Here is a 222,037-nt window from a genome sequence, read left to right on the forward strand (position 1 = left end):
TCGCTCGACTTGCATGTGTTAGGCACGCCGCCAGCGTTCGTCCTGAGCCAGGATCAAACTCTCATTTGAAAGTTTGTCTAGCTCTTTGCTGACTATTTTTGATTTGCTTCATTTCTTCCGCAAATCTTTGAATTGATTCTTTGTAATTTATTCAAAGTCTCACACTGTTTAATTATCTAGGTTCAATCGACCTAATTAATGCTTTAGGTCATTGTGCCTCGTTTTAGGGCACTTGATTAGTATAGCAAAATTTCATTCTTAAGTCAACTACTTTTTTAATTTTCCTTATCATTTATTAAGTTCAATCACTTTGCTTTTATAGTTGACTTTTACAATATTACCATCTTTTAAATCATAAGTCAACGGTAATTTCAAAAAAAGTCTAAAATTGTTGAAAACGGAGATGACACTCTTCAATGCTTGTTTTCATATACTTGACATTAAGTCTTCAAGTTCTTTTAGTTGATTAACTACATTCTCATCCTTCGGATTTAATTCATATGCCATTTTTACATCTTTCAAGGCCAAATTATATTCGCCTAATTGTATATAGCCTAATCCTCTATTAAAATACAATTTATAGTCATGATCCGTTTTCTCTATTCCTTCATTGAAAATACCTATTGCTTCTATTATTTTTCCATCAAGAAAGTTTATTATTCCTAATTCGTTATATAAATCCGGTTCTTCATCATTTATCTCAATAGCCTTATGCAAATATTCTATAGCCTTATCTGATTCACTTAATCCTTTATAACACATTGCTAATAGATACAATACGTTCCATTCATCCCCATATCTTGGCAATAGCTTAAGGAAGGAATCCAAGGCTTTTCCGAATTCGTTGTAAGTTAGATATGTCAATCCTGTTTCAAATTTTACATTATCATCAATTAAATCAATTTCCTCTCTGATCTCTTGAAGTCTGTTTTCATCTTTATCAACAGTCAAAAATTTATTCCAAGTAAGTTTGGCTTTTATATACTGTTCAAAGTATTTATGATGAAACCCTAATTTATAATATGCAAGTGAATATTTTTCATCCATTTCCACTATGCTTTCCAACTCATTAGTCGACGCCGTTAAGAATTCTTCACCTTTTTCGTCGTTGCTTTCTATATATTTTCTACCCATTTCCTCCAAAACTAATGCATAATTGAATCGAACATTTAGATTTTTAGAATCCAAATAGATTAGCGCACGTAAAAATATACCTCCAAATTCTATATCTCCTTCTGAAATTTTTTTTATTGCTACATTATATATATAAGCATTTATATTGGGATTATAGGAATTTAATATTTCAACATATCGATCCAAATTCGGGAAGTCGCTGTCCACTCCCAATAAATAAATAATTCCATCTATAATTTGAGACAGATTGATTTCGTTTTCTAAATTTCCCTGATAAATTTCTTCAATTAAATTGTCAGTTATTATAGGCAAAGGCAAATCTTTATTAATCGTAAAATTCTTTATCTTTACAAGAGCACTGTCTTTTAGTTCTAAAAATGTAATATTTTTATGATTCTCTTTGAAGTATTTATTGACTATATCCATGTCTCATCCCACCTAAAATTTATTCATGAACATTCTCTTTCTTCTTGTAGAGCCATTTAGCAATTTAAACAAATGTCCTCTATATATCATTGTAAAAGAGAATATAATCTGACCTAAAATATAGATAATAATGTTTTTTAAAGTAAAAATCATATTAAAACTAATATGTGTATTGAATATGCCAAATTGCAAATTGCCCGTAACAACATAAAGTATTGTAAAGAACACAATATTAGGCACCAACCAATTTAGCCAGTTTTCCTGCATAAATTCTATTGAATCCGTAATGCTTTCCGTAGGACTTTTATATTTTAAATAAATAATTTCCGGAAGAGGATTAAACAATATCACCACAATTATCCAAATAACAAAATTCAGAACAACTGCCCCTGCCCCTAAAATATTGCTTACCAAAGACAAGAGAAGTTGCCCCAGATATGCGATAAAGAATACTCCATATATCTTCCACAAAAATGCAGTAAATCCACTTTTGAAATCTTCAAAAGAAAATCTGTTGTAATTGATGATATTAAAAAGTAAATTTAAATAGTTGGAAATAAGGCTGCTGCTAACAATAGCAGAAATAAACCCGGAAATGATGTATAAAGGTCCAACAAATAAAGTCCCAATAATTTTATATACTATTATATTTAAAAATGTATATACAAGTCCTGTAAAAATAATAAGCCAATTGCTCTTTAAGCTTGTTATTGTCTTTTTAAATGAATCTTTATTTACATAAATTAAATCATTTAGATAATCCATCATATCAGCTCCTTAACAATTTTTGATATATCAAATGTATTGCATTTGACCAATTTCCCATGGGTAAAGTCGAATAGAATATAGGTCATATCCTTTTTGTTTGTAACTTTATAATTTTCAGCAATGACCTTCATCACATCATAATTAAAACCTTCTATTATAATGTTTTTAATAATTTTTTTTGTGGGTATTCCTTTGTATCTTTTAAGATAATTATCAATTATCCTTTCATCCTTTAGTATTTCATGTATATATTTTTGACTTATCATATTTTTATTCTCTATGTTAGTTTTAGGATATTCCATATTTTTATTGTTTTTAATATAATCATATTTAAGTAATTCTTCGAATAATTCGCTTGAACTGAACATTCTTGCCAAATAGAAATCCAGCAATATTTGATAAAGGTCTGATCTCTTCTTGGCTACTTTAAAAAATCCATTGTCTTCCCAATATATCGAAAAATCCTCATAGAAATCAAAAGGGGTGTCATAAAAATTTTTTATAATGAATTCTAACGAATTTGAAAAATATTCTTCATTATAATATTTATCGACCAAATCCTCTATAGCTTTCAATTTTATTATATCCGTATAATTTATATAATTGTTTTCCAAAACTTCATAAGGAGGCTTATCTAAATATTTATAACCATATTTCTTCTCATTTAACCTTAAACCTGAACCTTTTAGAAGTTTTAAAAACCCTAATTGCAGTTTTTCAGGTTTAATACCGTATACATCATTGAAAGATTTCTTGAAACTATCATAATTTTCATATGGCAATCCTGCTATTAAATCCAAGTGCTGATGTATATTTCTAAAAGATTTTATAGTCTTCGATATCCTTTTTAACTCTTCAAAATCCGTTACTCTCCCAACAGCATCTATTGTTTCTTCATTTGTTGATTGAACTCCTATTTCAAATTGAAATAACCCTTCTTTAGGTTTTCTTAGAAATTGTAACATTTCTTCGTCGATTAAATGGGCTGTTATTTCAAAATGAAAGTTTATGTCCTCCGGATCTTCCTCTATGATATATTTCATAATCTCAATTGCTTGTCTTTTATTCGCATTAAATGTTCTGTCAACAAATTTAACTTGTCTTACTTTGCTTTCAATTAAAATCTTTAAATCTTCCTTTATTCTATCAAGAGAAAAATATCTTACACCTTTAATAGTAGAGGATAAACAAAATTCACAATTAAATGGGCACCCCCTTGAACTTTCATAGTACACTATTTTGTTATCAAATTCATTTGAAATATTCCTATATGGGGAAGGGATTGTATCCAAGTCCTTTATTAAAGGCCGTGGAGGATTCTTAATAATCTTGTCTTCCCTATAAATAAGCCCCAATATATCCTTAAAATTTCCTCCTGATATACTTAGTTCTATAAGTTCCTTAAAACTTTCTTCTCCTTCTCCATAAATTATATAGTCTATATATGAATATTTGTTTAATAAATATTCTCCATCAAAGGAAACTTCCGGTCCTCCTAATAAAATTTTTGTATCCGGATTGACCATTTTAATAGTTTCTGCTACCTGTAGAGTTTCCTCCAAATTCCAAATATAAGTTGAAAACCCTAATATATCAGGTCTCATTTTATAAATTTCAGAAACAATAAAATCAATATTTTGATTGATTGTAAATTCTTTTATTTCTATAGGATTTATATTTTCAGTATAGGATTTTAAATATCTAATTGCCAAATTTGAATGAATAAATTTCGAGTTTAGTGTTGCCAATATAATTCTCATTTTTTCACCTCTGTCTAAATATTGTACCCTATTCCCGATAATTCTCCAAATTATGGAGTCATGCATTGGAATAAAACATAAATTGTACAAATGGTTATTGATTGTTTACTTAAAAAGATATAAAATACTAATTAGTACATTAAGAGAGGGGCTGGCAAATGCACGCATTCGATAAAATATCCATTCAAGAAATGTCTAAGAACGATATGCTTTTAATAATTGAAGCGCTTGATTATACTGGAAAAAACACTAAAATTAATGAATTTATTCAATTAAAAAATAATATACTTCAAGAATTATCTACTTTAGCAGAAATCGGTGAAGAAGAATTTTTAGAATATTTAAAATCAGAGACTCTTTCCATATGAAATAATTTTTTAGGACGGTATAAAAACCGTCCCTACATTTTTTGTGGTGCCTCTATCCCCAGCAAACCTAACCCGGTTTTTATGACTGTTTTAGTTCCATAGACTAATAATAGTCTTGCCTTTTTTAATTCCTCATTCTCAACAATAATTGGCGTGCTATTATAAAATTTGTTAAAAGACTTAGCAATTTCAACTATATGCCGTGTGATAAAATAAGGCTCATTCTTTTCCATAGAATCTATTACTACCCTATTAAAATTGTACAATAATCTTATGATATTTATCTCATCATCTGTCTTTAACAAGGAATAATCAACCTTATTATCTATATTAAATTTGCCTTTCTCCAGTAGAGAATTGCATCTTGCATGAGTATATTGAACATAAGGCCCGGTTTCACCTTCAAAACTTAAGGTTCTATCCCATGAAAATACATAATCTTTTATTCTTTGATTAAACAATTCTTGAAATACAACAGCGCCAATTCCAACCTGTTTAGCTACTTTTTCTTTGTTCGCTAAATCTGGATTTCTCTCTTCAATTATTTCTAGAGTTTTATCAACTGCAGTATTTAAAACATCTTCCAAAAATACAACTCTTCCTTTTCTGGTTGATAATGTCCCATCTTCAAGACTTACCATTCCGAATGGTATATGAACGCAGTCATTTGCCCACTCATATCCCATTAACTCTATAACCTTTATCCATGATTTAAAATGCAGATTTTGTTGAGATGCAACTACATATAAATTTTTATAAAAATCGTATTTTTCTTTTCTATATATGGCTGCCGTTATATCACGGGTGGTATAAAGTGTAGACCCATCGCTTTTCTTAATAAGAGCAGGAGGCATGCCATAAGGCTCTAAATCCACTATATAAGCTCCATCTGATTCTTTTAGAAGTCCTTTGTCCTCTAATTCTTGAACAACTCTATCCATTTTATCAGAATAAAAGCTCTCACCGGCATATGAATCAAATTTGATATTTAACATATTATAAACTCTTTCAAATTCCTTAAGGCTTATTTCTCTAATCCATTTCCATAAATCTACAGCTTCTTTGTTGCCATCTTCCAATTCCTTAAACCAATACCTTGCTTCTTCTCTAAGCTCAGGGTTCTCATCCGCTTCAGAATTGAATCTAACATATAACTTTAGCAATTCATTTATAGGATCCTTCTCTATGATTTCCTTGTTGCCCCATTTTTTATAAGCAAAGATGAGCATCCCAAATTGTGTGCCATAATCTCCTAAATGATTGATAGCTATAGCATTGAATCCAAGGAATTTATATATTTTATATAATGAATTTCCAATTACAGTAGTTCTTATATGCCCTATATGAAAGGGCTTCGCTATATTTGGTGATGAAAATTCAACAATGACTGTTTTCCCTTTACCTATATTTGAAGAACCGTAATCATCACCTTTGTCAATGATTGCATCAAAAACCGTTTTTACCAATCTTTCTTTATCGATAAAGAAATTGACATAAGCTCCTGCACTCTCAACCTTTTCAAAAATTTCTTCATTGCTAAATTTGTCAGCTAATTCCTGTGCTATAAGATTTGGAGATTTTCTAAATTCTTTAGCAAGTCTAAATGCAGGAAAAGCATAATCTCCCATTTCATAAGAAGGCGGCAGCTCTATCAAAGGTCTTATTTCATCTTTGCTTAAACACTCTACTTCCCTTTTTATAAGCCCTACTATTTCCTCTTTAAAATCTATCATTAAACATCCTCCTTTGTGTGCTGTATCAAATTTATTTTATTTCTACAACGGTTACTCCATCTCCGCCTTCTCCATATTTTCCCGGTCTATAAGATTTAACATGTTTATGACCTCTTAAATAGGATTTAATTCCATCTCTTAAGGCACCGGTTCCCTTCCCGTGGATTAAATATACTTCTTTTAAATTGGCTATATATGAGTCATCTAAATATTTATCAATATCCAAAATCGCTTCTTCTATGTTTTTGCCCCTTAGGTCTATTTCATTTTTAATACTCTTTGACTTTGAGCCGATAATAGTTTTTGCCTTAATTGTAGATTTGTCACTATCTTGGGATGCAACCCTTCTTAAAGCTGATATATGAACATTTACTTTCATTATACCAATTTGAACTGTCAAATATCCCTTTTCATTAGGCAGGGTACTGACCGTTCCAACCTGATTTAAGGACAATACTTCAACTGTCTCACCGATTTTTAGATTTTTGGGTGGTCTATTTGATTTTACCTTAAATATATCCTTAGATAAAGAACTTTCCATTTTATTTATATCTTTCCTTAATAGCTCTTGAGCTTCCAATAATCTTTTGTTATGCTCTTTTTCTATTTCCGAGGATATATCTCTTACCTCGCCAACTACTAAATCTGCCTCTTCTTTTGCATTTTTCAGAATATCTCTGGCTTCTTCTTTTGCCTTTCTAATGATTCCGTCTCTCATTTGTTGCGTCTTTTCTTTTTCTGTCGCGAGTCCTTTACGCAACTGCTCTATTTCAAGCCTCAATCTTTTAGCTTCAATTTTGTCTTCTTCTATGGATTTTCTATCCTGTTCAATGGCTTGCAAAACATCCTCAAACTCCACATTTTCTTTTGATATTAACTCCTTAGCATCATCTATGATATGTTGCGGTAATCCAAGCCTTTTTGATATTTCAAAAGCATTGGATTTGCCGGGTACCCCTATCAGCAACCTATAAGTAGGACTTAAGGTTTCTACATCGAATTCAACCGATGCATTCCTGACCCTTTCAGTTGTCAAGGCATAAAGTTTTAATTGACTATAATGAGTAGTTGCAATAGTTCTTATGTCTTTCTTGAGCAGATAATCCAATATTGCCATAGCCAATGCTGCGCCTTCAGTAGGATCAGTCCCTGCTCCAAGTTCATCAAACAATATCAAACTGTTGTACCTAACTTCTTTCAATATATTTACTATATTGGTCATATGCGAAGAAAAGGTGGATAAGCTTTGTTCTATGCTCTGCTCATCTCCAATATCTGCAAAAATCTGATTGAAAACCGCAACTTCAGAATTATAGTCCGCCGGAATATGTAGTCCGGCTTGAGCCATTAAAGTAAATAATCCCACTGTTTTTAGGGTTACAGTTTTACCTCCTGTATTAGGTCCGGTGATAATCAAAGAATTGAAATCCCGCCCTATGTACACGTCTATAGGAACTACGACTTTTGTCTGTAGTAATGGATGTCTGGCTTTTTTTATATTAATAATCCCTTTATCATTTAGAATCGGCCTAGTGGCATTCATCTCCAAGGCAAGCTTTCCCTTTGCAAAAACAAAATCAAGAGTCCTCAATATCTTTTCGTTATTTCCTATTCCATCGCTTTCAGAGGCTACCAAGTTGGAAAGTTCAGACAATATCCTTTCAATCTCATCTTGTTCTTTAATTTCCAGTTCACGAAGCTGATTATTTAGCTCTACTACAGCCATAGGTTCGATAAATACAGTAGCACCACTTGAGGAAATATCATGTATGAGTCCAGGTACACTGCTTCTATTTTCTTGTTTTACAGGGATTACATATCTGCCTTCCCTCACGGTTACAATACCATCCTGAAGATATTTCCTATTTGTTTGTGAATTAACAATTGAATTTAGTTTATCCCTTATGGCATCATTTTTACTTGATATTTGCCTTCTAATATTTCTAAGAGTTGAACTGGCATTATCAGAAATTTCATTTTCATTAATTATTGCATTGTTTATCTCATCTTCTATATTTTTATATACTCTCAAATTATCGATTAATTCTCCAATAATCAAATAAGTTGGCATCTTGTCAGCTTTAGTTTCTTTGATGTAATTTTTAAGCCCTCTGGACACCCTCAAAGAATCCGATACTTTAATTAAACTTGCAGGATTTAATACCCCGCCGATTTCAACTCTTTTAATTTCATAGGATATACTATGAATCCCATAAAGAGGAGGTTTTCCCCTTTTTATTAATAAGGACAACGCTTCTTCAGTTTCTTGCTGCATTAAATCTATCTCTTTTATATTCGTGATAGGACTTATCTTTTTTGCATACTCCTTACCAATTCGCGACTCGCATTTATCAATAAGAAGTTCTTTTATCTTATTAAACTCTAAAACCCTCAAGGTCTTTTCGTTCACTTTATCACCTCTAATACACCTCTAAAGTAGTGGCCATTTGTAATATTATTTTGTGATTTGAATTCTTCTATAAAATTTAGAAGATCGTTATAGCCTTTTAAATTGTTTATATAATCATATAATACACTTTGAATCTTGGAAATATCCTTGATTTCATTTGTGAAATCAAGTCTTGCCATATTGATGCCTGCGGCAAAGATTTTATCTATACTATCCAATACAAATATAGGCACTGAATTATATATAACCGAATAACCATTCTTTCTTTGCGTTTCAAAGATAAAATCCTTCCTATCTTTTAATCCATAGCCTTTAGAAAATTTACATGCTTTGCAATTTCTATCGTCCTTGCAGCCTTTAACTATAGCCATAGGGCAATTTCCCGTAATCATTACCGGAAGATATCCATAAACAATCCCCTCAATATTTCCTTCCACCTTTTCGGTTATTTTTTTAATCTGTTGTAAATTCAACTCCGGGGAAAGAGTAAAACTTGATATACCCAAATTATTTAAAAATTTAATTGAAAAGGAATTAAAGAGATTTAACCCTGTATCACAGTGGATTTTCAAATCGAAACTGTCGCTAAAATATTTCAGTGAGCCTAAATTGGATACTGATATTCCATCAACTAGTTGAGAAATTGGGCTTATATAATTTCTTAGTTCATCCAAATCTTTTTGATATAGAACTCTTCCGGTAGATATATAGACTTCCTTATCCTTAGATTTTATTTTGTTTACAACTTCATATAAATTATCGTAAAATCCCAAATAAATTCTATCCAATTTGTTTAAGTCCAGTTGATTAAATTGTTCCAACGATTCTACGCTAATCGATAGCTTTTTATATGATTTTTTATTTCCCCTTTTAGATTTAAAAACCTCAAATTTTAATTGATTAAAAACCTCATCATTTATCGGCTTTCTATGACTTGAATTTCTAATTTTCTCATTTAATTTGTCTATAACATCTCTTCTCAATTGATTTAATACGCTTAAGGGTAAATAAGCGTTATCGTCCAGTGATACACTGCACTTATTTGCATAATAAAATGTATCACCAAGCTTGGATATTTGCTCATGTATCTTTTCCTTGGTTAAAGCTATTTTTATGCCCTTTTCTACATATGTTTCACCAGTTGCTTCTACAATGATATCTTTATATCTTAATTTTATCTTAGGTCTTTCACCAATTTTTACCACTATCTCAATATCAATAGGAAATTTCTCTAAAGATTCATATGAAAGTCTGGCTTCACGCAACAATTTTTCACTGGATGTCTTATAAACCTTTGAATCTTTCAATACATTCCCAATCTTATTAAATCTAACAGTCTCCCCATTTTTCCCATTAACCGGAGATTTAAAACCTTTATATTCTCCATTTGCTAGTTGAAATTCAAGTCCGTCATTCTCATTTATTTCTCCATCCAATAATATTGAAACATAGTTTTTTTCCACCTTTATGACTTTTCCTATATACACGCCTCTATTGTCCGGTCTATCCTTTGAAACAAAAGTACTTCCAAAATCCCCAAAAGCCAATCCTTTGGTAAATCCTCTATTAAATATTTGTTCTACATTTCTTTTATCCAATTCTGACAATGAACTGCAGGAGTAATCAATAGCTTTTCTATAAGCACTGACCACTGTAGCCACATATTCGGGCCTTTTCATTCTTCCCTCAATCTTTAGGGAGGTTATACCAGCATCTATTATCTTTTCGATATTTTCCAAAGAATTTAAATCCATAGGACTTAAAACATATTTTTTATCCCAGCCTTTAAGCAATTTACCTTCCTCATCAACTACTGAATAAGCCATTCTACATGGTCCGGCACATGCTCCTCTATTTCCACTTCTGCCTCCAATCAAGCTGCTCATCAGACATTGTCCTGAATAGGACATACATAACGCACCATGAATAAAATTTTCTAATTCAATAGAAGAATTTTTATTTATTTGTTCTATTTCTTCAATAGGCGTTTCTCTGGCTAAAACAACTCTTGTAAAGCCTAGTCCTTCTAAAAATTTTACGCCTTGTAAATTATTAATGGTCATTTGGGTGCTGCCATGTATATGAAGCTCAGAGAATATTTTTCTCACAATATTTGAAAGTCCAATATCTTGTATGATTACAGCATCCACGTTTATATCATATAGGTACTTAATATAATCTATGACATCATTCATTTCGGCATCGTCTACAAGTATATTGGCAGTAACATATACGCTTACACCATGTAAATGAGCATATAAAACGGCTTCCTTAAGCTTTTCTAAGTCAAAGTTAGAAGCATAAATCCTTGCATTAAATAATTTTCCGCCTAAATACACTGCATCGGCACCATTCCTTACTGCAGCATATAGACTTTCCATATTCCCCACAGGTGCAAGTAATTCGATTTTTTTAGTCACTAAAATTTCACCTATCTTTTATCTTTGTTTAATGATTTCAAAGCTTCATTAAGCTCTTTTTTAGCCTCTATTAATTCAAGTTGATTTTCAAAATTTTTATCCTGAAGACTTTTATTCAATTTATGTAATTCAGATATTTCATTCTCTGCTAGCTCTAATTTTTCCTTTAGCTCATTCATTTCATTGAATAAATTCTCTTTGCTCAATTTTTCCCTAATAAAATCATCTTTATATTCTAAATTGATTTTTTCCAATTCAGCAATTCTTGCCTTGGAATCTTCAAGTTCTTTTGATACTCCATCAAATTTCTCTAAAGGCTTTTTAGCTTTTTGCTCCAATTCTTTTAATTTTGAATTTGCTTTATAATATTCATCTGCTATATTTAGAGCTGCCAATGTTGCTGCCATAGTTTGACTAAGTCTATCATTTTTGGAAGAGAGGTTTTTTATCTTTTGATCCACGTAGTATGCAAGGTCCCTAATATAGTCTTCGTGTTCAGTTGCAACTACTGTTAGGTTACGACCATCAATTACTACATTAACTTTGTTTTTATCAGTCATAATTGATTTGCCCCCTATAAATATTCTAATTATATAATACTACAAAGATTTATAAATACCTTCTATTTTTTAAAAAAGGAGTAGAAATAATCTACTCCCATACTAGCTTCTTAACTTAGCATCTAAACTATTTTCTAAATCCGCAATTATCAATTTTTGAATATTGTTTATTTCCATCTCAGTAAGGGTTCTCTCATAGGATCTGTAAGTAATAGAATATGCTACTGATTTTAACCCTTCTCCTATTTGTCCTCCCCTATAGATATCAAATAGTTCCAATGAATCTATTAGCCCACTTCCATGTTTAAGTATTATTTTTTCAATCTCTCCAACCATAATATCCTCTTTTACTACGACTGCGATATCTCTGCTCATGGAAGGATATTTAGGTAGAGGTTTGTATTTGATCTCTAAATTTGTAAGCTCTACTATTTTATCAAAATCCAATAAACAAGCATATACTCTTTCTTTTAAATCATAGTTATTGATAACATTTATATGAACTTCACCTAAGATACCGAGTGACTCACCTTTGATTGAAAGCTTAGCTGTTCTTCCGGGATGAAAGGATGGATTGTTTTCTTCTCTTGAAAATTCAATATCCTTAATTCCCAGTCTTCCCAAGGTCTTTTCAACTATTTCTTTTAAATAATAGAAGTCTTTATCCCCATAAAAACTTATGGACAATAATTTCTTTTCTATGGGTAAATCCTTTACGGGTAAGCTCTTAGGAATAAAAATATTTCCGATTTCAAAGGCATACATACTCTCAACGCCATGGTTATAGTTTCTGCTCAATAACTCCATCATATTTGAAAGCAAAGTAGTTCTCATGACGCTGTAGTCCTCTCCCAATGGATTTATAAGTTTTACGTATTGCCTCTCTATAGCATCCTGTGGAAGATTTATTTTATCATAGGCCTTAGGACTGATAAATGAATAAGTCATTACTTCATTAAATCCTAATCCCGTTAATATTGACTTAACCTTATCTTCAATATTTTTCTTATATGACTTTTCTCCCCTTGTCAATGCTCCTATCAAAGGCTTACTCTCTATATTGTGAAGCCCGTAGAGTCTTCCGATTTCCTCAATCAAGTCGGCCTCAATGCTTAAATCCAATCTATACGTTGGTATTGTTGTATGGATTAATTTCCCGTCATATATGGATTTTAAACCCAATCCGTTTAGATAACCCAACATTTTATTTGAGGAAATTTCGGTCCCCAATAGCTTATTAGCTCTTTCAGGTCTTAGAGTAATCGTCTTAGGTTCTACTTTTTGCTCATATATATCTATCTCACCTTTAACAACCGTACCGGCACCTATTAGCTCTACCAATTGACAAACCCTGTTTACTGCCTTTTCACATAAATTGGGATCAATGCCTTTTTCAAACCTTGCAGATGCCTCAGTTCTTAACCCAAGTTTCTTTGACGTTAGCCTAACGCTTTTATCACTAAAATTAGCGCCTTCTATAAATACCTGTTTTGTGTCTTTGGTAATTTCAGAATCAAATCCTCCCATAACGCCGGCAATGCCTATGGGATTTTTCCCATCTGCGATTATCAAATCATTGGTACTTAAATTACGCTCTATGCCGTCTAGAGTAGCCATTACTTCATTTTCATTTGCTTGGCGGACAACAATTTTTTTACCGTCTAATTTCCCCAGATTATAAGCATGTAAAGGTTGGCCATATTCCAACATTACAAAATTGGTAATATCAACTATATTGCTAATAGGTCTAACTCCTGCCTCCATCAACCTCGACTGTAGCCATAATGGGGATTCTTTTATAGTAACATCTTTTATTACCTTGCCATAAAACCTAACACAGTTATGGGATTTCACTTCCACACCATTAAAATAATCATCAATTTTATCAGCTTCATTTTTAATTTCAATTTCAGGTTCTTTTAATTCACAATTAAAAGTAGCCGCAGTTTCCCTAGCCATGCCAATTATGCTAAGGCAATCCGGCCTATTTGGTGTAATTTCAAATTCTATTGCTTGATCATCTAAATTCAATATATCTATGATATCCATGCCCAAAGGATATTCCTTGTTCAAGATAAAAATCCCTTCTTTTGATTCCTTTGGAATTACAGTATCACTATAGCCTAATTCCCTAAGGGAACATAACATCCCAAATGAATCAATGCCTCTAAAATTTGTGACTTCAATACTTATGCCATTTGGTAATTTAGCTCCAACAAGAGCCACAGGTACAAAGTCTCCTACATGTAAATTATTAGCACCGGTAGCTATGATTAGTTTTTCTTTCCCCACGTCAACATTACATATTACCAATTTATCGGCATTAGGATGTTTTTCAATATTTAATATCTTGCCAACAACTATATTTTCAACACCTTTATTGAAATTGGATATTGATTCAACATGGGAACCCGATAATGTAAGCCCATCTGCCAATTCCCTAGTTGTTTTATCTATTTCTATATAATCTTTTAACCATCTTATAGGCAATAGCATCTTAACACATCCTTCCCTAGATTAAAATTGTTCCAGAAATCTATTGTCATTATCAAATAGAAGTCTAATATCATTGAGCCCGTATTTGACCATAGTAATCCTGTCTATTCCCATTCCAAAGGCAAATCCTGTGTATTTATCTGAATCAATCCCACAATTTTCAAGCACTTTAGGATGTACCATTCCGCATCCCAAAAGCTCCATACTCCACCCGGTATTATTGCACGCAGGACACCCCTTACCTCTACACGCCATGCAGGTAACATCCACCTCGGCACTTGGTTCGGTAAAAGGGAAATAATGAGGTCTATATCTGGTCTTCATATCTTTACCAAATAGTTCTTTAATAAAAATATCTAATGTATGAATCAAATTTGCCATGGATATATTTTCATCTACTACCAGTCCTTCTATTTGATGAAACATCGGAGAATGCGTATCATCAACATCATCAAACCTAAATGTTCTGCCAGCTGACACTATTCTTAAAGGAGCTCCGTACTCCTTCATAGCTCTTATCTGCACCGGTGATGTATGTGTTCTTAACAAGATATCCTCAGTTATATAAAAGGTATCGGATAAGTCTCTGGATGGATGATTTTCAGGGGAATTGAGCGCATCAAAGTTATTTTCTACAGTCTCAATTTCCGGACCATCAACCACAGTAAATCCCATACTAATAAACAAATCTTCCAATTCCTCAATTGTTGATAAAAGAGGATGTCTATGACCGATTCTTTCTTTATTGGTTGAAATGCTGATATCTATCTTTTCTTTTTCCATCTTTTCATATTTTTGTTTTTCGATTAGCTCTTCTTTAACACAATTGATTTTATTTTCTATTTCATTTCTGACTTCGTTTGCAATTTGCCCTATTACAGGTCTTTCTTCTTTGCTTAAACGTCCCATCTCTTTAAGTATAGATGTCAATTCGCCTTTTTTGCCTAAGAACTTTACCCTTAAATCCTCTAATTCACCTAAGCTGGTAACATTGTCCATTGTCTGTAAAGCTCTTGATCTTATTTCCCCTAACTTTTCCTTCATCTGTTGGACTCCTTTCAAAAACAAAGACCTCATTCCCCGGAAAAGGTCTCAAAATCCTTATATTTACTAAATTATAGCATTATATATTTTAAAACTCAAGAAATATCGTCATTTTTATCAATTCATACCCACTCAGTGAAATTTCATAAAATGTAATGGTGCCTTTCGCTGTTTCATAGCCTCATACATAATAATAGAGGCTGCAACTCCGGCATTTAATGATTCGGACTTTCCGGGCATAGGTATTTTTATAAGTTTATCGGCCATTTTAATTATCCTTTCATCAACGCCTCTTGATTCATTTCCAATAATTATGACATGCTTTTCATTATAATCTATCTTATAATTCGGAACACTTCCCATCAATGAAGTTGCATATATTTTATAATTTTTATTTTTAAGACTTTCTAAAGCATCAATGCTGTTGTTTGTATAATAAATAGGCGCTCTAAAAATAGAACCCATCGTCGCCCTAACTACTTTTGGATTATAAGGATCTACACAATTTTCACCCAATACAATTCCCGGGAAGCTAAAAGCATCACAAGATCTAATGATAGTGCCGATATTTCCCGGATCCTGTAATCCATCTAAAAATAAATAAGATGACCTTATATCCGCATCATGATCTAATAAACTAATCCTAAATTCGCCAACAGCTAATATGCCCTGCGGATTATCAGTATCACAAATTTCTTTAAAAATATTGTCAGGAACCTTTATTAGGTTTTTAAAAGAAGAATTCCCATCACAAAATTTTTGACCTTCTTTTGTTGATAATAGCGTACTATTTAATACAATATATTTTAAATTGACATTGTTTGAAATAGCTTCTTCTATAATCTTGATGCCTTCCATTAGGAACAATCTATTTTCCCATCTATCCTTTTTCCTATACAAGCTCTTTATCTCTTTTATTATCGGATTTTTAAGAGATGTGATCTCAATCATTTTATTCCTCACTTTGTTTTTAATTGATTAAGTATATGCCCTACTATTTTCCGTATATAAAGCAAAAAAGTTCCTTAACGGGAACTTTTTAACTACGCACCTTTTGCTATCTCGACTAATTTTGCAAAACCTTCTGCATCATGGATTGCCATTTCAGATAACATTTTTCTATTTATATCTATATTCGCTTTCTTTAAACCATTTATAAATTTGCTATAGCTCATTCCATTCATTCTTGCTGCAGCATTGATTCTGGAAATCCAAAGCTTCCTAAAATCTCTCTTTCTTTGTTTACGTCCTATATAAGCATAATTTAATGATTTCATTACAGCTTGATTTGCAGTTTTAAATAGCTTACCCTTAGCTCCATAATAGCCCTTGGCTTGTTTCAATACTTTCTTATGTCTTTTTTTAGCGTTTACTCCTCTTTTTACTCTTGCCATTGATGTAATTCCTCCTATAACCTTATCTTAATTTCTTATGGTAACATTGAATTAATTCTTTTTTTATCGCCCTTGCTTACTAAAGTAGCTTTTCTTAAATTTCTAACTCTTTTTGGCGACTTTTTACCTGTTTTATGGCTTTTATATGCTTTATATCTTTTTAATTGTCCTGATCCAGTTCTTTTAAATCTCTTTGCTGAACCTCTGTGTGTTTTCATTTTTGTCATGACATTTCCTCCTAAACTTACTCTGATTTTGGTGCTAAAAACATTACCATGTTTCTGCCTTCAAGCTTTGCACTTTTTTCTACCATGCCAAATTCTTCAGTAATCTTTATAAAATCATCTAATACATTTTTACCTATTTCTGTATGACCCATTTCTCTTCCTCTAAATCTAACAGAAACTTTTACTTTGTCTCCGGATTTAAGAAACTCAATAGCTCTATTGGCTTTAACATTTAAGTCATGAGTTTCAATGTTTGGAGTCAATCTGATTTCTTTAATATTGATTATTTTTTGATTTTTTCTTGCTTCTTTCTCCTTTTTTGCCATCTCATATTTATACTTTCCATAATCCATTATCCTGCACACAGCAGGTTTGGCATTTGGAGCTACATTGACTAAATCCAATCTTCTATCATTAGCTATTTCCAGAGCTTTACGTATTGGCACAACACCTAGTTGACTTCCGTCGGTATCGATTAATCTGACTTCCTTCTCTCTTATCTCTTCATTGATTTGAAGTTCCTTAATAATACAGCACCTCCTAAATTTAAAAATAAAAGCGGGTATAGAATACCCGCTTTTACGCACAAAAATATAATCGCAATTATAGCTTTTCATCGTTTAACCTTATGAGCCTTAGCTATAAGGTGAGAAGCGGACCTTCTACTTAATTCACCCATATTTAATTCCTTATAAATTATATGCTATAAAATTTTATTTGTCAAATAAAATTTTGCTATTAACCTATTATCTGCTATTTTGCTAATTCATATAAAGCTTTAGCATATATCTTCGTAATATTCATTAAATGGTCAATACTTATATACTCGTCTTTTTGATGTGCTAATTCAACTTGCCCTGGAAACATCGGACCGAAGGCGACTGCATTATCCATAGCTCTTGCATATGTTCCTCCGCCGATTGTAATAGGTTGTGATTCGGTATCTTTTGTAAACTCTCTGTATACGTTCATCAATTTTTCAACTAAAAAGTCATCCTTTGGTACATACAATGGCTTAGTATCTTTTGTTCCTTCAACTAATTCAATATCAGTATCCTTTAGATTTTCCTTTATACCATCATATACTTCTCTTGAAGTAATTTTTATTGGATATCTTACATTTATTGTAAGCTTAATTTTCCCTTCTTCCAATTTGATCATACCAACATTAAAATTCAATTTTCCCGATACATCATCCTCAAATTCACATCCGATACCCTCTCCATGATGTTTAAATGCTATCCTCCGGTTGTAGACATCAATAAATCTGCAAATAGAACATTCTCCATTAAATAAAACCCCAAGATAATCCATTAGATAAGTAATCGCGTTCTCTCCCTTTTCAGGTGTACTCCCATGGGCAGAGACTCCTTTTGCTATGACCTGAACTCCATCTTTTATTCTATTAATTTTTATCGGATAATTTTTTTCTTCAATGTACTTTTTAAATCCTTGTTCTAAAAGGTCATAGTCTTTTACTTGTAATATTGCTTCTGCACTATCAGGAACCATATTTGGTGCATTTCCACCTTTTATATTCTTTAAAACTATATCGCAATCTGTAGCATTGTTTAGTTTAAATACTAAATCAAAATTTATGATTCCCTTCTCCCCATGTATTGCAGGGAATTCTGCGTCCGGAGTAAATGCCATGTTCGGAGCTTTTTCATGCTCAAAATAATACTTCATGCAACCCCAGCCGGTTTCTTCATTTGTACCAAGAATTAATCTTATTTTTCTTTTAAGTTCTACACCCGATTCCTTTAATAACTTCATTGCATAAAGTGCTGCTATAGCAGGTCCCTTGTCATCAACTGTACCCCTGCCATATATCTTACCATCGTGTATCTCTCCATTATATGGACCATAAGTCCATCCCTCGCCTTCAGGAACAACATCTAAATGTGCCAAAACACCTACAATTTCTTCTCCCTCTCCCAAATCAATATGTCCTGCATAGCCATCAAAATTCTTTGTTTCAAATCCCATGTTTTCGGCTATATCTAATGTCTTTTCCAATGCTCTATAAGGTCCTTCACCGAAAGGCATCCCCGGCAGGGGTTTCTCCTCAACGGATTTAATCTTTACCAGTTCTTGCGTTGTTTCAATTATTTCATCTTTATAACCATCAATCATTTTTAAAAAATTCATTAATATCACCTCGTTAAATGTCTTATTACAATTATACCCATTTATTAAATTAACTTCCAGTAGGTAAAACTATTATATAAAAAATTCTTTTGGTTACACTAATTTTAGAATAATTTAAGGTGGGGATACATTGAAGAAAAAAAATATAATATTCTTTTTTCTAATTTTAGGGATAATTGCATCGGTATTACTTATATTCAACCAAATATTTCCCATTTCAGATTTAAACAGCTTCAAGTTAGGAGACAAATTATTAGTTTTCTCAATCACAATAGCCCTCTTAATCTATTATACAAAACTAAATGATAAACCTCAACTTATGCCCTCTTTATTGACAACAGAAAAAGATACCAGCAAGGATAAAGATAAGCCAAATGTTTCATTTAAAGACGTTGCGGGATTAGAGGAAATAAAAGAAGAACTTCAGGAAACTATTGATTTCATAAACAATTCACAGAAATACAAAAAAATGGGAGCAAAAATTCCAAAGGGAATTCTATTTTTTGGACCTCCGGGCACCGGAAAAACGCTATTGGCAAAAGCTGTTGCTGGAGAAACCAATTCCACCTTTTTGTACGCCAGCGGATCTGAATTTGTTGAAAAATATGTAGGCGTAGGGGCTAAAAGAGTAAGAACTCTATTTGAAAGAGCAAAGAAAGAAGCACCTAGTATTGTTTTCATAGATGAAATAGACGCTATCGGCACCAAAAGAAATATGGAGTCCAATAATGAAAAAGACCAAACCTTAAATCAACTATTGATAGAATTGGACGGCTTCAACAATAATGAAACAGTAATTGTGATAGGAGCAACAAATAGAATAGATTTATTGGATGAGGCTTTGCTAAGACCCGGGAGATTTGATAGGCATATATATGTTGGAAACCCTAATATCAAAGCCAGAGAAAAGATACTTGAGGTCCATACTAGTAATAAACCTTTGGATAAGACAATAAGTATAAAAGACTTAGCAAAAAAAACAACGGGATTATCAGGAGCACAGCTGGCAAATATAGCCAATGAAGCGGCAATCATTGCAGTAAGAAAAAACAAAACCATTATCTCATCCTTTGAATTTGATGCTGCAATTGAAAGAGTCTTGGCAGGACTGGAACTTAAAAATCCTTCTGTATTGTTAAAGGAAAAAAATACGGTTGCTTACCATGAGGCAGGTCATGCATTGGTATCAAAAGTTCTGGATACGGATTTAATACAAAAGATTTCTATAATTCCGAGAGGTCAGGCTTTAGGATATGTAATCAAATTCCCTGAAGAGGAGAGGTATCTGCTTACAGAAAGAGAATTAAATAACAGAATTACGGTATTGCTTGCAGGTCGTGCAGCGGAACAATATATTTTTAATGAAATAACCACAGGCTCTAAAGATGATTTAAATAAGGCTACGGATATTGCCAGAGAAATGGTCTGTAGCTATGGAATGAGCTCCCTTGGTACTTTGGCATTGGATGAACTATATATCAGATACAATTACGATAGTATAAGGGTTGAGATCAAAGAAATAACTGATATAAGCTATAAGCAGGCTCTTACGATAATAGGTGACCATAGTCAGATACTTCATGATATTGCAAATACATTGTTAGAAAACGAAACAATTGAAAAGGATGAACTGGATTTGATTTTTGAAAAACATGAGACTCCTTTGGATTATGCAACGTAAAAATAATCTATGAGCCATATAAATTGGGACGGTTATATAACCGTCCCTAATATTATATAGTTTTATTTTCAATTTCTTCTAATATATTTTCTATAAATTCAGCTATTGGTTTTTGACCTAAATCTCCATGATCTCTTTTCCTTACGGATATTAAATTTTGCTCTACTTCCTTTTCGCCTACAACAAGCATATATGGGATTTTTTGCATTTGAGCTTCTCTAATTTTAAACCCAATCTTCTCAGCTCTATCATCAACTTCAACCCTTATACCTTTATCTTCCATAGTCTTCTTCAGCTCATATGCATAATCATTGAATTTATCCGATATTGGAAGTATGCTTACTTGAACCGGAGCTATCCAAACAGGGAATTTGCCTGCAAAATGCTCTATCAATATACCCATAAATCTTTCCATACTACCTAGGATTGTTCTGTGAACCATTACCGGTCTTTTCTTTTCATTATCTTTATCCACATAAGTTAGATCAAACCGTTCAGGCATTTGGAAATCCAATTGAATAGTGCCACATTGCCAAGTCCTGCCTATAGCATCTTCTAGATGGAAGTCAATCTTAGGGCCATAAAAGGCACCATCGCCTTCATTTAAAGTGAAAGCTATTCCTTTTTCTTCTAATGCTTCTTTTAAGTTGTTTGTAGCTATATCCCACTGTTCTTCAGTTCCCATAGAATTCTCCGGTCTGGTAGATAATTCGATGTGATATTTGAACCCAAATATTCCATAGATATAATCAGCTAAATCTATTACTTTCTTTATTTCTTCTTTAACTTGTGAAGGAACCATAAATATATGGGCATCATCTTGAGTGAAGCTTCTTACTCTCATAAGTCCATGAAGTGCGCCTGATAACTCATGTCTATGAACCAATCCCAATTCAGCCAATCTAAGAGGAAAATCTCTGTAGCTGTACATTTTGGATTTATAAACTAAAATAGATCCAGGACAATTCATAGGTTTTATAGCATATTCGGCATCATCTATCTTTGTAAAATACATATTTTCTTTATAGTGCTCCCAATGTCCTGATTGGTGCCATAAAGCTTCGTTTAGGATAAGAGGAGTTTTAATTTCTCCATATCCTCTTTTAGCATGTTCTTCTCTCCAGAAATCCTCCAATATATTTCTTATAACCATTCCCTTTGGATGGAAAAACGGAAAACCAGGTCCTTCATCATGCATACTAAATAGATCCAATTCTTTTCCTAATTTTCTGTGGTCTCTCTTCTTTGCTTCTTCCAGTTTATCTAGATATTCATCTAATTCTTTCTTCTTCTCAAAAGTGATACCATAGATTCTCTGAAGCATTTTATTGTTTTCGTCTCCACGCCAATATGCCCCCGCAATACTCAATAGTTTTATTGCTTTTATCTTTTTTACATCATAAAGATGCGGCCCTGCACAAAGATCAGTAAAGTCTCCCAATTTATAGAATGAAATCTCTTCATCTTCCGACAAATGTTCAATTAAATCCACTTTATACTCTTCTTTTCTTTCTTTGAAGTACTCAAGGGCTTCATTTCTCGGCATTACAAATCTTTCAAGCTTATGCCCTTCTTTAACAATTCTTGCCATTTCATTTTCAATTTTTTCTAAATCATCCGGAGTAAATCTGTGCTCGGTATCAAAATCATAGTAAAATCCGTTGTCAATTGCAGGACCTATGGCAAATTTTACTCCCGGAAACAATCTTTGAACTGCCAAAGCCATAATGTGAGAGGAAGTATGCCAAAATATTTTCTTTCCTTCTTTGTCTTCAAATTTTACTACTCTAAACGATGAATCTTCATCAATGGTTTCCTGTAATCCTTTTATGTCATCATTTACTACTGCGCCTAAGGCAACTCTGGCCAATCCTTCAGAGATGTCTTTGACTACATCGTAAATTTCTATTCCCTTTTCATATTCTTTTACCGATCCGTCCGGTAAAGTGATCTTAATCATCTAAATCCCTCCTTAAATTGTATATATATAAATAAAAAACCCCTCATCTCTACAAAAATGCAGGGACGAAAGGTTCGTGGTTCCACCCTAATTACTTCTCAAATTTATATAACGTTTTACAACGGATATCCTTATTCGGATTCAGCTTGGGGTTGGTCTTCGATTAAACTTATCTTAAGGAAATTCTCAGCCTAGATTTCCTCTCTCTTAAAGCCCCGTTTTAATCTACTCTTCCCTTCAAAGCCATTTATGAAATTACAATATATTTTATATCATTTATCTTCAAATGTCAAGAATTTTTCCCTCTCCATTAGAATTTATTTTAGTTTATCAATAACTTCTTCTATGCTCAATAAAGATTGTTCACCGGTTATCATATTTTTTAATGTATATTTATTGTTATCGACCTCATCTTTACCAATTGCAATGGTATATGGTATATTTAGATTGTTAGCAAATTTGAATTTTTTCCCTGTTTTCCCATCCTCAAAATAAACTTGAGAGTATATATTAGCTTTTCTTAAACTATTTAAAGCCTCAATAGCATAATCCATATATCCTTCCATTGGAATTATAACAACTTTGGTCAATGAATTGTCCTTGCTTTCAATAATGTTTGCCTCTCTTAATTGATAGAACAATCTTGTGAGTCCAATTGAAATTCCTACTCCAGGTAACTTTTGGGTAGTGTAATATGTAGCTAAATCATCATATCTGCCCCCTGAACAAACGCTACCGATACTTGGATAATCATTTAAGAAGGTTTCATAAACAGTACCTGTATAATAATCTAAACCTCTGGATATGGTTAAATCAATTTGGTAATTCTCTTCAGGCACACCAAACATACCTATATATCTTGACACAACTTCTAACTCATTTACTCCTTCAATAAATATTTCATCCTCTATATTTAATGATTTTAAATTATTAACAATTTCCCCATTGCTTCCTTTAATAGATATAAACTCCAATATTTGATTAATAACATCTTCACTTAAATCAAATTCCGACAATTCACTTCTGACATTTTCAATACCTATTTTCCCCAGTTTGTCTACGGATCTAAGTATCATGGTTGAATCTTCGATGCCTAAATTTCTAAAAAATCCTTTTAGGACCTTTCTATTATTTATTCTTATTGTAAAGGAATCAAAACCTAAATCTTTAAAGGTAGAATATATAACACTTGGAATTTCAGCATCATTTATTATGCTCAATGTTCCATTGCCTATAATATCAATATCGGCTTGATAGAATTCTCTAAACCTTCCTTTTTGATTCCTTTCTCCTCTGTAAACCTTACCAATATGATATCTTCTAAAAGGAAATGTTAAATCAGAATAATATTGGGCTACATACCTTGCTAATGGTACAGTTAAGTCAAATCTTAATGACATATCAGTATTACCTTTTACTACTTTGTAAATTTGCTTTTCTGTTTCTCCGCCACCTTTTGCAAGAAGAACTTCAGATTTTTCTATTATAGGTGTATCAATAGGCAGAAACCCAAACTTTTCATAATTTCTTCTTATTGTATCTTTCATTCTGTTAAACAATATCTGATCCATAGGTGTCAATTCCATAAATCCGGGCAGTATAGACGGCTTAACTATTTTTTCATTCATAAAATACCTCCATTACTATCTTTCATATTATAATACCATTTTTGTAATATTATTCAAACATTAAAAATAAAAGATTTAAAAAATTTTGAGTATAAATTGAATTAGATAAATTTTTAAATATTGGTAAAGAATAAGAGTTGATTTCTCAACTCTTACTCGCTATCTGACTTTGGAAGGTAATTGTCACATATATTACAACTATAACAAAAACTTAATCTATCAGTAAAAATCCTCTTTAATATCATCAGCAAATCCTTTTCTTTATCATTTTTCATGTGAACTACAATCTTTTTTGGCGCCAAAACTATTAAAGAACTTACCAAGATATCGGCTTGACTAAAGTCATCTATCCCCTGCTCTTCTATTATTGAATACAGTATTGGGCTTTCAATTTTTTTGTGCTTTGAATCAACTAGATAATAATTGTTTTCATTAATAATGACATTCACTATATCATATTTTGGAAACTGGGAGTCCAAATAATACTGCAACATATAAATGAATTCCTCATATTCGGTCTCCATTTGAATATCTAAAACTACCTTTTCTATGATTAAATCTATTAATTCTTTATACGAATCTGAACGAAATCTTAGATATCCATCTATATTAAGAGTATTGTTTTCTAACAGATAATCTCTTAACTCTTCTCTAATTTTATTCTTCTCTTTCGTAAAATAATCATTGTCTTGCAACAAATCATATACGGTATTTGACACAACATCTATCTCATTTTGTATGAAATCCACTAAAATGTCATTCACTCTATTAAATACAAATTGGTCCATATAAAATCTATTTATTAGATTAAAAACCATTTCTGTTATACTATTATAAAAGATCATCTCATCCAGCTTTTTTTTATTTATAATAAAGGAAGAAGTTTCATTTTCATTTGTCTCATTCAAGATGCTTATATGTCCATCTAATGAATGAGAAAGCACAAGTTCATTAACCTTATCTTTTGGTAAATTGGTGCTAATTCTTATGGGTACCACATTATCACTCCCTTACCCAATAGTATGGTCTGTTAATAAACGACTATACTATATAAATATTAACATATATAATTTAGATTTATTATCGTTCCAATGTCAGATATTTGATTTTTCGATAAATATAATATATCCTGACCTCTTTCTTCTATAAATTTAACTATTTTATTATAATCGGGATGTTTATTAAATGTTCCGGAAAAACAAATCGTATTTGCAGATAAATTTCCTGTGGTTCCGCCAATGAATCCATACTTTTCATTTTCTAATCTTACATATCCGGGCTCAATCAACAACATATTATAACCCAAAGTTTTTAAATTTTTGTATATATATTTATCTGCTGTTATGGCACTTAGGTCATCAACAATAGCCAATGAACATTTAGTATATCCCTGATTAACATTTATAAAATTCAAATTTTCCTTTTTAAGATAAAATTTTAATTTCTCATCTGTATATTTGAAATTATGAATAGCAATATCTTTTAGTCTCCCTACATTATATGCAATATCATATGGATAGTCATTTTTAAGTATTGTTTCGCCCTTTATAATTTTTATACCCAATGTGGACAAGCAATTCTCATAATAATCATATACATTTGGTGCAACTATAACAGTTTTATGGTCAATAGGATGGATAACTATGTCCGGATGATATGAGATGCTTTCTTGTACATCAACACATTTTACAGTCTTTATTACCTTTATATTTAGTTTTTCCAAATTTCTTATAATATTATCATCAACTCTGCCGTCAATTATTGTAAGATTTGTATTTTTTAATGGTATAAAAGGATTTTGCATATCTTTGCCTCCATAAAATATTTAAACCAAAAAATCTATTGCTTTAAGCAATAGATTCACCAAAACAATATTTATTTTATTGGAGGCGCCACCCGGATTTGAACCGGGGATAAAGGTTTTGCAGTTCTATATAGCATCCCAACATAGAAACCTATAACCACACTCATCCTCACAAATGGCTGATTTATCACACTTCTAAATTTTACATCCACTACAATATATTAAAATATCCTAGCTTAAAAGTCAAATGGACAGATTTTAGGACAGAAAAAAAGGACCAGATTATGGTCCTTTTTGGCACGATTTTTCTTTTACTACCTTCATTGCTCTAGGAGAGTTTTCTTTTCTTTCTATGTATCCTTTATCCTCAAGTTTTTTCAAATGTCCATGAACTGTACTTGGAGATTTTAATCCTACAATATCACATATCTCTCTAACGCTTGGAACATATTCATTATCTTCAATGTAATCTATTATGGTTTGTAAAATTTCTTTTTCTCTTTCAGTTAACATATGTTCTCCCCCTTTACTTTATTATAGCCGAATGTTTGTTCTGTGTAAAGAGGAAATAAAAAAGACCAGGAGGGTTAGTCCTAATAAGTTAAAATAAAATGTAATTTACAAATTTGTGGATTTATTTCACTTTTTTGATTGACATATTTTACTAAATAGATTATAATTAAAATATGGAAATTCATATATAAATTGGAAGGAGGCAGACTATGTTAACTGAGTTCGGAAAGTTCACTAGAAAATTAAGAATTGAACATGTTGAGCTACTTAAAGACATGGCTGACAAACTAAATGTTTCTTCCTCATACTTGTCAGCTGTGGAAGTAGGTAAAAGACCAGTTCCTAAAAAATGGTTAAATCAAATAAGAAATATCTATTCTCTTTCAAATGCTGACTACACAGAATTATTGAATGCTGCGGATGAATCTAGAGAAGAAGTTATTTTAAATCTTGCTAATAGGGGGAATAAAGACCAAGATTTAATATTATCTTTTGCTAGGAAGTTTGATTCTTTGCAGGATTTTGAAAAGGAGCAAATTAAAAAAATACTAAAGTAGGTGATTTTTATTGAATAAGGTTGCAATGCCTAGATCACGTAAAGATATTAGAAATTTTGTTAATTTCATAAGGCAAATTTGCGATTTAGAAGATACTCTAGAATTTCCGATACTATATTTTCTAGAACACCTCTTACCCAGGCTCTATGAAGATTTTAGTTTTGAAATCGTAGAAGATAACGAAATCGATTGTGAGGCAATAGCTTATCCTAATACGAATGAAATACTTATAAGAAAAAGTGTATATGAGGGTGCTTTTAACGGAATTTTTAGGGATTTATTTACAATAGCACACGAAGTTGGACATCTTTTTTTACATCAAGAAACATCTATATCCTTTGCTAGAGGGAGTAATGTAAAAATAAAACCTTATGAAGACCCAGAGTGGCAAGCTAACACCTTTGCTGGTGAATTATTAGCACCACCTCATTTAATTAAAAACATGAGTATAGATGAAGTCTCCCAAAAATGCAAAGTATCTCGGAAAACTGCCGAGATACAAAAGAGTTACTGCAATTAAGTTTTGAATAGCATATGCTATTTAAATATAGAAGTTTAGCTCCAACTAAACTTCTAGCCAAAAGATTAAATTGACTAGCTATGTAATACTTTCCAAAATTATTATATAATATTTATTCCCTTTTGGCAACATTTTTATTCAAAAGGGGGTGAGTCCATGTATATATTTAGAGCTAGTATTACTTTAAGAGATGGCACTAAGATTTATGCCAGAGATTATGGTAAAAAGGCATTTAAAATATGGATCTCAGGTCCAAAGCAAGGTACAATAGAGTAATTATAAAAAGAATCTTTAGCTAGTCAAGATTCTTTTTTTATTTGTCCACTTTATTAATAATTTGTAAAACTAGCCCTATTACAGGACATAATAGGGTTGAAATACCAATTTCCGTTTTTTATGTAATATCTAAAAAGTGATACCTTAACTTTAATTAATATTTGCTATTTTTACTTACTTAAGAGACTGGTTAACTAAATTGTCTCTATCTTTTTACCTATATTGTAATAAATATTCTTCAAAAAAATTATAAGCTTGCAATAAAGTGAAAATCTCTTAGTATTTTTATTTCTGATTTCAAATTCTCATGAGAAAACTTATTTCCTTTTATATTTTTAACTTTTTCTATAATCTCATCCTCAGATTCAAAATCTCTAATCATAACATTAGCAACATAATCTAATGTAGTTAGTGCTTCTAATTCAGAAGCAGTTCTCTTAGAAAAATTATCAAGAATAAGTTTGATTTTATCTTTTTCTTTATCTTCAATTTGATAGTAAACATATGTTCCCTTGTCAATAGCCTTTATTTGCCTTTTTAAGAGGTTTTATGTGTAAGTATACAATTATATTAGTATATATGTAAAATAGCTTGTACAGGCGAATAAGAGGTAGGTTGTAGCAAGAACACATATTCAATATTACTTATTTATGTAAAGGTTTGAGAATCCTTCTTTTCAAAAAATAAAAATAAGCCCTAGTTTAATCTAGGGCATCTTCAGGGGGGAAATCTTCTATGTTTGCATCTTGTAAATTAGTATCTTCTTTCAATAAACCTTCAGGATAGAATGTTTGAAATACATTTCCAGTTGTACCATTATCGCTGTCTCTATTAGCATCCACATATCCCTCTGTTAGAATATAGATTACTAATGTAGATCCAGCTGTAATAATTCCAGCTATTTGTGCAACATCACTCTCAGCTACATTAAAAGCGTATAATATAGATGTTATAAATCCAATTAATGCAGCCCAAAACTTTCTTGATGATAATTTTTGTTTCCAATTTATTTTATCCATTATTAATTATCCTCCTTTGATATTATCGTTTGAACAACCTCTTTTGCTATCTGAATTACACCAGTTACGATTAATTCTCCTACCATTACAGTAAACCATCTCTCCGTAACAGTAATTGCTAACTGCTCCCAATCCTTTCTCCAAGCAAATATAACCATAACTGCTGCGAATATAAACGTACTGACAAATACTGTCTTTACCATAAAGTCTAGAAAACTTGTAGCTTTATTTATCTTCTTTAGTTTTTGCATATCTTCTCTAGTCAACTTTGTAAAATCTATCATCATTTTGCAATCACTTCATTTCCCCTACCAGTAACAGTAAGTCCTAATGCTTCTAATACCGTCCTGATAGGTATATCCTTGCCCTCTAGAGTAATGTAATTTGTATTATTTTTATTAAAACCTGGTATTTCTACCTTTTTGCTTAAAATATTTAGCTTTATTATATTTCCTGAATCTTGATACTGAATACCTAAATACTTTAGGATGCCTTTAGCAGTACTCTCGGCAAAATCTGCCTGCTTAGTTCTTAGTATTTGAGCATCACTTGGGTTAACTATAAACATATACTCAACCAGTGCAGCTGCCATGTTTGTTTTAGCTAATACAGTAAAATTTTCTTCCTTGTCCAAATCTCCATCTGACATATCTTTTCTAAATGCAATAGATGGAAAGTCCTTCTGCAGTTGTTCTCCTATAGCAGTAGCGAGTATATCTCCTTTAGTCTGTCCTTTGGTAGTCCATACCTCTAATCCTGTCGCGGTTGAATTAGAGGCACTATTCACATGAACTGAGACAAATGCATCTGCTTTAGCATTATTTGCTTTTACTGCTCGTGTTGTTAGATCTAAAAATACATCTGCAGTCCTGGAATATACAACTTCAATATTATGCCTTTTAAGAACTTCACCTATTTTCAATGCTATAGATAATGTAATGTCTTTTTCTTGCAGTCCATTTCCTAGAGCTCCAGGATCCTTCCCTCCATGACCTGCATCTATAAATACTTTTTTCATACTCTCACCTCCACATTAAAAAAGCTCCGATAAAACTAATTATCAAAGCTCCAGCCACTGTTCTCCATAACCATTTGTTATTCTCTTCTAATTCTTTAATATCTTCTTTGTTATTACATGATTGATTATATGCAATATCTACCTTGTCTCTCATCTCATTGTAATTGTCTATCTTTGTTTCTATTGTGATAACTCTACCTAATATTTCTCTTATCTCTTTTTGTATATCATCTGCCATATGACACCTCCGCAAAATAAAAGAAGGGCATTAAAAAAACACCCTTCTTGGTGTTGTTGATGTTGCGTATTAGAAACCTTATATGTCTTAACCTAATATTGCTATCTCTCTCATTGCTACTTCCATCTCTACCTCTATTCTAAGAGTAGTTGTAGTACCATCTATTAAATTCCACTCTGTCGCAGGCACTTCCGCGGTTGCTATTCTCTTTCCCATTACCAAAGTTGCATAAGCATTTGTTAATCTCTTTTGTATAGTTGTCATATTAAACCAACCTCCTGTAATATTGTTATAGTTTGTATCTCGACCTCTGCCATTAGCATTTCATCCTTACTTGGTATTAAATTATCTAGTAATTCTTGTTCTAATCTTTGTTGTTCTTCTAATACACGTTGTTGTAGGTACACTTCGCTTGGTTCAACTAGCAATCTTGCACTACCTTGTATTAACCATTTGCCTTGTTCATCAACTATATATTCACTCATATTATCGCCCCCATATCTCGAAGGTTGAGCCTGCTTTTATATCACCTTTGATGTTTATATTTAATATTGCATCAGTTTTTTTATAAACATAACTAGAAATACGCAAATCACCACGTGTTCTATGTGTGCTTATATTTTTCATTCGTGCATTATTATCATTATTTAAACATGAGAACTCTGTTTCAAAAATATTAAGTCCTATACTACCCATCCAATCTTTTCTCAATATACTCATACTAGTCATGGTAGAATAAAAACTATAAGCTTGTGATGACGATGCATAATCAGCCGATCCACCTACATAGTTTTCTGCTATGTCGTTATTAAAACAGCAGTCTAGACTATTAACGGAATCTATATTGCTACCAATAATTTTAATATCATCAAATTCTTGAGGTACACTTATGTCTAATTGAGCAACGGTAACATCAAGTATTATTACATCTATCCTTTTCCACAGACCATGCATATCATTAAATCTAACATGTCCAAAATCTTCGTCTGACGCAATTTCTGCCTTATGTTCATTAAATGCTGCAACTAAAGAGTTGATATCCCCTGCAATTAAGCTATCTACTTTACCACATAAAGCAGTATCACTTCTAAGGTCCGTTATCTTGTTAGCAACTATACTTACTACCCCAGCACCTACATATACATCAGCTAAAGCTAACTCATATGCATCCGAATCTCTTTGCAATGTTGGCGCAACTGGACTACTTGCAAATGTACCCTTTTTTACTTCTAGCCTTATTTCTCTATCTACTACATCATATCTTGCGACTATCCTATCTATGCGATTTAATACACCATCTGCCGGTTCAATTGTTAGTATATAGTCATCATCATTAATCATAATGTACCCATTTATCCAAGCTTTGCCTGCCTTAACTGTGACAGTCATATCCGGAGTTAACTGTTCTGCCACTTGTAACCCATCTGAGGGGTTAGGAAATACTCCATTACCTATAAAACTAGAAAAATACTCTGCAAATCTCTTAGCATCATATTTCCTATCTCCATTAACACTATTAAAAAATCCACTTCGTACTGCCATTAATTTATCACCTCTTTCAACTTGTCAATCAATGTAGGCATACTATTGCCAAATGTTACGTTCACTTGCTTTCCTGATTCCTCATAGACCTCTTCTATTTCAGTTATTCTGGTGTCTATTGTTACACCCCAAGCTTTAGAAACACAGGTAACCTTGTCACCTAGGTCAAAATCCTCTTTATATACAAGATTAGAATTTAGATTAATCTTACTGTCAAATGTTTGTATATCCTTACATTCACTCAATTTATCATTCCCTCTATCACTTAATAACTGTAAATATTCTGCTTCAGGAATAGTTGTATCATCTTCCTTCTTACTTTGAATATCCCTAGCGTCTACATATAACTCATATCTATCTAAACCTACTCCATTGCCAACGGTAACTTTCTTTCTGTCTACTCCTTCTCCTTCTCCTGCAACCAATGCAATATTTCTATAGTTATTTGAACTATCCGTATACTCTTGTTGAAGTACATTCTCAAATTCTCTTGAAAAGATAGCTGGAGGATTGACCCCGTTAGTTGTTCTGTCTAACCCTTCGTAAATATCAAATATTAATCGTTTATTTTGTAGGTCAAATAATGTTCTAATTCCTAATTCAGCAGTATTTGCTATTTCCTCCACTTTATCAAGTAGATTTGCATAGCTTGTCTGAATATTTGATGTTTGAGTATAACCTTTGACCTCATTAAGTGCTATCAAATCAATTTTTCTATCTGTATCCGAGGGATTTATACAGTTCTTATCGATAAGCTCCCTCATAGCCAATTCTGACGTTGTATTTAAGTTTTCAGTTCCCCATATAATTCTTCTGTTTAAATAACCTGTCAAGAACTTACCTTGCACTACTAAAATTTCATCCCCATCATCATTCAATGCTAGATTTCTATATTGGATATAACCAGCTTCAGCATCATCATTCTTCCAGATAAGATTCCCTCTTTTTAGCAAATTTAACGTTTCAGGAGTTAATGCACAATGCAATTCAAAGTCACCATGTGTGCTATATCTTCTTCTCCATATCAAACTTGTATAACTTCCCAATATACCTTCTAGATTTAATTCCTTATCAAATATATATACTTCCATAATTACACCCCTAGGTATTGAGGATTATAATATATATCAACTTCAAGGCTATCTATACCTTCATCTGCATCATACCTGAATAAATTATCTCCAGGGTCCAATTGAAGGAAAGTTGACGTGAAATCTATCCAGTTAAAAGCATTGCTTACCACACCATTTTTATTAAGCTCTACTCGTTTGTTTTGGAAGTGTGTTGTAACAGTAATTATTTCTCCTGCTACCATAGATTTATTTATTTTAAAATATTCTCTCGTGTCTATATTAAAGAGGCTAGGATTAACTACTGTGGCCAAAGCCTTGAACTGTACCTTCATTCCGCAATGTACGTCGCCTTTATTCTCTACATTAATGATTAGAGAAGGTTCTCTAAATCCTATTTCTATACCTTCACTGATTAACTCAATAGGAAATTCAAACGCACCTCTCCATATTGCTATTTCTGCTTTAGATTGAGTTATATCTTGCCAATATGGATTAGGGGCGACTAGATCAACTACAAAATACAATACACTAAACACATTAAAGGGCATAGAAAAAGTAGGAGCAGATTCAACTTGACACCTTATCCTCTTCTTTACATCTCCATATTCATACTGTAGCCAGCCTTGCACTTTTGGATTAAACACTTGCAATAGCTTTGCTTTACGCTTAATCAACGTACTTTTATCCATATCTTTAATAACTCCTATAATTTGCAAATGTCGTTCTTTTAGATTTACATTAGTAATAGTTGACCCATCTTGTCCTACACCTTTTGATGATGTTATGTTTGCCTCTGCACCATCTCCCCCTATGAAGCTTTTTAATAAATAAGGGAAAGTATTTGATATTACAACACTCTCGCCCCTGTCATTTTCGTATATAATTTTTATATTCCTCACCTACCTTAACAGTGGTAAAACTATTTTAGTTGCTGCCTTTGCAGCTTCTTTTGCTATTTCACTTGGACTTAGTGCTTTAGGGCTATATATATTGTTAACCTGACTTATGGTAGGACTATTTGATTTATTGTTTCCGCCTCCACCTCCGCCTCTTTTACCATCTATCAAATCTAGTATGTTATCTCCTGCATTTGCCATACTTTCAGGAGTTATCCATCCACTTTCTAGCAAATCGTTTAAACTGCTTGCTCTGCTTGCCTTTTCTCCGCTTGTAAGTGTTCTTTGCTGTAATAATTTACTATTTGCATCTTCTATACTTTTCGATAAATTTTCTTGTTGTATTTGTAAGTCAAGCAAAGCTTCTTTATATTTCATAGCTTCAATCGAGCCAGCTCCGTAATGTAGCAACGCATCATTTAAAGCTTGTGTTGTAACTGCTATTTGTTGATTTAGCATCTCATGTTTTTGTTTCTGCATCTCAAGCTGTTGTCCAAGGTATTTAGAACTTTCAGCTACTGCATTGTTTTTCAGTGCCCATAAGTCAAATTCTTTTTGAAGTATGCTTACGGTAGAGGTAACATATTCATTTACTTTTGAAAGAGCTGTACCGACCGCTTCTGCAAGCAGTTGAGCCTTGCTAATAGGCTTGACTGCATTCTTTTCTATTCCTACTGCAAGCCCTTCATCAATGTATCTCCCGTATTCCGCCATTAATGTTGAAGGTGATTTTATACCAAAGAAATTTTTAAAAGCTTGAGCAATATTACTTGCAAATCCTTTTATTTTTTCAACTAACCAATCAGCCATAGAGGTAATACCTTCCCATAATCCTATAACTATATCCTTACCAGCACTTAAAACATCTGGTATTTTAGATATTAACATTGCTACAAATTTTGCCATTAATGTTACTGCTGTTGCGATTAGCTCTGGTAACCTGTCAATAATACCAGCAACTAATTCGGTAATAATCTTCCAACCCGTTTTGAAGTATTCGGGGTAATTTTTTATAATTACATCAATGAAATTACTTACCGCTTTGATTGCACTATCAATAACTGCTGGTAAATTCTTTATAATTCCATCAACTAGATTTAATATTAAATCTTTACCTGCTTTTAGAATGGTCGGCAAATTCTTCATTATAAATTCAACAAAAGTAGAAATAACATTTCCAGCGCTTTCCACGAGTTTAGGAATGGATTGAAATATTCCATTTACAATATTTGTAATTATTTCTATACCTTTATCCAAAAATATTGGAAGTTTTTCTGTGATTAATGACATAGCATTAGCAGCCATGTTTTCTAAGGTTGACAGTAGGTTAGGTAGTCCTGTTGTAATACCTGTGGCTAGTTGACTGACAAACCCGGTACCAGCCTCCAAAAAATAAGGAGCCGCTTCTTGAATAAAGGTTACAATCGCACCGGGCAATGCTTTGAGAATATTGCCTATCATTGGAATAAAATTACCAAATAGAAAGGTCGACACTGTCTGCGCTAAGGCCTGTAAAGATGGTGTTACATCCTGTCCAAGTGCTAGATTTCCTAAAAAGTTAGAAAATGCACCTTTCATAGATGCCAAAGAACCGCTTAACGTTTCAGCTGATTCAAGCGCTGTTGTACCTGTAACCCCCAACTCTTCTTGCACTGCGTGGATAGCGTCATAGACATCAGCTAGATTGTTAATGTCGTACTTAACGCCGGTTAGCTTCGTCGCATCTGCCAGTAATCGTTCCATTTCTGTTTTTGTACCACCGTACCCAAGCTTAAGGTTATCGAGCATGGTGTAGTTCTGCTTTGCAAATCCCTGATAGGCGTTTTGTATATCCTTCATGTCAGTACCAAATTTATTAGCATTATCCGACATATCAACCATTGCCATATTTGCTTTGTCGGCTGCTTTTTCTGTATTGCCGCCCATGGATTGTAACAAACTTGCACTGAAAGATGTTACATTCTCCATGTAGTCATTAGCCGATAGTCCCGCTGTTTTATAAGCGTCGTTTGCGTACTGCTTAACCTTATCTGCATTTTCTTTGAATAAAGTCTCAACTCCTCCTAATGACTGTTGTAAGTCACCGCCAGCTGTAAGCGCAGCTCCTATAGCTTTGCCTATTCCAGCTACTGCTATAACTTTTTTAATTGCACTAGCAATTTTACTTCCTGCACTTTTCCCAGCCGATGTAGCTTCAGGATCTAATTCTTTTCGAATTGCTCCACTTATCCCTTTTGCTGACGGTATAATTTGTACATAAGCCTGGCCTAATTCAGTCGCCAAATTAATCACCTCCTGCCATTACACGATTAATTATTTCATTTCTTGTTTTTTCAAAGTCCTCGCCAGAATTAAATACGATTACATCACTGTCTTTGTTTTCTTTAGCTACTAAAGAATCTAAAATCATTGTTGGCCTATTAATTCCTTTTTGGCTATCTTTTGTCTGTGCCCAAAGTAAAATGCTTAATCTATCAACAATTCCTGCTAAAAGTAAGGTGTCCGTTGATACTTTTTGACCGCTTAATTTCATTTTAATTCTGGAATCATCTTTTAGACCAACGGCAAAACAAGCTACCCTTGTTAAAGATAGCTTGTTATAATCGTAAATATGATATGTTTCTGCTAAATCACATATCAATGCATCCTCATCTTCTCTTATCATTTCTGCGAGGACTAGGAGTTTTTTGTTTCTGGTTGATTAGTAAATATTTCAATTATTTCATCCGACATCTTATCCATTGGAACTGTCTTACCTTCTGTTCTTAAATGGTCTTTAAGAAGTTTGGCTTGGTCTTTTCCTAATAATAAATTTACCGTCTTTGCTAAAAGTAATGGATTTTCGTCTAATTCTGCTATACATTCCAATAACTCGTAGTTATTTAATCTCTCATTTGGTATTTCATAATTAAATCCAGATTTAGTTGTTCCCTTAACCATCTATTATTCACCTGCTCCCACTGGCTTTTGTATATATTCGTAATGCGTATTCTCTGTTGTGTCTGGCATTGCTTGCAAGGTAGTTTCATAGCCGATTGCGTCTGCGTCTACATAGCTAATTTCTCCAATTTCCGAAACTTTCCCATTTGGAATAACAATCCTTTTTAAGATACCTGCCTTTAGTACCATATCTACAACCAAACAATGTTCTTCTAACTCTTTAGCATTTGCTGTAATTTTAATCCCTGTTTCTAAAGTTCCTGTGATGTTCTCTTGCCCATATACCTCTTTTAATACATCTACATTTGTTGCTTCAATCAACGTGTATTTAAACGTATCTGGCTTGTCTGTTTGCACTACCGCTACATTATCGCCACCCCACGCTTTTATAATCTCACTTGATGGAGAATTTTCGTTCCTTAGCCCATCTTCGGATATATAGCCTAAGCTTTTAAATGCTGCATCTAGTGCTGTAACTGCATCTATTGGTAATGTTGTGCCTAATGGAGCTGAATACACTGCTCCACCAACCTTTGGTTTAGCTGTTGAAACATTCTCTACATTGCTCATTTTTTACCTCCTAATAATATTTAATATCGAATACTGCTTGATAACGGTATTCTTTCGTTGTTGTATCCGTAAAATTGTAATCAGTATTGAGCTTGACTCCCCTAATTTCATCAAGTTCAACCATACTTTCCACTGCCTTTTTTACTCTTTCATTTAATTCTACTGCCTCATAAATGCTTTTTCCATAGCTTTGAAATGCAAATGTAGCTGATGGTAGATGATTGTTTTTCCTACTGCTCGTCTTTTCTAAAACAACGTAACTTCCATAGCTTGTACTTGGTTTTTCAAGAAAGACCTGTTCTTCAAGTACTGAATCTAGGTGATTTTTTATTATTACCTCAATCATCTACTTCACCGCCTTTAATATAGTGTTGTTCCTTAAATTATCTGCCTTTGCTTGATAAGTGTTTGCATAAACCATTGCATTGGCTCTTGTCTTTCCTACACGAGTGTCTTGTTCATAGCCATCTCCGCACCTGTTCCGGATTCCTGTTGCGTATTCCTTTAAGACCTCTTGCATTTCATCGGATTTTAATAATTGGCCTACACCTTTACGGTTTAATGTGAATTTCAACTTAGCCATATCTTTCCACCATCACTTTTTTATTCCAGTCTAGGGGAATCATATCTTCTATGCCTTCTAGGACTGCGCCGAACACTCGCCATCTCTTGCCAAAAAACTTAACTTCCTGGTCTTCCCAGGTGTTGTCATCACCTTTGGGGATTGCTAAAGTATATACTGCTTTTTTACCTGTAAGATTTAATTGATTTATAACATCATCAGATAAGGTTGGACTTACAAGTACATTATCAACATCAATTTCTACATCCTCATAAATTGGGCTGTCAAATGGATCCTTACCTATTTCTTTTTTGTTAATTAGAGTGACTGTAATCCCTTTAATCCTTGCCATAAAAATCAATCACCCCATATCGTTGTTTTCTCAAACCTAGCCTTGCGAGTTCAGATTTCTTAATGAACAAGCCGCCACCAGGAACTAAAAAAGAACCTTGAAACGAATATCCTAATGCACTTTCTGATGTTTGCGTCATAGGCTCTTGATCTGTAGAAGTCATTAAGGTTCTTGCTACTATATCTACTGTTACAGATTTAACTACATTTGCATATGATAAGTTTTCAGTAGGGTTTTCTTCTGTAACTTCTACCATCTTATCTAAGTCTTTGCCTACTTTTTTAGCTTCTACCCGTAAAGAGTCAGAGACCACTTCAAGCAAAGATTCTGCTCTAGTGGTCTCATCATTATTTTTTAGGGGTCTCCATAATAATGAAACATCTTCAATTGTTGCATAAGGCTTCATAATATCACCTTCCTTGCATCATCAAATCATACAACTCTTGTTTCCTTGCTTTTGGATTATATTCAATCCCAAATGCATCAAGTTCTTGTTTAATTTCCTTTACTGTTATCCCATCAAAATCTTCTTCTTTTTCAGGATCTTCTTCGGCTTCTTTAATTTCTTCAATCTCTTCGACTTCTTCAACTTCATTAACTTCTTCGGCTTGAGTTTCATTTATTTTTTCTTTAACTTCTATCCAATCCCCACCAGAAATTCTACAAGGACTATCAATGATAGCCCCTGTTTTAGTGTTCTTATATCTCATTACTTAAACCTCCTATACTGTTACAACTCTTGCAAAGCTACTTGCATCCATGATTCCCCATCCAAGATAAGTTTCTGAACGTAAGTAGACTTGATTGTATCCTTTTAAGTCTTTTTCAGAGTTATCAGGGTCACCATATTTTATAACCTCAAATGGAATTTGCTTTGCATATCCCCACTTGAACATACTTGCAAAATCTCCCAGGATTACAAGGTCTTTGCTTCCAACTGCTGATACAGTACCGTTGATGTCTGTTTTTAATCCATTTATTGCACCTGGATTTGCTCCCCATGCCAATTCTGGGAATTGTTTAACACCATTGACCTTTAGCTTCGCTAGCGCAGATGAGAACACAGGTGACATTGCCATTCCATTTACTGTTCCTTCTGAACCTTGTACTATTTCAACTGCTGCTTCAATATTTGCATCTGGGTCTGCTGCAGTATATTCTACTGTTTGTGTCACCTTAGAATCAAAGTGATTGGTCCCGATTACTGCTGAGGCAGTTCCAGAACGTGGATTAATTCCGTGCATAGCCATAAGGTCTAAGCCTTTTGCGAGTTTCTTTGCATATCCATCATTGAAAGCCTTGATAATATTAATCTTTTCTTCCTCTGCAGCATAAAGAAACTCATCTGATACTCTTGCACCATATTCCACTTTTATTGGGATTATTGTGATTGGGTCTATTGAGATTCCCCCATGAGATTTAGCAGCGTTTTCTGCTACAATGTCAATCTCGTTATCCATTGTGAATGTAAATTCTTTTTGTCCATTGAACGGAATTGGTTTTTGTTGAGAAAGAATTACTAATGAACTCTTTCCTTGTACTTTGTTGATTAAGTCTGATACTAATTCTGGCTCAAAATAATTGCCTTTTGATAATGTCATAATTTTATTCTCCTTCCAAATTTAAATTTTCTAGTAATGATTTATAAGCACCATCTTTTCCATCAATAATCGGTTCAGTATCCTTTAAAGGTGCTAATGGTTCTTTTTGTTTTACAAGTTCTGCTAATTTCTTAGCGTCTGCTGTGATACTTTCTTCATCTTCTCCAACAAGTCTACTTGATAAGTCATAAGGTATTCCATGTTGTAATGCAATTCTTGTTCTCATATTTGCTGTTTCATAGCCAGCAATTTTCGCATTTAAATCGGATATATCCTTATCGTATTTTTCAGTTTTCTTGTTAGAATCGTCAATGCTTGCCTTTAGTGCCGTATTCTCTCCTTCTAGTGCAGCGTTTCTAGCTTTAATTTCTTCATAATCTGCATACTTCTTTTCTAGAGTTTCTTTCTCTCTTTTAATCCTATCTTGTATTGCTCTATCAAATTCTTCTTGTGTTGTTATAGCTTTAAATTCTTCACTCATTTATATCTTCCTTTCTCCCACTTTCCCGGTGGTATCGGTAATTTTGTGTATTAAAAAAACGACTACTAAGAGTCGTCTAATACCTTATTTTCTGTTTTTTCTTCGGCTTGAATTCATTACAAGCCCAATGTGCTAGCATAGCACTATCCATTAAACTAATATCCATATCCTCAAATTGCGATTTATACCCAAAGCCACCATTGGATCCTATTAATCTTTTATCACAGTTTGTTACTACTTGCGTTAACGAGGGTTGGTCGTTATGACAAATACTTTGTTGATATATTCCTTGTTCCCACAATGAGTTGGCTATGATTATTTCCTTCACTGTTGGTAAGTTAGGTTCTTTTAAACCAAAATCTTTCATTTCCTTAGCTAAAATATTTTGACCTGATGCACCATCAATTACCACAGTTGCTACATCTGCATTTTTTAAGAAGTTTACAATCCAACCATTGCCATTTCTAACGGATTGGCAATCTATAGCTTCTACAAATATCTTGCCTGATAATGTTCTAACTGCAATACTCATTGCAACGTTAGTTCCATCATTTCCATACTTGATTCCAACATAAAGTTTTCCTTTGAGCGTTGGCAAAGCATTAACCTGCAATTCCTTCCACTCGTTTTCTGAAATAGCTGACTTTTGATTATACTTAATCCACAGACCCAATCGTTGTATCATGAAATCAAGTTCATCTTCCCCAATTTCATCCTGGATAGAGCGTTCAGTAAATATTGTACCTATAGATGGATTACATAGATACCATAACTCTCTATCTCTAATGTCTTTTACCTCATCCTCGATTCCCCATTCAGCCCATCCAGCATTTTCTACTTTGCCACTCAAGGTGTTGTTTCTGAAATTGACGAACACAGTACCCGATGACAATGGAGTTGGTGGAGTACCACACATTATTGTCTGAGGATTTTTACTGTCAGTAACGGTGTATTTTAAAGCAGATTCTTGGTCTGTGGTGTATTCTTGCGCCTCATCTATGACAAGCAAATCAAATCCTTCACCTAGACCTCCTAATGTTGTCCTGGTCCGAAACTCTACCCTCCCACCGGTTTCAAGCAATTCTACTCTTTCCCTTCCCGTTGCCTTTAAAGAATTGTATTCAATCCCTGCTTTGTCTAGTAATCTACATAGTCTTTCCCAAGCTGTGTGAGAAGTGGTGGTTCTGTGAGCTGTATGAAGTATTTGTTCTCCTCTTTGTAGACCTTCCATTTCCCTTATTACTACAACCTCGTTTTTACCATTACGTCTAGGGAGAGAGTAGCCAAACTTTGTGTGTGTCCATAAACCATCTGAGTTGACCGCGTAAATATGTTTTGTCAAATTTATTTGCCATTCTTGAGCAGTTCTTTTCGATAGCTCATAAGTATCAATCGCATTTTGATATAGACTTTTCTTATATGGTAAAATTACCGATTGAGTAGGATTTTGATTACCAATTCTTGCTTTAGCCATCTATTATCCTCCTTCAATCGTTTTGCATGATAACCCTGTCGCTGGAAGATATTTGGATCACCTCCTAATTATTCTACTATTTCATATGTCATTTCAAATATATCAGGCTTGCAAGGATAAAATTCTCCATTCACACCTTTAATGATGTAATCCCCAACATTGGCAGTCATAACTCCCTCAAGCGTTTTTATGTGCAACCTATTAGTGCTTCTGCCTATTTCTCCACTTATCAATTGCAGTAATAGCCAATCTACACTTTCATCTGTTCCATCAAATTGTACTGCTTCAATTGCAACCGGTTTCTTTCTATATTTAGCCACTTGCTTCACCCCCTATTTGAACATATCAGGATTATCTTTAATTAATTGATATAATCCTTTCGAGATTTGATCTACTATCGTTTCTTCTCCATCATTCTTAAAATCTAATTCTCTATCATAAACAATTCCATGTAATATTTCATGAAGCAATGATTGTTGTTGTCCTTGAGTGTCTTGTAATCCTCTATCTATTGATATTTCTTTATTATTATAATCAATATGAGCATATGCTCTTTGATTATCGCAAAATAAAGGCTTTTCCTCTAATTTGACCTTGTACTCCATCCCACTTATGATTATTTTGTCTGGTATATTCAATTTCTCACCCCTTAAATTTAGGCATAATAAAAGCACTCACTATTTTTATTTAGTAAGTGCTTTTATTCAACAACTTCAATTGATTTGATTTCATAAAGATGAACTGCAAACTCGCCACCTATGTTAAAGTGCTTTGTTGGCTTAATAGCTTTTACTTCAATATACTCGCCTCCATAATTTCCATCATCATCAGGTTCATTATCTAATTCCGAAGTGTGTCCAATAACTTTGGCGATTATAATTTCATCTTCAAGAGTAATTCGCACATTTTTTCCTAGATATTTAAACAAATTCACAATATCACCCCTTTCTTCTTACAGGTACAATATGCATTCTATTTTTAGAATGATGAATTTTTATTCCATTTACTTTATTTCCTGTACTTCCTTCAATCCCTACATCGTAATCTAAATAAATTACTTCAATATTTTTACGCTTTCCTTTGCTGTCCCTTTCCATTTTGCCAGTACCAGCATACTTATTGAACAACTCCTGGGTATTGACATCATCTTCAAAATAACTTTTTCCATCTATTCTAGTTGATTTCATGTGTGGTAGTTGTTTTTCTGTATTTATTTTACTTCCATAACTCCCATCTTTTAATCTTGACTTGATGTAATAATTATCCTGAAGCTTTTCCCACTTCTCGGGAGTATTATATTTCAACTCTTGAAACTGTGCCACTGAAACAGGCATATTTTCAGCACCTAATATTTCCATATATGCTTTGAACTGCTTTGTATCATCGGCTCTATTATTTTTCTTAATATCATCTAATCCTATCTTCTTCCTTGCCTCTATTTTAGCATCTTTTTTAGGATCTATCCACTCTTTTGTCCAAATATTTTGTTTTTTTCCATCCCCTGGATAATAATCTACTGTACACCTACAATATCTATGTCTGCGGTATACATCTTTCGGAACATCAGGGTAATTATATGTACCTACTATTTCATTGCACCAATCACAACATTTCCCTGTAGACCTTCTAATTATTTTTGGCTGCAGTCCTGCCTTGCTGTGGAATTCTGCATTTGTCCGAATAGTCTCGTCAATGATGCTCTGGCTGAAATTGATAATCGGTTCATTCAGAATCCACTTGATGGCATTAAAATCATCCTCGCTAGAAATCCGATTAATAATTCCATCTACCCTACTTTGATTAAGCTCTGCTTTTTGCCCTTTCATCTTCAATCCTGCGTTATGATTTAATTCTGTTTGAACATCAGCAGCATAACCAGAAATCAATTCGTGATTCTTACCCATAGTTGAATTAATAATCCTATCCGCTATATTGAAATACATTTTACCATCCGGGAGAACTTCAGCTGTTATATTTTTACCCAAAACTTCTACTAATATTTCTCCAACTTCAATTGCAAAATCATTTGCATTTTTATATGTTGCCGTTTTATCATTCAATGCTTGGATAGCCTTTTTCAACACTTCACTATTAAATGTTCTCTCGTCAAATTCTTTTTCAATCAGTTCTAAAAGTGTAGGAACAATGTCTTTATCCATTATTCACCAGCTCCCTTTATGCCAGTTAAATCTCTTATAGTTCCACTATCTGCGTAACCAGGAATAGCTTGATTCAATTTTAGTATTCCGTCACCTACTAATGTTAATGTACTTACATCGGCTTCAAACAATGGCTCCCATTTTGCTTGTGTTAAGTAAAATTGACTTCTTAAATATGGATAATCATCTCTCAAACAAGCGCTTAAATAACCAACATTTAGAAATCCAGAACTTAAACTTCTTTGAGCTTTTCGACCTGCAAGCCTTAAATTTTCGTGACTTGCTTTGATAGCTTCTACTGACGATGGATTATCTGAAACAAAACCTAAATCATCTAGTGTTAAACCTGTTTCTCCAGCAAATCCTGCAGCTGCTGTCTTTAGTTGCTCAGTAAACGGTGACATGCTTGGAGTGGTGAATTGTCCTAACTTCGGGGATTCTCCTTCTTCATCTTTGGTAAATTGGAGCATGCTTGAAATTGTTGCTTTCCATGTTTCCAATGGCTCGGCATCTTGACTAATACCAGTTACATACTTTTGCGGGAACGAATAAAATTCTGCTGTTATATCAGCTCTCTCAAGTGTTCTTTTTGCATATCTTTGGTAATACATTCCTGCTCTTGTTATTCTACTTCTACCAAATGGTCTTACTGCATCAGGTCTATGAATAATCGGAACCAGTAACGGATATTCAACTTTGTTTTTTATGCTATTTTTAAATTTTCCGTCTTTGTAATAATCAGTTTTTCCTTTAACAAAATGAGCTTCTAAACTTGGATTTCCTTTATCGTCCCTTTCAAGAACTGCATAACCTTCGTTGAGTAATCCAGTTATGGGATCTATTATTCCTGTTGCATTAGACCCCTCAATAACTTGTAATCGTGGGATGTCACCTTCGCCTTTGGAGATGTAAACAAAACAACATGATGATATTAATGCAGAAAGTACTGCGCTATCAAAGAATATGTCAGGGCTATTCATGTTAAATATTTCGTTGATTTCAAAGTTGTCATTTTCAAATTCCCTAAAAACTAATCTATCTGCAAGACTATCAACGGCTTTTGCACACCATCCTAATACTGCTTTATACCTTATCCTTAGTTCAGGTGGAATAGTGATGCCGACATCTGCATCTTGGTATTTCATATCATATTGCTTGTACCTTAAATTCACTCTATCAATGTGTTTATTTAGCTTTTTTCTTAAATATTCTATGCCTTTCATAAGTCCTCCTTTCTATTCCGTGAGAAAAAATGTACAATAAACGACATGAAGGTCGCTTGCACCCATTGGGAGGGTCATACCCCCCTATATCTTCCTCTAGAATTGTTTTGTTTTGATTAAGTATATATCTATGCCTCATTCCCTTAGCCCTTATACTCTACCCAATTAATCGTCTGTGGAAGATTTCTATTTCCCAACACTTTAGGTTCTTCTTGTGGTGATATAAATAACTTATCTGACTTCTGTCTATTGCAAGTCCAATGCGCTAGCTGCAGGTTCTCTATGTCAGATGGATGTCCACCTTTTGAAACAGGGATGATATGATCAATGACAGCACTTAATGGATCTGGAGTCTTTATACTAAAGTCTACTGCCCTACCACATATACCACAAGTGTTCTGTGTTTTAAATATAATCTTTTTATTTTTTTCATAAGCTCCACGGTGTCCACCTTGCTTGTCTAATCGTATCGCCAATAGCCTCACCTCATTTGGATAAAAAAAAGAACCTTCGGCTTAGGTTCTCTTTAGAATATATTATTTTATTGATTAAATGCATCTGGGTAAGTAATTGAATTAAAGATTTCCTCTGTATCCGCATCTTTAAAATTCACTATTACTTTATTATTATCTGGTTCAACACCTTCAAATAATTGATAAAACATTGATTGAAATACTATTCCTAGTACTGCAAATCCATCAAAACTATTTTCAAACTCATCCTTGTTTACAACTATATCAAATTCTGAATAGGTCTTATTTGACTTTATATCTTTGATAGAAGAAATATCTTCATCATTTATCAATTCATCAAAAGAATCAAGCATAGCATTTTTCATATCATCTAATAATTTTTTGTGAGTATCTTTAGACATTGTATAAGTCACGGACCCATCATCGTTTAACTTAACTTCTTTTACTCCTTCTTCTTTTGCATCTTTCGTAATTTGTTCAATGTCTAGCTCTTCTTCGCCATCTAGCTCAAAAAAAGAAGCTGGTATTGTTACCTCTACGTTTGTAAGCTTTTTATCGACCTCAATAGAATCACCCTTACTCTGGTTTTCTACTTCGTTTTTACCTTGGCTTTCTACTTCGTTATTTGTATTATCCTTGCTACATCCTACACTTGTAAAAAGTAACGATAATACCAACAATAACACAATTCCTTTTTTCAATATTATCTCCCCCTTTGATATATTAATTCTACAATAAAGGAGAAATATCTTCAACCTTGAAATTACAAATTATGCCAAATACAAAAGCAACCAAGGAAAGTACAAGTATAAACTCATAATCCTTTGGCTGCTTTTAATATACTTTTATTGATAATATCATATTACTATAAGATTTTAGTACATGCAATGGCACGAATTATGCACGAATTATGCATTTATTACCAAAGTTCCTTTATGCTTTCAGGGAACAATATAGTTTTCAACTCATTTATAAGTCTATTCCTGTTTCTAGTAATAGTTGATTGGTCTTTCTCTAATATTTCAGCTAATTCTTCATCTGTTTTTGCCTTCTGCTCTAAATACTTTAATTCAATTATCTTAAAGTATTTATCCTCTCTTACTTTATCTAAGGCATTATCTATTCTTGCTATATCTCTTAGGGTTTCCGCTTTTTCAACTCTGTATTTTTCAATTAGTTCAACATATCTATCTCCTGCTGTCACATTCCCCGATGTTATACTAAAAAATACAATAGATTTAGACTTTGATGGTAATCCATTTTCCTCAATGTATTTTATGTCCTCGTCTTTCTGCTTTGCGGCTAGCTTTAGTTTTTCATAATTATAAAGTATTATCTCTGTCTTTTTATAGAAACTTAAATTACTTTTTATAAGCCTTTGTTTTTTAAATTGTTCTATAACCTCAATAGCTGTTTTCTCAGATGTCTTTTTAATGCATGCTTCAATTTCCTTTTTTAACTGCATCATGTCCCTCCTTTATACGCCGTATAATACTTGATATGTTCAGTTAACTGGAATAAATATAAGTCTGTACTTCTTATAGCTACCTTTAATATTATACATATATTCTGCTAAAGCTTCAGGGAGTTTTGTATATGCTCTTTCCCCATCATAATTAATTAGATGAGGCCTACGCCTATGGGCAAACTCTATAATATCTTTATCCCCGATAACTTCAAATTCTCCTTTTAACAATTTTACTTTGTTTAATTTTCCAAACATTTCATATTGAGTGATTAGGTATTCCACTTAATTTCCTCCTTCAATCTCAATTTCTATTTCAAACGGCAAACCTTCGCTCCCTACCGTCATATATTCTCCAAAGGTATTCATTAGATTGTAAAGTTGAGTTTTATAATATCCATCCTTATCTATTCTTAAAACAAACTCTATACCTTTCCCTCCAGATTCTTTAATCTTTTTATTTAGTTGGTCATGTCTTTCTTTTAATATTTGTATGCCAAAGTCAGTCAATTTAACCTTTACTTCATCGTTTATGTTAATTTTAAGTATCATCTAAAATTCTCCTTTCTTAATTCACATAAATTACATTATGTTTAATACGCTCTCCCCTTATCTTTTATAGTGCATCTAACATCTACATTATATTGATGGACCTTGATCTCTATATCAAAATAGTCTAGGCATTCAACATTTTCAAGTTTATCTAATGTACTAGCTATTTTATTATTTATTAGCTTTTCTATTTTGTCCCTCTTGTTCTCCATGGCTGCCTCCTAAAGATTTAATCTTTCCTCTAATCTTTTTATTTTATATTCCTTATGTCTTTCTACTGCTTCATGAATACCAAATAAAATCTTCATTTGAGCCAACATAATTTCAACATCAGCTATTTCTTCAGCTATTTCTAATCTATTATCTTTGCCTCTGAGACACTTTGAAAGTTCCTTTTGCAACTCTGCCACTTCCTCAAATACCATGACTATTTGAAGTTCAGTTCCCCATTTATCTAAAGCTCTTTTATATATTTCTTTTTCTTTTGCTGCTGCTTTTATATTTTCACTCATATCATTCAATCCTTTCATTTTTTCATTAATGTAGCTTCTCAAGTAATCTCTAGCATGATAAAATCACAAATAGGATTATAATATTTTGAGATTTTTTGATTTAACAATAATTCTCTGATTATTAGGAATTGAAAACTTTATATCTAAATCAATAAATCCACTATCTGCCCTGGCGGTAATAGAATACTCTGTAATATTAGGTATTTCTTTACCGTCTATCTTTATATAAAATTCATCTTCCGTATCTATAAGTTCTAGTCTTTTCTCCATAATTTAACCTCCTACTCCTATCTTAGTTTTAAACGGTATCCAACCATATTGTGAAGCATTAATTGTATGATCATTCCTATCTTCTGGTTCATATTTATCTTCTTTCCAGCTATAACTTTCTAGCTCTCCTATATGAACTACACAATGATCTAATACTATATAGTCAGCCTCTGTTTTTAACTCATTCACATTAAGCCAACCAAGTTGTAGGTGTATCCTGTCTATTCTTTCAACTTTCCTGTAAGCATTTAAGAAGTTATAAACACTGCCATGCTGTCTTTTATATTTCTTTAACTCACCATCTCATATAGATTTCTTTTTGTGTTTTTAGATATATGGTCCTCAATTCTGCATATACACTTAGTATCAAAATCAATTTCTAAGGCTAGTTCTTGGTATTCTTTTGATAACTCCATGTCTCCACTAATATGTCTAATGATACTTCTTAAACATAACTCCAACACCTTGTCCACATTCAGCTCCTCCTAAATCAATGTTAACTTCTCCCCAATAATTTCAAACGTCTCTACATTCCTACCGTTCTCTATCAATGGCATATAAATATTGCCTGGATCATCAGCTAACTCATATTGAGCTACAGCTCCAGCATCGGTCATAGATAGAATCCTTATTAATCTCTTCTTTTTCCCCATATATGCTAATAAGTTTCTGTCTCTATCAATAATAATCATAGTGCCTTCCTATCCTTATCACTTGACCTATTGTAATCTTCGAAATTAAACACATTTAGCTGTTTTGCTAGTGGTTCTAATTCTCTCCATATGACATCATCTTCTAAAATATTTTGTATTTTTGATTGTGTGGTTGCCCAGTCAGTTCCCAATGTAGCAAGCATATTGCTCCAATCTTCCGTATCATGAGGTTGCAGATCACCAAATTGGTCTATATGTCTTAATTCATGATAAAGTAATGCAATAATCTGCTCTCTTTGCATTTCTCCAATGTAATAATTTCTAGTCTCTAAAATGTATTTATAACCACTTATTTCTGCAAACTGTTTATTAGATTTACTTATTCTTGCAATCCAATGCTTTTTAGGTTTATCGCTTTTTGGTTCTTCCCATTCCATATCTTCTAAGAAAAGAATAAGACGAGGCCTTATATGTTCCAACTCTTCAAATCTCTTTACCAGTTTTTCAGCTATAGGTCTATAAACCCAGTTCTTGATCCAGTGCCTATCACCGAATTTAGCATTATCTAATTCTCTTATTTGGTGTAATTTTCCGCTGTCATCTAAGTTTGTATATATAAAGTGATATCCACCTGAAAACTCTTTTTCAAGAATTATTTCTCCTGTGCTATCATCTGTAATTCTTATATTTTTCACTTTATCCCCTCCAGGTAATCTAACATTATTCCATCTTTTGATTTAAGTCTTTTACAGCTATTTTCAAACTCACCTATAGGTATGCTTCCAAAGCCTCTTTTCCCTTTATTGTTTTTGTATTGCTCCCAGTATTTGTTTAAAATTTCCCATTCTAATCTAAATGTTTTATCTAATTTTACAAAATTCACTAATAGAAATGTTATTCCACCGTATTTATCCCATTCACCCATGAAGTCTATTTGATGGTCAGCTACATTACTAAGAGGAAACCTATTTTCTTCTTTAGTCTCTTTTGCATCAAATGCTATAGGTGTTCCGTTATATAGCCCTATATAATCTAATGTGCTTTTTTCTTCATAATAAGCTGATACTATTTGTTTTCCTCTTCGAATTGGTTTCATCGGAGTAGCTATTTTCTGTACTAATGCAATTCCTTTTCTTTTATAAGTTTTATTTGATATATTAATTATTTCTTCAAATGCATCTCCTTTGTGGTAACTCAAATTATCAACTCCTTTTTTAAAAAATCAATTTGTATATTAGGTCTATAGTTCATTAGTATTAATTCTGTACGCATTGGTTGTTTATCCCCATCTTTTCTAACTCTAATTTGGCTGGCCGTACTATATTCAGTCCTGTACCAATCATGATATAAATCATCAATTAAATCACTTGGATAGTAACAGACCATTGCTTTGCCTTGAATACTGTCTAGCTTTTTCTTTAATCTTTTATGATCCTCTTCTTTAAATCCTCCTGCATATAAATCTTCACGTTCATGATATGGAGGGTCTAGAAAGAATAATGTATCTTTAGTGTCATAAAAATCTATTACATCTTCAAAATCTCTACAAAGAATAGTCCAGTTCCTTATCAGCTCAGCCATTTTAGGTATTAACTCAGTTGCACCTACTAGCTGCTTAGCTTTATTAACTGATTTACTAAGACCTATTCCATTTCTATACTTATGTCCCCCACCTGCAAAACACACACGCATCATATAATAAAATCTAACTGCAGACTCAATTTCATCTTCTGGCCAAGGTTCCCATTTGTATATTTCATACAACTTTTCTGAGAATGGAAGTGCTGAACATTCTCTATACAACCTTTCCGGATTGTCTTTTAATACTAACATGTAATTCATAAGCTTATCATTTATATCATTAACTATTGTTAGTTTTGCTGGGTTAATTACCTCTTTATAAAACGGTACCGCTCCACTTCCAAAGAAGCAATCCACAAATATCTTATGTTCTGACATAAGTTCTATATATCTTTCCTCTTTACCGTGTTTACCACCTATCCATTTGATATTACTTATATTTTTAAGTTTCATTAAACCACCTTCTTTTCAGTAATCTCCTTAGCTTTAGCAATAGCTTGCTTATATGTCCATGTTGGATTATCTTTTAGCAGCCTAGCAGCTTCATCTACTGCTGTGGTTATCCTCTTCTGTTCTTCTTTAGTCAGTGTCATATAGACTTCTCCCCTTTCATTCGTTCCATGGCAGCCTGTCTCTTTTTTTCCATAATTTCTTCTAGCTGGTCATTGGTATAATTATCCGACCTCTGCTCAAAGTTATGAAACTTTGTTCTTTTTTTATTTATATCTGCTTTATCGGATGACAATTTCATACCTCCATTTGATTTCCAATTTTCAAGAATGCCTTCAGTGTATTTTTTAGATCGTTTCCCTCTGCTTTCAGCTTCAAGCATTGCATTTTTAACCCACTCAAAGCCATAGGCAGCTTTAACATCACTAATCCATTGAGCTGTAAATGCATTAGGCTGTCCTATTACTTGCTGATATAGTTTTGCCAGTTCAGAAAATTCTTTATCAGAAACAAATCTCTCATCTTCAGATCCGGTACTAGTACTATAAATATCGTTTCGTTTAGTTTTGTTTAGTTTATTTAATGTGGCATGGTTGCCGGCACTACTGTCGGTACACTTGTCGGCATGGTTGCCGGCATATTTGTCGGCATTTATTACCGACAATGGATTGTTATCATCCTGTTGGCACTTATTACCGGCACTTATTGCCGGCAAATTATCTATCAAGGGTATCATTTTATATATTGCCGATTGATTTCCTCTCCTAGTATTCCATTCAATTCTTCCTTTTTGCTTCAGTTCATTTCTAGCACTTCTAATTGTTCTATCAGCTAATCCTGTCTTAATACATAATACAGATGCAGCTACCCCAAATTCTTCTGCCCATCCAGCCTTATTGTTTATGTGCATCAAAGCATGCCATAAAGCAATTGCAGATGTAGACAATGAATTTGTTTCGAGCCAATCATAAAACGCATTAAGTTCTTTTATATAGTTCATCTAGTTATCACCCTTATTTAGTGATTGAAGGGGGAATAATCCCCCTAATTTAAAACTGTGTATCTTCATCGCCATTATCATCCCATGGTAGCGGTATATTATATATCTCACCAGTTTCAGGATCAACATCTGAAGTGTCTTTATTACTCTTATATTGTGTCCCCTTATTACCTTTAGGTGGAGTTAATACCATTTTACAAGCCTTTCTAATTACTTCATCTTTAGTATTTTGTACTAACCACTCAATATAATCAGGTGCTTCATCGTATACTTCACCAATAGTTTTCCCTTTGTGTTTACCAAAAGTAAGCTTGATATTCTTACTTTCAACATCAGTCATAGTCTCAATGTTCTCTTGTTGGAAGAGTTCCTTCATATCCTCAATATCTTGTGTGAATACTTCCGATAAACTGGCAACAGTTAATGTTGCATCAATTTGCGCTCTTTTCTTAGCCATCTTCAGTATTGTATTTGCTTGGCTATATATCTCATCATTCTCAACTTGATATTCTGTCTTACCCCATTTATTCGTTCTCTGTTTGAGTGAATTTATATCAATACCTACTGGTAGATCAGATTCTTTCACCCATCTCCATCTATACTTGTTTTCTTTACTATTACATGACCCTACACCTTCAGTTATCTTTTGACCGTTTTTTGATAGAACGCATCTTATAGTGTAAGCAAATATACCTTTGTCATAATCTTCAATTCTATCAATGATTTCATATTCAGAAGTTAACCCAAACATCATTAGTATTTTCTCAGCTCCGGGTTTAAGTAATGTAGGTTTATTTGTACCGGGAATGACATCATGGTCATGTCCCGGCTTTAATTGACTTTGCACTACTGCTTGAACTTGAGAAATTTTGTTTAATGTGCCTATCATGGAACTAACGTCAATACTATCTATTAGACTCATCATCATATTTTCATCGTTCACCTATATCGCCTCCAATTGATAATCTTTCCAGCAGTATATTCCATTTTCAAGGCTGAATCTTTGAAAATTTCTATCAAAGAAAAATACTTCATATGGATATTCACTTTCTGTTACATCTGCTATCATGCCCTCAGCTTCTATTAGCCTTGCTTGCTCTTTTGCATCCGCGAGCATGACAACCTTCACAAAATCATATTTTTTAAATCCTCTAGGCATTTCTACGCCTCCACCTTAATATTTATCGAATCTGGCTGCTCTTCTATTACTATGCCATCAACTACTTCACCATCTTCAGTAACTACACTATTACCTGCAACTATATATGCTTTCTTCAATTCTGCTTTCATAGGTGAGTACTGTACCTTTACAAACTTATCATCATTGGCTTTAAGCCACCCAACAAGCTTGTCCTCATCATAATTCCACTTAGGTTGTTGCTTCCTAGATGATACTTTTCCGTATGGAGTAGATATTTTGAATTTAGGATCTAACTTTCTTTGTTCTCTATAATACTCTTCTAAGAGGAAATAAAAGAAATCAATAGACTTATCATATGATGCTAATTCGTTATCTCTCCATTCTAAAATTTTTTCTATTTCTAATTTATATGGTTCTACTTCTTTATCTGCTAATGTCTCTATTTCTCTTTTCTTAGAAGCTATAGCCTTCAACTTCCTAAGAGCCCAATTAGCTCCATCTAAATCCTTGATTTTAAACCTTTCCTTAGCTTCTTCTTTATTTTCTTCATCAACAACTACTTCTTCCAAATCTTCTAATTCCATTTCTAATATTGCATTCATCTATTTATCCTCCTTAGTAACATCAACAATTTGCTTTATTTTATTTATCTCTACTATAATTAAGGTCCTTCCACATACGCATTTGAATATTGCATTTTTCTTTGATACAACTTCTCTTTTACAATTTGGACAATTCATATTAACCCTCTAAATATTGAGACATTACTTTTTCTAGTTTTTCCTTAGTATATACAATTGCCTTTTTAGCTTCTTCACCTGTTCTAATGTCTCTTTCAAGTTGTGACTTTTCTTCAATTAAATATTTTATTGTTATTTCCATATCTGATTTACTTACATATTCCATTGTGTTTTCCTCCTTGTTTCGATTCCCCTACTGTGCTACAATAGAGGAAATAGTATTATTTTCTTAGTCCCTAATTTGCTTGGTCGGCGATAGGGGCTTTTTCATACTCTTTTCCGCATTGTGGGCAATAGTTATTTTCTAAAATTAATGCTTTGTTATTCTTAAAAACTCCATTGTCTTGAAACTCTGTAGTTATTCCTACATCAACATAATTTTGTAAAATTGTCTTCTTCCCAGGAATTTCTCCACAGCTACAAGTTCGTTTCATTTTGAATCCTCCTTAGCCTTTTCTTTTAGAATTTTCTTTGCTTCAATCATAGCCTCGTAACATTTCAAATTAGGATTTTCTTTGATTAGCCTAGCAGCTTCTTTAAATACCTTGTCATTCATCCCCTTTCACTCTCCCAATTTGAATCAATCTTTCTTGAATTAGTTTGTTTTCTTGATTGACTTGTTCTTGAGTCTTAAAAAATGAGCAATCATCACATTGCTTCTTAGTTAATGCTGAACAACCCTTCTCTGTATCTGCAAAACATTTCATTTAATCAGCCTCCTCAAAATCTTCACACTCTTCATTGCTTTTCATGTCAAGTTCCCATACTGAGCAATACCCAGCATACCCATTGTATTTTTGAAACCATTTACATTCCTTACACATTTTACAACCCTCCCTTATCCGTATATCCGTACCATTTTTCTAATTCCTTATCTATTTCTTTACCTAAACCTTCTGCTATTTTTTCACCGTGAAGAAACTCTGCAATCTTTTCTAACAATTCAACGTTTCTTGCAGCCAATTCAAGATAATGGTCGCTTTTCTCAGCTTCTCCTTTTAATTTTTCATAATCCTTAAGGCTGATAGTTACTGTACCTTCCACGTTTACTTCGCCTCCTTAAATCAATGTTTTAGTCCCCGCATAAATCATATTAGAAATAATGTATTCCTTGAGTGTCTTGCCTTTAATGAGATTTTTAATTTGTTTATAGGTCATCCTCATCTTCCAAATCCTCCCCCGCAAAGTATTCCTCACAGTCATTAAGGAATTCACATAGTTCTTTTTTATCACTATTTTCTAACAACGAACCCATCACAACGCCCCTTAGAATATTGAAGTTTCTTTCTGCTTTCTGTGATAGTCCTACATTTTTATATGCTTCAAATTTGTTTTTAGCCACCTATATCACCCCCAGGACCATGAGCCACATTGTCAGAGTCGGAAATAATATCAAAGCCATTTTGTTATCGTTAGAGCTTGTACTTCTTGAAGTTGAAATAATAGCTTGTCTTAATGTAAGAATAGTTAAGATGATTAGTGATGTGATCTTAAATAGCATTGTTATCACCTTCGATTAAAATATCCTCTAATACACTTTCCACAACTATTTTTAACGCCAAATGTTCATTTCTATTTCTTAGTTGTTCTAAATAATCTCTAGCTACTTTCTGTTTTTCTAACGCTTGTATTGCTAAGCTAATAGCTTCGTTGTGCATTTCTGCAAATGAATCGTCTATTTTATGTTCTACTGTGCTTTCTGAAAGATATTCTATAGCCTGTTCATTTGTCATTGTTTAGACCTCCTTTAATATAAAATTTTTTATTTCTTTAATGGTCCTATCTTTCTCTGCAATGACTTCAAGAAGTTGCTTTTTCTCTTTTTCTAGTTCTATCTCCCTAGTAGTCATTCCAAAGTCTTTTACATTCATATAATCCTCTATGTGTACCTGTGTAAACCTAGCTTGGTCCCCTACGTAGAAACATTTGAGCCTTCCCCTCTTAATTTCTCGCCGAACCGTTTCATCTGATACGCCTAAAATAGTAGCTAAGTCTTTTGTGGTATAAATTATTGGTTTCATATAATCTCACATCCTACTCGTTTGTAGCTATTAATTTTCTTAGTAGCTTATTATTTTTATTTAAATTTGCGTTTATATAAATTATTGAATAAGCTGTTGCCTGATTCCCAATTGTTTCTACTTGATATTTCAAGAGTCTTTCAAGCCTTTCATTATCTCTTTGTAATATTTTTATTAAATCTTCTTTGTCTTGGGCAGTTAACATTTTCTAACCCTCCTTTGTTTTGTTCTCCCTATGTGGTAAAATTTACCTAAGAAGGGGGGGGTGAATTTTTATGGAACCTACGTTAAAAAAAGAAATAATAATGAACTTTGCTTTAAGCACAAATTTAGAAGAACTTAAAGACAGTTCAATCGTATTGTTAACTGCTGCAGGTACTATTATTGGTAAAGTAGCCAATATTAAGACTGATGAAAATGGTGAGCTGACAGAAGTAATTCCTGCCCTAATTAATACAGTTGTCAAAAATTTCAAAGAGAAATCATCAATAGAAGGATCACTGCCTGGGAATGATGGATATATTCTTCTACAAAATGCAAAAGTATTACACAACAACGGCTCTACCACAAATATTGCGCATTTGACGGTATTTTTTGACCACATCATTGGGGTTACAATCGGGTCCATTGATTAGTATTGTTTGATTTAATTTCGGCTGTTCTTGAGCTTGCACCTCTAGAGCAGCTACTCTTTTCTCTAACTCTTCTATTCTTTTTTCTAATTCCACTTATCTCACCTCGCTTCTTGTGGTTGTTGTATTTCTTCCAATATCCTCCTATAATTAGAGTACAGGCTATTACAGTAGCTGAGTATCTATGAAAGGAGAATATACATGTCTGACAATGTTAGCTTATCTACATTTCCATCAAATAAAATTTCTGCATTGACTATGCTATATTTACAGAATCAAGATTTATCAAATGCGACACCTGAAGAAATCGTTGATAAATACAATGAAGCCTACCTTAAAATCCGAACTAGATTTAGTAACCCTACCCAAAAAAGTGAAATCAGATACTAAACGATTACATGATAGATTTCCAGCATAGCTTTTGTTAATGAAGGTAATTCTTCATTTAAGCAATCTTGCGAACGCTCCGCTAATAGTTCCAGCTGTTGGCGGAGTATTTCTGTTAATGTCATATCTTCAATCTTCTTATCCACTCTTCTCACCTCCTACTCCTTTATCTCTAACAGTTCAACTATCTTACTTCTGTACTTTTCAGCTTTTCTATTACCTTTGATTATGTCTGATACGTATGGAATTGAAATATTTAGCTTTTTAGCAACGTCCCCCAACGTCATATTTTTTCTTTTCATTGAGATAATTGCTTGTTCTTCAAAGGTTAATTTGTTAAATGTCATTTATTTCACCTTCTTTCTTGTTGAATGTAAAATTAACATAGCTAATTGTTGACTAATGGTGTAATTTATGCTAAGATATAAGCATAAAAATAACACGGTATAAAAAATTGCTCCCCAGCATCTTTATACTATATTTTTAAATTTAATAAAATTTATTTGGTGCTGAATTTATGCTTACCAATTAGCTTACTTTAAGTATAATGTAATTAACGCTATTTGTCAACTGGTTATTTTACATTTTATTTAGTATATTTTTAGCACCCTTGAAAGGTGTGTAAATAAGTGAAAAACGAAGGAATATTAGACCGCATAAAATTGTTGGCAGCAAAACAAGACATGACTGTAGCAGAAGTAGAAAGAAAAGCTGATATAGGTAACGGTGTAGCAGCAAGATGGAATAAATCCACACCAACTGCAGATAAACTTCAAAGGGTTGCTGATGTTTTAGGTACTTCTATGGAATATTTGCTATTAGGAGAGGAAAGTGGAGAGAATGAAAAAGCAAAAATTTTAGCGAGAGAAGCAAACGACCTTACGGATGTTCAATTAGATTTAATTAGGTCCATGATAAAAGAATTTGAGAGAAAGAATAAAGAATAAAAATTCGCTTAAATCATTGACTATTTTAAACATATGTTCTATCATAAAGGTACGTCTTGGTTGAAAGGGGATTTGGGAATGGAAGAATGGATGTCAAAATATACACTATACAGAAAGATACATAGTTTTATATCGGATAATCCAGATTTTTTATATATGGACATGGATACATTCTGTAAATCTAAAGATTGGAATCTAATTCCTTTCGGAGAAGCTGATAAGGAATTAATGCTAATATCTAAAGATGGATATACCTTTTATGAGCATAGCAGATTTTCTATTTTCTATAATAAGGACAAGCCTAGGGCAAGACAACGGTTTACAATTTCACATGAGATAGGACATATCGTCTTATTTCACCATCTTTATGTACCTACTAAGATATTGACTAACAATAAAAATAAAGGAATATGGGAATATCAAGCCGATACTTTCGCTCAAAACATCCTATTCCCTATTGAATGGGCAGAAAATCTAAAAGGACAAAGCATACATAATATTGCTAAATTTTTAGGTGTAAGTAAAGAAATGGTCAATGTGAGATATAGAAATTTAAGTGAGGATTTGTATTGGCTTAATGAAATCAAACGAGAGGAGGGATCTAATGGAATTTCTAAATAAGTTAAAGGATGGTATTAATAAACGAAATATTAAAAAGTTAATTCCTATTGAATTTGAAGTTAGCTCTTGGGGTGAATACATAGACAATATATCTAAATGGCAAAAAGAGTATGCTAGAGATCAGTGGATTGATGCAAAATATTCTAGTAAACCTTTGTATCAGTATTCATGGATGAGTAATATTAAAGATATAAGATTAACCCCTGAACCTAGAAACAAACATGATAAAAATGCTATAGAGATCTATCTTGGTGATTATAAAATAGGGTATGTTCCTAGACCATTAAATGAACAATATTATAAGGAGCTAATTAAGAGTAAAGAAATTAAAGCTGATATTCATGGTGGAAACTCTAAGTGTATAGACGCATATGGAGATTTAATTGTTGATAAGAGAGATCCTATAGTAAAAATAACAATATTAATATAGCATCAAAAGCGAAAGCACTTAAAAAATCCCCCATAGTGCTGGTAACACTGCAGAGGACAAGCTAAGGTTAATGGTATAACCTTACGTGAGCTTAACGTTAACAATAGCAGTTAAAATAAAGTAGAAGGAGGTGAAATAAAATTGGCAATAAGAGAAGTTGAAGGTGGTTATTATGTAGAAGTTTTTTTAGGGGTAGATGAAATAACCGGTAAAAAAGTAAGAAAAACTAAAACATTTAAGCCACAAAATAGAGAAAACTTAAAAAAAGCTAAAACATGGGAAGTAAAGATTCAAGAGCAATATGAAAATGGAGAATTAACTCCTAAAGGTGATATGGCATTAAGTACATTTTTAGACGATTGGTTTGAGACCTTTATTAAAGGCAAGAAAGCATATAATACAGAAAGGCGATACAATGTATTCATTGATTGTATAAAAGCTCACCTGGGACAAGTTAGGGTAAATAAATTGAAAACTAAAATGGTAGATGAATTCTATAATAAGATGTCTAAGGAAATGATCACATTAAAAAATAAAACTACTAAAAGAAGATATATGGATGGGACAATTCTCAAAACTCATAAAATGTTTAAATTGGCAATGGATCAGGCTGTTAAATGGGAACTTGTTTCTAAAAATGTGGTAACTCTAGCAAGCCCACCAGCTGATGATAAAAGAAAAATTAAGTTCTGGGATGTTAAAACAATTAATGAATTCCTTGAATATATTAAAGATGAAACAATATATCTTCCCGTATTTATAGCATATCACACCGGACTTAGAGAGGGAGAAATTAGTGCTCTTAGAGGAAAGTATGATATTAATTTGAAAAAAGGATACCTAACAGTCAACCACAACATGGTAGAAAAGAAAGGTGAGGGTTTAGTACTAGAAGACACTAAAACACCCGCAAGTGAAGCTAAGGTTGCCTTAACTAAGGAATTAACATTTGTCCTCAAATCTGTCCTGAAAGAACAAAAGAAACATAAGCTAAAGAACGGTGTTGATTTAGAATACATTTGTTGTTGGGACGATGGTAGGCCTTTAAGACCGACATATATATCAAGGACATTCACTAAATTTGCTAAGAAATTTGCGGAGGAAAGAGGTATCGACAGGATTACCTTCCATGGGCTAAGGCACTCCCATGCTACTATTCTCTACTCTGCTGGAGCTGACAGTCAAGAGATATCTAAAAGGCTTAGACATTCAAGGGTATCTACCACAGATGATATTTACATCCATGTCACAGAAGAAATAAAAAAATCTACTGCCCAAATTTTCGATAAGGCAATAGATTCTAGCAAATAATCTTTTTATTTCATTATCTCCCTCTAGCCAGGGAGATTTTCTTTTTTATGATGGACAGATTTAGGACAGATTTGAGATTTTAAGTTTTTATGTAAGTCCTGAACCCGTTGATTTTATTGGAGGCGCCACCCGGATTTGAACCGGGGATAAAGGTTTTGCAGACCTCTGCCTTGCCACTTGGCTATGGCGCCATACCTTAAGCGGAAGACGAGATTCGAACTCGCGACCCTCGCCTTGGCAAGGCGATGCTCTACCACTGAGCCACTTCCGCATATTCAATTCACAGTTCGCAGTTCATAATTCACAATTACTAAGGTCTATCTCAAGGGTCTAAACCCAGAAATCCCTCCGTCAAAGTCGGAATGACAAACGCTAATTGTGCATTGTGCATCGTGATTTGCCAAATTGTATAAATGGTGCCCAGAGCCGGAATCGAACCAGCGACACGTAGATTTTCAGTCTACTGCTCTACCGACTGAGCTATCTGGGCTTCTATCTCCAACACAACTCAGTGCTAGATGTTAACCGCTTTGTTCAACCTATCAGCTGCGGACTAGCCGATTCACTCCAAATTGAAAATTTGGATTCTCTGGCCATACCGACTGAGCTATCTGGGCTTATATTTCCAACACAACTCAGGCGGTTGCTAGACCTGTTGTAATTCCCGTGCTTAGCCACAATAGATAGTATACAATATTAAAAATCATATGTCAACTAGAATTTTAGCTAAATCTTCCTTATTAAACTGATATTTAGTATTGCAAAAATGGCAGACTACTTCAGCCTTCCCATCCTCTTTAAGCATATCTTCTACCTCTTTCTTGCCTAAACTTATTAAAACTTTTCTTATCTTGTCTCTCGAGCAATTGCATTTATAATTCAAACCCATTGTACTCAATATATCAATATCAAAATCGCCTAACAATTCTTTGACTATATCTTCCGGTGTAAGTCCTTTATCTATCATTGCAGAGACAGAAGGAGAAACCTTTATTCTTTCTTCAATTCTGTCTATATCTTCATCATCAATACCCGGAAGCAATTGAATAAAATATCCCCCTGCTGCTCTGCAGGATATATCTTTATCTACTAATACTCCCAAGGCTACAGCAGAAGGTTGCTGCTCTGAAACTAAATAAAGATTGGCTATGTCCTCTCCAATTTCCCCTGATACTAAATTGCTCTGTCCAACATAGGGGTCTTTTAAACCTAAGTCCATAATTGTCGTAACAACTCCATTTTTACCAACAAGTCTTCCCACATCCAATTTTCCATCGCTTCTACTCGGAACATCTGCAAACGGATTGTCTGCTAAGCCCTTTACGTTGCCCTTATTATCTGCAACAATAATAATATTACCAATAGGCCCACCCCCTGATATCTTAAGTGTTAAAATATCACTATCATTTTTCATCATTGAACCCATTATTGCTCCTGCCGTTAGTGATCTACCCAGTGCTGCTGTTGCTGTTGGGGAAGTGTTGTGTATAGATCTTGCATGTTCAACTAAATGTGTAGTAGATGCCGCAAATACCCTTAGTCTCCCCGATTTATCCATACCTCGAATTAAATAATCCTCCATGTTTTACCGCCTTTCATACATAATAAAAGCCCCTGTCAGGGGCTTTAACTCATAATCTAAAGACTATATTTTAACTACATTAATTGCCTGAGGACCTTTTTCACCTTGAGTTGTTTCAAACTCTACCTCCTGTCCTTCTTCTAATGATTTATACCCATCTCCCTGTATTGCTGAAAAATGTACAAACACATCCTCTCCTGAAGCAGAAGATATAAATCCATAACCCTTTGCTGAATTAAACCATTTTACTGTTCCTTTTTCCATTTACTTACCTCCAATTTTACATTTAACCAGTGAATATATAAACTTCACTTTTTTATAAACTTCACTCTTTTTATATATAATTCCCTTTGATAACTTCTCATATTCTAAAATTAGTTTTTATTTTATGGCTATAAAGTTAATTCTTTCTGTATCTGGATTTATTTTATTGAAAGTAAAACAATCAAAATACTCTATCTTTTTAAACCCTATCTTATATAAAATATCTGTAATTTCTTCTACATTATATGCTCTTTCCTCATGCTCTTCGTCAAACCTATAATATCTGTCATCCTTATTTATAAAAAATGTGAGATAAAAGCTACATATATTATTATAACAATTAAATTCATTTTGCCAAGTATAAAATACATCATCTCTATCTTCTATGAAGATATTATTCCCAATTATTTTTTCTAATTTATAAAATGAATTTATATCAAAGATAAATATTCCGTCTTCTTCTAAATGGTTGTACACATTTGTAAATGTGCAAAATAAATCTTTTATATCCAATATATAATTGATGCTATCGCAAATTGATATAATGCTATCAAATTTTTTATTCAATTCAAATGAGGTCATGTCTTGGTTTAATAATTTTACATTTTTGAACCTATATAATTTTTCATATGCTTTTGTTAACATTTCAGATGATAGATCAAATGCCACCAGATTGTACGTCCGTTTAGCCAACTGATACGTTAGATTTCCCGTTCCACATGCCATCTCCAAAATTTTATTTGGTTTTTTATGATAAAATTCAAATATAGATTCTATATAATCAGCCCATCTTTTATAGTCAAAATCATTCATCAGCTCATCATAAATGGTTGCAAATTCATTATAACTATTCATATTTTTTCTTTTGTATATTCCTCCCTCTTCTCCTAGCTGTCATTAGACCGCCTATTCTCCCGGATTCCTTGGCCGTAAGACCGGCCCATCCATCTTTAAGTATCTTATCTAAAAGGCCCAGTTGTTCCGCTATTTCATATTTTAAGCTATCTTCCACTATTTCAACTTTATAATTTTTATCATCGCCCACATTTTAACCTCCTTAACCATTTATATCACTAGTATTAGGAGTTAACGACAAATTTATTCTCTAGATCAATATTATGAAATTCATAAAGATAAATATTATAAATACAATCAATAAAGGCACATATTTGATACTGTTAAAGCCATTATTAATCTCCAAGATATCCCTATCTAATTCTAATTCATAGATTAATTCTTTTGGTTCACTTTCAGGCATATGTTTAAATAAAAATATTATTATAACAGTTGAAACTAATGCAAGGCTCCCAAAAAATATAAATGATAAAAGTATTTCCATTTGCTCAGATATCTCCGGTATGATACTTATAAATTGTAAATTGTTCATATATTTTGTCAAGAAAAATCCTATTGACAAAGCTATGGCGTTGTTTAAAAAGTGAGCTAACATTGTTGATAATATGGAATTGGTCTTATGCACAAGCAGCCCCAATATCATGCCCAAAAAAATAGGTGCTAATAAGTTCATCGCATTGAAATGAAAAATACCAAATAAAATAGATGTGATAATTATACTCTTTTTATATCCCATTTTATCATATCCAAGCATCATGGTTCCTCTAAACATAATTTCTTCACAAATTCCCGGCGCTGCCGCTATTACAAATAATCCTAAAAGAAATTCCCCATTTGATGTGGGAATGGGAACTGACGTAGGTGAAGCATCAGTAAAATTACCTAATATTGTCATTGCTATAAAATTCAAAAAAACAGCTATAGGATATGCAAACACTATAATTAAAATAATAAATGCTATTTGTTTCAAACTGATTTTATTAAACCTTAATACATCTTTTATTGAATAACCCTTAAATTTCAAATACGAGATATTGGGCAATAAAATAATTATAAATTCTGTGATTAACATTCCGGAATATATTTCTTTACTCTGAACAAAGTAACCCCCAAATAATAATAAAAGCCCCAATATCAAATATAATAAATTAATTTCAAAAATATTTGGTCTCTCGAGTTTTTCCATAGTTACCCCCTATTCATCGCAAATACACCTACAGAAATGACTGTAGGCGCTTTTTAATCAAAAGTAAAAATATATGGAATATTCCTATAATGGGTTCCATAATTTAATCCATATCCAACTATAAAAACATCCGGTATAGAATAACCTATAAACTTTGGTTTTAATTGAATTTTTCTTCTGCTTGGTTTGTCTAACATAACGCAAACACTTATAGAATTAGGATTTTTACCACTCAAATATTCTATAACTTTTTTTAAGGTATAACCCGAGTCACAGATATCATCAACAATAAGTACATCTTTGCCTTCAATACTCATCCTAAGATCATGAATTATCTCTACAATTCCTGAAGAAGTTTCATCATTCTCATAGCTGGAAATTGTTATGAAATCTATTTCTACCGGTATGGAAATTTCCCTTACGAGATCAGCTGCAAAAATAAAGCTCCCTCTCAATAAAGATATAATTACTAGATTTTTCCCCTTATATTCAAGACTTATTTCATCGCCTAATTCCTTTACCCTTTTTGATATCTCCTCTTTACTAAATAAAACCCTTTGTCTTTTGCCTCCCTCCAACCTTTTCTCCCCTTTCTTTACATTGAGTCCTTGGAGTTTTTTCTTAAATAAGTTTTTATTTCTCTAAGTTCCTTTAAAATTAAATTTAGTGTGTATTGAAGACTAATAAGTATAATAAATATTATAACACTAATTACAAAATTTGCACTCATCTTTTATCTTATCCTTCCAGTTTATATACTTCCATTCTATTGTTTTCATTTGCCAAAAATTCCAATTTAGATATAGAAACTTCATAGGCAATTTTTATTTCGATTTCTCCCGAGCTAAGTTTCTTTTGATACTCTCTGCTTTGTACCCTGCCCCAGACTTTAATATGATCTCCGATATTTAAATTTTCACAAAACCTTGCGTTTCTGCCCCATGCAATGCAAGGTATATAATCTGACTTATTGTAAGGTCTATTCACAGCTAATAAAATATCGGTAATTTCTCGACCAAACGGAGTAGTTCTATAAATCGGCTCTTTGCATATATACCCATCTAAAAAAATTTCATTTGGTCTTCTCATAATTTCATTTAATTCTTCTTTATCCGGCACATAGATTTCTCTGGTAAAAATTGTTAGTATCAATCTATTGCTCATGTCTATATATCTGTTATAAGATCTTAATTGTCCTTCTATGATAACATATTGTCCCAGACATAAGTCAAGACCTATTAGCAATCTTTCAGAAATAGATATTGGCAATATATCCACAGAATTGCTTAATCTAGGCACTTCCAGATCAAATATATAAAATTTCTCTCCATACATGTCATGATTAAACTCTAAATCGCTCACCACTTTTCCTATAACCTTAACCATATTCGTATCAATAATCTTATCCACGAAATTCCCTCCTTATTCCTGAGTATATTCTTTTTTCTATAAGTATTCGTGACCAACTAAAAATATGCATCAAAAAAGCTGGACTACTCCCAGCTTATGGCTTTTAATTTTACAATTGCATAAGGTTTTTTTGATAAAATACCATCCCCCAATAACAAATTTAGTGCAGATGCAGCAAGTATTGGATAGATATGTTCTTTATCGTTTGACAAAGCAACTAAAGAAAATTCAAAGGGCTCTAATCTTTCTCCGCTTAAGGGTGTAATTTCTCTTTGCAAATAAAGATTTGCTTCTATTTGCTGATTTATATTATGACTCGATATGGTTAGGGTAGATTTGCTATTAAATCCATAGGTTATAACAATTGGATTGTCAAGGCCTTTTATAAATTGGATCCAATTTTCATCATCTGAGTTCAATATGCATATTTTACAAGATTTGAATACATCGTTACATAATAAATTATCATTAGAATTGCTAAGTGAGTGAATTACTATATCAAAATAGAAATTACTAAAATTTAATTTTTTGATATTGTCTCTTATAAAATCGAAGATTACAAAAACAATATTTCCATTGGTTACTCCCATCACATCATGTGTTTTATTTTTATAGATAATCTTATAATTCGAAAGCAAAAATAATTCCTCGCTTAAATTAAATATGCTTCTCATTTCATTTTCTTCAATTATACCTATAAAAAATATTGATTTAAATTCCAAATTTGCCCTCCGCTATTTTAAATAGATTTGTCTTCCCGTATTATCCATTTCAAAATTGTCTCTATAAATAAGCTCCGATATTGGAACTATTTCAAAACCTTTTGCTTGTACTCTCTCTATAACTATAGGTAAGTATTCCTTTATATATTTTGCATTGTTATGAAATAATACAATTGAGCCGCTCCTAACATTTTTTACCACTCTATCTATAACAGGCTCCACACCAAGTTCTTTCCAATCCAGTGAATCTATATCCCATTGAATCGGGAAATACCCCAATTCTCTTGCAACCTGTATAACACTATCATTGTATGCCCCAAATGGAGGTCGAAATAATATTGGTTTAGTGCTTGTCAATTTGAAAATCTTTTCTTCAGTCGTAGTTAGCTCACTTGTCATTTGCTCTTTTGATAATTTTGTCATATCCGGATGGTTGGTTGAATGATTGCCAATTTCATGACCTCTGCTGACAATTTCTTTGACATCTTCAGGATATTTATCCACCCAAAAGCCTACTAAAAAAAATGTGGATTTTATATTGTATTTATCTAGTGTATCCAATATATCCCCGGTAAATTCATTGCCCCATGCAGCATCGAAAGATATTGCAATTTTCTTATCATCTCTATCCACACTGTAAATAGGCAATTCCTTTTTAGGTGAAAAAACAACATCAACTACATTGTTTTCTATGAATAGTACCAGCATACCAACAAATAATATAGAAAGAACGATTCCTATTCTTAATGTGAAATGGCTATTATTATACCTTTTCATCTAGATTACCTCCTCAATATATATAATAATTATTCTTTTTAAAAAATATTATTACTAATTTAATTTTTTAAAAATTTAACATATTTACATTTTTACTAACTTTCGTAAATTATTACCGAGGATATTTGGATTGTTTTCTGGTTATATTAAAATTGCAAAACAAAATGTTTTTGCAAAGAAAGGTTTTTTATCAATAGAATAAGCCTTTTTTACTATTCGTACAAAGGAGGCTCATACAAATGGCTAACAATAATAGAATAGTAGTCCCTGAGGCTAGAGAAGCTTTAAACCAATTGAAACTTGAAATAGCCAATGAACTAGGATTATCAGATTATGATAATATGGACAAAGGGGAATTGCCTTCTAGAGTAAACGGCTATGTTGGTGGATATATGGTAAAAAGCTTAGTAGAAAGCGCTCAAAGACAAATGGCTGGTAAATAATAATAAATTATAGGGAAGTGGATATCCACTTCCCTATTTTTTGTGATATAATTACAATTGAAAGTAGGTGAAATCTATGTTTTCAGATAATAGTGAAGATATTGCTCAAAATAAATTATTGCTATTGTATATTATTAAAACATCTCCAAAAAATTTTACAAAAAATGAATTATCGGAATTCATATTGGGCAAAGGTTATATAAATTATTTTCAATATCAACAATATCTTAGTGAGCTAATTGAAGGCGATTTCATTAAAACAATTCCCGAAGATGATATAAATATTTATAAGATTCTTGAAAAAGGTGAAAAAACTTTAGAGCTATTTGAAAATAAAATTCCTGATAAAACAAAAGAAGAGCTTATGATAGAATTCAACCTTCAGAAAAATATTTTGAAGAGAGAAACTCAGATTAAAGCAGATATCTTTAAAAAAGAAAGCAATCAATATAATGTAAATTTAAAACTTGTTGAAAATGAAGCTATTTTGTTTAGCCTCTATCTTGAAGTACCATCCATAGAACAGGCAGAATATATATGCAATCTATGGAAACAAAACCCTAATGAAATATATCAAAAAATTATTAATATCTTTATTGATGAGGATTAGAGTAGGATAATAGCCTGAGGGTCTTTTCCTACTCTTATTTTATTGGTTATGATAGATTTTTTTAAATCAATAAACAATACATAATTGTTAAGTAGGTCAGTAACATATAGATAATTTCTCTCATCATCAAGCACCATTTTATTTGGCATACCACCTAAAAAAATATATTTTTTCAAATCATTATTTTTAAATTTATATAAATATCCGTCTTCGGGGTTTGTTAATAAAAATAGATCTTCTCCCAATTTTACAATATCGATAAATATCCCTTTTATGCTTTTACTTGTTATTTTTTTAGAATATTTATTAATAATTGACAACTCGCTAAAATTAATTACTCCATTATTTAAATATGAAAGAACAATGATATCTTCTTTCCCAATGATAATTCTAATAGGTTGACTATTTAATTTTATATTTTCTATACTGTAATCCAGCAAATTCAAAACTGTGATGTTATTTCTATTAGAATTAGCAATGAATAATTTGTTTTCCGCCTTATCTATCTGTAGATCAGTAGGCTTTTCGCCCAAATATATTTCTTCGAATAATTCTTTAGTCTTTTCTTCTATAATGGATAAAGAATTTGAATCACAATTTAAAACATAGATATTCCCATTGAATATTTTGATACAAACAGGATTTTTCCCTACGTTTGCAATTTTTTCAAAATATCCATTGTTGATGTCGACGCTGATTACCGATTCTTCATAGGAATTTAATATGATTAAATTTGAGTTTTCATCCGCTACTAAATCCAATGGTCCCATTTTCCTTCTAATTAAATTTGCAATAAAACTTCCATTTTTATATTTCAGTTCTTTGAGAAACACATTTGTTATATTGCTTGGTGTCTCTATATCCATTATGCTGATACTGTCATCTCCAATATTGGCTGTTATCAATTTATTTTTATTCAAAAAAACACCCCCAATCCTATATAACAATCTATGCAATATCAAGATTAGGGGTGAGAAAATTTAAAGTTGTTTTGCTATCTTCCTTACTTCACCTATCAAATAAAGTGAGCCTCCAAATACTATTAGGTCTTTCTCATCTGCTATTTCAAAAGCCTTTAAGACGGCATTTTTTATATTTTTTTCTACATACACCTTTTCATTATAATTTCTAATTAAATTACCTAAATCTTCAGCACTTAATTTCCTAGGCATATCCACTTCTGTAACCACTATTTCATCAGCCTTTGGGATTAATACATCAACCATATGCTTATAGTCTTTATCCTTTAATACCCCAATTCCAAGAATTAATCTATTGTATTTAAAAAGATCTATCGCTTTTGTTAATTGATTGATTCCTTGTACATTGTGCGCTCCATCTATTAAGAAAGTTGGGTTTGTCCTTATTACTTCCAGTCTTCCCTTCCACCTTGTATGCATAAGCCCTTTGTAAATAGACTCATCGGAAATACTTATCAACTTATTTTCTCTTAATACAATCAATGTTGTTACTGCTAAGGAGGCATTGAAGATTTGGTATTCGCCTAATAAGGATATTTTCAAATTTTCTAAAACAACATTATTGTATTTAAAATCAAATACGCTTCCCTTATTATTCTCTTCTTTTATTTTAACATTTTCCATTTCTGTTAGATAAAATTTTGCATTCATTTCTTTAGATACATCTTTTAGAACCTGCAGTGCTTCCTCATTTTGGGGGTAAGACACTACTATTCCATTTTTTTTGATAATTCCCGATTTTTGATATGCAATTTTACCAAGAGTATCTCCCAGAACTTCAATATGGTCATAATCTATAGTAGTTATAACTGATGCAAGGGATTCATCTATGATATTTGTAGAATCATATCTTCCTCCTAAGCCAACTTCTAATATGACATAATCTACATTCTCTTCTTTATAATATAAAAAAGCTATAGCTGTTATAATTTCAAAGGTGGTTGGATGAAGTAGCCCTTCAGATACCATTATGTCGGCTTTTTCACGTACCATATCAGTGATTCTTGCTAATGTTTCATCCGGTATATCTTCTCCGTTTATTTGAATTCTTTCATTGAACCTTTCCAAATAAGGAGAAGTATATAGACCTACTTTGTATCCTTCGCTCCTAAGACAATGATAAAGATAAGATGAAGTGGAGCCTTTTCCGTTCGTGCCTCCAACATGGATATATTTTAGTACCTTATGAGGATTGCCTAAAAGCTCCAATAAACGTCCAACTGATTCCAGTCCCAATCTGGATCCGTACTTATCCTTGTCATTAATATAATCAAGTGCCTCCTCGTAGTTCAACCTTTTTCCCTCCTATCTATTGTTTTTTATAACATCTAATCTTTCAATGACCAGATTTAGCATATCTTCATATTTCTTTTGCTTTTCTCTTTCCTCTTCAACGACTTTAGCAGGAGCTTTTTTCACAAATCCTTCGTTTGAAAGCTTGCCTATTACGCGTTTTATTTCCCCTTCTAACTTTTCTTTATCTTTTTCTAGCCTTTCTATTTCTTTCTCATAGTCTATCAAATCCTTCAATGGTAAAAATACTTCACATCCATCCAATACTATGGAAATATTGTCTTCACCTACAGTCGCCTTGTCATTAAATATTTGGATATCTTCGGCACTTGCTAAATTAATAAAATATCTCCTTCCTATTTCTACAATTCTTTTTATATCATTATCATTAGTAACAAAGATTATCTTTGCTTTTTTAGAAGGTACAATATTCATCTCGGCTCTTGCATTTCTTATGCTCTTTATTGCAGTTTTAATATACTCTATGGCCATTTCAGATTCTTCAAAATTGAAATCTATATTATAAAGAGGCCAGCCTTCAATAATTAGAGCATTATCATTGTCTGGTAGATGCTGCCATATTTCTTCCGTTATAAAAGGCATAAATGGATGAAGAAGCTTTAAAATACCCTTAAGGACATAGCTAAGAACATTTTGTGCAATCAATTTGCTGTCTCCGTCTTCCCCATACAGCCTGGATTTTACCATTTCAATATACCAATCACAATATTCATCCCAGATGAAATCATATATACCTTGTGCAGCGAACCCTATTTCATATTTACCCAAATTTTCTGTTACATCCTTTATTAGGCTATTTAATTTGGACAAAATCCATTTGTCCTCTTCCTCCAATTTATCTAAGTCTAAATCATCATGGATTACATCCTCTTGTAAATTCATCAAAACAAATCTAGTTGCATTCCAAAGTTTATTTGCAAAATTTCTATTTGCTTCAACTCTTTCCATGTAAAATCTCATATCATTTCCAGGTGAATTCCCCGTTACTAAGGTAAATCTTAAAGCGTCTGCTCCATATTCATCAATAACTTCCAGAGGGTCTATTCCGTTACCCAAGGATTTGCTCATCTTTCTGCCTTGAGAGTCTCTTACAAGTCCTGTCAGGAATACATCTTTGAATGGAAGCTCTCCCATCTGTTCAATACTTGAAAATACCATTCGAATTACCCAGAAGAATATGATATCATACCCTGTAACTAAGACATCTGTAGGGAAGAAATATTCCAAATCCTCCGTTTTTTCAGGCCAGCCCAAAGTGGAGAAAGGCCAAAGTGCAGAGGAAAACCAAGTGTCCAATGTATCAGTATCTTGATATACATTTTTGCTATTGCATTTTGGGCATTGTTCTACTTTTGTTCTTGAGACTATTATCTCATTACAATCCTCGCAGTAATAAACCGGAAGTCTATGACCCCACCACAGCTGTCTTGAAATACACCAGTCTTTAATATTTTCAAGCCAATTTACATATATTTTCCCAAACCTCTCCGGAATAAAATGCAATTCGCCCTTCTTATATGCTTCAAGAGCCGGTTTAGCCAAAGGTTCCATCTTTACAAACCATTGTTTTGAAATTATAGGCTCTATTATGGTCTTACATCTTTCACAATGTCCAATGGCATTGTCATGCTCCTTTATCTCAACCAAATATCCTTGATCTTTCAAATCTTCTATGATTTTCTTCCTTGCTTCATATCTGTCAAGCCCTTCATATATTCCGCCATTTTCATTGATCTTTCCATCTTCATCTATTACAACACACTGCCCTAGGTTGAATCTTTCACCGACTTCAAAGTCATTGGGATCATGAGAAGGCGTTATCTTTACAGCACCTGTTCCAAATTCCATATCTACATAGTTATCAGCTATTACAGGTATTTCTTTATTTACCAGTGGAAGTATCAGAGTCTTCCCTACAAGGTGTTTGTATCTTTCATCATCAGGATGAACTGCTACTGCCAAGTCTCCCAGCATAGTCTCCGGTCTGGTAGTCGCTATGGTTATACTTTCAGAACTTCCTTTGATTGTGTATCTGATCGACCAGATATACCCATGGGAATCCTCATGCTCAACTTCGGCATCAGATATTGCTGTATGACAATTTGGGCACCAGTTAATAATCCTATCTCCCCTATAAATTAGCCCCTTATCATATAATCTAATAAATACTTCCTCTACTGCTTTGCTTAAAGTTTCATCTAATGTAAACCTGTCTCTAGACCAATCACAGGATACACCAAGTTTCTTCAGTTGAGTCTTTATCGTTCCACCATATAAATGAGTCCACTCCCAAGCTTCATCAAGAAATTTCTCTCTTCCAAGCTCTTCCTTTGATTTCCCTTCCGTTTTAATCTTCTCAACTACCTTTGCTTCTGTAGATATGCTTGCATGGTCGGTTCCCGGAAGCCAAAGGGCTTCATATCCCTCCATACGTTTCCATCTTATCAAAATATCTTGAATAGTATTATTTAACGCATGACCCATATGAAGATTTCCCGTAACATTTGGAGGGGGCATCATAATAGTATAGGGTTTTTTAGTCTTATCAACTTTAGGTGTAAAATATCCATTTTCACTCCAATACTCATAAATCCTATCTTCAAAATCTTTCGGATTATACGTTTTTGATAAATTTTCCAGCATATACTTTCCTCCTTAAAAAATAAATCCCTTCGTCAAAATATAAGGACGAAGGGCATCGCGGTACCACCTTGATTCCATATTAAAAAAATATGGCTCTTAAAATATATAACGGTAATTGCCGTTTAAACCTACTAAAGTTTCAGTTTAAATACTCCAAAGCTACCTTCAACGATTAGAGCCTTAAGGTCTTCCACCATATGACCTTTTCTCTTTAAAGGATACCCGTCTACTCCTCTTTATCAGCGTAATTTTTAATTAGTGCATTAATTATAATCATATAAAAATTATTTGTCAATAATTTATGATTGATTCTTAATAGAATACAATGAAATCTTCAAATAATTATAAAAAGCTACTAGATTTATAATCAATGTTATGGTTAATAAGATATATGATATATTCTTAGGAACCCTTAAAACGATTGAAAAAATTGATATGTATAAAAATACAGTACCCGCCTTTCCATATGGTTTTGCCGGTATAACTATATTATCACGTCTTAGATATAGAAATGCCGCTCCGAATATCATAATCAGCTCTTTGATCAAAAAGGGGATTAGAATCCACAATGGTATAAGCTTAACCGTTGTAAAGCTTATAAGCACTGCAAAGCTCATCAATTTATCAGCAAGAGGATCGAGCATCGCTCCTAACTTGGATGTAAGATTATATTTTCTGGCTATATATCCATCCAATATATCTGAAATCCCTGCTAACAAAAAAATTAACCCGGAATACAAAATACGATTTTCAATATCTGAATGAAAAACTAATAAAAAAACCGGAATCAAAAATAATCTAAATATAGATATCAAGTTTGGAATTTTCAAGCATTTAACCTCCTTAAGTCTAAATTCCCAGTAACCATAAAAATAATTTAGAATATTATAGCTATTAACTAATCATATTATTATATTATCCGAGGAGGGATAGGATGTCAAAGGTTTTTAAAAGATTTGTCTTAATTTTTAGCATACTTTTATTGGTTGTTTTTGTCATGACTGGCTGCAAAGGCGAAAACAAGCTGCAAAAAATTCGTTTAGTTGAGGTAACTCATTCATTGTTTTATACGCCTCAATATGTAGCAATAGAAAAAGGGTTCTTTGCCGAGGAAGGCTTGGAAATCGAACTCATAAACGGAAAAGGCGCGGATAAGGTAATGGCAACACTATTAAGCAATGAAGCTGAAATAGGCTTTATGGGTCCGGAAGCAACAGTTTATGTTTTTAATCAAGGCAGAGAAGATTATGTGGTCAATTTCGCACAACTTACACAAAGAGACGGATCTTTTTTAGTTGGGAGAGAAAAAGACGATAATTTTACATGGGATAAATTAAAAGGTAAAGAAGTTCTTGGTGGCAGAAAAGGCGGGATGCCTGAAATGACCCTAGAATATGTTATCAAGAATAATGGTTTGAAAATCCCTGAAGATGTAAATGTCAGAACAGATGTACAATTTGATGTGCTGGCAGGTGCTTTTGTTGGCGGAGAAGGAGATTATGTATCATTGTTTGAACCTGTAGGCGCACAATTGGAAAAGGAAGACAAAGGATATGTTGTAGCCTCAATAGGTGAAGCAGGCGGATACATCCCTTATACATGCTATTCAGCTACAAGAGAATACATGGAGAAAAGTCCGGAAGTAGTTCAAAAGTTTACAAATGCTCTTTATAAAGCAATGGTTTGGGTTCAGGAAAATTCTAATGAAGCAGTTGCCGAAGCAGTTAGACCTCAATTCCCTGACACAGATATGGATGTATTGAAGACATTAGTAGATAGATATAGATCCCAAGATTCTTGGAAGCCTGATTTGATAATTACTGAAGAAGGATTAAATCGTATGATGGATATTATGGAATTGGCTGGTGAGTTAGACAAAAGGGCGGATTATGAAAAGATAGTAACTACTCAATTTGCTGAAAAAGCAATGCAAGGTAAATAAATAGGATGGCAGACGGCCCTGTCTGCCCTACTATTTATTTTTGTATAAATCCTACTTTTCTATATACCTTTCTTAAAGTCTTTTCAGCTTGATATTTTGCTTTTTCAGCCCCTCCGGTATAGGTTTTCTCCAGATAATCCTTATTCTTAATCAAATAATTGAATCTATCTTTTATTGGGGACAGTCCTTCGATTATTATCTCAGCTAAGTCTTCTTTAAATTTACCATAGCCTTGACCTTCGTATTTATTTACTATGTCAGCTATATCCTCATTTGAAAATGTGGAATAAATATTAAGCAAATTCTTTAATCCCATTTGTTCATCATTGTATGAAATTTCTCCTTTAGAATCAGTAACTGCCCTTTTTATCTTTCTTCTAATAGCATCTTCGCTATCCAATATTAAAATATAGCCATTCTCGTCGTTATCAGACTTAGACATTTTTTTCGTTGGATCTTGTAAGCTCATTATCTTTGACCCAAATTCTCTGATCAACGGTTCAGGTACTTTAAATGTCTCACTATACCTATTATTAAATCTCTCTGCCAAGTCCCTTGCAAGCTCCAAATGCTGTTTTTGATCCTCACCTACAGGAACAAAATCCGTTTGATATAACAGTATATCTGCTGCCATTAGAACAGGATAAGTGAATAAACCTGCATTTAAATTTTCATCTGATTTTTTGGATTTTTCTTTAAATTGGGTCATTCTATTAAGCTGTCCCATATATGTTATGGTGTCTAAAACCCACGATAGTTCTGCGTGCTGAGGTACATGTGACTGAATAAATAATGTTGATTTTTCAGGATCTAATCCACAAGCCATATACAAAGCCAGCACATCAAGGGTTCTTTTCCTCAAATCAGCAGACACCTGAGGTACAGTGATAGCATGTAAATCTACTATGCAGTAATAACAGTCATACTCATTCTGCAATTCACCAAAATTGCTTAGTGCTCCGATATAATTGCCTATAGTTAGTGCTCCTGATGGTTGAACTCCACTAAATACAACTTTTCTTTCCATATTAACACTTCCTTATCAAAAATTTAAAAAAGCCTTTCACTCTCTAAAAGAGACGAAAGGTTTCCGCGTTGCCACTCTAATTGCTTTATTCTAAAAGCCAACTCTTAATCTTTTATGGGTGATTAACCCTTGCTCTACTTTTTCAAGCAATACTCTCAAGCCCATTCATTATAAAAGTAACATTAGGCTCCCACCATCCCTAATTCGCTTTAGTCCTTTTATATAACTACTATTCTTGATCATCGTTGATATATAATATTTATTATATATTAAAAATTGAATTTGTAAACCATTCTTTCAATATTTATTAAACTCTCCTTTTTTATATGGATTGTATGTTTATTCTATTTATGCCTCATCCGATACATGATTAACCTATCCGATAAAATTATTTAAGCTCATTACTGAGTATAAATACGTCAGAGGATTGGTATTTATACTTTCCCCAAAACTATGAATCATCTCATTGTGAATATTAGCATATCTCTCTTCACCGGTTAAAACAAACAAGGACATCAAATCTATAAGGGCAAATCCATTTCCTGAAGGAATTGCTCCATCATAATATTCTTTAGGCCTTAATACAAGCTTTTCAGAATATTTGCCGTAGAAGTATAATCCTTTATTTTCCCCATCTCCAAATATATCCAGCATATCATCCGTAAGTTTCTTTGCTATATCCAGATACTTATCATCTAAATTGGCTTTATATATATTGATCAGACCATAGATAAAAAATGCATAGTCCTCAAGATATCCATAATTATAGCTACTTCCATTAATATGGGTGGATAGTAAATTCCCATTTTCATCAATAGATTTAGAAATAACAAAGTCTGCTGCCTCCACAGCCTTTTTGATATAAAACTTATTTCCCAATAATCTGCCTGCATAAGCAAGACTACCTATTATAAGTCCATTCCAAGAGGTTAATATCTTCTCATCTCTGTGAGGGTTTACCCTTTTTCCCCTATAGGTAATAAGCATTTGCAAGATGCTATCTAAAATAGCAGAATCATTAGCATCCATATTTTCAAGGCTGACATTTAGTAGATTTGGAATGTTTTTCCCCTCAAAATTTCCCTTTTCAGTGATGTCATAATATCTATTAAATAATCCTCCCCACTCTTCACCCAATAAATCTAGTGCTTCATCATAATCAAATAAATAGTATTTACCCTCTACTCCTTCTGTATCAGCATCTAATGATGAGTAAAATCCTCCATTATCAGCCAATAAATCTCTAATAATAAATTCATATATCTTATTTGCAACTTCCATATAAAAGTCTTTCTTTGTTATCTCATAGGCTTTAATATACACCAAAGACATTAGAGCATTGTCATATAGCATCTTTTCAAAATGAGGCACTAACCATTTTTCATCTACAGAATATCTAAAAAATCCATAACCTATATGATCGAAGATTCCTCCCTTATACATATTTACTAGAGTAGTTTCCACTATATTTAAAGCAGATTCATCAAATTTCATTTCATGATAATTTAGAAGATATAATAAATATTGAGGCATAGGAAATTTAGGAGATGTTCCAAATCCTCCATGTTTTTTATCATATAGATTTTCAAGTACATCTTTTACAGTATCAAAAATCGTTGCATCTACATTTCCTGCTTTTGAATCATCACTATATTTTTGTACTTCCGTAAAGATATGATTGCTTTCATCAATGACCTTTTTATTGTTTTTTTGCCATATAGTACTTAAAGTGTTTAACAAATCTATAATCCCTATCATCCTATTTTTTGTTGTTTTGGGAAAATATGTCCCAATGTAAAATGGTTTCCCTTCAGGGGTAGCTATTACATTTAAAGGCCATCCTGCAGAACCCATCATAGCTTCTGCAAATGTCATATAAACTTTATCTATATCAGGTCGTTCTTCTCTATCAACTTTTATAGGTATAAAGTGTTTATTTAACACATCTGCCACATCATTATCATTAAATGATTCCCTATTCATCACATGACACCAATGGCATACGGAATAACCGATGGATATAAACAAAGGCTTGTTTTCAGACCTAGCTTTAGTTAGAGCTTCTTCACCCCATGGATACCATTGAACAGGATTGTAAGCATGTTGCAGAAGATAAGGACTTTTTCCATTTATTAATCTATTAGGTATATTAGCATCAGGCACAGCATCACTTCCTTCACTTAGCATTTGATATTATTATACCCAAAAAAAGAGGATACAACTTTTATAAGTAATATCCTCTTTTTCTTTACTAAATCACATTCTGTGGATTGCCTTCAATCCATCCTGATATATTTTCAAATACTATCTTAGCCCTTCTTATCATAGCTTCTTCAGTTGCAAATCCTATATGTGGCGTTAATATTACCCTATTTTCTTTTAATAGGGAATATTCAAAGGGTAATGGCGGTTCCATATCAAATACGTCTATACCTGCACCCGATATCTTGCCTTCATGCAAAATATTTGCCAAGGCTTCATTATCTACTAAAGGTCCTCTGGCAGTATTGATTAGAATAGAATTTTTCTTCATCAAGTTTAATCTGTCATTATTTACTATGCCTCTAGTGGAATCCGTTAATGGCAAATGAATTGTAACAATATCACTTTCTTTAAAAATATCCTCTAAATCAACATATTTAACACCCTTTGAAATTAGATCTTTATTTTCACTTCTGTTAAATGCAATGACATGACACCCAAAAGCTAAACCAATCTCAGCTACTTTTTTCCCTATGGCTCCCGTTCCTATCACTCCAAGAGTTTTGCCATATAAATCATTTTGACCATATCCATCCTTAGTACCGCCATTCCGGGTAACTTCATCTAAAACTACTATATTTCTTAATAAGGAAATTATAAGCCCAAAGGCAAGCTCTGCTACTGAATTGGTGCTGTATCCTGCAGCATTAGATACTAAAATATTTTTTTCTCTACAAACCTTTAAATCAACATGATCTACTCCTGTAAACGCTATGGAAATCATTTTAAGCTTTTCCGCTGAATTGATAACTTCTCCTTTCAAAAGCATATTAGCGATTACCAATACATTGGCATCTTTCACCCTATCCTTAAGAACTTCAACATCTGCCGTCTTGTCATTATATAATATTAATTCATGTTCCCCATTGACGGTTTTTTTTGCAATGGATCTAATATCTTTTTCGGGAATTTCCAGCGGTTCCAATACCACAATTTTCATACAGCCCTCATCCTTCCTCCATCAGTGTACATAATCCTATCATATTTCAAACTTACTATAGTCAAATAAAATTTGTTCTCCATCATTTACAACTATACAAGGCACTCCAACTTTACCCAATTCCTTTATTTCATTAAACTCTTCACAATTATCTCTGTATTTCAAAAACCTCTTTAAGTTTAACATTCCCTCTGAAATATCAAGATACAAATACTTTACATTATGATTTGAAAGAAACTCTTTCGCCGGTTCACAGTCCGGGCAATATTTACTTCCAAATAGAATTATTTTTTTCATAATTGCCTCCAGATTTATTTTTTAATTTTATGACAATCAGGCATTAAAAATTTCCCCTGTCCGACTTTCTAATTCCAATAACCTTTCCTTAATATCTAACCCTCCGCCATACCCTACAAGCTTGCCATTTGAGCCTATAACTCGGTGACAAGGTACAAATATGGCAATGGGATTCTTGTTGTTTGCCATTCCTACAGCGCGACATGCCTTTATATTTCCTATTCTTTCGGCTATATCTTTATAACTTTTTGTTTGGCCATAAGGTATCTCCATTAAAGCATTCCATACTTTTTTCTGAAATTCGGTACCTGATAATTCCAGCGGCAAATCAAATTCTTTTCTATCTCCATCAAGATACTCTTGTAACTCGTCATGTGCTTTCTTCAATAGTGGAGTCTCTATTAGATTTATATCTTCTAAATCAATCTCATTAAAAAACAAATGAGTTATAGCATGTCCATTTTCTACGATCCCAATCCTACCAATTATAGTCTCATAATAATAACCATTCACCTAAGTTCACCCCTTATTAATTTTAGCTTCGATGTCATTATTTTAACTCATAATTAGAGAATTTAAAAGCCCCTGAATCTAAAAACAAGGACTTTATCAACTTTTATTTAATTATCCTCTTATAACCTCAACATCATATCCATCGGGATCAGTCACAAAATAATATCCCGGTTTTTCTCCAGGCAATCCCATAAGTTCTGTCACTTCATAGCCCATTTCCTTATGTCTATCTCTTGAGGCTTCCAGCTCCTCTATGGAAACTGCGATATGGCTAAAACCGTTGCCTATTTCATATGGCTTTTCAGGATTGTAATTGTATGTTAATTCTAATTCATAATATCCTGAATCATCACTTAAATAAACTAATGTAAATTCATCCTCCGGAAATTCCTTTCTTCTAGTTTCCTTTAGTCCTAGAGCTTCCTTATAAAACTTTAAAGACTTTTCCAAATCCATTACTCTAATACAAGTATGCAACATCTTATATTTCATAAATTCATCACTCCTAAATTTATCATTATTCAATTCATATCCATTTTATATACAAATTAATCTATTTTTACATAAAAAGAATGAACGTTTACACTTGAATGTAAACGTTCATTCTAACTTACTGTTCTTGATTATATTGAGGTTCTTCATTTTTCAAGGTATTTATTCGACTTTCTATCATATTTACCATATTATCTGCATTTGTGGACAACATCCCAAACATTTGTTTAGCTTCTTGATTGTCTGTATCTAAAGAAAAACTTTTTAAGTCTCCTGACAAACTTTTAGCACTTGCCAGAGCAGACTCCAATTTATTAACGACTGTCATTCTTTCATCTCTCCTTTTATCTTTTCTCATATATATTGTTTACAGAAATAATTTTTCTATGATAATAAAAATCCCCTATTTTTTACATTATGGATTAAATGTTCCAAGTAAAAAACATGGAACCAAGTATTTTTAAAAATACTTGGTTCCATGATCACTTTATTTTATAATAGGTTTTCTCCCTCTTCCCAATCTACCGGGCACAGTCCGCCTGTTTGTAATGCTTTCAATACTCTTAGTGTTTCGTCTACGCTTCTGCCTACATTCAGATCGTGAACTACAGAATATCGTACAATTCCTTCAGGATCTATGATAAATAGCCCTCTTAAAGCAACACCATCTTCTTCAATTAATATGCCATAGTCTCTTGCTACAGATTTTGTCATATCTGCTGCCATAGGGAAATTTACTTTTCCAAGGCTTGAATTTATCCATGCTTTATGGGAATGTTCACTGTCTACACTTACTGAAATAACATCTGCATTTAATTTTTTGAAGTCCTCAATCCTTTTACTATATCCTGTAATTTCCGTAGGACAAACAAATGTAAAATCTGCAGGATAAAAGAACATGACAAGCCACTTACCTTTATAGTTGTTTAATGAAACTTGCCCGAAGTTGCATCCATCTCCATCACAAGTGTTCATTCTAAAATCAGGTGCTTTTCTGCCAACCAATCTTTCCATATATAAAATAACCTCCATTAAATAATTTATCTTTAGGTATATTATATATATAACCAATTATATTAAAAATAAACCCTAAATGATAATTATTATCAATTGAAATTGAATTTAAAAAAACCTGTTCTAAGAACAGGTAAAAACTAATCTTCTAAATATAATTTGACTGCATTGTATACCTTATCCTCCCCTATAACCAGCAACACATCCCCTATTTCAAAGGTGAAATAAGGACCCGGGGATAATACAAGACCATCTTTGCTCTTTACCGCTACTATAGTCGCTCCCGTATGCTGCCAAAATTTAAGTTCGGATATAGATTTGCCTATAAGCTTGCTATTTTCAGGTATTGCTATTTCAAATGGAGTTATAGGATTAATATTGCTCAATCTGCTTGTATAGTCTATTATCCTATCAATTGTTTCTAAAATATCATTTTCAAGTTCATTTTTCTTTGCTATTTGATTTGCCAAGATTGTCTTATAAGAGGCTACACTTTCAATATTTCTAAACTTGTTAATGTACTTAAAAGCTTTCTCCTTTGACAAAATAGTAATACCACTACCCCTCTCCGATACAACGACATCAACATCTTCTAAAATCTTAATAGCTCTCCTTATAGTCTCTGGCGATACGTTATACTTTCCTGCAAGGGTAGAACGCCCATGTATCTTTTCTCCCTCTTTAAACTCCCCTGTATATATAGCAGTGGCAATATCCAGCGCTATTTTTTGAAACATAGGTGTAGTTGTACTTTCATACATAATTCTTTTCTCCCATTAATATTATACTTATTTTTCTATATAATATCATTTTTGACACAAATTGTCTAATATAAAGCAGCTCAATATACAATTCATACCCACTCAGTGAAATTTCACAAGATATGAAATCTTGGAAATTTCTACTGTCGGGCACACGGCAATTCACAATTCACAATCGACCCTTGGGTCGTCCTGCCGTGTACCCTTTGTAGTCTAAGGGTGAGACGGACAGTATAAGCATTGCTTTCGAAGGATCCCTGCTTTTTAAGAAGAGTGACAAATGAAGAGTGAAGAGTTGCTGAAGTCAAGTTTTTAGGGTCTTAAAACGTAGATCCTTCAATATCAGAGGAACCTCCATTTAATATTGATTTTATTGCATATTCTATCTCTTGATACCCTGTACATCTGCAGATATTGGATTGCAGCCAATCCTGAATGGTAACATCATCTGCATCAGGATGCATCTTCGAAAGAGAATGACAAACCATCAAAAATCCTGATGTACAATACCCACACTGAAAACCCCAGTTTTCTACAAATGATTTTTGAATAGGAGCGTTCTTTAACCCTTCGACCGTTAAGATTCTTTTACCAATTGCTTCTACCGTAAGCATTAGGCATGATTTTATAGGAATATCATCTATAAGTACTGTACATGCACCGCAATCTCCATTTTCACATCCCGGCTTTGCTCCTGTTAACCCTAATTCATTCCTTAAAGTATATAATAATATGTCAGAGGGTTTTGCAACTACCTTACGGTCTTCTCCATTAACGTTTAAAGTAATAACCGTACTATCCAGTATCTTTAACATCTACTCCTCCTCCTGAAAACTATCCAATATTTCGCTTATAATAGCACCCAGCATGAATTTTCTATATTCTTTTGTTCCGCCTACATCATGTAAAATTTCACCCGGTATATTTTTTATAATCTCGTCAATTTTGTCCTTCTTTGCGAGACTATCTTCATTTAATATCTTTTCTATCTTTTTGGCCCTAAAGGGATACTCACATAAACCGCTGAATGCCACATTGATAGTATCATTATCCTTCAATGCTGATACGGACAATAAAGGATAATCAATTTTCTCATTTTTTGTTCTCTTTACATGCTGATATGGAAAATTTACGTATTCCTTTTTTACTATAACTTGAACTAACATTTCGCCTTCATCAAGTAAAAGTTTTTTATTAAATACCTTATTTAGAGAAACCCTTCGCTTTCCGGTTTTATTCTCTAATACGACATCGCTATTTGCTATTAATAGCGGTAATATGGATTCCTTATAGATAATAGTGCCAATGATATTGCCGCCTAGAGTTATTTTATCTTGTATAGTATGGTCGGCAATTCGTTTAACCACCAAGCTAAGCAGAGGAAATTTATTTATATCTGCAATTTGACTTAATGAAACCGCAGAACCAATATATAAATCATCACCATCGAAGTCAAACTCATTGCATTCAGGTATTGCCTTTATATCTATGACCGCATCTGCGTACATGTTGTACCTTCTTGCCATGCTGATGAACTCCGTACCTCCACCATAATAAATGACCTTTTTATTTTTATTTGATAAGCTATCATATAGATTTACCGCTTCTTCAACGGTATCCGGTTTATAATATTCAAATTCAAAAGGTATCATTGTTCCACCTCTTTTTTCTTTTTGTATATTGTCTCTGGAAAAATGGGCAACGTATCGAACTCCTCTTTGGTTGCCAAAGACATGGCGTTTGCAAAAGCAGCAGGGATACCCAAAATACCATGCTCCGCTAAACCTCTTGCTCCAAATGGAGCACCCATTTGCGGAGTTTCTACAAAATCGACTATATACTCCGGTTGTTCTCCAAATCTCATTACCTTATATGTTCTTAAAGATGTTGTTTGCAGTATGCAGTCATCATCATGTATGAATTCCTCCCTTGTAGCCAAGCCAAAACCCATATTCATTCCTCCCATTACAAGCCCTTTTGATGTTTTGGGATTGATGGTCTTGCCAACATCCATTACCGTTGCTGCCTTTATTAATCTATAGGTATGCATTCTGGGATCGTACTCTATTTCTACCGCTTGTGCACCGACAGTCCACGACATACCCGACTTTCCCTTTCCCGTTTCTTTGTCTAAAGGTGTCAATTGTCTCATAATAAAATTGCCTTTTGCTATAATTTCTCCCCATACAGCATTGCCATTTTCATATTTATAGCCATGGACTACATCCTTAAAGAATACAAATTTGCTTGGATCTGTTTTCATATAAATCATTTCATTCCCCACATCTAAATCTTCCGGTTGGCACTTCAAAGCAATAGCGCCAACTTGTTTTAATTGTTTTATCAAATCGTCTGCAGCTTTTAATACGGCATTACCTACCATAAACGTCGTCATACTGGCTACAGTCTTCCAATGCATAGGGCTTACTTGAGTATTCACATCCATAAATACATGGATTTTCTCAACTCCCATCTTCAATTTTTCTGCTAATAACATAGCCATTGTAGTTTTCATTCCGGGACCTATTTCTGTTGCCCCAAAATTCAAATTGAGACTTCCATCGCTGTTGGTTGTGATTATAGCACCGGAAGTGGCATCTGTAGGGGAATTGGATGTCTTCCATAGGCAAGCCATTCCCTTTGCCTTTATCATTCCATCTTCATTTTCAATAAGGGTGCCTTCTTCCCAGTTTATCAATTTTTTGAGTTTATTTATACATGCATTCAAATCCCCAGTATTGGATAAGGTTATCTTATCTTGAGTAGGAGAGGTATCATTTTCTTTTATTGCGTTTTTAATTCTTAATTCTGAAGGGTCCATAGATAACTTTTTTGCCAATTTATCCAGTATTCTTTCTATGCAAAATGTACTGGCAGTATGACCAAAACCTCTAAAAGACGTTGTGTATCCATGATTTGTATACACACTATAGGAATCGCAATAAATATTTTCAATATTGTACGGACCGGAACAATCAGAAGCTATGGATTTTGCCATTCTAGGTGCCGTATCTGCATATGCTCCGCAGTCTACATAATAGATGCACTCCAATGCCTTAATCATTCCATCATAAGTTGCGCCTATTTTTACATATCCTTCTACGCCTAACTTGCCCGGAGATGACATTATGTCTTCCTCTCTTGTATTTCTGACTAGAACTTTTTTGCCGCCCACAGCTAAAGATGCGAGATAGGCAATGTATTCCAACTGGATTGTAGCTTTACCTCCGAAGGCACCTCCAACCAATGGTGTTTTTACAATTATTTTGCCTTCGGGAATTTTAAATATATCGCTTAATTCTTCTTTTACGGCAAAGGGCCCTTGAGTGGACGTATTGATAATTACCGTACCATCATGCATAATCTGAGCTGCCGAATTTCTAGTTTCCATTGCAATATGATCTGATTGAGGTAAAAAGAATGTAGATTCCACTACTACATCCGACTCGCTCCATCCCAATTTCATATTTCCTTTTCTAATCTTAACATGATCCATAATATTCGTATTTGCCTTTGGATAAATGTCAGTTGCTGCATAGGTATACCTGCTCAAATCCTTGTGAATTAATATTGGATTTTCTTTTATAGCGTCCTTAATTTTGTTTACTGCGGGAAGTTCTTCATACTTGACATCAATAAGGCTAACGCCCTTCATGCCTTGCTCTTCGGTATTTGCTACTACAACAGCTACAGGTTCACCGAAATATCTTACTCTATCCCTTGCAATAGGCGGTCTATCGTGAATCATAGAGCCCGTAAGATATGGGGCATCTTCCCCCGTTATTACAGCAAGAACTCCCTCAGATTTCAATGCTTTTTTTATATCGATTTTTTTGATTTTTGCATGGGCGTAGGGTGATGCAAGCATCACAGCATGTAAAGTATCCGGCGTGATGAAATCGGCATTGTATTTTGCAGTCCCTGTAACCTTATCCCATGCTTCTAATCTCTTTGTATCAACACCAATTTTGGGTTTTTCCATAGGCTTTTTCTCCTTATTAGTTTTCTGAAAGTTTTTCTGTATCCAGTGATCTTCTTCTAAAAAAGTAAACAATCATTGCAATTAACGGTATAATAGTCACAAATATGGCTGTACTTAACATGAGTGCCAAATTTATCATTGATTGAGCTACAACTATAGTCATATTATTGGCTATGTATATTGAAATAATTCCAATTAATATTCCTATAACAATAAAAAGAACTTTACTTTTATCTATATTGAATACATCCTTTAAGGCCATATATCCAAAATACATAAAAAAAGCAACTCTTCCCGTATTTATGGCTATCCACGTTGTAACAAAAACTACGTCTATCCTCTCAAAAGCAGCTGTAAAATTTATAATTCGGGTATATATTAAAAATGGATAAATTGTATGTCTTGCTTGTTCTAAACCTAACGCACCTTGGGTAACTGCCACAGCAATTGCGCATATTATGGTAAAAAATAAAGAGGAGTAAACAAAAATTTTATATACATTCTTCTTATTTTCAAGAAATGGCGAAGCTTTTATCAGCACAAAAACATCAGTCGTTAAAAAGGAAAACATGATGGCACCTTTGTTTATTTCAGCAAAGGTTGAGTCGCTTAATATTGGCAGCAATAAAGTAAAATTTACATTTTTTAACCCTAACAATATCAATAAAACAATGGAAAACAAGCTTATAGAAGTGACCAATTCACCTGTCCAACACATCATCACTAAATCCTTTGACCCTATATATAGACAAGCTATTGTCGTTAAGCCTATTATTAACCAATTTGGTGTACTAGCCAGTATGTTTATACCGGTCATCTGGGTTTGCAATATTAATATAAAGATTGTGTAGGCCATAAAATACAACGCATAAAATAAGCCAAAAAACTTTCCTGCAAATTTCCCTAAAATCTTTTCTAACATTTCAACCAAAGTAAGTTCCGGAAATTTATTATTTAAAAATAACAGCGGAATCCGAAAAATAAGAGAATATACAAACGATAGTAAAATCATTATCCATACATCCTGATTAGAAGGAGGCAAATTGAGAGCAAACATATATGAAATTGTCACAGATAAACCAAAAGTCGTAATTAATAGTATCAATTGTCTTGAAGTAATTTTTTCAGAATTCATAGTTGTTTGCCCTTCCTTATATTTGGAGGAGTATTGGTGAAACCCGTATCATTTATACGAGCTGTAACATTTACCGTATAATCCAAATTGACAAAAATCCCCTCCCAATTATCCTCAATTTCTTTCCATAAATCCGGATATTGCCGGTGAACAAGCTGCCCTATACCAAAAGTGTCGGATTCAAATTCTTTCATGCCTTTTTCTAATGCTTGCTCCATATATGATTTTGCCACTTTTGCGCATGAGTTTTCCATCTCTTTTAATACCCCGGGTTGACTGATATCTAAGCCTTGCGTTGTTTCCCTCAATATACCTCTAAATTTGACATCAATAAATAGATGCAATTTCCCATCTATTAATTTTAAATTTTGGCTAGTTTTGCTCCTAAATACTTGCACGGAAGATAATTTTCCTGCTCTTGAGTTAATTCTATCCTTATCAACCAGATAATCAGGTGACTCAAATTCAATAATTGCATTTTTCAATTCACCTACTATAAAATTAAATCCTATCATTTCTTCTCCCGTATAATATCCTATCAGTTTATCCCCTTTAAAAGCCGCCGCATCTTTAACACATATGACTGTCATTTCATTTTCCGATATTTCCTTATTTATTTGAGGTTTTTCAACAGCCTTTAGGACCCCTGTTAGGAAACCTTCATGGGGTCTGTAAAAATACTTGAAAAATTCAGTTAAGGTAAAACTTCTAGTCTCATCATTATAGATATCACCTCTAACTATTTCATAAATATAACGTCCGGGAGATTGTGAAATGCCGCTATTTATTCCCATTACATCATATGCCTTTGCGCCTAATGCAACTAACATAAAAGATTGTTCACGCTGTTCATTATTTCTACTAAGGAAATCTATATAATCCCCTATACCTCTTTTAGCTAATTCTTCGCCAAATATGACTATATGACTATGAGGCAAATATAATTCTCTGTCAAAAGTAAGAGTAGTATTTACAAAAGCTTCTGTAAGTGTATCTCCGATGCCTTGAATAAATAGTGTATTCTCCTGTGTAGTTGAATTCTCCGAATTGGATCCTTTAGCGGGATTTATCACTTCATTTGTAATAATTACTTTACCGTCTTCCAGATCTAATCCGGTAGCAACAACGATTCCCAAGGTATTTAGCTCCCTGCCTCCGGTACATGATGTCAACAATATGGTAATTGCCAATATAAAAATTACAATGAGAGTCTTTTTAGATAAATTATTCAATTCTTTCATTCCTTTTCATCGAATCTTTGTTACTTATTACTTTTGGCCTAAAGTTCAGTTTTTTTATTTGTGTTTTAATTATACTGTCTTTCATACCTTCTTTATTGTATGGTGCATAAGGCCACATATACGGAGTCCCAAATGATTTCAATGAAACCATATTAGTCGCTCCTACCAGCAGTCCTAAGGTTACTCCATACAATCCGGCAATAGTCCCCAGCAATAGGAAAATTAACCTAGAAATAGATATTAACTCCCTAAGTTTTGGATTGACAAATTCAGCCATTCCGGTTGCTGAGATTAATATAATCATAAAAGCACTTACTACACCTGCTTCAACCGCTGCCGTACCAATCACTAAGCCACCTATTAGGGTCACAGCCTCACCTACTGCTTGAGGCAACCTAATGCTCGACTCCTTAAGCAGTTCAAAGAATAATATCATAAGCAAGGCCTCAAGCGGTGAAGAAAGGGGTACACCTTCTCTTTGTCCTGCAATGGATATCAAAAGTTCTGTTGGGACCATCTCCTGATGAAACAACACAAGCGAAACATAAATACCGGGTAGTGTTATACTCATAAATAGAGATATGAGTCTTATTACTCTTAGGAATGTTGCAAGGTGAGGTCTAATATAATAATCCTCTGCTGAGTGTAAACACTCAATAAATAAATTTGGAACTGTCAGAACATTTGGTGAACCATCACATAGAATAGCAACGCTTCCTTCAAGAATTTTGCTAACTACTATATCCGGTTTTTCTGAATAGGCTATTGAGGATATAAGGCTTTTTGGTTTGTCAATTAAATAACTTTCGATATTGCCGCTATCCAAAATCTTATCTACTTTTATCTTCTTTATTTTATCTCTGACTTCATCTAAAACCTCAGGTCTTACTATTCCCACCATATAGGCAACAGATACTGACGTATTGGTTTGCTCTCCTATTACATAGTCTTCAAAAACTAAATTGTTGTTTTTAATTTTACGCCTGATAAGAGTTCTATTTACTACAATATCTTCAACAAAACTCTCCTTTGGCCCTCTAATTACCACTTCCGTGGTTGGTTTTTCTACTTGCCTTTTTGACCATTTGGCTAGATTGATATTATATGCAAAATTTAAACCCTCTATAAACAAGATTACGCATCCGCTTGAAATAGGAAGGATTATATCTTCAAATTTGGTTATTTCAACGATTGGGGATATATACACTGTAGACCTTACATCCCATGGTGAAATTAAATCTTGTTTTAAAGGTTTCAACAAATCTTCATTTAAGATAATCCTATCTATAATTCCATTGAAATATGCTACCATAGCCTTCTCTTCTGAAAGGATTTCAAATTCATAAATGATTAAATCAGAAGTATTGTTAAATAATTTTATAACTTTATCTTTATTTTCTTCTATGGTTTTTGATATCACTTTCAAACCTCATTTCATATATTAAGCTATAATAGTACAATATACATTATTATGAATTATAACCAATACTTAGAATAATATGAGTGGTACATGAAAAAAAACCACAGTCCAAAGAAACTGTGGTTTTCATACTAATTATTGGTTTGTAAACTCTTTTCCATAATATATTTATCTATTGCTTTTGCTGCCTCTTTTCCTGCTCCCATTGCCAATATTACTGTTGCGGACCCAGTAACATTATCTCCTCCTGCAAAGATTGCTTTTCTTGTTGTTTGTCCATTTTCATCTATTATTTTGATTCGGTTTCTGTTATCAGAGTCCAGTCCTTCCGTTGTTCTCGGTATCAATGGATTTGGGGATGTGCCTAAGGCCATTATTACTGTTTCTACTTCAAATTCATATTCCGATCCTTCTATTTCTACCGGCCTTCTTCTTCCGGATTGATCTTCATCTCCTAATTCCATCTTTATACATCTTATCCCTTTTACCCATCCCTTTTCATCTGCTAATATTTCTACCGGATTGGTTAAGAAGTTAAATATTATTCCTTCTTCTATTGCATTTTCTACTTCTTCTTCTCTTGCCGGAAGTTCCGATTGGGTTCTTCTGTAGATTACATGGACCTCTGCTCCTAATCTTTTGGCTGTTCTTGCTGCGTCCATTGCGACATTCCCACCGCCTACTACTGCTACTGTTTTCCCTACTTTTATTGGGGTGTCCATGTCACTTCTATATGCTTTCATTAGATTGTTCCTTGTTAGAAATTCATTTGCGGAGAATACCCCGTTAGTGTTTTCTCCCGGTATGTTCATAAATATCGGCAGTCCTGCTCCGCTTCCTATGAATATTGCTTCATACCCTTCTTCGAAGATTTCATCTACTGTTATGGTTCTTCCCACTATTACATTGGTTTCTACTTCTACTCCTAATTTTTTTAGATTTTCTATTTCTACTTTCACTATTTTCTCTTTTGGTAGTCTGAATTCCGGAATTCCATATACCAATACTCCGCCGGGTTCATGTAATGCTTCAAATATTTTCACTTGGTAGCCTTCTTTGGCTAATTCCCCTGCACATGTAATCCCTGCCGGTCCTGAGCCTATTATCGCTACTTTGTAACCATTTTTTTCATTTGTTTTTCCTAAACTTAGTTTATTTTCTATTGCCCAATCCGCTGCGAATCTTTCAAGTTTTCCTATGGCTATCGGTTCTCCTTTTCTGCCTAGTATACATGTTTTTTCGCATTGATCTTCTTGGGGACATACTCTCCCGCATACTGCCGGTAGAGCTGAGTACTCTGCTAATATTTGAGCTGCTTCTTGGAAATTTTCTTCTGCTATTTTTTTTATAAACCTTGGTATATCTATATTTACAGGACATGAAGGAACACAAGTTGGTTTTTTACATTGGATACATCTTTTGGCTTCTTGTATGGCTTCTTCTTTTGTGTATCCTAAACATACTTCTTCGAAGTTATGTATCCTCTCTTTTGGGTCTTGATAGCTTATTGGTGTTCTAGTAAATTTAGCCATTGATCATACCCCCTACTAGTTCACAGTATTCGTGATCTTTTTGGATTTCCTCTTCTTTGTATTGTCCTTGACGTCGAAGTGCTTCATCAAAATCTACTTGATGAGCATCGAATTCCGGTCCGTCTACACACGCAAATTTTGTTTCTCCTCCTACCGTAACCCTACATGCTCCGCACATTCCTGTTCCGTCCACCATTATTGGGTTTAATGATACTATACTTGGTATGCCTAGTTTTTTTGTTGTCATGGATGTAAATTTCATCATTATCATTGGTCCTATTATTATGCATAGATCATATTTCTTGCCTTGATTTACTACCAGTTCTTCTATTGCATTAGTTACCATACCATGGAATCCATAACTGCCGTCATCTGTAGCTATGAAAAGGGTTTCTGCAAGTTCTTTAAATCTATCTTCCAATATAACAAAGTCCTTGTTCTTTGAACCTGTTACTATATCAAATGCTATTCCCCTTTCTTTGAGCCATTTAGCTTGCGGTATAATTGGCGCTGTCCCTACTCCGCCTCCTGCAAATAATATTTTTTTCTTTTTCAATTCTTCAATATCTTCATTTACAAAGGCTGATGGTTTTCCTAAGGGTCCTACAAAGTCCTTGATATGTTCGCCTACTTCTTTTGCTACTAATTTTTTAGTGGATGAACCCATGGCTTGAGTGACTATTGTTACTGTGCCCTTTTCCGGATCTGATTCACAGATGGTTAGGGGAACTCTTTCACCGCTTTTTTCTACGATTATAATTACAAATTGACCCGGTTGCGCAGCTTTTGCTACCCTTGGCGCCTTGATATCCATAGAATATATACTTGGAGCCAATAGTTTTTTGTGGATTATTTCGTACAATTAAATTCCTCCTTTTGACAACTTTTTTATAATAATTAATTAACAAACAATGTTGTTAAAAATATTATCATACATCACATGAACACAAGATAATGACTATAAGTACAGCCTGATACTTATAGTCATTATTTTGTAATTTTATTACCTTGATTATATAAAAATTTCTTAAGCAAGAATTGGTATATCCTCAATTATATAAACCATGTCTCAACATCCTCACTTATAATTTATTTATTAACGTATATGCTGTCAACACTCTCTTTAACATTAAAATATCATAATCCTTTTAATCTGTCAACAATGTTAATTTAACATAAGAAATTTGACTTATAATTATCAAGCCTAAACGTATAAAAATGGACAAATTTTTTGCTCACTATCGGTTTATCAAACTTTTAGCATGTTTATTTGCCATATATTTTATCTTTTCAACATCTAAAGTCTTGACTATTCTCTTTTCCATCAATATATTTCCATCAACTATCACTGTATCCACATCGCTTGCTTGCACTCCATACGCTAAGGCTGATATTAGATTGTGTCTGGGGTATAAATGAGGTTTATCTAAATCTATTAAAATTAAATCCGCCTTCTTACCCTCTTCCAAAGAACCTATTTCTCCTCCTAAATCCAAAGCCTCTGCTCCATTGACTGTTGCCATTTCAATAGCCTTATATGCAGGAACGCTTGTAGCATCTAAATTGACGGACTTATTTACTATTGCCGCAAGATTTATTTCTTCAAACATATTCAAATTGTTGTTGCTGGAAGAACCATCGGTACCCAATGCAACTTTAATCCCCTTTTTCAGCATCTTATCAACGGGCGCAAATCCGCTTGCAAGTTTTAAATTACTGCCCGGATTATTAACAGGATAAACATTTTTCTCATATAACATTTCAATGTCATCATCGTCTACATGTACGCAATGAGCAGCTATTGTATGAAAATCCAATAGCCCCAAGTCATACACATGTTTAATTGGTGATTTTCCATAGATATTGAAGCTATCTTCTACTTCTTTTTTAGTTTCCGATAGATGTATATGAATTCCTGTATTCAAGTCTCCGGCCAATTCCATAATCTTAATCAAAAATTCGGGGCTGCAAGTATATGGTGCATGAGGCGCGACCATTACCTTAATTCTACCATTTGCTTTTCCATTCCAATTGTTGAACATATCTCTGGTTTCATTGAGTTTAGTATTGGGATTATCCTTATCTTCAATTAATCCTCGAGTTAAGACTCCCCTCATCCCGGATTTTTCAAGCCCTTTTGCTACTTCTTCCATAAAAAAGTACATATCGCAAAAAGCGGTAGTTCCTGATTCTATCATTTCTACCATACTAAGGAGCGAACCCCAATAAACATCCTCTCCTGTTAGATTAGCTTCTGTAGGCCAAATCTTTTTTGTCAGCCAGTCCTGTAATGGTAAATCATCTGCAAAATTTCTCAAAAGTGACATACCTATATGGGTATGACCGTTCACAAGCCCAGGCATTGCTAATTTATTTTTCCCATCTACAACTCTTGTGATTTCAAAGTCTTCTCTAATTTCTCCAATATGTTTAATATTACTTCTATCAATATAAATATTTGTATTCTTTATTATTTCTTCATTGCTATTCATTGGCAATACATCAACATTTTTTATAAGCAGCATGCTCGCTCCTCCTCAAATTATAACTTAATGTTATACTATTACCCTAAATGCGTGAAAAATTTCACTATTTGGGTAAATTAAAATTTATTAAATATATCCTTCTTTTTAAATATTATTATGGACAAAATAAAACGACAAATTAAGTCAATACCCATTATAATCCAAACACATGCCAATGGTAATTTTAATACATATGTACTTAATAATACCAAAGGTATTCTAATAACCCAAAGTCCAACGCCGGAATTTATCATAGGAGCATTTGGATATCCAGCTCCCCTCAGTCCCCCGTTTAATAGACTGCTTAAATTTTGCGGTACTTGTACCAGCCCCATTACAAATAGATAAATAGCACCTATTTTTATTACTTCATAGTCATCCGTTAAAGCTCGCATTATCAATTTTGGAAATAGTACCAATACCCCCCCTGCAACCAGAGTTATCCCTATTGTAATTTTGACTAAATGTTTTAAATATTTTTTGCCCAATTCACTATCTTTTGATCCCAATGCCTGTCCTATAAAGGTACTTGCTGCAATACCAAAGCCTGCAGCAGGCATATAAGATATTGCTTCAGCTTGAAGCCCCAATTGATAAGCTGCATATGCTGTTTCTCCATAAGTAAGTATAACTCTGGTTAAAATTATTGAAGCAAATTGCCAAAAGCTTGATTCAAATGCTGTAGGAATACCAAAACGTAATAACTGAAGGGATTCTTGAGCGTTGAATTTCAGCAAAAACTTTCCTTCTAATTTTCTCAATATACCATCCTCATTGAATAATGCATATAGTCCAATTAAAGCAGCAACTATATATGAAATATTATAAGCGTATGCGGCTCCTTTTAATCCCATAGCCGGAGAGCCTAATATCCCAAAGATGAGAATATAACTGAAAATAATATTTACAACATTTAAAATTCCTATTACCTTCATAGGAGTTTTGGCATCTCCCACACCTTGCAATATTCCACTGACCAATAGAATAACCGCAGCAAATGGGAGGCTCCAAGAAATTATTTTTAAATAAAGAGTCCCATAGGCTAATAAATCCTTTGTAGGATTAAAAACTTTCAATAAGGATTCTGCTTTCCAATACAATATTTGCTGAAATATTATAGAAAATGCTATAGATAAAATAAAAGCCTGCTCTGATACATCTTTTAATTTTTTAAAATTGTCTGCCCCATAGCTTTGTGCAACAAAAACAGATGCCCCTGTTGAAATGCCCTTGAATATAGACCATATGATCCTGAACAAGATATTGCTAATTCCTATGGCTCCTACTGCAATTGAACTAATCCTACCCACCATAGCCATAGAAACTACTCCTGCTGTCATCTGCAAAATATTTTCAACAGTAATCGGCAAAATCATCGAAAATATCTTATTATTTATTAATTTATCGTCGTTTATAGCTTCCATCATTATTGTCTCCTTGGTTTTATGCTAAAAAGTGAACCGCCTTTACAATATCCATATAATCATTTGATTTAAGACTTATGGTATTTTCGTCTGTCTTTATGACTCCGGGATAGAATTGTCTCTTATACGCGTCTTTGTGCTCCCTATACCTCATTTCTAAAATAAAAGATTTAGGCAATTCAATCCTATTGTAACTTAAATCTTTACTCAAGATTTCTTTTACACCCTGCTTTATCAAATCGCATGCTAATTCAGGATGCAAGTTGATAGTAGAATTTCCCTTCCCCTCTTTAACAGCTATGGTTTTAATGTTTTCATTTAATTCTTTAACCTCTTCACATAACCCTGCATCTCCGGACAAAAGGGCTATAGGTACATCCAAATACGCCGCAATATATGCATGTAATAAAAATTCACTGGCTATTTGGTTATTGAGTTTAATACAATCTAAAGATGTATTCATAGTATGGGACAATGGATTTGTATCCCTTCCTGCAGCAGAATGATACCCAATAAAAATAATGGCGTCAAAGGTATCATCAAGTTCCTCAGCCATACTAAATGGATGTCCCGCCCAGCTTCTAATAAGCTTAGCGTTTTTTGGAAGTTTTCTATGGTCAATATTTCTGCCACTGCTATGAGCATCTTTGATTACAATCTCTTTTGCTCCCGCCTCATTTGCTCCTTCGCATGCAGCCTTGACTTCAAGAGTCATTTGATTGGCAAAATAATCATATAACTCATTTCCTCTTTCCGTTTCATCCCAAGCTGTTGAGCCGGAAACCCCTTCAATATCCGCGCTTATAAATATCTTCATTTCTATCAACTCCTATTCCATTAAATATACTATACCATTATGCAGAGATTAAATAAATATGAAAATTTATTACAATTGAAATTGACTTTATGGATTATTTTAACTCATATATTGATAATAATTATCATTTACAAATATGAATATTTATGTTATATTATATTCGGCTTTGAATTATCGCGGCGAATTCTAATAAATAGGAGAGATAATTAAATGGCTAAAATGATGGAACCTAGATTTAAACAATCTAGGAGACTTGGTTTAAATGTCTGCGGCCATCCCAAAGCAATGGACAGGGCAGGCAAAGGTACTTCGAGAGCTGATAAAAAGCTTTCTGATTACGGACAGCAATTGTTAGAAAAACAAAGATTGAGGTCATATTATGGTGTAATGGAAAAGCAATTTGTAAAATATGTAAGAATCGCAAAGAAATCAAATGACCAAACAGGTCACGCTCTTGTAAAAATACTTGAAAGAAGACTTGATAATTTAGTTTATAGAATGGGTTTTGCTACGTCTATAAGGCAGGCAAGACAAATGGTAGTTCATGGACATTTCTTGGTAAACGAAAAAAAAATTGATATCCCTTCTTATATAATTGAGGTAGGAGATACTATAACATTGAAAGAAAAATCAAGAAATGTAGAATTATTTAAGGAAAATTTTGATAATGCACTTCTAAACAGTCTGCCATATATTTCAAAGGATGAAGGAAACTTTTCGGCTACATTAATCAAAATCCCTGAAAGAGATGAAGTACCCATTGAAATAGCAGATCAATTGGTAGTTGAATATTATTCAAAGGTGATATGAAAAATTTGAAAAATACGAAAAAATCCCGTTTTAAACGGGATTTTTAAATCTTAGCAGAATCCACCGAATATGATAACTAATAGCAAGAAGAAAAATAATAATGAGTCGTCCGTTTCTCCCCCGCAGCCGCCACCAAAAAAGCCACAGTTCGAGAATAGTATAACTAGTATTAAAAAGAAGAACAATAAGGAGTCATCCATTTCATTAAATCCTCCAAAAAATCCTCCTCTTCTTTCTCTATTAGCACCTAGTTCTTCAACCATAATATAGCCTCCTTTTATTTTATACTCAATTCATATTATGAAAGGAAGTAATATTTGGTTACTTTGTCAATACATAATCAAAAAGAAAACACAGTAACTAGACTGTGTTTTAATGTTTGTGTCCTCCATCATTGAATAATAGAAGTATTAATAAAATCCAAATTATCCAATTGTCACCGAACAAGCCGTCAAAACCTCCAAATCCACCAAATCCTCCGTCAAAACCTCCGGTCAACAATAAAATTACGAAAATCCAGATAATTATGTCGTTATCTTTCCCAAGTATTCCTTCTAGCATTTTAAAACCCCCTCTAATTAAGAATTAATACATATTATTCTTAATTAGAGGATTTTGTTACTCTAAACCTATTTCTTCTCTAAGCTCAACTATTGACTTGGTTGATACATTGTCATTATCAATAGCTAATAAATTGATTAGCCTGTCAAGGTCTTCTTTATTCTCTACTTCTATTTCCATATAGGGATATGGGTATGTTTTTTCATCCCATCTATCCAAATCAAGTCTTGCTCCTTCAAGTTCATAGGATATTCTTGTTTTGAATCCCTCGACTACTTTGTCAAATCCTAAATCCTTTAGGATCTCAAGCATCACATCTTTATCTTCGATATTTGTATTCAGTTCTATATTTTCTCTTATACATTCATTTTTAATGTTTTTCTTAAGAGTAAGTGTAACGGTCGAAGTATTAGATAATATATCATGAGTCTCACGTATTCTAAAATATGCATCAAGATATGTTTTAATAGGTGTTTTGCTGGAATCAATCAAGGTGTTTACCTGATGCTCCTTAGCCAGAATCCTGCCCCCTAATGAGACAATCTTCTCTTCAATGTCGTTAAGATCCATATTCAATACTTTAACTTCTAATTCCTTTGTCATTTCTAATCTCCTATTTCATCAAACTATATGCATCCTCATCGGCAATAATTGTAACATCAGGATGCAAAAGTAAAAATGATGCAGGCAGATAAGTTGATACTTTATCGCTCATTAAAAGCTTCTTAACCGCTTCTTGTTTGCCTTTTCCACTTGCCAATAGGATTATACGTTTTGCCTTTAATATACTTCCTATGCCCATAGATAGAGCCTCTTTTGGTACTTCTTCCATTGAATTAAAAAAACGAGCATTTGATTTAATCGTTTCTTCTGTTAATTTAACAATGCTCGTATTTACAGATAGTTCCTCATCAGGTTCATTGAATGCTATATGCCCATTAGAACCTATACCCAATAATTGTAGGTCAAGTCCTCCTGCTTCTTCTATACGCTTATCATAATTTTTGCAAAAATCCAACAAATCTTTTGTTTTTCCATCCGGTACATTGGTATTTTCTTTTTTTATGTTTATGTGATCGAACAGTTCATGATCCATAAAATATCTATAGCTATTTGGATTATCTCCACCGAGGCCTACATATTCATCTAAATTAAAGGTTTTAATCTTTGAAAAATCCAGATCTTCTTCTTTATGCATCCTTATTAATTCTTTATAAGTACCTATAGGTGTGCTTCCTGTAGCTAATCCAAGGATAGCATCTGGTGATTGCTTAACCACTTCAGCTATTATTTCACTAGCTTGTTTACTCAATTCATCATAATTTTTTTTAATTAAAACCTTCATAACATCACTCTCCTATTATTTTTTTTGGCATAAAATCTATATAGTCACATGAAACCAAGTGAAACTCAATTTCATCGATTCGCCCTTCTACTGCATACTTATGACCTTCTGCATGCAAATGGCCATAAACACATATATCTACTTTATATTCTCTCATCAGCAGTACAAATTCATTGGGACTTAAGTCCATATTAAAAGGAGGATAATGTATCATTACTATTTTTTTGTTAATAGAATCCCCTAGGCTTTCTAATGAAAGTTTTAGCCTATTTAATTCTCTTAAGAATATCTTTTCATCCTCCTGTTTGAATTCATCGTTATCTTTTGAAAGCCAGCCCCTTGTCCCTGCAATTCCTATATCTTTATATATAAAACTATTATTTTGCATGAAAATTATAGAATTCATATTCAGTCTATTTAACTTTGAAAGGCTTCCCCACCAGTAATCGTGATTACCCTTTATCATTATCTTTTTGCCCGGTAATTCATCAATAACCCTTAGATCTTCTATAGCATCTTCCAATTTTAATGCCCATGAAATATCTCCCGGTATCAGAACTAAATCATCTTCCTTTATTGTATTATTCCAATTCTCAATTATCCTGACATCATGATTTAACCATTTTTCGCCAAATATGTCCATGGACTTATTTTTTGTATGATCAAAATGCAGATCTCCGATACTGTAGATCATTTAGTCACCTCATCTTAATGTTTAACATCAACCCTAAAAAACTGTATTTTAAGTGTTTTTTATCTTAATGTTTTACTTAACTTAATGTAATTAGGTTATAATTTATATTTAAATTATTCAATGCCTCCATCTCCCTGTTATGGCAGGAAAACAAAATAACCTGTCTTGTATCCTTTATATCAATTAAAAGATTTAAAATATTATTTAACCTATTGTTGTCATATTGAATAAAACAATCATCTAATATCAATGGTAGCTTATCCTCTGTCATGGAATTTATAATCCCGAACCTTAAAGAAAAATATAATTGATCAATAGTACCACCGCTTAAGTTCTCTATATCAACTACTTCTCCAATTTGAGGGTCAACCACTGATATATTTAATTTGTTATCAATTTTAACAGCTGAATATTTCCCATTTGTTATTTTATTTATCATGCTCCCAACCTTTTCATTGATATGCGGAGCAAATTGATTGTGTATATCCTTAGACAATTCTTCAATAGTTGACTTTGCCAATTCTATAGCATTTTTTTTGTTATCAAACTCTTCAAGAATATTTTTACATCTTTCCATTTCTTCTTCTATCTCAACTAATCGTGAAATTTTTGGATTTATAAGACTTATTTTTTCATCAATCCCTTTTTTATCAAGCTTAGTATCAGATATACTTTGGGTCAAATTCTCGATGCTGTCTTTTATAGAGTTTTTAGATTGTATGTCTTCTGATATAATTTCATCATTCTCATATTCTTTATTTATATTTAAATCATTTTCTAACTTTTCTAAAGTATAATCACCTAGAACTTTATTAAACAATTCTTTTTTATTATAAAATTTTATCTGAATTTCATCAAGTTTTATTTTTTTATTAAGTCCCTCTCGAATTTCAGATGTGGTATTTACTCCATATTTTAATAATAATTCATTTAAAGAATTTAGTAAATCTTCTTTTTCAGATTGCAAATCATTTTTTTTATTAACTTCTATGTTCAATTTATTTTTAAGTTCCTCTTGAGATTCATATTTTTGCTCTACTCTATAATTTTCTCTCTGTGATCTTTCATATAGATCCCTTAATTCAAATTTTGAATTTAACTTATATTTATCCAAAATTATTTTTTCTTCTTCCCCAATTTGAATAATTTTCCTTTCTCTATTTTCACCGTTAATTGCGGTTTCTCTGATTTTTTCCTCAATTTTGCCAACTGATTTGTCAATTTTTTTAGTTTTCCATACTAAAAGTATGACCATAGGAACAAGGAGTTGAGGCAAAACAACAGAATATCCATATACCTTTGATAAATATATAAGCAATATATATATAATAAAAATCGATATCCCGCCAAAAATGTATTTATTTTTTTCTGCCTTCGTTGAATCCAAATCTCTTTTTAAGAATTCCAATCCGGAACTATCCTGGGATAAAAATAATTTGTTTTTTCCCTCTTCAAGACCTTCAAATGCTAAATAATCCTTTTTTATCTCTTCCATATCCTTATATATACTTTGCAAGCCAATGTCAGAGGATTCGCTCAAGTTTTCTTCCAATTCCATTATCTTTTTGTTAATCTCATCTATCCTGCTCTCTTTAACTTCTATCTTTCTCTCTATTAAAGCGCAATTGTCATAATCGGATTCCGAATAATCTTTGAATTTATCCAAATCGTCCAATTGTGTTTTAAGATCATCCAATTTTTCATTTAATCTCAGAGCTTCGGCATATGTATTTTTCATTTCCCTATATTCTACCTGTCTTAGCAGTAACCTTTCTTTATCAAGCTTTTTCTCCAAGTTATGAAGTTCCTTGTTTAACTCCTCAGATTGGTCAAGCAAATTATAATATTCATCTTTTAATCCCAGAATTTCTTCTTTTTCATTCTCCATATCAATTAATTCATTATTTGTTTTACAATAAATTGATGTAGGTGCCCTTAAGGAACCTATACTTTTAAGTCTGTTATCCAATTCCTTTAATGCATTGTCTACAGAGATATTCTCATCTAGGGATGTGGAAACATTGACAAGTTTATCCCTCAACTCTTCAGCCAACTCGTCTTCTGTTTTTGTACAGAGTTGTCTGGTTGAAATTGTATTTGAGTAAACAGCATTGTTGAACCCAAAGAAATGAAGCCCAGGTTGAAGCTTCTTACTTTTTTCTCCATTGTCTATTTCTTGAGTTATATCTTCCGCAGTATTCTCCACAAGAACCCTGGCATTTGCATTTCTTTTATTAAATTCACGCTCTATTCTATAAAGAGTCCCATCATGGGAAAAAATCATAACCCCTGCATATCTTTTGGAATTCCAAGGCTGATATTTTTTAAGTTCGTCAGTATATCTTACGGTCTTGCTATTTGGTTTTAAAAATCCATAAAACATACCATCTATAAAACTATGAATGGTTGTTTTGCCGCTTTCATTTTCCCCATATATAATATTGATGCCATCTTTAAATTTTAGCTGTTTATCTTCAAATTTCCCAAATCCAATGAGATTTAGCTCATTTATTATCACTAGTATACCTCCTTTAAAAGGACTTCTAAGCCAATGTAGAGGGCTTCTTTTACACATCTTTTATTTAAATCCTTACCCTTCATATTTCTTATAAATTGGCCGACTATATTGTCTTTATGAAGAACTTCCAAGGCATCAAGATCATAATCAGGTATTGTTTCATCAAACAATTCTACATGATAAAAATATTCCTCTATATCCTCATATAAATTTTCTAAACTTATATCGTTTTGAGCATAACCTTTGAGATAAATTCTGTAAAAGTCTTTTTCCGGATTCCCCGTTTGAATTGATTTTACTTTCTCTTTTATATCTAAATAGCCCATATTTCCATCAATATCAATATCCTCTTCATAAAAGCATCTCATGCTAAATGGCAAAAATTCAAATTTAGTTTTCCCGTTTTCTATTACGCCTTGTATTATACCCCTTTCACCTAATTCACCAAAATCCAACGGTTCTGGTGAACCGCAGTAGGCAATTTTATCATTGTATATAATAGGCTTATGAATATGGCCTAATGCTATATAATCCATATTGAGTTTATTTAACTCATCGAGGGTCAATGGCAAATACTTTGACTCCTTATTTATATCACCATGAAGTATCAACATCTTATTTTTATCATTATCTTCATGTTCATATTCAAAATTATCGAACAAATGATTGTCAGCAATTTCACTTCTATCCCAACTATATCCATAAATAACCGTATTTAAATCAGAAAATACTTTCTTCTCCAATTTATTTTGAAAGATAGTCACATTTGGGCTCCATTCCACTCTATTATATAGAGATTTGTTGTTTAAAATATCGTGATTCCCTGCAACTATCAATATATTTATGCCTTTAGCTTTCATAAAAATGTCTCTAACCCTTTTAATATCTCCAATGGTAAAATAATCATATTCAAATAAATCTCCGGCAATTAATAAAAAGTCAACACTTTTTTCCGTACAATAATTTACAATCCTCTCAAAGGTAGACCAAAGTTCACGCCTTCTCATGACGGCCTTATCTTTATGAAATGAGACTTTATTAAATTTGAGTCCCAAATGGATATCTCCTGTATGCACAAATTTAATAATTTTAAAACACCTCCTTAAGTCAATTCACAATTCACAATTCACAGTTCACAATTCACAATGCACAAGCCACACTGTACTAATAATTGAAAATATTTACATCAATATCATTCATTATCCTCTTTATATCACCCATATCAAATGTTTCCCAATCTTCGAAGCTATTTGCCATTCCGCATGCTTGTCCCAATTTTAACATCATTTCCAAATCATAGTTTCTCGATAGTGCCAATGCATATCCACCCAACATATATCCGTAGTTGATATTTACATTGGATAATGCCAATTTTTCTATATCAACCCTATAGATATGCTCTTTAGTTAAAACTATACTTCCATTTCTGCCTAAATCTATAGCAATTACACTAACTTCTTTATCTAGTATATATTGCGTTGCTTTAATAATTTCATATTCATAATCCAGCTTGAGCTTGGTTAAGTATTCTAAATCAGTTTGATTTATCAAGACAAGATAAGGAGATGCATCAAGTGCAATTTTCAGCTCATCTCCATGTGTTCTAAGTAACGATTTTTTCCCATATCTATTTGCAAGAGATATAAAATTATAGAAAATTTCTTTTGAAACATACTTTGGCAAATCACCTATGCAGCATAAGATATCAGCTCTGGAAATGTTCCTATTGAATAGTTCATAAAATCCGACAATATCTTCTCTTGTTATTCGAGGCATTTCCCCTTTTATGTTGATTTCTCTATTCCTTAAGGAGATAATAATAGAGTCAGCAGTTTCATCCTTTACAAAGAGATAATCATTTGAAATGCCGACGTCGTTTAAAGTCTTTCTAATATATTCACCATTAATACCACCTAAAAATCCACTTAGAAAAACTTCCTCATTCAGTCCGTGCAGAAGATAAGAAAGCTCAATAGCTTCTCCGCCCGGTCCAATGGTTACATCTTTAGCAATAAGATTGTCATCATCAAGTTCAGTTGAGCTTAAGATATATTTTCTTTTTAAGATTGGATTTAAATCTATCGTAAAAATCATATCTTCGCCTCTCTTTCAGGATTGGGTTTGTTATCTATATTATACACTATTTGTATAATAATGGGGAATTTAAGTATTTGCATTTTTTTTAACAAGATAATATAATACTTATATCAAAGATTAGGAGGAAAATTTAATGAAAGATTTTAGTACATTTGATATCCTTGGTCCTATAATGATCGGGCCTTCCAGTTCACATACGGCAGGAGCTGTAAAACTAGGTAAAATAGCTATGGAAATATCAAATGGTAACTTTTATAAAGTAGAATTTTATCTGCATGGGTCATTTGCGAAAACATACAAAGGGCATGGTACAGATAAAGCGTTAGTAGCCGGAATTCTTGGTTTTGAACCTTCAGATGACAGAATAAGAAATTCCCTCAATATTGCAAAGAATAAAAATATTGATATAAAATTTATTGAAAAAGATTTAGGATATCAACATCCTAATACGGTTAAAATATTATTTAAATATAGAGATAAAAAAGATTTTTATGTAATAGGATCTTCGATTGGCGGCGGTAATATTGTGATCACCGATATAAATGGAGATATTGTTGAATTTACAGGAGATTTACCTACTATGATTCTTAAATACAAGGACAAAAAGGGAATTATAAGCAAAATTAGTTCAATCCTGTCTAACAATGAATTAAATATAGCAACTATGAAAGTTACTAGAGATAAAGATATTGCAACTATGATTTGTGAAACGGATAGCAAACTATCTAAAAATATAATCGATGAAATATCGAATTTAAGTGAGATCACATATTCTCGTTTCATGAATCCCATAAGGAGATGAGATAGTGTTTAACAAAGGATCAGAATTATTAAATTTATGTAATGAGAAGAATAAGAAAATTTCTGAAATAGTCTTATTGAAGGAGCAGTCTTTTTCTGATCTTACTATAGAAGAAATAAGAGAAAAAATGATGGATGCCTTAGATGTCATGAAAGAATCTGCAAATGCTGCCTTAAATCAGAAAATCGTATCTGTATCTGGTATGACCGGTGGTGATTCAAAAAAGGTTGAAGATTATAGAAAAAATAATAAGCCTTTGAGCGGAGTATTTATAAATTCTGCAATGGCAAAGGCACTGTCCACTTCAGAGGTAAATGCTTCAATGGGTAGAATCGTAGCCGCACCAACTGCCGGTGCCTCTGGTATACTGCCTAGCGCAATACTTTCAGCTAAGGAAAAACTTGATTTAAGTGATGAAGAACTTGTTAACGGTTTATTTACAGCTTCCGGGATTGGAGAAATTGTAGCTAAAAATGCAACTATATCTGGAGCAGAAGGAGGATGTCAAGCAGAATGTGGAGTCGCCGCTGCGATGGCAGCCGGTGCCTTGGTGGAAATGTCAGGAGGAACCCCTGAACAGGCTTTAGACGCTGCAAGTTTTGCTCTTATCAATGTAATGGGATTGGTATGTGACCCTGTTGGCGGCTTGGTTGAATATCCATGTGCCTTACGCAATGCCTCAGGAGTGGTAAATGCTTTTACTTCTGCTGATTTGGCATTAGCCGGTGTGAAATCTTTGGTACCCTTCGATGAGGTTGTAGAGGCAATGTATAGAGTAGGAAAAGCACTTCCTGAAACATTGAGAGAAACAGCTTTGGGCGGATTAGCAGCAACCCCCACAGCTAGAAGAGTCACTGGGAATAGTCCCCAGTGATCTTTAGTACCTTTATCTTAAGGTTATATATTTCCATTTATCAGTTTTAAATCTCATTCTTATTAATGCCCATCTTACAAGTTGATCAATTAATAATGCCAGCCATGCTCCAAATAATGCCATCTCCAATACCTTAACAAAGTAATAAGCCAATACTACTCTAATTCCTATAATTCCAATAAATGTGATAACTAGTGTCCATATAGTGTCTCCCGCTCCTCTCAAGCCGCCGGATATTATTAACTGTACCGTTTGAAAAGGCTGAATAATCGCAATGAGTTTCAATATACTTGCTGCTTCAGTAACAACCTCCGGATTATTTGAATATAAACCGGCAACAAAAGGACCAAATAAGTAAAGTGAAACCCCTATAACGATTGAAATAACGATTCCTATTTTATTGCAATCTTCGATATAATGATTGGCCAAATCAGGTTCCTTTGCACCAATGCTCCTACCGGTAAGAGTTGATGCTGCTATTCCAAATGCTTGACCTGGGGTAAAAGAAAGATTTAATATGTTGATACAAATCTGATGGGTGGCATAGGCTACAGTGCCAAGAGTTGCTATCAGTTTTGTAAAAATTAAAATTCCCACTCTGAATGCCACCTGTTCCATTGCTGCAGGAGCACCGATTTTTGTCAAATTATAGATAATATCTTTATCTAATTTAAATTCGTGTTTTAAGTTTATATGTATAGTGCTTTCCGGTCTCCTTATATATCTAATTAAAAGTACTGTAGCAACAACTTGGGATAAGGTTGTGGATATGCCTGCTCCGGTTGCCCCCAATGCGGGAAAGCCAAGTAATCCATAAATCAATATTGCATTACCAAACACGTTTGCCAAATTGGCTGTAAGATTGATTCGCATTGGCGTTTTAGTATCACCTACACCCCTTAAAGATGCTACGATAGAAAAATTAAAAGCTTGAAATATAAATCCTAAGACTACTACTCTAAAATAACCTGTCCCTACAGCCAATGTATCTTGGTGCGCACCTAGGAAAGTCATCACATTCTCAGTAAAGCCCAATCCTATAATTAAAATAGGTACAACTAAAAAAAATTGAGTCAATATCATAATGTGTTTTACCACAGACTCGATTTTATCCTCTTTCTTCGCACCTATATATCTTGCCACCATTGCAGTCGCTCCTGCATTTAAAGCTTGCACGAGGGAGAGTCCTATAAACATAAGTTGATTTGTGATACCTACAGCTGCTATAGAAGCAGTTGAAATATCCACATCACCATATCTCCCCAGCATAATCATATCAACCATTCCAAATAAAGTCCCTAAAAACAATTCAACAAATACAGGCCCTGCCAGTTTGATTATGTTGGACCGCAGATCCTTTTCACTTAAACTCGATTCCATTTATACACCTCTATATAAAATAATTTAGATACTCTAAATATTATAACATCTTTCGTTGCAATTGACAATCAGCAATTTGCAATCGATTCCTGAGTTTATAGAAAGACCTTCGCTTTTAGATTTATCTTTATCCCTTCATTTCTGTGGACACCATCGATGTTATTCTATTGACTCCATTCTTTCTTTAACTATTTTTTCTATTAAATCTACTTTGTGCTTTGATTCATCTTTAGTTTTAGCTTTTGAATAGACATATAATTTTATTTTGGGCTCAGTTCCCGATGGTCTAACTGCATACCAAGACCCATCATCCAAATAGTATTTTAAAACATCCGAAACTCCTGCATCGGTTTCATCATTTAAATAGTCTATAGTTTTAACCAGCTTCATATCCCCTATTTTTAAAATAGGATTGTTTCTTATATCTATCATCATCCTGCTTATTCTTTTTTGCCCTTCTATCCCTTCCAGCACCAATTGAAATAATCTTTCACTATAATATCCATACTCCTCATAGATATCCTCCAGAACTTCTAAGAGGCTTTTACCTCTCTTCTTATAATATCCTGCCATCTCAGCAACAAGCATGGAAGAAACAACTGCATCTTTATCTCTAACGATATTTCCGTAAACATAGCCAATGCTTTCTTCATATCCGAAAATAAATTCATATTCCTTTGTTATATCCCATTTATTTGGCAACGAACAAATATTCTTAAATCCGGTTAGGGTTTCAAACATTTCCACTCCATATTTTTCAGCTATTACTTTGCTTAAGTCTCCGGTAACTATGCTCTTTACAACTGCACCGTTTTCAGGCAAATCTCCTTTTATTTTTCTTGTAGACAGTATATAGTTGATAAGTAACACCCCTACTTGATTTCCGTTCAAATAAGTATAGCTTCCATCCGGATTTGCCGCAGCCATAGCAAGTCTATCGCAATCAGGATCCGTTGCCAATAATACTTCTGCCCCCATTTTCTTGCCTAATTTCTCCGAATATGCAAAAGCTCTTATATCTTCAGGATTTGGATATCCAACAGTAGAAAATTCAGAATCCGGATTTTCCTGTTCCGGTACCACTGCGATATTTGAAAACCCTCTATCTCGAAGTACTCTCCTTACAGGTATATTGCCCGTGCCATTTAAAGGAGTATATACTATTTTTATGTCCTTATCGATATCATCATTTATAGCCATATCAACAATTTTTTGATTATATTCATCATCCAATTCCTTACCTACATATTGGATTAAGCCTTTATTTATTGCTTCATCTAACTCCATAAGGCTGATATTCCTGAAATTTTCTATTCCATTTATCTCATCAACTATTTCTTCTGCTATATCATCAAGAATTTGAGAACCATTTTCCCAATATACCTTATATCCATTATAATCCTTAGGATTGTGACTAGCTGTAACAACAACGCCAGCAATAGTATTTAACCTTCTTACCGTATAAGATAATAAAGGGGTAGTCCTTATTCCGTCATATAGATATGTCTTGATTCCATTTCCTGCCAACACCCTAGCTGTAATCTCTGCAAATACATCAGAGTATTTTCTGACATCATAAGCAATAGCAACTCCTCTGTCAATGGCTTCTTGACCTTTATTTATAATTGTTTGGGCAAGCCCTTGAGTTACCAATGCAACAGTATATTGATTCATTCGATTTGTCCCTGCCCCAATTTTCCCTCTTAGCCCGGCAGTACCAAATGATAAGTCTTTGTAAAATCTATCTTCAAGCTCCTTTTCATCTGTTATATTTCTTAATTCTTCTTTTGTTTTCTCATCAAAATAATCATCTTCCAGCCAACTTTTGTATTTTTCTATGTACATATCTTTACCTCCTATATTTATATTACTTATATATTGTTGAATAATTTATACCCAAAATACAATTTAGAATGCATATACATTGCTGAAATAATTTTAAAGAGCAACAAATAATAAAGTATCTCAAAAATCGGTTATCAATGCCGAATTCACTATATATGTTTTTTCCATAATTCATAGTATCTTAAGGCATTTTTTCGAATGTTTGCAATTTCCTCATCAGTTACCTGTCTAACTACCTTTCCGGGAGATCCAAGAACAAGTGAATTAGAAGGTATTATCTTGCCTTCTGTAACTAAACTGCCTGCTCCAATGATACAATTATCTCCTATAATTGCATTATTCAATATTATTGCACCCATTCCTATCAAACAGTTGTTACCAACAGTACACCCGTGAACTATTGCATTATGCCCAACTACTGTATACTCACCTACTCTTGTAGGAATGTCATTTTCTGTATGTACTGAGGCATTATCCTAAATATTTGAATACCTACCGATATAAATATTTTCTATATCTCCTCGAAGAACTGTGCTATACCAAATACTGACACCCTCTTCAAGCGTTACATCACCAATTACAGAAGCAGTATCGGCAACAAATGTATCCTCATGAATATTTGGTTTTATATCTTTTAAATTTCTAATCATTGTAGATCTACTCCTTTAAATTAAATATTGTTATATTAATGAATTATAACATATAATGCTCTATTAAAAAAATAAATCCCTAAAATTCAGGGACTTATACTTAATTATATCATTTTACTCCCATCCTATATTCTCCAGCAGCTCTCTACTTATATAAGAATTGAGGACTTTCATCTTATTGTCATATAAATATCTCATGATTATATTGAAGTCTTCATTGTCTTTTGAACAGGCATTAGCACCTTCGAAAGCTGCTATCAAACCTTGAAAATACTCTAAAAGAAAAGCAAAAAATATAATACAATCTTCTTCACTAACTGTAGCTCTGGTAAATTTGTAAAACTCATCTTCCAAATACTGTTTCCTTGAAATAATTTTTTCTAAAATTTTTATCATATCGTCATTAATATTTTTAGTATCATATTTTGCCAGACCTTCCTCATTATCTATACCAAGCTTATCCATAGCAAGTCTCAAATTTCTCTTTAAATATCTGTCATTAAAATCAACTATCATATTAATACCCCCTCGTATAATATAAAATGCTAGGATAATATATTATTTAGTTATAGTATATGAGTTTAACGTGATAAATAATTCAGACAGACATGCTAAAATTATGTTAAATATCTTTTATAAAGCAAATCATTTTATTTGTTTCTTCAAACCCCATATCTATAAGAAATTCAAAGCTAACATTATTTCTAATAGTACAATCGGTGCCTATTTCAGAGCAGCCTTTCTTTTTAACCCAATCAACACCTGCATTATATAATTCGCTTCCCACCCCTTTTCGCCTGTATTCAGGTTTTACAAACAAGCCTTCTATATACCCTACAGGGCTTGAAGCCGAGCCCTCCACGTAATCCTTTCTAATGGACATGTGGATGAACCCTATGTACTCATCATCGACTTTGGCTAAAAACACCTTATCCGATAGATGTCCAAGGATATATTCAAAATCTCTTTTCAAATCATCTAAATCATTTTCCGGCCAAAGATCCAATGCCATTTGAGACAACTCATCAATGTTTTCATCTGATGCTCGCACTATATTGATCATAAAATTCTCCTTTAAATTATCGTTAATATTAATATTAATTTTAATTTTGCCTTAACTCTCAAAAATATAATTTCCTAATATGCTATATTTTATGATAAAATTAATTCAATTCACAATTTCTTTCAATTCACAATTCACAATTCACAATTCACAATTAAAGGATAAAAGATTGTTGGGTCATTCTCTAGAGCCTTAGAGACAATTCACAATTCACAATTCACAATTCACAGTTCACAATTAAAAGATAAAAGATTGTTGGGTCATTCTCTAGAGTCTTAGAGACAGTTCACAATTCACAATTCACAATTCACAATTAAAGGATAAAAGATTGTTGGGTCATTCTCTAGAGTCTTAGAGACAGTTCACAATTCACAGTTCACAGTTCACAATTAAAAAATAAAAAGTTAAGAGCTAAGAGTGAAGAGTTGTTAGGGGCGAGCTACAAGGTCTTAAAAGAGTAGATTCTTCGACAGTTAAGTTAATACCGCCAAACTAAAACCAGTGAAAAGTAAGGTCTAAGAGTTGAGAATTGGTGAGATCGAACTAAGGAGGTGAGATTAATGCCTAGATTAATAGGTGAAAGAATCATTCTTAGGGAGTATAAAAAGGAAGATTTGTATTCTATAAGAAAATGGGTCAATGATGATGAAATTACTAGATTCTTAAGTGATAATTTTATATATCCTCATACTTTAAATGATACGGAAAAGTTCTTAAATTCAATGTTAGAGTCCACTACAGATGCTAGAGGCTTTGTAATAGCAAAGAAGGATACTGAAGAATATATTGGACAAATTGATCTTATTAAAATAGATTGGCTTAATGGAATCGGTATCCTTGGCATTGTAATAGGTAATAAAGAGTATTTAAGTAAGGGATACGGAACAGAAGCTATTAAATTAATGGAACATTTTGCTTTTAATAATCTCAATCTTCACAAATTGGAACTAGAAGTTAGAGAATTTAACGGTAGAGCTATTCACTGCTACAAAAAATGCGGATTCAAAGAAGAAGGAAGAATAAGAGAAAATTTCTACGCTGATGGGAAATATACTGATACACTGTTTATGGGGATATTGAAAAGGGAATTTGAAGAAAATTTTATTGAAATGCACCCATAGTACTTGATTATGAACGCCTGTTCTGATATCCTGTATATAAGAGTACCAACTTAAATAATTTTTTATATATACATCTAAGGTTTAAGAAATCGATGCTTTATTACATATATTATATGATCAAGAAATATAATGAAAAGAGGATAATATGGCTAGAAACATGTTAATTCAACCATTTTTAAAATGGGCTGGTGGAAAGAGACAATTAATTAAGGAGATTGAAAAATATTTTCCAAATAAAATATCCACCTACTATGAACCTTTCTTAGGAGGAGGTGCTGTTCTTTTTTACCTGCAACCCAAAAAAGCAATTATAAATGACTATAACGCAGATTTAATTAACACTTATAAAGTAATTATGGATAATATTGAGGAATTGATTGAAAACTTGAAAAAACATAAAAACACTTCTGAATATTTTTATTATATTAGAGGGCTAGATAGAAAACCTGAATTCAAAAACTTAAACAATATTGAAAAAGCTAGTAGGCTCATATATTTGAATAAGACATGCTATAATGGGTTATTCAGGGTTAATAGCCAAGGTGAATTTAATACACCCTTTGGAAATTATAAGAATCCAAATATAGTTAATGAACATGTATTAAGAGTTGTTAACAAATATCTTAATGAAAATGATATAAGAATATTAAATTATGATTTTGAAGAAGCTTTAAAAGGAATCAGAAAGGGTTCTTTTGTATACTTTGACCCACCCTATATGCCTATAAGTGATAGTTCTTCTTTTACTGGATATACTTTAGACGGATTCAACATCGAAGATCAGATTAGATTAAAAAATCTATGCGACAATCTAGATGGAAAGGGGGTAAAATTTCTTTTATCAAATTCCTCTGCTCCCTTTATATTAGATTTATATAAAGATTATAATATTGAATTTGTAAATGCAAAAAGGTCTATAAATTCTATTGCAGGAGGTAGAGGAGAAATAAAGGAAATTTTAGTAAAAAATTATGACTTATAAAAATGATACTAAAAATGATAGGGCATGGAATCAATTATTTGAGAAGTATAAGATAATTGAAGAAATAAACAGGAACAGTTTCTTTAAAATTGCTGCGAATCAAATTAAGGAATTTAGAGAACCAAGATTAATGACTAAATTTGATCAAAAAAGTAATCTACCTGATATATTTTTAAAAAACAATCTTTCTATTCTTCCAATAACAAGAGGTAGTTATATTATAGGAAAGTTTGATGCTTATGCGGATCTTACATATAATAATATAGAAACTATCCCATTTAAAATTCCACCACATATAGAGAGTATTGATCCGCAACATATTTATTCTGAAGCTAATGCATTAAATACTGTTTTTGTTGGTGAAGTTATAAATCATATATTAGGCGAAGATACATTGCCAACTATTTCTGGAAGGATGGGAACTGGAAATTTTGACTTTAAAATTTCTTCAGGTAATAATAGTTTTAATATTAATATTTTAAATAGCCAATGTGAGATAGATGGAGGTTTCGAGAGCCAAAATAAATTATTATTAATCGAGGCTAAAAACTTTAAAGTTGATAATTTTCTAATCAGGCAAATGTATTATCCCTATAGACTTTGGAAAGATAAGGTAAATAAGGAGGTTATACCAGCCTTTTTTACATATTCAAATGACATATTTAGTTTTTTTATTTATAAATTCAATGATAAATTAAATTATAATTCGCTAGAATTAGTAGAACAAAAAAATTATGCCTTTGAGGAAGAACCTATAACATTAGATGATATTTTTAATATATTAACCAATACAAATATTATAAAAGAGCCATTAAATGTTCCTTTTCCTCAAGCTGACAATTTCGAGAGAATTATAGACTTATTAGGTTTATTAATGGAAAGCAGTTTGAGTAAAGATGATATTGCATCAAATTATAATTTTGAAAAAAGGCAAGCTGATTATTATACTAATGCCGGAATTTATTTAGGTTTAGTCAAAAAAGAAAAAAGTAGTAAAGAGATAATTTATGAATTGACTCCTTTAGGTATTCAAATCATGGGTCAAAAGCATAGGGAAAAAGTTTTAAATATATCACAATTAATATTAAAGCATGAAGTATTTCATAAAACCTTAAGAGAGTATTTTGATACACTCTCTCCTGCCACGACTGAAAATATTGTTGAATTGATGAATTTATGTTACATTCATAGAGTTCATAAACAGAGTACTTTCAAGCGAAGATCTCAAACAGTTATCCGATGGACTGAATGGATTTTAAATTTAGTAGAATAAATTACTAAGGGGATGCTTACAAGTGCTATCTAAGGATTGGGAACCAAAAAATTTTAAGATGGAAGCTACCACTGTTTGGAGTTTTAAAGATAGAGGAAACTGGGCTACACATAATGGTAAGTATAGAGGAAACTGGTCACCATACATACCAAGAAATTTAATTTTAAGATATTCTATGGAGAATGATGTTGTATTAGATCCTTTTTTAGGAAGTGGAACTACACTAATTGAAACAAAACTATTAAAAAGAAAAGGAATTGGAATAGACATTAATCCTGAACCAATAGCGATCTCTAAAGAAAACTTGAGATTTAATAGAAATAATGAATATGAACCATTAATTTATAATCATGATTCTAGAAATTTAGATTTTTTAGAAGATAAAAGTATTGATCTTATATGTGCACACCCCCCATATGCTAATATAATTAAATATAGTGAAAATATAGAAGGAGATCTATCATTATATGATATTGACGATTTTCTTATAGAAATACATAAAGTTGCTAAAGAATTATTCCGCGTACTAAAAAACAATAAATACTGTGCCATCCTTATAGGAGATACAAGAAGAAATAAGCACATGATACCCTTAGGATTTTATGTAATGCAAGAATTCTTAAATGTCGGCTTTGTTTTAAAGGAAAGTATCATAAAGGAACAGCATAACTGCCAAGCTACTGGATTTTGGTATAAAAAGAGTATTGATCATAACTTCTTACTTATTGCTCATGAATATTTGTTCGTATTTAGAAAACCTTAATCTCTTTTACCTAATCACATGGATTTTTTAGAGTCTGTAAAACATTAAGGCACTTTTCCGATGTCTCTCCAAAAAAATCTTCTTATTAACTAATAAGAAGATTTTTATTTATACTATCAACTCTACTGAGTCCCATCTTAACTATTCTTTTTATCAATTCATCGTATTTTATACCGGCTTTTTCCGCCATTTTACATATATCACTATTGTATTTGTCTAACCCCGGCAAAGAATTTACTTCTATTACATAGGGAATATCATTTTTTAGTCTGATATCCACTCTTGCATAGTCCCTTAGCCCTAAACTCTTATAGGCTTTTACAGCTATTTCCGACATGTTTTTATATGTTTCTTCATCTACTCTTGCCGGTAAGTGATACTTAACATATTCATCGAATTTGAACTTAGCTTCAAAGCTATATATTTTATTTATTCCCTCAGGCAAATTGGATAGGTCTATTTCCAATATAGGCAGTACTTGTATATCGTCACCATTTCCCAACAATCCTACGGTAAATTCTCTGCCTTCAACATATTCCATAATCATTATAGGAGGATTATATTTGCCTAGCAGTTCCTTTAACTTTCTCGTCAATAATTTCTTATTAAAAACCAAACTATCATTGTGTATCCCCCTACTTGATCCTTCATCTTTGGGTTTAAGAATTAACGGATAATTTAACTTAAGTTCGTCTATGCCTTCCGTTGACTTCATGTAACTAAATCTTGGTGATGGTATCTTAGAAGCCAGAAATATCTTCCCTGATATTATCTTGTTATAAGCAAGCCCATGTGCCAAAGGTGTAGATCCAGTATAAGCAATCCCTTCTGATTCCAATATTGCCGGCAGTTGAGATAAACTTCCCTCTCCCCTTACTCCATTACAAAGGTTAAAAACTAAATTTACCTTTTGCTGTTTTATGTTTTTAATAATGTCCTGATCCATAATCAAATTGATTACTTCAAATTTATCTGATAGTGCTTCTCTTATTTGAGTCATAGTATCCTTATGCTGCTTATCCTCTTGAATTCCCTCTTCTCCGGGTAAAAAAGTCTTTCTAGACTTATCAGTTACAATTGCAATTTTCATTTATTATATCACCTCATACTCTATCATGAAATTGCCACCGTAAAGTTGATATAATAATCATATCACAAATTGCAGCAAATGTGAAATCAGCTTATTTACTGGTTTTTATTATAATTATTTTTCTTTATATCTTCTTAATTTTTTGGCATCCTTTACTTCCAAGTCACGTTCTCCCGCCAAAGATTCAAGATGATGAGTAAATTCATGTAATAGAGTATCTTTAAGCATCTGTCTCAATTTTTCTTTAGAAATACCATAATATACCCTTTCAAATGACCCATAATAAATAGCGATATTTCTCCCCGCAATACTTTTTCTATATTCACCCATGATATAAAGTTTGTCCCTGTCCCTACTTTCAGGATGCAATTTATATTCAGGTAATAGAATAATTCCTTCGTTTAAGTCTTCAAAGAATTCTTTTGGAATCCCTTCTGCTATTTCGTCTAACATTTCATGTATTTCATCTATATCCGGAAAATGATACATTTTTAAATCCTCCAGTGAAAATTATAATACCTATGCTAAAACATTTCTAAATCCTTTTCTAAATTTTCTACTTTATATTCTAAAGAAATTGGACAATGGATTTCGTATTTGTCCAATATATATAATAATCTCTTAACCTCTTCTTCTGTGGGTCGTAAATGTTGATCACTTTTCCCATCATTCGTATGAAGATGAATATAACCAATATAATCTTTCAATTCTTTTACCCAATTTTCAATTGATACACTGCCTAATTTAGCATGCCCTACATCCAAATTTATCTTTATATTGGGAAGGTTTATTGCTTCAATAAGTTCTTTTATCATTATTGGCGTTTCTTCAAATATATTCTCTATCAAAATAATTCCCTTATAGTTTACAACCCTTGCAATTTCTTCCCAAAATTCTTTGCTTTGCTCAACATTTAATTTTCTGATATTTTCTTCATTTAGATGTGGATTTATTTGACTATGAAATATTAAATAGTCTATGTCCAATTCTTTAGCAATGAGGAAAGCCTTAATATATCTTCTTTGACTAACCCTTCTTATTTCTAAATCCGGACTTGAAGGTTTTAAATCTAAAAATGGGCCATGGATGGATTTAATATTATTAAACCCCTTGAACAATTCTTTATATTTAATAATTAGATTATTGACCTCTTTATCTGTCATGTTAGGTTCAGTAAAATCTTGTATTTCGATACCAACTTCTAATCTCTTAATTTCATCAATATTTAACTCGCCTATATGGCTAATACAACTTATTAACTTTCTTTTCATTCCATGCACCTCTCGTAATTTTAAAATATAGTAATTATTATTGATAATTTCCGTTAAATAAGGTAAATTTATATTAGTGTATTAAGCAACCTTATAATATTTAAAGAGGAGGATAATTATGCCCAGCTATGTATGTCTGGTAGGAGGCGTAAATATTGATATTTCAGGCACTCCATTTAGTACTTTAAATTTAAGGGATTCAAATCCCGGTAAAACTACCCTCTCTTTAGGTGGTGTTGCTAGAAATATTGCAGAAAACTTAAGCTTATTGGGCATAAAGACAGAATTTATAACTGCCCTTGGTAATGACACCTATGCAGAGGAAATTCAAAATGATTGTAAAGAAAAAAATATCAGTCTTACACATTCAATAGTTAAAAAACGTGAAAGAACATCTTCATATCTTTGTATCAATGATGAAAATGGTGATATGCATGTAGCAATTTCCGATATGAAGATATATAATTATATTACCCCAAAGTACTTGATTTCCAAACTTAATGTAATAAATAAATCAAGACTATGTGTAATAGATACAAATATTCCGGGGAAATCGCTGAATTTCCTAATGGACAGCTGTACAGTTCCTATATTTATGGATACTGTATCCATTAGTAAAACCGAAAAAATTAAAAATTCAATTCACAACATACATACCCTAAAGCCAAATATAAATGAAGCTGAAATCCTATCTGATATGAAAATAAAAAATAATAATGATCTTAAGGCAGCTTCCGATATAATACACAATAAGGGTGTTAAATGGCTTTTCATATCTTTAGGGACAAATGGGGTATATTATTCTAATAGAGATGTTAATGGAAAATTACCTGCTGTTCTTGCCAAGATAGTAAGCACTACCGGGGCAGGAGACAGTTTTTTAGCCGGTGCGATCTGGGCCTTTTCAAAGGGAGAGGGCATAGAAAATTGTGCAAAAGCAGGGCTTTCTGCATCTAGTATTTGTGTTGGGTCTCCATTGACCGTAAGCAAAGACATGTCGGTAAGCAATTTGGAGGAAATTTTAAAAAATCATTGGAGGTAAAATTTATGGAATTAAGTAATATTTTAGTTATTTCACCAGAAGTTGAAAGAGCATTGTATGAGAATAAACCTGTTGTTGCTTTAGAATCTACTATCATATCTCACGGTATGCCCTATCCAAAAAATGTGGAGACAGCTTTAAATGTTGAAAAAATAGTTCGGGAAAATGGTGCGGTGCCTGCTACCATTGCAATAATAGGCGGTAAACTTACAGTGGGTATAACCCCTGAAGAAATTGACTACTTGGGTAAAAAAGGGCTAAAAGTTACTAAATCAAGTAGAAGAGATATCCCTGTATTGATATCCAGAAAAGAGGATGGTGCCACTACTGTTGCAGCAACCATGATTATAGCAAACCTTGCAGGAATCAAAATATTTGCTACAGGAGGGATTGGCGGAGTACACAGAGGTGCCGAGATTACAATGGATATTTCTGCAGATTTAGAAGAACTCGCAACTACAAATGTAGCAGTTGTTTGTGCAGGAGCAAAATCGATATTGGACCTTGGACTTACTCTGGAATATTTGGAGACGCAAGGTGTCCCAATCATAGGGTATCAAACTGAAGAATTACCTGCATTTTACACTAGAGAAAGCGGATTTAAAGTAAATTATCGTATGGATTCTCCATCCGAAATTGCCGCTATGCTGAAGGCAAAGGAGAGCATAGGATTAAAAGGCGGAACCGTAATTACAAATCCTATTCCCGCCCAATATGCTATGGATAAGGATGTAATTGACAAAGCGATTGACCATGCAATTGACAAAGCAGATAGATTGGGAATCAAGGGTAAAGATATTACACCTTATCTTCTAGATAAGATACAAAAAATTACCGACGGAAAAAGCTTGGAGGCAAATATTCAATTGGTATATAATAATGCTAAACTTGGAGCAGAGATTGCGAAAGAACTATGTAAATAATAGTTACCAATTCACAATTCACTGTTAGTTGTTCACTGTTAGTTAAAGGTGTGAATTATTATGAAAAAAATCATCAGTATAATTCTTATATTTTCAATCCTAATTATTCCTTTGCATTTTTATAGCTATTCTCAATCCGTAGATGAAGAGGCTATCCCGGAGGCAAATGACAATCTCCTCAATCTATCCGAAGAAGAAAAGAATATTTTAGAGGAACTTTTTCTTGTGCTTCAGGATATTATGGAAATGGAAGAGAAAGAAAAGTCAATTGCACTTACTATGGAGGAATTAGAGAAAAATATAATAGATATTGAAAGCACGATTGAAGATGAAACAAATAAATATAACAACAATCTAAATATAATGGAAGAGGTTCTAAAATCTTATCAAAGAAATGGATCTACATCTTTTCTGGAACTAATATTAAGCTCTGATAGCCTCGGAACTTTATTAAAAAGAATCAATGCCTTAAGAGATATATCCAGAAACACTGAAAATCTATTGAACACCATAGAAGAAGGTAAAGAAAAACTTATTGAGGAAAAGAATGGCTTAGATGACGCTCTAAAAGTTTACGAAATTAGACAAAAAGAATTGCAAGACGCTCTGGATAAAAAATTTGCGTTGAAAGATGATTTGGAAAGGAGACTGTCATCATTGAAAGAAGAAAAATCCAAATATGAAGATTATCTAAGGAAATTAGAAACATCTTTTAAGGATATTAAACCCATATTTTCCGACACAATCAATACCTTTGTAAAAATGATTGAGGATGGTAAATTACCTGATGATGTTATAAGCATAACACTTTCTCCACCTAATATCAGAGGAGTAATCAAGGAAGATAATCTTAGGAGTATATTAAAATCATATAGATTTCCTACTGAATTTGATTTATTATTTACAACGGATAAGTTGGAATTGTATATGCCCGATTTAGACTTATATATGGCTGGTACCTTTGAGATTATAGACCCTCAGACCATTAAGCTAAAGGTAGTGGATGGAAAATATTTAGGGTTTACTCTTGAACAAGCATCTATTGAAGAGTTGTTTAAAAATGGCTATCTAATCATGAATTTTAAAAGTTTGTTAGGTAAAAGCAGGATAAAAACTGTTGAAATTAAGGATAAAATCTTAGAATTATATATTACACCGGCATTTTCCTAGATTGGAGGGACTTAATTGATTAAAGCAACCAATGTTTCTTTAAAGTATCCGGATGGTACAATTGGATTAAAAGACATAAATATAAATATAGATACTGGTGAAGTCATATATATCACAGGTCCCAGCGGTTCAGGAAAAACAAGCTTTTTAAAACTTTTAATGGGCATGGAGTATCCAACTTCAGGCTCATTAAAAGTTCTGGGACAAGCTATTTCAAAAGAAAATTCTTCAAATATTAGAAATCTTAGAAGATCGATAGGTCCTGTATTTCAGGATTTCAAGCTTTTAACAGGTAGATCCGTTTTAGAGAACGTGGTCATTGGCATGAGATTTTTGAACTTTTCTAACAATGAGATGAAATCAAATGCATATATGGCAATTAACAGGGTTGGTCTAAAACATAAAACCTTATCATTGGTAGATAATCTTTCATTTGGGGAAAGGCAAAGGGTGGCTATTGCAAGAGCTGTAGCTAGAAACCCTAAACTTATTATCGCAGACGAACCTACAGGTAATTTAGACAGGGTTAATTCTTTAAATATATTGGATCTCTTAAACTCGTTTAGTGACGAAAATACTACTGTTATCATCACCACCCATGCTACTCACCTTATAAATGATAAAATAGATTGTAAAAGAATTAGGATAAAAGAGGGCATTATGACTATTGAGGAGAAATGCTATGAAAGTTCTATTTAAAAATACTTCATACTTTTTAAATGAAATTAAAACTATATTCAAGCTGAATTTATTATCAAATATTTTCTCTATTATCAGCTTATCCTTTATTTTTTTTATGCTTTCATTAGTCATCTCCGGCTCCTCTATTACCAAATTTATGATAAAATCTATTGAAGACGAGGCGGAAATCAGCGTTTATTATGAGGAAGGTTCCAGTCAGCAAGAAGTATTGAATATACAAGAAGAGATAAGGGATATTGACGGTGTAAAAGAAATTTTAAGCGTTAATGAGGAAGAAGCTAAAAATAAAATGAATAAAATTCTGGGAAAAGAATCCAGAATTATAAGCCTTTTTGAACATAATCCATTTAGCCCATATATAGAAGTTAAAATCGATTTAGAAAGTGTTGATTCGATTATAAATGAAATTGAACATATTAATGGTGTTGAGCTTGTAAGGGACAATAAAGAAATATTGGATAAATTAATTAGTATATCCAGCTTAGTAAATATAGTCGGATTGTTTATTGTAGTTGCTGTAAGCATTGCGACGGTTGTCATTACATCTCATATTATTCAACAAGGTATTTACAATAATAAAGAAGAAATAATCACTTTGAGGCTATTAGGTGCCCCTGAGTTTTTTATAACCTTGCCGTTTATCCTTGAAGGAATTTTGATGTCTATCCTATCCGGATTATTATCCATTGGAATGGTAAGGTTTTTAACAGGTTATTTATACTCCCATGTTAATGGAGTATTACCATTTATTGTACTGCCGCCATTTAATAAAATTATATTTGGTATTGGAATTTTTTCTTTAGTTTCAAGCTTTGCGCTGGGTTTATTAGGAAGCTTATTTGGATTAAAGTCAACTAAATCATAGACTCTTATCAATTCTATTTATTATCTTCTTCATCCTCATCTTCAATCTCAATTTCGATAACATTATCTTCTCCCTTTCTCCACTCCTTATATACTTCCAATTCAGCAGTAATTTTCTTTATTATATAGGCTATTACGGCAGCATCATCCAAAAATCCTCCAATTAAAAAATCAGGAATAATATCTATCGGAGTTACTAGATATAAAAAGCTAATAATAACCATAATTATTGAACTGTTTGAAATCCCCTTGTATCTTCCGCTCATCCAGTCCTTCACTAACTGTACTAACATTTTTATATCTTCGATTATGCTCTTTAATTCTTCATTTTCTTCCAATGTTTTAAGGGTTTTAGTAAGTAAATCCCTTAATTTACTATTATCTAAAGAGACTAGCCTTGCTTTTTCACTTAAACTATTGATTATATTTTCAAAATTTATTTTCATTTTTCTCACCTTAATTAAATATTAGATTTATTTTCCAAAGGTTAAGATCATATATAATTTAATTTCTTTATATATTTAAAACCGTCTTCTACTGAAATGACGTTTATGCTGCCATGGTCGATTTTAAATCTATAAAAAAAATTGGGGTCATTAAATATCCAACATAAAGCCAATCTTATAACTCCTTCATGTGCTACTATGATAATATTTTCATTATGCTTTATAATTTCTTCTAAAAACATCCACACCCTATTATATACCACATTCAGGCTTTCACCTTCCGGTATTATATATCGTAAAGGGTCATTTTCCCATGACTTTGTTTCTTGCGGATACTTTTCCAATATCTCATTGTAATTAAGCCCTGCAAAAATCCCAAAATTGATCTCTCTTATTCTTGTATTAGGTATTCCTTCCAGTCCTAATATACCCAAAGTTTCCTTTGTTCTTTCCAATGGACTGTAATATACCTTATCAAATTTAAAATCTTTTAAAAGTTCTCTTGTTCTTTTAATCTGCTCTTTTCCTATTTCTGATAGTTTTGTATCATCTCTGCTAAAAACCTTCGAAACATTATCTTCAGTCTCTCCATGTCTTATCATGATTATGTCCATAAAAACAGCCCCCAAAAAGTTAATAATGATATGCATTCACCTATTTCAATTATAGTACCATAAACATCCCCTGTTAATCCACCTATTTTTTTATATGCTATACAGGATATTATCTCCCCAGTCAATATTGTTACCAATAATGGTATTATATAAGCTTTATTAAAAAATATCAAAATAAAAATATATATAATATGACTTATAATTATGAGTTTCTTGGGATTGCTTTTATTAAATAGTTCTCCAAGTCCCCCCGGTCGAGCACATTTTTTATATGATATTATATAGCTTGCAACAAGTCTGCTATTTGATAAAGAAAAAATCAAAGCAATCGGTAAATTTGGGATATTTTTAACTAAAATATATTTGAAAAAAAGCAAAATTACTATGCCTATTACGCCAAAGGTTCCAACCCTGCTATCTTTCATTATTTCTAAGATCTTATCCTTATCCCGATTGGATAGGAAACCGTCAAAAGTATCCGAAAGTCCGTCGATGTGCAATCCGCCTGTTAATATAATCAATGTAATCATTGTCAAAAACGCTGCTATTTCAATATTTAAAGGTGATATCAAAAGGTACACAATGCTCCCCATTCCTCCTATAATAGCTCCCATTACAGGAAAGAAAAAAACACTGCTTCTAATGTTCTTTTCGTTAAAGTCAACTGGAATATTGATTGGAATCCTTGTTAAAAACTGCAATGCTAATATAAATCCTTTAATCATTTTATTTTCACCGGTATGCCACAGCATACCAAATAAACCTCATCGGACAATTTTGCTAACCTTTGGTTTATCCTTCCCTGAATGTCTCTAAATACCCTAGAAATATGATGCTCCGGAACTATTGAATTTCCTACTTCATTGGTTACCATTACGAGATTATATTTTCTTTGATTGACAGCGTCTATTAGGTTCTTCACCTCATCATATACTGTATCCTCAATTTTCTGCTGCAAACTTGGATCAATATATTCTGCATCTTTACTTAAATCAAACATTATATTTGATGTCAATACCGTAATACAATCTAAGAGATAATTTTTTTCATTGTCAAGTGAGCTGCAGAGATTATAATTGCCTTCATATGTCCGCCACTGAGAAGGTCTATTTAATCTGTGCAATTTTACCCTTTCTTCCATTTCCCTGTCATAAACCTTAGATGTGGCTATATATACCACATCTAAAGTATCTTTATATAAACTTTCCGCAAAAGTGCTTTTCCCGCTTCTGGCTCCGCCTGTTACTAAATAAATCATTTAATCACCTTATTATTCTTCCCTGATATTTACTAAAACATCGCTTTCGATTGATGCTTCACTGAATGTTCCCATATGTTCTAATGTATATAAAGCTGATTCCAGTACTTGAAACGCAAATGGGCATCCAGTGCCTTCGCCAAGTCTCATTTCCAGATTAAATAAAGGCTTTAATCCCAATACGTTCATCATGGAAATTGCTCCCGGTTCATCTGACAAATGAGACGGAATTATATAATCTTTTACCAATGGATTTAACTTAATTGCACACAATGCCGCTGCTGATGAAATGAATCCATCCATGACTATGGGCTTTTTATTCTTTGCCGCAGACAAAAACAATCCGCACATTCCGCCGATATCAAATCCGCCTACTTTTGACAATACATCTATTGGTTCTTCTCTGTTTGGCTTATTTATCTCAATACCTCTTAATATGACATTTTTCTTGTTTTCTAATTGCTCATCTGTTAAACCTGCACCTTTACCGCATACAGTATCTACATCCAGTCCACCCAGAACACTTAAAATAGCAGCAGATGTCGTTGTGTTTCCTATACCCAATTCACCTGTCCCCAGTATATCATAGCCATCATTATATAGCATATCCCCTATCTCAATTCCAATTTCAATTGATTTGACCCCTTCTTCGTAGGTCATAGCACTTGTCTTTGTAAAGTTCTTAGTGCCATTCGCTATTTTTTTATTTATTACTTTGGGATTATCCATGCTTCCATTAAGTCCAATGTCTACCGTCTTTATATCCGCATTGGTGAATTTGCCAAGAGTGGCTACTCCTGTTATCCCCTTTGCCATGCTTTCTGTCAAAAGTCTGGTAAATATCTGAGGAGCAGAGCTTACGCCTTCCTCCACTACTCCGTTGTCACTGCACATTACCACAATTGCCTTCTTGTCTATTTTGTTATGTACGTTACCGGTAATGCCTGCCAACTTTATCGTTATCTCTTCTAATTGTCCCAAACTGCCTATGGGTTTTACAAGGCTGTCCCATTTTTCCCTTGTAAGTTTCATTGCATCTAAATTGTTGGGACTTATACTTTTTAATGTCTCTTTTAATAAATTCATTTTATCTACCTCTATTATTTTTTATTGAATCTTTCTTTGACTTTCTCTTCATTATGTTTCATTATTTTTTCATTTATATAATCGTAGCCTTTAGGTTTATGCGGTATCAAGCAATTGGTACAATCCTTAATGCCATAGTTGTCCACATAATTTCCGCCGCATTCTTCTAAAAAATATAATGGGCAATAGCAGAACATACAATTGAAATCTTCGTCATTTTCCACCTTATGGCAAGGAAAATAACTGCAAGCAGTATTTTTATAATATCTGTAGGAATTTTCCATAATATCAGTCCTTTTTAAATTTTTTTATAATAACTTTTTCTAAGTATTCTAAGCTATAAAAACCATCTTCTTCCTCCCGGTCAATAATTACAGTCCGAATTCCCAATTCTTTACAAGCATTTATCTTCTCCAGAGTTCCTCCCTTTGCTCCGCTATCTTTCATTATAACATAATCTGCATCGTATTCATGAAACATAATTTTATTAAATTCCAGAGAAAATGGTCCAAGTAAAGCCACTATATCTTCCATCTTAATGTCAAATTTCCTGCATTCCATAATGCTTTCGTATGCCGGAAGAATACGATAGATAAATCTATTGCTGCCTTTAATTTTTTCGAAGTCTCCTATATTCTTTGAACCTGTTGTAAAAAAAACAGTTCCTTCTATCTCTTGCAAATAATCATAACATTCTTCATAGGAGTTTAAGCTTATCACATCATTACCATGTTTTGATTTGCTGCGTACAAATCTCAAATACTCAATGCCTAACTCCTCGCTTATTTCTTTGGCATTTTTTGAGACAATTTTTGCATAGGGATGTGATAAATCTACAATAGCTGTGATATCTCTTTGGGCAGCAAATTGTAACATTTCTTCCTTATTAAGTCTCCCAACATATACATTTTCTGAATCTAAAAATTCCCTGCCGCCTTCTGTCGCTATAGTTATTATATAGTTAACTTTGTTTTTTAATCTGTCTACTAATTCCCGAGCTTCTGAAGTACCGCCTATTATCCAAATCATAGTATATTATATCCCCTTGGTGTAATGATCTTATTTCCTATTATATAGGTATTGCTGTTGCCAATAATCAATACGCATAACATATTTACCGTATCGCAATCTACGCTATCAAGTGTTGTAATCTCCATTTTAGTATTTGCTCTTCCTGAGTCCTGAACTATCCCTACCGGAGTAGTGCCTTTTCTATATCTTGATATAATCTCCAATGCTTTCTCCAAATTATCTTTTCTCCCTTTAGACTTTGGATTGTAGATTGCTATAACAAAATCAGCCTCTGCAGCCTTTTCCAGTCTATCTTCTATAACTTCCCACGGAGTGAGCAAATCACTAAGGCTTATGGATGCATAATCATGCATTATAGGTGCACCTAATTCCGATGCGGCTGAGAAGGCGGATGTAACTCCGGGGACTATTTCCACATCTATGTCCCCCGCCAATTCAAGTATCGGTCCTGCCATTCCATAAAGCCCTGCATCTCCTGTGCTGATGATTGCAGTGTTCTTCCCTTCTTTAACCATTTCTATGGCTTTTTTACACCTTTCGATTTCACCCTTCATACCTGTGCTAAATACTTCTTTTCCTTCTACAAGTCCTTCTAGGTATTTGATATATGGGGTATAGCCTACAATCCCATCGCATGATTTTATGACATCCACTGCTTTAAATGTCATATGCTCTCTGCCTCCGGGTCCTATTCCCACTACATACAATTTTGCCATATTATTCTCCTTATCCTATTCTTCATCTTTAGTAAAATATCTTCACTTTTAGTTCTTAGTTCTTCACTTTTCTTTTAATTGTGAATTGATCTCGATACCGCTATGGTAATTCCATTATATATTGATTTATGTTTTATCAATTTACCTCCAAGCAAATATGCTGAAGGCTCTGCCACTGAATACACACCTATGGTATTTTTTACAAATTGGGACTGTGCAAAATTATTCTCTATATTTTTTATCTCATCGATTGTAAATATCTTTAATGAGCAGTTAAAGTATTTCGCTGCTTCTATGATCCCGGCTTCATCCTTCTTTACTTCCACAGTACCGATTGCTTTAATGCTCTCAAGGGAAATCTCAATTTCATTCAGGGCTGATTTAATAGCATTTATTATCATATTGGCTTCTATGCCTTTCCTGCATCCAATCCCTATATTTATATTCTTAGGTCTCAGCACAATATAAGGAACTTCTATTGCAGATATATTAAGCTTAGATGAAACTATTATAAGTCCATCAATATTTAAATTTACATTCTCTAAGCTTTGAACCAAAACCAAATTATCATATTTAATAATTTCACCGTCTTCAGTGTATAATCCTATTTTTTTTCCGTTTACCATCATCGATGTAAGTTTGGTTGTAGAATTCATATTCTCAATAAAATAATTGTTCCGTTTTGCAAACATATCTATGGAATCTATACCCCTATTATCGGAAGCCGTTGTAATTATGGGCATAGCTCCTAGCTTCTCTCCTATCCATTGAGCAATTTCATTTGCTCCTCCCAGATGCCCTGAAAGCAAAGATATGGAATATTTGCCTAAATCATCTATGACTATAACAGCCGGATCTATTGTTTTATGCTTTATAAACGGGTTTATCATCCTCACCGCTATCCCAACCGCCGATATAAAAATAAATCCTTCATACTCTGACCAAATTCTTTTCAATAAGTTATTAACTCCCTCCGGAATTTTAGAACTTGGATAATGGTGGATTTCATAATTGTTTTCATTTGACAGCTTTGATATGGCTTCACCTATTTTGTAACCTTTTTCAGTAAATGAAAAACATGCTAATTTCATTGGCTTCCCTCTCTAAATTTGTGTGTGAATTTAGGATCATAGAGTTTTGATCTTTCATAATCTCCTTCCAGAAAATCTCCTACAAGTATTTGTGCCATCTTATTGATTCCTTTTGCCTTTATTTTACAGGCAATATCTTTGAGAGTACCGAATATTATCTCTTCATCTTCCCAAGTCGCCTTATACACCACTGCAACAGGGACATCATAGTTTCCATAACCTTTAGCCAGTTTTTCAACCACCTTATCAATTTCCTGAATAGATAAAAATATTGCCATAGAAGCTTTATGTTTTGCCAAACTTTCCAAATCCTCTCCTTCCGGTACTGAAGTCCTTCCTTCTATTCTTGTAAGTATGACTGTTTGGCTTATATTGGGAAGAGTAAATTCTTTTTTTATCGATGCACAAGCTGCAGTAAAAGAACTTACTCCCGGAATTACCTCATATGCTATTCCTTTGGACTTAAGAACATCCATCTGTTCCCTTATTGCACCATATATAGTCGGGTCCCCTGTATGAAGTCTTACTACATTTTTACCCTTATCAATTGAAGTTTCCATTATCTCAATTACTTCTTCCAATGTCATCGAAGCGCTATTATAAAAAATACAATCTTCCTTGCAAAATTGTAAATGTTCCTCTGATACCAAGCTTCCTGCATAAATAACTACATCGGCTTTTTCAAGCAATGCTCTGCCTTTTACAGTTATTAAATCCACATTCCCCGGTCCGGCACCTACAAAACTAATCATCTGTTTTCACTCCTTTCACAATGGAGATAGGGTTTTGTCCCTTCATAAGTCCGCCTCTATCCATATATGCACTTTGTATAAGATGAGTTTCTATCTCTTTGTATTTGTACCTTTTAAGTAAATTTAAAGTTTCGTTTAAATTATTTAACGTAATAAAATTGCCGCACACAACTCCATTATTCTCCAAATTATTTTCCAGATAGGCAAAGATGCCTTCAAGTTTTCCCCCACTGCCTCCAATAAAACATTTATTAAATGATATAGCGGCTAAATCTTCAGGTGCTTGTCCCTTTATTACATGAATATTTACATTAAACTTATCCTTATTGGCATTTATCAATCGGATACCTTCATCCTCTCTTTCTATTGCCCACACCAAAGCCCCCTGCAATGCGGATTCTATAGAAATAGATCCTGTACCTGCACCAATATCCAAAAGTCTATCTCCCTTTTCTATCCCCAAATGTCCAATAGTCAATGTTCTAATATTGAATTTAGTCATGGGAATATTCCCTCTGATAAAATCTTCATCTTTAATCCATTTCATTTTCAATCACCACCACCCCAAGTGAAGAATAATCCTCCGGCACTTCTCCAATTTTTATTTTAACTATTTTTTCATCCTCATAGGACAGATTATATCCTATATACATATATCCTCTTATACCTATTCCAAACAATTCACGAGATATATAGGAAGCATTCTTTTCCTTGTCAATTAGCATTATTGTAAGTTTATTGTCCTTTATTTCATTTAAATTTCCACCTCTTCCATGAAGTGAAAGAAAACCTGCATCCTGCCAAGGCTTCTTAAGTTTTGCCATTAGGTATTGAAATGAGGATAATCCCGGCAGTACTTCTTCTATATATACTCCATTTCGTTTTAAATAGTCTACTATTCCATAAAAATTGGGGTCTCCTGATGCCAAAAGAAGTACATCTTCATTTTCTTTTGTATATTCAATTATTTCATCAACTTTATTTACTATTATGCAATCCTTACGCAACGATGAAATAGAATTTCCAATCCTTCCAAAAACTAATACAGATTTAGCATTTTTGATTCTGTCAAGAACTTCCACCGTTAAATATTTAGGATTCCCCGGTCCTGCTCCGGCTACAGTCAGCATATATTTACACCTCTTTCCATGGAATAGATGATTACCTTTACATTTACACTTTCATCCTTTAAGTATCTTCTTATTCTTTCTTCCGCACCTCGTTCCATATGTTTCAGCACTTGACCGTATCCTTCTTCTATACAGATGTTCAGCCCTTCCTCTGCGGTTATTGCTCCGTTTACCTTTTCCAATAAAGAAATTGGTGCACTCATCAATGCTAAATAGTATATAAAAGCTTCCATCCTTCCATCGCATACCCTGCTATGAGTATTGAAAACCCCAATTGAAAGTTTAGCAAACTTACCTATATGCCCAATAAGAGTGATAGACTTAAATCCCCTATTATAGCAATACAAAAGGCTGTCTCCGATATAATTGGATATCTTAACCCTTGGTTCATTGATTCCCAGTTCTTCAGACATCTTTTCACCATAATTTCCGGGAACCAAAACTATGTGATCCAGTCCATATTTTTGCTCTAACATATCCACTTCCATATAGATTGTCTTCAGCAATGCATCTTCGCTCATGGGATATACTATTCCCTTGGTGCCTATGATAGAGATTCCCCCTTCGATTCCTATATTTGAATTGAAAGTTTTCTTTCCTATTGATTCTCCTTGAGGAGCATATATCAAGATATCATATCCATTACTATTTACTTCATTTACCTCTTTTTCAATCATCTCTCTAGGTACAGGATTAATTGCCGCATCGCCTATTTCTCCAAACAAGCCCTTTCTGGTAATCCTTCCAATTCCCTTTCCTCCATCAATGACTATTTTGCCGTCATCTCTTTTTTTCACTTCAGCATAAATTTCAATACCATCTGTATTGTCAGGATCATCTCCCGCATCCTTGATGACAGCACAAGAAGCGCAATCATTCTTAATAATGGGATTATGAACTTCCAGCTTCAATCTAATATTTGCAGGGGTATCTATTTCTATATAGTCGATTATCTTCCCGGTTTCCAACATAACAGCAGCTGCCTTTGCCGCTCCGGCAGCACAACTTCCTGTAGTGTAACCGCACCTTAAACTTTTTCCTTCTTTTATAATATATAAATCCAATTCAGACAACTAAATCTCTCCTTATCTGCCAACAACCATATAGAGCAGAGCATTCATAATAGAAGCGGCAACATTGCTCCCGCCCTTAGTTCCCACTGTTGATACAGAAGGTATATCAAACTGCCTTAAGTATTCTTTTGACTCTTTGGCTCCTACAAATCCAACCGGTACTCCTACAACAAATTTAGGTTTTAATTTCCCTTCCTTAACAAGTTCAAGCACACGATACAATGCTGTCGGTGCATTTCCGATAACAAATATATCTATCCCTTCCTCTACTGCCAAATCCACAGCACAGGCTGAACGAGTGGTTTTTAGCTCCTTAGACATCTTAAAAACCCTGTCATCATCTATAAAACATTTTAATTCACAATTTGTCTTGGATAATGCAATTTTGTTTATGCCCATATAAGCCATCTTTGTATCTGTGAATATCTTTGCACCGGCAATTATTGATTTTTTTGCCTCCGAGATGAAATCATTATTGAAGGCAATTATATTTCTATAATCAAAGTCGCCTGTTGTGTGTATCATTCTTTTAGCAACAATTTTTTCTTCTTGAGAAAAATGAGTGTCCACCATTACCTCATCGATAATATCCATACTTTTATTTTCAATATCCATAGGATTTTTTATATACATTGTTTTTTCTCCTTACCTTTATAAGCTTTTTGAAGCAGGTATTCTAAAGCTTCCTTATTTCCTAAAAAATTAATATGCTGATATACTCCCAAAGCATTTTTATAACTATATCCAGATCCCCATTTTCTTTTGGATATTGGCTTTGAAATATTAAAAACCTCCTCCTCATTTGTCTCCAATATTGAGCGATGAAACTCCTGACCTGTCAATTTAAACCCCTTTTTGCCTAATATAGTATCCTTAGACAATTCTATATTCACATATCCGAAATTTTGCAGCCTTTCAGTCATATATGCCCTGCCCTTTATAATCCCACACATAGGATATTCTTCAATCATATCTGACAAATACATAAGCCCTCCGCCTTCAGCATAGAGGTGACCCATATTTCCCACATAAGCCCTTATTGAATCCATCATTTCATGATTTGATGACAATTCTTCCTTATATAGTTCCGGATATCCTCCCCCGATGTATACTAAATCAGCCTTCGGAAGTTCTTTGCCCTTAATAGGTGAAAAGTATTCTATGGAGCATATTTCTTCTAAAAGCTTTATGTTTTCTTCATAATAAAAATTAAAAGCTTCATCATAGGCAACTGCCACTTTTATATTCATTTTGAGTGGACTTTCAAATCTCTTTATATCTATTTCAGCTGCAATATCAATGATTTTATCCAGCTCTATATGCTTTTCAACTAAATCTGCGGCCCTTTCAATTATATCTTCTGACCGCTTATTTTCATCAGGTTGAATGAGCCCTAAATGCCTGTTGTCAATAAATAAGCTGTCATCAACAGGCAAATATCCCAAAACAGGGATGCCTACATATTCCTCAATCTTTTCTTTTAACATCCTGTAGATGTGTTCCCCTGTTTTGTTTAATATAACTCCTTTAATTCTATGTTTGGAAAAGTCCACCATCCCCTTTATTTTGGGAACAGCTGAGAACATCTCTCCTTTAGGTACATAAACTAAGATAGCAGGTAAGTCTAAATTTGCTGATATATCATAAGACGAATTTTCATAAGTATTTGATATCCCATCAAAATATCCCATAGCGCCTTCTATAATTGCAAAATCACCGCCGATAATTGATAAAGATTCCTTGAGCCCTTCTTTTCCCATTAAATGAATATCCAAATTACCAGCATTTTTTCCTGATGCAATTTTTATATATTTTCTATCTATAAAGTCCGGTCCGGATTTAAAAGCCGAAACATCAATATTCCTCTTTTTCAGCGCCCTTATAATTCCCATGGAGATTAAGGTCTTGCCCGAATTACTATTTGGTGCCGTTATCATTAATCCTTTCATCTCATTATGTCCCTCAAATGTCCAAGAAACATATCCTGAATAGATTTGATTTCTCCAAGTCCTTTTAATTCCACCTGCGTCTCTATGTTATTTTTAGCTAAAATGTTTTTCCATGAGCTTTCATCCTCTGAACTCATGTCATTTGTAGCATGATCTCCTGCCACAAGCATTAAAGGTCTTAATTCTACCTTATCTATAGATCTATCCTTCAATTCAGCTACAATGTCATCAATGTTTTTTTCACCTTCAACGGTGCCTATGAAAATATTTTTATAGCCCTTTGCTTTTATAATTTTCTCCAAATACTCATAGGATATATCTGCTTTATGCTCAGACCCATGCCCCATAAATACTTTAGCTTCTATTCCTTCTGACAAATCCAGCCCTGAAGTCAATCGTTCACAATCCTTTTCTGTGGACAATAAAGGCTTTCCAATGTTAATTATTACACCAGGATTGTTTTTTATAAAATCCCTTGCTTCCCTTAAAAGTTTTTCGTACTCAATACCTTCTATCATAAGCAAAGGCTGTATATAGATGTATCTTATTCCTTGGCTTACTAATCTCATCATTGCTTCTGTAGGATTATCGACTTCTATGCCATCCCTTTCTTTAAGCCTAGATATTACTACTCTGGATGTAAAAGCTCGCAAAACAAGACAATCCGGGTACTCTTCCTTTATTCTGTTTTCAATTGATTCTATACACAATTTTCTGGTATCCTTATAAGTTGTCCCAAAACTTGTTACTATTATCCCTTTATTCATAAGTTTTCAAATCCCCTTTCTGTTATGTACATTTGCAATTCACAATATCTCCTCTGAAGCACACTAAGGTTGGATAAATCTTTTCCTTTAACTGTGAATAGTAATTGCCTTTAAAGCTTTAATAAGCATTTCGTTATCCTTTCTTGATTTAATCGCAACTCTTATATAATTACTGGGTAAATCTATAAAGGAATTGCATTTTCTAACTAAAATTCCTTGTTTTAATAGATTGTTAAAAACATATTCTTCATTCCACTTTACCAATTCAAGCAATATAAAATTGGCATCCGTCTTCTTTGGCAAGATTCCGGGTATCTTTGATAATTCATCCTGCAGATAAATTCTTTCTTTATCAATATATTTTTTGCTTTCTTCGATATATTCCAGGTCTTTAAAAATATATTGACCGGCTGCATCAGCAAAAGAATTAATGCTCCAAGGTAAGGATATCTTTCTTATTTCCTGAGCCTTATGGCTTGAAGCGCATCCATATCCCAGCCTTAACCCCGGTAATGCAAAAAATTTGGTTGCGGCTCTGATTATTCCTACTTCTTCATAGTTAAATTTTTTAAATATCTCTATACTATCGTAATCATGCGGACAAAACTCATAAAATGCCTCATCCAGCAGTAGATAGCCTCCTTTTTTTAAGACCAATTTGTATAGAGCAATCAGCTCATTTTCCTTTATTCTCAGCCCGGTTGGATTGTTGGGATTGCCTAGCAATAATAAATCCCCCTTGGTCAATATATCTTCTATAGCCTTTACATCCAAGGTAAAATCCTTTTTATATGGCACTCTTACAACATCTTTACCATGTACTTTTGCTCTTTGTTCATATTCTGAAAAACTTGGAGTGCATACTATCACCCTATGTGCCATTATCATAAAATCGTCTATGATTTCTACTGCTCCGTTGCCTACCAAAATATTCTCTTCATTGCATTTTAAATATGTTGATATTGATTTTTTCGATTTTCGATATTGAATATCAGGGTATGCCCTTAAGGTTTCAAATTTCTTCATTAAATATTTATCCAGTCCCTCAGGAGGTCCCAAAGGATTTATATTGCTGCTAAAATCTATAAGCTTGCCTCCAAATTGATTTTCGTAGGTAAGCAAGTCTCCTCCATGTTCCATATCATATCTCCTTAAAACTTTTTATGTGGTATAAAATAAGTACAATCTCTGACTTTAATGCTTATTGTTAGCACATTTCCCGGACATATCGTTCGTTTATTTGTCCGCCTTTAAAGGTGCAGAAAAAATGATCTGACTGCGGTCTTACTTCAGCAAGCGCTAGATGAAGTCGGCTTGTTTGAAGAACTATCCAAATATGGGAAATAGCAGAGTGACAGGGGATTAATTTTCCCCGCCTTCTCTTCTTCAATTATTTTTTCCAAACTAAAGTTTTTATCATCCAGCAAATTATTTGCATTATCTGCTATGTTTATTGTATTTAAATCTTTAAGCATCTCACCCAGTGCAGATTGCGACGTCCTTGCCGTAACTCCTTTTGTGCCTTTGAATTTGAGCTTAATATAACTAAATCAGGCTCTAGTGCCAATACCTTTTCTAAGCTTACAGAGCCAAATTTACCAACTATCTCAACGCCTTCTATCTCTGAAATATCCTTAGCATCATCCTCTACCATTCCAACGAGTTCTCCGCCATTTCTTGTCCATATATCTATAAAAGAAGAGAATAAAACAACAACTCTCTTGGGGTTCTTTTTTATACTTATTGATTCACCCCTGCCGTCAACAAATTCTACATAATCGTCCGTAACTTTGATTCCATATTCATCCCCTGTTGAAGATGTGTTTTCAGTCAATTGAGTTTTTGGATTGCAAGCAGTAACTATCAAGGTTAAAAGTAAAATCAACAATATGTAAATTTTTGTTTTTCTATCCCTCATATTTAACCCCCTGATTTGTTTTTCTGGCAAGTATCAGGGATATGTAGTCTTTCTCATTTAATATATTCTCCTTATCGGTTAATATCTCTTGATCCTTCAAAGTGGCTTTTTTAATATATTTATACTCATATTTATTTTCTTCCAGAATATCCAGCAAGTTCTCATTATCTTTTAATGTCTTTAAGATTGCTATCGAATTCACAGATTTCAATAGTTCATCTTCGAGTTCATCACATATCAATAAGCTTTCTCCTTTTAAAGTTAAGGGAGTCTTACTTGCGCAAGCTGCTGCTACAAAGGATGGTATTCCCGGTACAATTTCTATATCTATTGACTTAAGTCTTAATTCCTCCATTATATAAATAAATGTACTGTATATCATGGAATCACCTATAGTCAAAAACACCCCATATTCTTCGTCCGGAATTTCTTTTGAAATGATTTCTGCGCCTTTTGAATAATCCTCTTTTGTAACATGTCCCATTGGAAAATCAATTAATATAAGTTTAGTATTTCCAATGAACTCTCTTGCAGTGTCAACCGCCATATTGCTTCCTTTATTGTTTGGTGCAAAGATTACACCTGCACCTTCTATAATTCTGACTGCCTTTAATGTTAAAAGTTCAGGATCTCCGGGACCTGTTCCTATTCCATATAATTTTTTCATTTGTTCACCTTTCAAATCAATTTAAATCAAAAAAACTCCATCAAAGTTTTGATACGTCGAGGGAGTCTTTAAAATATAAAATCCCTAACCTGTACCGGTAGGGAGTAAATCACATATAATATAAGACTATCCTTCCCTCCGAAGGCTACTTCTAATATTATTTTAGGCAGGTCTCCTGGCTTATGAATCTTCCTACTCTCAGTACCTTCCCGGATTGTTCCAGTGGTATTAGCTGATTTTGTCATCATTTACAGTAGCGGGGGCTGCATGGGATTTTAACCCATTTCCCTTTAAAAAAACCTAAAATCTTTATTAAATTACTATTTATATGCTAACATAATTTAAAAAAATATACAACAGTAAAAAATATAGCAACAAAAAAGCTATTAAAGTCCTATACATTATTTCTATGGTATTTGATATATGGGTTTTATCTATATCGACATCTTTATCTCCAATGGTGGGTTTTTCAACTAAAACTCCATGATAATAACTGCTACCCCCCAATTGTATCCCCAATAGTCCGGCAACAGCACTTTCCGGATACCCACTGTTTGGACTTTTATGGTTTCTTCTGTCTCTTATTAGAATTTTAAATCCCTTTTTCGTATTAAATCTACCAAGGGAACTGATGTTCATTAAAACAGCAGTAAGTCTTGAAGGAATTAAGTTAAAGAGATCATCTGCCTTTGCAGGAAAAAATCCTAAATCCATATATTTATCATTTTTATAACCCAACATTGAATCCATAGTATTGACAAATTTATATACAAAGCCTCCCGGCACGCCAAACAACATAATATAAAAATAAGGCGCTATTACACCATCAGAGGTATTTTCCGCTACAGTCTCAATTGTGGCCTTGATTATTTCATCTCTGTTTAAGTTTTGAGTATCTCTTCCGACAATATACGATAGCTGTACTCTGGCTTTTTCAACACTAATATCAAGCTTTTTTAGGACTTTATTTGCCTCATCCATTAAATTTTTTGCTGCAATACAAGTATATATCAAATATATACTCACTAGATTATAGAGTATTTTATTAGTTTTTATGATATTTAAGATAAGATGTATAGGGAAAAATCCTAAGGATATATTTATAATTACAATAAACAGTCCTGCTATTTTAAGCTTTTTTTTAGATTTAAAGTATTTTCTTATAAATTTTTCTTCCAGTTCAATTATCTTGCCCATAAGCTTGACAGGATGAGGGAAACTATAGGGATCTCCAATTAGAAAGTCTATTATTACCGCAATGATTAAATTAGTCATTTTTTAAATCCATAATTTCATATATATAATCCATATCCAAATTATCCCTCATTGCTTTAGCCAGTTTATTCAGCTCTTCCTCTATTTCCTCATCGGATTGCTTCTCGGTATTGCATCTTTTATCCCTATCAATTAAAGAATCCTCATCTACTAATTCGAGATCAATATATGGTATTACGCCTACTACAGGTATATTTAGAAGTTCTTCTATCATTTTAATTCCCGAATCTAAAAGGCTTTTATCCCCCCTGAATTTGTTTATAATCATGCCCTTGATTCTTACTCGTTCATCAGGTTCCAATAGCATTACAGTGCCATACAATGCTGCAAATGCTCCTCCCCTATCAATATCAGTAACTAGGAGTACAGGCGAATTAGCTATTTTAGCCATACCCATATTTACAATATCATTTTCTTTTAAATTGATTTCAGCAGGGCTTCCCGCACCCTCTATGACAACTATATCATTTTCAGCTTCAATCTTTTTATATTTTTTTTCAATCATTTCCCTAAGAGCAATTCTATACCTAAAATATTCTCTTGCAGCCATGTTTTCGGTTTCTTCGCCGTCTATAACAACCATTGACCCATCATTGGATTTTGGTATAAGCAATATAGGATTCATATCCTGATGAGGTTTTAGTCCGGCAGCCATAGCTTGCAGAGCTTGTGCTGTACTTATCTTTTTACCATCCTCCGTTGTATAGAATTTTGATGACATATTTTGTGATTTAAAGGGAAACACCTTATACCCATCTTCTTTGAAAATCCTCAAAAGTCCTGTAGACATAAGGCTCTTTCCTGCTGATGAGGTTGTCCCTTGGATCATAATGCTCGACATAATTATCTTCCCCCTTGAATTTATATGCAAATCTTAACATAAAAATTTATTTTTGTAAATGAACTTAAAAGGCTCCGATATCTACCGGAGCCTTAATTAACTATTTATTAAAAACTTTCCTCAACCTTTTTCCAATTTACTACGTTCCAAAATGCATCTATATAATCTGCTCTTTTGTTTTGATACTTCAGATAATATGCATGTTCCCATACATCTATACCTAGTAACGGCTTTTTGCCTTCTGAAATCGGGTTATCTTGATTTGGAGTGGATACAATTGAGAGTTTACCACCGTCCAATACAAGCCATGCCCAACCACTTCCAAATCTTCCTAGAGCAGCCTTCTTGAAATCCTCTTTAAACTTCTCAAAACCGCCCAGGTCTTCATCTATTTTCCTTGCCAACTCTCCTTCAGGTTTTCCTCCGCCATTAGGTGACATCCATTCCCAAAAGAGGCTATGATTGTAATGACCTCCGCCATTATTTCTAACTGCAGTTTTAATATCTTCAGGAATTTCGTCTAAAGATTTTATCAATTCTTCAATGTTCATATTCTGTAAGTTTGAATGCCCTTCTAAAGCGTTATTTAGGTTGTCAATATAAGTTTGATGATGTTTAGTATGATGTATTTCCATTGTCTTTGCGTCGATGTAAGGCTCAAGTGCTTCATAAGAATACTTTAATTCAGGTAATTTAAACATACAATCTCTCCTTTAATATATATCAATTTTAATTATTTACTATTATATATATTCCCATTATTCTAATTGATAAACATTATCATTTAGAATAAATTTAAAGTATTCTTATCCCTTATCCTTGTCTTTATCTTTTGTCTTTTTTATTTTTTTCTTTGTCTTTATTTTTTATCTTTGTCTTTTGTCTTTTATCTTTTATCTTTTATCTTTTATCTCTTATCTTTTATCTTTTATCTTTGTCTTTATTTTTTATCTTTGTCTTTTATCTTTGTCTTTTATCTTTGTCTTTTGTCTTATCTTTTATCTTTTATCTCTTATCTTTTACCTCTTACCTCTTACCTCTTATCTTTTATCTTTTATCTTTTACCTATTACCTATTATCTCTTACCTCTTACCTCTTACCTATTACCTATTACCTCTTACCTCTTACCTCTTACCTATTACCTATTATACGTTTCCTTTAAGTCCAATCTCTTCAGCTACTTTTCTCATGCCCTTTATGGTTTCAGAGATTATCTCGTTCAGCTCCATGCCAAGCATATCCGCACCTGTCTTAATAACCTCCCTATCAACTCCTGCCGCGAAAGATTTTTGACCCCACTTTTTCTTAACGGATTTTGCTTCCATGTCCAGTATGGATTTACTTGGTCGCATCAACGCTGTAGCAGTCACAAGCCCCGTTAGCTCATCAATTGTATACAGAACCTTTTCCATCCTCTCAACGGGTTCTACATCTGTACAAATCCCCCATCCATGGCTGATTACAGCTCTGATATAATCTTCCGGCCAATTTTCTCCCTCTAGGATTTCCTTTGTCTTTTTACAATGCTCATCCGGATACTTCTCATAATCCAAATCATGGATAAGTCCAATTATTTTCCACTTTTCTACATCTTCCTCCCCCAGCAGTTCGGCAAAGTGCCCCATCACAGCTTCTACGGATAGGGCATGCTTAATAAGGCTATCACTTTGATTATACTTTGTTAAAAGATCATACGCTTCTTCTCTGGTTGGAACCATTATACATCCCTCTTTCATAATAAATATTGTTTCCATTTTACATTAATAGGCATAAATTTTCAAGTAAATAAGAAGTAAGGCTACTTTGTTCACTTTTTAGTATGTATAAGCATACTCGTTTCCAGCAATGACGACGGGAATAAAGTGAAATCATCATAAGCAAGATATCTGCTTTCCCAAGTAGGATTAAATTTCTCCTTGTAGGATCTTAATCCTCCGAAGCTATATACTTCTTTCCCATATTTGTAAACCAAATGAGCCATTCGCTCTTTGAAATGTGCATTTTGTGCAACTCCCACGTTTGATAATGGTGCCATACCTAAGTTAAATATTTTGAAATTTTGTTCCTTCAAATAAATTATTAAATTTAAAATCAAAAATTCCATGGTGTTTTTTGGTATATCTTCTTTAAACCTCATCAAATCGAGGCTATAAGTCCTATTATCGCATTTGGGCATCAATGAGGCAAAGGCTATGACTTCTTTAGTTTCCTCATTGCGTATCAATCCTATAGGCGATTGCTCCAGATAAAATCTGTCCATAAATCCCAGTGAAAAACCCATTTCATTTCTTCCCTTTAACCATTCTTCCGATATAGAAAACAACTCACCATACATAGCATCATCCAAATCTTTACCGTCAATCATTTGAAAATAATAGCCATCACGTTTAAATCTACTCAAAACATTTCTAAAATCTCTGCTTTTCGGACTTTTTATATCGAAATCTTCCAAATCAACCAAAGCCATCTCCCCTAATTTAAAGAAATAGTATCCATGCTCATGATATAGGGGAAGAAACTTTTCTCCAACCTCATAAAACACCAGTTTGTATCCATATTCATCAACAAAATTATGAAATTCATCCAAAGCCTCATCAAAGTATTCTTCATTACCTATGGGATCCCCCAAAGCTATTATAACATTGTGCCTTGCTTCAAACGCAATAAGCACCTTTTGTGACTGTGCCCAATATAAATGCTTATCCTTGAGGTATATTAAATGGGATAAATAACTTCCCGTATTTTCACGCAAAAACCTATCAACTCTATCTACATCTATCTCTTCATATCTTTTATCATCTTTTATTCTTTCTTTTGTTAACTCCATAACAATTATATATATGATTAATGACCCATAAGTAAATATTCCGCTTATTTTAAAATTTGAAAACCCATTTGAAAATATTGTTTTAAAATTGTGTAATCTTAAGAAGTCCAATAAAATTACATGTGACAGTTTCAAATATATAGTAACGCCAATTAGAACAACAAAAGATGAAATCAAAGTCCAAAACCAATCAAAGGGTAAACTTCTCCGATAAAAACTATCCTTAGATAATCTCAATAAAATCAAGACAATTGTAAGAAAAATTGCCTCCTCATAATCAAAACCCTTTATAAAGGTAAATAAGGCACCTGATAATAACAGCCACCATGTCACCTTATATCCGCGTTTCACTTTCATTTTTATTTCCCGGGATATAGAAATTAAAAATACTCCTATTAAAATGGACAATTGGCGTGACCATTGGAGTATAGGAAAAGATAACAATTTTGCGGCGAACTTTATCCTTTCGGTTATACCGGGAACAAGGGCTGAAAATAGGAGTATAAGTCCACTGACAAACACCAAGATGCTTAATAAAAAATTTGTCAATCCTGATGTTCTGCTTATAAATCCCTTAAGTTTTTCTACATCAAATACTTTTATATTGCTTTCATTTCTCTGAGATTGAATAGCTAGGGTAAATATTATGCTTAAAACCAATGGGACTATATAATAAAATACCCTATATAAAATTAATGCAGCTAATATATTTTCAGTGGCAATGCCATAATACTGTAGTCCTGCAAGTACAACAAAATCAAAGGAACCTAATCCCCCCGGCAGCATGCTTACAATACCCGTTATCGACGCTAAAGTAAATACGACCAAACAAGGTAATGGGTTTATATTTGAATTAAATTGCCTTATTATCATAAAAAACAATATAAATAATATTATACAATGGATAATTGATGCAAGAAGTAATTTTATTTTTAGAGTAAATCTTTTAGCGTCAAATAACTCTATCTCCGTCTTTTTAAACCTATAAAATATAATATCTATAAAAAAATAGATGAAAAAATATATAATAAATCCAAGTAGTATTAAAAACAGATAGTTGTATTTATTGATAATGGGTTTAGTGTATTTATATAGGATCAATGACAATATAGAAAATGCTGATAACCCAACAGATGTTGCAGGAATTAAAAACAGATTATAATCTAAATAATCAGCTTTATTATCACCCTTTTTAAAAAATACCGTCCTAATAGATGCCCCAGTAAGACCACCCAATCCGGATATGTTGTTAATTGCGCTTGCTATAAATGATACATTAAAAATCGTCGAAGGTCTTAAACCTAAATTAAAATACTTAGTTATAAGAAAATCATAATAGGTTATAGATGAAACGCCTAGGATACCAAGCAGTAAAATGAGCATAGTATTTACAATGGGTAACCTTCTTAAGATCATAATAGTATGAACAAAATCTATTGATTCAACTTCTTGTTTTATACTCCATACTATAAATATAGCCATTGCAATAAAAAACAATAGTTTTAAAATTGACATTCCGTGTTTTTTTAAAAAACTTTTAAACATTTTACGCTTCCTCCAAATAATAGGGATTTATAAATTATAGCACAAGTACTTTAATTTGAAAACAATCTAGAATAATGCAAAAATAAATACGAGGTAAATAAATAACAATAAAAATCCCATTGACCTACTGATCTTTTTCTTAAAAATACCAGAGCCTACAAACAATAAGGTAACTATCAAAGCCATTGAAAAATCCAAAGTCAATGTTTGTCTGTATATGGTAATTCCATCATCACTAAATAGTGCTGATAAACCTAAAATCATAGTAAGATTGTAAATATTGGCTCCTAAAATATTTCCTATTGATATGCTTTGCTCCTTTTTTCTTATAGCCGTTATTGCGGTAACCAATTCAGGTAATGACGATCCTATTGCAAGAAATGTCAAGCTAATCACATTTTGAGGGGTATGTAAAAAATTGGCTATCTGAACAGCACTGTCTAATAATAGATGGGAACCTGTAACAACTAAAATTCCGCCTACAATAAAAAAAACTATATTTTTAGAGGTATCCTCCTTATTCAAATATAGTTTATTCTTTTTAGTATCATCTTTTTTATGTTCCACAGCATTTGCCCATAAAAAAAATATAACTAAGGAAAATAAGATAGCACCTTCCTTTTTGGTAATCATTCCATCCATTGCTAATATATAAAACAATATAAGAAAGGATATCATCATTATTCCCTTTATATTAAAATTGCCGTCTATTTTTATTGGCTTTATAATTGAACTTATTCCTATTATAAATGCTATATTGCTTATATAAGTTCCTATAGCATTGCCGATACACATATCCTCCAACCCCTCATATGCTGCTATGGTGGATACAAGAAGTTCGGGCAAGGTGGTAGCTATACTTACTATAGTTGCACCTATTATTCCTGTGGAGATGCCGGTTATCTTCGCCACCCCTATAGCGCCATTTAAGAATATATCTCCTCCCTTTATGATCATCAACAGTCCTATTACAAATACTACAAATGCACCATATGTACTCATTATCTTGCCTCCTTATTTGAACCGATAATATATTATATAAGGAAAAACAAGACAATATGAAAATTAACTTAAATTCTTTCAATACCATTCAAATCAAAATAAACATTTCTCGCCTTAAATGGAGAAGGATTGGTATATTGTAATTTCACTTTTTCAAAATCATTTATTCTTTTTGAATGATAATAAGGTTTTTCAAACATTAACCTTTCATCTCTTAACCATTGCGGAACCTCCATATCAAGTAATTGCAAACAATAATCTATTAAAGCTGACACTTTGGTTATATATTTTATTTCTTCATCATCACAATCATCTAAATCAACCGGATTATATAAGCTATTTATAAATTTCATATCTTTAGATTTTAACAATTCTAACAATTGATTTATACTTGTATCTTCATCTTGATACTCAAACAAATCCTTTAAGCATTTATTCCCAATCATAACCTAAATCCTCTCCTATTCATAATAGAACCACCATAAACTGTCATCTCAAGCTGTAATTGATTTTCTTTTAACCGTTCATTCAGATATGCAAATATTTCTAACAAATTATCTCTATCCATTAAACCTATATCATTGGATTTAGCCATGTTACTCCTCCTATTATTAAATTCACTGCTATTTTAATTATAGCATATAATTAGTATTTTATTATAAAATTAGATCAAATACCAATGAATATACCGGTATTTGAACTAGGATAAATACTATAAGAAGTAATGTTGTTTCGTTATTGCTTATAAAGATTTCCTTCAAATGTTGCTAAATAATACCCCGTTATAGGATCTATAGTTATGTTTTCTACTTGTTCTAGAACTCCTGACCACCAATACCCATCTGTATATTCACTATATTCTACAGCTGCAGGAATATTATTTTTGGAAGTATATCTTTTCTGAATACTTATAAATCTTCCTCCAAAGAAACCCAATGTACCTTAAAATTAGATACTATTCAATTTCTATTTATAATACTCAAGATAAATTAATATAAACAAGGTTGAAAATTATTTAGTGTAACCTATCCATTACTTCTTTCACTTAATCTTTCGATGGTTGCCCAACTTCCACCCCATGTGTCAGAATTCCTAAGATAAAGACTATTTAATATTGTGGAAATAAAAGTTTATTAAATGAGTGTCCACAAAAACATGTTGAATTTCGTTATATATAATAAGGAATGAAAAATATAATAAAATCATTATCTCAATCATTATATATTAAGTCAGGATTACATAATGGATCTGGAGGTGAATAAGTGATGAATAGGTTAAAAAAATATTTTGCCGAATTAAAAGAACATGACAATATATTATATAAGATTTCTTGGATATATATATGCATTATTGCCTTATTAAATTTTGCCTTTCAAGGATTGGCACGATACATCTCATTTTTAATTTATAATATTAAAACTACTAATATTGAAAATTTATACTCTATTGAAAAATTAAAATTAAATATTGAATATACAATAAATGCAGTCCATATAATACTCATAATCTATTACTTATTTTCAATGCGTAAGTTAATCAATGAAAATAAAATTTATATCCCTGATTTATTTTATAGGAATAAAGCTTTACTCGTTTTTTTCATAATATCAATGGTCGTTCAAATAATAATTGCAATTATATTTTCCATTGGTTCTAGATTAAATTTAAACTCATTTATAATGCATTTAATTTTTCCAGCGAAAATCATCGTTCTACTTTTAATAATCCAACTAATAGAAACAAGATATGCTTAAGCATATCTTGTTTCTATTACTCCATAGCAGGGTTATGATGGAAAGTATGTGTTTTTGGTCCCCAACTAAATGTTGTCCCTGCAGGATATGTGCCAATCCTACTTATTGATACTGCTTTCATTGTATGCTTAGCTGTAAAGTATGCACTACCATTACTAATATAGCCTCTTAAATCACTAGAATCCAATGTAGGAGCTCTAAAGGAAGCGCCTACATATTAGGTGCTATTAATTTGATACTTGGTTTTGAAGCACTTATTGCTTTGTTTGTACTTGAGTCATAGGAATAAGTACCAGTCATTTCTGTAGCCCATTCTCTAGGTTGTGATATATTCTGATTGTCATCAGCATAATGATAAGCTCTATTGTGTACTGTATTAGACCCAATACTCATTTTATTATTTTCTATTATTGTAAATGATAGATTTAATTTTTTATTAATTATTAAATCCTGAATTGCTTTATAATTATTATTGTTATATAATTTTCTTATAATATTAAGATATTCTATTTTTACATCTTGTTCTGAATTATTGAATATCGATGCCCTATCTTCATTTTTCAAAAAATCATCAATGAAATTTTTAAAAAATTCACTTACACCTAATTCAATGTTAAACCCTTGGACATATGCTACGTCAATTTCCTCAGAATTTATTTCTGCTGCATAAACATTCTCAATGCTCAAAAATAGTATTAATATTAATATAATCGATAATAGTTTTCTTGAATTTTTAAACATTTATATCCTCCTTATTAGTATAATATTTACCTTCTACCCAAATAGCTCTTAACTAGGACTTTCTTCATTCTCCAAGCTTATATTCCTATTGGAATCACCCCCTCAATATAAACCCTAGCAACACCCTTTTTAGTCCTTCCAATAGCCCCTTGATATAACGTTTTCCATTATATCAATATTTATTTTCAAAGTATGCTTTTAATCTTAATACCTTTGTATATTGCTTGTTACAGTAATACTTTCTGATTGGCTACCGCTATATGCCGTCACAGTTGATTGTACTCTGTACTCATAACCACTGGATACGGCATATGTGTCATCAAAATCCAATATCCTTGAATTATTTCTTTCATTCCATGTTTTAATGGTTGTCCAATTTCCTCCTTTATACTGTTGTAATCTAATCGTTGCTTTAGTACTTGTAACCTTGCTGTTTCCGCTTAAATAAGTTTCTACTGTAGCTTTCCCACCTGAATCAATTTGCAGTCTAGATCTTGCTTCTGAAATATAGGTGTACATTGGAGAAATAATGTTCTTGTCATTATTTAATTCAGTTGTACTTGCTAAGACAGGATTAATATAGGCACTTACTAATAGCATTACCAGCATAAGAGTAATAGTTTTTTTCTTCATAATTAAAAGCCCCCTAAATATTATATTAGTATTTTCTTCTCTTACTATATATAACGAAAATTAGGTGGCTTTTGTGGACATTTTTTAAATTTATTTTGTATTTTCTATAATTCCTTCAATAATCTTTACAAGTTCCTCAAAGGATACTTCTGCATTAACAGAATAGATAAAGTTATCATCATTCCAATATGCAATATACATATCCTTATTAAAAACATATTTTATTATTTGATTATTAATTTTCATCTCCTCAATTGTTGTTCCTTCTGTATCGATTCTTATTTCTTCATTTGTTATAATTCCTTGCATATATATTATAATTCTATTACCATTCATATAATTAATTTTTCGTGTTATATCAGTCTGCTTATCTTTAATGACCTCAAAACCATCTGGTATATAGGATGGTTCAGTAAAACTCAGGCCTTCGCTGATAGGTTCTTCAACTTTTATTATAATGGAAGTAAATCTATCATATACTGTAACTATTGTTTCAAATACCTTTTCTCTATATGCTTGCACAGTAGCAATTAATATACTGTTCGTTAAGATAAATGCAATCAATATAGCTGCTGCATATTTTCCTATATTAGCTAATCTCTTTTGCATAGGAGTTCTACTGTATTCTTTGATTGTTTTTTTCAGCTTTCTTTTATACCCTTTTGAAAAAACATGAGGCTCCACATCTTTATCCCTTTCCTCTTCAAGTTGATCTAATAATGCATCAGCTTTCGGCATATACTCAATTAACAATTTATCTAATTCTTCATCTGTTAATACCTTGTCATACATCAAATCTCAGCCTCCTGCTCAGCTATTATTTCTCTTAATTTATTTCTGGCACGCATTAATCTTTTCTTTACATTTTCTTCAGTTATATCCAGTATGCTTGCTATTTCCTTATATGTATATCCATCGGTATATTTTAAGGATAGGATGATATAGTAAGATTTAGGTAATTGAAGAAGATAAGTTTCAATCTCTTTACCTACCAATATATCCTCTATATTTGTAAATTCATCAATCATGGTCCCCTCTCGTTCATCAAGGGGAAGAGTCTGTTGTTTTTTTCTTTTCCTATATATATCAATGGAAACCCCTTTAACTATTTTAACGAAATAATTCCGAGTTTGTGGACACTTTTCCTTAATAACTTTATCAAAGTTTTTTATAATGCGTAGAAAACTCTCCTGCACTGCATCTTCTGCCAGTTGACTATCTCTCAATATACTATAGGCCTTTCTATACATTAATCCACTATATTCACCATGAAGCTCCATAAATATGTCTTTATCTTCCTCTGTATCAATCATTGATAAATATATCATCAACATAGGCTTAACACCCCTTTGTATAGCAATATATTTTAATTCAACTGTTTTTTATTACTAGCTATAAAAAGTATAGCATATTAATTGATGTAGGCAAAGTTATCCCCTATTACACTTTATCTATTTCACGTAATGTAATATAATAGAGCATAAAGATAATATAAACTCAATGCATAATGCATGGATAAATTGGTATAAATTAAATAAATTTACATTAATTTGGGGGCCATCATGGATAATAATAAAGCTATAAAACTACTTGATAATTTGAAAAAAGTAATATTGGGAAAAGATGAAGTATTGGAATTGGTTTTGATTACTCTCCTTGCAGAAGGCCATCTCTTATTGGAAGATGCTCCCGGAGTTGGAAAAACTACTCTTGTGAAGGCTTTGGCTAAGAGTATAGATTTAAGCTATAAAAGAATACAATTTACTCCTGATTTAATGCCTTCTGATATCATAGGCACTAACATCTATGATAGAAAATCAGGTACTTTCACTTTTAAAAAGGGACCGATTTTTAATCAAATATTCCTTGCGGATGAAATCAACAGAACCTCTCCCAAAACCCAATCCAGTCTATTGCAAGCTATGGAGGAAAAAGAAATTTCCACAGAAGATAATCATTATATTCTGGAAAAGCCTTTTATGGTCTTGGCAACTCAAAATCCTCTGGAATACCAGGGCACATTCCCATTACCTGAAGCACAATTGGATAGATTTTTAATGTGTCTATCCATAGGATATCCCGAAAAGGATGCTGAAATTAATATTTTGAAAGAATATAATTCCATAAAAGATATGGCAAATATCAAACCTGTTTTAAATCAAGAAGATATATTGGAAATGCAATCAATGGTGGAAAAAATAAATGTCCATAATGATATTTTGAATTATATTGTGAATATCTCCAATGCAACAAGGTCTTATAAGGATTTATCCCTGGGAGCAAGCCCAAGAGCGTCAATAGATTTATTGAAAGCGTCTAAAGCTAGGGCTTTTGTTTCAGGGCGTGACTACGCAATACCCGATGATGTAAAGCAAATGGTAAAGCCTGTACTTGCTCATAGATTGATTCTAACACCTGAAGCGCGTATTGAGAGAAAAAGCATTGATGATATTTTAAAGGGAGTATTAAATAGTATATTTATTCCGGTGATGCTACATGGTAAAAATTAATTCTAAAACAGCACTTATCTTTTCAATATCGTTTCTATTTATAATTCCATTTGTACTCTTTATCGGTGGGACTATGCCATATCTCATTTTTTATATATTGATTTTTTTATTTATCATTCCATTTTTACATAATTATATAGCAATAAAAGGTATCCGAGGGTCGGTGGAGATTCCAAATGGTGCTTTATATAAGGGAGATAGGATAAATATAAATTATGAATTGAAAAATAGAAGTCCCTTTTCTATTGCATATTTAGAAATTCACAGTGATATAGCCAGGAAATTGGCGGGAAAAGACACCACAAAAGTAATTATTCCTTTGGAAAAGAAGAGAAGATTTTTCTTCAATGAGGAAGTTGTCCTATCCAGAAGAGGCTATTATGAAATGGAAGAGATAGAAATCAAAATCCATGATGTATTTAACTTTTTCACTTTCACCAAAAATATCAAAACCAATACCTCTTTATTAGTATATCCTGAAACGATAAACCTCTCCACATTTGAAATAACAGCAAATCAACAGCTTGGTGAATTGCAGGTACGCAATTCATTTTATCAAGATAAAAATAGAATATCCTCCTTGAGAGACTATAGAGAAGGTGATATGGTTAAATCAATCCATTGGAAATTAACTGCAAAACGAGACTTTCCAATTGTCAAGGAATATGAAAACCGTGTAGATACAAATGTTTTTATATTTTTGGATAATCAAGATTTGTATTTTGAAAATGATGTGGACAGGCGTATGGAAGATAAAATCGTAGATTCCGCTCTTAGTGTCGTTAATTATTGTTTAAAGCAAAATATATTTATAGCTTTGGAAACCCAGCATAAAAAAAGGCAAATTGAATTAAGCGGTCAAAATACTAAAGACTTAAAACCGTTTCTTGAACTATTTGCTCGCTTCAAAGGCAATGGCGCTTTAAATACTAAATCTCTTTTGATTTCAAAAATAGAAAGGCTCAGAGACGGAAGGGCATTTATTATAATAACTCCACATCTTGATAAAGATATGGGGGCTATCGGCATAGAGCTAAAGATGAAAAATTCAAATCCTTTATTTATCGTTGTTACGGATAAAGAAAATAATAACGGATTTATTGAGCCGCTAATTGAAAACAGACTTAAACAGGAAGGGATTCCATTATTTATATTGGATTTCAAGTCAAATGTAAAAGATGTTCTGGAGGTCAGCCATGGATAAAAGCTTGGGGTTTATAAAAAATCTTTTATACATTGTATTTGTATTCTCTCTGACATTTTTATTCGGATTGGTTATCAAGCTTGAAATCAATATGCCCTTACAGTTAATTATTGTGTCTTTTGTATCCTTAATAGTCAAATTCTTTATACTAAATCCGATTATATTATACGGACTATTGATAATTTCCTTTATTGCTGTTCTAGCAATAAATCACTATATTATGCCAATCATTTCACCATTTTTGGAGAGGTTATATTTTTTATTTTCAAATATAATTAAAAACTTCCAGGGCAAAGAAAAAATTGTTCCTGAAAATATATTTATATTTTGGGGACTTATTTTAATCATTCTTTCTTTATATACAGCTTATATACTATTTAGAGATAAAAGTATTTATTTCCTTCTACCTGTATATATGGGCTTTTATCTATACTATTGGTACTCTTATTATGATCAGGCTTTATGGATGCTAATAATATTTGCGGCTTGTTTTTTAATTCTATTTGGATTAACAAAATACTCAAAGCAAAAAGAGAAAGTTCATGAATCTAAATCTATAAACATCGAAAGACTTTATTCTCCTTGGGTAACAACTACAGTCAATTATAGTATATTGATTGTAATTCTGGCATTGCTGCTGCCCAAAAGCAACGATTACATAAGATGGAATTGGCTGCAAAACAAGGTATACGCTTATTTTCCCTTTGTTGAAAACTTAAGATCATACGGTGTTTACAGAAGGGAGTCGGGAGAAGCCACCCTCTTTGATTTCGAAAGTACCGGTTTTCAAACAGAATCTTCAAAATTAGGTGGTCCCGTTGCCTTAAGCAACAAAAAGATAATGACAATTCGTGGTGAGGATGTCAAATACCTTAGAGGCAATATAAAGCATACATATACCGGTCACTCATGGGAAACGCAGAAAATGGAATATAAAGATTATGATTTGGCAGAAGATTTTAGTAATATATCTAGTGAAGATAAAAAACTATATTACACAAGCACCGACATAAAAATCACGAATCATAATTTTGCTTCTACTACTCTATTTAGTCCTTTGGTGCCGGAATTGATTAATTTCAACGAAAGCTCATCTGTTAAGGTGAATTACGACTATTCTCTAATATTTGCCAAAGGCGTATATGATAATGAAGTCTATTTTATTAGAGCTTTAAAACCTCTTCCCTATGGAAAATTGACCCATATGGGAATAGATAATAAAAAGAGTTACATCCCATATCCGGCAAAATATCTGCAGCTGCCTGATGATAAGATAACTAACAGAACTCGTAGTATCGTATATGATTTAACCCATGATAAAGAAAATGATTTTGAAAAAGCAAAAGCAATCGAAGATTATTTGCGTAATAATTTCAAATACAATTTGAATGTAGAAACGGTGCCGGAGAATTATGATTTTGTTGATTATTTCCTTTTTGAAGAAAAGGAGGGCTACTGCACTTATTTTGCAAGCTCCATGGCTGTTATGCTGCGTCTGGCACATATCCCAAGCAGATATATTGAAGGATATCTTGTGCAGGATAAAATAGAAAATGGAGTCTATGCGGTGAGACAGGATGATGCTCATGCTTGGGTTGAGGCGTTTATCGAGCCGGTTGGATGGATGACCTTTGAAGCAACTCCCGAATATCCAATAGAGTCAAGGATGGAGGATTTTAAACCGATTGAATCCAGTAGTAACAGCCAATCCGATGAAACTATCGATGATAATAACAGAAGAAGAAATCTTGAAGATAAAAGGGAGAATAACATTCAATTGGATATAGGAATTGGAGATATAGATACGAAAATTGATACTAATGATAATGCTAAAAAATTATTTAATACTATTTTGATTATTGCCATTGCTATTATATTGTCTATTATTCCTATAAAATTTATCGTGGGATTTATCATCTATAGATATGGTGAATATAAGGCGCGCAAGTTAAATAATAATGCCCGAATAGTTTATCTTTATAATCAAATTGTAAATCTTATTGCACTGCTTGGATTTCCACAAAAATCCGGGGAAACCCACTATGAATATGCAAAGAGAGTAATTTATAAATTTTATGACTATGAAAAAATTGACATAAAGAAAATCACTGACATCTTTGTAAAAAGTAAATACAGCACTGTCATTTCATCTAATGAAGAAGTTGCAGAATTGTTAGAATATAGAACTATACTTGAAAAACGGGCAAAACATTATTTAGGGCGAAGAAAATATTATTTTAAAAAATATGTTAATCGAGGTTGAATTTATACCCACTGATTGATAAAAGAAATTGAGATGGCAAATAGAATACCCAAATTAAATTAAATGTTAAATTGTCTAAAACTCCCATATAGGATAGTGCCACATTTATATCACAGCAAATAAATAATATTATCCCATAAAGAACTAACTTACTATTTGGATATGGATATTTCCCTTTTCTAATTGCTTTAACTGAAGTATATAAACCGGACAATATGCATACACCATAAAATAATGAAAGAAATATTAGAAAATCTACATCATAGTTGAAATAATTTAACAATAAATAAACGATTAATAAAGTAAATAAGGCAATAGGCAATATTTTTAATGCTGAGCGGAAATATCCCATGTCATACCTAGCGATATATATTATTTGTACTATACAGAATAGGCTAACTCCTATTATACGATAATCTAAGATTATTAAACATAAATCTGCAATTACTGTAAAAAACATGCCCAATCGCAATAATTTTAAATCCACTTTATTTAACGGTTTTTTGCAAAATACAGTCAATAAAAAACAAAATACTACAATAGCAAATCGAATTATTGAACTCATTTCTTTCACTTACTTTTATTTTATATTTCTCCGGTAATCAAATTTTGTCAATCTTCTTTGGATATTATATCTAATATTTCCTTAGGTTCCGACACAATATACGTAGCATTATATTTAACCAGTTCATCCAAGGATCTAAACCCCCATAGTACCCCAATGCTGTCAATATGCGCATTTGTTGCTGTCATCATATCTATCTTAGAATCTCCGATATATACAATCTCACTTAAACTAAGTTCCATATGCTTTGAGATTTCCAATACAGTTGTCGGGTCAGGTTTTTTAGGTATACCTTCTCTTTCTCCGAAAATATCCACAAAGGAAATATCTTCAAAAAACTTTTTTATCAATTCATTTGTATAATCATTTCTTTTATTTGAATTGACTCCTATTTTTATACCTAGCTTATTCAATTCATATAATAATTCACTGATTCCTTCATAAGGTTTAGTTTTATTCTTAAACTTTTTATCATATATCTTTACAAACAAATCCAGTCCCTTTAAAATAGTTTCTTCATCAGTGCCTTCCGGAAAACTGTTTTCCAATAGGCTTTTAAATCCACTTCCAAGCTTCAATTTATAATCATCGTAATTATGCTCCGGACAATTAAATACGCGAAGTACTTCATTGACGCTGTCTGAAATATCTTCAATAGTATTAAGTAATGTGCCATCAAGATCAAAAATTATACCTTTGTATTTATTCATATGATTATATTCTCCCCAATTTAATTGTTTGAAATTTTTAAAACCATTAACTATATTCTAACAAATATGTCCCCTATTGTCATCATTAATAGTTACAATTCACAATTCATAATTTAGCCTCCAATTATTATAATATACTTTATTTACTCCATTGACAGCAACAAAAACTTACAATAGAATTAAATTATATTCTAGTATTATACTAATGAAAGGCTTTGCATGAATCGGAGGTTATAGTTATGAAAAATAACATGAATTTACCTTGGAAAGAAATTTATGACTTCATTCTTTCATGTAGTAGTGTACATGAACTAAAGGCTTTTTCTATTGAGGTTCTAACCGGTCTTCAAAAATTATGTGAATTTGACCAGTCTCTTGTGTATTTTTTGGATGGAAATAGAAAAGTAACAAATCAATATCTTATGAATATAGACAAGCAATGGAGTAGTCTTTATCTTGAATACTACTCAAAAACTGATAGCGGTCGCTATCGTCTGGACAAAGATGTCCGTGAGGGTCCTGAAAATCCTTTAATAAATATTATATCTTGGGAAAAAGAACCTTCAAATGAATTTGTTCCTGAATACATTAATTCCCGTGGCATTAAGTATTCCCTTGGCTTTGTTCTATATGATTTGAACGGCATATCCAGAACCATATTTTCTCTTGATAAAAGTAAAAACGAAAATTTTAAAGAAGATGAATGCAATATTTTAAATTTGTCAATTCCAATTTTAAATAACTTACATAAGAAATTTTTCATCCATAATAATAATAAGAAAGATGTGAATCAAATTGCGTGGGAAACTACAAATCTAACCTCCCGAGAAGTGGAGATTGCTAATTTATTGTGTCAAGGGCTTACTCCCGAAACCATTAGCAAATCTCTATATATTACAAAATCTACAACTTACAAACATATTTCTAATATATATAAGAAGATGCAAGTTTCTTCAATGCAGGAACTTTTACTTCGATTAATGGGTTAATAAATACCTTTTCTTGAGATAAAACAATCCCCTAGGAGATAAATTTGAATCCTAGGGGATTAAACTATTTGATCATTCTTTATTTGGACCGGGTATACACCCTTCAACAGTATAGCTCCATGGTTTAGCTTGAAAACTAAACATTGATCCACCATCAACATCTATTGTCTCTCCAACTATGAAATCAGACATAGAGGTACACATTGCAAATGCAACAAGAGCTATTTCATCAGGATTCATTACCATTGGTACTTCTCTACCATATTTGCCGCGTTCCTCCACAAATTCCTGCCCATAAAGAACTACGGCTTCAGAAGCATTAGTAATTGCACCGGCAGTAAGCATCGCTCCGGGAGCTACACAGTTTACACTTATGCCGTACTGTCGCAGTTCCTTGGCTATGCCTTTTGTCATGCTTACAACTGCACCTTTCGCAGCATTATAATGAGTCATCATTCCCATCTTCGGAGTATCTGAGCCTTTGTGTGCAACCGAGGATATAAATACTATCTTTCCCTTTATCTTTTGTTTGACCATAATACGTGCTGCAGCTTGAGCGATGAAATATTCACCCTTCAAATCAATGTTAATGACCTCATCAAATGCGCTCTCGGGCATATCCAAAAACGAATACATAGACCAAGTAGCAGCATTGGTAATAACAATGTCTACTTTTCCGTATTGTTCCACAGCATAATCTACAACAGCATAGCAATCACTAACTTTGCTTACATCGGTTTGGAACCATTTTACCTCAAGGTTATTAGCATTAAACTCTGCTTCTGCCTTCTTACCTGTACTTTCTTTACGCGATGCTATGACCACTCGAACTCCGGATTCTGCCAATCGATTTACTATATTATAGCCTAATCCCGTTGCCCCGCCTGTTACGATAGCAACTTTACCGGCCATATCCTTGCAAAAAATCTCAGGTAAACTATGAAGCCCAAGCGTGCTCTTTTCAGCCATTGAAAATATAGTTTGGGCATCTATACTCATATCTATTACCCCCTAATTTAACAATTGCTATTAATATTTTTGCTCTAATTCATTTAAGAACTTATCCAATTCTCTTTCTTCCATATGGAATCCATGTTTATCTTCCGGATATGCTCCTGCCCTGACATCGTTTGCCCATGCACCATACGTCTCGGCTGCAAATTTCAAAAAGTAAGAATATGTCTTAGCATGGGAAGCAGGATTAGCCATTAACCCAAATAAATCTGCATCAACCATCTCACTGCCGTCACACGCACCGCCTGCTGCGATACTTATTACAGGTACACGCAACTTTTTAGCAATAGCGTTGCTGACTTCGATAGGTGTCAGCTCAATGGACATAGCTTTCATGCCGCATTCTTGATACTCATAAGCTTGTCTGAATACCTTCATAGCGTCTTCTGAGGTTTTACCCAAATGCTTATATCCACCAAATGTCCCCATAGTCTGCCAACCGGAAATAGCGCCTACATGCCCATAAACGATTACATAGTTATTTGCTACATATTCAAGTGTCTCATTATTGATACCCATCGGTAGTATTGAATCCGCTCCAGCCATATGAAATTTGGAAAAGTTTGCTAAAGCAGCTTCCTTCGAGGCAAAAGCTATAGTATCCGTTACATAATTGATATGGATATGTGGAGCAACACTACGGTTTTGTCCTATCCATTCCATCGCATGACTCAAAGCCTCTTCCGGTGGTATTCGTCCGTTAAATGATGGAGTCAATCTGCAAATATCTACCCCGGCCATTTCAGCAGCCATTGTAAACAGCGGACCCATCATGCTTGGACAGTGCTGAACGATGTGAATACCCTCGTCTTTCAGCTTCTGCAGATAATGAATCGTTTTACGTCCTTTTTGTCCCATTGACATCTTGGGAAATGGACTATACATTCTGTTCATTTCTTCTTTTTCCATTTTCTTTTCCCCTTTCATAATTTGCTATTGATTTCATATAGATATCTTCAAACAATATTCTTGATACCTATCTCATTCTTAGTATAAGAATACCAGACTTGAATACCGTTTTAAATCACTAAAGTTATGTATTGAATTTTATCAATTTTGATTATTTTATTTATTTGCATAATATGATATAATTATTTTTTGGGTAAGAATAAAAATTTAGCCTTGATCATTAGTAATCAAGGCTTTTTTAATAGCTATTTAAGAAGTTTCCTTATTGTTGTATAGGTAATATTAGGAACATTTTCAAAAGTGTATTTCATGTGAACTCTTTCAGTTAACTTGTGACCGTCTTTCCCAAAGGTTCCAATATTTACTACGGGTACATTTATTTCCAATATATCGTCTATTGGATAAGTATATTTTGTACCCCAAGCAGGCATGTTTTTCTTTAATGTTTTTATTTCACCTATATCATCTGAAGATGCTATAAAGTTTGCATCCGATACATATGGGTAGAACATCTTGGTTTTTATTGGTTTATCAGAATAATCCTGTACAAATTCTACAGCTTCTCTTACACTATCCAATAATTGTCTTTCCAATTCGTTCTTTCCGGTAACTGTGATTCTTCCATAGAACTGTGATGAATAATAGATTATAATCGCCGGCGACTTATCATCAGACCATTTGGTCCACGCCTCATTTATGACTATCGTGCTAAATTCTCGCAAATCTAATGATGGAAACAATTCATTTAACTCTTTAGCAAAATTGTGCATATAAATTTTAAACTTTTCACCGTGAATTGTAGCTAGTTCATTATAGAACTCTTCCCATGTATATACTCTTGTTTCCCAATTAAGTTTTGTGAAATCCATATTACTCAGCTTACAATATTTCTCGTAGGATTTGTTGACATAATCCAATGCGTTGTCAAAGGATTCTATAGCCTTTTCCTTCATTTTTTTAATCACATCACCGGGACTCATAGTGAAGGTAAAAAAATTATAATAACTTTGTGCTGCTATAGCTGTTTGTGCTGTATATCCTTCCTTAAAATCTGATTGTTTCAAAGAAATTGGCGGCAATGTAACCTCGCCCATCATTTCATCACAAAAATCCGTATTTAATTCTATATTTCTAGTCAATTCAGCAACTATTAAATTTGGATCCAATCCCTCATAAGCTTGACCTACTTGGGTTCCCTTACCTACTACATGAAAGGAAGGTAATAGCTTACCTACATTCCCAAAATATACATATTGATTTTCATCTTTTCCGTCATATGGTGTTGAATAGTCAGCATTTATGGCGGCAATATATTCTAGATTATATTTTTCTTTCCACTCTTTAAGTACCTCAAGTGCTGAGATGATTCCATTGGAGTTGCCTTCTTCATCAGCTTCTGAAATCGATATTATATTTCCGTCCAATTCGTCTAAATGCTCAGAGAAGTATTTCATCAGATACATATGTCCTGCTATACCTGACTTCATATCTAAAGCTCCTCTTCCAAATAAATATTCCCCTGATAAGATATCCGTATCTACCTCATGGCCTAGATTTAGACTCTTTAGGATTTCAGGCAATTTATCCGGATCAAATGCATAATCTCGGAATGAACCAAAATCTTCAACCCCTACCGTGTCTAGATGCCCCATTAATATTATTGTCTTATTTGAATTCCCTTTAGTACCCTTTACCATTGAAATCACATTGTATCTTTCCATTTCATCATCTTTAATTTCTTGAAGTAATAGATAATCCGGATTTTCCTTAAAGTATGTTAGATTGCTGTAATATTTATAGATTTCTTTAGCACAGTTCTTTTCCCCATCGGTATTTACTATGCTAGGTATTTTCACTAAACATTCAGTTATCTCTTTGACATCCTCAAAACATTGTAAATACAAATCCCACACCCCCAAATCATATATTTCTGTATTTTTATTATATTATATCAAAGTAATTCGTTTTTAACACTTTTTTCACACACAATATATAATTTACAACAAAATAAAACTCAATAATAATCAATAGTTTTATTTGAACTTTAAATACATTAGACAATTATATATTTTAAAATTGACACAATTGGATATTTATCTTATTCTGATATTAGATATAATTGTTACTGCTATGGTTTCTTATCATATGGATTATTTAATGGGTGCATCTATGATTATTAGTAAAAGAAAATGAAGACGATTATATTATTTCATTAATTAATATCAAATAAAAAATAGTATTAATTTTTTGGGAAAGAAACTAATACTCTGAGTATTTAAATATGGGAGGTTATAATGAAAAGCACTTCATATATTAATAAAAGAAATATTATTAATTCACCAAATATAAATATGTTGGTATTCTTACTTGGCAAACTAGTTTCTTTATTCGGTACAAGAATCATGAATTTCGCTATAGGATTATATGTTCTAAAGGTTACCGGATCCGGTATGAGTTTTGCATTAACTATGATTGTTTCCACCATTCCAGCAATTATAATATCGCCATTTGCAGGTGTTTTTGCTGATAAATTGGACAGAAAAACAGTTGTCGTAATTACTGATTTATTATGTGGTACTTTGTTAATGGTCACATATATTGTTACATTAAGAATTGGTTTGTCATTAAACTTAATTCTCATAACAATTTTTTTATTATCAATATTTAACACCTTTTTTAATATTACTATGGAAGCATCCATACCTAATATTGTAGATGAGAGTAGATTGACTAAAATTAATTCATACAGTTCATCTATTACTTCCATGGCTGCAATAGTTGGACCTACATTAGGTGGATTAATATATGGATTAGTTCCTATAGAAATGTTTTTGTTGATTGCCGGAATTTGCTTTATACTCTCAGCTATTTCTGAAACATTTATAAATTTTAATTTCAATAATACACCTGTTTCCGAAAAGTCTAATGAAAAAATATGGTCTGAAATTAAATCCGGATTAAATTATGTTAAATCAAAAAAGGCGATATTCTCAATTTTAGCATTTTCAATATTTACAAATTTTGTTTTTAGTGCATACACTGTTTCACTTCCCCATATTATAAATATTCAACTTGGCTTTAATTCAGAACAATATGGTTTAATACAATCATCATCTGCAATTGGTAGTTTGATATTTTCAATAATATATTCTTTATTACCTGATAATAAGAGTAAATATAAACACTTTATATCTGCATTAGTAATACTTTCAATATTGATGATGATTACAGGCATCCCAACATTATCAATTTTTAATACAGCTCCCCAAAGCAGCTTATTATTATATTTCATATTGCTTAATTTTTCAATAGGAGGAGCTTTAATGTTCGTAAACCTTCCTGCGTTTATTTTGATTCAAAGAGAAACATCCGATGAGTATCGCGGCAGGGTTAATGGATTATTTGGTACCATGTCTTTGTCAATCCAACCATTAGGTATGACTATAGGTGGGTTATTTACGGATTATATTTCAAGCTTTATATTAGTTTTAATATGTGGAATATTATCTTTAGCAATATCCTTTATATTATCAAGAATAACAGAATTAAAAGAGGGAATATAAATATGTATGTATAATGACTAAAGTAACAATGGGCAGACAGGGTCGTCTGCCCATACGATTTCTGCGAATATCCTAAGACATCGCACCTTTAGCCCAATTGATTCTAAGCTTTGTATTATTTCTTGTAATGAGCATAGAAAAATCCTAAAGCTAATGCTCCAAAGCTCTGTCTATAATCACCTTTATTTTTAATAACTTCATCTTAAAATTATCTCCAAAACCAAGCAAAACCCCTTGAAATCAAGAGGTTTATATTATATATGTATGGTGGAGGCGGTGGGTGTCGAACCCACGTCCAAAAACCCTTCCACAAGAGTTTCTCCGAGTGCAGTCAGTAATTTATCCTTCCCTCCACTCATCTCCTACTGACAGGATATGAGCTTTGGTAGCTTCATAATTTCCGTTCTTAGCTCAAAGCTTTGCTAAGCTCGGGTCCCCACTAAGATGACGCCAAATCCTAAGTCGTGGGATTCTTAAGTTTGACGAGCAGCTTTAATTAAGCTGCAAATGCGTAATTATTTTCGTTTGCGTTTAATTTTAGTTTGCCACTTTTAACGTTGCTTGGCTACAACGACTCGCTACTCCTGATTCCGAATCCCTGTCGAAACCTAATTCGCCCCCATATTTGATTGCTATACAATTATAGCAGGATAATGATTTTATGTCAAACAACCACAATTCAATTCACAGTTCACAGTTCACAATTCACAATGCATAGGTCAATTCACGATGCACAATTCAAAATGCATATTCACAATTGAAAAGAGGAGATTCTTCGATAGTTAAGTTAATCCTGTTCGTCCAAGAATGATGCTTTCTTAATTTTGCCTATAGTTTTAAAAATAGTATCTATGGTAAAAATAGACAATGCAATCATCCCTGAAATTTTAATTGTCTCTTCTAAAAATCCCTGCCCCACTTGACTAGATCCTTTGATAAAAAAATATACAGCACGATACATACTCAGACCCGGTACAATCGGAAAAACTCCGGGTATAAAGAAAATTGTAACCGGCACCTTAAATAATCTTGAAAAAATATGTGATATAGTTGATATAATCAATCCTGCTATATATGTAGAAAATACAGGTCCATAAATTTTAGAAGACAATAAATATGTTGCCCAACCCGCAGCACCGATTATACCTGTACGTAAAATACAATTTTTTGGTGCTTCTAAATAAATAGAACCCGCTACAGTAGCCATAAATGCTCCAATAATTTGCCATATCATTACAATGCACCTCCAGTCAATAAAAGACCTATTGCTACCCCCAAAGCAATTGACAGTGCAACAACTACTGCTTCAAGAGCCTTCGCTCCAAAGGACATGTAGTCACCGTGCAACAAATCACGAAATGCATTTGTTATTGCTGCTCCCGGCAATAAAGGCATTATAGAACTAGCTGTTACCACATCAATGTTTATATTTTTAAACACATAATTTTTAAGTAAAACTGTTATGATAGCAATAAAAGCAGATGATAAGGCATTTTTAATAAAACCATCCATACTAATGCGTTTATCTATTTTATTTACAAATATTAAAATAAGACCATTCATTCCCGCAACTACAATTTCATTTATATTTCCTCCCAGCAATAACGCAAAGAAGGATGTAAATAATATTATTCCTAAGCCTCTAGTAAAGGGCTTATATCTTTCGTCTTGAATTTCTTTTAAGGCACTATAGGCTTGATTTAAGTTGTATTTACTTTCAGTGAAATTCCTGCAAATAGTATTTACTTGAGAGATGTTATTTAGGTTAGTATTTCTAATTGTAACCCTTCTGACAACAGTGATTGCATCAATTGACGGATCATCCAAAGTTATAACCAAAGCAGTGGCAATGGCAAATGCTTCTGTAGTTTCCAGACCTGAAACTTTGAGTATACGCAGCATCGTATCTTCTACCCTGTACGATTCAGCGTTGCTCTCCATCATAATCTTCCCTGCCAAGGCAGCGGTCTCTACAAGTTTTTTATAATCCATATTTTTAGATTTATTTATCATATATAAGTTAGAGAGCTTACCTGTATTTTAAGCTTTGCTGCTGCTCCATTCTCCTCATCGCATCTTTCTTTGCTATGGCTTCCCTTTTATCATATAGCTTCTTGCCCTTTGCAGTTGCTAATTCTACCTTTACCAAACCATCCTTGATATAGACTGAAAGCGGAATCAAAGTATATCCTTTCTGCATTATATCTCCCGTCAGCCTTCTTATTTCCCTTTTATTAAGCAATAATTTTCTTTTCCTTAAGGGATCTTGATTGAAGATATTACCTTGCTCATAGGGACTAATATGCATGTTATTAATAAATACTTCGCCATCATCAATTGAAGCATAGCTGTCCTTAATATTTAATTTTCCTTGACGTATTGATTTTACTTCAGTTCCTTTTAATGCAATACCCGCTTCGATAGTATCTTCTATAAAAAATTCGTGCCTTGCTTTTCTATTTGTTGCAACTACTTTAGTACCTATTTTTTTCATAATGATCACCAGATATATTATTTTCTAATCGATATTAAGTGTAACAAATTTATAGTTTTAAGTCAATTATCATGAAATTAAATCAAAATCTATATTTCTCTTGCCTACATCCGCACCTATAACCTCTACTCGCACTTCATCTCCCAGTCTATATATCCTTTTTGTTCTTTCACCTATAACATAATAATTTTCTTCATCAAAACGATAAAAATCATCATCCATATAGCTGAACCTTATCAACCCTTCAATGGTATTGTCCAGCTGAACAAATATACCGAAACTTGTTAAAGAAGATATGATACCTTCATACTCCTCCCCTATTCTTTCACTCATGTATTGGGCTTTTTTCAAATCATCAACTTCTCTTTCTGCTTCCTCTGCCCTTCTTTCTGTCATAGAAACATGTTCTGCAATTTCAGGAAGTATACTATCAAGTTTTTCCTGTTTCTCCATTGAAAGCTTCCCTTTGATATATTGTTTAATAATCCTATGAATCACCAAATCCGAATATCTTCTGATTGGAGCTGTAAAATGAGTGTAAAACTGTGCAGCAAGCCCAAAGTGAACATCCGATTTTTCACTGTAAATAGCCTTTTTCAAAGATCTAAGAAGCAAAGTGGAGATAACTATTTCTTCTTTTTTTCCCTTTATTTCCTCTGTTAATAGCTGTAATTCTTTAGGATGTATATCTTTTCCCTTTAACATATAGCCAAAATTGTGAATGAATTTAGCAAATTCGTTCATCTTTTCAGCGCTTGGATATTCGTGAATACGATATATAAAAGGAATTTCTGCCCAATGATATTCTTCCGCAACGGTTTCATTGCATACCAACATAAATTCCTCGATTAATTTGTTGGCTACTCTTCTTTCTGCTCTTCGTATATCAACGGGTTTTCCCTTATCATCCAATTCAATATAAGTCTCGGGAAAATCAAAGTCAATACTCCCTCTTCTCTTCCGTTTTTCATATAGTATATGCATCAGTTCCTCTGATATTTTTAATTCTTCATATACGTCTTTCAGCTTTTTCTTTGATGTTTCATCATCATTTTCAAGCAAATCAGATACGTCGTCATAGATTAATCTTTGCTTACTGTTTATAACCGCCTCAAATATTTGGTGATCTACTACAGTTCCGCTTTTATCTATTTCCATCATTACCGACAGAGTCAGTCTATCCTCATTTGGATTTAATGAACATAATCCATTGGATAATTCCTTAGGCAGCATTGGGATTACTCGATCTATTAAATAAACTGAATTCCCTCTCAAATAAGCCTCTTTATCCATAGGGGAATTTTCTTTAACATAATGGGATACATCAGCTATATGAACTCCCAGTTTATAGTTTCCATTGGGAAATTTTTCTATAGATATAGCGTCATCAAAATCCTTTGCATCAGCACCATCTATGGTAAATGCCTTTAAAGCTCTAAAATCCATCCTTCCTAAAATGTCCGCTTCTCTAAGATTATTCTCTATATCTTTAGCTTGTTTCTCAACTCCCATAGGGAATTCTTCAGGCAGTTTAAATTGCCTGATAATTGACAAGATATCAGTTCCCCTATCCGATAAATATCCTAAAACCTCAATTACCATGCCTTCAGGATTTCTCCTTTGTTCAGGCCATTTTGTGATTTCAACTACTACCTTCTGCCCATCCTTGGCTCCACCCATTTGAGCTTTTGGTATAAATATATCATACGAAATCTTATGATCATCAGGAATTAAAAACCCAAAATTGCCGCTATCTTCAAAAGTTCCAATCACCTGTTCATTTACTCTTTCAAGTATTCGTATGATTTCTCCTTCTTGTTTTCTCCCGGATTCTTGTCGTTTTACTATATTGGCAAGTACTGTGTCCCCATTCATTGCACCATTCATGTTTTCAGGCGAAATAAATATATCTTCCATCGTCTTATCTTTGGACAAAACGAAGCCAAAACCGCGTTCGTTGCCTTCCAGTTTGCCCGCTACTATATAATCGGAATTTGTTAAACTGTATTTTTCTTTATTCGATTTTAATATAATTCCTTCCTTTTCAAGTCCATCTATTATCTTATTAAATTCTTTTGCATCATTTTTTTCAATGTTAAAATGCGCTGCAATTTCCTCCTTCAATAATGGCTTATAATTTTTTTCTTCCATGAGGCTAATTATTTCTTCTCTTATGCTCATGCTATTCCTCCCCTAGTTCTTATTATCTAGTTACTCTCCTCTTGTTACTGTCCTCTTTTAAGTTTTAATCTCAACCCCATCAATTGTGAATTGTGCATTGTGAATTGTGGATATCTACCTTTATTATTTACCCTTTTTCTAAAAAAAAATGTAAGATATTAAAATATCTTACACCTTTCTTGTCTTTACTCCATATTGCGTTCTATTAAAAAGATTTGCCTCGTAAGAATACATATTTTTATTTTTTTCTTTGTGGGTTTCTATAGCAATATCAATCATTTTATCAATTAATTTACCAATTGATATTCCCTTGCCCTCCCAAAGGTAAAACCCTATTGACCCAGGGAGAGTATTTATCTCGTTAATATATACGTTGTTGTCCTTATCCAGTAAAAAGTCTATCCTTGCAGTTCCTTTACAATCTATTGAAGTAAATGCCTTTATAGCTAAATCTTCTATTTTGATTCTTAAGGTTTCATCAATATCCGCAGGTATTCTTCTTGTTTCTCCTGATGATTTTACTCCCTTGTTATTCCCTTTTATATATTTATCTTCAAAGGACAGAATTTCAGTCCAGCCCATAGGTTCCTCACACAATGAAGTTATGACCTCATTATCATATCCCAATACAGCGCAATTTATCTCCCTAGGGCTTTCAACTGCCTTTTCAACTATTATTTTTCTATCATAATGAACCGCTATTTCTATTGCACTTATAAGTCCGTCTCTATCCTTAGCTTTATTGATACCAACGCTTGAACCTAAATTTGCCGGTTTAACAAATACAGGATATCCCAATTTCTCTTCAATTTTATTTATGACGTCTTCTCTATCCTTAGACCAATTTGATCTATAAAACCACATATAGTCTACTATAGGCAAAGAATATGACTTATAAACATCTTTCATCAAAATTTTATCCATCCCAACGGATGAAGCAAGCACTCCGCCTCCTACATAAGGTATGTTCATAAGCTCAAATAATCCTTGTATAGTACCATCTTCACCATTTGTGCCATGTAGCGCCGGAAAAACAATATCCAATTTGTCCAATATCTTTTTCCCAAATAATCCTGATCCCTCAGGGTGCAAATAAATATTATGGTCATTTAGGGATTGAGATAGCATGATTTGTTTCACATCTTTAAAATTGTTGTCCTTATAGTTTTTAAACTCCATTAAGCTGCTTCCCGTCAGCCATTTTCCACTCTTTGTTATATAGATAGGAACTACCTCATATTTTGATTTGTCTATATTCTCCATTACCTGCATGCCTGTTATTACAGACACTTCATGTTCTACACTATAGCCGCCAAAAATTACACCAACTTTTTTCATCCCATTGCCCCCTACTCGCTATAATTATCCGGCAAATCATTTTCAAATAAGACTACATCCTTAGGTTTAGCAATCTTAGCTATCTGAACTGTTGCCTCATCTAAATTATTCACTGTAAATATATTTGATTTATTGTAATTTGTTTCCATCAGTCCTTCATAAATAGGTCTGGTTCTCTTTTCACCAACCAATATTACATAATCACATACTTTTCCGATATTGACCCCAAATTCTCTATTGGCTGATTCCTCAATCTCTCCCAATTCTATCATTCCGGGTGTAACTATAATCTTTTTGCCCTCTTTAAATTGACTAATGACTTCAAGCGCTGCTTTAGAACCTATGGGGTTTGAGTTAAATGCATCGTCTATAACGATTATACCCGTACCGGGATTTATTATATTTAATCTATGAGGTATTGGCTCGATTCTGTCAATACCTCTTGCAATTTCTTCAAATGTAAGCCCAAGAGCTTTACCGACACATGCGCCTGCTAAGATATTGTAAATATTGTGTTTCCCTAATAATTTGGTTTTGCATCTTACACTGTTTCCCTCTTTATCTTTTAAAGTAAATCTCGAACCCAATTCAGAAACCTCAATGTCATCCGCATATATATCTAAATTTTCTGTGTTTTCCATTCCGTAGAGAATTTTTTCTTTAAAAGTCTTGTCAGCAAGTTTTTTAATATATTCATTATCATAATTAAATATAGCTATACCATCTGTAGGTAACTCTTCTATCAGTTCATATTTGGTCTTTAGTATATTGTCAATATTTTTGAAGGTTTCCAGATGAACAGGTCCTATGGAAGTTAATACTCCGATTTGCGGTTGTGCAAGCTGAGCCACTTCCCGAATTTCTCCGATTTTTTTAGCCCCCATTTCAGCTATAAAAACTTCATGTTCGCTGGATAATTCATTGTTGATGACCTTGGATAAGCCCATTGGCGTATTATAGGATTCAGGAGTATTCAGAACATTGAATTTTTCTTCAAGAATTGCACCGACTATAAATTTTGTACTGGTCTTACCAAAGCTTCCGGTTATGCCTACAACCTTCAAATCTTCTCTCGTCTTTATTTTCTTTTGGGCAGAAACATAGAACCCCATATTGATTTTCTTTTCTATAGGTTCCATAACAAGAGTGGCAAGAGCCATTGTCAAAGGCTGCAAATAATACAATATCCCCAATACTATAATCATTAATAATATAGCAATATAGTCCCGTAGTAATGATACAAAAAGTATTGCCGTAATAATGAAAAATATTATATTTATAACATAGTTGGTATTGAATAATCTCTTTGCTCTATTTGTCATAACCAGAGGTTTTTTTACAGGCCGATTGTTTTTATTTAAACTATAAGCCTTATCTCTATTGTTTTTTATCCACGCTAAATAATGTTCATATTCATAGCCTTCCAATTGGGAAATGTGTAATGACTCATCGGTCCTTTTTTTCATAAATGAAGGTGCGATGACCCCCACTATAATAATAAAAATGTAATACATCGTTTCCATATATACCCCCTAAATTCAATTCACAATTCTCAATTCACAATGCACAATTACCTTCAAATCACAATTCACAATTCACAATTCACAATTACGAAAATAATCAAAATAAGAAGGACTTAATAACTGCAGTAAATTTGGAATAGTCCTCTAAATATGAATAATGTCCTGTTCCTTCCAATATTACAAGTCCGCTATCTTCAATTTCTTTTTCCATTATCTTTGCCATATATAAGGGTGTTGCATCATCCTTGTCACCCCAAATCAATAGCGTTGGTACCTTTATATCCTTTAGTATAGGTTTTAAATCTTCATTCACAACCTTTACAAGTATCCTTCTCATAATCCCATCTGAATTTTTATAATCGTCAGACCCAAATTTTTTATAAAACTTCTCCATCCTTTTATCATCCTTAATCCAAAAGAAAAGATGTTTATAAATAAATCTTAGGGTTTTAAAACTGTAAACCTTAAAATAATATTTAATTCCTCTCTTTGGAATTAGACCTGCACTATCAATGAGCACTATTTTTTCTACGCATTCAGGATATTTGGAGCCAAATATAATGGATAATTTTCCTCCGAAGGAATGACCTATAAATACAGCCTTTTTTACATCCATGCTTTCTAAAAATTTCTTTACTATTCTCGCATAATCAAAGGAACCCAATACATCTTTAGGCTTATCTGATTTTCCAAATCCCGGTAAATCTATACAATATACTTTATATCTTTCTTTCAATATATTGACAATAGACATGACCGTTTCAATATGGCAGCCCCAACCATGTAATATTACAGCAGGACTTCCTTCACCTTCTACTATGTAATTTAGAGCTAAACCCTCAATATCTATAAACATAAATACATTCCTCAATATTTCTATATATTAATTGTATTACTCATATCTTATGATTATATCATATTCATATAGAAATATACAGCATTAAAAAATCCCCCATATGTATGATGATGAGGGATTTATTCAAATTCGCAATTCTTTTCTCTTATATTATGCTGCCAGACCTAACGCAGAAATTAAAAATATAATGGCTGCTATAATAGTTACTCTCTGTAGCATTGCTTGTTTACTGGTTCCTCTATTTTTTCCCCATAGTGATTCCGGAGCATTTCCGCCAATAGTACCCAGTCCCTCTTCACTACCTTCTTGTAATAGAACACTTATAATCAATGATATGCTGGATATTAATATCAATACTGAAAAAAACATCGTCATAAAAAAACACCTCCTGTACTTTTATAAAAAACTAACGAATGTTTGTCTATCGAATATTTATCTATAACATTAATATTTTAACATAGGGTATCTATAAAATCAATAAAATCTTGCGTTCTTTAAGAATAGATTTAATTGAGATAATTTCTTGGGTTACATAGCATATGAAGTCAAATTGTAAATAACCTCTGCCATTTCTTTTGCAGACAGATTGATGCCATTTTTCAGCCAATGCTGCAATAGACCAACGCTTCCATTGACCGCAAATATAAAATAGTCTTCACTAATACCCAAGTCCACATCTTTCTCATTTGAAGAGAATATCCCGCATTCCTGATATATCAAACTAAATATCTTCTTTTGAAAATCAATATTTCCCTGCTCACTCATCAATATTTGAAGATGTTTGCTGTTATCAGCAACATATTGGAATATTTTCTCAAGCGCCTTCATCTTTTCATCTTTGTTACTTTTATAAATCAGATTGGAAAGCAATTCTTTTATCCATGAAAGAACTTCATCCTCGATTTTATTAAGAAGATCATATTGATCCCTATAATGTGAATAAAAAGTAGTACGGTTAATATCTGCGTTCTCACACAGCTCTTTGATGGTAATCTTTGTAATCGGTTTTTTCTCCATTAATTCAAATAGACTGTCTTGTAAAACCATTTTCGTATAACGTATTTTCCGGTTCTCTTTCTTCTCCTTCATAAAACTACCCTCTTTTTTCAATTTATATTTTAACTTTTGTTTTCAATTCGACATTTATATATTACTTTGTTGTATAAAATACACTATGTAATCAACTGTTGGTTGTGAAATAAACATAGTGTCACTATAATATATAATATATTAAAGATTAGATGTCAAGTAAAGCATGATTTTTGTAAATTATAGCATAAATTATGTTTTCTACATAGACAGATTGCAGAAAGAAGGAAGAATGTGTATGGATTTTATTACATTTGAAAATGTGGAAAGAGAATATCATATAGGAAATACCATCATTAAGGCAGTAGATCGCATCAGCTTTACTCTAAGCAAAGGTACATTCAATGTAGTGCTCGGACAAAGCGGTGCGGGTAAAACCACGGTGCTGAATATGTTAGGGGGCATGGATTCATGTACCGCCGGTCGAATTATAGTAAATGATAAGGAGATCTCCGGCATGTCAGAGTATGAGCTCACGGAATATCGCCGTACACAGATTGGCTTTGTATTCCAATTTTATAATCTGGTTCCCAATCTGACAGCACTGGAAAATGTACAGTTAGCCGAAGAAATCGCTCCTGATCCGCTAGATGCACGTGAAATGCTTCAGCGAGTGGGGCTGGAAAAAAGAATGAACAATTTCCCCAGTCAGCTGTCCGGTGGGGAACAGCAGCGTGTATCCATTGCTAGGGCATTGGCTAAGAACCCCCAAATCGTACTATGCGATGAACCAACCGGTGCACTGGATTCCGAAACCGGCCGCATGGTATTGCGTCTTATTCGTGATGTTTCCAACGACCTTGACAAGACGGTTATTATCGTCACACACAACGTGCCAATTTCCGAAATGGCTCAAACGGTACTGCATATGAGAGATGGCAAAATCGCCAAAACGGAATTCCATAAGTTCCCCAAAAACGTGGAGGAAATCATATGGTAAGAGGTGCACTATTTAAAAAATCACTGCGTGATATGAGAAAATCAAAGGCTCAGTTTATTTCTATATTTGTTATGGCTACCCTAGCCGTAACAATCATGACAGGTCTTGATAGTATATGGTTCACCGTACAAAATAATGCGGATATCATGTACAATGCTACGAATTTATCAGATCTATGGGTGACAGTACAAAACCCATCTGAACAGGACCTCTGGGCAATAAGCAAAATTGATGGGGTGATACAGGTGGAGAAGCGCTTTTCAACCGAAGCCGATACGAATTTATCGGGAAATGCCACCCTGCATGTCTATGCTCTGAATGACCGCAGCACTCTGGATCAACCTGAAATTCAAGAAGGTCGATTCAACAAAAGCGGAGCGGTTTTGGATAATTCATTTGCAAAAGCTCACAACTTAAAGGTCGGTGATACTATATCCATCAAGCTCAATGGCGTTTGGCTCAAATTACCTATAAATGGACTGGCTATAAGCAGCGAACAGGTCTCTGTTGTTAAGAACTCTGCCACTCTAATTCCGGATCCTAACACATACGGGTTTATAGTTATCCCTATAGGCACCCTTGATAGTATCTATGGTCAAAAAATTTACAATCAAATTAGTGTGAAAACTGCTCCCGATACAGATCTTAATGAAGTAGTCCAAAAGGCAGATTCCATTATTGGAGATAAGCTCATCGGAATTACCTTGCAAAAGGATAGTTTAAGCGTCAGCAATGTCAATGGCCGTATACAACAGTTTAAAATACTTTCTTTAGTGTTCCCAATCTTATTCTTTATTGTGACAGCATTGATTACGCAAAGCACAATGGTACGTCTAGTGGAAAGTCAGCGAACTCAAATAGGAATATTGAAATCGCTGGGTTATAACAAAGGAAGTATACTATGGCATTACACCTCTTATGGTGTCATGATAGGAGTACTTGGGTCAGTGGCTGGTCTAATACTGGGTCCAAACCTCTTTGGTCGGATTTTAGTGCCCCAATTGCAATTGACGCTCAGCAGCTATAGACTTCATATTAACTACTGGAACTTTGCGTTTGCGCTGCTTCTGATTCTCTTGTGTACAGGAGGCGTTTCTTTTTATGCTTGTTGGCAACTCCAGAAGGACACCCCGGCGTCACTTCTTCGCGATAAGCCGCCAAAAAAAGGTGAGCATGTTTTTCTGGAATCCATACCCTCCATTTGGGATAAGATTAAGTTCAGTAACAAGCTGATTGTGAGAAACACTCTAAAAAATAAAAAACGTCTTATTATGAGTATAATAGGCGTAATGGGATGTGTAGGTGTAATCATCGCAGCGCTAACCGTCAGAAGTACCATAGTTGGAATAACTGATCAAGTATACGGAGACACTTTCACCTACGATCAAAAGATTCTCATTGATCCTAAGAAGGCTGATTCTCGTTATCTCAAAAACTTAGGACTCAACGGAATTACACAGTTAATTCAGGAATCTGCCGTAGAGGTAATTTACCCTAATGGTGAGCAAAAAATGGAGCCTATCACTATCACAACTATAGATAGTCCGCTGATTCATATGAAGGATGTTGAAGGGAATCCTATTTCCTTACCGGAAAACGGGATTCTCATGACTCGGAAATTATGTAAAACTCTAGGTATAGATAAAGGTGACAGTATACAAATCAAACGCACAGGTGAAGATTATGTGCCTGTGCAAATTGTCCAAGTTGCTTACATGGCGTCAGGTCAAGGAATTTATGCAGCCGATAGTTACTGGAAGTCCCTAGGCGAAAAATTTTCTCCCACGGCTTTGCTTATCCAATGGAATGGTCCTCCGGATCAAAGATTTCTGCAAAGTGATGCGGTAACGGACTGGGCAACACGTGAAAGTCAGCATTTGGGATTGTCCTCCAGCATGGGGGTAATAAATTTTGCCGTGGCAGCGCTTATTATAATGGGAGCATCGCTGGCATTTGTGGTGCTATACAATACAGGTATTCTGAATTTTGTCGAACGAATTCGTGATCTATCAACTTTAAGAGTGCTCGGTTTTCACAACCGGGAAATCAGGAATCTGGTACTGGTTGAGAATTACTTTTCCATTTTGATTGGAACCATATCCGGGATTCCCGTAGGCAGATTCATATCATGGCTGATTGCCAGCAGTCTGGATGAACGTATGGATCTACTAGGTAATATAACTTTGTCAAACGTTCTGATTGCAACTGCCATGACTATATGTTTCGCTTGGATCACCAATAGCATCATAGCGAGAAAAATGAAACAACTGGAAATGTTGGAAGCGCTGAAAAGCGTTGAATGATATAAATGGAGGCTTAGTTAATGAAAAATTGGATTTTATCACATAAGAAAACAGTAATAATCGGGGTTTGTGTGCTAGCGGTAATACTTACCATCTCAGTTATACTTCTTCACCGCAAAAATACCACGCCTGTCTCACAGATAGAAGGCGAACAAAACTTGACTACCGAATCCCAAGAAATCAATGTATGGGGCGAAGTAAAGTGTACCAATGCAGAAAATATCAACATTGATTTTCCGGCGTTTGTAACAGATGTTTTGATTAAAGAAGGAGATCGCGTAACACTTGGACAGCCGCTGGTGACACTGGACCTTACAGAATATAACGGAACCGTTGAAAAATTGAAACAACAACTTACCGCCAATGAAGCAGCTTTACCCGCAACAAGACAGGATGTTTCAGCACTGCAGGCGGATATTGACCAAATGCAGCAAGAAATCTCCCGAAAAAAGCAGGAATATAACAACTGCACGAACTCCGATTTGAAATTGCTTCAAAATAATTTAGAACTTGCTCAAAGGGAGCTTGTCAATGCTCAGAATGATCTGAAGAATTACAAAGAACTATATGATACGGGAGCAATTTCGAAAGAAATGCTCAATAAATATGAGGATGCGCTGGAGCAACGCCAGAAGGCCTTAAATGATGTGCAAGAAAATATCCAAAAGGCAAAGCTTGCACTGAAAGACGAATTGAATCAACTGGATGTTGGACTCAAAGCAAAACAGGTACAACTTTCTCAGCTAAAGGCGGGAAATACTGCAAGTGTAACAGAAGTGCAAAGCGGAATCTCTTCTGCTCAAGTAGATTTAGACCTAATGATCTCAAAAACTGCAAAGAATTACATCAATGAAAATCAAATCGTTTCTAATCTAAATAACGGTATAGTACAAAGCGTCACAATCAACAATGGAGATCACTTGGGTACTCAAGGTACCCCAACCAAAATACTTCAGATTGTGGATATGGATTCCATCACCGTCAGTGCAGAAGTAGACGAAGAATTCATCAGCAGTGTTGAAGTTGGAGATACAGTAAGAATTGTGCCTACCTATGTACCTGATGTTACAATAGATGGTACGGTGATGCAGATTCCGGAGTTAGCAGTGGAAAAAGACGGTAAACGCATAGTTCGCGTACTGGTAAAACCAAATGATCCGGATGAAGTATTGAAACCGGGATATACCACAGATGTTTATTTTAAAAAGTCATAAAAGAAGAGGCCACTAAAAATTCATCATCAGATGAATTTTAGTGACCTCTAAAATTTGTTAAATAATTCCGCTTTTATTTCCTCTATTAATCCGTATTTTTATCCCAGCGCTACGTCAAGTATCATCATTATTACAAATCCAAAAGCTACTCCTATAGTTCCCACGTCACTATGCTCTCCTACCTGCGCCTCCGGTATAAGCTCCTCAACAACAACGTAAATCATGGCTCCGGCTGCAAAGGAAAGCAGATACGGAAGTATTGATTGAATAATACTTGTAAGCAATATAGTTAAAACAGCAGCGATAGGCTCTACAATTCCTGATAGTGTACCGTAGATAAAAGATTTTTTCTTGGAAAGTCCTTCACTGTTGAGAGGCATGGAAATAATGGCACCCTCGGGAAAGTTTTGTATTGCGATACCTAAAGAAAGTGAAAATGCACCTGCCATGGATATGAGTGAATTCTCTGCCAATACTCCTGCAAATACAACTCCTACGGCCATTCCCTCAGGAATATTATGAAGTGTAACTGCTAAGACAAGCATTGTAGTTTTTCTAAGTTTTGCACTTTTTGTTGTGACACCTTCGGGTTTATCTTCATTAAGATGAAGATGAGGAATGATATTGTCAAGAAGAAGTAAGAAAAATATTCCAAACATGAATCCAACTGCAGCAGGAACCCATGCTATAATTCCCTGACCATTTGCCATATCAATTGACGGAATCAAGAGTGACCATACAGAAGCCGCAATCATAACACCTGAAGCAAATCCCAACAGGGCCTTTTCCGTTTTATCTCCCATCCCGTTTTTCATAAAGAAAACCATAGCGGCGCCTAATGTGGTGCCGATAAATGGTATTATAACTCCAATAAATACATTTGTGTACATATTATCCCCCTTTTCAAATTCTACTATAACATATAAATATAATATATAAAAACAGCAGCAATATATTCATCATTTGCTGCTGTTTTAAGTCACTTCCGAAAGAACGACATAACCTCAGCCTCTATTAACAGGTTTTAGTTCCTTATCAGTTCTATTATATATTATAATATTATTTATGACAATGTAATTTCGAAAGGGAATTTTAATACATTATTAAATCATATAATCTATATAACATTACTGCAGTTTCTGCTCGGGTAGCATTTGCCTTTGGGCTGAATTTCCCGTTGGAGCCTTTTATTATCTCATTATAAACTGTAATCTTTGCTCCTTCTTCTGCCCATGGAGCTATGGAGTTTACGTCGCTAAATTTCATCAATACCGACTTATCCTGTCCCTTGTACAAATTTTTCTCCAATATTGTTCCTATTATCTTGGACATTTCCTCTCTGGTTATATACCCATTCGGATCAAATATAACCTCTGATTTCCCATTTATCAATCCGTTTCTATATGCTGCTTTTATGGATTTATAATACCATTTATCCGCAGTTAAATCTTTAAATGGCAAATTGGTATCTAAATCTTCGTTGTACTTCAACATTCTGGATATTAAGGCTGAAAATTCTGCCCTTGTAATATTGGCAGCGGGAGCAAATTCTTCTGCTGTTCTTCCTCCTATTATTCCCTTTGCTGCCATGCTGTTGATGGCTTCAACTGCCCATTTATGATTTGACAAATCTTTAAATCCTATGTTGTTCACTTCTACCCTAAATTCTCCCAATTTATGAGTTAAGAATCTCATGCTCTTTGTTTGAGCATCATATACTCCGCCTATCAATTCCTTTGTTCCGTCTTCATTTACCAGAACTACGGTTAAATTATCTTTATCATTAACATTGATATCACATGGCATTATAATTTTGACAGGATTTATCAAATTGTTTAGTTCCTTGCCTTCCTGTTCAAATCTTACCCATGTTGAGTTACTGCGCTTTTGTAATTTTATCTTTATATCTGCTTTTACATCCTTGCTCATGAAATCAGGTGCTATTTCAAATGACGATTTTTCTGAAGATATTTTTATTGTATCTATTCCTTTGTCAATTGTTTTTTCCAGCAACAGCTTTGTTAATATTATTTCACTGATATCATCATTTTCATCCACCATTTTTATTCTAATACTCTTCCCACTGTTCCTATTTGGATTTTCATTGATCTTAGATAGTTTATCCTCGACTTTGACGGAAAGTTCCAATATTGCATCTATCATTTTATTTAAATCATCTTCATCTTCCATTTTGACAGATGAGCTCAACGCTATTCCCATATTTTCTTCAGCTATTTTACTCAATTCTTCTATTAAGTCTTTATTTGACTTGTCATCTATCAAATTGTTTAATGCTTTTGTTATGCTTATGGCACTATTCCCTACTTTAATCGCTAATTCTTCGCCTTTAACTGCTTCCAAAGCATTTAAAAGCACTTTTGATGCCTTTTTGCTCTCCTTAAGGATGTCCTTTATATCGCCGGATTTTGAATCAGCTATTGTATCTTCAAAAGAAGTTACCATATTGTCCAGAGCTTTAATTATCTCTTTTTCTGTAGAATTTTTATTGTTTACTATCTTTAATGCTTCATCTATAACTTTACTTAATTCATCTAAATTGGCATCCCTATGAAATGCCGGTGCTCCTATATCTGCACCCAAATCTTGAGTGTATAGCCACTTGATGCTGTCTCCATCTTTTAATCTTACGGATCCTGCTCCGACATCAGGGAATTTTCCATTTACAGAGAACATCCATCCGCTGTCTTTTCCCTTATCAAATTCACTTTGATTGTCAATGCTTGCTATATAGCCTTTGCGATTTTCATATTCAATGCCATGATCATCCAGTATCCTTGTCGTTAAACTTAGGGCACTTTCATTTTTATTTATTATAATATCGCTTTCGTTTAAGATGACTCCCTTATATCCTTTTATATATAAATCCACCATTTCATCTTCTGATGGATCAGGACCCGGGTTAGGTGCATCCGACTTTTTCATAATTATCTTCTTAGCTGCCGTAGTTCCATCTATATTTACTTGACAGTCATAGGTCTTATCCAATTCTAAAGTTGCTTCAACCTCTATCTTCCCTAGATCATCTGTGATACCCTGATCTATATAGTAATACCGGAAATCGTCTTTTATTGTTATGCTTACAGGTCGATTTCTTGTACCTTTGATGCTGATTAGCGCTTCATTATTTTTTTGAGTACAATCTATTGAAATATTCGATGCTGCCATAACCATCGAAGGGATGAGCAGTAATAGAATCAGCATTATAGACATTATACGCTGCATATTTTTTCTCATATTATTCACTTCACTCCTTAATATTGTGAGTAATTACAATCCTATATAAGACCCCTCGGGCAACGCCCGAGGAATCCAATGTTTTTAATTAGCTACTTCTATCTCTTTTGCTTCTTGCATCAGTATATTTTGGTATCTTATGTCATCCCATAGGAATGCCTTTATATAGTAGTTTCCTAATTCAGGAACTAAGAAACCCGCAGCCAATTCCAATTCTTCTTTGCTATTTAATTCTTTTTTAACCATTGAATAATTGATTAGTTTATTGGTTTTGTTTTCATATAAAGCTACTATAAACGTAGCAGGTTTCTTCTCTTCAGTCAGATTTCTAAGCTTTACTTTTGCATCTGCTTGTTTGCCATTTTTTGCTTCTGAATCTCCAGTATATTCTATTTCAAATTCTTGAGCAGATATTTTAAGTTCAATACTATCTTCTGTTTCCTTATCTTTAACCTTTGCTGTTATGGTAACTACGCCTGCTTTTTTAGTTGTTACTGTTCCATTAGCATCTACTTCTGCAATGTCAGTATCTGAACTTGACCACTCAATTTCCCTAACTGGTACTATTTGCCCGTTTTCGTCATATCCTGTTGCCAGTAATTTTATAATTTCGCCTTCTATTATTTTAGCTATATCAGGTTCATTTATCTTTATGTCGGCTACTTCATTTGCATTAAACTTCATTTCATTGAACATTGATTTACCTATATATACATCTGCTAATGCAATAAATGCCTGCTCTGTTACCATCCCAATATCTGAACCCCATTCTGATTCATTTTCAAAATATCCGTCTTTATAATAGTTCATCAGAGAATCTACTGCAGTCTTTCCTCCCACAGTCCATTTTTCTGATAATGGATCTTCTCCTACTGCCATTAAGCCTTGAAGAACTGCTGATGTGGAATATGGGTTTTCTGAACCCCATGCTATAAATCCACCTGTATTTGCATCTTGTACTCCTTTTAGATAGTCTAATCCTTTCTCTATTGCAGTTTGAACTTTTGTTTTATCTTTATATTTTGCTAATGCTGTCAATACCATTCCCGTCTCATCTGCTCCGCCAAAGCTTCCAGTGCTGTTGTCTTGATAGCTGAGAAGTGCATCTACCGCTTTATCTCTATCATAATCAGCTACTGCCATATCCAATGCCAACATGCTAAATGCAACAGTTGTAGCATAATCATCAGATTGTCCTATAATGAATTTACCTTCTGCATTTTGTGAATTTACTAAGGTTTTTACATAATCTTTTTTGCTATAATTATATGGGTCTTTTCCTGCTGCTATTAATCGCAATATATTTCCCACATGCTCTGATGCGGTTTTTGGCTCTTCATTTGTTTTGAATTTTTGAGTAATTTCTAATAAATCTTCCTCCAAATTGTTGCTTGTGAAATTATATCCAAGGGCTACTCTGAAGGCAAATTCATCTTCCTTAGAGTAATATTTCCTTACAGCTTTTATTACTTGTTCTAATGTTATTTCTTCCTCGTCAGCTTCTGTTACTTTTATTTCTACAGTATCTTTTATATCTTTGTCTTCTGCAAGTGCTGCTGTTACAGTCACTTCTCCCGTTTTATGTGCTATTAGCTTTCCGTCTTCTATTGTAGCTATTTCTGCATTGGAGCTTAACCACATTATTTCTTTGTCTGTTACTATGGTATCTCCTTTACGAACTTCTGCTGCAAGGGGTAATTCTTCTCCTACTTTTACGGATTTTCCTGATACTATCTTTATACCAAGCTTTTCTTCCGGTTCCTCACCTGTTAGTTCTGCCCAAGTAGGAGCCTTGTCATAATCGCGATAATAATCATAGGTACAGTACCAAATGACTTTATCTCCTGCATTGAGTCTTACTTTATCAGCTGTTGTATCCGGACTTTTTCCATTGACAGTAAACATCCAGCCGCCAGAAGGTAGTCCCGTAATTCCATATATTGAAGTTATCCAGCTTCCCGTTCCCTCATATTCCTCAGTAGTTGCCTGTAATGCTCCAAAGACCGTCAAACCCCCATCGTGTTCGTCTTTGTTTATAGTTACTTCCTTAGGATCTGATTTTACTTCATATTCTCCATCCTCATCAAAGACAATAATCGCTGTATTTACTTCCAATGTCTTTATTTCTTCTACAACTGTTATTGTAAATGTGTCCTGGACTTCAGTACCTTCAACTTTTGCTGTTATCGTGGCCGTGCCTGTTCCCTTGGTTGTTACATTTCCATTTATTACTGTGGCTACATCTTCATTTGAAGATGACCAGATTAATTCTTGTCCTGCCAATACTTTTCCATCTTTATCATATACCTTTGCTGTTAATGCTAGTGATTGCCCTACTTCTATCTCGGCTTTATCTGGTTTTACTATTTCTATAGTAGCCGGTACTGCATCTGGATCCATGTTCAGTCTCAATAATTCAAACATGGATTTTTGATTCTTTAAATCTGTCAATGCTCCAAATGCGGTATAGGTAGCCTCATAGTAGGTATATTCATCCTCTACGCCTTTCCCATAGCCACTATTTTTCATATTATCCTTTACGGTTTTGCTTTTTACTATAGCATGGAGCATAGTTGAATCATTCTTTATCCATTCTTTATCTTCCAATGGATTTATTCCGTTTGCTATTAATCCTTGAATAACCCTTCCAGTTGCTGTCGGACTGTTGGTTCCCTTTTCAAAGCCGAATGCAATATCAAATCCTCCGTCTTTATTTTGTTTGGTTTTAAGATAAGCTAATATTTCATCTATCTTGCCCTGCACCCCGGTTACATCTTTGTGATTTGATAATGCTGTCAACACTAGTCCCTCTGTTTTTATATCCTTATAGGTGTGGGAACCATCTTTTTTATCATAAATCTCCATCAATTTTGTAACTATTTCTTCGTTATAGTTTCCCCCCGCCATATCCAGAGCTATAACCGACCTTGTCTGTGCCTCTATTGAGTTTTTATCGCTTTCAGCTTTTACAAATTCGCCCTTGTTCTCTCCATCCGTCTGCTGTGATTCTTCCAGCTCTTCTACCAGGTTTCTAACCTTGCCTTTGCCTTTGTCGTTATATTGTCTTGGATCTAAATCTGCTCCTATCAAGGTTATTATGGATTGGGACAGCTGATATGCGGATTTATTGTCTTCATCTATATAAATATGCTTTTGAATATTATCTAAATCCATTCCTGCCAATCTTGCAGATCCCGTTGCCATCATGGATAATCCTGCGTTTCCTGTGCTCCCGCTGCTGTCTTCCGTCATATATGCTTCATAGCATTGTTTTAAGAAATCTATTTCTTCATCTAAATCTACCGGCGTTACAGGTTCTACCGGTGCTTTAGGTTTTACATTCAGTTTTATACTTGCTTTTACATTGCTATCCGTTTGGGATACTGCAGTAATAGTTACTTCTGTTGTCGTCTCTACCTTTTTTGCTATGAATTTATTGGGCGCTTTAAATTCCAATATTCCTTCATTTGATACTTCCCAATTTACCTTTTCATCTGTTAATACTTCTTTGTCCTCGTTTAGCACTTCTGCTGTTAGACCCATTTCCGAGCCTTCTTCCAGCTCAGATATGATTCTGCCGCCTTCATACTTTATTTTAATGCTATGCGGTTTTGTAAGGTCCGGTTCTTGTTCTTCACCTTTATTGGCTTCACCATACATGGATTTCCCATTTTTTAAATCTGCCAACGCTGCAAAAGCATCTATGGTAGCCTTTGTATCGGTTACTGCGGATGTGCTATCCGTTGCTTTAAACCCCGTAGATGTCTTGAATAGAAGTAATCCATCTAATATGGTTTTACCGTCTTCTGTCCATTCTTCACTTAACGGATTATCCCCTATTGCCATTAATGCCTGAATAACCGATGCAGTACTGGATGCTCTGAATTGTGGTTCCTCGTTATATTTAAAGCCTTCTATGTTTCCATCAATATATTGTCTTAATTTGAAGTACTTCTTAACACCTCCAATTATCTCCATAACCTGTGGATTATCCTGATGTTTCGATAGTGCTATTAACCCTAAGGAACTTCTCTCTATATTATCTCCTTCAGTTGAATTTTTAAGTTCATAATAGTATTTACTACCATCTTTTTTGGCTTTTGACAAAAGAAGATTGATTGCACTTGTTTTATTGTATAAATCCTCTGTACTGTCAATTGAAGCTTCATACATATCTAAAGCTATTACAGACATCATTAAATCTTTATCATCAGGAGTTGAATACCCTAATTTAAAGTTTCCATTTGTCTGCTGTGAATTTATTAATTCTTCTACATAGTCATTGTCATCATAATCCCTCGGATCTTCTCCTGCAGCTATCAATGTCATTATATTTTCTGCTAATTCCTTTGCTGATGTATAATTATCTCTAATATACATCTTATCTTTAACGATATCAGCATCTTCTCCATTATGAATCATGGACATGGATAGCAGATAATTGTAATTATATCCTGTTTGTCCATCCAAATACGGCTTAACTTCGTTTATATTTGCAATTATTATATTTTCTGTTGTTTTAGGAGTTACTGTTACATCTATAGTTGCTTTTATTTCAGGGTTGGTAGTTGAAGTTGCTGTTATGGTTACAATGGTTTCTTCTATAACTTCTCCAGCTGTAAAAGTATCTAAAAATGAAAATTTTAATACATCAGGATTTGAACTCTCAAATGTTACCTTTTCTCCCTTTACTTCTTCACCATTCCCATTTAAAACTTTCGTATTTATTATTTGCTTTCCGCCTGGGAATAATGGTGTTACTTGTTTTCCTCCCGAGAAGCTTAATTCTATACTTGCCGGTTTTGCCGGGTCTACCGGTTCTTCACCTTCTTTTGTGTATGTGAAAGTTATTGTATTGTCCTTTTCGTCTAATGTTACTGTTTGTGATTCAGGGGTAGTATATTCTTCTATTTCTATTGGTTCAAAAGTGTATTCTTGATTCATTTGGTAATAGTTTTCCGATATTTCATCTATTACCTTTATTAAATTATAAGTAACAGTTTTATCCACATCGTAATTTAATAAATCATCTCCCGAGCCTTCTACGGCTACCCATGTTGAACCTTGTTTTTCCGCCTTTTTTAATTCTTTTCCTACTATGGTTTTGCTTGGAACGACTTCTTCGCCCTCGCTATCCTTGTATTCAATGGTCACAGATGCCGGATTTACTATGCCAAAAGTATTCTCGGCTGTGGCTCCGGAATTGTTGTATACTTTTACAAGATACAAAATTTTTGATGTTCTTTGATTCCCATTTCTTCTGAATATGGAATTATCTCTGCTAATACTTGGCCAATTTTCTACCGTGTCCGGTATTATTATTTCATCAATCTGATTGTCTTCAAATGCATTTGCCCCTATAGTCTTTAATCCATCATGCAATATTACGTTGGTTAATAAATTTGTCGTAAATGCATTTTCTTGTATTTCCTCTACAGTGGATGGGATTTCTATTTCTGTAAACTTATTTTGCATAAATGCTGAATTGCCTATAGATTTCAGGCTATTAGAAAATTCTATTTCAGTTAGCTTGTTATTAAAAAACGCTCTTTCACTCAATTCTGTAATACTGTCAGGAAGATTTATCTTTTCTAACAAATTTCCTTGAAATGCCCACTCGCCAACTACCTCTAATCCTTCAGGCAATTTTAGTGTTTTAATTTGAGTGCTTATTGTACCCCCACTGGTTGAATAATAAAAAGCTTTCTCACCTATGCTTTTTACCGGTACTCCGTTTATCTCTTCCGGTATTACTAAATCTGCCGGCGGTGAATCATTCATATATCCTGTGATTTTTACAGTGCCATCTGAATTATCCACATATTTAAACAGACTGTCCTCTGCCTCTTGCAGTTCGATTCTATTAATTCCTGCTTCTTCAGCCTCATTTATTTCTTCTATTTCTAGTTCTGCCTTTTCTTCTGTTTCTTCTACTTCTACTGTTTCTAATTCTTCCTCATCTTTATCTGAAGTCTCACTACCTTCTGTGCTTTCTGATTCACCCGGTTGTTTAATTTCTTCTTCTATATCCACATTAGCTTCTGCTGCGCTTGCTATATTGTTAACCGCTAAAAAAATCGGTGATATAATAATGCTGAGCGCTAATAATATGGATATAAATTTAAATCTTCTTTGCATATGTTCGCTCCTCCTTTATTGTTTTAATTCACTTTTAATTATTTTGAAATGAATTTTTTGATATAGTATTCACCCTTTAGAGGTATCAAAAATATAGCTTCTACTTCAATTTCTTCATTTGCCCTAAATTCTTTATCCGTAGATGAATAGTTAATTAATTTGTCAGTATTTTTGTCATATAAACCTACTGTAAATGTTGCATGTATATTTTCATCAGTAAGATTTGTAACTTTATATTTTAATTTAGCATCTTTACCATTTATTATAGTTTCTTCTGACAGAGATTCTATTACTATTTTATCTTCCGGATCTGTTGCCAAAGTACCTTCTATAATAACTTCAACATCTTTAGTTTCAAACTCTCCATTTTTTATGAATACAAGGGTCACACTGGTCTTTTCGTTATTTTCTGTATTGTTTTGTTTAATTAGAGTAAATTGTCCTGCCGGAGCTTTGTCTGTAATATATCCTGTATATTCTTTTTGAGAATATACCAAGGATATCTCAGTGCCTATTTCCATATTGTCCTTTAATTTTACTATATCCTCTGTTATGTTCGTACCTTTTGCTACGGTTTTGTGAATGATAACACTATCCACATACTTTTCGGCTTCCGATTTTACTGCCCGTTTATCTTCATTCTCCTCTTTCTCCGGAAGAGTAACGTCAAGTATAGTTTTCAATTTCCTCTTAGCTTCTTCAAAGGATACTCCTACTGATTTGTACTTATCGTAATTCGGATTTGTAGTATCAACTACATTTCCAAATCCCTTTATGGTATTTCCCAAATAATCTGTAGAATTTCCGTAAGAATTTTCAATATCCTTTTCTATATTATTTCCATCATAAAAACCTGCAAAGCCACCGTTCCAACTCCAACCGGGCATTAAAGTTCCTGTACTTATGCAGTTTTTTACAGCTCCGGAAATAATTCCTGCAAAACCTCCAAAATAATTACCGCTGCCTACACTCCCAATTACATTCCCCGTAGAATACGAATCTTCAATTGTTGAATATATACTGCTTGACCCAACAAATCCTCCTGTTGAATATGAACCAGTTACATTTCCTGTTGCATAGGATGTATATATTTGTTCCCAATTAGAGCCTGCCAATCCGCCTGTAGTATTGCCTCCTTTTACATTCCCGGAAGCAAAGCTGTTGCTTATAACTCCGCGATTCCAACCTACTAATCCTCCTACATTTCCAGCATCATCAGCAGGAGCTGTTTGCCCAATTACTTCTACATCGGCTGAACTTTTATCTATAGCGCTATATACATAGCTCCCGCTGCCTGTTCCTTCAACGGTATTGTTTCCATCATTGATGCCTACCAGCCCGCCTATTCTGGTAGCTTTCGCAACGTCAGTTCCCAATCCTGTGATTTTGCCGGTGACATGACAGTTTCCAATTAAGCAAGCTCCATTTTTATCTTCTTTTGCCCAACCTGCTAAAATACCTAGCCGGCTTCCACCTACTATATTGGCATTAGTTATTTTTACATTTACTACTTTTGCATCGATTAAAACTCCAAAAAATCCTATATTTTTGCTGTTTTTATCCTTCTTTATAGTCAAGTTGGATATCTCTTGATTATTTCCATCAAAATTGCCCATAAAAGGATTGTCTTCTGTTCCAATGGGCTCGAAGGATATTCCGCTTAAATCAATAGGCTTATTTACCTTAAAATGAGCCTTCGGATATTCCATGACATGATTAAAATCTGTTGGCTTTTCTATTAAATAGGGTTCTTCTTCCGTCCCTTTTCCTTGAAGTTCATCACTTTCTTCTCCTTCTTCAGGTACAGACGCCAAAAGTTCATCCCATTTTGGTCCTTTAAAGTTGTTTAAAGGACTTCCATAGAACCAAAGAATCTTATCCTCATCTTTTACAGTTGCCGTTGATACACCTACAGGCGGAGTTTTATCATTTATGGTGAACATCCAACCATCCGGAGCACTGGCTTCAATTCCATCAATGGATTCTACAAATTCACCATAGGTGCCAGTTTTAGATATATATGGAATTTTATCCTTTCCTTCTTCCAATATATCTAATACCGTAGGTTTTTCTTTATCAATTAATATATCAATAGGATCAATATGCTTTTTAAATTTATAGCTATTTTTATTATAAGTTGCTACCATGACTTTAACGCTTATACCTGTAGGTACCTCTTCTGTTGGTTTTGGAGGAATTGCAATGATATAGGGAAAGCCTTCATTTATATTTTCTGCCTTTGCCCATATATTTTGTCCGCCATTTAAAATAGCCAGTATATCATCTGATTTAAGTTCCGTCGAGGTTTTTTCAGTGACACCTGATACATCTGTGCTGCTTTCCGTCGGAAGTTGTCTCTCGGAATTGTAGAAACAGTTAACCGCTGTTCCTCCACTATAGTTTAACCCTCCTATAAAACCACTGCCGCTAATTGTAGGAAAGACATCCACATTGGCATAGGAATTAACAGTAGATGAACCGCTATCTGAACGACCTACTAATCCTCCAATCTGTTCAGTTCCTCTTATAATTCCGAAAGCATAGCTATTTTCAACGGAGCCGTGATTTTGACCTACTAATCCTCCGATCCACTTTTTTGCTTCTATTGTTGCAGAGGCATAACTTTGCTTGATACTTCCGATTTTTTCGTTACTCCCTACTAATCCACCAGTTGTAGTACTATATGAATCCTCACTTTTTACTATACAGTTATCTGCAAAGCTTTTTTCAACTGTTCCATTATTGACACCTACAAGACCACCTACTGTATTTGAAGTAGATGTAAGTATGCTGTCCACAACAAAACAATTTTCAATTATTCCTTTGTTTTCACCTGCTAATATTCCTGAATGAGTTCCTAATCTTAATCTTGCATCTTCAATCCCCAAATTTTTTATCATTCCGTCAGCAGATATAGTATTAAATAGCCCGCCGCCGGTACTTGTAAACTCAAATTCAAGATTTTTAATTACATACCCTTTACCATCAAATGTTCCTGTAAAAGGCCTGCTGCTCGATCCTATAGGTTTCATTGATTTGCCAGTAATAGTTGCTTCTTTCATATCTATGTCTCCGGCTAATTCATAGGTCTTTGCCCATAGTTCCTGCTGCTCACCCCAAGAAGCATTTGCCAGTTCGATTAATTCATCTGCTGTAGAAATTATTGTTATATCATCTCCAGCAGCCAATACAGCTGATTGTATTGCTAAACTTGGGAGCAAGTTAAAAATCATCGCTAAAATTAAGATTATACTTAGAAATCTTTTTTTCATGCTATACCATCTCCTTTAAATTTTCATATACATAACACTAGTATAAAAAGAGCAAAAAAAGGCAATAAAAAAAGCCCTAACCTTACCGATTAAGACCTTATAGTTCAATAATACAAATAATATAAATAAATATATCATTAATATTTGTTATCTATACATCTCGCCTCAATCCTAGAAGGTTTTTGCAATGCTATACTTAGGCAGTTCTCCTGACTTATGGTCATAGCGTATCTTCAACCTTCCCAGGGATTTCCCCAGTGGTTTGCATAAAGACGCTCACCAATTACAGTGGCCGGACCGTTCATGATTTTCACATGATTCTCTTTTAATCCTTTTTAAAATATAGAACCTAAATATTCAATATTAAGTTTTTAGTGTTAATTATTTCAATCTATTCTATTATATACCATGCCTTTCCTTATATCAATGTAAATTTGCTTGAGGTTTTAAATTGTTTGGAATTGCTGTTAATTCTCAATAAGTCCATATTTAACCTTTATCCTGTCTAATTTTTCAAGCATAGGTTTTGCGGTAAAATATAAGAAAATCACAGTAGCTGCAGCATGTATCAAATCAAAGGGAATTCCTTGAATATAAGTTAAATAAAACATCTCAGCTGTAGGATTTTCCTGAAACATCAATACGGTTGCGGGATTCATAATCCCTCCGTAAATAAAAAATGTGGCTAATCCTCCAAAGATACATAATGAAGCTGTATTTCTCCTTAATAGACCCTTCCTAAACAGTACTCCAGTCACAAAACCAATAATCCCAAAAGCGAACATTTGCCATGGAGTCCAAGGTCCTTGACCCATAAACATATTGGATACAAAACCGGTGACAGCCCCAACTAAAAACCCGGTTTCCCCACCAAATGCTACACCTGAAATAATTACAACAGCCACTACCGGTTTAAACTGCGGCAGCATAAAAAATGCGGCTCGCCCTGCTACTGCAATAGCGCAAAGTACCGCTATAATAATCAATTCTCGCGCCTGAGGCTTACGTCCTTCAAATATCATTACAAAGGGCAGCATAGTTTCTAAAATAATAAGCATGCTAATAAAATAATATTTTCTATCATCCAGATAATAAATACCTATATAAATAGTTAAGGGTATCGCAACAAGTATCATCAGCATAGCTGCCAATGTTCGCTTTGAAAGATGACGTTTGTCAATCGACACCTGTTCATTTTCTATTGCAGCTTGTTTGGGATATATCATAAAACCAAAGACAATTAACTCTATTGTCAATGCTAGGATTATAAATGTATAATTCCAATTGTCATTAATATCCCCCGTAATTACTGTATTAAAATCGCCTTTGGTAACAAATTCTAATATATTTCCCATATTTCTTGTGGCAAAAAAAATAGTTCCGATAAAAGCTAATAAGGCTAAAGTTGCGCCAATCTTACGCCACAATGGAATTTTCCTTTTTCTATCTTCTGTCTTTTCGACCGAATCTTCCCATAGTGAATCCACAATATCCACATCATCGGGAGGCTTTACTTGAAAAGATTCAATATCCCCTCCGCAGGCTATGATTACATCTTCCGCCGTTACTGCTGTTGGAAGCTTATGTCTTGCCATACGATTTGCAGTCGTAGTATAGAAACTGTTGTTGGAAAAAAACTTCTGAGGTGTATCCCAGCTTACAATATTGCCATCAAAAAACATGGCGCATCTATGGGCATATTTTGCACAAAACTCAATATCATGACTTACCATAATAATCGTAACACCTTTTTGCAAGAGCCCATACAAGATTTTGGAGAACTCCCGCTTAAACTCTGCATCCATACCTTTAGTAGGTTCATCCAAAATTAAAATTTTGGGTTCTAAAAGAAGTACCTTAGCCAGCGCCGCCCTCTGCTGCTCCCCGCCGGATAAATCATAAGGATGCATAGATAGCAAATTATCGAGATTGCATAACTTTACCATCTGATTTACTCTATTTTCTTTTTCCTCTTTGGATTTTTTCTGTTCCGAGAGCATTTCCAAGAGGTCTTCTTTTACGGTTTTCTTCACAAATATTGATTGTGAATTCTGCGGCAGTACGCCCAACATATTATTAAATAATTGCTGATTGCTGATCTTAGATAGCCCTTTGCCATTTATTTTTACAGTTCCTCTATAAGGTTTATTGATACCGGAAATCAGGGATAATGTTGTGGTTTTTCCGGTGCCGTTTCCACCTAGAATAGCATAAAATTCACCGGGATATATTTTCATAGAAAGCCCTTTAATTACATCGGGTGCTTCCTTTTCGTATCGAAAATATACTTCATCAAATTCTATAATAGGCTTAGTATCTTGCCTATACTCCAGATAATCATCAGCCACAGGCACTTTGCCTAAAGGATGATCTTCCGCAAAAGTATCCAGCCATTTCCTGCCCTCTCTTACAGTTACCGGCCATGTTAGATTGTTTTTTACTCCGGCATAAATACGCATAGGCACCGGCATGGCAAGAAACATGCTATGCTGCATCTCTTTTAATTCTCTGCCTACATCTTCCGGCGTTCCATCACAAATCAGTTGTCCATTATCCATAACCAGTATCCTATCTGATAAAGGAAATACTTCCTCCAGACGATGCTCTGTCATTATAACTGTAATCCCCAATTCCCTGTTTATCTTTCCTACAACTGAGAGAAAATCTGCCGCTGCAATGGGATCAAGCTGGCTGGTAGGCTCATCCAATATAAGTACAGAAGGCTGCATAGCCATAATTGAAGCAATGTTTAAAATCTGTTTTTGACCGCCTGACAGCTCGGACACATCTTTATAAAACCAATTTTGTATTCCAAAGAATGATGCCATTTCCGATACCCTGAGACGAATAGCGGGAGTATCAAATCCCAAGCTTTCAAGACCAAATGCCAGTTCATGCCATACCTTGTCCGTAACGATTTGATTGTCCAGTGATTGCATTACAAACCCGATCTTGGCGCTTTGAGTTCGTTGGTCAAGGGATGTTAACGGAGCCCCTTCAAATAAAATCACCCCATCTCTATCCCCATGGGGTGAAAGAACAGTCTTAAGCTGTCTAAACAATGTGGTTTTCCCACAACCGGAGGAGCCGCAAAGAGTTACGAATTGCCCTTGTTCAATGGTTAGGGAAATATCATCAATAGCCCTTTTATCTGTTTGAGGATAGGAAAAAATTAAATTTTCGATTCTATAGCTTTCCATTTCCAATCCTCCTTTATATTAATTGCAACCGGCGCCAAACATAGAGCCAAATAAGAAATATATAAACTCATGGAATATGGTTCAAATCTAACACCTCTCATGGTGGGGAAATACTTCCAGTAAAGTCCTTTCGTTATATAGCCAATTAAAATATATCCACCGAAAAATAATAAAAAAATTAGGGCATACTTATCCCTTTTATCAAAACGATAGATGGAAAAAGCAGTACGCCCCGGCAGTCCATAGCCGCGGCTTCTCATGGAATCCGCTATTTCAATAGCATTTTCCAGTGCCCAAGTCACCATAATTGAAAGGATTCTCATACCATGTTTTGCCCTTTGAATAATACTGCCATTGGATACATCTCGCCCTATGCATTTTTGCGCATTGGATACAATTTTAAGCTGCACTTTAAATCTAGGTACAAATCTCAATGTCATAGATAAAATCAAAGATAGCCCGGGAATAATCCTTCCAAATAGATATACGAATTTATCCGAAGTCATTACGGTATTGTAACAAGAAAACCAGCTTATTATAGTTACAAACATAATAGCCGCTGCAATACCGTAGGTAATAGATTCTAATGTCAAAGGATTGCCATCTCTTAAATAGGTCAATATAGTAGCTCCTTCGTGATTAAAGGCCGGATTGATTAATGCGGTAATAATCAGCATAGGCAGCATATATTTAAAATTAAATTTCAATGCCTTTTTACCATTTAAATAAATGGAATAGGTAAAGGCGGATATCAAGGAAATACCCAGACAAACAGGATGCATAAAAAACATAGAAAAAACCAGTACCTGGGTAAAATAAACGAAATTAACAATTGGATGGTAATCAGAAAATGTATCTCTCATTATTCCCCTCCAAGGCTGCTGTGTCCGCCTACATCCCGACCAAGATCGCAGGTGTAAACAAATTCCACTACATCCCCTTCTTCCAACTTGTATCGGGAAACTCCGTAGTTTGGAAACCAGTCATTGACCTTATACATCCAGCCGGAAAGCTCTCCTACATCAAATTCATAGAGATTGTTGATACCACAGATATAGGCGCTGTTGTACATGGGAGTGTTACGAAATTCCATATGGATTTTATTTTTCTTCATCTCCCGCTGCAGAAGGTTAAATACACTTTCCCCTTCATAAAAAGTAACTTTTGTAGCGGGAAATATAACACCATCCTCCGGCACCAGTTCCCATTTTGCCTCATCAAGGTAATCCATATTATCCAAAATAGTATCACATCGAACGGATAAAGTACAGGTATATGAAGCATCCTTTACAACAGTATCTTGAGGCTCTACAGGGATGGGTTTCCCTTCCGGCACCGGGTCGGTAAGATATTTATCCTTCCCTGTTTTAGTGTCAATAATCATCCCTTTTTCTTTGGAATAAGACTCTGAACCTTCTTCAACTACTTCGGAGGATTCAGACTTTTTTGGTTTTTCACCTAATTTGTCCAAATCCGTCTGTGCGCCCGATTCCGTATTTTCCCCATCTTCATTTAAACCGTCTAAATCATCATCTGTATTTAAGCTCTCTACGTCATCTGATTGTTCTTTAGATTCATCCTTATCTATAAGGGAAGGTTCTCCGGAAATATCTGCATTAATCTGCGAATCCTTATTATGGGGTTTATCTACTTTGACATAGTTCCCTCCCCAAAAATATGTGACCGTAAGGACAAATAAGATAAGTATCCCTGCAATTATTTTCCCTTTGTGCTTCTTCATTTTATCTCATCCTCTATAAAAGATTTGCCGCTTCCAACATAGAATATAGCATCTTGGCTACTTCATACCTCTTAATAGCGTCCTTTGGTCTTATGTCAATGTCATCTTGTGAAAGTATGTTCTTTTGATAGCAAAATGCTAATGAAGGTCTTGCCCAATTAGAAGAGGTAATGTAATCTGTAAACTGAGCCAATATATCTCTTACTTCCCCATCTGTCACGGCAGTTTCCATTCCGGTAAGCTTTGCCGCTCTGGCAACCATAGCAGCTGCCTCTTCTCGGCTAATAGTCCCCAATGGATTGAAGGTTGTAGGCGTAGTACCTTTTACAATTCCGTAACTATAAGCAGTACCAACTACATCTGCATACCAACTGTTTTCTGAAACATCTGTAAAAATACTATCATTCTTTCTGGGAAGTCCCAGCCCTTTTACTATAATAGAAGCAAATTCTGCTCGGGTCATGGTAGAATCAGCATCAAAGATTTTTTCGGTTTTCCCATTGATTATACCTCTCTCTGCCAATGCTTCAATTGATGACTTAGCTATATGGTTTCCAATATCATCAAAGGTTTTGCCGGGGGTTATTATTAGCATAAGTTTCACATCTGTATGTTTACCGGGTAACCCTATTTCTGTATCTTCTGCAGGTGGATTGACAATCTGCGCGGTATCAGTATCTCCCATACGATACAGGCTGTTTTTACCTGTTTTTGATCTGTTTGCAGCAACAAGAGCATAAAACGCCTGTTCAGTAGCCATTAAATTGCTGCCGCCATCAATTGTATGACTAAAACCCTGATTTTTTATATAAAATGTCATAAGGTTATTCAATAATGTATTTCCATTCTTTACAAACCTTGGGTCATCTAATGAAATACCCAGCTCCCCTAATGCTGCAATAACCTGAGCTACACTTTCAGAATTTTCCTCATTCCAACTAGCGTACCCGCCCTTATTGTTTTGCAGCTTGGAAAGGCAATCCAATGCTTCTTCCGTAACTTTTTTTACATCTTCTCTATCTTGATATTTTGCCAATGCTTGTAATGCCATTGCAGTAATATCCGGATCGCTTTGATAATCGTCATCTGCTTCTTCTGTCCCTCCATATAGTGAAAAACCGCCATCAGGAAGCTGCCTTTTTAGAATTTCATTTATATACATATCTCTGGTGGCTTGAACCTTTGCCTTAGGATTTTCCGGCATGGAATAATTGTCGCTATCCAGCGCTATAAGCGCAAATACGGGACCATTGATACCTTGCCAGATTGTCTTTTCAAAATCTCCTAAAGCAGTGGTCAGGTCATAACCTGCTACATCAGTAGGATCATAGCCGGCTGCAGTAAGTCCTAAAATTACGCGGGAATATTCAGTATATTTCTTATCATGCAGTATCCCATCGGCTGCTTTTACATAAGCCTCCACATTCTTATAATAATTATCATAATAACTGTCCGGTATATCAAATTCTGAACGAGCAAGGCCGATAACCGCCCATTCACCGCCAACAGATCCTACCTGCGGATTTTTAACAGTTTTTTGAATATAGTTTGCTGTATCCTTTATTACGTCATTTATATTTAATGCTGCTGCATAAGCTGTCATTGGAACAGCACTAAACATCATTATCATTGCCAATAGTATTGCCAATGGCTTTTTAAATCTCTTTCTAATCATTTTTATTTTCACCTTTCTTTTTCATTTTTGAAAGTCAATTTAGGCTTTAAGTCACCTATAGCTTGGATTAATAATTTTCTCTTGCCATCGTGCAAGACTAAAACTATATAATCATTAAAAAACGACTGCAACAATCAATTTTGACTGCCACAGCCGTGTTTCTGCGATATTAATTAAACCTTATTCAAATAAGGCTATTCTTTTGTAGGTCTTCTGACTTACACCTTAGCAGATTATCATATGCCAATCAAGCTCTGCCTTCCCAGTTTCCCAGTGACTGACTTTCGTCAACGAGCATTGATTATCGGTGCTTACAGCGGCGGTACCGTTCGGGATTTTCACCCAATTCCCTTTTTCAATCCTATGCACTAATAGAATCACAAAAAATCATATTCGATTTTATTTAATATTTCTTATTTTACATTTTACATAGATTAACAGATTATGTCAATCCTAAATTCTTTCCCAAGTTTTTCACCATGTAATTAAATTTAAAACACACATAACCCATTAAATTATTAGGCTTTATCTATCCTTCAATAAGTTTATAAGTGGTACCTGGTCCATTACCCAATTTCTCAATGATATTTTTATCTATAAGTGAATTTAGAATTCTTATGGATTTTGTTTTGTTAAATTTGGTTTTCTTGTCTAGTTCCGCCCTTGAAAGTTCTATTTCCTCTTTAAATATATCTAGTACAATATTTTCACCATCTGATAAATCTAACTTTTTGATATCTATAATAGGTAATATGATCTTTATATAGTTTTCGCTGATATCATAAATTGGTTTAGCAATATTGTTGGCATACTCTTCGTTTATTCTCATTATACCAGTCCCAAATTTTTCCATAATGTCCAGTCTATAAAAAACATCTGCTATTATTGGATTCCTTAATAAAGATATATTGCTATACAAATATTCATCTTTTGACATACCTGCCGGTAAACCCCCGGGAGAATTAATTTCTAGCTTATTTTCAAACATAGATATTTGAATATATGAATTTATATCCCATATTCTATGAACAATTGCATTTGCAAGAGCTTCTCTAAATGCTTCTCTTGGAATCAGTTCTTTTTTAATCCTTTGATAGCCTATTATTTCTTCATACTGATAATATCTTCCGAAGATTTCTATGGCTTTATCATATTGAGATAATAATGAAACCTCTTTAATAGTTTCTCTATACAATATTTGGTTTATATTTGCACCAAATCGAACTATATCTATGCCTGCAAATCTTATATTATTTTTATCTGACAATAATTCCGCAGCTACATTATAATCTCCATTTTTATCCAATAAGTTCAAAGTTTTTAGGATATCAGAAGTTAACTTTTTTATGCCTAACTTTTCCTTGAATTTTAACTCTAATATATTAAATTCTAAATGTTGAGTAGAAGCTTGCATTTCTTCATAATCTATATTTACCCCTTTTAATATTAATCTTCTTAACTCAAACCTATCAACTTCTACTGTAGAAGTGTCTGATCTTCTATAAACTTTATTATTATAATAATATGGAGTGTCTTTTCCTTCTTTTCCATTATCATCACCTTCCGGAATTCATGCTTATATTGTAACATGCAAACTTATTAAATGCAACGTAACTCTTATCGTTTCATTTATCGTTTCATTTTAAAGCGATATCTTGGATATCGTTGCATATCGATTGAAACGATAAACTTAGCAAAAATAAAAGGTCTAAATATTAATATTAAGTTTTACTTAACATAATTATATATTATAATATTACTTATGCGACAATGTATGTTAAAATAAACTTAACTTCAAATGCACTAAAAGGAGGTATAATTATAATTTGAATAGATGTATAGGAGTATTAGACTCAGGAATTGGTGGACTTACCGTAGTGAAAGAGTTACAAAAACAACTCCCCGGTGAAGATATTCTTTACTTTGGTGACAATAAAAATTGTCCTTACGGAAATAGAAGCGGAGAGGACATTTTAGCATTAACCATGAATATGCTCGAATTTATGAAACAAAATAATGTTAAAGCAGTAGCTATAGCCTGTAACACGATTTCCACGCTAATTGATTATTATAAGGATAAATTTGATTTTTCCATTATTGATATAACAAAACCAACTATTGACTATATTATTAACATGAACATATATGACATAGCTATATTAGGAACCGAATTTACTATTAAGACAGGAAAATATGAGAAGCTATTGCATGAAAAAAACCCCAATATAAGAGTTATAAATGAAGGCAGTAAATTACTTGCAGGACTTATAGATTCGGGAAAATTTGATTCTCCCGAAACCAGAGAAGTAGTAAAAAGTCATATAGATAATTTAATGAAAAAAGGAAATGCTGATAATCTAGTTCTTGCCTGTACTCATTTCCCGATAATAGAAGATGTATTTCTGGATATATCACCTCAATTAAATATCATTAACCCGGCCTTCCAACAAGCTAAGGCAATAAGCGAATATCTAAGCAGCAATAATTTACTTAATGATAAAAAAGAAGGAGAATTAGATATTTATACTTCAGGTGATACAAAAATATATTCAAATGTAATTGAAAGACTTAATTTAAAGAATGTTAACAGCATAAAAAACTCCCCTTAAACAAAAGCTTAAAGGGAGTTTTTATTAATTTATAGGTTATAGAAAGATTTCTTTCCTTTATATTGTGCCAATTCTCCTAAACCGTCTTCAATTCTTAATAACTGATTGTATTTTGCAACTCTGTCAGTTCTTGAAGGCGCCCCGGTTTTGATTTGTCCTGCATTTGTAGCTACAGCCAAATCTGCAATAGTTGAGTCTTCTGTCTCACCTGATCTATGGGATATAACCGCTGTATATCCATGAGTCTTTGCCATTTCTATAGCATCTAGGGTTTCTGTTACTGTACCGATTTGATTTAGTTTTATTAGTACGGAATTTGTTACTCCTAATTCTATACCCTTAGCCAATCTTTCTGTATTTGTTACAAATAGGTCATCACCTACAAGCTGAATTCTCTTGCCTAATCTTTCAGTAAGCAATTTCCATCCGTCCCAGTCATCTTCTGCTAATCCATCTTCTATAGAGATTATTGGATATTTATTTACCATTTCTTCGTAATAATCAACCATTTCTTCTACTGTTAATTTTCTGCCTTCTCCGGCTAAATTATAAATCTTGCTTTTTTCATCATACATTCCTGATGCAGCCACGTCTACAGCTAACATTACGTCTTCTCCCGGAACATATCCTGCTTTTTTGATAGCTTCTACAATTGTAGCTAGAGCTTCTTCATTGCTTGATAAATTTGGCGCAAAACCACCTTCGTCACCAACTGCTGTGTTTAAGCCTTTGCCTTTAAGAACTGCCCTTAAATTATGGAATATCTCTGCTCCCATTCTTAAAGCTTCTCTAAAGTTCTTTGCTCCAACAGGCATTACCATGAATTCTTGAATGTCAACGTTGTTATCTGCATGCTCTCCGCCATTTAATATGTTCATCATTGGAACAGGAAGAGTTTTGGCATTGACTCCGCCTACGTATTGATATAGTGGCATTCCTAATTCTTCAGCAGCTGCTCTTGCTACTGCTACGGATACTCCCAATATAGCATTTGCTCCCAATTTCCCTTTATTGTGAGTTCCATCCAAATCTATTAAAGTTTGGTCTACACCTATTTGGTCAAAACAATCAAATCCAATTATTTCATCTGCTATAATGTCATTTACATTATCTACTGCATTTAATACGCCTTTGCCTAAAAATCTTGATTTGTCTCCATCTCTTAATTCTACAGCTTCATATGCACCGGTTGATGCTCCTGATGGAACTATGGCTCTACCAAATGCACCTGTTTCTGTAAATACTTCTACTTCTACAGTTGGATTTCCTCTTGAATCAAGTACTTCTCTTGCATAAATATCGGTTATTATACTCAAAGAAACTCACTCCTCTTATTTTAATATAGTTCACAATTACTTATTAATTATTAGGCTTTTGCCTGTCATTTCCTCCGGTTTTTCCAATCCCAATAATTCCAGCAAAGTTGGCGCCAAGTCTGCTAGGATTCCTTCCCTCAACTTGATATCTTTATCCCCTACTAGAATCAAAGGAACCTTATTGGTAGTATGAGATGTGACAGGATTACCATTTTCATCTAATTCTTCTTCTGCATTGCCATGATCAGAGGTTATTATTGCATTCCCTCCTACATCTTCAAGCAAATCTATTATTTCTCCTAAACATTTATCAACGGTTTCAACTGCTTTGACTGTTGCCGGTATAACTCCCGTATGTCCTACCATATCCGGGTTTGCGAAGTTTAAAATAATCAAATCATATTTATTCATTTTGATTCGATTTAATATTTCATCTTTAACTTCATATGCACTCATTTCCGGTTGCAAATCATAGGTCGCAACCTTTGGTGAAGGTATCAACGCTCTGTCTTCATTCTCAAAAGGCTCTTCTCTTCCTCCATTGAAGAAAAATGTTACGTGAGCATATTTTTCTGTTTCTGCTGCTCTCAATTGATATAAGCCCTTATTGCTTATATATTCCCCTAATGTATTTTTAATAGGTTCATTTTTGTATGCAACATGAACATTTGGTATGGTCTTATCATACTCCGTCATTGTAACATAATAGGTTTTTACCTCTTTTTCTCTTTTGAATCCATCAAAGTTTTCATCAACTATAGCCCTAGTTATTTCCCTTGCTCTGTCAGGTCTGAAATTGAAGAAGATAACAGAATCGCCTGAATCAATTGTAGCTACCGGAGCATTGTTTTCCTTTATGACTGTAGGAATTATAAATTCATCATTAATTCCTTCTTTGTAGGATTTCTCAACTGCTTCTACCGCATCTACATCTTCTTTTCCCTTGCCCAATGTCAAAGCATCGTATGCCAATTGTACTCTTTCCCATCTCTTGTCTCTATCCATTGTATAATATCTGCCTGAAACGGTTGCAATTTTACCCACGCCAATTTCATCCATCTTTTCTTCTAATTCCTTAATATGTTCCTTCCCGATAGTAGGAGGAACATCACGACCATCTAAAATAGCATGAACATATACATTATCCACTGAATTTCTTTTCATAAGTTCCAATAGCCCATAAAGATGGGTATTGTGGCTGTGAACACCGCCATCTGAAACTAAACCCATTAGATGCATCTTTGAATTATTCTTTTTAACATTGTCTATGGCATCTAAAAATTCTTTCTTCTGGAAAAAGTCTCCATCTTCTATTGCTTTTGTAATTTTGGTTAGTTCCTGATAAACTACTCTACCGGAACCTATATTCAAATGTCCTACTTCTGAATTTCCCATTTGCCCTTGAGGCAGTCCTACAGCAAGTCCGCTTGCTTCAAGTTTTGTTGTGGGATATTTCTTTGATAATCTGTCAAAATTAGGCTTATTAGCTAGAAGTACAGCATTTCCCGGATATTCTTTTCCTATGCCAAAACCATCTAAAATTATCAACATTACAGGTTTTTTAGCCATATTGCCCTCCAATTAAAAATTTATCAACTTAACAAAATCCGTTCCCTTTAAACTGGCTCCTCCTACCAAGGCGCCGTCTATATTGGATTTTTCCATTAACTCTTTTACATTACTTGGCTTAACACTGCCGCCATATTGTATTCTTATTATTTCTTTTTCATTTTCACTATAGATTTCACCTATAGTCTTTCTAATAAACCCGCACATATCATCTGCATCACTTGATGAGGCAGTTTTACCTGTCCCTATAGCCCAAATAGGCTCATATGCGATTACTATATCTGCAATTTTATTGCCGGGTATATCTTTGAATGCATTTATGACTTGGGCTTTTACAATTTCTTCTGCTTTTCCAGCTTCTCTTTCTTCCAAAGTTTCGCCAACGCATACTATTGGTAGAAACCCGGTTTCAAGGGCTGATTTTATCTTCTTGTTTACTGTCTCATCAGTTTCATTGAAGTATTGTCTTCTTTCAGAGTGACCGATTATGCAATAGTCTACTCCAATTTCTTTTAGCATCATCGGTGATATCTCACCTGTATAAGCGCCGCTTTCTTCCCAATGCATATTTTGCGCGCCCAATTTTATGTCCGTGCCTTTAATAGCTTCTTTTACATCTTTTAATGCAGTAAATGGAGTACACACTACTGCCTCAACATTCTCATTGAGGTTTTGAATCTTAATCTCTTCAATCAATTCCAATGCCTCTTTTATAGTATTGTTCATCTTCCAATTCCCTGCAATTATAGGAGTTCTCAAAACATTACCTCCTTATATAAATTTTTTATTGATATATTGTACTTTGATTTTGTCTATTTTTCCGATATCGCTGCGATGCCCGGCAGAACTTTTCCTTCTAATAGTTCCAAGCTTGCGCCGCCTCCTGTAGAAACATGAGTTACCTTATCGGCTACTCCGGCTTTTTCTACAGCAGATGCACTATCTCCACCGCCGATAATTGTAGTGCCGCCTGATTCTACCAATGCATTTGCAACTGCGAAGGTACCTTTGTTGAAATTATCCATTTCAAATACACCCATAGGTCCATTCCATACTATTGTCTTTGCTCTTTTTATTTCTTTGCTGAATTCAGCTATTGATTTTTCACCAATATCCAATCCCATCATATCACTGGGAATCTTATCGATACTTACAGTTTTAAATTCCGTATCATTTTTAAATTCTTTAGCTACAACTACATCTACAGGTAACATCAAATTTACATTATTTGCTTTAGCCTTTCCCAATAAGGATTTTGCCAATTCAACCTTATCTTCCTCCAAAAGTGATGTTCCAATATCGTAACCTTGTGCTTTAAGGAAAGTAAAAGCCATTCCTCCGCCAACTATTATGGAATCCACCTTACTGATTAAATTCTCAATTACTCCGATTTTGTCAGATACTTTAGCACCACCCAATATTGCTAAAAATGGTCTCTCAGGATCTTCTAAGGCTTTCCCCATAACGGATATCTCTTTCTCAACTAAAAATCCAACTGCTGAAGGAAGATAAGTTGATACTCCGACATTAGATGCATGAGCCCTATGTGATGTACCAAAAGCATCATTTACATATAATTCTCCAAGAGAAGCAAGGTCTTTGGAAAATTCTTCTCCGTTTTTCTCTTCTTCTTTTCTATATCTAGTGTTTTCCAAAAGAGCGACATCTCCATTTTTCATGTCTTTCAGCATATCTTTTACTCTTTGAGAAACAACCATATCGTCTTGTGCAAATATTACGTCTTTCCCAAGCAACTCGCTTAACCTTTTAGCTACAGGAGCCAAGCTGAACTTAGGATTTGCTTCTCCCTTTGGTCTTCCTAAGTGGGACATCAAAATTACCTTAGCACCTTTTCCCACTAAATATTTAATAGTTGGTAATGAACTGGTAATTCTAATATCATCGGTTATGTTTCTATTTTCGTCCATCGGAACGTTAAAGTCACATCTTACTAAAACTCGCTTGCCTTCATAGTTATAATCGTTTAATGTCTTTTTATTCATTTTATTCACCCCACTTAACGTTTAAGAGTCGGGCTCTTATTAAAAGAACCCGACTTATTAATTAATTTTTCGTAGCAATTAATCTAGCTAAATCTACTACTCTGTTTGAATAACCCCATTCATTGTCATACCAAGAAACTACCTTAACCATATTGTCTATTACCATTGTTGAAAGAGAATCTACTATAGAAGACCTATTGTCCTTTTGATAATCTCTTGATACCAATGGTTCTTCTGAATAGCCAAGAATCCCTTTTAATTCGCCTTCACTAGCTTCTTTTAATGCTTTATTTACTTCTTCTGCTGTAGTCGGTTCATTAACTTCAAATACTACGTCTACCATAGATACTGTAGGAACAGGTACTCTAACTGAGAATCCATTCAATTTACCTTTTAATTCAGGTAATACTAATGCAACGGCTTTAGCTGCCCCAGTCGTAGTAGGTACTATATTTTCAGCTGCTGCTCTGGCACGACGAGGATCTTTATGTCTTTTATCTAGTATTTGTTGATCATTTGTATAAGCATGTATTGTAGTCATTAAACCTTTCTTAACTCCAAATTTTTCTACAATTACCTTTGCAACCGGTGCTAAGCAGTTTGTAGTACAGGATGCATTGGAAATTACATTGTGTTTTTGTGGGTCATATAAATGATCGTTAACACCCATTACTATAGTTATATCTTCATTTTTTGCCGGAGCAGTAATCATCACCTTTTTAGCTCCTTGTTGTATATGTTTTTCTAGATCTTTTTTGTCTTTAAAAGCTCCTGTTGAATCTATTACCAATTCTACTCCTAATTCTCCCCATGGAATTTCAGCAGGATCCCTATGAGCAACAACCGGAATCTTCTTACCATTGATAATAAAGCCACCTTCATATGTTTCAATAGTACCATTAAATTTACCATACATTGAGTCGTATTTGAATAATAATGCTAAGTCTTCTAATTTACCGGAAGCGTTGATTGCTACCAAATCAAACTCCTTAACATCTTCCTCAAAATAAGCCCTAAGAACATCTCTACCTATTCTGCCAAAACCACTTAAACCAACTTTTAAAGTCATAAAAATTCCTCCTTAACTTAATTTTTAGTTAATTTATTATTAATAATCTCCAAAATCTTTTTGGCTGCACTTTCATCTGTAACCAAAGTCATTTTACTGCTGAGATGGGAGATTGCAATAATTGCCTCTGCCTTTTCTTCACCACCGGCAACCCCTATAATATGTTCCATTTCTTTATATTTATTTAGGCGTATTCCAATGGTTTTATATTCCCATATTTCATTGCCTTCAATATCAAAATAATGTCCAAATGCTTCAGCAACTGCTCCATTTTTTAGCAATCCGTCGATCTTCTCCTTGGGTAAATTTCGCCTATTTGCCATAATATCGGCGCGGCCTAAGCCAAAAAGCAAAATTGTCATGTTGTCAATAAGCTCAATTGCTTCTTTAATTTCACCATTTTTCGCAATCATCTCTAAAGCTTCCTTCTCTAGGCTGTCCGGCACATAAAGAAGTCTATAATTTCCACCAAGTTTTTGACTTATTTTGGCTGCAATTGAGTTGGATTGGGTCTCCACTTCCTTACCTAAACCTCCTCTAGCCGGAATTACAGTCACATCATATGGTTTATTGCTGGGGGTCATCTCATCAGCAACGGTAGCCATTGTACTGCCACCGGTGATTCCAATGATATCCTTTGGTTTGATGATATCCTTCAACTTCGCTGATATAATTTTACCCATTTCCCTTAAGACTAATCCATTCTTTTGAGAATTTCCGGGTACGATAATGACATCTTTTATTTTTAAAGCCTCTTCAAGTTTCTTCTCTAACTCAGGCATGCCTTTCAAGATGACATATACTTCGTTGAAGTCTTCAACTAATCTATATCCTTCTTTAGTGACGCTCATCCCCTGCGAATCTACTGTTACCAAGCTTAACTCTTTGAGAATATTAATCTCATTTCGAATATATCTTTCCGGCATTTCTAATTTCTGAGATAATGTCCTTCTACCTATAGGTTGATTATAATAAATACCCCTCAAAATTAAATATCGCCCTTCTACAATATCAGTAAATTCAGGTGAAATGCTCTTTATCAATTTTATAATATCTATAGACCCACCTCCTTGCCAAGTGGGATGTATTGTGTCCCATATGTTCATTTATCGTCCCACTTATTGCAAAAAAATAAACCATCTAGACACATTATATATTATAAATTTTGGTAATGCAAGAACTTTGAATAAAAAAATGACAATATCAATATCAATTCACAGTTCAAAGTTCAAAGTTCACAATTGTTGGGGTCTATCTCATACTGTCCTAGAAGTTCGACCCCAGCAACTCTTCACTCTTCGCTCTTAGTTCTTCACTATTCTTCCAATTGTGCATTGTGAATTGATTTAATATCTTCTTCTTAACGTAGATGAAGGTATATTTAACTCATCTCTGTATTTAGCAACGGTTCTTCTAGATATAATTGTGCCTTTATCTTTTAATAGATCGACTATTTGTTGATCGCTATAAGGCTTTTTATGATTCTCATTATCTATTATCTCTTTGATAGTTGCCTTTACACTGGTTGAAGAAATATCTCCTAATTGACTGTTTAGCCCTGCGCTAAAGAAGTATTTTAATTCAAACAGTCCTCTTGGCGTTTCCACATATTTGCCATTTGTAGCTCTGGAAATAGTTGATTCATGCATTTTAATATCTTCAGCAACATCCTTTAAAGTAAGAGGCACTAAATGTTTTTCACCCTTTTCAAAAAAGGCCATTTGATGTTTCAAAATGGATTCTACAACTTTATAAATAGTTTGTCTCCTTTGATCTATGCTTTTAATTATCCATGTTGCAGAATTAAGTTTTTCTTGTAAAAATTCTGTAGTTTCTTTATCCCCGCCATCTTTAAGTAAGTTTTTATAAAAATTATTTATATTTAGCCTCGGACCTGTATAATCGTTTACAATAATTATATATTCGCCATCTAAGTATTTTATAGTTGCATCCGGTACAATATATTTTACTTCATTTGAATTTCCACCATATGTTCTCCCCGGCTTGGGTTCTAGCTTTTTAATAAAATCACATGCTTTTTGTAAGTCCTCTAGACTCAATTCCATTTCTTTTGCTATTTTAGTCATTTTGTTGAAAGCGATATCCTTAAGATGATTTTTTATCAAATCTTCTATGATCGGATAATTATATTCCTTTACTTGAAGAAATAAGCATTCCTCAAGGTCTCTCGCTCCCACTCCAATCGGATCAAATCCTTGTATAATCTTAAGCATAGCTTCTACTTTACCTGTATCTTCGTTCAAAGTCTTTGCTATTTCAGAAATATCAGTTTCAAGATATCCGTTATCATCTATGTTTTGAATAATATATTCACATATTTTAAATTTTCTATCATCAATATCTATAAGACGCAATTGGGATATTAAATGCTCTTTTAACGTAGGCATATAGCTTACGAAGGATTCATAATTATATTCTTTAATGTTTTTATCTATTTCAGGTTTATAGCTGATATCGTCGTATTTTTCAAAGTATTCTTTCCAGTCGATATCTATTTCTTTATCCGGTTCGCTGAGTTCGACTTTTTCAGTTTCCATTATAGGTTGCTCTAATTCAAGCATTGGGTTTTCTTCTAATTCTTTCAATATATATTCATTTAATTCAAGGCTAGTATATTGAAGTAATTGTATAGCCTGTCTAAGTTCCGGTGTCATTATTAATTTTTGGGTTTGCTCTAGGTTTAAATTATAGCTAAGCCTCAATCTACTCACCTCTTCCTAATATTATTATATCAAATCAAAATACAATTGTAAAAGCAATTCACAATCTAAATCAATTCACAATGCACAATTCACAATTCACAATGCACAATTTAAAAGAGGAGTTTCTTCTATAGACAAACTAATATTCTTTAGAAAAATCTCCTCTTCTTTTATTTTGATTTATTTACTATGTTCTTTACTCACTGTTCACTATTCGTTATTCACTGTTAGTTGAATTTTTCTATCTCTGCGCCTTATCATATGGCACACCCTCTGCTTTAGGCGCCCGTGATTTCTTAGATGTAAATGCAAGAACTATCATTGTAGCTAAATAAGGCATCATCTTATAATAGTTTTGGTTGATACCCAAATTGTATAAAAATGGTATGAGGGATACCGAATAAGCTAAGGTTCTTAAAAACGCAAAGAACAAGGATGCAAAAAAAATCTTTATGGGCTTCCACTGCCCGAAAATCATAACCGCTAAAGCTAAAAACCCAAAGCCTGCTACCCCTGTATGCCCATTAACATTTCCATCCATTACACCTACACAGTAGAAAAATCCACCAATTCCTCCAAAAATACCGGACAAAGATGTCCCTAAATATCTCATCTTAGTCACATTGATTCCTACTGAATCAGCTGCCTGAGGATGTTCCCCGCAAGCACGTAGCCTAAGCCCAAATTTAGTCTTATAGAATATGATTATTGCAATTATGAGAAAAACTAAACTGATAAAAACTGTAAGATAGGTCCTTTGGAAAAACATCTTGCCTAATATCGGAATTTTTCCCAAAACCGGAAATTCCTTAATATAAAAATTCATATTTGTCGTTATCCCATCACTCATAAAAAACATCTTTGAAACCAAAAGTATTACTGCAGGAATCAGCATGTTCAATGAAGTTCCTGTAATAACTTGATCTGCTTTCATCGTGACAGCGGCAAAAGATAAGAGCAATGAATAAATCAATCCTGCAGCTGCTGCAATCAGCATCCCTAACAATAAAACAGTTTGAGGGCTTAATCCCAAATCCTGTACGAAATACACAAATAACGTAGCAAAGAATGCTCCAAACAGCATTATACCTTCAAGCGCTATATTTACTATTCCTCCGATTTCACTGAACATACCTCCTAATGCAACAAGGAGTAATGGCATTGCTACAGGAAGCATATTTTGTATTAAATAATATACAGTATCCATTATTCTGCCCCCTTTATATTATTATCGGATTTTTCAACCAAAGAATCCTCGTTTATATTATGCTTGGAATTATCATCAATTTTTTTCTTTCCAACAAATTTTTTTATAATTCCTCCAAAGGCTGTGCTCACAATCGCGGCAAATGCTGAAAAATAAATAATTACGGAAATTACCACATCAATTATCTCAGGTTTAAAGCCTACAAGGCTTGCAAGAGTTCCTCCACGCTGTATATGGGATATAAATATAGAGGAAAAAATAGTCCCTATAGGATGCGAATTTCCTAATAGCGCAACCGCAATACCGTTGAATCCGGCCGGCGCTATTATATTAATAGGCTCATATGTCATACTACTGCCTGCAATACCTGAAGGAGCAAGTATTGCAAAAGCACCGCCTAGACCCGCCAATCCTCCGGCAATTAACATTGTGATTATAGTATTTCTTTTACCTTTCATTCCTGCATATTCACTGGCAAATTTATTATAACCGGTTGCTTTTAGTTCATATCCAAAGGTGGTCTTTTCTAAAACAATGTACAAAATGATTCCAATAGCAATTGCCAAAACAATTCCATAATTGACATTTGAGCCCTTTATCCCAAGCGACGGAATCTGTACATCAGTTGGTAAATAATTTGTTCTGGTTTTTGTAGCTACATACATTACTGAGCTGCCTTGAACCCACATATCGACTAAATACATACCAATATAATTAAACATTATAGATGTAATTACTTCGTTTACATTTAAGAATGCTTTGAAAAATCCGGGGATAAATCCCCAAAGCATGCCTCCTAACATTCCTGCCAAAACAGCAACTATCCAATGACTGTTCCCCGGCAAATCAAACATAAATCCAACATAAAGAGCAAAGAACATACCCATTGTATATTGTCCGGAAGCTCCTATATTGAACAGTCCAATTTTATAAGCAAATCCAACGGAAAGACCTGTCATCAATATTGGTGTAGCAAAATAAAATACATCTCCAATACGCTTAAATCCTCCTAAGACTATGAATTTAAAGCCAGCCCAAGCGCTATCGGGTTTGGCAAAAATCATTACTATTAAACCAAATAATAATCCCAGAAGTATTGCTATTAAAGCAGACGTCAATGAAGAAAATCCCTTACTGTGTGTTATACGTTTTAAATTAAATTTATTTTTAACAACTTGATTATTTTCCCCCATCGTTAATCTCCTTTACCACATCACGTTTTGCGCCTGACATGTAAAGCCCAAGCTCTTCTACAGTAGCAATCTTAGGGTCCAGTTCTCCTACAATTTCCCCTTCATACATTACCAGTATTCTATCACTTACATCCATAACTTCGTCCAACTCCAATGATACCAAAAGTACAGCTTTTCCGGCGTCACGCCTTGCAACCAGCTGTTTGTGTACATATTCTATAGCTCCTACATCCAACCCCCTTGTAGGCTGAACTGCAACAAGAAGTTCAGGCTCCTTGTCTATTTCTCTCGCAACAATTGCTTTTTGTTGATTGCCTCCTGACATACTTCTAGCTATTGTATCCGGTCCCTGGCTGCTTCTAATATCAAATTCATCTATAAGTTTTTCAGCATATTCTCTAACTGCATCAAATTTTATAAATCCGGATTTTTGGAAATCCTTCTGCCAATATCTTTGTAAAACCAAATTTTGACCCAGTTTGTAGTCAAGCACTAGTCCATATTTGTGCCTATCTTCCGGAATATGACTCATCCCCAATATAGAACGTCTCCTTATAGATGATTTGGTAATATCTTCACCACAGAGCTTTATAGCTCCTGAGCTTACTTTATCAAGTCCTGTTAATGCATTTACAAATTCAGTTTGACCATTGCCGTCAATCCCTGCAATACAGAGGATCTCACCGCCTCTTACGTCAAAGGATACGTTCTTAACAGCATTATTTTTATGAGTTTTTGATGCTACAGTTAGGTTTTTAACAGAAAGTGTAACATCGCCTGTCTTAACCTCGTCTTTATGAACACTAAATGTAATATTTCTTCCTACCATCATTCTGGAAAGTTCTTCTTTACTTGTTTCATTAATATTTACAGTTCCCATGCATTTACCCTTACGAAGGACTGTACATCTGTCTGCTACTTCCATTATCTCATTTAGTTTATGAGTTATAAACAAAATTGATTTACCCTCTTCTGCAAAATCTCTCATAATCTGAAGAATTTCCTTTATTTCTTGAGGAGTTAAAACAGCAGTAGGCTCATCAAAAATCAATATTTCATTGTCCCTGTAGAGCATTTTAAGAATTTCCACCCTTTGTTGCATACCTACAGTTATATCTTCAATCAGCTCATCGGGATCAACCCTTAGCCCATATTTTTCGCTCAAATTAATAACCTTTTCCCGTGCTTCCTTCTTTTTCAAAAAGCCTGCGGTGTTCGGTTCAACTCCCAATATAATATTTTCAAGCACGGTAAAAATCTCTACTAGTTTAAAATGTTGATGAACCATACCTATTCCAAGCTCATTAGCATCATTGGGATTGTTTATCTTAACAACTTGTCCATTTTTACGTATTTCTCCTTCTTCAGCTTGATAGAGTCCAAAAAGTACACTCATAAGTGTTGATTTTCCAGCCCCATTTTCTCCTAGAAGAGCATGAATTTCTCCCTTTTTTAATTTTAAGGTAATATTGTCGTTAGCAATAATACCCGGGAATTTTTTTGTTATATTAAGCATTTCAATAATATAATTTTCCACGGTAACCTCTTCTCTTAATTATATTTTTATAATTCACAGTTCATAATCGGTAGAATCATTCTTTAGAATCTTAAAAGAGAAGATTCCTCTTTATTAAGGTATTAAAAAATGGGGGAATTTTGACTCCCCCATTAATAACCTACTTGCATAAGGCAAGCCTATGTCAAATAATTTTTAAACTATCTAGTAGTTACTGAAACCTTTACGAGATTTAATTGAGTTGTAAGTTCTTCAGCAGTTGCATTTCCTGATGGATCTTCAACTTCTATTTCACGAATAGGCTTTACGCTTCCATCTACTAATGTCTTGTATACTTTTTCGTAATCGTCTTTTGTGAATTTTTCAAATCTATCAAATGCATCTGTATTTGGTTCGCCTATTACAGTTGTAGGAAGACTTACACCATCGTTTTCGGCGCTAAATACTGTTGTTTTGCCAGCATATGTTGCCCAGCTATCGGTTTTGTAGATTGATTCCAATACGCTTATTACGGAAGCTGCAAGACCTTTTGTAGCTGATGTAATGACTGTTTCACTGTCATATCTTTGGTCTACGTCAACGCCTATAACCTTACCGTTAGATTCATTAGCTGCTGACATTACTGATTTACCAACTGAGCCACCGCAACCGAATACTACTTCTGCTCCTTCTTGGAACATTGTCTTAGCAGTCGCTTTGTTTGTATCATTTTCGTCAAAGTTTCCTGTATAGTGATAGATTGCCTTAATGGCTCCATCTTCAAGCCCTAGTTCTTTTGCTGCACCTTCAGCGCCTTGAAGATATCCATATCCGAAAGCTTGTACTGCCGGTACCGCCATGCCACCCATGAAACCTATTTTAGTCATCCCATCCATGACTGCTGCATAACCTGCAAGGTATCCTGATTGTTCTTCAGCATAAAGAATACTTGCAACATTTTCTTTCGTTTCTGCTTCAGAATAATCTGCTGAATGTGGAGCACCATCAAGAAGTATAAATTTTACATCAGGATATTTTGTCTGAGCTTCAAAGATTGGAACTTCAAAAAGAAATCCCGGAGTTACAACAACTTTTGCTCCACCTTGGATTGCCAAATCAATTGCTGCTAAATAGCCGGCATCAGATGCCTCTTCTGGTTTGATATAGTTATGTGTAATGTTGTTTTCTTCTGCAAATGCTACTACGCCTTCCCAAGAACCTTGGTTAAATGATTTGTCATCTATATTACCTTTGTCTGTGATTAAAGCAATTTCATAACCATCACTTGATGTACCTTGGTCATCACCATTGCCTGTTGGCTCTTGATTTCCACCATTATCTACAGGTGCTTTAGAACATCCAACCAAGCTAGTAAATACCAGCATAATGGCAATTGCAATGGATAGAGTTTTTTTCATTTTTTACCCCCCTAATTTTTATAAAAAATAAATTATTATCTGCCTATTAATTATACTATTTCCGTCAGAATAATACAACTACAAAATTGGTAAACAATGCATAATGCACAACTTAATTCAATTCACAATTCACAATTCACAATTCACAATTGAAAAGATAGTGAAGAAATAAGAACTAAGAACTAAGAGTGAAGAACTGCTAGAGGAGGTACTAGCAGTCTTCAGGTTCTCCTACATCATAGCCTGCTTTGGCTAAAAATTTTAAGGATTCATTTATCCTATTTTCGTTTACCATAACTATAGGTCCGGTACATCCCATTCCCGATTCAGCATAGATACCTTCTTTCCACAATACTTTAACCGCATCTTCCAATTCCATTATATCTATACCTTCAATAGTCCCGGTTACTGTTTCCTTTAGGGGAGCGATTATTTCTTGCCCAATTTCCTCTTTCTTAACTTCCTTGTTTGAATTTTTTAGAATTTCACTTAACCCTGCCTTATTTGCTTTTTCAAACTCTTCTTTTGCAAATTTGCCTAGGTTCCCTCGAAGAAGATCAGCCGCATAAGAAATGGCATTAGCAACTACCGGTGTACCGGATGCTCTGGACAAGATTAAAATTGTTCTATCATAATCTTCTCCAATTCCGGGACCGTATCCGTAGCCTTGAGATTCAAAACTTCCTCCTGTTGTAAATGAGGAGAAAACTTTCATCAATATATTGCCGGTTAAGGTGTCTGTAATCATCACATCGGGAGTTCCTATCAACAGATCATTCCCTCTCATTACCGCTCCGCCATCTGCTCTTTGGGACTCAGTAAAGTTTATGGAATAACCTTTTGATATTAGCTCCTTATAAATTCTTTCAACTTGTCTTGCCCCATCGACATTCAATATACCTACAGCGGGATTCTCAATACCCATAGCTTTTGCGGCTATTATTCCATGAATGCCATTCTTCACCATTGCCTCTACTCTATGAGATGAAGAGGTCCCGGTAGTTGTTGCTATAAACATCTCTCTTCCAAATCCCGGAGTTATAACTTTGCCTACTGTAGAAACCCCAATCGGAAAACTGTAGTGCTGAGTTACACACGCACCTATTTCACCTTTGTCAAGGAGTTCCTCCATCTTTTTATATCCTTCTTCATCTGTTTTTACTATCTCTTGAGTAAGCTTTGAATCCACCTTTTCTCCTATAAGCACTACTTCTAATCCATCATCTCTTTTTTGAGCTATTTCAGCGCCTTTTACTATATTCTCAATACCTAATTCACTACCAAAAGTAGTAATACCTACACGAACTCTTTCTCCAAATCTTCCTGTTTCCAAGGAATTGGCAATATCATTAAAAACCTTGCCAATCATGTCTTTAACATTGTTTTCAGACATATGATCACCTCTAATCTTTCAGTAGATGTGAAGCAAAATCCCTCATGGCTTCTGCAACTAATCTTCTAATTTCTTCCTCTGAAACGCCCTTTTCTTCTTGGATATTTCCTGGGTTCTTTTCCATTACAATAGATGCACCGTCAAATAGATTAGTCATCCTTCCCAGGAACAAACTACCCTTTCCTATAATCATTGCCTTATCTATTTTCCCCTTTAAGATATCTTCTCTTCCAAATCCTATATAAGGAACACCGGAAGGAATATGCCCCTGTGTAGGCGCCCAACCTTCCATACCATGATTTAATATAAAATCATTGATGCCACTTCTTTCCAACTCTCCTCTCTTAACACCCAGAGCAGCAATCATCTTGTAGTTGGCATTTGGTACGTCTCCTGCACCTGCAGGTTTGGTTACATCAGGATTTTGCATTTCTACAGAAAATTTGTCTATATCTGTTATTTTTAAATTCCCCCTATCTAATGGGTCCGTAACCAATGATGTGATAACAGCCTGTGGTGATGATCCCGTCCCTACATTGTGTTTACCAACCAAATCCGTCCTTAGTATAGGGTTTTCTCCATCATTTTCAGCTATTACCATTGCAAATCCGCCAATTACATCTTCTAATATAGGCAAATCCTTCTTTACGTGATCTTTGCCATTCATACCCAATTTAGCTGTTGAGCCTCCTGAGACAATCATTACTTTTTTAAAAGTACCCGCCTTTACTAAAGATGCTGCAGATATAATTGAATGAATAGGAGCAGCACAGAAGCCTCTTATATCGGAGCCTGAAGCATTAATCAAGCCTGCGACTTCTGCTATAGCTTTAGAGAAGTTGCCTCCTCCTCTTTGGTTCATATCGCCGCATGCTTCCTCAGAGCATTCAATTACATAATCTATCTCATCAGGAATTATGTCATTTTTATCTAATAAATGAAGCGCTGCTAAAACACCGCTTGCCTTTGAGACAAGATTTTCAAACAGGACATGAGCATTTAAGTTTTGATCTACATCATGGGCTCTTTTTACGCATCCCACCAATTTCCCGTTGAAAAACAATCCCTCAGCACCATGCTCTTGTATAAGCCCTTCAATATCTGACAATGTCTCGCCTTGTTTTAAATTTGCTACCATTTCGTCTGTAATTAAAGGATGCTTTATAAGCTTTGCTTTTACATCTTTTGTAAATTCAACCGATAGCTTTACCAGATCAAAAGAATCTACGATTTTCATCATTCCTATGAATTCGTCTTGAGGCATTATTTCGCCAAATCTTCCTTCTCGCGTAGCTCCTTCAATTTTTTTATCATGCCAAGGCTGCTCATATTTTCTTAATTCATCAGGATGATGATTTCCTATATACACTTGATTTGGCAGATAATTGACTGCCTCCTCATAAGTTCTTAAATGACTTGGCAGATTTTTTAAATATTCTGAATCAGGGTGCAAATATTTCTCCGTAGTTTGTGTAGTACCATTGTTTAAAACCATATCCGGAGCATGTACCAGTATATACGAAGCCCCTTTTATTGTCGGATAACTCATTTATATCCACCTCCAAATTTTGAGTTTAATAACATCTAACTTAACAAATGGGTGATTAATTTTTAAATCACCCATTTAAAGTTTTTATGAAATTACTTATCAAATACTGTTTGACCGTCAACTTCTGTACAAAGAGCTTCTAAAGCCTTTTCTACAAGTTTCCTTCTTAAAGCCTTCTCATCTTTAGGATCTAATTTTGGATCTCCTAAAGGATGAGGAATTGCAATTGCAGGAACTATTCTATTTGCTCCTACCGTAAGTGAAATTGGAACAACGGTACATATATGAACTACCGGAATACCAGCTCTTTCAACCTCTTTTACCATGGTTGCGCCGCAACGTGTACAGGTGCCTCAGGTGGAGGTCAAGATAACTGCGTCTACTCCGTCTTGTTTTAATTCTTTACTAAATTCGGCTGCATAGCTTTTCGCGTTGGCAACTGATGTACCGTTACCAACAGTAGCATAATAGTACCTATGAAGCTTACCGATTTTACCTTCTTTTTCAAGGTCTCTTAACACATCCACCGGTAAAACTCTATCCGCATCTTTATTGGCATAAACGGGATCATAACCACCGTGAGCTGTTTCAAAAGTATCTTCTGTTAAATCTTCTATTCCCTCAATATCATATTTCCCATATTTAGAAGCAGAAGACGCTTCAATATGATCAGGATTCCCTTTTGGAACGATACCACCTGATGTTACAAGCGCAATAGTTGCCTCATTCAATACTTTAATCGCAGAATTTGGCTCAACTCTATCAAAATTGGGCATTGGATATTCAGTTGTGAATTCTTCGCCTTTGAGCTTATTGATAAGCATATCAACAGCTCTTTCGGAACCCCTTTGTTCAGCGAAATAATTCTTCCTGATACCTCTTTCCAGATAACCTTCTTCCTCCGGAGATCCTATAGGTTCTTTCTTGACTAGTTTCAAGGCTAATGGTACCAATTTTGCGACTGCATCTCTCATACCTGCTGCACTATCTCTTGTGGATATTATATATGTTTTGCTTTTGAACATATCGGCGCCCGGATTTTCAATATACATACCGGATATGGAAGGTATACCTAATTCGCTTTGAACAGCATCGGCTATAGTTCCACAGGCAACACCATATCTTCCGGCATTAAATGCAGGCCCTGCTACAAATAAATCCGGGTTATATTTTTTGACCATTCCCAATATTTCTTTTTTAGCTTCTTCCAAGTTTTCATTAAAATAACTATCTCCACAGACAACAGTAGCAACTATCTCAGCTTCTCCTTTAAACCCTGCATTTAATGCAAGACCAGGTCCAACAATTTTTTCTCTAACCTCAGGCCTGTGGCCGGCTTTTTCTTCACCGCCAATACCTGCAAAAAATTGATTTATATAGTGTACTACTCTATATTTTGCCACCGATTTCCCCCCTCTCTCCTATTTAATTTGGGTTTATTAATCTTTATATTGACTGTACTCATTTCTCATAGTGCTTACTTCTTTTGAAATTTCATCTACGTCGAGTACCATTTCCATCATACCAATTTGCTCATCATAGACCTCTGGATCTACTTCATTTTTAAATTCTTCTTCTACTGCATGATATACCCTAAGTCCCAAAACCACTCCTGCTAAAGGCCCGGCATAAGTTGGATCACCAGCTGTAACTGTTTCTGCGGCAAGACCTGCTGCTTCGGCTTCAGCACCTCCGATAATTACAACCATATTTTCTGCTCCATATTTTTCGGTTAAATCTTTAACCCTTCCTTGGATTTCCAAATCCATAGCACCTGCGGCCGTTCAGACAAAGCATTCTGTGGCTGAAAATACAACTTCCGCAGATGTATTTTTGATACATTCTTCTATGGCCGGTCCCGGAATTCCATCCCTATCTCCAATGATGATAACTTTTCTATTAGCATCAAAAATTGCCATATTCACACTTCCTTTCCATAAATTTTTTGTATTTAAAATCCTGTAACTGACATCTTGTTGAATCCCATTTCATTTGTAGCGCCTGTTATAGCCTGAATTTCAACTGTAATTGTACCGTCTTTGGACAGACTTCCGTCAAATCCTCCGGCTATAATATCACTGTAATCAAGAGTTCCTATAACTTTATCCATAGGAGGAAGTACAATAACTTCATTTGCATTGCCTCCAGTAACAACCGCATCAGCAGCTTTGTCTGCATCCGCCAATGATTGACTTGCACCGTCACGGCCTGCGTATTCATCAGTAATTATTACTGTTTTGATACCCTTAGCTTCTATCTTTTTGCAATTCATAATAAGGTCGGTATCCGGGTTGCCAAAGCCTTCTTGAGAAACTATAACACCATCTAAGCCCATAAATTCTGCTATTTTAGCAGCCCAATCAGATGATCTTTCTTTATCTGCTAGGTAGACATTTTCGTTAGTTATAATAACACCGACAAAGTTTATCTCTTTCCCATGTTGTTTAAAAAGATCATGGATTACAGGATTGTTCAAATGATGATATGTTGTGTTTTTATCACATGCTGATACACAGTTTCCGCTGATTATTGCCCCATCCATCAATTCTGTAGGATAGAGGACTGTCGGTACAATCTGTTTAGCATCGACACCATATACATAAGTATCATGCATCAGACCTTGTGATTGAAGCATAAGAACATAAGCTACCTTCGGTAGATCAGGGTAAGCATTTATCCCTTGTAATAAAGGCAATGTTTCATAGACCTCAACAGTATCAGCTTCTATATCTATAGCTGCTTCAGCAAGGTATTGAGTGGCTTTTAGTCCTGCAAATCTGATTGCTCTTTCATGATCATGTTGTTTTAAACCATCTATCGGTTCACAAACTAAAACAACATTGTTCAATTTTGAAAAAGGAGTATAGTCTGCTCCAGGTCCAGTCATATCTATGATTCCTTCTTGGAATCCCACTATCTTTCCAGTGGTTACAACTGCACAGCCCTTTAGAACATTGGTCTTTCCTGAACCTACTGTTTGAACCTTGGATAATACTCCGGGAAATATTCCCCCTTCACCTTCAAGTTTAACCCTCGGCTCTATTACATCCTTTACCGGCGTAATTCTAACGCTTTCACCTGGTCTAGCGATTTCAACATCTACTGACTTAAGGTGTTCATCTTCTTTTATCAAATTGATTAATTCGGATTTATTAACAAACAAAACACCCTTTTCAATTTTGGTCACTTCACCGAATTGAACATCATTAATTAGAACATAACCTAATTCAAGACGCATATTTTCACCTCCTCTTAATTTAATAAATATATCCTAATTCTGTTACCCAGAATTAAAACCTTAATAATACTTCTTTAACATACCTTCTACTGATTTTGGATTTGCATCATCTGCGACTACAGAATCAATCTTTTCTCCATCTTTATAAATGGCTATAACAGGTAATCCTAATACCTTTTGAGATATAGCAAGTCTCCTTGCAATAGTAATATCCAAAGATGCAAATTTTATTTTGTCTCCATAGGTGTTTTCGTATTCATGAACATGAGGCATAAGCGCTTTGCATGGTTCACAAGACGGACTCCAATAATCAACCAAAACATACCCTTCTGATTTCAATACTTCTTGTTCAAAATTTTCTTTGTTTAATTCTATCATTCTAATCCCATCTCCCTAATTAAATTTTGCTTCTATATATTTTTCAGCCTGCGTTGCCGCAATAGCACCGTCAGCAGTTGCAGTTACCACTTGCCTCAAAGCCTTAACTCTGTTATCACCTGCTGCAAATACTCCATCCACATTCGTCTTCATATTTTCATCCGTGATAATATATCCACCTGTCATATTGATTAAACCATCAAATACTTTTGTAGCCGGATCATAACCAATAAATACAAAAACACCAAATGTTCCATCGTCTTCATCCGCCGCTATCTCTCTCTCTTCACTGGTTTTTACATTCTTGACGGTTATGGATTCCAATAAGCCTTCACCTTTTACTTCGGTTACTACAGTATTCCATAGAAAATCGATTTTTTCATTTTTAAATGCCTTTTCTTGGATGGATTTAGCTGCTCTTAATTCATCTCTTCTATGAACTATTGTAACCTTTCGTGCAAATTTAGTAAGGTAAATAGCTTCTTCTACCGCTGCATCACCACCACCTATTACATAAACTTCTAAATCCTCGAAAAATGGCGCATCACATGTAGCGCAATATGATATTCCTCTTCCGGTCAACTCTTTTTCCCCGGAACAACCCATAGGTCTTGGAACAGCACCGGTTGCTATAATTACCGATTTGGCTTCATATGTTTGCTTTTCACCTTTTAAAACCTTAATATCGCCGGAAAAATCTACTTCGATAATATTGTCCCCTATTTTTTCTGCACCAAATGCTTCAGCCTGTTGAACCATTCTATTAACCAACGATGGACCTGTTGCATTTTCAATTGAACCGGGGTAATTATCAACTTCAGCTGTTCCGACAATTTGTCCACCAGCATTTTCTTTTTCGATTATAAGAGTTTTAAGTCTCGCTCTTGCTGCATATAAACCTGCAGAAAGGCCTGCCGGACCTGCTCCTATAATTACAACATCATAACTCATAAACATACTCCCTCCTCTTTAATTTCCACTTTAAATCTATTAAAGTTTTTATCTCTTTTTATTTTTACCCAATTCGAAAGATAATAACAAAATCAATTCACAATTCACAATTCACAATTCACAATTCACAGTTCACAATTCACGATGAAAAGAGGAGATCCTTCATAGGTAAAGCTTATACCGATATCTCAGGATGACATAAGCAGTGATTATGCTGCCTTTAAACAATTCACAATTCTCAGTTCACAATTAAAAAGATAGTGAATAATGAAGAGCTAAAAGTGAAGAGCGAAGAGTTGTTGAGGCATAAATAAAAAAATACAGAGTAAATAGACTTAAAGCCTATTTACTCTGTATTTTTACCTGAGAGATTCTCTAAATTTTAGATTGCTCCTTCGGTGCTTTTCGCTTTCCAGAGTTCTGTCCAATTACGGTCCTTTTACCTGTGAGATTCAATATAGATTGGCAATTCTATAAATTACTCCTTCGGTGCTATATAAGTCTCTCCCGTAATCTTCCTTCAGAATATTATATTTTAAGCATCGATGAATCTGTCTTAAGTAATAGATACACTACTTATATCCTTATTTTGTTATATATTTCACGTTTCTAATAATATTATATATTAAACTTAAGATAAATACAAGCAAAAGATAGCAAACTGCTTAAATTTACCTAATACATATACATTGATATATCTAGCAATGGACTAAAACTTTTTCTTATTTTAAATTAGGAAAATCTAATTGTCTTAACCCTTCAAACAGAATAATATTTACAGAATTTGCAAGGTTTAAGGATCTTTTTAATTCCGGTATCATTGGTATTCTTATACATTTATCCATATTTTTTCCTAACAATTCCTCCGGCAATCCTTTCGTTTCCTTTCCAAATACAAAAAACGAATTATCTCTATAGCTGAAATCCGTGTAAGTATTATTAGCTTTGGTAGTAGCATAGTAAAAATTATTATTGGAGTATTTTTCCAATACCTCATCAAAACTATCATAATAATAAATATCTACCAGATGCCAGTAATCTAAACCTGCACGTTTAAGATATCTGTCATCTACCTCAAAACCAAAAGGTCTGACCAGATGCAGTGTTGATTTTGTCAGAGCGCAAGTTCTAGCTATATTACCGGTATTTTGTGGAATCTCCGGTTCAACCAATACTATGTTTAAAGCCACTTAATCGTCATCCCCTATTTTAAAACATATTGTTCAATAATCTTACTAACACCGTCATTGTCATTTGTATCCGTAATAATATCAGCATTTTTCTTGACTATATCCTCTCCATTGCCCATTGCAACACCTAATCCTGCAAATTCAATCATGGATAGGTCGTTTTCGTTATCCCCTATAGCTATAGTGTTTTCCCTATTGATATTTAACATATTGCAAAGATACTTCAAACTTAATCCCTTTGAAACTTGATCTGACATTACTTCTACATTATTAAACCATGAAGTAGATACATTGATTCCTTTGGTATTTAATAATTCTTGTTTTAGACCATTAAGTTTTTCCCTATCATCATCTAAAAACAAGAACTTGTATGCATTTATATCTTCTCTTTCAAGAATTTCTTCATCATCTTTAAAGACAATTAATCCAATTTTTTGCCCTGCTTGCTTTTGAAATCTTGGGTTATAAAATTCATATATTTCATCAATATAGTTGTTTGTATAAAACTTAGTCTCATCATAAAAATGATAATATACATTGTGTTTTCTACCTAGTCTCATAACCTCTTTTACTGAACCCTTATTGATTGGAACCCTGTAAATAATATTTTTTTCTCCGTCACTAATTACAGCTCCATTGCTTGCCAAAATATAGCTAGATAGATTCATTGAATCAGCATAAAACTCTGCAGATGATAATATTCTACCTGTTGATAATACTATATGTATTCCTTTTTCTGTTGCTTCCCTTATAGCCTTCATATTATTTTCCGAGATTTCATTTTTACTGTTGAGCAAAGTACCATCCATATCAATGGCTATCAATTTATAATCCATATTACCTCTCCTCTCATGTACTAATATAACATAGAATCGACAAAAGTAATAGAGTAGAGAAATAACTGCTATGAGTTATTCCCCTCTCGTTGAACCGTACGTACGGGTCTCGTATACGGCTCTACAATTTATATTCCAACTTTTCTTAGATAATAATTCAAAGGATTGAGCAGACCAGCTCTTTCCTTTGTTTTTGTTTCAAGTAATGTGGGATTAAGAATGTAATTTACTACATTCATGCTACATCTTTTGTACCAACCTAATCTTGCATTAGCAACTTTGAAAATACTTTCTTCATCAAATCCATTCTTGAATTTCCTGTTTAAGAAAGACAGGTTCTTGAAAATGGTCTTTGGCCTTTTCCATTGCTTTATTATAATTACTCTTATTTTATGCCTTAACCATTGACCAAATTTCCCTATAAATTCTTTCATTATACCAATATGGAAGTAATTTATCCAACCCATGACCATTTGATTTACTCTTTTAAAAGTTACTGCTAGTGGTCTTGCAATTGCTTTTCCCCTTTTGAGATACTCACGTACAGCTTGATATAGCTTCGCTTTCTTCTCATTTGTAGGTTTTACCTTCCACTGCCCACCATTCTTTAGGAATGTGAAGCCTAAATACTTACTTCTCATTGGTCTGCATACCTTGGATTTTGTTGCATTTACCTTTAGAAATAGCTTCCTTTCAATCCAGCTTGATATAGAGGTCATAACTCTATTCGCTGCCATTTCACTTTTAGTGAATATCAGCACGTCATCTGCGTATCTTACAAAACGCAAACCTCGAACTTCTAACTCTTTATCCAGCTTGTCAAGATACACATTTGAAAGTATTACTGAAATTGGTCCGCCTTGGGGTACTCCAGTCTTGGTAGCTTTGATAACTCCTTTCTCCATTACGCCTGCTCTCAAATATTTACGTATAAGGTTTAGAACGTCCTTATCATTTACTTGTTCTCTAAGAATTTGGATTAATTTATCATGATTTACTTTATCAAAGAATTGCTCAATATCTATATCTATTACCCATTCATATCCATTATTTAGATATTTAAGTGCTTGCCTTATTGCATCATGACAACTTCTATTTGGGCGGAAGCCGTAGCTGTATTCACTAAATACTTTCTCATAGATATTTGATATTGGTTGTGCTACTGCTTGCTGTATTGTTCTGTCTAACGCTGTTGGTATTCCCAAAGCTCTTTGTTTTCCGTTTGCTTTAGGTATATATACTCGTCTTACCGGTTCGGGAAAGTAAGTCTTGTTTCTAAGTGAATTTATAATTGTTTCCTTATTCTCCTTGATATATCTTCCCAATTCTTCAACAGTAACTCCATCTACCCCACTTGCTCCTTTATTGGCTACTACCTTTTTGTAAGCTTGGTTTAGATTTTCCCTTGTTAGTATCTCTTCCATTAATTCCATTTGTTGTTACTCCTCTCTCTACCATAAAATTCCTACACATCGTCCCTCTCAGTATAAATGATATTCCTCAGTTACGTTCTTACTCTTCTCATTCACTGGATTTCTGACTAATGTAGTATTTTCAAATAGCAATTCATACTATAAATCGCTTCAGTCCTTCAATTTTTACACCTGTCGGATAGGGGAGTGACTTCTCAATCCTTCCCCCTCCTAAGAACGGAACGTGCGACTTTCACCGCATTCCGCTCACGTATTTATAACGCATAATATCCGATTAGCGCAGCTTTATT

General features: G+C 33.6%; 240 protein-coding genes, 3 tRNA genes, 1 rRNA gene, 1 other RNA gene, 5 riboswitches and 4 other annotated features. Of the genes, 35 read left to right on the plus strand and 210 right to left on the minus strand.

Features of this window, described 5'->3' with window-relative positions; all coding sequences use genetic code 11:
• The 4 genes from H8707_RS13940 to H8707_RS13955 form a co-directional block, all read right to left on the minus strand.
• Window positions 1–69 (minus strand): 16S ribosomal RNA (locus H8707_RS13940); the annotation flags it as partial.
• A 357-nt stretch (window positions 70–426) separates the two neighbouring features.
• On the minus strand, window positions 427–1,560 hold the full coding sequence (locus H8707_RS13945; protein ID WP_262430760.1) for a hypothetical protein: 1,134 nt from the start codon (window positions 1,558–1,560) through the stop codon (window positions 427–429).
• 12 nt (window positions 1,561–1,572) lie between these two features.
• Window positions 1,573–2,325, minus strand: a complete 753-nt coding sequence (locus tag H8707_RS13950) for a hypothetical protein (protein WP_262430761.1) — start codon at window positions 2,323–2,325, stop codon at window positions 1,573–1,575.
• Entirely contained in the window at window positions 2,325–4,088 is a 1,764-nt protein-coding gene (locus tag H8707_RS13955) for a B12-binding domain-containing radical SAM protein (RefSeq protein ID WP_262430762.1), read from the minus strand. The genes H8707_RS13950 and H8707_RS13955 overlap by 1 nt, the downstream gene beginning before the upstream one ends.
• A 158-nt stretch (window positions 4,089–4,246) precedes the next feature.
• Between H8707_RS13955 and H8707_RS13960 the strand changes: the two genes are divergently transcribed.
• The gene (locus H8707_RS13960; protein WP_262430763.1) at window positions 4,247–4,456 is read left to right on the plus strand and encodes a hypothetical protein; all 210 of its coding nucleotides are present in this window, start codon (window positions 4,247–4,249) and stop codon (window positions 4,454–4,456) included.
• Between the two features lie 32 nt (window positions 4,457–4,488).
• Here the strand turns inward: H8707_RS13960 and argS are convergent, their stop codons facing one another.
• From argS to pepV, 11 genes are all read right to left on the minus strand, one after another.
• Window positions 4,489–6,189 carry an arginine--tRNA ligase gene (argS, locus tag H8707_RS13965; RefSeq protein ID WP_262430764.1) on the minus strand — a complete coding sequence of 567 codons (1,701 nt, stop codon included), beginning with the start codon at window positions 6,187–6,189 and terminating at the stop codon, window positions 4,489–4,491.
• Between the two features lie 31 nt (window positions 6,190–6,220).
• Window positions 6,221–8,599 carry an endonuclease MutS2 gene (locus H8707_RS13970; RefSeq protein WP_262430765.1) on the minus strand — a complete coding sequence of 793 codons (2,379 nt, stop codon included), beginning with the start codon at window positions 8,597–8,599 and terminating at the stop codon, window positions 6,221–6,223.
• On the minus strand, window positions 8,596–11,019 hold the full coding sequence (locus H8707_RS13975) for a DUF3656 domain-containing U32 family peptidase (protein ID WP_262430766.1): 2,424 nt from the start codon (window positions 11,017–11,019) through the stop codon (window positions 8,596–8,598). Before H8707_RS13975 ends, H8707_RS13970 begins: the two co-directional genes overlap by 4 nt.
• A gap of 11 nt (window positions 11,020–11,030) precedes the next feature.
• Complete coding sequence (zapA, locus tag H8707_RS13980) at window positions 11,031–11,579, minus strand: cell division protein ZapA (RefSeq protein WP_262430767.1); 549 nt, start codon at window positions 11,577–11,579, stop codon at window positions 11,031–11,033.
• 102 nt (window positions 11,580–11,681) lie between these two features.
• Window positions 11,682–14,075, minus strand: coding sequence for a phenylalanine--tRNA ligase subunit beta (gene pheT / locus H8707_RS13985; RefSeq protein WP_262430768.1), 2,394 nt, complete (start codon window positions 14,073–14,075; stop codon window positions 11,682–11,684).
• Window positions 14,076–14,096: 21 nt separating this feature from the next.
• Entirely contained in the window at window positions 14,097–15,119 is a 1,023-nt protein-coding gene (gene pheS, locus H8707_RS13990; protein WP_262430769.1) for a phenylalanine--tRNA ligase subunit alpha, read from the minus strand.
• Window positions 15,120–15,251: 132 nt separating this feature from the next.
• Window positions 15,252–16,070: a TrmH family RNA methyltransferase gene (locus tag H8707_RS13995; RefSeq protein WP_262430770.1), complete on the minus strand. Its 819-nt coding sequence runs from the start codon at window positions 16,068–16,070 to the stop codon at window positions 15,252–15,254.
• A 92-nt stretch (window positions 16,071–16,162) separates the two neighbouring features.
• A complete protein-coding gene (gene rplT, locus H8707_RS14000) occupies window positions 16,163–16,513 on the minus strand; it encodes a 50S ribosomal protein L20 (RefSeq protein ID WP_262430771.1) in 351 nt (116 codons plus the stop codon).
• Between the two features lie 35 nt (window positions 16,514–16,548).
• Window positions 16,549–16,740, minus strand: a complete 192-nt coding sequence (gene rpmI / locus H8707_RS14005) for a 50S ribosomal protein L35 (RefSeq protein ID WP_262430772.1) — start codon at window positions 16,738–16,740, stop codon at window positions 16,549–16,551.
• Between the two features lie 17 nt (window positions 16,741–16,757).
• A complete protein-coding gene (gene infC / locus H8707_RS14010) occupies window positions 16,758–17,357 on the minus strand; it encodes a translation initiation factor IF-3 (RefSeq protein ID WP_394354676.1) in 600 nt (199 codons plus the stop codon).
• Window positions 17,285–17,414, minus strand: a sequence feature (ribosomal protein L20 leader region). (Overlaps the previous gene by 73 nt.)
• A 79-nt stretch (window positions 17,415–17,493) precedes the next feature.
• The gene (pepV, locus tag H8707_RS14015; protein WP_262430773.1) at window positions 17,494–18,891 is read right to left on the minus strand and encodes a dipeptidase PepV; all 1,398 of its coding nucleotides are present in this window, start codon (window positions 18,889–18,891) and stop codon (window positions 17,494–17,496) included.
• 130 nt (window positions 18,892–19,021) lie between these two features.
• Here pepV and H8707_RS14020 point away from each other — a divergent pair, with 130 nt between their 5' ends.
• The gene (locus H8707_RS14020) at window positions 19,022–20,572 is read left to right on the plus strand and encodes an ATP-dependent metallopeptidase FtsH/Yme1/Tma family protein (RefSeq protein WP_262430774.1); all 1,551 of its coding nucleotides are present in this window, start codon (window positions 19,022–19,024) and stop codon (window positions 20,570–20,572) included.
• A gap of 52 nt (window positions 20,573–20,624) precedes the next feature.
• Here H8707_RS14020 and thrS read toward each other — a convergent pair whose 3' ends face one another.
• The 5 genes from thrS to H8707_RS14045 form a co-directional block, all read right to left on the minus strand.
• Entirely contained in the window at window positions 20,625–22,532 is a 1,908-nt protein-coding gene (gene thrS, locus H8707_RS14025) for a threonine--tRNA ligase (RefSeq protein WP_262430775.1), read from the minus strand.
• 58 nt (window positions 22,533–22,590) lie between these two features.
• Window positions 22,591–22,782 (minus strand) — a binding site (T-box leader).
• Window positions 22,783–22,849: 67 nt separating this feature from the next.
• The gene (hisS, locus tag H8707_RS14030; RefSeq protein WP_262430776.1) at window positions 22,850–24,160 is read right to left on the minus strand and encodes a histidine--tRNA ligase; all 1,311 of its coding nucleotides are present in this window, start codon (window positions 24,158–24,160) and stop codon (window positions 22,850–22,852) included.
• Between the two features lie 152 nt (window positions 24,161–24,312).
• Window positions 24,313–25,158: a putative sporulation protein YtxC gene (ytxC, locus tag H8707_RS14035; RefSeq protein WP_262430777.1), complete on the minus strand. Its 846-nt coding sequence runs from the start codon at window positions 25,156–25,158 to the stop codon at window positions 24,313–24,315.
• Between the two features lie 59 nt (window positions 25,159–25,217).
• On the minus strand, window positions 25,218–25,964 hold the full coding sequence (locus H8707_RS14040; protein WP_262430778.1) for a DUF6873 family GME fold protein: 747 nt from the start codon (window positions 25,962–25,964) through the stop codon (window positions 25,218–25,220).
• Window positions 25,965–26,246: 282 nt separating this feature from the next.
• The gene (locus H8707_RS14045; protein WP_262430779.1) at window positions 26,247–26,477 is read right to left on the minus strand and encodes a LexA family protein; all 231 of its coding nucleotides are present in this window, start codon (window positions 26,475–26,477) and stop codon (window positions 26,247–26,249) included.
• Between the two features lie 209 nt (window positions 26,478–26,686).
• Between H8707_RS14045 and H8707_RS14050 the strand changes: the two genes are divergently transcribed.
• Both H8707_RS14050 and H8707_RS14055 read left to right on the plus strand, forming a co-directional pair.
• Window positions 26,687–27,034 carry a helix-turn-helix domain-containing protein gene (locus H8707_RS14050; protein WP_262430780.1) on the plus strand — a complete coding sequence of 116 codons (348 nt, stop codon included), beginning with the start codon at window positions 26,687–26,689 and terminating at the stop codon, window positions 27,032–27,034.
• Between the two features lie 25 nt (window positions 27,035–27,059).
• A complete protein-coding gene (locus H8707_RS14055; protein ID WP_262430781.1) occupies window positions 27,060–27,554 on the plus strand; it encodes an ImmA/IrrE family metallo-endopeptidase in 495 nt (164 codons plus the stop codon).
• Window positions 27,555–28,077: 523 nt separating this feature from the next.
• Here H8707_RS14055 and H8707_RS14060 read toward each other — a convergent pair.
• The 56 genes from H8707_RS14060 to H8707_RS14335 all read right to left on the minus strand — a co-directional run bounded on the left by H8707_RS14060 (window position 28,078) and on the right by H8707_RS14335 (window position 56,041).
• Complete coding sequence (locus H8707_RS14060) at window positions 28,078–28,212, minus strand: hypothetical protein (RefSeq protein ID WP_262430782.1); 135 nt, start codon at window positions 28,210–28,212, stop codon at window positions 28,078–28,080.
• A gap of 319 nt (window positions 28,213–28,531) precedes the next feature.
• Complete coding sequence (locus H8707_RS14065; RefSeq protein ID WP_262430783.1) at window positions 28,532–28,849, minus strand: phage holin family protein; 318 nt, start codon at window positions 28,847–28,849, stop codon at window positions 28,532–28,534.
• Between the two features lie 2 nt (window positions 28,850–28,851).
• On the minus strand, window positions 28,852–29,133 hold the full coding sequence (locus tag H8707_RS14070) for a hypothetical protein (RefSeq protein WP_262430784.1): 282 nt from the start codon (window positions 29,131–29,133) through the stop codon (window positions 28,852–28,854).
• Window positions 29,133–29,867, minus strand: coding sequence for an N-acetylmuramoyl-L-alanine amidase family protein (locus H8707_RS14075; RefSeq protein ID WP_262430785.1), 735 nt, complete (start codon window positions 29,865–29,867; stop codon window positions 29,133–29,135). Before H8707_RS14075 ends, H8707_RS14070 begins: the two co-directional genes overlap by 1 nt.
• A gap of 4 nt (window positions 29,868–29,871) precedes the next feature.
• A complete protein-coding gene (locus H8707_RS14080) occupies window positions 29,872–30,105 on the minus strand; it encodes a hemolysin XhlA family protein (protein WP_262430786.1) in 234 nt (77 codons plus the stop codon).
• Between the two features lie 87 nt (window positions 30,106–30,192).
• Window positions 30,193–30,369, minus strand: coding sequence for a hypothetical protein (locus tag H8707_RS14085; RefSeq protein ID WP_262430787.1), 177 nt, complete (start codon window positions 30,367–30,369; stop codon window positions 30,193–30,195).
• Window positions 30,366–30,590: a hypothetical protein gene (locus H8707_RS14090; protein ID WP_262430788.1), complete on the minus strand. Its 225-nt coding sequence runs from the start codon at window positions 30,588–30,590 to the stop codon at window positions 30,366–30,368. Before H8707_RS14090 ends, H8707_RS14085 begins: the two co-directional genes overlap by 4 nt.
• Window position 30,591: 1 nt before the next feature.
• Complete coding sequence (locus H8707_RS14095; protein ID WP_262430789.1) at window positions 30,592–31,647, minus strand: hypothetical protein; 1,056 nt, start codon at window positions 31,645–31,647, stop codon at window positions 30,592–30,594.
• The gene (locus tag H8707_RS14100) at window positions 31,647–32,738 is read right to left on the minus strand and encodes a siphovirus ReqiPepy6 Gp37-like family protein (protein ID WP_262430790.1); all 1,092 of its coding nucleotides are present in this window, start codon (window positions 32,736–32,738) and stop codon (window positions 31,647–31,649) included. Before H8707_RS14100 ends, H8707_RS14095 begins: the two co-directional genes overlap by 1 nt.
• 2 nt (window positions 32,739–32,740) lie before the next feature.
• Window positions 32,741–33,619 (minus strand): phage tail family protein, encoded by an 879-nt coding sequence (locus H8707_RS14105; RefSeq protein ID WP_262430791.1) that lies wholly within the window; start codon window positions 33,617–33,619, stop codon window positions 32,741–32,743.
• Complete coding sequence (locus tag H8707_RS14110; RefSeq protein ID WP_449406490.1) at window positions 33,620–35,899, minus strand: phage tail protein; 2,280 nt, start codon at window positions 35,897–35,899, stop codon at window positions 33,620–33,622.
• 1 nt (window position 35,900) lies between these two features.
• Window positions 35,901–36,281 carry a DUF5361 domain-containing protein gene (locus tag H8707_RS14115; protein ID WP_262430793.1) on the minus strand — a complete coding sequence of 127 codons (381 nt, stop codon included), beginning with the start codon at window positions 36,279–36,281 and terminating at the stop codon, window positions 35,901–35,903.
• Between the two features lie 11 nt (window positions 36,282–36,292).
• The gene (locus tag H8707_RS14120; protein ID WP_262430794.1) at window positions 36,293–36,556 is read right to left on the minus strand and encodes a hypothetical protein; all 264 of its coding nucleotides are present in this window, start codon (window positions 36,554–36,556) and stop codon (window positions 36,293–36,295) included.
• 3 nt (window positions 36,557–36,559) lie between these two features.
• Complete coding sequence (locus tag H8707_RS14125) at window positions 36,560–37,126, minus strand: phage tail tube protein (RefSeq protein ID WP_262430795.1); 567 nt, start codon at window positions 37,124–37,126, stop codon at window positions 36,560–36,562.
• A gap of 10 nt (window positions 37,127–37,136) precedes the next feature.
• Entirely contained in the window at window positions 37,137–37,472 is a 336-nt protein-coding gene (locus H8707_RS14130; protein ID WP_262430796.1) for a hypothetical protein, read from the minus strand.
• Window positions 37,473–37,709, minus strand: a complete 237-nt coding sequence (locus tag H8707_RS14135) for a hypothetical protein (protein WP_262430797.1) — start codon at window positions 37,707–37,709, stop codon at window positions 37,473–37,475.
• Complete coding sequence (locus tag H8707_RS14140) at window positions 37,702–38,040, minus strand: hypothetical protein (protein ID WP_262430798.1); 339 nt, start codon at window positions 38,038–38,040, stop codon at window positions 37,702–37,704. The genes H8707_RS14135 and H8707_RS14140 overlap by 8 nt, the downstream gene beginning before the upstream one ends.
• Window positions 38,027–38,446, minus strand: coding sequence for a phage Gp19/Gp15/Gp42 family protein (locus H8707_RS14145; protein ID WP_262430799.1), 420 nt, complete (start codon window positions 38,444–38,446; stop codon window positions 38,027–38,029). The genes H8707_RS14140 and H8707_RS14145 overlap by 14 nt, the downstream gene beginning before the upstream one ends.
• Before the next feature lie 4 nt (window positions 38,447–38,450).
• Window positions 38,451–38,750: a hypothetical protein gene (locus tag H8707_RS14150; RefSeq protein ID WP_262430800.1), complete on the minus strand. Its 300-nt coding sequence runs from the start codon at window positions 38,748–38,750 to the stop codon at window positions 38,451–38,453.
• Between the two features lie 12 nt (window positions 38,751–38,762).
• Entirely contained in the window at window positions 38,763–39,641 is an 879-nt protein-coding gene (locus tag H8707_RS14155) for a phage major capsid protein (protein WP_262430801.1), read from the minus strand.
• 4 nt (window positions 39,642–39,645) lie between these two features.
• Window positions 39,646–40,122 (minus strand): DUF4355 domain-containing protein, encoded by a 477-nt coding sequence (locus tag H8707_RS14160; protein ID WP_262430802.1) that lies wholly within the window; start codon window positions 40,120–40,122, stop codon window positions 39,646–39,648.
• A gap of 76 nt (window positions 40,123–40,198) precedes the next feature.
• Complete coding sequence (locus H8707_RS14165) at window positions 40,199–41,596, minus strand: terminase (protein WP_262430803.1); 1,398 nt, start codon at window positions 41,594–41,596, stop codon at window positions 40,199–40,201.
• Between the two features lie 68 nt (window positions 41,597–41,664).
• Window positions 41,665–41,916: a hypothetical protein gene (locus H8707_RS14170; RefSeq protein WP_262430804.1), complete on the minus strand. Its 252-nt coding sequence runs from the start codon at window positions 41,914–41,916 to the stop codon at window positions 41,665–41,667.
• A 12-nt stretch (window positions 41,917–41,928) separates the two neighbouring features.
• On the minus strand, window positions 41,929–42,234 hold the full coding sequence (locus tag H8707_RS14175; protein ID WP_262430805.1) for a hypothetical protein: 306 nt from the start codon (window positions 42,232–42,234) through the stop codon (window positions 41,929–41,931).
• A 62-nt stretch (window positions 42,235–42,296) separates the two neighbouring features.
• Window positions 42,297–42,530: a hypothetical protein gene (locus H8707_RS14180; protein WP_262430806.1), complete on the minus strand. Its 234-nt coding sequence runs from the start codon at window positions 42,528–42,530 to the stop codon at window positions 42,297–42,299.
• A gap of 4 nt (window positions 42,531–42,534) precedes the next feature.
• The gene (locus H8707_RS14185) at window positions 42,535–43,755 is read right to left on the minus strand and encodes a polymorphic toxin type 50 domain-containing protein (protein ID WP_262430807.1); all 1,221 of its coding nucleotides are present in this window, start codon (window positions 43,753–43,755) and stop codon (window positions 42,535–42,537) included.
• Window positions 43,755–44,978 carry a hypothetical protein gene (locus H8707_RS14190; RefSeq protein ID WP_262430808.1) on the minus strand — a complete coding sequence of 408 codons (1,224 nt, stop codon included), beginning with the start codon at window positions 44,976–44,978 and terminating at the stop codon, window positions 43,755–43,757. Before H8707_RS14190 ends, H8707_RS14185 begins: the two co-directional genes overlap by 1 nt.
• 143 nt (window positions 44,979–45,121) lie before the next feature.
• Complete coding sequence (locus H8707_RS14195; protein ID WP_394354677.1) at window positions 45,122–45,454, minus strand: HNH endonuclease; 333 nt, start codon at window positions 45,452–45,454, stop codon at window positions 45,122–45,124.
• Window positions 45,455–45,519: 65 nt separating this feature from the next.
• Window positions 45,520–46,152, minus strand: a complete 633-nt coding sequence (locus H8707_RS14200; protein ID WP_262430810.1) for a hypothetical protein — start codon at window positions 46,150–46,152, stop codon at window positions 45,520–45,522.
• A gap of 218 nt (window positions 46,153–46,370) precedes the next feature.
• Window positions 46,371–46,916, minus strand: coding sequence for a hypothetical protein (locus tag H8707_RS14205; RefSeq protein ID WP_262430811.1), 546 nt, complete (start codon window positions 46,914–46,916; stop codon window positions 46,371–46,373).
• A 39-nt stretch (window positions 46,917–46,955) separates the two neighbouring features.
• On the minus strand, window positions 46,956–47,201 hold the full coding sequence (locus tag H8707_RS14210) for a hypothetical protein (RefSeq protein ID WP_262430812.1): 246 nt from the start codon (window positions 47,199–47,201) through the stop codon (window positions 46,956–46,958).
• On the minus strand, window positions 47,202–47,468 hold the full coding sequence (locus tag H8707_RS14215; protein WP_262430813.1) for a hypothetical protein: 267 nt from the start codon (window positions 47,466–47,468) through the stop codon (window positions 47,202–47,204).
• Window positions 47,469–47,509: 41 nt separating this feature from the next.
• Window positions 47,510–47,680 (minus strand): hypothetical protein, encoded by a 171-nt coding sequence (locus H8707_RS14220; RefSeq protein WP_262430814.1) that lies wholly within the window; start codon window positions 47,678–47,680, stop codon window positions 47,510–47,512.
• A 9-nt stretch (window positions 47,681–47,689) separates the two neighbouring features.
• Window positions 47,690–47,998 carry a nucleoside triphosphate pyrophosphohydrolase family protein gene (locus H8707_RS14225; protein ID WP_262430815.1) on the minus strand — a complete coding sequence of 103 codons (309 nt, stop codon included), beginning with the start codon at window positions 47,996–47,998 and terminating at the stop codon, window positions 47,690–47,692.
• Window positions 47,999–48,055: 57 nt separating this feature from the next.
• Window positions 48,056–48,250, minus strand: a complete 195-nt coding sequence (locus tag H8707_RS14230) for a hypothetical protein (RefSeq protein ID WP_262430816.1) — start codon at window positions 48,248–48,250, stop codon at window positions 48,056–48,058.
• A 3-nt stretch (window positions 48,251–48,253) separates the two neighbouring features.
• Window positions 48,254–48,439, minus strand: a complete 186-nt coding sequence (locus H8707_RS14235; protein ID WP_262430817.1) for a hypothetical protein — start codon at window positions 48,437–48,439, stop codon at window positions 48,254–48,256.
• A gap of 101 nt (window positions 48,440–48,540) precedes the next feature.
• Entirely contained in the window at window positions 48,541–48,723 is a 183-nt protein-coding gene (locus H8707_RS14240) for a hypothetical protein (RefSeq protein ID WP_262430818.1), read from the minus strand.
• A gap of 12 nt (window positions 48,724–48,735) precedes the next feature.
• Window positions 48,736–48,867: a hypothetical protein gene (locus H8707_RS14245; protein ID WP_262430819.1), complete on the minus strand. Its 132-nt coding sequence runs from the start codon at window positions 48,865–48,867 to the stop codon at window positions 48,736–48,738.
• Between the two features lie 71 nt (window positions 48,868–48,938).
• Complete coding sequence (locus H8707_RS14250; protein ID WP_262430820.1) at window positions 48,939–49,598, minus strand: putative metallopeptidase; 660 nt, start codon at window positions 49,596–49,598, stop codon at window positions 48,939–48,941.
• Window positions 49,595–50,101 carry a Holliday junction resolvase RecU gene (locus tag H8707_RS14255; protein WP_262430821.1) on the minus strand — a complete coding sequence of 169 codons (507 nt, stop codon included), beginning with the start codon at window positions 50,099–50,101 and terminating at the stop codon, window positions 49,595–49,597. The genes H8707_RS14250 and H8707_RS14255 overlap by 4 nt, the downstream gene beginning before the upstream one ends.
• Window positions 50,098–50,937 (minus strand): DNA adenine methylase, encoded by an 840-nt coding sequence (locus H8707_RS14260; protein WP_262430822.1) that lies wholly within the window; start codon window positions 50,935–50,937, stop codon window positions 50,098–50,100. The genes H8707_RS14255 and H8707_RS14260 overlap by 4 nt, the downstream gene beginning before the upstream one ends.
• Window positions 50,937–51,077 (minus strand): hypothetical protein, encoded by a 141-nt coding sequence (locus tag H8707_RS14265; protein ID WP_262430823.1) that lies wholly within the window; start codon window positions 51,075–51,077, stop codon window positions 50,937–50,939. Before H8707_RS14265 ends, H8707_RS14260 begins: the two co-directional genes overlap by 1 nt.
• On the minus strand, window positions 51,074–51,934 hold the full coding sequence (locus tag H8707_RS14270) for a helix-turn-helix domain-containing protein (RefSeq protein WP_262430824.1): 861 nt from the start codon (window positions 51,932–51,934) through the stop codon (window positions 51,074–51,076). Before H8707_RS14270 ends, H8707_RS14265 begins: the two co-directional genes overlap by 4 nt.
• Window positions 51,935–51,983: 49 nt before the next feature.
• Window positions 51,984–52,877, minus strand: a complete 894-nt coding sequence (locus tag H8707_RS14275) for an exodeoxyribonuclease X C-terminal domain-containing protein (protein ID WP_262430825.1) — start codon at window positions 52,875–52,877, stop codon at window positions 51,984–51,986.
• A complete protein-coding gene (locus H8707_RS14280; protein WP_262430826.1) occupies window positions 52,878–53,093 on the minus strand; it encodes a hypothetical protein in 216 nt (71 codons plus the stop codon). It abuts the gene before it with no gap.
• 2 nt (window positions 53,094–53,095) lie between these two features.
• Window positions 53,096–53,677 (minus strand): host-nuclease inhibitor Gam family protein, encoded by a 582-nt coding sequence (locus tag H8707_RS14285; protein ID WP_262430827.1) that lies wholly within the window; start codon window positions 53,675–53,677, stop codon window positions 53,096–53,098.
• On the minus strand, window positions 53,678–53,815 hold the full coding sequence (locus H8707_RS14290) for a hypothetical protein (RefSeq protein WP_262430828.1): 138 nt from the start codon (window positions 53,813–53,815) through the stop codon (window positions 53,678–53,680). It abuts the gene before it with no gap.
• Between the two features lies 1 nt (window position 53,816).
• Window positions 53,817–53,981: a hypothetical protein gene (locus H8707_RS14295; protein ID WP_262430829.1), complete on the minus strand. Its 165-nt coding sequence runs from the start codon at window positions 53,979–53,981 to the stop codon at window positions 53,817–53,819.
• Between the two features lie 70 nt (window positions 53,982–54,051).
• Window positions 54,052–54,249, minus strand: a complete 198-nt coding sequence (locus H8707_RS14300; RefSeq protein ID WP_262430830.1) for a hypothetical protein — start codon at window positions 54,247–54,249, stop codon at window positions 54,052–54,054.
• The gene (locus H8707_RS14305) at window positions 54,246–54,371 is read right to left on the minus strand and encodes a hypothetical protein (RefSeq protein ID WP_262430831.1); all 126 of its coding nucleotides are present in this window, start codon (window positions 54,369–54,371) and stop codon (window positions 54,246–54,248) included. Before H8707_RS14305 ends, H8707_RS14300 begins: the two co-directional genes overlap by 4 nt.
• Window positions 54,364–54,522 carry a hypothetical protein gene (locus H8707_RS14310; RefSeq protein ID WP_262430832.1) on the minus strand — a complete coding sequence of 53 codons (159 nt, stop codon included), beginning with the start codon at window positions 54,520–54,522 and terminating at the stop codon, window positions 54,364–54,366. Before H8707_RS14310 ends, H8707_RS14305 begins: the two co-directional genes overlap by 8 nt.
• A gap of 118 nt (window positions 54,523–54,640) precedes the next feature.
• Window positions 54,641–54,859: a hypothetical protein gene (locus tag H8707_RS14315; RefSeq protein WP_262430833.1), complete on the minus strand. Its 219-nt coding sequence runs from the start codon at window positions 54,857–54,859 to the stop codon at window positions 54,641–54,643.
• Between the two features lie 103 nt (window positions 54,860–54,962).
• On the minus strand, window positions 54,963–55,157 hold the full coding sequence (locus tag H8707_RS14320) for a hypothetical protein (protein ID WP_262430834.1): 195 nt from the start codon (window positions 55,155–55,157) through the stop codon (window positions 54,963–54,965).
• A gap of 148 nt (window positions 55,158–55,305) precedes the next feature.
• Complete coding sequence (locus H8707_RS14325) at window positions 55,306–55,548, minus strand: hypothetical protein (RefSeq protein ID WP_262430835.1); 243 nt, start codon at window positions 55,546–55,548, stop codon at window positions 55,306–55,308.
• A gap of 3 nt (window positions 55,549–55,551) precedes the next feature.
• Window positions 55,552–55,836, minus strand: coding sequence for a helix-turn-helix domain-containing protein (locus tag H8707_RS14330; protein WP_262430836.1), 285 nt, complete (start codon window positions 55,834–55,836; stop codon window positions 55,552–55,554).
• Window positions 55,837–55,849: 13 nt separating this feature from the next.
• A complete protein-coding gene (locus H8707_RS14335) occupies window positions 55,850–56,041 on the minus strand; it encodes a hypothetical protein (protein ID WP_262430837.1) in 192 nt (63 codons plus the stop codon).
• 70 nt (window positions 56,042–56,111) lie between these two features.
• On the opposite strand from H8707_RS14335, the gene H8707_RS14340 reads away from it, so the two are divergent.
• Window positions 56,112–56,471 (plus strand): hypothetical protein, encoded by a 360-nt coding sequence (locus H8707_RS14340; RefSeq protein ID WP_262430838.1) that lies wholly within the window; start codon window positions 56,112–56,114, stop codon window positions 56,469–56,471.
• Between the two features lie 198 nt (window positions 56,472–56,669).
• Window positions 56,670–56,858, plus strand: coding sequence for a hypothetical protein (locus tag H8707_RS14345; protein ID WP_262430839.1), 189 nt, complete (start codon window positions 56,670–56,672; stop codon window positions 56,856–56,858).
• Here the strand turns inward: H8707_RS14345 and H8707_RS14350 are convergent.
• Window positions 56,855–57,001, minus strand: a complete 147-nt coding sequence (locus H8707_RS14350; protein WP_262430840.1) for a hypothetical protein — start codon at window positions 56,999–57,001, stop codon at window positions 56,855–56,857. The genes H8707_RS14345 and H8707_RS14350 overlap by 4 nt on opposite strands.
• 12 nt (window positions 57,002–57,013) lie before the next feature.
• Window positions 57,014–57,202: a helix-turn-helix domain-containing protein gene (locus tag H8707_RS14355; protein ID WP_262430841.1), complete on the minus strand. Its 189-nt coding sequence runs from the start codon at window positions 57,200–57,202 to the stop codon at window positions 57,014–57,016.
• A gap of 282 nt (window positions 57,203–57,484) precedes the next feature.
• On the opposite strand from H8707_RS14355, the gene H8707_RS14360 reads away from it, so the two are divergent.
• From H8707_RS14360 to H8707_RS14375, 4 genes are all read left to right on the plus strand, one after another.
• Window positions 57,485–57,802 (plus strand): helix-turn-helix domain-containing protein, encoded by a 318-nt coding sequence (locus H8707_RS14360; protein WP_262430842.1) that lies wholly within the window; start codon window positions 57,485–57,487, stop codon window positions 57,800–57,802.
• A 78-nt stretch (window positions 57,803–57,880) separates the two neighbouring features.
• The gene (locus H8707_RS14365; RefSeq protein WP_262430843.1) at window positions 57,881–58,423 is read left to right on the plus strand and encodes an ImmA/IrrE family metallo-endopeptidase; all 543 of its coding nucleotides are present in this window, start codon (window positions 57,881–57,883) and stop codon (window positions 58,421–58,423) included.
• The gene (locus H8707_RS14370; RefSeq protein WP_262430844.1) at window positions 58,407–58,853 is read left to right on the plus strand and encodes an HIRAN domain-containing protein; all 447 of its coding nucleotides are present in this window, start codon (window positions 58,407–58,409) and stop codon (window positions 58,851–58,853) included. Before H8707_RS14365 ends, H8707_RS14370 begins: the two co-directional genes overlap by 17 nt.
• A 141-nt stretch (window positions 58,854–58,994) precedes the next feature.
• Window positions 58,995–60,164, plus strand: coding sequence for a tyrosine-type recombinase/integrase (locus H8707_RS14375; protein WP_262430845.1), 1,170 nt, complete (start codon window positions 58,995–58,997; stop codon window positions 60,162–60,164).
• Window positions 60,165–60,281: 117 nt separating this feature from the next.
• Here H8707_RS14375 and H8707_RS14380 read toward each other — a convergent pair.
• The 12 genes from H8707_RS14380 to H8707_RS14435 all read right to left on the minus strand — a co-directional run bounded on the left by H8707_RS14380 (window position 60,282) and on the right by H8707_RS14435 (window position 66,960).
• Window positions 60,282–60,355: transfer RNA gene (locus H8707_RS14380), tRNA-Cys, on the minus strand.
• An 8-nt stretch (window positions 60,356–60,363) separates the two neighbouring features.
• Window positions 60,364–60,435, minus strand: a tRNA-Gly gene (locus tag H8707_RS14385).
• Between the two features lie 143 nt (window positions 60,436–60,578).
• Window positions 60,579–60,654: transfer RNA gene (locus H8707_RS14390), tRNA-Phe, on the minus strand.
• Between the two features lie 213 nt (window positions 60,655–60,867).
• Entirely contained in the window at window positions 60,868–61,746 is an 879-nt protein-coding gene (gene hslO / locus H8707_RS14395; protein WP_262430846.1) for an Hsp33 family molecular chaperone HslO, read from the minus strand.
• A gap of 63 nt (window positions 61,747–61,809) precedes the next feature.
• A complete protein-coding gene (locus tag H8707_RS14400) occupies window positions 61,810–62,010 on the minus strand; it encodes a cold-shock protein (RefSeq protein ID WP_262430847.1) in 201 nt (66 codons plus the stop codon).
• 117 nt (window positions 62,011–62,127) lie between these two features.
• Window positions 62,128–62,865 (minus strand): class I SAM-dependent DNA methyltransferase, encoded by a 738-nt coding sequence (locus H8707_RS14405; RefSeq protein ID WP_262430848.1) that lies wholly within the window; start codon window positions 62,863–62,865, stop codon window positions 62,128–62,130.
• Window positions 62,858–63,055 (minus strand): alpha/beta-type small acid-soluble spore protein, encoded by a 198-nt coding sequence (locus tag H8707_RS14410; protein ID WP_262430849.1) that lies wholly within the window; start codon window positions 63,053–63,055, stop codon window positions 62,858–62,860. The genes H8707_RS14405 and H8707_RS14410 overlap by 8 nt, the downstream gene beginning before the upstream one ends.
• Before the next feature lie 60 nt (window positions 63,056–63,115).
• On the minus strand, window positions 63,116–64,051 hold the full coding sequence (locus H8707_RS14415) for a type II CAAX endopeptidase family protein (RefSeq protein WP_262430850.1): 936 nt from the start codon (window positions 64,049–64,051) through the stop codon (window positions 63,116–63,118).
• A gap of 53 nt (window positions 64,052–64,104) precedes the next feature.
• Window positions 64,105–64,629: a hypoxanthine phosphoribosyltransferase gene (hpt, locus tag H8707_RS14420; RefSeq protein ID WP_262430851.1), complete on the minus strand. Its 525-nt coding sequence runs from the start codon at window positions 64,627–64,629 to the stop codon at window positions 64,105–64,107.
• 160 nt (window positions 64,630–64,789) lie between these two features.
• Window positions 64,790–65,461 (minus strand): single-stranded DNA-binding protein, encoded by a 672-nt coding sequence (locus H8707_RS14425; RefSeq protein ID WP_262430852.1) that lies wholly within the window; start codon window positions 65,459–65,461, stop codon window positions 64,790–64,792.
• Window positions 65,462–65,544: 83 nt separating this feature from the next.
• Entirely contained in the window at window positions 65,545–66,183 is a 639-nt protein-coding gene (locus H8707_RS14430; RefSeq protein WP_262430853.1) for a hypothetical protein, read from the minus strand.
• A gap of 12 nt (window positions 66,184–66,195) precedes the next feature.
• Window positions 66,196–66,960: a polysaccharide deacetylase family protein gene (locus tag H8707_RS14435; protein ID WP_262430854.1), complete on the minus strand. Its 765-nt coding sequence runs from the start codon at window positions 66,958–66,960 to the stop codon at window positions 66,196–66,198.
• A 239-nt stretch (window positions 66,961–67,199) separates the two neighbouring features.
• Between H8707_RS14435 and H8707_RS14440 the strand changes: the two genes are divergently transcribed.
• Both H8707_RS14440 and H8707_RS14445 read left to right on the plus strand, forming a co-directional pair.
• A complete protein-coding gene (locus H8707_RS14440; RefSeq protein ID WP_262430855.1) occupies window positions 67,200–67,403 on the plus strand; it encodes an alpha/beta-type small acid-soluble spore protein in 204 nt (67 codons plus the stop codon).
• A gap of 76 nt (window positions 67,404–67,479) precedes the next feature.
• Window positions 67,480–68,013, plus strand: coding sequence for a DUF4364 family protein (locus tag H8707_RS14445; RefSeq protein ID WP_262430856.1), 534 nt, complete (start codon window positions 67,480–67,482; stop codon window positions 68,011–68,013).
• On the opposite strand, the gene H8707_RS14450 is transcribed toward H8707_RS14445, so the two are convergent.
• The 4 genes from H8707_RS14450 to pgsA all read right to left on the minus strand — a co-directional run bounded on the left by H8707_RS14450 (window position 68,010) and on the right by pgsA (window position 73,780).
• Entirely contained in the window at window positions 68,010–68,933 is a 924-nt protein-coding gene (locus tag H8707_RS14450) for a YncE family protein (RefSeq protein WP_262430857.1), read from the minus strand. The genes H8707_RS14445 and H8707_RS14450 overlap by 4 nt on opposite strands.
• Window positions 68,934–68,993: 60 nt before the next feature.
• Window positions 68,994–70,286, minus strand: a complete 1,293-nt coding sequence (locus H8707_RS14455; RefSeq protein WP_262430858.1) for a bifunctional folylpolyglutamate synthase/dihydrofolate synthase — start codon at window positions 70,284–70,286, stop codon at window positions 68,994–68,996.
• Window positions 70,287–70,298: 12 nt separating this feature from the next.
• Window positions 70,299–72,950, minus strand: coding sequence for a valine--tRNA ligase (locus H8707_RS14460; protein WP_262430859.1), 2,652 nt, complete (start codon window positions 72,948–72,950; stop codon window positions 70,299–70,301).
• A 38-nt stretch (window positions 72,951–72,988) separates the two neighbouring features.
• Window positions 72,989–73,202, minus strand: a binding site (T-box leader).
• A gap of 47 nt (window positions 73,203–73,249) precedes the next feature.
• Complete coding sequence (pgsA, locus tag H8707_RS14465) at window positions 73,250–73,780, minus strand: CDP-diacylglycerol--glycerol-3-phosphate 3-phosphatidyltransferase (RefSeq protein ID WP_262430860.1); 531 nt, start codon at window positions 73,778–73,780, stop codon at window positions 73,250–73,252.
• Between the two features lie 104 nt (window positions 73,781–73,884).
• Between pgsA and H8707_RS14470 the strand changes: the two genes are divergently transcribed.
• Window positions 73,885–74,892 carry an ABC transporter substrate-binding protein gene (locus tag H8707_RS14470; protein ID WP_262430861.1) on the plus strand — a complete coding sequence of 336 codons (1,008 nt, stop codon included), beginning with the start codon at window positions 73,885–73,887 and terminating at the stop codon, window positions 74,890–74,892.
• Window positions 74,893–74,926: 34 nt separating this feature from the next.
• On the opposite strand, the gene trpS is transcribed toward H8707_RS14470, so the two are convergent.
• The 20 genes from trpS to H8707_RS14565 all read right to left on the minus strand — a co-directional run bounded on the left by trpS (window position 74,927) and on the right by H8707_RS14565 (window position 96,274).
• Window positions 74,927–75,919, minus strand: a complete 993-nt coding sequence (gene trpS, locus H8707_RS14475) for a tryptophan--tRNA ligase (protein ID WP_262430862.1) — start codon at window positions 75,917–75,919, stop codon at window positions 74,927–74,929.
• 45 nt (window positions 75,920–75,964) lie between these two features.
• Window positions 75,965–76,171 (minus strand) — a binding site (T-box leader).
• Window positions 76,172–76,294: 123 nt separating this feature from the next.
• Complete coding sequence (locus H8707_RS14480; RefSeq protein WP_262430863.1) at window positions 76,295–78,106, minus strand: thioredoxin domain-containing protein; 1,812 nt, start codon at window positions 78,104–78,106, stop codon at window positions 76,295–76,297.
• Between the two features lie 64 nt (window positions 78,107–78,170).
• Window positions 78,171–79,121 carry an NAD(P)-dependent oxidoreductase gene (locus tag H8707_RS14485; RefSeq protein ID WP_262430864.1) on the minus strand — a complete coding sequence of 317 codons (951 nt, stop codon included), beginning with the start codon at window positions 79,119–79,121 and terminating at the stop codon, window positions 78,171–78,173.
• Window positions 79,122–79,160: 39 nt separating this feature from the next.
• On the minus strand, window positions 79,161–79,418 hold the full coding sequence (locus H8707_RS14490) for a glutaredoxin domain-containing protein (protein WP_262430865.1): 258 nt from the start codon (window positions 79,416–79,418) through the stop codon (window positions 79,161–79,163).
• Window positions 79,419–79,454: 36 nt separating this feature from the next.
• Window positions 79,455–79,931, minus strand: coding sequence for a methylated-DNA--[protein]-cysteine S-methyltransferase (locus tag H8707_RS14495; protein WP_262430866.1), 477 nt, complete (start codon window positions 79,929–79,931; stop codon window positions 79,455–79,457).
• Between the two features lie 111 nt (window positions 79,932–80,042).
• A complete protein-coding gene (gene gloA / locus H8707_RS14500) occupies window positions 80,043–80,423 on the minus strand; it encodes a lactoylglutathione lyase (RefSeq protein WP_262430867.1) in 381 nt (126 codons plus the stop codon).
• A gap of 118 nt (window positions 80,424–80,541) precedes the next feature.
• Window positions 80,542–80,781 carry a DUF1657 domain-containing protein gene (locus H8707_RS14505; protein WP_262430868.1) on the minus strand — a complete coding sequence of 80 codons (240 nt, stop codon included), beginning with the start codon at window positions 80,779–80,781 and terminating at the stop codon, window positions 80,542–80,544.
• Between the two features lie 134 nt (window positions 80,782–80,915).
• The gene (locus tag H8707_RS14510) at window positions 80,916–81,437 is read right to left on the minus strand and encodes a peroxiredoxin (protein ID WP_262430869.1); all 522 of its coding nucleotides are present in this window, start codon (window positions 81,435–81,437) and stop codon (window positions 80,916–80,918) included.
• 140 nt (window positions 81,438–81,577) lie between these two features.
• Window positions 81,578–82,198, minus strand: coding sequence for a TrkA C-terminal domain-containing protein (locus tag H8707_RS14515; RefSeq protein ID WP_262430870.1), 621 nt, complete (start codon window positions 82,196–82,198; stop codon window positions 81,578–81,580).
• A 320-nt stretch (window positions 82,199–82,518) separates the two neighbouring features.
• The gene (locus tag H8707_RS14520; RefSeq protein ID WP_262430871.1) at window positions 82,519–83,013 is read right to left on the minus strand and encodes a (2Fe-2S)-binding protein; all 495 of its coding nucleotides are present in this window, start codon (window positions 83,011–83,013) and stop codon (window positions 82,519–82,521) included.
• Window positions 83,014–83,850, minus strand: a complete 837-nt coding sequence (locus tag H8707_RS14525; RefSeq protein ID WP_262430872.1) for an FAD binding domain-containing protein — start codon at window positions 83,848–83,850, stop codon at window positions 83,014–83,016.
• Entirely contained in the window at window positions 83,847–86,180 is a 2,334-nt protein-coding gene (locus tag H8707_RS14530; protein ID WP_262430873.1) for a xanthine dehydrogenase family protein molybdopterin-binding subunit, read from the minus strand. The genes H8707_RS14525 and H8707_RS14530 overlap by 4 nt, the downstream gene beginning before the upstream one ends.
• Before the next feature lie 16 nt (window positions 86,181–86,196).
• The gene (locus tag H8707_RS14535) at window positions 86,197–87,315 is read right to left on the minus strand and encodes a GerAB/ArcD/ProY family transporter (protein ID WP_262430874.1); all 1,119 of its coding nucleotides are present in this window, start codon (window positions 87,313–87,315) and stop codon (window positions 86,197–86,199) included.
• On the minus strand, window positions 87,312–88,556 hold the full coding sequence (locus H8707_RS14540) for a Ger(x)C family spore germination protein (RefSeq protein ID WP_262430875.1): 1,245 nt from the start codon (window positions 88,554–88,556) through the stop codon (window positions 87,312–87,314). Before H8707_RS14540 ends, H8707_RS14535 begins: the two co-directional genes overlap by 4 nt.
• Entirely contained in the window at window positions 88,540–89,976 is a 1,437-nt protein-coding gene (locus H8707_RS14545; protein ID WP_262430876.1) for a spore germination protein, read from the minus strand. Before H8707_RS14545 ends, H8707_RS14540 begins: the two co-directional genes overlap by 17 nt.
• A 131-nt stretch (window positions 89,977–90,107) precedes the next feature.
• On the minus strand, window positions 90,108–91,508 hold the full coding sequence (gene gltA, locus H8707_RS15180; RefSeq protein ID WP_316699704.1) for an NADPH-dependent glutamate synthase: 1,401 nt from the start codon (window positions 91,506–91,508) through the stop codon (window positions 90,108–90,110).
• Window positions 91,501–92,370, minus strand: a complete 870-nt coding sequence (locus H8707_RS15185; protein WP_316699706.1) for a sulfide/dihydroorotate dehydrogenase-like FAD/NAD-binding protein — start codon at window positions 92,368–92,370, stop codon at window positions 91,501–91,503. The genes gltA and H8707_RS15185 overlap by 8 nt, the downstream gene beginning before the upstream one ends.
• Window positions 92,371–92,746: 376 nt before the next feature.
• Window positions 92,747–94,033: an amidohydrolase gene (locus H8707_RS14555; RefSeq protein WP_262430877.1), complete on the minus strand. Its 1,287-nt coding sequence runs from the start codon at window positions 94,031–94,033 to the stop codon at window positions 92,747–92,749.
• Between the two features lie 77 nt (window positions 94,034–94,110).
• A complete protein-coding gene (locus H8707_RS14560; protein ID WP_262430878.1) occupies window positions 94,111–95,457 on the minus strand; it encodes an MATE family efflux transporter in 1,347 nt (448 codons plus the stop codon).
• A gap of 19 nt (window positions 95,458–95,476) precedes the next feature.
• On the minus strand, window positions 95,477–96,274 hold the full coding sequence (locus H8707_RS14565) for a M55 family metallopeptidase (protein WP_262430879.1): 798 nt from the start codon (window positions 96,272–96,274) through the stop codon (window positions 95,477–95,479).
• A gap of 210 nt (window positions 96,275–96,484) precedes the next feature.
• Here H8707_RS14565 and rpsD point away from each other — a divergent pair, with 210 nt between their 5' ends.
• A complete protein-coding gene (rpsD, locus tag H8707_RS14570) occupies window positions 96,485–97,084 on the plus strand; it encodes a 30S ribosomal protein S4 (protein ID WP_262430880.1) in 600 nt (199 codons plus the stop codon).
• A gap of 50 nt (window positions 97,085–97,134) precedes the next feature.
• Here rpsD and H8707_RS14575 read toward each other — a convergent pair whose 3' ends face one another.
• The 8 genes from H8707_RS14575 to H8707_RS14610 all read right to left on the minus strand — a co-directional run bounded on the left by H8707_RS14575 (window position 97,135) and on the right by H8707_RS14610 (window position 104,296).
• Complete coding sequence (locus H8707_RS14575) at window positions 97,135–97,347, minus strand: hypothetical protein (protein WP_262430881.1); 213 nt, start codon at window positions 97,345–97,347, stop codon at window positions 97,135–97,137.
• 109 nt (window positions 97,348–97,456) lie between these two features.
• Window positions 97,457–97,645 (minus strand): hypothetical protein, encoded by a 189-nt coding sequence (locus tag H8707_RS14580; protein ID WP_262430882.1) that lies wholly within the window; start codon window positions 97,643–97,645, stop codon window positions 97,457–97,459.
• Between the two features lie 57 nt (window positions 97,646–97,702).
• Window positions 97,703–98,248 carry a class IV adenylate cyclase gene (locus tag H8707_RS14585; RefSeq protein ID WP_262430883.1) on the minus strand — a complete coding sequence of 182 codons (546 nt, stop codon included), beginning with the start codon at window positions 98,246–98,248 and terminating at the stop codon, window positions 97,703–97,705.
• A 10-nt stretch (window positions 98,249–98,258) separates the two neighbouring features.
• Entirely contained in the window at window positions 98,259–98,990 is a 732-nt protein-coding gene (nagB, locus tag H8707_RS14590) for a glucosamine-6-phosphate deaminase (RefSeq protein WP_262430884.1), read from the minus strand.
• Between the two features lie 4 nt (window positions 98,991–98,994).
• Window positions 98,995–99,684, minus strand: a complete 690-nt coding sequence (locus tag H8707_RS14595) for a metallophosphoesterase (protein WP_262430885.1) — start codon at window positions 99,682–99,684, stop codon at window positions 98,995–98,997.
• Between the two features lie 76 nt (window positions 99,685–99,760).
• A complete protein-coding gene (locus H8707_RS14600; RefSeq protein ID WP_262430886.1) occupies window positions 99,761–102,202 on the minus strand; it encodes an ATP-binding protein in 2,442 nt (813 codons plus the stop codon).
• Entirely contained in the window at window positions 102,202–103,278 is a 1,077-nt protein-coding gene (locus tag H8707_RS14605) for a metallophosphoesterase family protein (protein WP_262430887.1), read from the minus strand. The genes H8707_RS14600 and H8707_RS14605 overlap by 1 nt, the downstream gene beginning before the upstream one ends.
• Before the next feature lie 88 nt (window positions 103,279–103,366).
• Window positions 103,367–104,296 carry a 1-phosphofructokinase family hexose kinase gene (locus tag H8707_RS14610; protein ID WP_262430888.1) on the minus strand — a complete coding sequence of 310 codons (930 nt, stop codon included), beginning with the start codon at window positions 104,294–104,296 and terminating at the stop codon, window positions 103,367–103,369.
• Between the two features lie 136 nt (window positions 104,297–104,432).
• Between H8707_RS14610 and sdaAB the strand changes: the two genes are divergently transcribed.
• Window positions 104,433–105,101 carry an L-serine ammonia-lyase, iron-sulfur-dependent subunit beta gene (gene sdaAB, locus H8707_RS14615; protein ID WP_262430889.1) on the plus strand — a complete coding sequence of 223 codons (669 nt, stop codon included), beginning with the start codon at window positions 104,433–104,435 and terminating at the stop codon, window positions 105,099–105,101.
• Between the two features lie 4 nt (window positions 105,102–105,105).
• On the plus strand, window positions 105,106–105,975 hold the full coding sequence (gene sdaAA / locus H8707_RS14620; protein WP_262430890.1) for an L-serine ammonia-lyase, iron-sulfur-dependent, subunit alpha: 870 nt from the start codon (window positions 105,106–105,108) through the stop codon (window positions 105,973–105,975).
• Between the two features lie 12 nt (window positions 105,976–105,987).
• Here sdaAA and H8707_RS14625 read toward each other — a convergent pair whose 3' ends face one another.
• The 6 genes from H8707_RS14625 to aac(6') all read right to left on the minus strand — a co-directional run bounded on the left by H8707_RS14625 (window position 105,988) and on the right by aac(6') (window position 110,913).
• Window positions 105,988–107,355 (minus strand): MATE family efflux transporter, encoded by a 1,368-nt coding sequence (locus tag H8707_RS14625; RefSeq protein WP_262430891.1) that lies wholly within the window; start codon window positions 107,353–107,355, stop codon window positions 105,988–105,990.
• Window positions 107,356–107,514: 159 nt separating this feature from the next.
• Window positions 107,515–109,200, minus strand: coding sequence for a phospho-sugar mutase (locus tag H8707_RS14630; RefSeq protein ID WP_262430892.1), 1,686 nt, complete (start codon window positions 109,198–109,200; stop codon window positions 107,515–107,517).
• Between the two features lie 149 nt (window positions 109,201–109,349).
• Window positions 109,350–109,646, minus strand: coding sequence for a gamma carbonic anhydrase family protein (locus H8707_RS14635; RefSeq protein WP_262430995.1), 297 nt, complete (start codon window positions 109,644–109,646; stop codon window positions 109,350–109,352).
• Window positions 109,647–109,676: 30 nt separating this feature from the next.
• The gene (locus H8707_RS14640; protein ID WP_262430893.1) at window positions 109,677–109,850 is read right to left on the minus strand and encodes a gamma carbonic anhydrase family protein; all 174 of its coding nucleotides are present in this window, start codon (window positions 109,848–109,850) and stop codon (window positions 109,677–109,679) included.
• A 114-nt stretch (window positions 109,851–109,964) separates the two neighbouring features.
• Complete coding sequence (locus H8707_RS14645) at window positions 109,965–110,366, minus strand: hypothetical protein (RefSeq protein WP_262430894.1); 402 nt, start codon at window positions 110,364–110,366, stop codon at window positions 109,965–109,967.
• Window positions 110,367–110,472: 106 nt separating this feature from the next.
• Window positions 110,473–110,913 (minus strand): aminoglycoside 6'-N-acetyltransferase, encoded by a 441-nt coding sequence (gene aac(6'), locus H8707_RS14650; protein WP_262430895.1) that lies wholly within the window; start codon window positions 110,911–110,913, stop codon window positions 110,473–110,475.
• A 560-nt stretch (window positions 110,914–111,473) separates the two neighbouring features.
• Between aac(6') and H8707_RS14655 the strand changes: the two genes are divergently transcribed.
• From H8707_RS14655 to H8707_RS14670, 4 genes are all read left to right on the plus strand, one after another.
• A complete protein-coding gene (locus H8707_RS14655; RefSeq protein WP_262430896.1) occupies window positions 111,474–112,034 on the plus strand; it encodes a GNAT family N-acetyltransferase in 561 nt (186 codons plus the stop codon).
• Between the two features lie 145 nt (window positions 112,035–112,179).
• Complete coding sequence (locus tag H8707_RS14660; protein ID WP_262430897.1) at window positions 112,180–113,016, plus strand: DNA adenine methylase; 837 nt, start codon at window positions 112,180–112,182, stop codon at window positions 113,014–113,016.
• Entirely contained in the window at window positions 113,006–114,289 is a 1,284-nt protein-coding gene (locus H8707_RS14665; protein ID WP_321586200.1) for a type II restriction enzyme, read from the plus strand. The genes H8707_RS14660 and H8707_RS14665 overlap by 11 nt, the downstream gene beginning before the upstream one ends.
• 58 nt (window positions 114,290–114,347) lie before the next feature.
• A complete protein-coding gene (locus tag H8707_RS14670; RefSeq protein ID WP_394354680.1) occupies window positions 114,348–115,052 on the plus strand; it encodes a TRM11 family SAM-dependent methyltransferase in 705 nt (234 codons plus the stop codon).
• A gap of 85 nt (window positions 115,053–115,137) precedes the next feature.
• On the opposite strand, the gene H8707_RS14675 is transcribed toward H8707_RS14670, so the two are convergent.
• The 3 genes from H8707_RS14675 to H8707_RS14685 form a co-directional block, all read right to left on the minus strand.
• Window positions 115,138–116,142, minus strand: a complete 1,005-nt coding sequence (locus tag H8707_RS14675) for a D-alanine--D-alanine ligase family protein (protein ID WP_262430900.1) — start codon at window positions 116,140–116,142, stop codon at window positions 115,138–115,140.
• A 114-nt stretch (window positions 116,143–116,256) separates the two neighbouring features.
• On the minus strand, window positions 116,257–116,631 hold the full coding sequence (locus tag H8707_RS14680; RefSeq protein WP_262430901.1) for a metallopeptidase family protein: 375 nt from the start codon (window positions 116,629–116,631) through the stop codon (window positions 116,257–116,259).
• Between the two features lie 35 nt (window positions 116,632–116,666).
• Window positions 116,667–117,413, minus strand: a complete 747-nt coding sequence (locus tag H8707_RS14685; RefSeq protein WP_262430902.1) for a sugar phosphate isomerase/epimerase family protein — start codon at window positions 117,411–117,413, stop codon at window positions 116,667–116,669.
• 118 nt (window positions 117,414–117,531) lie between these two features.
• On the opposite strand from H8707_RS14685, the gene H8707_RS14690 reads away from it, so the two are divergent.
• The 5 genes from H8707_RS14690 to H8707_RS14710 are packed head-to-tail and all read left to right on the plus strand — an operon-like array spanning window position 117,532 to window position 122,115.
• On the plus strand, window positions 117,532–118,455 hold the full coding sequence (locus H8707_RS14690; protein WP_262430903.1) for a carbohydrate kinase family protein: 924 nt from the start codon (window positions 117,532–117,534) through the stop codon (window positions 118,453–118,455).
• A gap of 5 nt (window positions 118,456–118,460) precedes the next feature.
• Complete coding sequence (locus tag H8707_RS14695; protein WP_262430904.1) at window positions 118,461–119,378, plus strand: pseudouridine-5'-phosphate glycosidase; 918 nt, start codon at window positions 118,461–118,463, stop codon at window positions 119,376–119,378.
• Between the two features lie 60 nt (window positions 119,379–119,438).
• On the plus strand, window positions 119,439–120,548 hold the full coding sequence (locus H8707_RS14700) for a coiled-coil domain-containing protein (RefSeq protein ID WP_262430905.1): 1,110 nt from the start codon (window positions 119,439–119,441) through the stop codon (window positions 120,546–120,548).
• 15 nt (window positions 120,549–120,563) lie between these two features.
• A complete protein-coding gene (locus H8707_RS14705) occupies window positions 120,564–121,247 on the plus strand; it encodes a cell division ATP-binding protein FtsE (RefSeq protein WP_262430906.1) in 684 nt (227 codons plus the stop codon).
• A complete protein-coding gene (locus tag H8707_RS14710) occupies window positions 121,231–122,115 on the plus strand; it encodes a cell division protein FtsX (protein ID WP_262430907.1) in 885 nt (294 codons plus the stop codon). The genes H8707_RS14705 and H8707_RS14710 overlap by 17 nt, the downstream gene beginning before the upstream one ends.
• Before the next feature lie 13 nt (window positions 122,116–122,128).
• On the opposite strand, the gene H8707_RS14715 is transcribed toward H8707_RS14710, so the two are convergent.
• The 29 genes from H8707_RS14715 to H8707_RS14855 form a co-directional block, all read right to left on the minus strand.
• A complete protein-coding gene (locus tag H8707_RS14715; protein ID WP_262430908.1) occupies window positions 122,129–122,560 on the minus strand; it encodes a YkvA family protein in 432 nt (143 codons plus the stop codon).
• Window positions 122,561–122,607: 47 nt separating this feature from the next.
• Window positions 122,608–123,174 (minus strand): histidine phosphatase family protein, encoded by a 567-nt coding sequence (locus H8707_RS14720; protein WP_262430909.1) that lies wholly within the window; start codon window positions 123,172–123,174, stop codon window positions 122,608–122,610.
• Window positions 123,165–123,899, minus strand: coding sequence for an adenosylcobinamide-GDP ribazoletransferase (gene cobS, locus H8707_RS14725; protein ID WP_262430910.1), 735 nt, complete (start codon window positions 123,897–123,899; stop codon window positions 123,165–123,167). Before cobS ends, H8707_RS14720 begins: the two co-directional genes overlap by 10 nt.
• Entirely contained in the window at window positions 123,896–124,432 is a 537-nt protein-coding gene (cobU, locus tag H8707_RS14730; RefSeq protein ID WP_262430911.1) for a bifunctional adenosylcobinamide kinase/adenosylcobinamide-phosphate guanylyltransferase, read from the minus strand. Before cobU ends, cobS begins: the two co-directional genes overlap by 4 nt.
• A gap of 12 nt (window positions 124,433–124,444) precedes the next feature.
• On the minus strand, window positions 124,445–125,518 hold the full coding sequence (cobT, locus tag H8707_RS14735; RefSeq protein ID WP_262430912.1) for a nicotinate-nucleotide--dimethylbenzimidazole phosphoribosyltransferase: 1,074 nt from the start codon (window positions 125,516–125,518) through the stop codon (window positions 124,445–124,447).
• 14 nt (window positions 125,519–125,532) lie between these two features.
• The gene (locus H8707_RS14740) at window positions 125,533–125,802 is read right to left on the minus strand and encodes a cysteine-rich small domain-containing protein (RefSeq protein ID WP_262430913.1); all 270 of its coding nucleotides are present in this window, start codon (window positions 125,800–125,802) and stop codon (window positions 125,533–125,535) included.
• A gap of 4 nt (window positions 125,803–125,806) precedes the next feature.
• Window positions 125,807–126,547: a precorrin-6A reductase gene (gene cobK / locus H8707_RS14745; RefSeq protein WP_262430914.1), complete on the minus strand. Its 741-nt coding sequence runs from the start codon at window positions 126,545–126,547 to the stop codon at window positions 125,807–125,809.
• On the minus strand, window positions 126,544–127,266 hold the full coding sequence (cobJ, locus tag H8707_RS14750; RefSeq protein WP_262430915.1) for a precorrin-3B C(17)-methyltransferase: 723 nt from the start codon (window positions 127,264–127,266) through the stop codon (window positions 126,544–126,546). Before cobJ ends, cobK begins: the two co-directional genes overlap by 4 nt.
• 74 nt (window positions 127,267–127,340) lie before the next feature.
• Window positions 127,341–128,357 (minus strand): cobalt-precorrin 5A hydrolase, encoded by a 1,017-nt coding sequence (gene cbiG / locus H8707_RS14755; protein ID WP_262430916.1) that lies wholly within the window; start codon window positions 128,355–128,357, stop codon window positions 127,341–127,343.
• Window positions 128,354–129,109 carry a precorrin-4 C(11)-methyltransferase gene (gene cobM, locus H8707_RS14760; RefSeq protein WP_262430917.1) on the minus strand — a complete coding sequence of 252 codons (756 nt, stop codon included), beginning with the start codon at window positions 129,107–129,109 and terminating at the stop codon, window positions 128,354–128,356. Before cobM ends, cbiG begins: the two co-directional genes overlap by 4 nt.
• Complete coding sequence (gene cbiT / locus H8707_RS14765) at window positions 129,102–129,656, minus strand: precorrin-6Y C5,15-methyltransferase (decarboxylating) subunit CbiT (protein WP_262430918.1); 555 nt, start codon at window positions 129,654–129,656, stop codon at window positions 129,102–129,104. The genes cobM and cbiT overlap by 8 nt, the downstream gene beginning before the upstream one ends.
• Window positions 129,643–130,239, minus strand: coding sequence for a precorrin-6y C5,15-methyltransferase (decarboxylating) subunit CbiE (gene cbiE, locus H8707_RS14770; RefSeq protein ID WP_262430919.1), 597 nt, complete (start codon window positions 130,237–130,239; stop codon window positions 129,643–129,645). Before cbiE ends, cbiT begins: the two co-directional genes overlap by 14 nt.
• On the minus strand, window positions 130,233–131,312 hold the full coding sequence (gene cbiD / locus H8707_RS14775; RefSeq protein WP_262430920.1) for a cobalt-precorrin-5B (C(1))-methyltransferase CbiD: 1,080 nt from the start codon (window positions 131,310–131,312) through the stop codon (window positions 130,233–130,235). The genes cbiE and cbiD overlap by 7 nt, the downstream gene beginning before the upstream one ends.
• Before the next feature lie 12 nt (window positions 131,313–131,324).
• Window positions 131,325–131,945: a precorrin-8X methylmutase gene (locus H8707_RS14780; protein WP_262430921.1), complete on the minus strand. Its 621-nt coding sequence runs from the start codon at window positions 131,943–131,945 to the stop codon at window positions 131,325–131,327.
• Window positions 131,936–133,261, minus strand: coding sequence for a cobyrinate a,c-diamide synthase (locus H8707_RS14785; protein ID WP_262430922.1), 1,326 nt, complete (start codon window positions 133,259–133,261; stop codon window positions 131,936–131,938). Before H8707_RS14785 ends, H8707_RS14780 begins: the two co-directional genes overlap by 10 nt.
• Window positions 133,258–134,028, minus strand: coding sequence for a sirohydrochlorin cobaltochelatase (locus H8707_RS14790; protein ID WP_262430923.1), 771 nt, complete (start codon window positions 134,026–134,028; stop codon window positions 133,258–133,260). Before H8707_RS14790 ends, H8707_RS14785 begins: the two co-directional genes overlap by 4 nt.
• 87 nt (window positions 134,029–134,115) lie before the next feature.
• On the minus strand, window positions 134,116–135,168 hold the full coding sequence (locus H8707_RS14795) for a pyridoxal phosphate-dependent aminotransferase (RefSeq protein WP_262430924.1): 1,053 nt from the start codon (window positions 135,166–135,168) through the stop codon (window positions 134,116–134,118).
• A 149-nt stretch (window positions 135,169–135,317) separates the two neighbouring features.
• Window positions 135,318–135,503 (minus strand): hypothetical protein, encoded by a 186-nt coding sequence (locus H8707_RS14800; RefSeq protein WP_262430925.1) that lies wholly within the window; start codon window positions 135,501–135,503, stop codon window positions 135,318–135,320.
• The gene (locus H8707_RS14805; RefSeq protein ID WP_262430926.1) at window positions 135,488–135,946 is read right to left on the minus strand and encodes an ABC transporter substrate-binding protein; all 459 of its coding nucleotides are present in this window, start codon (window positions 135,944–135,946) and stop codon (window positions 135,488–135,490) included. Before H8707_RS14805 ends, H8707_RS14800 begins: the two co-directional genes overlap by 16 nt.
• Entirely contained in the window at window positions 135,936–136,613 is a 678-nt protein-coding gene (locus H8707_RS14810) for a precorrin-2 C(20)-methyltransferase (RefSeq protein WP_262430927.1), read from the minus strand. Before H8707_RS14810 ends, H8707_RS14805 begins: the two co-directional genes overlap by 11 nt.
• 148 nt (window positions 136,614–136,761) lie before the next feature.
• Window positions 136,762–136,932: riboswitch (cobalamin riboswitch) on the minus strand.
• A gap of 5 nt (window positions 136,933–136,937) precedes the next feature.
• A complete protein-coding gene (cbiB, locus tag H8707_RS14815; protein WP_262430928.1) occupies window positions 136,938–137,888 on the minus strand; it encodes an adenosylcobinamide-phosphate synthase CbiB in 951 nt (316 codons plus the stop codon).
• Window positions 137,881–138,729 (minus strand): cobyric acid synthase, encoded by an 849-nt coding sequence (locus H8707_RS14820; RefSeq protein WP_262430929.1) that lies wholly within the window; start codon window positions 138,727–138,729, stop codon window positions 137,881–137,883. The genes cbiB and H8707_RS14820 overlap by 8 nt, the downstream gene beginning before the upstream one ends.
• Window positions 138,730–138,836: 107 nt before the next feature.
• On the minus strand, window positions 138,837–139,430 hold the full coding sequence (locus H8707_RS14825; protein WP_262430930.1) for a superoxide dismutase: 594 nt from the start codon (window positions 139,428–139,430) through the stop codon (window positions 138,837–138,839).
• 444 nt (window positions 139,431–139,874) lie between these two features.
• Entirely contained in the window at window positions 139,875–140,483 is a 609-nt protein-coding gene (locus tag H8707_RS14830) for an HDIG domain-containing metalloprotein (RefSeq protein ID WP_262430931.1), read from the minus strand.
• 53 nt (window positions 140,484–140,536) lie between these two features.
• Window positions 140,537–143,101 carry a bifunctional lysylphosphatidylglycerol flippase/synthetase MprF gene (mprF, locus tag H8707_RS14835; RefSeq protein WP_262430932.1) on the minus strand — a complete coding sequence of 855 codons (2,565 nt, stop codon included), beginning with the start codon at window positions 143,099–143,101 and terminating at the stop codon, window positions 140,537–140,539.
• Between the two features lie 66 nt (window positions 143,102–143,167).
• On the minus strand, window positions 143,168–144,103 hold the full coding sequence (locus tag H8707_RS14840) for a calcium/sodium antiporter (protein WP_262430933.1): 936 nt from the start codon (window positions 144,101–144,103) through the stop codon (window positions 143,168–143,170).
• Window positions 144,104–144,171: 68 nt separating this feature from the next.
• On the minus strand, window positions 144,172–144,549 hold the full coding sequence (locus tag H8707_RS14845) for a hypothetical protein (RefSeq protein ID WP_262430934.1): 378 nt from the start codon (window positions 144,547–144,549) through the stop codon (window positions 144,172–144,174).
• Window positions 144,546–144,698, minus strand: coding sequence for a hypothetical protein (locus H8707_RS14850; RefSeq protein WP_262430935.1), 153 nt, complete (start codon window positions 144,696–144,698; stop codon window positions 144,546–144,548). The genes H8707_RS14845 and H8707_RS14850 overlap by 4 nt, the downstream gene beginning before the upstream one ends.
• 140 nt (window positions 144,699–144,838) lie before the next feature.
• On the minus strand, window positions 144,839–145,039 hold the full coding sequence (locus tag H8707_RS14855; RefSeq protein WP_262430936.1) for a hypothetical protein: 201 nt from the start codon (window positions 145,037–145,039) through the stop codon (window positions 144,839–144,841).
• 329 nt (window positions 145,040–145,368) lie between these two features.
• Between H8707_RS14855 and H8707_RS14860 the strand changes: the two genes are divergently transcribed.
• Window positions 145,369–145,857 (plus strand): hypothetical protein, encoded by a 489-nt coding sequence (locus H8707_RS14860; RefSeq protein WP_262430937.1) that lies wholly within the window; start codon window positions 145,369–145,371, stop codon window positions 145,855–145,857.
• Window positions 145,858–145,873: 16 nt separating this feature from the next.
• On the opposite strand, the gene H8707_RS14865 is transcribed toward H8707_RS14860, so the two are convergent.
• The 5 genes from H8707_RS14865 to H8707_RS14885 form a co-directional block, all read right to left on the minus strand.
• Window positions 145,874–146,044 (minus strand): hypothetical protein, encoded by a 171-nt coding sequence (locus H8707_RS14865; protein ID WP_262430938.1) that lies wholly within the window; start codon window positions 146,042–146,044, stop codon window positions 145,874–145,876.
• Window positions 146,045–146,067: 23 nt separating this feature from the next.
• Entirely contained in the window at window positions 146,068–146,598 is a 531-nt protein-coding gene (locus tag H8707_RS14870) for a hypothetical protein (RefSeq protein ID WP_262430939.1), read from the minus strand.
• Between the two features lie 204 nt (window positions 146,599–146,802).
• Window positions 146,803–147,231: a hypothetical protein gene (locus tag H8707_RS14875; protein WP_262430940.1), complete on the minus strand. Its 429-nt coding sequence runs from the start codon at window positions 147,229–147,231 to the stop codon at window positions 146,803–146,805.
• A 90-nt stretch (window positions 147,232–147,321) separates the two neighbouring features.
• Window positions 147,322–148,023, minus strand: coding sequence for a DUF4367 domain-containing protein (locus H8707_RS14880; protein ID WP_262430996.1), 702 nt, complete (start codon window positions 148,021–148,023; stop codon window positions 147,322–147,324).
• A complete protein-coding gene (locus H8707_RS14885) occupies window positions 148,023–148,565 on the minus strand; it encodes an RNA polymerase sigma factor (protein ID WP_262430941.1) in 543 nt (180 codons plus the stop codon). Before H8707_RS14885 ends, H8707_RS14880 begins: the two co-directional genes overlap by 1 nt.
• Window positions 148,566–148,793: 228 nt before the next feature.
• Between H8707_RS14885 and H8707_RS14890 the strand changes: the two genes are divergently transcribed.
• From H8707_RS14890 to H8707_RS14900, 3 genes are read left to right on the plus strand one after another with little or no spacing between them, the layout of a single operon-like run.
• The gene (locus H8707_RS14890; RefSeq protein WP_262430942.1) at window positions 148,794–149,741 is read left to right on the plus strand and encodes an AAA family ATPase; all 948 of its coding nucleotides are present in this window, start codon (window positions 148,794–148,796) and stop codon (window positions 149,739–149,741) included.
• Window positions 149,728–150,945 carry a DUF58 domain-containing protein gene (locus tag H8707_RS14895; RefSeq protein WP_262430943.1) on the plus strand — a complete coding sequence of 406 codons (1,218 nt, stop codon included), beginning with the start codon at window positions 149,728–149,730 and terminating at the stop codon, window positions 150,943–150,945. The genes H8707_RS14890 and H8707_RS14895 overlap by 14 nt, the downstream gene beginning before the upstream one ends.
• Window positions 150,938–153,208 (plus strand): transglutaminase-like domain-containing protein, encoded by a 2,271-nt coding sequence (locus H8707_RS14900; protein ID WP_262430944.1) that lies wholly within the window; start codon window positions 150,938–150,940, stop codon window positions 153,206–153,208. The genes H8707_RS14895 and H8707_RS14900 overlap by 8 nt, the downstream gene beginning before the upstream one ends.
• Here the strand turns inward: H8707_RS14900 and H8707_RS14905 are convergent.
• Together H8707_RS14905 and H8707_RS14910 are read right to left on the minus strand one after the other, a co-directional pair.
• On the minus strand, window positions 153,195–153,773 hold the full coding sequence (locus H8707_RS14905; RefSeq protein WP_262430945.1) for a lysoplasmalogenase family protein: 579 nt from the start codon (window positions 153,771–153,773) through the stop codon (window positions 153,195–153,197). The genes H8707_RS14900 and H8707_RS14905 overlap by 14 nt on opposite strands.
• A 47-nt stretch (window positions 153,774–153,820) precedes the next feature.
• The gene (locus H8707_RS14910) at window positions 153,821–154,483 is read right to left on the minus strand and encodes an HAD family hydrolase (RefSeq protein WP_262430946.1); all 663 of its coding nucleotides are present in this window, start codon (window positions 154,481–154,483) and stop codon (window positions 153,821–153,823) included.
• A 239-nt stretch (window positions 154,484–154,722) separates the two neighbouring features.
• Between H8707_RS14910 and H8707_RS14915 the strand changes: the two genes are divergently transcribed.
• The gene (locus H8707_RS14915; protein ID WP_262430947.1) at window positions 154,723–155,472 is read left to right on the plus strand and encodes a helix-turn-helix transcriptional regulator; all 750 of its coding nucleotides are present in this window, start codon (window positions 154,723–154,725) and stop codon (window positions 155,470–155,472) included.
• A gap of 72 nt (window positions 155,473–155,544) precedes the next feature.
• On the opposite strand, the gene H8707_RS14920 is transcribed toward H8707_RS14915, so the two are convergent.
• From H8707_RS14920 to H8707_RS14930, 3 genes are all read right to left on the minus strand, one after another.
• Window positions 155,545–156,471 (minus strand): SDR family NAD(P)-dependent oxidoreductase, encoded by a 927-nt coding sequence (locus tag H8707_RS14920; RefSeq protein WP_262430948.1) that lies wholly within the window; start codon window positions 156,469–156,471, stop codon window positions 155,545–155,547.
• A gap of 30 nt (window positions 156,472–156,501) precedes the next feature.
• Window positions 156,502–157,395 carry a 3-methyl-2-oxobutanoate hydroxymethyltransferase gene (locus H8707_RS14925; RefSeq protein WP_262430949.1) on the minus strand — a complete coding sequence of 298 codons (894 nt, stop codon included), beginning with the start codon at window positions 157,393–157,395 and terminating at the stop codon, window positions 156,502–156,504.
• 245 nt (window positions 157,396–157,640) lie between these two features.
• Complete coding sequence (locus H8707_RS14930) at window positions 157,641–159,299, minus strand: M20/M25/M40 family metallo-hydrolase (RefSeq protein ID WP_262430950.1); 1,659 nt, start codon at window positions 159,297–159,299, stop codon at window positions 157,641–157,643.
• Between the two features lie 390 nt (window positions 159,300–159,689).
• Here H8707_RS14930 and H8707_RS14935 point away from each other — a divergent pair, with 390 nt between their 5' ends.
• Window positions 159,690–160,958: an MFS transporter gene (locus H8707_RS14935; RefSeq protein WP_262430951.1), complete on the plus strand. Its 1,269-nt coding sequence runs from the start codon at window positions 159,690–159,692 to the stop codon at window positions 160,956–160,958.
• 265 nt (window positions 160,959–161,223) lie between these two features.
• On the opposite strand, the gene ssrA is transcribed toward H8707_RS14935, so the two are convergent.
• From ssrA to H8707_RS14985, 10 genes are all read right to left on the minus strand, one after another.
• Window positions 161,224–161,579: a transfer-messenger RNA gene (ssrA, locus tag H8707_RS14940) on the minus strand.
• A 166-nt stretch (window positions 161,580–161,745) separates the two neighbouring features.
• Complete coding sequence (locus H8707_RS14945) at window positions 161,746–162,192, minus strand: threonine/serine exporter family protein (RefSeq protein WP_262430952.1); 447 nt, start codon at window positions 162,190–162,192, stop codon at window positions 161,746–161,748.
• Window positions 162,192–162,971 carry a threonine/serine exporter family protein gene (locus H8707_RS14950; RefSeq protein ID WP_262430953.1) on the minus strand — a complete coding sequence of 260 codons (780 nt, stop codon included), beginning with the start codon at window positions 162,969–162,971 and terminating at the stop codon, window positions 162,192–162,194. Before H8707_RS14950 ends, H8707_RS14945 begins: the two co-directional genes overlap by 1 nt.
• Window positions 162,972–162,987: 16 nt before the next feature.
• Window positions 162,988–163,452 carry an SsrA-binding protein SmpB gene (smpB, locus tag H8707_RS14955; RefSeq protein WP_262430954.1) on the minus strand — a complete coding sequence of 155 codons (465 nt, stop codon included), beginning with the start codon at window positions 163,450–163,452 and terminating at the stop codon, window positions 162,988–162,990.
• Window positions 163,453–163,521: 69 nt separating this feature from the next.
• A complete protein-coding gene (rnr, locus tag H8707_RS14960) occupies window positions 163,522–165,633 on the minus strand; it encodes a ribonuclease R (protein WP_262430955.1) in 2,112 nt (703 codons plus the stop codon).
• 168 nt (window positions 165,634–165,801) lie between these two features.
• Entirely contained in the window at window positions 165,802–166,971 is a 1,170-nt protein-coding gene (locus H8707_RS14965) for a D-alanine--D-alanine ligase family protein (RefSeq protein WP_262430956.1), read from the minus strand.
• An 11-nt stretch (window positions 166,972–166,982) separates the two neighbouring features.
• On the minus strand, window positions 166,983–168,437 hold the full coding sequence (locus H8707_RS14970) for a UDP-N-acetylmuramoyl-tripeptide--D-alanyl-D-alanine ligase (RefSeq protein ID WP_262430957.1): 1,455 nt from the start codon (window positions 168,435–168,437) through the stop codon (window positions 166,983–166,985).
• Between the two features lie 154 nt (window positions 168,438–168,591).
• Window positions 168,592–169,350, minus strand: a complete 759-nt coding sequence (locus H8707_RS14975) for an alpha/beta fold hydrolase (protein WP_262430958.1) — start codon at window positions 169,348–169,350, stop codon at window positions 168,592–168,594.
• A gap of 150 nt (window positions 169,351–169,500) precedes the next feature.
• The gene (secG, locus tag H8707_RS14980; protein WP_262430959.1) at window positions 169,501–169,725 is read right to left on the minus strand and encodes a preprotein translocase subunit SecG; all 225 of its coding nucleotides are present in this window, start codon (window positions 169,723–169,725) and stop codon (window positions 169,501–169,503) included.
• Between the two features lie 153 nt (window positions 169,726–169,878).
• Window positions 169,879–170,439, minus strand: a complete 561-nt coding sequence (locus tag H8707_RS14985) for a TetR/AcrR family transcriptional regulator (RefSeq protein WP_262430960.1) — start codon at window positions 170,437–170,439, stop codon at window positions 169,879–169,881.
• A 238-nt stretch (window positions 170,440–170,677) separates the two neighbouring features.
• Here H8707_RS14985 and H8707_RS14990 point away from each other — a divergent pair, with 238 nt between their 5' ends.
• The 3 genes from H8707_RS14990 (at window position 170,678) to H8707_RS15000 (ending at window position 174,896) form a co-directional block, all read left to right on the plus strand.
• A complete protein-coding gene (locus H8707_RS14990; RefSeq protein WP_262430961.1) occupies window positions 170,678–171,379 on the plus strand; it encodes an ABC transporter ATP-binding protein in 702 nt (233 codons plus the stop codon).
• Window positions 171,373–173,682 (plus strand): ABC transporter permease, encoded by a 2,310-nt coding sequence (locus tag H8707_RS14995; RefSeq protein ID WP_262430962.1) that lies wholly within the window; start codon window positions 171,373–171,375, stop codon window positions 173,680–173,682. The genes H8707_RS14990 and H8707_RS14995 overlap by 7 nt, the downstream gene beginning before the upstream one ends.
• 299 nt (window positions 173,683–173,981) lie before the next feature.
• On the plus strand, window positions 173,982–174,896 hold the full coding sequence (locus H8707_RS15000) for an HlyD family secretion protein (protein WP_449406491.1): 915 nt from the start codon (window positions 173,982–173,984) through the stop codon (window positions 174,894–174,896).
• A 98-nt stretch (window positions 174,897–174,994) separates the two neighbouring features.
• On the opposite strand, the gene H8707_RS15005 is transcribed toward H8707_RS15000, so the two are convergent.
• From H8707_RS15005 to H8707_RS15045, 9 genes are all read right to left on the minus strand, one after another.
• Window positions 174,995–175,786: a ZIP family metal transporter gene (locus tag H8707_RS15005; RefSeq protein WP_262430964.1), complete on the minus strand. Its 792-nt coding sequence runs from the start codon at window positions 175,784–175,786 to the stop codon at window positions 174,995–174,997.
• A gap of 202 nt (window positions 175,787–175,988) precedes the next feature.
• Window positions 175,989–178,151, minus strand: a complete 2,163-nt coding sequence (locus tag H8707_RS15010; RefSeq protein ID WP_262430965.1) for an S-layer homology domain-containing protein — start codon at window positions 178,149–178,151, stop codon at window positions 175,989–175,991.
• A gap of 84 nt (window positions 178,152–178,235) precedes the next feature.
• On the minus strand, window positions 178,236–184,289 hold the full coding sequence (locus tag H8707_RS15015) for a leucine-rich repeat protein (protein WP_262430966.1): 6,054 nt from the start codon (window positions 184,287–184,289) through the stop codon (window positions 178,236–178,238).
• A gap of 38 nt (window positions 184,290–184,327) precedes the next feature.
• Window positions 184,328–187,561, minus strand: coding sequence for a DUF4430 domain-containing protein (locus H8707_RS15020; RefSeq protein ID WP_262430967.1), 3,234 nt, complete (start codon window positions 187,559–187,561; stop codon window positions 184,328–184,330).
• Window positions 187,562–187,743: 182 nt separating this feature from the next.
• Window positions 187,744–187,929: riboswitch (cobalamin riboswitch) on the minus strand.
• 99 nt (window positions 187,930–188,028) lie between these two features.
• The gene (locus H8707_RS15025; RefSeq protein ID WP_262430968.1) at window positions 188,029–190,761 is read right to left on the minus strand and encodes an energy-coupling factor transporter ATPase; all 2,733 of its coding nucleotides are present in this window, start codon (window positions 190,759–190,761) and stop codon (window positions 188,029–188,031) included.
• Window positions 190,734–191,624, minus strand: a complete 891-nt coding sequence (locus H8707_RS15030; protein WP_262430969.1) for an energy-coupling factor transporter transmembrane component T — start codon at window positions 191,622–191,624, stop codon at window positions 190,734–190,736. The genes H8707_RS15025 and H8707_RS15030 overlap by 28 nt, the downstream gene beginning before the upstream one ends.
• The gene (locus H8707_RS15035; protein ID WP_262430970.1) at window positions 191,624–192,502 is read right to left on the minus strand and encodes a DUF4430 domain-containing protein; all 879 of its coding nucleotides are present in this window, start codon (window positions 192,500–192,502) and stop codon (window positions 191,624–191,626) included. Before H8707_RS15035 ends, H8707_RS15030 begins: the two co-directional genes overlap by 1 nt.
• A 13-nt stretch (window positions 192,503–192,515) precedes the next feature.
• Complete coding sequence (locus tag H8707_RS15040; protein ID WP_262430971.1) at window positions 192,516–194,177, minus strand: S-layer homology domain-containing protein; 1,662 nt, start codon at window positions 194,175–194,177, stop codon at window positions 192,516–192,518.
• Window positions 194,178–194,363: 186 nt separating this feature from the next.
• Window positions 194,364–194,577: riboswitch (cobalamin riboswitch) on the minus strand.
• A 129-nt stretch (window positions 194,578–194,706) separates the two neighbouring features.
• Window positions 194,707–195,591, minus strand: coding sequence for an ATP-binding protein (locus H8707_RS15045; protein WP_262430972.1), 885 nt, complete (start codon window positions 195,589–195,591; stop codon window positions 194,707–194,709).
• A 412-nt stretch (window positions 195,592–196,003) separates the two neighbouring features.
• On the opposite strand from H8707_RS15045, the gene murI reads away from it, so the two are divergent.
• Window positions 196,004–196,786, plus strand: coding sequence for a glutamate racemase (gene murI / locus H8707_RS15050; RefSeq protein WP_262430973.1), 783 nt, complete (start codon window positions 196,004–196,006; stop codon window positions 196,784–196,786).
• 29 nt (window positions 196,787–196,815) lie between these two features.
• Here the strand turns inward: murI and eno are convergent, their stop codons facing one another.
• From eno to ltrA, 21 genes are all read right to left on the minus strand, one after another.
• Window positions 196,816–198,102: a phosphopyruvate hydratase gene (gene eno, locus H8707_RS15055; RefSeq protein WP_262430974.1), complete on the minus strand. Its 1,287-nt coding sequence runs from the start codon at window positions 198,100–198,102 to the stop codon at window positions 196,816–196,818.
• A gap of 36 nt (window positions 198,103–198,138) precedes the next feature.
• Window positions 198,139–199,671, minus strand: coding sequence for a 2,3-bisphosphoglycerate-independent phosphoglycerate mutase (gene gpmI, locus H8707_RS15060; RefSeq protein ID WP_262430975.1), 1,533 nt, complete (start codon window positions 199,669–199,671; stop codon window positions 198,139–198,141).
• Window positions 199,672–199,683: 12 nt separating this feature from the next.
• Window positions 199,684–200,430: a triose-phosphate isomerase gene (gene tpiA / locus H8707_RS15065; RefSeq protein ID WP_262430976.1), complete on the minus strand. Its 747-nt coding sequence runs from the start codon at window positions 200,428–200,430 to the stop codon at window positions 199,684–199,686.
• Window positions 200,431–200,483: 53 nt separating this feature from the next.
• Window positions 200,484–201,674 carry a phosphoglycerate kinase gene (locus tag H8707_RS15070; RefSeq protein ID WP_262430977.1) on the minus strand — a complete coding sequence of 397 codons (1,191 nt, stop codon included), beginning with the start codon at window positions 201,672–201,674 and terminating at the stop codon, window positions 200,484–200,486.
• Window positions 201,675–201,735: 61 nt separating this feature from the next.
• The gene (gene gap, locus H8707_RS15075; RefSeq protein ID WP_262430978.1) at window positions 201,736–202,743 is read right to left on the minus strand and encodes a type I glyceraldehyde-3-phosphate dehydrogenase; all 1,008 of its coding nucleotides are present in this window, start codon (window positions 202,741–202,743) and stop codon (window positions 201,736–201,738) included.
• Window positions 202,744–202,760: 17 nt separating this feature from the next.
• On the minus strand, window positions 202,761–203,849 hold the full coding sequence (locus tag H8707_RS15080) for a sugar-binding transcriptional regulator (protein ID WP_262430979.1): 1,089 nt from the start codon (window positions 203,847–203,849) through the stop codon (window positions 202,761–202,763).
• Window positions 203,850–204,089: 240 nt separating this feature from the next.
• Window positions 204,090–205,466: an RNA polymerase factor sigma-54 gene (gene rpoN / locus H8707_RS15085; protein WP_262430980.1), complete on the minus strand. Its 1,377-nt coding sequence runs from the start codon at window positions 205,464–205,466 to the stop codon at window positions 204,090–204,092.
• A gap of 241 nt (window positions 205,467–205,707) precedes the next feature.
• On the minus strand, window positions 205,708–206,673 hold the full coding sequence (locus H8707_RS15090) for an ABC transporter permease (protein WP_262430981.1): 966 nt from the start codon (window positions 206,671–206,673) through the stop codon (window positions 205,708–205,710).
• Complete coding sequence (locus tag H8707_RS15095) at window positions 206,673–207,866, minus strand: ABC transporter permease (protein ID WP_262430982.1); 1,194 nt, start codon at window positions 207,864–207,866, stop codon at window positions 206,673–206,675. Before H8707_RS15095 ends, H8707_RS15090 begins: the two co-directional genes overlap by 1 nt.
• Window positions 207,853–209,403, minus strand: a complete 1,551-nt coding sequence (locus H8707_RS15100; protein WP_316699709.1) for an ABC transporter ATP-binding protein — start codon at window positions 209,401–209,403, stop codon at window positions 207,853–207,855. The genes H8707_RS15095 and H8707_RS15100 overlap by 14 nt, the downstream gene beginning before the upstream one ends.
• Window positions 209,404–209,582: 179 nt before the next feature.
• On the minus strand, window positions 209,583–210,779 hold the full coding sequence (locus tag H8707_RS15105; RefSeq protein WP_262430983.1) for a BMP family lipoprotein: 1,197 nt from the start codon (window positions 210,777–210,779) through the stop codon (window positions 209,583–209,585).
• A gap of 211 nt (window positions 210,780–210,990) precedes the next feature.
• Window positions 210,991–212,172, minus strand: a complete 1,182-nt coding sequence (gene grdD / locus H8707_RS15110) for a glycine/sarcosine/betaine reductase complex component C subunit alpha (RefSeq protein ID WP_262430984.1) — start codon at window positions 212,170–212,172, stop codon at window positions 210,991–210,993.
• Between the two features lie 10 nt (window positions 212,173–212,182).
• Window positions 212,183–213,721, minus strand: a complete 1,539-nt coding sequence (gene grdC / locus H8707_RS15115) for a glycine/sarcosine/betaine reductase complex component C subunit beta (protein WP_262430985.1) — start codon at window positions 213,719–213,721, stop codon at window positions 212,183–212,185.
• 92 nt (window positions 213,722–213,813) lie between these two features.
• Complete coding sequence (gene grdB, locus H8707_RS15120) at window positions 213,814–215,124, minus strand: glycine reductase complex selenoprotein B (RefSeq protein ID WP_262430986.1); 1,311 nt, start codon at window positions 215,122–215,124, stop codon at window positions 213,814–213,816.
• A gap of 36 nt (window positions 215,125–215,160) precedes the next feature.
• Window positions 215,161–215,640, minus strand: a complete 480-nt coding sequence (gene grdA, locus H8707_RS15125) for a glycine/sarcosine/betaine reductase complex selenoprotein A (protein WP_262430987.1) — start codon at window positions 215,638–215,640, stop codon at window positions 215,161–215,163.
• A gap of 32 nt (window positions 215,641–215,672) precedes the next feature.
• On the minus strand, window positions 215,673–216,959 hold the full coding sequence (locus H8707_RS15130) for a glycine/sarcosine/betaine reductase component B subunit (RefSeq protein ID WP_262430988.1): 1,287 nt from the start codon (window positions 216,957–216,959) through the stop codon (window positions 215,673–215,675).
• A 60-nt stretch (window positions 216,960–217,019) separates the two neighbouring features.
• Window positions 217,020–217,337: a thioredoxin TrxA gene (gene trxA / locus H8707_RS15135; protein ID WP_262430989.1), complete on the minus strand. Its 318-nt coding sequence runs from the start codon at window positions 217,335–217,337 to the stop codon at window positions 217,020–217,022.
• 15 nt (window positions 217,338–217,352) lie between these two features.
• On the minus strand, window positions 217,353–218,288 hold the full coding sequence (gene trxB / locus H8707_RS15140) for a thioredoxin-disulfide reductase (protein WP_262430990.1): 936 nt from the start codon (window positions 218,286–218,288) through the stop codon (window positions 217,353–217,355).
• A gap of 348 nt (window positions 218,289–218,636) precedes the next feature.
• A riboswitch (glycine riboswitch) is annotated at window positions 218,637–218,707 on the minus strand.
• A gap of 2 nt (window positions 218,708–218,709) precedes the next feature.
• Window positions 218,710–218,808, minus strand: a riboswitch (glycine riboswitch).
• Window positions 218,809–219,010: 202 nt separating this feature from the next.
• Entirely contained in the window at window positions 219,011–219,478 is a 468-nt protein-coding gene (trmL, locus tag H8707_RS15145) for a tRNA (uridine(34)/cytosine(34)/5-carboxymethylaminomethyluridine(34)-2'-O)-methyltransferase TrmL (RefSeq protein WP_262430991.1), read from the minus strand.
• Between the two features lie 14 nt (window positions 219,479–219,492).
• Complete coding sequence (locus tag H8707_RS15150) at window positions 219,493–220,314, minus strand: Cof-type HAD-IIB family hydrolase (RefSeq protein WP_262430992.1); 822 nt, start codon at window positions 220,312–220,314, stop codon at window positions 219,493–219,495.
• A 128-nt stretch (window positions 220,315–220,442) separates the two neighbouring features.
• Complete coding sequence (gene ltrA, locus H8707_RS15155; protein WP_262430993.1) at window positions 220,443–221,747, minus strand: group II intron reverse transcriptase/maturase; 1,305 nt, start codon at window positions 221,745–221,747, stop codon at window positions 220,443–220,445.
• Window positions 221,748–222,037 lie beyond the last annotated feature (290 nt).

The sequence above is a fragment of the Paratissierella segnis genome, assembly GCF_014385195.1.
Classification (GTDB): Bacteria; Bacillota; Clostridia; order Tissierellales; family Tissierellaceae; genus Paratissierella; species Paratissierella segnis.

Excerpts from the sequence above, each read along its gene's own strand:
- rnr (WP_262430955.1), bottom strand. The coding sequence starts at position 165,633 with ATGAGCATAAGAGAAGAAATAATTAGCCTCATGGAAGAAAAAAATTAT.
- H8707_RS15035 (WP_262430970.1), bottom strand. The coding sequence starts at position 192,502 with ATGAAGAAGCACAAAGGGAAAATAATTGCAGGGATACTTATCTTATTT.
- infC (WP_394354676.1), bottom strand. The coding sequence starts at position 17,357 with ATGAAAAGCTATAATTGCGATTATATTTTTGTGCGTAAAAGCGGGTAT.
- H8707_RS14795 (WP_262430924.1), bottom strand. The coding sequence starts at position 135,168 with ATGGAACATGGAGGAGACTTGCTTACCTACGAAAATCAATTTGGAGGC.
- H8707_RS14585 (WP_262430883.1), bottom strand. The coding sequence starts at position 98,248 with ATGACAAAGGAATTAGAAGTTAAAGTATTGAATATGGATCTTAACGAC.
- H8707_RS15015 (WP_262430966.1), bottom strand. The coding sequence starts at position 184,289 with ATGCAAAGAAGATTTAAATTTATATCCATATTATTAGCGCTCAGCATT.
- H8707_RS14345 (WP_262430839.1), top strand. The coding sequence starts at position 56,670 with ATGTCTGACAATGTTAGCTTATCTACATTTCCATCAAATAAAATTTCT.
- H8707_RS14680 (WP_262430901.1), bottom strand. The coding sequence starts at position 116,631 with ATGTATCATTTTCCGGATATAGATGAAATACATGAAATGTTAGACGAA.
- H8707_RS14085 (WP_262430787.1), bottom strand. The coding sequence starts at position 30,369 with ATGACAACTATACAAAAGAGATTAACAAATGCTTATGCAACTTTGGTA.
- pheT (WP_262430768.1), bottom strand. The coding sequence starts at position 14,075 with ATGCTATTGCCTATAAGATGGTTAAAAGATTATATAGAAATAGATAAA.
- H8707_RS14205 (WP_262430811.1), bottom strand. The coding sequence starts at position 46,916 with ATGCAGTTAAAAAAGGAAATTGAAGCATGCATTAAAAAGACATCTGAG.
- H8707_RS15070 (WP_262430977.1), bottom strand. The coding sequence starts at position 201,674 with ATGAATAAAAAGACATTAAACGATTATAACTATGAAGGCAAGCGAGTT.
- H8707_RS14405 (WP_262430848.1), bottom strand. The coding sequence starts at position 62,865 with ATGAATAGTTATAATGAATTTGCAACCATTTATGATGAGCTGATGAAT.
- H8707_RS14660 (WP_262430897.1), top strand. The coding sequence starts at position 112,180 with ATGGCTAGAAACATGTTAATTCAACCATTTTTAAAATGGGCTGGTGGA.
- H8707_RS15045 (WP_262430972.1), bottom strand. The coding sequence starts at position 195,591 with ATGCAAGCTTCTACTCAACATTTAGAATTTAATATATTAGAGTTAAAA.
- H8707_RS14560 (WP_262430878.1), bottom strand. The coding sequence starts at position 95,457 with ATGGAAGCTATAAACGACGATAAATTAATAAATAATAAGATATTTTCG.
- H8707_RS14185 (WP_262430807.1), bottom strand. The coding sequence starts at position 43,755 with ATGGATAAAGACATTGTTCCTACACTTTTAGAACTGATTGAAAAAGAA.
- H8707_RS14645 (WP_262430894.1), bottom strand. The coding sequence starts at position 110,366 with ATGATAGTTGATTTTAATGACAGATATTTAAAGAGAAATTTGAGACTT.
- H8707_RS14435 (WP_262430854.1), bottom strand. The coding sequence starts at position 66,960 with ATGAAAAGGTATAATAATAGCCATTTCACATTAAGAATAGGAATCGTT.
- H8707_RS14825 (WP_262430930.1), bottom strand. The coding sequence starts at position 139,430 with ATGTTTAAATTACCTGAATTAAAGTATTCTTATGAAGCACTTGAGCCT.
- cobS (WP_262430910.1), bottom strand. The coding sequence starts at position 123,899 with ATGATTAAAGGATTTATATTAGCATTGCAGTTTTTAACAAGGATTCCA.
- H8707_RS14165 (WP_262430803.1), bottom strand. The coding sequence starts at position 41,596 with ATGGCTAAAGCAAGAATTGGTAATCAAAATCCTACTCAATCGGTAATT.
- H8707_RS14630 (WP_262430892.1), bottom strand. The coding sequence starts at position 109,200 with ATGTACATAGAAAAATACAAAAGTTGGCTGGAAGATGATTATTTTGAT.
- H8707_RS14535 (WP_262430874.1), bottom strand. The coding sequence starts at position 87,315 with ATGAATTCTGAAAAAATTACTTCAAGACAATTGATACTATTAATTACG.
- cobU (WP_262430911.1), bottom strand. The coding sequence starts at position 124,432 with ATGATTTATTTAGTAACAGGCGGAGCCAGAAGCGGGAAAAGCACTTTT.
- H8707_RS14985 (WP_262430960.1), bottom strand. The coding sequence starts at position 170,439 with ATGAAGGAGAAGAAAGAGAACCGGAAAATACGTTATACGAAAATGGTT.
- H8707_RS15090 (WP_262430981.1), bottom strand. The coding sequence starts at position 206,673 with ATGGATACTGTATATTATTTAATACAAAATATGCTTCCTGTAGCAATG.
- H8707_RS14150 (WP_262430800.1), bottom strand. The coding sequence starts at position 38,750 with ATGAGATATAAGAACACTAAAACAGGGGCTATCATTGATAGTCCTTGT.
- H8707_RS14290 (WP_262430828.1), bottom strand. The coding sequence starts at position 53,815 with ATGAATTGTCCAAATTGTAAAAGAGAAGTTGTATCAAAGAAAAATGCA.
- grdD (WP_262430984.1), bottom strand. The coding sequence starts at position 212,172 with ATGTCTGAAAACAATGTTAAAGACATGATTGGCAAGGTTTTTAATGAT.
- H8707_RS14925 (WP_262430949.1), bottom strand. The coding sequence starts at position 157,395 with ATGGAAAAAGAAGAAATGAACAGAATGTATAGTCCATTTCCCAAGATG.
- H8707_RS13950 (WP_262430761.1), bottom strand. The coding sequence starts at position 2,325 with ATGGATTATCTAAATGATTTAATTTATGTAAATAAAGATTCATTTAAA.
- H8707_RS14690 (WP_262430903.1), top strand. The coding sequence starts at position 117,532 with ATGCCCAGCTATGTATGTCTGGTAGGAGGCGTAAATATTGATATTTCA.
- cbiT (WP_262430918.1), bottom strand. The coding sequence starts at position 129,656 with ATGAAATGGATTAAAGATGAAGATTTTATCAGAGGGAATATTCCCATG.
- H8707_RS14280 (WP_262430826.1), bottom strand. The coding sequence starts at position 53,093 with ATGCCTAGAGGATTTAAAAAATATGATTTTGTGAAGGTTGTCATGCTC.
- pepV (WP_262430773.1), bottom strand. The coding sequence starts at position 18,891 with ATGAATTTTTTAAAAATGATTGATGGTTATAAAGATGAAATAATTGAA.
- H8707_RS15020 (WP_262430967.1), bottom strand. The coding sequence starts at position 187,561 with ATGAAAAAAAGATTTCTAAGTATAATCTTAATTTTAGCGATGATTTTT.
- H8707_RS14155 (WP_262430801.1), bottom strand. The coding sequence starts at position 39,641 with ATGACATTATCAAAAGGCAATTATTTTGAGCCAGAATTAGTATCAGAC.
- H8707_RS14040 (WP_262430778.1), bottom strand. The coding sequence starts at position 25,964 with ATGCAAAATCCTTTTATACCATTAAAAAATACAAATCTTACAATAATT.
- H8707_RS14335 (WP_262430837.1), bottom strand. The coding sequence starts at position 56,041 with ATGTTAACTGCCCAAGACAAAGAAGATTTAATAAAAATATTACAAAGA.
- H8707_RS14895 (WP_262430943.1), top strand. The coding sequence starts at position 149,728 with ATGGTAAAAATTAATTCTAAAACAGCACTTATCTTTTCAATATCGTTT.
- H8707_RS14850 (WP_262430935.1), bottom strand. The coding sequence starts at position 144,698 with ATGGCTAAATCCAATGATATAGGTTTAATGGATAGAGATAATTTGTTA.
- H8707_RS14990 (WP_262430961.1), top strand. The coding sequence starts at position 170,678 with ATGGATTTTATTACATTTGAAAATGTGGAAAGAGAATATCATATAGGA.
- H8707_RS14860 (WP_262430937.1), top strand. The coding sequence starts at position 145,369 with ATGAATAGGTTAAAAAAATATTTTGCCGAATTAAAAGAACATGACAAT.
- H8707_RS14715 (WP_262430908.1), bottom strand. The coding sequence starts at position 122,560 with ATGAAAATAAATTTTGAAAATATAATCAATAGTTTAAGTGAAAAAGCA.
- H8707_RS14065 (WP_262430783.1), bottom strand. The coding sequence starts at position 28,849 with ATGGATAAAATAAATTGGAAACAAAAATTATCATCAAGAAAGTTTTGG.
- gloA (WP_262430867.1), bottom strand. The coding sequence starts at position 80,423 with ATGAAATATAAGATGTTGCATACTTGTATTAGAGTAATGGATTTGGAA.
- H8707_RS14675 (WP_262430900.1), bottom strand. The coding sequence starts at position 116,142 with ATGAAAATTGCAATTGTAACTGATAAGTCTAGAAAGACTTTTTTACCC.
- H8707_RS14050 (WP_262430780.1), top strand. The coding sequence starts at position 26,687 with ATGTTAACTGAGTTCGGAAAGTTCACTAGAAAATTAAGAATTGAACAT.
- mprF (WP_262430932.1), bottom strand. The coding sequence starts at position 143,101 with ATGTTTAAAAGTTTTTTAAAAAAACACGGAATGTCAATTTTAAAACTA.
- H8707_RS14905 (WP_262430945.1), bottom strand. The coding sequence starts at position 153,773 with ATGAGTTCAATAATTCGATTTGCTATTGTAGTATTTTGTTTTTTATTG.
- H8707_RS14785 (WP_262430922.1), bottom strand. The coding sequence starts at position 133,261 with ATGAAAGGATTAATGATAACGGCACCAAATAGTAATTCGGGCAAGACC.
- H8707_RS13945 (WP_262430760.1), bottom strand. The coding sequence starts at position 1,560 with ATGGATATAGTCAATAAATACTTCAAAGAGAATCATAAAAATATTACA.
- H8707_RS14440 (WP_262430855.1), top strand. The coding sequence starts at position 67,200 with ATGGCTAACAATAATAGAATAGTAGTCCCTGAGGCTAGAGAAGCTTTA.
- H8707_RS15150 (WP_262430992.1), bottom strand. The coding sequence starts at position 220,314 with ATGGATTATAAATTGATAGCCATTGATATGGATGGTACTTTGCTCAAC.
- H8707_RS15080 (WP_262430979.1), bottom strand. The coding sequence starts at position 203,849 with ATGAACATATGGGACACAATACATCCCACTTGGCAAGGAGGTGGGTCT.
- H8707_RS14920 (WP_262430948.1), bottom strand. The coding sequence starts at position 156,471 with ATGAGTATAGATGCCCAAACTATATTTTCAATGGCTGAAAAGAGCACG.
- H8707_RS15005 (WP_262430964.1), bottom strand. The coding sequence starts at position 175,786 with ATGTACACAAATGTATTTATTGGAGTTATAATACCATTTATCGGCACC.
- H8707_RS14300 (WP_262430830.1), bottom strand. The coding sequence starts at position 54,249 with ATGAAACGAACTTGTAGCTGTGGAGAAATTCCTGGGAAGAAGACAATT.
- H8707_RS14670 (WP_394354680.1), top strand. The coding sequence starts at position 114,348 with ATGGAAGCTACCACTGTTTGGAGTTTTAAAGATAGAGGAAACTGGGCT.
- H8707_RS14130 (WP_262430796.1), bottom strand. The coding sequence starts at position 37,472 with ATGATTGAGGTAATAATAAAAAATCACCTAGATTCAGTACTTGAAGAA.
- trxB (WP_262430990.1), bottom strand. The coding sequence starts at position 218,288 with ATGAGTTATGATGTTGTAATTATAGGAGCAGGTCCGGCAGGCCTTTCT.
- H8707_RS14575 (WP_262430881.1), bottom strand. The coding sequence starts at position 97,347 with ATGGTTGAAGAACTAGGTGCTAATAGAGAAAGAAGAGGAGGATTTTTT.
- H8707_RS14740 (WP_262430913.1), bottom strand. The coding sequence starts at position 125,802 with ATGGAAAATTCCTACAGATATTATAAAAATACTGCTTGCAGTTATTTT.
- H8707_RS14700 (WP_262430905.1), top strand. The coding sequence starts at position 119,439 with ATGAAAAAAATCATCAGTATAATTCTTATATTTTCAATCCTAATTATT.
- H8707_RS14445 (WP_262430856.1), top strand. The coding sequence starts at position 67,480 with ATGTTTTCAGATAATAGTGAAGATATTGCTCAAAATAAATTATTGCTA.
- H8707_RS14125 (WP_262430795.1), bottom strand. The coding sequence starts at position 37,126 with ATGAGCAATGTAGAGAATGTTTCAACAGCTAAACCAAAGGTTGGTGGA.
- H8707_RS14665 (WP_321586200.1), top strand. The coding sequence starts at position 113,006 with ATGACTTATAAAAATGATACTAAAAATGATAGGGCATGGAATCAATTA.
- H8707_RS15030 (WP_262430969.1), bottom strand. The coding sequence starts at position 191,624 with ATGAGAGATACATTTTCTGATTACCATCCAATTGTTAATTTCGTTTAT.
- H8707_RS14595 (WP_262430885.1), bottom strand. The coding sequence starts at position 99,684 with ATGATCTACAGTATCGGAGATCTGCATTTTGATCATACAAAAAATAAG.
- nagB (WP_262430884.1), bottom strand. The coding sequence starts at position 98,990 with ATGAAGGTTTTAATTAAAAAAAATTATGATGAATTGAGTAAACAAGCT.
- H8707_RS14220 (WP_262430814.1), bottom strand. The coding sequence starts at position 47,680 with ATGGAGAACAAGAGGGACAAAATAGAAAAGCTAATAAATAATAAAATA.
- H8707_RS14075 (WP_262430785.1), bottom strand. The coding sequence starts at position 29,867 with ATGAAAAAAGTATTTATAGATGCAGGTCATGGAGGGAAGGATCCTGGA.
- H8707_RS14070 (WP_262430784.1), bottom strand. The coding sequence starts at position 29,133 with ATGATAGATTTTACAAAGTTGACTAGAGAAGATATGCAAAAACTAAAG.
- H8707_RS14995 (WP_262430962.1), top strand. The coding sequence starts at position 171,373 with ATGGTAAGAGGTGCACTATTTAAAAAATCACTGCGTGATATGAGAAAA.
- H8707_RS14505 (WP_262430868.1), bottom strand. The coding sequence starts at position 80,781 with ATGAGAAAAGATAAAAGGAGAGATGAAAGAATGACAGTCGTTAATAAA.
- H8707_RS14400 (WP_262430847.1), bottom strand. The coding sequence starts at position 62,010 with ATGGAAAAAGGAACAGTAAAATGGTTTAATTCAGCAAAGGGTTATGGA.
- H8707_RS14325 (WP_262430835.1), bottom strand. The coding sequence starts at position 55,548 with ATGACAAATGAACAGGCTATAGAATATCTTTCAGAAAGCACAGTAGAA.
- H8707_RS14515 (WP_262430870.1), bottom strand. The coding sequence starts at position 82,198 with ATGTATGAAAGTACAACTACACCTATGTTTCAAAAAATAGCGCTGGAT.
- cbiB (WP_262430928.1), bottom strand. The coding sequence starts at position 137,888 with ATGACTAATTTAATCATTGCGGTAATAATAGACTTTCTAATTGGAGAT.
- H8707_RS13960 (WP_262430763.1), top strand. The coding sequence starts at position 4,247 with ATGCACGCATTCGATAAAATATCCATTCAAGAAATGTCTAAGAACGAT.
- pheS (WP_262430769.1), bottom strand. The coding sequence starts at position 15,119 with ATGAAGGAAAAGTTAGGGGAAATAAGATCAAGAGCTTTACAGACAATG.
- H8707_RS14580 (WP_262430882.1), bottom strand. The coding sequence starts at position 97,645 with ATGCTAGAAGGAATACTTGGGAAAGATAACGACATAATTATCTGGATT.
- H8707_RS14890 (WP_262430942.1), top strand. The coding sequence starts at position 148,794 with ATGGATAATAATAAAGCTATAAAACTACTTGATAATTTGAAAAAAGTA.
- H8707_RS14160 (WP_262430802.1), bottom strand. The coding sequence starts at position 40,122 with ATGAGTGAAGAATTTAAAGCTATAACAACACAAGAAGAATTTGATAGA.
- H8707_RS14625 (WP_262430891.1), bottom strand. The coding sequence starts at position 107,355 with ATGGAATCGAGTTTAAGTGAAAAGGATCTGCGGTCCAACATAATCAAA.
- thrS (WP_262430775.1), bottom strand. The coding sequence starts at position 22,532 with ATGATTAAGATCACTTTACCGGACGGATCGGTAAAAGAATATGAAAAG.
- H8707_RS14115 (WP_262430793.1), bottom strand. The coding sequence starts at position 36,281 with ATGATAAGAGAAGATGAGGATGCATTGATATGTGATTTAGCAGAAACA.
- cbiG (WP_262430916.1), bottom strand. The coding sequence starts at position 128,357 with ATGAAATTAGCATGTTTTTCATTTACTGAAAAAGGTTACAAAATAGGT.
- H8707_RS14415 (WP_262430850.1), bottom strand. The coding sequence starts at position 64,051 with ATGGAAAAACTCGAGAGACCAAATATTTTTGAAATTAATTTATTATAT.
- H8707_RS14720 (WP_262430909.1), bottom strand. The coding sequence starts at position 123,174 with ATGGACATAATCATGATAAGACATGGAGAGACTGAAGATAATGTTTCG.
- H8707_RS14225 (WP_262430815.1), bottom strand. The coding sequence starts at position 47,998 with ATGAAAGGATTGAATGATATGAGTGAAAATATAAAAGCAGCAGCAAAA.
- trxA (WP_262430989.1), bottom strand. The coding sequence starts at position 217,337 with ATGATAGAATTAAACAAAGAAAATTTTGAACAAGAAGTATTGAAATCA.
- H8707_RS14790 (WP_262430923.1), bottom strand. The coding sequence starts at position 134,028 with ATGAATAAAGGGATAATAGTAACAAGTTTTGGGACAACTTATAAGGAT.
- ltrA (WP_262430993.1), bottom strand. The coding sequence starts at position 221,747 with ATGGAATTAATGGAAGAGATACTAACAAGGGAAAATCTAAACCAAGCT.
- H8707_RS14215 (WP_262430813.1), bottom strand. The coding sequence starts at position 47,468 with ATGATACTTAAAATTAACATAAACGATGAAGTAAAGGTTAAATTGACT.
- H8707_RS14365 (WP_262430843.1), top strand. The coding sequence starts at position 57,881 with ATGGAAGAATGGATGTCAAAATATACACTATACAGAAAGATACATAGT.
- H8707_RS14120 (WP_262430794.1), bottom strand. The coding sequence starts at position 36,556 with ATGGTTAAGGGAACAACTAAATCTGGATTTAATTATGAAATACCAAAT.
- H8707_RS14265 (WP_262430823.1), bottom strand. The coding sequence starts at position 51,077 with ATGACACTGACTAAAGAAGAACAGAAGAGGATAACCACAGCAGTAGAT.
- H8707_RS13955 (WP_262430762.1), bottom strand. The coding sequence starts at position 4,088 with ATGAGAATTATATTGGCAACACTAAACTCGAAATTTATTCATTCAAAT.
- argS (WP_262430764.1), bottom strand. The coding sequence starts at position 6,189 with ATGATAGATTTTAAAGAGGAAATAGTAGGGCTTATAAAAAGGGAAGTA.
- cbiE (WP_262430919.1), bottom strand. The coding sequence starts at position 130,239 with ATGCTGACTGTAGCCGGAGCAGGACCGGGGAATCCTAAATATTTAACG.
- H8707_RS14270 (WP_262430824.1), bottom strand. The coding sequence starts at position 51,934 with ATGAACTATATAAAAGAACTTAATGCGTTTTATGATTGGCTCGAAACA.
- trpS (WP_262430862.1), bottom strand. The coding sequence starts at position 75,919 with ATGGAAAGAAAAGTTGTATTTAGTGGAGTTCAACCATCAGGAGCACTA.
- H8707_RS14305 (WP_262430831.1), bottom strand. The coding sequence starts at position 54,371 with ATGAATGACAAGGTATTTAAAGAAGCTGCTAGGCTAATCAAAGAAAAT.
- H8707_RS14540 (WP_262430875.1), bottom strand. The coding sequence starts at position 88,556 with ATGAAAGAATTGAATAATTTATCTAAAAAGACTCTCATTGTAATTTTT.
- H8707_RS15105 (WP_262430983.1), bottom strand. The coding sequence starts at position 210,779 with ATGAAAAAAACTCTATCCATTGCAATTGCCATTATGCTGGTATTTACT.
- gltA (WP_316699704.1), bottom strand. The coding sequence starts at position 91,508 with ATGGCTAAATTTACTAGAACACCAATAAGCTATCAAGACCCAAAAGAG.
- H8707_RS14095 (WP_262430789.1), bottom strand. The coding sequence starts at position 31,647 with ATGGCAGTACGAAGTGGATTTTTTAATAGTGTTAATGGAGATAGGAAA.
- H8707_RS14695 (WP_262430904.1), top strand. The coding sequence starts at position 118,461 with ATGGAATTAAGTAATATTTTAGTTATTTCACCAGAAGTTGAAAGAGCA.
- H8707_RS14880 (WP_262430996.1), bottom strand. The coding sequence starts at position 148,023 with ATGTATGACAAGGTATTAACAGATGAAGAATTAGATAAATTGTTAATT.
- H8707_RS14480 (WP_262430863.1), bottom strand. The coding sequence starts at position 78,106 with ATGCTAAGTGAAGGAAGTGATGCTGTGCCTGATGCTAATATACCTAAT.
- cobT (WP_262430912.1), bottom strand. The coding sequence starts at position 125,518 with ATGAATTTATTAAAAGAGACATTAAAAAGTATAAGTCCCAACAATTTA.
- H8707_RS14900 (WP_262430944.1), top strand. The coding sequence starts at position 150,938 with ATGGATAAAAGCTTGGGGTTTATAAAAAATCTTTTATACATTGTATTT.
- H8707_RS14810 (WP_262430927.1), bottom strand. The coding sequence starts at position 136,613 with ATGAAAAAATTATATGGAATAGGAACAGGTCCCGGAGATCCTGAACTT.
- H8707_RS14875 (WP_262430940.1), bottom strand. The coding sequence starts at position 147,231 with ATGAAGAAAAAAACTATTACTCTTATGCTGGTAATGCTATTAGTAAGT.
- H8707_RS14230 (WP_262430816.1), bottom strand. The coding sequence starts at position 48,250 with ATGGAGAAAAGACTAGAACTTATAGATACGGAAGATGAATTTTATATA.
- H8707_RS14640 (WP_262430893.1), bottom strand. The coding sequence starts at position 109,850 with ATGATTAGAAATTTAAAAGATATAAAACCAAATATTCATGAGGATACA.
- H8707_RS14555 (WP_262430877.1), bottom strand. The coding sequence starts at position 94,033 with ATGCTGCTTATAAAAAATGTTGATGTATTGCCAATGAATAGCAATGAA.
- H8707_RS14485 (WP_262430864.1), bottom strand. The coding sequence starts at position 79,121 with ATGAAAATTGTGGTATTGGAACCGCTGGAAATTCCCGAAAAAGATATT.
- gpmI (WP_262430975.1), bottom strand. The coding sequence starts at position 199,671 with ATGGCTAAAAAACCTGTAATGTTGATAATTTTAGATGGTTTTGGCATA.
- H8707_RS14950 (WP_262430953.1), bottom strand. The coding sequence starts at position 162,971 with ATGATAAATAAATCTAAAAATATGGATTATAAAAAACTTGTAGAGACC.
- H8707_RS14805 (WP_262430926.1), bottom strand. The coding sequence starts at position 135,946 with ATGAGGGATAGAAAAACAAAAATTTACATATTGTTGATTTTACTTTTA.
- H8707_RS14310 (WP_262430832.1), bottom strand. The coding sequence starts at position 54,522 with ATGAAATGTTTTGCAGATACAGAGAAGGGTTGTTCAGCATTAACTAAG.
- H8707_RS14885 (WP_262430941.1), bottom strand. The coding sequence starts at position 148,565 with ATGTTGATGATATATTTATCAATGATTGATACAGAGGAAGATAAAGAC.
- cobM (WP_262430917.1), bottom strand. The coding sequence starts at position 129,109 with ATGATTAGTTTTGTAGGTGCCGGACCGGGGAATGTGGATTTAATAACT.
- H8707_RS14845 (WP_262430934.1), bottom strand. The coding sequence starts at position 144,549 with ATGATTGGGAATAAATGCTTAAAGGATTTGTTTGAGTATCAAGATGAA.
- gap (WP_262430978.1), bottom strand. The coding sequence starts at position 202,743 with ATGACTTTAAAAGTTGGTTTAAGTGGTTTTGGCAGAATAGGTAGAGAT.
- H8707_RS14090 (WP_262430788.1), bottom strand. The coding sequence starts at position 30,590 with ATGAGTGAATATATAGTTGATGAACAAGGCAAATGGTTAATACAAGGT.
- H8707_RS14610 (WP_262430888.1), bottom strand. The coding sequence starts at position 104,296 with ATGATTTTTACGATAGATTTAAATCCAATCTTAAAAAGAAAATATATC.
- grdC (WP_262430985.1), bottom strand. The coding sequence starts at position 213,721 with ATGAGTTATCCGACAATAAAAGGGGCTTCGTATATACTGGTACATGCT.
- H8707_RS14975 (WP_262430958.1), bottom strand. The coding sequence starts at position 169,350 with ATGTTTATAGATATTGAGGGTTTAGCTCTAAATTACATAGTAGAAGGT.
- H8707_RS14295 (WP_262430829.1), bottom strand. The coding sequence starts at position 53,981 with ATGGAATATGTAAGTAAATCAGATATGGAAATAACAATAAAATATTTA.
- H8707_RS14910 (WP_262430946.1), bottom strand. The coding sequence starts at position 154,483 with ATGAATAAATACAAAGGTATAATTTTTGATCTTGATGGCACATTACTT.
- H8707_RS14145 (WP_262430799.1), bottom strand. The coding sequence starts at position 38,446 with ATGAAGCCTTATGCAACAATTGAAGATGTTTCATTATTATGGAGACCC.
- H8707_RS14820 (WP_262430929.1), bottom strand. The coding sequence starts at position 138,729 with ATGTCGAGCATTATGATCCAAGGGACAACCTCATCAGCAGGAAAGAGC.
- H8707_RS14565 (WP_262430879.1), bottom strand. The coding sequence starts at position 96,274 with ATGAAGATATTTATAAGCGCGGATATTGAAGGGGTTTCCGGCTCAACA.
- H8707_RS14780 (WP_262430921.1), bottom strand. The coding sequence starts at position 131,945 with ATGTATATAAAAAATCCTATGGATATTGAAAATAAAAGTATGGATATT.
- H8707_RS14355 (WP_262430841.1), bottom strand. The coding sequence starts at position 57,202 with ATGACATTTAACAAATTAACCTTTGAAGAACAAGCAATTATCTCAATG.
- H8707_RS14915 (WP_262430947.1), top strand. The coding sequence starts at position 154,723 with ATGAAAAATAACATGAATTTACCTTGGAAAGAAATTTATGACTTCATT.
- H8707_RS14935 (WP_262430951.1), top strand. The coding sequence starts at position 159,690 with ATGAAAAGCACTTCATATATTAATAAAAGAAATATTATTAATTCACCA.
- H8707_RS14190 (WP_262430808.1), bottom strand. The coding sequence starts at position 44,978 with ATGAAAGGCATAGAATATTTAAGAAAAAAGCTAAATAAACACATTGAT.
- H8707_RS14710 (WP_262430907.1), top strand. The coding sequence starts at position 121,231 with ATGAAAGTTCTATTTAAAAATACTTCATACTTTTTAAATGAAATTAAA.
- H8707_RS14840 (WP_262430933.1), bottom strand. The coding sequence starts at position 144,103 with ATGAGTACATATGGTGCATTTGTAGTATTTGTAATAGGACTGTTGATG.
- H8707_RS14060 (WP_262430782.1), bottom strand. The coding sequence starts at position 28,212 with ATGATTAGAGATTTTGAATCTGAGGATGAGATTATAGAAAAAGTTAAA.
- cobK (WP_262430914.1), bottom strand. The coding sequence starts at position 126,547 with ATGATTTGGATAATAGGCGGTACTTCAGAAGCTCGGGAATTAGTAGAC.
- H8707_RS14490 (WP_262430865.1), bottom strand. The coding sequence starts at position 79,418 with ATGAAAAAAATAATTCTATTTGGAAGTAAATATTGCCCGGACTGTGAA.
- H8707_RS14245 (WP_262430819.1), bottom strand. The coding sequence starts at position 48,867 with ATGACCGATGCTGGAGCTGTAGCTCAATATGAGTTAGCTGATGATCCA.
- rplT (WP_262430771.1), bottom strand. The coding sequence starts at position 16,513 with ATGGCAAGAGTAAAAAGAGGAGTAAACGCTAAAAAAAGACATAAGAAA.
- H8707_RS14140 (WP_262430798.1), bottom strand. The coding sequence starts at position 38,040 with ATGGCAAGGATTAAAGGGATTACAGTCACTCTAATTAACAAAAAAGAA.
- H8707_RS15095 (WP_262430982.1), bottom strand. The coding sequence starts at position 207,866 with ATGGGGGAAAATAATCAAGTTGTTAAAAATAAATTTAATTTAAAACGT.
- H8707_RS13995 (WP_262430770.1), bottom strand. The coding sequence starts at position 16,070 with ATGATTGAGATCACATCTCTTAAAAATCCGATAATAAAAGAGATAAAG.
- H8707_RS14045 (WP_262430779.1), bottom strand. The coding sequence starts at position 26,477 with ATGTTAACTGAAAGAGAAAAAGAAATTTTACAAACCATAATAGATTAC.
- H8707_RS14460 (WP_262430859.1), bottom strand. The coding sequence starts at position 72,950 with ATGCTGGAAAATTTATCAAAAACGTATAATCCGAAAGATTTTGAAGAT.
- H8707_RS14525 (WP_262430872.1), bottom strand. The coding sequence starts at position 83,850 with ATGATACCTTTTGAATTTGAATATTATAAACCGGATACCGTTGAAGAA.
- H8707_RS14965 (WP_262430956.1), bottom strand. The coding sequence starts at position 166,971 with ATGAAAAAAGTTGGTGTAATTTTTGGCGGCTATAGTGTAGAACATGAA.
- H8707_RS14655 (WP_262430896.1), top strand. The coding sequence starts at position 111,474 with ATGCCTAGATTAATAGGTGAAAGAATCATTCTTAGGGAGTATAAAAAG.
- smpB (WP_262430954.1), bottom strand. The coding sequence starts at position 163,452 with ATGAAAAAAATAGGTACTAAAGTAGTTGCAACAAATAGAAAAGCAAGG.
- H8707_RS14135 (WP_262430797.1), bottom strand. The coding sequence starts at position 37,709 with ATGGCTAAGTTGAAATTCACATTAAACCGTAAAGGTGTAGGCCAATTA.
- H8707_RS15025 (WP_262430968.1), bottom strand. The coding sequence starts at position 190,761 with ATGGAAAGCTATAGAATCGAAAATTTAATTTTTTCCTATCCTCAAACA.
- H8707_RS14520 (WP_262430871.1), bottom strand. The coding sequence starts at position 83,013 with ATGTTAAAGATACTGGATAGTACGGTTATTACTTTAAACGTTAATGGA.
- H8707_RS14330 (WP_262430836.1), bottom strand. The coding sequence starts at position 55,836 with ATGAAACCAATAATTTATACCACAAAAGACTTAGCTACTATTTTAGGC.
- H8707_RS14970 (WP_262430957.1), bottom strand. The coding sequence starts at position 168,437 with ATGAAAAAAAGGACCGATGAGTCATTACACATTTCCCAATTGGAAGGC.
- H8707_RS14340 (WP_262430838.1), top strand. The coding sequence starts at position 56,112 with ATGGAACCTACGTTAAAAAAAGAAATAATAATGAACTTTGCTTTAAGC.
- H8707_RS14100 (WP_262430790.1), bottom strand. The coding sequence starts at position 32,738 with ATGGAAGTATATATATTTGATAAGGAATTAAATCTAGAAGGTATATTG.
- zapA (WP_262430767.1), bottom strand. The coding sequence starts at position 11,579 with ATGACTGATAAAAACAAAGTTAATGTAGTAATTGATGGTCGTAACCTA.
- H8707_RS14800 (WP_262430925.1), bottom strand. The coding sequence starts at position 135,503 with ATGCTTAAAGATTTAAATACAATAAACATAGCAGATAATGCAAATAAT.
- H8707_RS14370 (WP_262430844.1), top strand. The coding sequence starts at position 58,407 with ATGGAATTTCTAAATAAGTTAAAGGATGGTATTAATAAACGAAATATT.
- cobJ (WP_262430915.1), bottom strand. The coding sequence starts at position 127,266 with ATGGCAAAATTGTATGTAGTGGGAATAGGACCCGGAGGCAGAGAGCAT.
- H8707_RS15040 (WP_262430971.1), bottom strand. The coding sequence starts at position 194,177 with ATGATTAGAAAGAGATTTAAAAAGCCATTGGCAATACTATTGGCAATG.
- secG (WP_262430959.1), bottom strand. The coding sequence starts at position 169,725 with ATGACGATGTTTTTTTCAGTATTGATATTAATATCCAGCATATCATTG.
- H8707_RS14530 (WP_262430873.1), bottom strand. The coding sequence starts at position 86,180 with ATGGAAAAACCCAAAATTGGTGTTGATACAAAGAGATTAGAAGCATGG.
- sdaAB (WP_262430889.1), top strand. The coding sequence starts at position 104,433 with ATGAAAGATTTTAGTACATTTGATATCCTTGGTCCTATAATGATCGGG.
- H8707_RS14510 (WP_262430869.1), bottom strand. The coding sequence starts at position 81,437 with ATGGAAAGATTGGTTGGCAGAAAAGCACCTGATTTTAGAATGAACACT.
- H8707_RS15130 (WP_262430988.1), bottom strand. The coding sequence starts at position 216,959 with ATGCGTCTTGAATTAGGTTATGTTCTAATTAATGATGTTCAATTCGGT.
- H8707_RS14080 (WP_262430786.1), bottom strand. The coding sequence starts at position 30,105 with ATGGCAGATGATATACAAAAAGAGATAAGAGAAATATTAGGTAGAGTT.
- H8707_RS14945 (WP_262430952.1), bottom strand. The coding sequence starts at position 162,192 with ATGATATGGCAAATTATTGGAGCATTTATGGCTACTGTAGCGGGTTCT.
- rpsD (WP_262430880.1), top strand. The coding sequence starts at position 96,485 with ATGGCTAAAATGATGGAACCTAGATTTAAACAATCTAGGAGACTTGGT.
- hslO (WP_262430846.1), bottom strand. The coding sequence starts at position 61,746 with ATGGAGGATTATTTAATTCGAGGTATGGATAAATCGGGGAGACTAAGG.
- H8707_RS14830 (WP_262430931.1), bottom strand. The coding sequence starts at position 140,483 with ATGGAAACAATATTTATTATGAAAGAGGGATGTATAATGGTTCCAACC.
- H8707_RS14055 (WP_262430781.1), top strand. The coding sequence starts at position 27,060 with ATGCCTAGATCACGTAAAGATATTAGAAATTTTGTTAATTTCATAAGG.
- H8707_RS14870 (WP_262430939.1), bottom strand. The coding sequence starts at position 146,598 with ATGTTTAAAAATTCAAGAAAACTATTATCGATTATATTAATATTAATA.
- H8707_RS14260 (WP_262430822.1), bottom strand. The coding sequence starts at position 50,937 with ATGAAACTTAAAAATATAAGTAATATCAAATGGATAGGTGGTAAACAC.
- H8707_RS14470 (WP_262430861.1), top strand. The coding sequence starts at position 73,885 with ATGTCAAAGGTTTTTAAAAGATTTGTCTTAATTTTTAGCATACTTTTA.
- H8707_RS14685 (WP_262430902.1), bottom strand. The coding sequence starts at position 117,413 with ATGAAAAGAAAGTTAATAAGTTGTATTAGCCATATAGGCGAGTTAAAT.
- hisS (WP_262430776.1), bottom strand. The coding sequence starts at position 24,160 with ATGAATGAAAAAATAGTTAAGCCGTCTATACTGCCCGGATTTATGGAA.
- H8707_RS14285 (WP_262430827.1), bottom strand. The coding sequence starts at position 53,677 with ATGAATGCAATATTAGAAATGGAATTAGAAGATTTGGAAGAAGTAGTT.
- H8707_RS15010 (WP_262430965.1), bottom strand. The coding sequence starts at position 178,151 with ATGAGAAAAAATATGCAGCGTATAATGTCTATAATGCTGATTCTATTA.
- rpmI (WP_262430772.1), bottom strand. The coding sequence starts at position 16,740 with ATGACAAAAATGAAAACACACAGAGGTTCAGCAAAGAGATTTAAAAGA.